Here is a 227218-nt window from a genome sequence, read left to right as displayed (position 1 = left end):
GTTGCCGTGCATCAGCAGATCAACGAGGGCATCGCGCCGGGTTTGAGCGTGGCGGAAAATCTCCTGCTCGATGAACTGTGCCGCCCCGACGCGGATTTCTGGCTCAATCGCAAACGCCTGCTGGAACGCGCCGCCAGCATCGCCGCGGGGCTCGGCCTGACGTTGCCGCTGGAGCAACCGATCGAACATCTCGGGCAGGCGGAAAGGCAACTGGTAGTGCTCGCCCGCGCCTTCGCGCTACAGCCGCGCTTGCTGATTCTCGATGAGCCCACCGCAGCGTTATCGGATGCCGAAGCGCAGCGCTTGTTTGGCTTGATCGACACCTTGCGCAGCCGTGGCGTAGCGATTCTGTACATTTCACATCGACTCTCGGACTTGCAGCGGGTCGCCGATCGCGCCGTCGTCCTGCGTGATGGACGACTGGCGGGCGAGTTCACGTCCCGGCAGTTGCCCGAGGCGGTGCACGCCATGCTCGGTCAGGCGCTGGACGCGCATGTCTATACGCCGCGAGTGGCGGGCCGCGCCGTGCTTGAATTGCAGGCAATGCAGTTATTGCCGCGCTCGACAGCGTTCGATCTAAGCCTGCATGAAAACGAAGTGGTGGTGCTGACCGGGCTGCTCGGCGCCGGCAAAAGTGCCATCGCCGAGGTGTTGTTCGGGCTGCGCACAGCGGCCTGCGGGACAGTCAAACTCAATGGCGCCGAGTGGCATGCACGCTCCCCCCGCGAGGCCATTCGCAGCGGTGTTTTTTATGCTGCCGAGGACCGTGCCAGTCAATCCCTGGTCGGCGACTTTTCCTTGCGCCGCACGCTGACCTTGCCGTTTCTCGAGCGCTTCACCCGTGCCGGTTTTATTCGCAATCGCGCCGAGGCGGCGGCAGTGCAAGCGCAGGTCGCCGCGCTCGGCATCAAGACCACCGGCATCGATGTGCCGATGGCTGCGTTGTCCGGCGGCAACCAGCAGAAAGTCGTGCTCGGTCGCTGGTTGCTCGGCGAAGGGCGGGTGCTGATCCTCGATGAACCCTTCCAAGGTGTCGACGTGCGCGCCCGCCGCGAGATCGGGCAATTGTTGCGCGACAGCGCCAAGGGCCGGGCGACGCTGGTGATTTGCGCCGATGTCGACGAAGCCCTGGAAATGGCTGATCGCGTCCTGCTGGTGCGCGATCACGCCGTGGTCGCCGAATTTCCCCGTGCGGGCCTCAACCGCGAAGAGCTGGTGGCCGCACTGGCGGGCAGCGACGTCATCGAACATCCCCTTCAAGCCACGCCAAGGAGCAGAGCGAGTGCCTGATTCGACTTCACTGTTATCAACCGCGCCGGCGCCTGCCGAGCGTCTGCTGCAAGCGCTGATCCGCTACGGTCTGTTGTGGCTGCTGGTGCTGATCGTGGTGTTTTTCAGCGTTGCCGAACCGGCGTTTCTGCGCGTCGGCAACCTGTTCAGCATCCTGCAATCGGTGTCGATTGTGGCGCTGCTGGCGTTGGGCGTGACCCTGACCATGGCCGTCGGTGGACTGGATCTGTCGATTGGTGCGGTGGCGGCGATGAGCCTGATGATCGCCAGTTACGTGATGGTGGTGCTCGGTTGGGGCGCCGTGCCGGCGGTGCTGATCAGCCTCGCCGGCGGGGCGCTGGTCGGGCTGCTCAACGGTTGGCTGATCGTCAAACTGCGGGTGCCGGACATTCTGGCGACGTTGGGCAGTATGTTTTTGGTGATCGGTGTGCAACTGATTCCCACCGGCGGACGTTCGATTGCCGTCGGCATGACCTTGCCCAGTGGCGAGGAAACCGAGGGCGCCTTCAGTACGGCGTTTCTTGCGCTTGGCCGTGGCCGGCTGTGGGACGTCGTGCCGGTGCCGGTGCTGATTACCGCGCTGGTCGCGTTGGCGGTGTGGTTGTTTCTCGAGCGGACCCGCATCGGTCGGCTGTTCTATGCCATTGGCGGCAACGAGCAGGCGGCGCGACTCGCCGGCGCGCCGGTACAGCGTTTCAAGTTATTGGCCTACGTGCTGTCGTCGTTGCTGGCATCGCTGGGTGGTTTGCTGCTCGCGGCGCGCCTGGGGCGTGGCGATGTCAGCTCCGGCAATGGTTTGGTGCTCGACGCACTGGGCGCCGCGCTGATCGGTTTTGCCGTGCTCGGCGCGAAGAAACCCAACGCCTTCGGCACCCTGGTCGGCGCGTTGCTGGTGGCTTCTTTGCTCAACGGCTTGACCATGCTCAACGCGCCGTATTACGCGCAGGATTTCGTCAAGGGACTGGTGCTGGTGCTGGCCCTGATGTTCACCTTCGGCCTCGCGCATCGGGCGCGTTGAGCCGCTTTATTCAAGGACGTTGTATGCACGGTTCAATCAAACATTTCGCCCGCCATTGTCTGGCAGGCGCCTTGCTGTCGGCGTTGGCACTGAGCGCTCAGGCCAAGGCCTTGCCCGGTGCACCGGCGCCGTTCGACAAGGGTCAGGTGCAGATCGCGCTGGTCGGTTATCTGTTTTCCGGAGACTTCCCCGAGGCGTATTTGCGCGGTGTCGAGCAACAGACCGAAGCGCTCGGCGCCAACCTGCGGGTGTTCGATGCACGCCAGCAGGCGGCGAGTCAGGGCGAGATGATCGATCAGGCGATTGCACTGGGCGTCGACGGCATCATCGTGCAACTGGGCCTGGCGGAAACCCTCAAGGCGCCGATTGACCGGGCCGTCGCCAAAGGCATCAAAGTCGTCGCGTTCGATGTCGATCTGAACACGCCGCAAGTGACCCAGGTCGAGCAGGATCACCATGCACTGGCGCGCCTGGCGCTGGAGCAAGCGGTGAAGGACAACGGCACGCGCTTCGATGCCGGGTACGTGTACATCAGCGGCTTTACGCCGATGGAGCGGCGTGACGAAATCTGGAGCCAGGTGAAAAAGGCCAATCCCGGGATCGTCGAAAAGGCGCGCTTCGGCACGTTGAACCCGCCGATTGCCAACTCTGTGGCGGATCAGGCCAGCGCCGTATTGCGCGCCAATCCGGGCATCAGCGTGATTTTTGCGCCGTTCGACGAGTTTGCCAAAGGCGCGAAAATCGCCGTGGACGAGGCGGGGCTGGCGAGCAAGGTGAAGATCTACAGCGCCGACATTTCCACCGCCGACATCCAGATAATGAAAGAACCGGACAGCGCCTGGACCGCAACGGCGGCGGTCAACCCACAAGTGGCGGGGGCGATCAGTGTGCGCAGTCTGGCAATGTTGATTGCCGGGGAAAATCCGGGCCATCAAGTGCTGGTGCCGCCGACGCTGATCACCCGTCAGCAACTGCTGGATCTGGATGTGAAGAATGTCCGTGATCTGGCCAGCAAACTCCCGGCGTTCGGCGATAGCGCCAATGTGGCGCGGGCGCCGTGGATTCCGGTGGCCAACTAAGCATCAGCCGCAACAGGGTAGATGTATTTACAGTTTGGTTAGTTGTTGTTAGTTGGCTTTGGTGTTGCCTCAGCAACACTTTTGTTGAACTAACAACACTCCTTTTCGCCGATCTAACCTAAGTGTTATTGGTTCTTTTGCAGTGGCCAGCAAGTCCTCTAGCATCAGCCTTCAAGGGGAATAACTAACGTTGAGGAGCCTGCGCCGTACCCGTATTTAAAAGATTAACCAGCCTTCACTGCCTTCCAGAAACTTAAAACTACAGCAGACATTGCCGTGCACTGATTGCCGACCCCTTATGGTTGGCGGGGCCGGGTATTAGCTGCGATTCAAGGAGCTGTTCCATGTATTACCGTTCCCGTTCTTTACTGGCTGCTGCGGTCGTGACTGCGATTTGGCAACTTCCCGCGAAAGCCGAAGAAACCGCCGCCGCTGAAGACGAATCGCGCCTCGGTACGGTGTTGGTCACCGGCACCCGCGGCACCGCGCGCACCGTGCTCGACTCACCCGTGCCAGTCGATGTGCTCACCGCCGAAGACCTGAAATCCGCCGGCGCCGCCGACGGTGAACTGGGCGCGGCCTTGCAGACGCTGTTGCCGTCCTTCAGCCTGCCGCGCCAGTCCAACTCCGGCGGCGCCGACCATGTGCGCGCGGCGCAACTGCGCGGCATGAGTCCGGATCAAGTGCTGGTGCTGGTCAACGGCAAGCGCCGGCACACCTCGGCGGTGGTCAACGACTCGTCGAAAATCGGCCGCGGCACCGCGCCGGTGGACTTCAACTCGATCCCGCTCAGCGCGATCAAACGCATCGAAGTGCTGCGTGACGGCGCCGGCGCGCAATACGGCTCCGATGCGATTGCCGGGGTGATCAACATCATCCTCGATGACGCGCCCGAGGGCGGCGAAGTGTCGACCAGCTATGGCGCTTATCACACGCATCAGGACGCCATCGACAAGACCACCACCGACGGCCAGAACAGCGTCACCACCGCGAAGATCGGTACGCGCCTCGGCGAGGAGGGCGGGTTCATTCGCGGCGGCACCGAGTACAAGGATCGCAACCCGACCAACCGCGCCGGTTTCGACGGTTTTGCCGACACCCCCGGCCAGCGCAACTACGTGATGGGCGATGGCGTCGCGCGGGACGTCAACGCCTGGTTCAACGGCGAACTGCCGCTGGCCGGTGGCAAGGCCTACAGCTTCGGCACCTACAACCAGCGCCACACCACAGGCGCCGAGTTTTATCGCTATCCCTACGAGCAACCGCAGTTTTATCCCAACGGCTACCTGCCGCAGTCGCTGGGCGACAACAAGGACATCTCCGCCACCGCCGGTTTCAAAGGCCTGCTCGGTGATGAGTGGGACTTCGACAGCAGCGTCACTCACGGCCGCAACCGCTTCGACGGCTCGACTCAACGCACCCTCAACGTCAGCCTTGGCGAAGACTCGCCGACGAAGTTCGATACCGGTGACTACGAGCTGCGCCAGACCACCGCCAACCTTGATTTCAGCCGCGAATTGCGCCTCGGCGAGCGCTCGTTCGTGCTCGCCGTGGGCGGTGAATACCGTTACGAAAACTACCTGACCTTCGCCGGCGACAAAGCCTCTTATATCGGCTCCGGCGCTGATGGCGCCAACGGTCTGCGCCCCAGCGAAGAGTCGGATCTGGATCGCAACGTGTTCGGCACCTACGCCGAATTGTCCGGCGATCTCACTGACCGCTTCTTCGTCGATACCGCCACGCGCTGGGAGCATTACGACGATGCCGGCAGCAAACTCACCGGCAAACTCAGCGGGCGCTACAAACTCACCGAACAATGGGCGTTGCGCGGCGCGGTCTCGAACAACTTCCGCGCGCCGTCGCTGGCGCAGAGCGGTTTCCAGAACACCACCAGCAACTTCGGCGATGGCGGCACCTTGACCGACATCCGCGTGCTCTCGGTCAACGACCCGATTGCCCGCGCGCTCGGTGCGGAAAAACTCGATCCGGAAACCTCGAAAAATTTCAGCCTCGGCCTGACCTTCCAGTTGAACGAACGCTTTGATGCCTCGCTGGACGTGTTCCGCATTGACGTCAAAGACCGCATCACGCTGTCGCAGCGTATCGGCAGCGACGCGTTGGAGAACTACATCAACGACAACTTTGGCGTGGCCGGTGTGCACGACGTCAACTTCTTCACCAACGCCGCCGACACCAGCACCCACGGCGCCGAACTGGTGCTCAACTACCACCAGCCGTTCTACGAGGGGCAACTGGGCCTGACCACCGCGTACACCTACAACCACACCCGTGTTACCAGCACCAAAGGCACACCGTCGCAATTAACCGCATTGGGCATCGGCAACGACGCCTTGGTCGGCGTCGAAGAAACCAACACCCTGACCGACGCGGCACCCAAGGATCGCTTCGTGTTCTCCGCCAATTGGGCCAGCGAGCATTGGGGCTTGCTCGGACGTCTGACCCGCCAGGGCGAGACCACTCGCGTGTTCGATTTCGGCGACTCGCAACCTGAGCAAACCTACGGTGCGGTGTGGCAACTGGATGCCGAAGTGGTCTACAAATTCACCCCGAAATTCAACATTGCCGTGGGCGGCAACAACCTGACGGACAACTACCCGGAACGCTCCGGCTCGGCGATCAACTATGGCGGCAACCTGCCGTACGACGTGCTCTCGCCAATCGGCACCAACGGCGCTTATTACTACGCTCGCGCCACTTATGGTTTCTAACGCAGGACCGGGGCGGCACCTGCCGGTTGTTCAGGCACTGCTGATCACGCTGGGCATGGTGATCACCACCGACATCCTGAAAACCGCGCCGACCGTGGCCCTCAACGTTGGGCCTGAACATTTCTATTGGGTGTGGGTACTCGGCGGCATCGCGTCGATGATCGGCGCGCTGTGTTTTGCCGAGATGGCCACGGCGTTTCCGCACCCGGGCGGCGACTATCATTTTTTGCGTACGGCGTATGGCGAGCGCATGGGATTTTTGTTCGCCTGGTCGCGGTTCTCGGTGATGCACACCGGCTGGATCGCGTTGTCGGCGTTTATGTTTGCCGACTACGTCAATGCCGTGGTGCCGTTGGGGCAATACGGCTCGGGACTGTTTGCCGGCGCGGTGATTGCCGCGCTGGTGCTGCTCAACCTCACGGGCCAACACATTGGCTTTATCACCCAGACGTTGCTGGTCGGATTGTTGGCGTTGGGCTTTTTGAGCATTGCCGGCGCCGGTGTGTTTTTGGCGTGGCAAGGCATTGAACCGCCCGCGCCGAGTCTCTCGCCAGTAGCGGAAAACACCGGCATGGCCGGATTCTCGGCAGCGATGATTTTCGTCTTTCTGGCCTTCGGCGGCTGGAGCGATGCGGCGACGTTATCGGCAGAAGTACGCGACGGTCGACGGGGGATTTTCATCGCCATGCTCGGTGCGCTGGGCGTACTGATGACTATCTACCTGGCGCTGAACTGGGCATTCGTCGAAGGCTTGGGCTTCGCCGGACTGGCAGCCAGCAACGCACCGGCCGTTGAACTGTTGAACCGCGCATTCGGCGCGCCGGGCGTCACCCTGATCCTGTTGATGGTCGGCATCGCCGCGATTGCCACCATCAACTCGACCTTACTGGTCGGCGCCCGCACCACCTACGCCGCCGCGCGCGATGTGCCGCAATTGCGCAGTTTCGGCGCCTGGGATGAGCGCCATGGCGTACCGCGCAAAGCCTTGCTGGCAGAAGGCGCGGTGGCATTGTTGCTGGTGTTGTTCGGCAGTTTGACTCAGAGCGGATTCAACACCATGGTCGAATACCTGACCCCGGTGTACTGGCTGTTTTTGAGCTTGAGCAGTGTCGCGCTGATCATTCTGCGCCGACGCTTTCCCGAGGTGCCGCGACCGGTCAAAGTGCCGCTGTATCCGCTGCTGCCGTTGCTGTTTTTCGGCTTGTGCCTGTACATGCTGTATTCCAGCGTGACGGTGGTCGGGTACGGCGCGTTTTTGGGGATTGGGGTGTTGCTGGTGGGGGCGGTGATACTGGCAGTAGTGAGCCGACTAACGCCAAGCCCTCACCCCAGCCCTCTCCCGGAGGGAGAGGGAGCCGACCGAGGTGTCTTACCTGATACATCGACCTGAAAGACCGAGTCGATTATGGCTTGAGGCAAATACAGGTCGAGGTCGAATATGCATGCAGTGGTGCAAATTCAGGCTGAGTCGGTTATGGATTCAGTAAAGCGAATTCAGGTCGGCGTATCCCTCCAATATCCCCGGATCGGTTCCCTCTCCCGGAGGGAGAGGGGGCCGACCGAGGTGTCTTGGGCGATACATCGACCTGAAAGACCGAATCGATTATGGCTTGAGGCAAATACAGGTCGAGGTCGAATATGCATGCAGTGGTGCAAACTCAGGCTGAGTCGGTTATGGATTCAGTAAAGCGAATTCAGGTCGGCGTATCCCTCCAATATCCCGGGATCGGTTCCCTCTCCCTTTGGGAGAGGGCTAGGGTGAGGGGCTTTTAAAACGACACCTGCGCCGGCTGCGACAACCGCAGTACCGACAAATCCCCGGTAATACGCTTGTACGCCAAACGAATCGCTTCGATGCTGACCCCATTCTTCGCACTGTCCTCATGCAAGATCACAATCACCTTGGTGCTCAAGCGCTCAGGCTCCTTCGCGCCCTTATCCCGCCACTGCCCATAAGCATCGAGCACACTGAAGCCATCCGGAAAACGCGGTGTGACTTCCTTGTCGAGAAATTCGCGCCAGCGCGCCGGACTGACCGCACCTTCCTTGCCATCGATCGAGCCCACCGAGAAGTACAGCTCGGTGCGCAACCACTGCGCCTGCGCCGGCCGTGCGGCGTCGCCTTGCAAGGTCGAGCTGGCGGGATCGTGGGTGTGAACGGAAACAGGAGGAGGGCTGGCGCAACCGGCGACGGCGAGGAACAGTGCCGCCAGTAAAAGACGTTGAGGCATGGAACATCCTTATTGAATTCGGGGTGAGCCCCGCGAGTATAAGGTTGCCATTTGCCGGCCAATAAAGACCTAAAAAGCAGGGCGCTAGGCGCTTCGGGAATAACCCCCTCGGCGCCGCAAGAATCAGTCTGCAACCAGGATTTTGAATTGGCCGTAAGCCGAACGCTCCTCGAAATCGATCGGCACAAACAGTCCGTAATTCTGCAGGCCCTTGCTCCATGGCAGATACAACAATTCGCCCTTAAGCACTCGCCGGCGGCTTCGCCAACGCAATCCCCGCCGCGCCCAAACGCCTGAGAATCTCGAACAGCAGATCACTCTTGGTCACCCCGACAATCCTCGGGCTGCCGACATAGCCGGTCACCGTCAACGTGATCCCGTCCGGCGACAACTTGCTGAAGCGTACAAACGGCGCCGGTTTCTCAAGGATGGTTTCATTCTCGTGATAAGTATTGAGCAGCAGGTCCTTCACTTCTTCAGGGTCGATATCCAGCGGAAACACCAGCTCCAGTGACGCCACGCCCTGAGCACTGCCGCCCAGCGTGACGTTGCGCAGGTTCTGCGAGATCAGTTGTGAGTTCGGCACGATCACAATTGAACGGTCGCTGAGCTGGATCTCCGTGGCGCGCACGTTGATCCGGCGAATGTCGCCCTCGACGCCACTGATGCTGATCAGGTCGCCGACCTTCACCGGTCGCTCCGTCAGCAAAATCAGCCCCGACACAAAATTCTTCACGATCTCCTGCAAGCCAAAACCGATGCCCACCGACAGCGCACTGACGATCCACGCCAGATTGGTCCATTGCACGCCAAGCGACGACAGCGTCAGCAGAATCACAAACGCGTAACCGATGTTGGAAAACAGCGTACTCAACGAAGCGCACATGCCCGGGTCCATCTCGGTCTTGGGCAAAAACTCGTTGTCGAGCCAGCGACGCAGGGCACGGATCAGCCAGATGCCGATCATCAACGCCAACACCGCGTTGAGCAGGTGCCCCGGGACGATGTTCAGTTTGCGCAACCCGGCGCCGCCGAGGATCGCCATGATATTGGTCGCCAATTGCCCGAGCGTGGTGCCGATGCCGCCGACGAACAGCGCGATCACCGCCAGCAGCAACAACCCGGCGCGACTGAAACCGGACAACAGAATCGAGATCTGATCCAGGCGTCGATCGCCAATCCCCAGCAACTGTTTAAGCGCCTTGCCGCTTGCGTGTTTGGGCGAAAACAGATGCTCGCAGCCATCCTTGAGCACCTGAATCAACAGATAAAAGCCAGACAGCACGATGTACGCCCACACCAGTTCATAACTGATGAAGCGAGCCAGCGATACGTAACCGGCCAGCAGGGCAATCGCCGAAACGAACATTGCAATGGTTGCGATGGTGTAAATAACCCCGGCAAACGTGCTGCCCGCTTGTGGGTCATTGGCGGCCACCAGCGCCTTGCGCACCTTGCCGACGCGCAACAGCAATGAGGTGACAATCACCAGCACCACCAACGAAATCACCCCGCGCCCGGCAATCACAATCTGGCTGCTCATGCCGGTGGCATTGCTCACCTGCACCAGCGTCACCAGCACCAGCAACGTGCAGGACAGAATGCGCGGATAAGGCTTGAGCGCCTGCGCCACCTGATCGGCAATCGCCGGCAGCCGCCACGAGGGATGCTCGGTCGACAACAGCGCGCGGCTCAGCCCGGTGATCAGCACGCAGGCATACACGACCTTTTCGAACTCCTCGGAAAAGGTCTCCAACACTGGCGGTAAAGGTTGGTGTCGGGTGCAGGCGTAGAACAGCAGTTTCAGGGCAAACGCCGTGGTGACGATGGTCGCCAGCGCCGACGCAAACGCCAGCGCACTGCGACGCAAACGTCCCTCGGGCATGCGATGAATGCACACCCAGGTCAAACCACGCTCAGCGAGCCGGCGGCCGAACGTCCAGATCAGCAGCGCCAATAACACCAGCACACTGGTGTAAAAGCGCTGCCCCGGCGCCCAGACTGTCGCCCAGGTATCGCGCACCTGATCTACGAAAAAGCTCAGGCGCTGACGGTCATCCGCCGTCGGATTCACCAGTGGCGACCAGAACGCCGGACTCAGCACGCTCTCGGTGCCCAGCGTCAGCTCGCTTTCCAGCAACGTGCGCCGAATCCCGGCAATCTGCGTGATCAGATCCGCCGCACTCTGTTTCAGCGCTGCCAGACTTTTCAGCGTCCCGTCGACCTTGTTCTTCTGCTCCGTCAACGCCGCCCGCTGCGAAACGATATCCGCCTGCTCAGCCGCCACTTCAGTCCCTGGCGCCGCGCCCAACACCCCCAACTGCACCGCCAGTTGCGCCTGCTGCGGCAACAACGCCGCCGACAACTTATCGACATCCAGAATGAACGCCTGCACCCGATCCTGCGGACCTTCCAGTTGGTTGTAATTGTTCGCCGCCGAGATCTGCTGCTTGAGCCCGTCGAGGCGTTGTTGCAACGCTTGCAGATCACTCTGCGAAATCACCGGCAGCGGCGCCGCCGCCGTGACGGTGGGCGCCGGCAAATCGGCTGCCCACAGCGATGGACTGCCGCCGATGAGCAGAATGAACATGACCAAAAACAACGACTTCAAGGTGTTGCGCATGGGCCGGGCCGACTCTCGATAAACACACAGTCTATGAGGTTAGGTGATCAGGCCGGATGGGGCGGAAAAGTTTCACGGCAGCAGGTGGATGAGCCGGGGCTGCAGGGCGTCTGCGCTGACTTCGAGCAAGGCCAGCGTCACCGGCAGTTTGAAACGCCGGCGGCCGGCACTGCCGGGGTTGAGGTAGAGGCGGTAGTCACGCCATTCGATCAAGGGCTTGTGGGAATGGCCGGTGATGATCAGTTTGATGTCGTCAGTGAGCAGGGCGGCAACGTCGGCGATGTCGTGAGTGAGCAGGGTTGGCCAGCCGTCGAGTTCCAGGGTGAGGTGGTCGGGGATATTTGCGGCCCAGGGGAGAGTAATGTCGTTGTTGCCGCGCACGGCATGGAGCGGGGCGATGGCGGCGAGTTGAAGGAGGATCTCGGGCGCACCGATGTCACCGGCGTGGAGGATGAGGTCGCAGCCTTGGATCGCGGTCAGGGCTTCGGGGCGCAGGAGGCCGTGGGTGTCGGAGATGAGGGCGGTTTTCATGGTGGTGTAGGTGTATGCAGGTGAGGAAAGAGAGTGTAGCGGTGAAGTTTGCAAACAAAGAAGCGAAGAGCCGCGTGGTGGGTATTCCTTGTGGGAATGCAGCGCATAAAATTTATGAATTTTTCTTATCTAGCCCTACGGCGTAACGTCCTCCAAAAGCCATGGAGAATCGCCCGTGACCGCAAGCGCCGCTGAAAAATTCGACACCACTCGCGCCAACGAATACGCCCGGCAAAGCCGCATCGCGCTGGCCGGTTACGACGCCTGTCACGATCTGGCCGCGTGCATGTTGGCCGCCACGCTCGGTCCCTCTCGGCCGGCCAAAGTGCTCGTGGTCGGCGCGGGCGGTACGGCGCAGGAAATCATTGCAATGGCGGCGTTGGAACCGGAATGGCGCTTTACTGCGGTCGACCCTTCGGTGCCGATGCTGGAAGCGGCGACTCAGCACTTGCAAGCCAACGATTTGCTGCACAGAACCGAGGTGCATCTGGGGCATGTCGAGGATTTGCCGGCAGATGAGTCTTTCGATGCGGCAACCTTGATCGGTGTGCTGCATCACCTCAACGGTGATGAAGCCAAACGACACATCCTGCGATCAATTCAGGCACGCCTGAAGCCGGGGGCACCGCTGATTGTTGCGGGTAATCATTACGCTTACGCCAGCCAACCGTTGATGCTGCAAGCGTGGGGCCAGCGGTGGCGGCAGCAGGGCGCCAGCGCAGAGGAAGTGCAGGCCAAACTGGGGAAGATTCTCCAGGGTGCCGATCCGCCGCATTCCGAGGCGGCGGTTCAGGCGTTGTTGCATTAGGCCGGGTTTGGCGCGGCGACACGGTTCTTCAGCAGTCTGTTCTGGGGCGCATGGCTGGCGTGTAAATTGCGCTGAGCGTGCTCGCCCGGTTCAACGCTGAGCGGGTCGCAGTTCATGCACCAGTTCAATCAGCGCGCGCAATCGCGCCGGCACGAAGCGATGGCCCGAGTAGTACAGCGTCAATCCGCCGAATGCCGGGCACCACGGCATCAACACTGGCACCAGGGCACCGCTTGCCAGTTCTTCCTGGATAAACCATTCGGAAATGAAACCGATGCCAAGGCCGGACACCACGGCCTGCTTGATCGCCAGCAACTCGTTGAATGCGAAGCGCACGGGCAGTTCCATTTGCAACTTCTGCCCGTCCCGTTCCAGTTCCCAATGGTAGAGGCCGCCGTGGGCCATGCGCATGCCGATGCTTTGGTGGGTCAGCAGGTCTCGCGGGTGTTCGGGCACGCCATGGCGGGCGAGATACTCCGGCGTTGCCACCACAAACATGCGGATGTCGCCTGACAACGCCACGGCAATCATGTCTTGCGGTACGGATTCGGCCAGGCGAATTCCGGCGTCGAAGCCCCCGGCGACGATGTCGACCAGGTTCGCTTCGCTGACGATGTCGATACGCACTTCGGGATAGCGCTCGGCGTAATGCTTGAACAGTGGCTCCAGCAGCAGATAGGCCGCACCATACGGGGCATTGATGCGCAGCGTGCCGCTGGGCTCATCGAGGCCGACGCTGGCTTCTTCGCCGGCACTTTTGATCTGCGCCAATGCCGGGGCAATGCGCTCCACATAGCGTTGCCCGATGTCGGTGAGGGCCACACTGCGCGTCGAGCGATTGAACAGGCGCACCTTCAGCCGCGCTTCCAGTCCGGCCACCGCGCTGCTCACAGCGGTGGTGGACATGCCCAATTCCTGTGCCGCGCCACGAAAACTGTTGCGGCGCGCCACGGCCAACACGACTTCCAGCTCGGTCATTCCTGTTCTGTGCATGAATTGTCCTGAAAATGCGGATACTTCATAAGGTGAAGAGTGGCTTATCGGAATAATAAACCTTTCATAGACTCCCGTTCACACAAGCTCGATCCAGTCGGGCTGCAATCAACCAGGAGTCGTCATGCAACGCATTGAACACATCTACATCAATGGAGAATTCGTCCTGCCTCATGGCCAGGAATGGTTCGACCTGCATAACCCGAGCACCGAGGAGGTTATCGGTCAGGTCCGGTTGGGCGATGCACTGGACGCGCAGCGTGCCATCGCCGCCGCCAAAGCGGCGTTTCCCGCTTGGTCGCGAACCTCGCGCGAGGAGCGTATTGCATCGCTGCAACGCATGCACCGCGCGCTGGCGGCACGGGAGCAGGAATTGCACGAAGCCATCCTGGTCGAGTACGGCGCCCCTGCGGTTCGCGGACGCTGGATGGCGACTTACCCGGCGGATGTGATCGCGCAGGCCATCGATGCACTGCAAGCATTCGAGTTCGAGGAACAGGTCGGTATCGCCACGGTCGTGCTGACGCCCGTGGGCGTTACCGGTCTGATTACGCCCTGGAACAGCAATGCGGGCTTCATCTGCAGCAAGCTGGCCACCGCACTCGCAACAGGCTGCACCGCCGTCATCAAACCCAGCGAAATGAGTGCGCTGCAAACGCAAGTTGTGCTCAGCGCTCTGCACGAAGCGGGGCTGCCGTCGGGTGTCGTCAACATCGTCAACGGGCGGGGCGACGTGGTGGGCGAGGAAATCGCCCGCCATCCCGATGTGGCCAAGATCTCGTTCACCGGCTCCTCCGCTGTCGGCCAGCATCTGCTCAGAACCAGCGCCGACACGATGAAACGCGTAACGCTCGAACTGGGGGGCAAGTCGCCGACCGTGGTGCTCGATGATGCCGACTTCCCGGCGGTCATGCCGTTGGTGCTGCAAGCCGGGTTTCTCAACAGCGGCCAGGCTTGCATCGCCGGCACGCGGATTCTGGTGCCGCGCACGCGGTTGGCAGAGTTCGAGAAAGTGGCGCAAGCGCACGTCGCACAGATTCAATCGGGCGATCCGCGCAAGGCTGACACTGACATCGGCCCGATGGTCAGCCAGAAACAATGGGAGCGGGTACAGCGTTACATTCAACTCGGCCAGGAAGAGGGCGCACGATTGCTGGCAGGTGGCGAAGGTCGACCAGACGGTCTGCACGCCGGCTGGTTCGTCAAACCGACGATTTTCACCGATGCCAATAACCAGATGCGCATTTCCCGTGAGGAAATTTTCGGCCCTGTGCTGACGATCATTCCCTACGACGATGACGCTGCAGCGATCAGCATTGCCAACGATACGGACTATGGCCTGAGCGCACTGGTGCTGGGGACGAACACCGAACGTTGCGGGCATATCGCGCGCCAGATCAATTCTGGGCGTGTGCTGATCAACACGCTGGCCCACGAACCGCGCGCACCGTTCGGTGGATTCAAGCATTCAGGCCTTGGCCGCGAAATGGGCAAGTGGGGCATGAACGCGTACCTGGAGCCGAAAACACTGATCTGACCTCGACGCAGGTGATGAAACGGGTGGTGCAGGATCGGCCGCTGCTGTTGTGACGCCTGCAACAGCGGCGATTCCAGATTTACTCAGTCTGCATGCGTCGGCAAAGCAACAGACCCACGACCGGCAACACTTTCAGCTCGGGCCGGGTCAGTGGGATAGGTCGGGTGGCGGTCATGGACGTCCTGTCGAAAGTAGGGGTTAGAGAGATACGTCATGAAGCTGCACTGATGAGCGTACGCTGCGAGGCGTATTTAAAAATTAGTCCGCGCCAATAATCACCACTGCCCAGGGCTCGTTCGGGAGTCGATGCAACGTTGAAATTCGCGGTATTCTCCTGCTCCCCGACTACAAGGAACCGAGTCATGAGCAACATTCTTGAAAACCTTCCGCTGGGTCAGAAGGTCGGCATTGCCTTCTCCGGAGGCCTCGACACCAGTGCGGCGTTGCACTGGATGCGTATCAAAGGCGCCGTGCCCTACGCCTATACCGCCGACATCGGCCAGCCGGACGAGGACGACTATCAGTCGATCCCGCGTCGGGCCATGGAGTACGGCGCAGAAGATGCGCGTCTGATCGATTGCCGCGCACAACTGGTGGCCGAAGGCATTGCCGCACTGCAGTGCGGCGCCTTTCACATTACGACGGCGGGCGCGACCTACTTCAACACGACGCCGCTTGGCCGTGCCGTCACCGGCACCATGCTGGTCGCTGCAATGAAGGCCGACGGCGTCAATATCTGGGGCGATGGCAGCACCTACAAAGGCAACGATATCGAGCGTTTCTACCGCTACGGCCTGCTGGTGAATCCGGACCTGAAGATTTATAAACCGTGGCTCGACGCGCAGTTCATTGACGAACTCGGCGGCCGTGCCGAGATGTCCGAGTTCATGCAGCAGGCAGGTTTCGCCTACAAGATGTCCGCCGAAAAAGCCTACTCGACCGACTCCAATCTGCTCGGCGCGACGCACGAAGCCAAAGACCTCGAAAGCCTCGACAGTGGCATCGATATCGTCAATCCGATCATGGGCGTCGCGTTCTGGCGTGATGATGTGCGGGTCGACAGAGAGCGCGTCACGGTCCGCTTCGAGCAAGGGCATCCCGTTGCATTGAACGGCAAGGTCTACACCGATGCCGTGGAACTGATGCTCGAAGCCAATCGTATTGGCGGTCGGCATGGTCTGGGCATGAGCGATCAGATCGAAAACCGCATCATCGAAGCGAAGAGTCGCGGCATTTATGAAGCGCCGGGCCTGGCGTTGCTGCACATTGCCTACGAGCGTCTGGTCACCGGCATTCATAACGAAGACACGATGGAGTTGTACCGCGAGAACGGCCGCCGGCTGGGGCGGTTTCTGTATCAGGGGCGCTGGTTCGACCCACAGGCGATCATGCTGCGCGAAACCGCTCAGCGCTGGGTGGCGGGGGCGATTACCGGCGAAGTGACGATCGAATTGCGTCGCGGCAATGATTATTCGATTGTCGCCACGCAGTCGCCGAACCTGACTTACCACCCGGAACGCCTGTCGATGGAAAAGGTCGTTTCGACGTTCTCGCCACGCGACCGGATCGGTCAGTTGACGATGCGTAATCTGGACATTGCCGACACCCTCGACAAGCTGCGGATCTACTCCGAAGCCGGTCTGCTCACGGCGGCGAATGCCTCGGTTCTGGCGCAGGAAAAGGGCGACGACTGAGTCGCCAGCACAGCGATCAACTCGGGCACGCTCGACTGTCTCGGCCAACATTTGCCAAGGAAGGCAATTACTTACCGACTCGCGCTGCGGTATCCTGCGCCGCTTCGTCAATCAAGGAAGAACAATGCGCGCGTTGTCATTGCTATCGTCTCTCAAGTTCCCGGCCGTGCTCCTGCTGGCCGGCCTCAGCACTGCCTGTTCCAACTACCACTACAAAAATTACCAGGCCGAATGGGCGCCGGAGTCGATGACCCCGTATGACCTGTCTAATCATCAGGCCGATGCGCCGGTGGTTTACTTCGCGACCACGCGCTATCGCGCGCTCGGCGTGCCGTTTCATCGCTTGTTATTGGCCACGCATGTTGATGACCAGCTGCTGGAGGGCGCTGGCCGGCGGTCGATCCTCGACGTGTCCGGCATGCAGGCACTGCGCCTGACGCCGGGCAAACATTCGCTGACGTGGTGCTGGGCATCGATGAATGGCTTGGGCACCGGCGGCGCCAGATGTGGCTTTGAAGCTCGCGATGTCGAGTTCCGCGCAGGCCAGCGTTACATCGTCGACTTCTCCACGCGCGAAGGCATCAGTGGCGCTCGGGGCCGTGAGGTGATGAGCATCGCCGTCGATTCCGAAATTCGCAATCTCGACACTCAAGAAGTGCTGTATCCGCCCAAAGGCGTCGCTGAGGCGCAGTTGCAGGCGGATTGACCTGCGGGTCTGATCGACGCCTGCAAGCGTCGATCAGCCCTCGGTTGCCTCGACGGGTTGCGCAGCGGCCTCTGCTTCCAGTTTCGCCCGGTCAGCCTTGCTGATGTACCTGGTTTTTTTCGGTGCCAGTTTGGCGCTGGCCTTTTTGGCCTTTTCCTTGAACAACTGCTTGAGTTTCTTTTGGCGATTCATGGTTTCTATCCGGCTTACGGTTTGAATATCGATTAGCGAAGGGCGCAAACGTGCACATCAAGGGGCGAGCCCATAAACGAACAGACGCTCCACGTTTGCTCCTTTCGCTCGAAAAGGGGCGAATCCTGACGTAAGCCTCGGGCCAAGGCAACGCCAATTCTTCACATCGCGATAAAGTCGCGCACGGCCTTGATGGTCGGCGCGGGTGCTTCTTCCATCAACCAATGTCCCGCCGCCGGAATCACCACCTCAGTCACGTTGTCGGCAGCATTGCGCATGACGATCGCTTCGTTGTTGCCGAAGGACTTTTCACCACCGACCGCCAGCACCGGCATGCTCAGGTGTTTCTGCAGAACGGGGGCGTTGTCGAGGGCATCCTGACGAATGCTGCGAAACTGGGCGAACGCGGCGTGCATGGCGCCGGGGCGCGCATACAGTTTGGCGTAATGCTGGCGGGTGCCTTCATCGACTTTGGCGGGCGTGCCGGCGAATTCATTCCAGAAGCGGTCGAGGTAAATGCGCTCGCGCCCGGCCACAAGTCGCTCCATATCCGCGCCGCCGAAGTCGAAGTGCCAGAGCATCGGCGAGCGGACAATGTCGTTCCACGGCGTGATGCCGGGCACGGGGGCATCCATCACCACCAGCCGCTCGGTGCGCTCGGGATAACGCGCGGCGTAAGCGAAGGCGACCATGGTGCCGATGTCGTGGCCGATGACCACCGAGTGCTCGATCTTCAGTGCGCTCAACACCTGGCGGATGTCCGCGGCCTGGGTTTTCTTGTCATAGCCGCCGTCGGGAATTGACGACAGGCCCATGCCACGCAGATCCGGCACCACCACGGTGTGGTCACGCGCCAGATCCGCTGCCAGCGGTGCCCACATGTCGCCGGTGTCGCCAAAGCCATGCAACAGCACCACGGCCGGACCTTTGCCGCCGACACGCACATGCATGGTCGCGCCTTCGACTTTGATGTCTTGAGTGTGGAAGGTCGCGGGGAACGGCGTGACATCCGCTTGCGCCGCTAGGCTCAAGGCGAATAGGGCGAGGCCGGTCAACAGCGGGCGAGTCATGGCGAAGTCTCCAGGCGTGATTGCGATGGAGACAGCGTAGACGTATCGGTCAGGGGCGGTGGAATAAACCAAGCGGGTGGCAGGCGATTTCCTGGCTGCACAACTGCGCGCCACCCACCTCGATCAGACGATTTTCAAAGCACTCAGCACGATCAGCGACTGCTCGGCAAATGCCTGGGCCTGTTCGGTCAGTGCGGCAATGTTGGCTTCGGCGGTGGTCAGCGGTTTGCCGTCCTTGAGCAACACTTCGTTCTGATCGGCGATGACGCTCCACGCCAGTTGCGCCCACTCCGCCGGGTGCTGTTTGCCTTGGCGGATCGCAATCAGGAACAGTTGCTGGAAGCGGCTGACCGTGACGCCACCACCGGTGACCGGACTGCTCAACACCTGAATGTCGGCGTTGAACAGCGCGCGCTTGCACAGTTGCAAGTTGAACGCGGCGCAGCGTTCGTACACCAGTGCCTCGGCGGCTTCGCTCTGGCAAGGGGCGACCGCGCCCATGCCGACCAGGATGGCGATGGCTTGTTCCAGATCGTCATAGGCCATTGGCGACACCGCTTCGAGCAATTGCTGCAGCGTTTTGGCTTCACACGTCTGGCCCGCGAGTGCATCGAGAACCGGGCCGTAAATTTCCGCTTGCAGTGACGCTTCGCCAGCGGGGCCGGTAACGCTCGATGCGACGTTTTCGGGCGCCTGCATCAGGACAAATCGCGTATTGAGCAGGCGCGACCGGCGCTCGGTCGCGCAGAGTCGGTTGGCACCGCGCACGTACAGATCGCGGCGGAAAGCCTGGTTGACGAAGTAGTCACGTGCCTGTTCGCGCATCACCGGATGCTCGATAGCGTCGAGAAAGGCCAGGCCTTCGGCGCTCAGATTGAGTGCGTCGACCGAATCCAGCGGCACCGCCGTCGTGACGTAATCGAGCTTGGCCGGGGCCAGCACATCGACCATGTCGGCGAAATACATGCAGTTCCAGTCGCGATTGAAATATTCGTGGGCGACGTATCGGCGGTCCTGGCCTTTGATGGTTTGCAGCCGGGCGCCGAGGCTCGGTGCGGCCAAGGCGTACTTGGGGTTGGCCGCCAGCAGCGCTTCGGAAAACTGCAATGCGGCATCAATGCGCTGATCGGGCCGCGTCGAGTGATTGGCAAAGCGGTCGTGCAGGCTGAACAATTGGCGCAACGGCGCTGAAGGCGACCAGCCCGGGAAGGCGTTGTAGCTGACATACAGATGACCACCCGGTTTCAGGTGGCGGCGGGCGAATTCGACAATCAGTTTCTGGTTGTCGCGGCTGACCCAGGTCCAGATGCCATGCAGGCTGATGCTGTCGAACTGCGGCAAATCATGGCGCGCCAGCAGTTGCTCGAAGCTGTCGTCATACAGTCGCGCGCCGTTGTTGCTGAGCGCTGCAAGTTCAATGGCGTGAGCGGCTTGACCGGGGTGGAAGTCCGTACCGACGAAGCCGGCCGGGTTGGCCGTGGCGTGAATATTGATCGACACACCCTGACCGAAGCCGAGTTCGCAGTGATAGCCGTCAGGATTGTCCAGGCCGGCAAAACCACGCAACAACAGGCAGTAACGCTGGAATACCGGATTGATCTCCCGGCTATAGCTGTAGGTGTAGCCTTCGTCGGTGAAATAACCTTCGTTCCAGGCGTTGCTCATGGGTGCAGCCTCTTGAATCGTAAGTGAAAGTGGCTCTTGTACGGAGGTGGACTTTCGCCGCTAAAACCTCTCGGTGTCCACCAGGATGTTGTCGGCAGGATCGAACCATTCGATAGGGTCCATGCGGATATTTCGCAGGCTCACGGTCTGCTGGTGAGACGCGTAAAGCGGCTCGGCCCAATAGTTGATCAGAATCGAGCGCCGGCGCGCGCCCGACAGATTCCGACTGCTCGCATGCAGCAAGTCGACATCGAGCAGCAGAATGTCACCCGCGCGGCCCGAAAGCTGGAGCGACTGCGACTCGTCATTCAAGTCCACGGCGGGCGCTTCCGGTTCGGGGCGATGGCTGCCGGGGACGATACGGGTTGCGCCGTTGTCGTGGCCATAATCATCGAAAAAGGCCAGGGCCACCACGCTGTCGCCGGGGCGCTGGGCCGATAAATCACGGTGCAGTTGTTGATGACCACCACCGGCGAGCGGTTCGCGACCTTCCACTTGCGAGAGGAAAAAGCGTTCGGCGATCAGCTCACCGACCACCGCCAGCACCTCTGGCAAACGGCACACCGCGCGAACCGTCGGATCATTGTCGAGCAGCGCATGGCGCCAGTCCTGTCCGCGTGGCACCGGCCATTGCGCGGACGGTATGACGCCCGCCTCGAACGCCGCGCGCAGGTCATCCAGCCACTGCGCCGGAATCGCGCGACGGAGCAGGGCGTAGCCATCGCGCTGGAGTTTTTCGCGGTCTGTCATGGCGACCTCGCGGATGTGCAATCGGACGGGGTAGTACCAATCGGGATCAGGCCGACGCTGACGTTGTGGTCGTTGACATAACCCCAACCCACGGGCGCGCCGAACGCCACCAGATCATAGATCTCGCTTTCGCCCAGTAACTGGTCAGTGCGATTGTCATACAAACGAAAAAAAGCCGGAATTTCCCAGCGGATAAACCAGCTTCGGTCCTGGGGATCATCGGGATGCGATTGCGGGTGAAAGGAGTTGGGCAGCAGCCAGTAAGGTCGGAACTGCTGGACGCGGAAGCAGCCATCGGGACTGATATGTGCCGCGCCTTGGGGCGTGCCGAGCGCTTTTTGCCACCACTGGGACGCCGTCCACAGGCCCGCGTAAAAAATCAGCAGGCCGAGGACAATCGACACGAGTCGGTGTTGACCGGTCATGACAAGCGCATGCCCATTTCGAAGGCACGGGGCTCGAAGCCGAACTCCGCATACAGACGGGCCGCGCGTTCGTTGAATGACCAGACCGTCAGGCGCAAGTCCTGCGCATCCTGTTCGATGGCCCAGTCTTTAACCCGTTGAATCAGCGCACGACCAATGCCTTTACCCCAGAACGGTTCGGCGACACACACCGAGCCGATGCGCACGACGTTCTGCGGTTGCATCAACGGCCCTGCGCTGGCCGAAAGACTGGCGGTAATGAACGCCACGGCCTGATCGGCAACGCTGGCGAGAAACACGACATGGCCCGGCTTCTCGAAAACGCCGGACCAGTGCGGCAAATCACGGGAAAAGTCTGCGGTCGCGGCGGCGTAAATATCCGGGCGGGCCTCGTGGTGTACCGAGTTGAGCAACTGGCCCAACTCGCACATTTTCAATGCGTCGTCAGGTGTGGCGAGGCGGCAGGTAATGCTTGCTTGCATGATGACTTCCGTTTCCAGTTGTAGCCTGTGATGAGAACCGATCGGTTGAACGGTGTAACCGCTACCTATCCTGCGATAGACGGCGAGATAAAGCATCCCCAAAGGTTGTGGGCAGTTCAATGAGGAAGTCTGACCCGGGAAGCACCTGGGTTGCTTTTTCAAGCCAATCTGTACATTGATGTCAGCCTACGGAGCAAACGGAAGAGTGCGCCAGTCTGGTCAGCTTTCCGTCTGTTGCGCCGCCCAGTGCTTCATCTCTTCAGCAATGAAGTGATTGACCAGGTCGCTGTACATTTTTTCAATCGCATCTGCATTCAAGCCTTCGTTTTCGGCCCAGTCGCGACGGGTTGCCAACATCGCTTGAAAACGCTCCGGTGCCCGCACCGAGGTTGCCGAGGTCTTGAACTTCGAGGCAGCGAGTACGTACTGAAAGCGCTTGCCCAGCAGTTTGATCACCGCTTGATCGAGTCGGTCGATTTCACTTCGAATGTCCTGCATGTCCGCGCAGTCGGCGGGTTGTAATGCGTTGATGACGTCCATGTGCGTTGGTCTCTCTTCGGGTGGTTGATAGCGTTGCGGATAATACGTTGCGCGTGCAAATCCGTTGCAACAAGAAGTCGGCAAGTCTAAGTCAAACGCCCTGTGAGTTCTGAAAACTCGCGTCGTACTTCGCGTTTCAATTCATTGGCTGGTGGATCCTGCAGGAGGCTAGAGACTCGAGCATCAAAAAAGCCCGGCTAAAGCCGGGCTCGTAGAATTTCAACGTTTCAAGCGGCCATATTCCCAGCGGCCATTTCCTTCTTGCAGCTGGCCTTCATGGCTTCCATCTGCGCGCCCAGCTCTTCGAGTTTTTCCTTGCCCAAGAGCTTTTTCGCCTGAGGAAACATTTCCGTTTCTTCCTCTTCGATATGGTGCTCGAGCAGTTCCTTGACCACTTTCACCCGGCCGGAAAATTCCGGGGTACCCGGGTCGGTCAGTTTCAGATCGGGCAGCACCAGGGAATCGACAGTGCGGTGTTCTTCCTTGGCTTCGAAGTACATGACGTCCTGTTCCTTGCTGCCGGCGGCCTTGAACGCGGGGTAGAGGATTTCTTCTTCGAGGCGGGTATGGATGGAGATTTCCATTTCCAGTTTGCCCAACAGCTCCACACGTTTTTTCAGTGCCCGCTCGGTTGAATCGCTCAGTTGGCTGAGGATGTCTTTGACTTTTGCATGATCGGCTTTGAGAAGGTCGATGGCGTTCATTATGAGTTGCCTCTGCTGTCACGGAGTGAACACAGTCCGTTGTCTCACGGATCTGTGAATGCCCTGAACCCACAGCATTTGGCGTGCCAGTCCCTGACAGATGTTCAAGCGCGATGGATCAAGGACTTGCTCCGGCGCAGGCAAAAAGCCTTCGTGCAGCCTGCATGAAACGGCGTTGCAGGCATTGCAGATCACGGCTTCGCCACAAGTCATGACCCGCTGATCCGATTGTGCGAAAGCGATCTGAACTCGTTTTGGCATTGCTCTGCCGTATGGAAGACAGCAGCCATCTCACTCAAGCGATCGAGGAACTCACCATGCGAGCAATGACCTATCACGGCGCCCATGACGTCAGAGTCGAAACCGTGCCGGACCCGAAACTGGAAGCCGCCGACGACATCATTTTGCGGGTGACGGCCACGGCGATTTGCGGCTCGGATCTGCACTTGTATCGGGGCAAGATTCCGACCGTCGAGCATGGCGATATCTTCGGCCATGAGTTCATGGGCATCGTCGAGGAAACCGGTTCGGCGGTGACGGCGGTGCAGCCCGGTGACCGCGTGGTGATTCCGTTCGTGATTGCCTGCGGCGATTGTTTTTTCTGTCAGCAGGAACTGTATGCCGCGTGCGAAACCACCAACACCGGCCCCGGCTCGGCGATGAACAAGAAAATCATCCCGCCACCCGCCGCGCTGTTTGGCTATAGCCGTCTGTACGGTGGAATCCCTGGAGGCCAAGCAGAACTGGTGCGGGTGCCGAAGGCCAATTTGGGGCCGTTCAAAGTGCCGGGGACACTCTCGGACGAGAAGGTATTGTTCCTCTCGGACATTTTGCCAACCGCCTGGCAAGCCGTGACCAATACGGGCATCGGTCAGGGTTCAAGCATTGCAATTTACGGTGCGGGACCGGTTGGCCTGCTCAGTGCGGCATGCGCGAAAATGCTCGGCGCCGAACGCATTTTCATGGTCGATCACCACCCGTATCGGCTCGATTACGCGCAGCGCACCTATGGCGTGATACCGATCAACTTCGATGACGACGATGACCCGGCTGATACCATTATTCGCCAGACTCCGGGCAGTCGTGGCGTCGATGCAGTAATTGATGCCGTGGGGTTCGAAGCCAAGGGCAGCACCACCGAAACGATCCTTGCCACGCTCAAGCTTGAAGGCAGCAGCGGCAAAGCGTTGCGCCAGTGCATTGCTGCCGTGCGACGCGGCGGGGTAGTGAGCGTGCCGGGCGTGTATTCGGGTTTCATCCACGGCTTTCTGTTCGGCGATGCCTTCGACAAGGGACTAACGTTCAAAATGGGCCAGACCCATGTGCAGCGCTACTTGCCTGAGCTGCTCGGCTACATCGAAACCGGCGCCTTGCAGCCCGACGCGATCATCACGCATCGGCTGTCCCTTGAGCAGGCCGCCGAAGGCTACAAGATTTTCGATAAAAAAGAGGAAAACTGCCGCAAGGTCATCCTGACTCCCGGCAGCAGTGACGTGCCGCTGGCGCAGATGGAGGAGATGCCGCCGTTGGTGCCTGTCAGTTGATCAACCTTCAATAGCGGGGAGTTGCCAACGGCAAGCCCCGCACGACGGATAGAGTCAGCTTAGGACGCCGATTGCTGACGGACATGCTTGGGCCCCGCCAACGCCCAGGCAATCAAGCCAAACAGCGGCACAAACACGATCAGCACAATCCACACGCCTTTATTGCTCGATTTCCCCTCGCTCTTGCGCACCCGATTGATGGCCCAGAGTTCGATAAGCAGAAGAACTGCCGCCAGTACGATCCACACGGTTTCGATTTGCATTGGCTACCTCCTGATGGTCTGTGCGTTAGGTGGCATGCGGTGGGGCAGGTTCATTTATTTTTGTTCAACGCATTGAGCTGGCGGGCCAGATCGAGCGCCACTCGACCGCTGTTGAGGGTGGGCAGCAGATGCGTGAAGGGGATGTCGATCAGGCGGTTTTCGCGTACAGCACGCAGTTGCGAGAGCACCGGGTCGTGGGTCAGCAGATAACGTTTGCGGCTGGCCGGCGACCATTGCGCATCGGCCAGCAGAATGACGTCCGGGTCGCTGGCCAACAGGCTTTCGCTGTTGACGGTCACTCGATAGAGATTGATGTCGGCAAACACATTGCGCGCCCCGACGGCGGCCAGCAGCGGCGTGACAAAACCGCGTCGGCCTTCGCTGTCGAGGCCTTTGACCTCGCTGTCGAGATAGAACACCGACAGCGGTTTGCCCGCACCGGCCAGGGCTTTGGCGCTGGCGAGATCGGCGTCCATGGCTTCGCTCAATTGCCGCGCCTGTGGCTGTTTGTGCAGCAGCTTGCCCAGGTTCAGCAAGTCCTTGCGCACCTGCGCGAAGTAATCCAGCGAATGGCCGTTGCAGGCTGATTCCAGCAAATAGGAGCCGACACCGTTGCGCGCCAGCCCTGAGCGGGAAGTCACGCCGGTTCCGAACGCCGTGGCAAAACCACCGATCACCAGATCCGGCTTCTGCGCGTACAACACCTCGCTGGACGGGTACTGCCGTGCGATCACCGGCACGCCGAAATACTCCGAGGGCCGCTGCCCGGTTGCAGTGTCATCCAGATAGGCCACACCGACCAACGAGGGCCCCGCACCCAACGCCAGCACGATGTCGGCCGCATGCTGATTGAGCGCCACAATTCGCGCGGGCGGGGTTGGCGCCAGTCGCCAGTTTTCGCCGCAATTGCTGAAACTGTCGGCCAGCACCGCTGACGAGCAGAGCAGGGCGCCGAGCAAACACCAGAGCGCTCTCATGCGCGCACCTTGATCAGCAAATCCTCGACCACTTCGCCGCCGACCAGATGCCCGTCGACCAACCGCTGCACGTCTGCCTTGCTGTGCACGCCATACCAGCAGCGTTCCGGATACACCGTCACAATTGGCCCCAGATTGCACGGGAACTGGCAGTGCGTGCGGGTCAGCAAGACGCCGCCCGGCGTCTCGATGCGATCGTGCGCGAGCAACTGCCGGCGCAGGGTTTTCCATAACTGCAAGGCGCCGCGCTGGGTACAGCGCGGGCCGGTGCAAAGGAACACATGGCGCGCATGCTCGGGTACATGCGACCAGTCCGGGTGCGTGTCGACGCCGTCGACGGTTTTGATCTCACTCATCAGAAGCGGTACGTGTAGCGCACTTCGGAGGTGAACGGCCGGCCGAGGTTGTCGACGTTACTCGAACGGCTGGTGACGTAATCGCGGTCGAACAGGTTCTCCACCAGCAGGCTCACGCGGTGTTGGTGGGCGTTGTCGAGGTAGCGATAAGCGTCGGCATCGACCACCGAATAGTGGCCGTACTCGACCTGTTTCGAACTGGTGATGTCGCGCAGGTAGCGGATCGCGCCACCGGCACCCCACAGTCGATTTTCCGATTCATAACCCAGCCGCGAACGGGCGAAGAAACTCGGGATGTCGTTGAGGGTCGCCCCTGTACGCGACTCGGTGAGGTTGCGGGTCATGTCCGCCTGCACGCTCCATTGATCGTTGAGCGCCAGTTTCGCGTCAGCTTCGAAACCACGCATGCGCACCTGACCTTCACCGTTGACCCACTGAACGTCGTCGAGGGTGATCAGGTCGTCGATCTTGCGTTTGAACAGGGTCACGCTGGCGCTGAATTCGCGATCCAGCAGAAAGCCCTTGTAGTCGACACCCAGCTCCGCGTTGCGGCTTTTCTCCGGCTTGAGATTGCGGTTGCCGATCTCGTCGCCCGGTTCGTTGACGAACAGTTGCTCGGCGTTTGGCAGTTTGTAGGCGCTGCCGTATTGGCCGCGCACCGACCAGTTGTCGTTGAGGTCATACAGCGAAGTGAGCATGCCGACCGTGGCACCGTCGCCGCCGCTCATGGCTTCGTGACGCACGCCGAGGCTCGGGTGCCAGTTCGGCAAGGCGTCGATCTGCGGGCGCAATTGCGTGTAGACGGCGTGGGCTTCGGCCTTGTCGTTGTCGATGACCAGCACATCGTCCTGGCCCTTGAACCATTGGTTGTCCGTGCCGAACACCAGTACATGGCCACCGGGCAATTCAGCCTTGCCCTCGGCCTGCACCCCCCAATCGGTGAAGCCCCAATAGTCGTTGTGGTTGATGACCTTGGTGCCGCCGCCGGCGACGTTGTTGACGCGCGTGTAGCGGGTGTCCCAGTCGTTGATATGGCCTTTGACGAAGTAGCTCAGACGCTCGTTGATGTTCTGTTCGAACGTCGCTGTGGCGATCTGCTGCACACGATCGTTGGTGGTCTTGTGGTTGTCGACCGGGCGGGCGAAATCGAGATTGGCGTCGGCGTATTGGTAGAACAGTTCCAGCCGCGAATCATCGCCGAACGATTGGATTGCCTTGCCGCCGAACGTGGTGACTTCGTAGGCGCGATCCTTGCCGGAGTCGTTTTTCATGTCGCGGTTGCGATACGGCTGGTAACCGTCGGAGACGTTGTGGCTGACGTACGCCAGCAAACCGAGATCACCGAAACCGTTGCTGAAGATATTCTCGACCCGCGCATCTTCGGTGGTGCCGCCAAAGCTATCCACGCCCAGGTTCACCTCGCCGGAGGCTTTGCGGCTCTGCGGGCTGCGGGTGACGATGTTGATCACACCCGAGACGGCTTGGGTGCCGAACAACAGGCTCTGGCCACCCTTGAGCACTTCGATGCGCTCGATGGCGTTGGCCGGCAGGGTATCCAGATACAGGCCGCCGTACAGGCGATTGTTCAGGCGCACGCCGTCGAGCAGGATCAGCGTGTCGTCATTGCGCCCGCCGAGCAACGAATAAGTGCCGTAGTCGAACGGACCGTTTTTCGGCGCAACGTAGAGGCCGGGAATGAACATCTGCATCACGCGGCTGACATCGGCGCTGGGGCCGGCGCGTTCGATCTGCTCGCGGCTGACGACCTCGACCTTGCTGCCGAACTTCGCCATGTCGGCGACGGTGGTGGATTCCACGGACGGTGCAGATACGATTTGCTGATTGAGTTCCAGCGGCGCGTCGTCGGCCAGCAGCAACGGGCTGAACAGGCAGCCAAGGAACAGGGTTGGAGCACAAGTGTTGAAAGGTCGAATCATTGTCTTCTCGAAAAGGATCTTCGCAGAAGAGCATGCAGGAGAAGGCATCGCGCACAGCCAATACCGGCCCATGCCCGCCCACCGCAGGATTTTGCCAAACAGCATTTCAGGCCGGTCTCCGGGCTCGCGCGTATCGAGGCTTTCACCTTCCCATGGCCGTCTGGCCACAGTGGTGTATCGAAAGCATCACGCGCCTACCGTTGCGGGGGCAGCACCGGACTTGTTCGAAAAGAACGTACCGGTTTCCCGTTTCACCCCATGCACGGCGGCAGGGGGCACCTGAAACAGGGCGGCATCTGAACATCCGACGGGCGGTTCGTCAATGTGGCAACACGAGAGGGGGCTATTGGATGCGTTCCAGAGCGGCAAACTGACCACTCAGAAACGTATAAAGCTGAGACACCGCCGGGGTGATCTGCTTGCGATGTGGACAAACCAGACTCAACGGTGAGGCATTGCCGGGGAAATCCTTCAGCAGCACGATCAGTCGTCCTGCGATCACGTCTGCACTGACGTCCAGCCAGGATTTGTTGGCGATGCCTTCGCCGCTCAACGCCCAGCGGCGCACGACGTCGGCGTCGTCGCTGAACATCGGTCCCGAGACCTGGATCGTTTCACTGCCAAGGCTCCACTTGTCGTAGACCCGGCCACCTTGCTGGTAAAGCAGGCAAGGGTGGTTATGCAGATCGTCGGGTGTTTGCGGGTATCCGTGGCGCTCCACGTATTCCGGTGCCGCGACCAGCACCCGGCGGTTCCACGGTGCCAGCGGCAGCGCCACGTAGTTGGCATCTTCATTCGAGCCGTATCGAATCGCTACGTCTACCGGGTCGCGAAACAAGTCAGCCATCTGGTCCGACAGGGAAAATCGCAAGGTCAGTTCCGGGTGCTGGCGGCGAAACAGCGTGAGCCACGGCAGCAAAATGTTGCGCCCCAGATCGGACGGCGCCGTCACTTGCAGCACGCCGCGCAACGTGGCGTTTTCACCGCGCAGGTTTTCCTTGCCTTGCTTGAGCGCCTCCAGCACCGAGTGGGCGGTGGGCAAGTATTGCTCGCCCTCGGCGGTTAATCGCAGGCTGCGGGTGGTGCGGGCAAACAGGCGCACGTCCAGCTCGCGCTCCAGACGCTTGATCGCCGCGGCAACCTGACCGGGCAGCAAATCCGCCTCAAGGGCGGCAGCGGTGAAGCTGCCCAGCGCGGCGCTACGGGTGAACAAACCAAGATCATCAATGCGGATCATTTTCACTCCTGCAGTGAAAGTGTTGGCCCATTCTGCTGGTTTTTCTTTGTGCGTGGGAAGTCGAAGATGGCGGCAAGTGAGCACATCAGCTCTTCAGACAGCGAGTTTCCATGAAAGCCATCACCTTCACCCAACACGCTTTGCCCATTGAAGATCCGCAATCGTTGCAGGATATCGACCTGCCGGTGCCGACTCCCGGCCGACGGGATTTGCTCGTGGAAGTTCGTGCGGTGTCGGTCAATCCGGTCGATACCAAAGTGCGCGCCGGCACTTTCACCAAAGAACCGAAAATCCTCGGCTGGGATGCCGCCGGTATCGTCCGCGAGGTCGGCGCTGACGTTACGCTGTTTCAGCCTGGCGACGAAGTGTTCTACGCAGGCTCCCTTGCCCGTACCGGCAGTTATAGCGAATTTCACCTGGTGGACGAGCGAATCGTCGGGCACAAACCGCGTTCGTTAAGTGCGGCGGATGCGGCGGCATTGCCGTTGACGTCGATCACCGCCTGGGAACTGTTGTTCGACCGCCTCGGTGTCACCGAAGGTTCAGGGCAGGGCAAGTGCCTGTTGATCACGGGGGCAGCGGGCGGCGTCGGTTCGATGCTGGTGCAACTGGCCCGACAGCTGACGCGGCTTACCGTCATCGGCACCGCCTCGCGGCAGGAAACGGCTGACTGGGTCCGGCAATTGGGCGCGCATCACGTCATCGATCACAGTCAGCCGCTGCTCGCACAGTTGCAGGCACTGGGCATTGACGAGGTCAGCCATGTCGCCAGCCTGAGCCATACCGAGGAGCATTTTGCGCAACTGATCGAAGTGCTTCGGCCACAAGGGCGTCTGGGCGTGATCGACGATCCTGAACGCCTCGACGTGATGCCGCTCAAGCGCAAGTCGCTGTCGCTGCACTGGGAGCTGATGTTCACCCGTTCGCTGTACGAAACCCCGGACATGATTGAGCAGCATCACCTGCTCAATCGCGTCAGCGATCTGATTGACCAAGGCATTTTGCAAACGACGGTCGGTGAACATTTTGGCGCGATCAACGCGGCCAACATGCGCCGTGCCCATGCCTTGGTCGAGAGCGGCAAGGCCCGAGGCAAACTGGTACTCGAAGGTTTCTGATTTCATTCATTCAGACAGGCCTGCATGCGGGCCGGTCAGGAGCAGCTCATGCGTATGAAAAAGCTTTCTGCTGCATTGGTCATGGTCATGGCGGCGCCGTTCGCCCATGCAATCAACGCCGTCGCGTTGCCGGCCAATGCTCCCGCCGACCGATCCTTCGGCACGCTTGAACAGGTGCATGCGTTCTACGACGCGATGCCCACCGGCGTGACCGTCACCGAGACCGGGCGCATCTTCGTCAACTTCCCGCGTTGGGGCGACAACGTGCCGTTCACCGTGGGCGAGATCCGCGACGGTAAAGTCGTGGCTTACCCGAACGCGGCGATCAACCAGGAAAACCTCAACGATTCCAGTGATGGTCTGATCAGCGTACAAAGCGTAGTGGCCGACGGCCGGGGCCGAGTCTGGTTGCTCGATACCGCCGCGCCGGGTTTCGCCGACCCAAAACCCAAAGGCGCGAAGCTGATCGCGGTGGACCTGGTCACCAACCAGATCGTCAAGCGTCTGGTGTTCCCGGACAACGTCATGTTGCCGAGCACCTACGTCAACGACATGCGTTTCGACTTTCGCACAGGCCCCGAGGGGACGGTCTATCTCACTGACTCGTCCCTGCGCGGGCCGGGCGCGATCATCGTCATGGACATCGCCAGCGGCAGTGCCATGCGCCGTTTGAGCGGTGTGCCGGCAACCTCGGTCGACCCGACGTTTGTCCCGGTGGTTGAAGGCCTGCCACTCACTGTTGAAGGTCCGGATGGCAAGCGCAAACCGCTGGGCGTGGCCTCGGACGGCATCGCGCTGTCAGCGGACGGCAAGACGCTGTATTTCACGCCGCTGTCGAGTCGGCACCTGTATTCGGTGGCCACCGCGTTGCTGCGTGATGCCAACTTCAGTGAACAGCAACTGACGGCTGCCGTGCAGGATCTGGGGGAGAAGGGCGCATCCGATGGTCTGGAGGCTGACGCCGCCGGCGCCATCTATGCCGGCGATTACGAGCACAACGCGATCCGCAAGCGCCTTCCCGACGGCCAATGGCAAACGCTGGTCCATGACCCGCGTCTGCTGTGGCCAGACACATTGTCGATTGGCCCCGACGGCTATCTGTATTTCATCGCCAACCAGTTGCACCGCCAGGCGGCATTTCGTTCCGGGCAGGATCAGCGGCAAAAACCTTACAGCCTGATGCGTCTGAAGATCGACGCCGCGCCGGCGCCGACGCGCTGATTTTCAAGCTGCATCGAGTTCTGCGTTTTCACTTTTCAGATCAGGAGTTCAATCATGGATCTCGTATCTCTGGCCAAGCGCCGATTCACCACAAAAGTTTTCGATGCCGACCGCAAGATTCCCAGGCACACACTGGAGTTGCTGCTGGAACAACTGCGCAACAGCCCGTCGTCGGTCAACTCTCAGCCTTGGCATTTCGTGGTTGCCGAGAGTGATCAGAGCCGGGCGCGAATCGCCCACAGTACCCAGGGACCGTTCAGCTTCAATCAGCCGAAAATACTCAACGCGTCGCACGTCATCGTCTTTTGCACTCGCACGCATCTGCCGGAGGAATACCTGCAAGCGTTGCTGGCTCAGGAAGCCATGGACGGGCGTTTTCACAATGCCGAGGCGCGAGCAGGGCAGGAGCGTGGACGGCGCGGTTTTGTCGATCTGCATCGCTTCGATCAGAAAGACCTGCAGCACTGGATGGAAAAGCAGACCTACCTCGCGCTGGGCACATTGCTGCTGGGTGCCGCCTCGCTGGGTATCGACGCGACGCCGATGGAAGGTTTCGACAGCAAAGTCCTCGACAGTGAACTGGGCCTGCGCGAACAGGGCTTCACCAGTCTGGTTGTGGTGAGCCTGGGCTATCACAGCAGCGAAGACTTCAACGCAAGCCTGCCCAAGTCCCGATTGCCGTCACAGTCGCTGTTTACCTTTCTCTGAATGCAACCGGTCCCTGGAGTATTGAAGATGAGCAAGTCTGCAGAAGCATTGATCTCGATTGCCGTGCTCAAGGCCAGGTCAGGCCAGGAACAGGCCTTGAAACAAGGCTTGCTGGCGCTGGTTGAACCGACACGCGCAGAGCCGGGCAATCTCGACTATGTGTTGTTTGAACTGCGCGATCAGCGCGGCACGTTCTACATGCGCGAGGCCTTCAAGGATCAGGCGGCACTGGATGCGCATTTCGCCATGCCTTACTTCAAGCGCTTTGCCGCGGCGGCAGATGACCTGCTGGAGGAGCCACTGCAGCTGATATTTCTTGAGCACGTCTCGAACTGATCCAGTCATCCATTCAACCTGTCAGGGTGTGCAGCCATGAAAGATTCCGCGCAACGGCCAACCCACGGAACGCCGGTTCACGAAGACATCGATGCCATTGAAACCAATGAGTGGCTGGAAGCCCTGGCAGGTGTCGCGAAAGTCGGCGGCAGACCGCGCGTGCGGTTCTTGCTGTTGCGCCTGGCCGAGCAGGCCAGCCGTCTCGGCGTGCAAACCACGGCGAGTGCGTATTCGCTGTACCAGAACACCATCGCGCTTGAGCAGCAGCCGGTTTATCCCGGGGATCTGGTGATGGAGGAGCGCATCACCTCGATCATTCGCTGGAACGCCCTGGCCATGGTCGCGAAGGCGAACAAGGCCTATGGCGAATTGGGTGGTCACATCGCCAGTTATGCCTCGGCGGCGGAAATTTTCGAGGTCGGCTTCAATCACTTTTTCCGTGCCGACAGCGAAGCCGAGCGCGGTGATCTGGTTTATTTCCAGGCGCACTCTGCGCCCGGGGTGTACGCGCGGGCCTTTCTTGAAGGGCGTTTGCAGGCGTCGCAACTGGAGCGTTACCGGCAAGAAGTGAAGGGCGGCGGATTGTGTTCCTATCCGCATCCCTGGCTGATGCCTGACTTCTGGCAGTTTCCCACGGGCTCAATGGGGATTGGCCCGATCAATGCGATTTACCAGGCACGGTTCCTGCGGTATTTGCAGCATCGTGGGATTGCCTCGACGGAGGGGCGGCATGTCTGGGGCGTTTTTGGTGATGGCGAGATGGACGAGCCGGAATCCATCGCCGCGCTTTCGCTGGCCGCGCGGGAGAGTCTCGACAACGTCACCTTCGTGATCAACTGCAATCTGCAGCGTCTCGACGGCCCCGTACGCGGCAACGGGCAAATCGTTCAGGAACTGGAGTCTCTGTTCAGCGGCGCCGGCTGGAACGTGATCAAAGTGTTGTGGGGTTCGGACTGGGACCCATTGTTTGCCCGCGATGACGGTCATGCACTGTTGCGCCACTTCGCCGGGATGGTGGATGGCGAGTACCAGAATCTGGGGGCTAATGACGGTGCGTATAACCGCAGCCATTTCTTCGACCAGGACCCGCAGTTGCAGGCGTTGGTTGCAGACATGAGCCCGGAGCAGATCGATGCGTTGCGCCGGGGCGGTCACGACTTTCGTAAGCTGCATGCCGCGTTCGAGGCCGCGCGCAAGCACAAGGGCAGGCCGACCGTGGTGCTCGCCAAAACCAAGAAAGGTTTCGGCATGGGCCAGATCGGCGAATCGCGCAACACCTCGCACCAGCAGAAAAAACTCGATGTCGAGGTGCTCAAGGCCTTCCGTGATCGCTTCGCCTTGCCGCTGGATGATGAGGCCGTGGCACAAATGCGCTTCTACAAACCGGCCGACGACAGCCCCGAGCTGCGATATCTGCATCAGCAGCGCCGGGCACTCGGCGGTTACCTGCCCAAGCGCAACGGTGTGGCTGCACCCATAACGGTGCCACCGCTGGAGAGCTATGGCGGTTTTGCGCTGAAGGCCGATGAGCGTGAAAACTCGACGACCATGGCCGTGGTGCGATTGTTCACCCATCTGATCAAGGACAAACAATTGGGGCCACGCATTGTTCCGATTGTCGCCGATGAAGCGCGCACATTCGGCATGGCCAATCTGTTCCGGCAGATCGGGATTTATTCATCTGTCGGCCAGTTGTACGAGCCGGAAGATGCCGGCGCGCTGCTCTATTACAAGGAATCGACCGATGGGCAACTGCTCGAAGAGGGCATCACCGAAGCCGGTGCAATTTCTTCCTGGATCGCTGCGGCTACGTCCTACAGCGTCAATGGCGAGCCGATGCTGCCGTTCTACATCTACTACTCGATGTTCGGTTTTCAGCGCATCGGCGATCTGATCTGGGCAGCGGCCGACCAACGCGCCAGAGGCTTTTTGATCGGCGCCACATCGGGGCGCACAACGCTGGCCGGTGAAGGACTGCAGCACCAGGACGGCTCCAGTCAGTTGATGGCAGCCACTGTGCCCAACTGCCGCGCCTACGACCCGGCATTTGCCAGCGAAGCGGCGGTGATCATCGACCATGGCAGCCGACGCATGCTTGAGCAACAAGAGGATGAGTTCTATTACCTGACGGTAACCAACGAGAACTACGTTCAGGCCTCACTCGAGCCAGAGCAATACGCGGACGTGATTCGCGGCATGCGCCTCTATGCCCGCTATGGCGAGGAAGTACCGGCGGTTCGTTTACTGGGTTCAGGAGCGATTCTGCGCGAGGTGATTGCTGCCGCGCACATGCTGGATCAAGAGTGGCAAGTCAGCAGCGAAGTGTGGAGCGTGACCAGCTTCTCTGAACTCGCCCGCGATGCCCGCGAGGTGCAGCGTCAGCAAGTGTTTGGCGGCGATGTCGAGTGCCAGAGTCACCTGCTGCACTGTCTGCCCGGTGACGCTCCAGTGGTGGCGGCCAGTGATTACGTGCGTGCCTATGCACAATTGGTGGTGCCATATTTACAGGCGCCGTGCATCTGCCTGGGCACCGACGGATTTGGACGCAGCGACACACGCGCGGCGTTGCGCAGCTTTTTTGAAGTGGATCGCTATCACATCGTTTTGGCGGCGCTTGCTTCGATCGATCCGCAGGCACATGCCCAGGCTCGGGCGAAATACGCTATCAACGCCGACGCCGAAGCCCCCTGGAACTGCTGAGCCTGCACGTCGTGTGTCCCTTCTTTCATCAACCAACAGCAGAGGCGGATTTTGGCGGAAATCCGCTACCCGGTGGCGCCAAACTGGTCGCCATCGACCTGGTTGAAAAGCGTGTGCTGCAACGTTATCGGTTTTCTGCTGAAGTCGCCCTGCCTGGCAGTTACATTGATGACGTTCGTTTTGCGGGCCAGCATGCCTTTCTGACTACGGTAGGGGCAGGAAACCGTACACCTACTGGAGCACGGGCTCCTGCGCATCATGATCAATCACAACGCTCGCCTGTTCTTGATAGAACCGCTGAAACTCTTCGGCCGGCATCGGTTTGGCAAACAACCAGCCCTGACCGAAATGCACACCGTGAGCGCGCAGGTAATCCAGCTGCGCCGGGGTTTCGATGCCTTCGGCGACAATCTGCAGGCGCATGCTCTTGGCCATTTCGATGATGTGGTTGATCACCGAACCGGCGCCAGGGGCCTGGCCAATGCTGTCGACGAACGACTTGTCGATCTTCAGCACATCCAGCGGTAATTGCTGCAAGTGTTGAAGGCTGGAGAAACCGGTGCCGAAATCGTCGATGGCGGCCAGATAACCCAGTGCGCGGGCCTGATTGACGGTGTGGCGGGCCGAGTCGATTTCGACAAAACCGCGTTCGGTGGCTTCCAGCCAGATTTGATGCGCACGCACGCCGGTCTGGCTCAACGCAGCTTCCAGCTTGGGCAGAAAACGGCCACTGCACACGTCCTTGGCGGCCAGATTGATCGCCACGTGCAAATCGCGCTGTTCGACCAGCAGCGCGCCGAGATCGCGCATCACACACTCGATCACTTGATCGGTGATCGGCAGGATCAGGCCGCTGTGTTCGGCCATCGGAATGAACGCGTCGGGTCGCACCAGCCTGCCGTCCGGACGTTGCCAGCGCACCAGTGCCTCGGCACCGATGCAGGTCCCTTCGCTCAAATCCATGATCGGCTGGTAATGAACGACGAACTCACGATTGCGCACGGCTTGCTGCAGTTCGGCCAGCGGCGACAGGCATTGACGGGTGCGCCGGATGATCAGCAGCGCCAGGATGCCGGCCAGCAACCCGCCGATCGGCAGCAGCAACATCTCCATGCGAATCAGGCCTCGCAGCAACTCCGTGCGCGACAGCGCCGCGATGGCGACCCAATCGCCGCTGTGCACGAGGGTGTAGAGGTAACCATCCTCCAGGCCCGAGGCGGGGCCGGAATGCACGCGTGTCAAAAAATGTTCGGCGCCCGGGCGTGAGACGCCGACCAGATCCCCGGCAGCGGTGCCGACCGCCAGGTGCAAGTCTTCGTCCAGCATCACATGGAGAAATTGCGCGGGATCGACCAGCACATTGAAGGCCGCGTATTGCAGCGCCATCATCGGTTTGGCAGGGACGATGCGCGACTGCACACCGAGAGATATGCGCACACCGTCGGCGGTGGTGAAGTCCTCGCGCCATGGCGCCACGTGATGACCGACTGCGCCCCATGAACCGCAGGCGTAGATCTCTTGCTCGACATAGCCGACGGACTTCACCGAAAACGTGTTGATGGTCAGCAGGCGCATCTCATCGATGCTCTCGGGCGTGCACGGTGCCAGGTGGGATCCGGCGATGGCTTTCAGCGCCCCGGCGGCTTCGTTGAACGTGCCGTTGGCGCGGCTGGAGGCCACGGCGGCGAGGGTTTCCAGACGCTGCTGAGCAGACGCCAGATTGAGCATCCAGGCGAGATAGCCCATCAGAATCACTGGCAGCAAGACACACGGAAACCCCAGGAGAATGCTCCCCCAGACGATGCGTTTTTTATTCATTTGTCGCCACCTTGGCCACAGGCCTGTGACGTGCGCACAGCACGGCTGTTTCCAGCAAAGACAGGTTACGACGGCAGCGGCTTATCGATATTGCTGCAGATCAATGGATGTGATGAATCGATTAAGCCCCAGAACCGGAACCGCGCGTGTCACCGCTGCGTACTCCTCAATACCGCAAATGGTTGGCGAGCAACGGATCTGCATGGCTTGCTGACGTTCCGCCCTATATCCTGCACGCCTGTGTGATGGAACGACTTAGGGAAGAATTGCATGCCGTTCAGGGTGATGGTGGTCGGTGGTTACGGAAATTTCGGCAGCATCGTCTGCCGGCATCTGGCGCTGATGCCGGATGTCGAACTCGTGCTTTCGGGGCGCGATCCGCGCAAGTTGCAAAGCAAACTCGATGAGCTCAACAGCCAATCAGCCAACGTCTGCGCAGGCTGGTGCGGCGACGCCATGGGCGGCGAATTCAAATCCGCATTGAATGCGCTGAACATTCAGTTGGTCGTCCACACCGGCGGGCCGTTTCAAGGGCAAACCTATGCGGTCGCCGAGAGCTGCATCGATGCCGGCGTGAATTATTGCGATTTGGCGGACTGCCGCACTTTCGTCAACGGCATCGACGTGCTCGATGCGCGGGCGAAACAGGCCGGCGTGGCGATTCTCAGTGGTTGCAGCTCGGTGCCGACGCTGTCGTCGGCGATCATCGATGAACAGCGCCAGCGCTTTTCCCGCATCGACTCGATCGAACACGGGATTTCCTCGTCGGCGAAAATGCCCGGGCTGTCGACCATCGAAGGCGTACTCGCCTATGCCGGCAAACCGATCAAACAATTGAAGAACGGCAAGGTGCATGAAGTGTCCGGCTGGCTCGATCTGACCTTGCGTAAAATGCCGCAGATGGGCACGCGGCTGCTGGCCAACGTCGATGTACCGGACATGGACATCTTCGCCAGCCGTTATGGCGCGCAGACCCTGAAGTTCAAGGCCGGCGCCGGGCTTAAACTCGGCGGCATCGCCAACGGCCTGCTGGCTCAGGCACTCAAGGTCGGGCTGGTGCGCGACCATGCCCTATGGGCGGCAAGGCTGCATCGCCTCGGCCTGCGCTTCGAACGTTTCGGCGATGGCAAAAGTGCGATGTACATCGACGTCCAAGGCCTCGGTGTTGACGGCAAACCGCTGTCGATGACCGCGCAACTCACCGCCCTGAACGACAAAGGCCCGGAAATCCCCAGCTGCGCCGCCGTCGCCCTGGCGACAAAAATGGCCTCAGGCTACGTGCCATCTGCCGGCGCCCGACCGTGCGTGGGTGAAATCAGCGTCGCCGAATACATGGCCGCCATCAACGACCCGGCCAACCTGAGCCTGGTGGTGAACTACTCGGACGGGCAGCGCTGACATGCTCTATCTGTGCCTGAAATACCTGCACATCATCGCCGCGATCTTCCTGTTCGGTTTCGGCATGGGCTCCTACCTCTACCTGATCGCCGCCAGCCGCACGCGCAACCCGCAAGTGATTGCCCACGTCGCGCGCATGGTCGTCGGCTTCGACACGTGGATCACCACGCCGGCCGGTTTCGTGCAGATCATCACCGGTTATCTGCTGATGCGCCTGTCGGGGCTGAGCATGAGCACCGAGTGGGTGCTGACGTCGTTGATCATCTTCTTCTGCGTCGGTTCGTTGTGGTTGCCGGTGTTGCTGTTGCAGAAGCGGCTTTATGTGATGGCGTCCAGTGCGTGCGAGGCGGGTGCCGGGCTCGATGAGCAATATCAAGCGGTTTACCGCAAATGGTTCTGGATGGGCGTGCTCGGTTTTTCCGGGATGTTTGTCATCGTGTTGATGATGGTGACGAAGATGACGCCGGTGCAGGTGTTCAGCTTTCTGCTGTAGCTGCAGTGGCTTTCAGGAAGCGCTGTTCATGATCCGGGGTGGGGAGCAGGCAGGTGTCGTATTTGCCGAACAGGCGATAGCGGTTCAGCGCGATACGGTCGTAGGCCCAGTCGCGCAGGCTGCGGGGGAAAATGCGCAGCAACTGCAACGGTTGCCAGCGGGTCGGGAGTTGGCTGATGACTTCGAAGAAGGCGTCGGAACGTTCCCAGTAATGGTGGTCGCGGATGACGGCCATGGTGTCGAATTGATCGATGGGCAGGCCGGCCCATGCCAGTAATGCCTGACCCTCGGGGGATTGCACGGAGGCTAGGCGCACGCGGTGTTGGTGGTCGTGGCGGATCAGGAAGCGCGCCCAGCCGTTGCAAAGTTTGCAGACGCCGTCGAAGAGGACGACGGATTCGCCGGGGGTGAGGAGCGGGGCGGGGGTTGGGCGTTTTATTGAGATGGGCATGGGTGGTCGTTCTGGAAGCTGGGTTTCGATCATAGCGCTGGAAGCAGTGGTTCGCGAAGACAGCATTTAGGCAAAAGCAGGCCATGGACATGCTACGATTTCGCCATTAGTGTACCCAAGGTCATTTCGTTCCCCTTCTGGCCGAGGATCGCGTTTGTCGCGTGAAACTGAAATCAAATAGGGAGTAACACATGGACAGGGAACGTAATCAGACATTGTCGGCTACTCATTACTCCAGACGTGTCGTCTACTTATAGTCAGGCTGCAGATATGCTCCCATTTTTAGAGGCCTTTTGGCCAAACCTAGCTGCCACGCTCATTGGTGTTGTACTCGGCGTTCCAATCGCTTTGGCCTTAAACGAGCTTGTTCTCCGGCGGCAAAGAAGAGTGCAAGCAGAAGACCAACATAGACAAGCGATAGGCTCAATTGAAGTTTTAGTAGCGGCGTGCCGTTACAATATTGGCGTTCTTGAAACGATACGGGTGGCAGCAGAGGAAGGCAAAGTTATGCATAGTCCTGACCTACGGCTCACCGCATGGGAAGTGGTTTCACCTGTACTTTGTACAATTGTTTCAGATTCTGAAGCTCTTCAGATGCTTTCCCACCATTGGCTTAGGCTTAAGCGGATCCAAGCACTAAGTGATGAAATCTTCGCTAGAGAGGTATCAAAGTCATTGCCTCCCATAGAAGATGAGCTAGTAGCTATGGACTTCTGGAAAATCCTCTGGGAAAACGCCCATCACCTTTCTGCGCACGCATCGGAAGCCATCTCTATGCTTGAGCGTATAAAGACAAAGATGGTTAATGCTAGTAATGGCGCTGCTCTTCCATCTAGAAGACGTTAGAGTTGATTTCAAGACATACCGGCTCGACGTGTGTGGTTTTTCCGGCGAATCGGGTCAATCCATCCAAGGCAACTTTCGATCGTTAACTGCCTGCGCTAATTTTACTTCTGATCACATTCTTTCCTTGGTGATGAACAGAAAGAACAACAGGGGGCAGGCCACGTTTTAAAATTGGTTCTGTCCCCGTAGTTGCAAAGGTATCAACTTTTAATCCACCGGCACAAATTATCCAGCGCTCGATTCACCGCCAATTCCCCCAGCATCACCACTTGCGCAATCCCCAGCGCAGTTTTGCGGTGGCCTGGGTCCAGGAGGGCGGCGAAGTTGCAGAGCATTTCGGTGGCTGAGCTGAGGGACTCGCTGGCGTTAACGAGCAGGGATTCGCTGTCGTAGTCGGCGTTGGCCAGGAACATGGGAGCGTGTTTTTGGTCGCTGCCCATGATGCGTTGGGTTGGCGTGAGGTAGTAGTCGAGGGCGCGTTCGGCGGCTTCGTGGAATTTCTTTGAGTCGGGTGATTCGTAGGGGGAGGCCGGATCTGCTTCCGGCGGATTTGGCGTTACTTTGAACATATTCTTCTTTTTCCTGTTATGTGGCCGCCGCACCGAGCTACTAAACAGGGGGTGGCAGCTGTACGCAGGTTAGTAGACCGGGGAAAAGAAGAAAGCCGGCGCGCCCGAGGGCGCCCTACGCACAGCCGCCATCAAGTGCAGGTACGTGAATACCTTTTGACGGACGCTTGTGCACTTTCATTTACCACGGGCTACTAAACCCGATCACTGGGAATCAGTGACGCGAACCAAGTTACCGGTGGCCCTTGAGGCGCACAAGCCGGCGGATTCTGGCGTAGTCGTAGGCAACGGCGCAAGAAGTTGTAGCCTTAAGCAAGTAACGCGACGTGTCTTTTAAACAACCACGAAAAACTCCTAAACACGCCTCATCAACACGCCGTTCAAAATGACATTCGTCGGTCCACCCTCCAGCTCAGGTAATGGTGCGGAACCCTCCCGCCACGGCACGCACCAACACTAGGTCGCAACCCAAAAAGACGAGGAGGGATACCCATGTCAGTTCATCCAATTCTGTTTCTGGGCGGCTCCGGCGCCATCGGCCACCGTTCTGCCAAAGCCTTGCGCGCCGCTCATCCCGACGTACCTTTACTGATCGGCGGCCGTGACCTGGCCAAGGCTCAACAAGCCGCAGAAGAAATGGGCGGGGCGCAGGGCGTGGTCATTGATCCAGCTGCCGATGACTTGGGGCTGGGCGATCGCCCGGTCAGCGCCGTGGCGGTTTTCTACATGGATCATTCCCTTGCCGGGCTGCGTTTCGCGCAGAAGCGCCAGATTCCGCATCTGAGCATTTCTTCCGGCGTGTTCGAGATTGCGCCGCAAATCGCCAGTTACATCCATCGCCCTGACGCTTCCCCCATCGTGCTCGGTTACGAATGGATGGTGGGTGCAACGACGGTGGCGACGCTGCACATTGCCGAGTCGTTTTCGCGGGTGTGCGATATCCGCATTGATGCGCTGGTCGACGAGGAGGACGGTGGCGGGCCGACCGTGGCCAAGGATTTTGAGCACCTGAACAAAATGCTGCCCGCCGCCCTGACTCGGCGCGATGGCGATTATTTCTGGCGCGAAGGGGAGGACAAGAACGTTAGCTTCCGCGCGGTGGACGGTACATCGATGCAAGCCAGCGGTTTCTCGTCCATCGACGTCACTGGGCTGGCAGCCGCCACCGATGCGCCGAATGTGCAGTTCAATCTCGCCAGTGGTGTCAGTTCTTCGCGGCGTGCGGGGCGGCCAATGTCGACGGAGATCCTCATCGAAATGCTTGGTGAGGATCGCAATGGGCGACCATTGCACACGCGGCATGCACTCGTTCATCCGGGAGGTGCCGCAGCGCTGACGGGGTTGAGTATCGCGATGCTGTTGGAGCGACTGCTCGGGCTCGATGGCCGAGCGCCGACGCCGGCAGGTCTTTACTTCCCTTATCAGTTGCTGGAGGCCGGTGCGTATCTGGAGCGTCTGAGCAAGGAGGGCGGTGAGCTGCTTGAGCTGAAAGTGCAGTAAGGCAGGTTTCTTTTGGTAATGCCGATCTTGCTCATTGAACCGCTGGCGAGCCTCGATGCGCTCTCCAGCGGTCATTTGCTCTAAGGCGACTGCCAAGCCCCACCATCCGCCACCGGCACCTCGCCCAGATCATAGGGATTGACCCCTTCAAGGCAGCCGACATTGAAACCAAACTCCTGCGGATTGCTGCTACGTCGGTGATGGGTGTAGATGCCGCAGTTGCCGCAGAAAAAGTGCTCGGCCACTTGCTGGCCAAAGCTGTACTTCAACAGTGCGGATTTTCCTCGGATCACTTTCAGGTCAGTCGCCGGCACCGCGGCGACGATGGCGCCTCGGCGTTTGCAGAACGAACAGTCGCAGCGGTGCGGCGTGGGCAGGCCATCGGGCAAGTGGATTTCGAGGATCACCGCACCGCAATGGCAACTGGCGCGATGGTCGCGACGGATCAGTGTGTTGCCGATCTGTTTGAGCATGATCAAGCCTCCATCCAGTCCACCGTTGCCGTTTCGCGCCATTTCACCTCGGTGATACCGAACCGCTCTGCCTGGGGTTTGGAGATGACTTTCAACGGTGGCTTGCCGGGTTTGGGAATCGGCGCAATGCCGGCGTCACAGCTCGCCCAATGCCATGCGTCAGTGTTGCGCATGGTTTTTGCGCGGATGACGAATGATTTTGGCTGGCCGTGCAGTTTGTATTCGATGACGAAGATGTCGACGTTGCTCATGCGTTCCTCCTTACGCTCATACGCAAATGAGTTTTGCCGACGAAAAAAATTCAAAGGATTTTCGGGGTTTGTTTCAGGCTGCTGACAATTGTTTTGAGTTGAACGGTTGGAGCGGGCGCAAGCCTAAAGATCAAGCCTTGCCGAGTAGACAAGGGGACGAAAAATCCCATCGATTTCAACCCCGGAGATACCCGGTGAACAAGACGATCAGTGCCAGGGATTTGAACATTCAGCTCAAGCGCGACGATGACGGTTCCCTGTTCAAATGGCTGCTTGCCAGTTTCCTGATGGGCAAGCGGATACAGGCCGAAATCGCCGCCGAAGCCTATCGCGTGATTGCCGACAAACACGGGCGCGATACGCCACGCAAACTGGCAGCCTGCAGCCATCGTGAATTGGTCGCGATGCTCGGGGAGGCGCATTACGTGCGTTACGACGAGACCACCGCCGTGCGGCTGCACGCCTTGGTACGCCGGTTAAACGACGAGTACTCGGGCAAGGTCAGCCATATGGTCGAGGCCAGCGCTGATCGCCAGGCGTTTGAGAAACGCCTGGCAGAATTCGACGGCATCGGTCCGAAAACCGTGGAAATCTTCATGCGTGAGGCAAGCGCTGTGCTTGGCCTTTGATCGCGGGCGGTGACAAAAAACGGACACCACCCGCGTCGTGCAAAGGCTACCTGACTCGACCACCCGAACGATTGATCGCCAACAGGCACAGCCCGACCAGCAATGCAGCGCCTGCAACCAGGAGCGCCGAAGGTTGCATCGGTTGGCGCAAGCCTGCTGCTGTCTGCCGCTGCGATATCGTCAGTGGTCGGGGTTCAACGGTCACTTCGTCAAATGACCGGAATGGCGTAACGACCTCTGCCTGAAACGGCATTTCCTCGATGCTCAGTCGCAGGCCGTCTGTCAGCTCCAGTGTCCGTGCGGTGATGGTGCCGACGATTCTGTCTGGATAAACCGGTTCGCCATTGGGGTCGAGTTGGTCATACAGGAAATTCTGTCCTTCGAGCCAGCCCACGGCCGTCTGCAACTCGGGGCCCAGGTAATACTTGCCGTCGAGAAAAAATCCAGCAAATTGCGGCGCGCGCTCGACGCTTTCAATGCGATAACGCTCACCCGGTTTCATACCGGTTTCAGGGGCAATCATGGTCAATCCCTCCGCTGTAGGTTCAGTGGTAGAGAACAAGGATTGACCGTCGTTCCATGTAAAGGAGCAAAGGTAGCGGTTGTTTTGATCAACGGCCCGGTTCACTCAGGAGAGCAACCGCACACCTGAGCGGATCAGTCCTTGTGCCGTCAACTCTCGAATCTTTTCCCGCAATGCTTCGCGCTCGGCCTTGGGCGTTATCGGATCGGCAGCCAGATACTGCCTGTCGCACCACGATTCGATTTGGCTGATCCAGTAAGTTTGTCCGGCGTGCCCCGTGTCGAGGCGGCCTAACAAGTAGCCGATTTGTTGCCAGGTCGGCAGCAGTTGGAAAATGGCGTTGCGCCGCGCCAACGGGAGTTCATGCCAGTCTTGATCAAGTTTGGCTTTCACGCCACGGATCAACAGCGGCCAGGACACTTTGTCCAGTCGCGCAATCACCACCGAAAAAACTTTATCCGATGGATCATCGAGCGCCGCGAACAGTTCAGGCAATTGATCATCGCGAAGCAGGCGCGCTGCGGCCTGTCGCACGGTGACAAAAGCCGAGCGTAATGCGCGGGCATGCCAGTGCTCTGGCAACGTGTCAGCGAGTTCACTGGTCAGGCCGAGGACGCCCAGCCAGTGTTGTTTTGCTGTGGGCAAAGGTTGACTCAAGCGCTCGGCGAGGACGGCGTGCGCATCAACGTCATTACGCGGCGCGGCCCACAGCGCCAGATTGCGCACTGCCGGTGACACATCCAACAGGGCTTCGCGCAGAACAGGTTTTGGATCGGCGAGCAGCGGCAGCAGCGCATACAGCACGAGCGCGCGGATTTTGGCGCCCGGGTGTGACATCGCTTCAAGCAGCAACGGCAGACGTTGTGCCGCCGGCAACATCGCGCTTGCCGGCACTGCCATCGAGCGTACGGTCAACTCGCGATGCGTCAGAGCGCTGCGCAGCAGGGTTTCGGGATTTTCAGGGTTTTCCAGCAACAGCGTAAACAGGTAGCGCGCGGCTTTGCCCTGACGTTGCAAGAAGTCGGCATACACCTCATCCCGGCATTGCGCCGATTGCAGCAGTGCGCGCACCGTCGACAGCGTCTGGCTGTGGTCGACCCGGCGTTGCGCTGCCAGTGCCATCAACGGTTCAAGGGCGGACAACCAAGCCTGGGTATGGGCGGGCGACAAATAGTGTTGCAGGCCTGCCGCTGCCAGGTCGCGAACCTGCGGGACCCAGTCGTTCAGGCGTTCGATCAGCACCGCCAATGCTTCGGCAGACGGCTGCCGGCACAGCTCCCGCACCGCGATTTCGCGAACAAAACCGTTGTGGTCATTGCTCACGTCAGCCCAGGTGCCGGTGTTGCCAAGGCGAGTGAGGATCTCCAGCGCCTCGTTGCGCCGATAGTCTTCATAGGTGGAAGGCTGTCCTTGCTTTTGAGCCAACCGGGTCAGCCAGTCTTGTGTGGTGTTCATCGGGCAGTGCGTCCTTGCGGGGGCAAATTGTTTTGCGCAAAAGCGCCAGCCTACGCGACTTGCTTCTGCGGGCAAAATCCTCGGAGGTAGAAAACTAACTAAGCAAATTAGCGATATGCTGATTTCACTCGCCTCATCCCGATTCTGGACAGCCCCAAGCATGATGCCGCCTGCGTCTGTGTCGTTGATCGCCCAAGGCTGACGCGATTGGACTGCCGCGTTATGAGCGCACGCAACGGATCATTGCTTGATCAAGTCCCCCGGTTTCCATGCCTTGTCGAAGAACGCCTTGGTCGGACCGTACAGCCGCAAAATCACAAAGTACCCTTCGCCCGGCAGGGTTTTGATCCAGTTTTTACCGGTGCCCGGTGAGTCCGGACCAAAATACACGTCAGTGGAGCCGTCGGCGTTGGTGACGGGTTTATCCATGGTGTTCAGCGACGGGAACGGCTGGCCATTATCCAGGCCTGATGCAGTGATCGAGTCATACGCCGTGACTGACCAGAACAATGCCGCCGGAATGCCTTTGGGCAGGTTCAGCGAATAGCTGTTGCTGCCGGAGAGGAATTGGCCGGAGGCATCGACGAACGTGGCCGGGTACTTGGCGCCGACGTTTTCCATGTTCACCGCCATGCCTGGGCTGGCCGAATAGGCATTGGTAAAGAAGCCGGTACGTGGATCGATGTAATTGAAGGTGTCGGCGGTGAACGTCGCATTCCCGGGGAAGACGTTCAGCCACTTGCGGTCCGGGTACCAGGTGCCATTGGCGACAATGGTCTGCGGTGTGTAGGAAATGGCATGGCCGATCTTGCTCGCGGTTTTCGCTGCCTTGTCGAGCAGGTCGCGGGTGCCTGGTTCCGGGTTGAACGGCTTGCCTTTGACGATACCCAAGGCGGCGAGCATGCCGCGCATTTCCATGTCTTGTGAGTCGACGTATTCGTTGTCGATGAATCGCGAGAGCATGTCGAACGCGCTGCCGTCAGTGGGGTAGAGCATGTTGACCGGCGTTTTCGAGGCGTTGGGAAACAGCATCGCTTTAGCGCTGGCCTGTTTGCCCAGCGGATAGATGCGTGTCTGCTCCATTACCGCGACCGGTGCCTGCAGTTTCTGCGGATCCTTGAAGAAGCCGCGCCAGAAAACGAACACGCCATAAGTGCGCGAGCGGTAAGTCAGATAACCCGGCGGTACGTCACCTTTATAGTCCGGCGGTAGCACCAGGTACTTGGCACCTTTGCCTTGGTCCGGCCCCGGCAGCCCGACATCACCACACCATTGGCGTCCCTCTATCTGCCCTTCAGAGCAGATCGGCCGCTGAAAGAAGTCATCGAGAATCCCCTGCAAGCCCGGGGGAACCTCGATCACCATTGGACCGTCCTGTTTGAGGTCCAGATAACCCATTGCGTAGATCACGTCAGAGTTGGGCGTGGTGACGCGGGTCTTGGCGTTGAGACGGTCCTTCCAGATGGGCAGGACGTTGTAACCGGCACCGAAAGCCTTCTCCGAACCTTCTTTCATGGCGTACATGTTCAACGCTGGCAATGCCCAGATGTACGACTGTACGGCACGCTGGAATATCAATTCATGCTGCAGTTGCGCCACACCTTCCAGTGTGGGGTAGCCGCCTGTAAAGGGCAGATCAGCCAACTGCTCATAGCGCGTAGCGGCCTGCGCGCCGCTGCTGATGGACACGGCAACGATCAGCGCAGCGATTGATTTTGCAGAGGTATGCATAGCGAACGTCCTGTTCTGATCAATTGGCTTTGACGACGGCGGGTGGTACCCATTGGCCGTTGAGTGCGGCCGGCTCAGGCCAGTAGGCGCGGATGTACAACGAGAAGTCGGCATTTTCTGGCGTCGGCAGCCAGTTGCTTTCCTTGCCCTTGCCCGGCGAACCGCTTTGCACGTAGATCGTCAGCGAGCCGTCGGCGTTGGCTTGCAGGGATTTATTCTTGGTACCGATCGAGTAGCGCTTGAGGTCGTTGGGCGAGAAGAAATGCTGTTCGTTGTACAGCGTCAGCGACCAGAAGCCTTTCACCGGCGGCAACTGTCCTTTGGCGAAGGTCACGGTGTAGCCGTTCTGCCCGTTGAGACGCGTGCCGCTCTTGTCCAGGTCCTGATAGAAGTACTTGGTCTCTTTCTGCTGGTTGACGAAGATGTTCGAGCGCGCGACCGCCGTGCGGCTGAAATAGTCAGTGCCGAACGCCGCACCGTTACTGATGGTGCTCCAGTGATCTGGCAGTTGCAGACCATAGTTGCGGAACTGCAGCAGCGGGTCGATGACTTCGCTGTCGGCTTTTTTGGCTTCATCGATCATGGCGGCTTTGAGTTGCGGATCCGCTTTGGCGATGGCGGCGAGGGCAGCCATTTGCGCGTAACGCGCTTCCTCACCCGGTAATGGTTTGGCGTCTTTGAGCAGTGCCGGCAGCTCATCGAAAAATTTCTCCGGCATCACCCATTTGGTTTCGCCACTGCCAGCGGCCTGCGCCGGGAATTTCGGCAGTTTGGCCCAGTCGCGGTGTTTGACCTTGCCGTCGTATTGCGACAACGGATACATGTCCACGCCCGACAGCGCGGGCTGAATGGCCGCGCGGTCGGTGGCGCTGTCATCCTGGAAAACCCGCGGAATCACGAAACCGGTGTTGCTGCGTGCGCGGAAGACCTGACTGATCCCGGCCGGAACCTTACCATTCCAGTCCGGGCCAACCAACAGATAGAAACCGGGTTTTGTGCCGTACATCTTGCCGAGTTCGGCAAAGCTGTCGGAGCGCAGGTCGACCACCTGATACACCCAAAAGCGGCTGCCGAAATCCGGCACTTGCAACACCACCGGCTCCAGATCCAGCGCGATGCTGCCTGCGCCGTAGACCACGTCCTGATTCGGGCACGCCACCAGACGCTCGGCCGGATCGATGTAATCGCTGAGCATCGATAGCCGATTGATCGGCGCGACCGGAACAATACCGCCCATCAAACCGGGCTCGGGTAAATCCTTGAACGCCTGGCGACGGTTGAAAATATTGGCCATCGGCCAACCCCAGAAATACGCTTCGCGCGCCATCATGCGCACATAGGGTTCGGTCACTTTGGTGTTGGCAACAGGGCCACTGAGCGGGCCGTCGTTCGCCTGGCTTGGCGTTGCGAGCAGGCCCGAGGTCGCCAGTGCTCCTATCAATGTCAGCGCGAAGCCGTTCAGGCGAAAAGGTGATTGATTCATAAAGCATCCTTACTCGTGGGATCACCCATTGCAGGTGAGTCGCAGAAAAGATAGCCCAGGTTTGTGGTTTAACACTTGAGCGTGCGCTTCTGAAGCATTCAATAAAACCAGAGGGTCGCCGTTGGCTACTCGGTGACTGGTTGGTTTCCACTGCGAACGCAAGGTCTACGCGTGTCGATATCAGACTCGAAAATGGCGCATTCAGGCTACTGAGTCATTTGGCTGGCCCGGTAAGGTAAGGTGTCTTCACATCAAAATAATCCCATCCAGATCATGGGGTTGATAAGAACTGCGGCGATTGGACGGTCTTCTTTCGGGGGGGCAACAGGCAACGATCATGCTCCTTTGCCCAGTCAACTCGCTCAAATGTCTCTCAGCAGAGAATAAAAAAAACCAATGATCAGCCCGAACTCAACGGATTCGAGTAGCCAATTGGCGCAGGGCTTCAAGCCTCGTCACGTCACCATGCTGTCCATCGCCGGGATTATCGGCGCCGGTTTGTTCGTAGGCTCAGGGCATGCCATTGCCGCAGCGGGGCCGGCGGTTCTGCTGGCTTATCTGTTCTCGGGTCTGCTCGTCGTGCTGGTCATGCGCATGCTCGGCGAAATGGCGGTGGCCAATCCGGACACCGGCTCGTTCTCGACTTATGCCGATCAGGCGATCGGGCGCTGGGCGGGCTTCACCATCGGCTGGCTCTACTGGTGGTTCTGGGTTCTGGTCATTCCGATCGAAGCATTGGCGGCCGGGCATGTGCTGAACCAATGGTTTCCTCAGGTCGATGCCTGGTTGTTCGCCTTGGGCTCGATCATTGCGCTGGTGGTGACCAACCTGTTCAGCGTGTCCAAGTACGGTGAATTCGAATTTTGGTTTGCCATGGCCAAGGTCGTGGCGATCATTGGTTTTATCGGTGTCGGTTTTGCCGTGTTGACGGGCTGGATTCCCGACAGGGAAGTCAGCGGGTTGAGCGGGTTGATGGCCGACCACGGCGGATTCGCGCCCAACGGTCTGTCGGCGGTTGTCGGCGCTTTCATCACCATCATGTTCAGTTTCATCGGCACCGAAGCGGTGACCATCGCTGCTGCCGAATCGAACGACCCGTCACGCAACATTGCCAAGGCCACGCGTTCGGTGATCTGGCGCATCGGCGTGTTTTACCTGCTGTCGATCTTCGTCGTGATCTCCGTGGTGCCCTGGAATGATCCGTTGCTGGCCTCGGTCGGCTCTTATCAGCGCGCGCTGGAAATCATGAACATTCCCCACGCCAAGTTCATGGTCGATATCGTCGTGCTGATCGCCGTGGCCAGTTGCATGAACTCCTCAATCTACATTGCCTCGCGCATGCTGTACTCGCTGGGCCGTCGTGGCGATGCGCCGAAAATGCTCAAGGCGACTTCCTCGGCAGGCGTGCCCCGCGCGGCCGTTATTGCCAGTACCGTGCTGGGTGCGTCGATCACCGTGTGGAGCTATTTCATGCCCGCCGGGTTGTTTGAGTTCCTGCTCGCCAGTTCCGGTGCAATTGCCTTGCTGGTGTACCTGGCGATCGCGGTGTCGCAGTTGCGCATGCGCCGGATATTGCAACAGCGCAAGGTCGAGCTGACCTTTCGCATGTGGCTGTTTCCCTGGCTGACGTGGTTGGTGATTGTGTTTATCTGCGCCGCGCTGGCGGTGATGATGATCACCCCGCAACACCGCACCGAAGTCACCACCACCATCGGGCTGGCACTGGCGATTTCCTTTCTCGGCCTGGTGACGTCGCGTCATCCTGCGCCGGCGGCGAGAGTGACTTCGGTGGGGTAAACAAGAGGGCGGATTGCGTTGATCTATTGATGCCGCCGGGTGTTATCAGCGCAAATTCCGCATCCGTATAGTGCTTGCCCCGTTGCGCGATTGCCCATAAATCCTCCTATTGAACCGAAGTATTCAGGTCAATGACGCCGGTAGTCACCGGCACACGGAGGGATCATGGACGTCACCGCAATTCCCGAAGGTTTCGCCCCGTTTACCCGCAGCAGCCCGTTGCTCGATCTGCTTGGTCCGATCTACGCGAAGGGCAGTGGGCTGCAATTGGAACTGGGTTTATTGACTGACTCACGCCACGCCAATGGCCGTGGCACCCTGCATGGCGGCGTCCTGGCGACCTTGGCCGATGTCGGCATGGGCTACGCCATGGCCTTTTCCAGCGACCCTCCACAGCCATTGATCACCGCGAGCATGACCCTGGATTATCTCGGCGCCGTGAAAATGAACGAGTGGCTGGAAGTGCGTCTGGAGTACTCGAAAAAAGGCCGCCAACTGGCGTTTGCCGCCGTCAGTTTGCATGTTGGCGAGCGTACGGTTGCGCGGGCTAGTGCGGTGTTTGCGGTGCCGATGGGGTGAAAGTGAAGATTCATCAAGGCGTTGGTCACTGTGCCATTAAACCTTGCGCCACTGCATCTTTCAGCGCACCCGTTGAAACTCGCAAAGTAAGCCAATCAGGGCCGTTTCTGATTGAGTTTCGGCCGCGTCGATAGAACTTTGGTCGGTGTCTAGCGTGATGGCATTTCGATGTCTTCCTGTGCATAATCGGGCGCCGCTGCCAAAGCAGACTGAAGTGGAATCATGGGAAAGGGAGCGCCTTCGTGCGCCTTTTCGACATCATATTGGCGATCTTGGAGATGGATCGGCCAGCCAGTTTCAGTCAGTCGCGAGCAGCTTTGAGATCGAAAGGAATCAGCATGACGCAGAGGGTGGTGCAAACGATTTCTCGTGCCTGGTCGCGCATGGGAGAGCTGAGTCGACTTCGGACTCCGTCCCAACGCAGTGAATACATCGTTGACGGTTTCGCCGATGACCGGGTGATCGTATTGGTTGCCTCCAAACGCCACGTCCTGCTCAGATCGGCGTTCGAAGCTGCGCTGAATTACCTTCACCAAAACAGCCATGGGATTGAAAGTCCGTGCCTGATCAAGTCAAACAATGACCCGACGCTATCCGGCCCGCTCTGTCGTGCCAGTAGAGTTACGTTGAGCGGGGCGTACGGCCCGCGAAACATCAATTACGTACTGCCAATTCTGCAAGCACTCGGCGTGGTCGATATTCGAACATCGACGCCTAATGCTGTCTGGCTCGTGACGCCTCTTGTAGCCAATGATCTTTCATTTTCGACCCCGGTACGACGAGTCGGGAAGGGTTTGCTCACTGCCATGCAATTTGATTTTGCGCAGTATCTGAGCGGGTTATGGACAGGCGCAGCAGGTTCGTTTTCGCATCGCTACAAGGTCAGTAGGCACCATTCCTGGAAAGACTGGAGAGCTCGGCATGGCGCCGGCGATTGGTGGTGCCAGAGCTTGAGCCAGGCGAACGAGCACTATTGCTGGCCTGAAAAAGCCGCACCGCATGATTTTGCGAGCATTGCGGCTGAGCTGCGCAAGAGTCTGGCGGCCAATGATGATGCTGCAGCGTTGGTTGCGTGCAAGGCGATCTTTGCCTGGGGGGGCGTCGCACGAAAAGCGGATGATGCTTCCTTGCTTTGGGTGCAGTCGCAGGCGGCAGCCAAGACTTTGTGCCGCTCAATTCTGAAGGCTGTTGAGTTGCTTGACCGTCAATCTACGGCGCCGTTGATCGATTTCAACGGGAAGACACTATTGATGAATTCGGCCATGACCAAGATCTATGCCGCTGCAGCGCCGGACAGCTTGATTATTTATGACGGTCGCGTGGGAGCCGCCTTGGGCTTGTTGGCGCGCACTTGGTTGCTGGCAAACGCTCAAAACACAGTTCCCACGGACTTGGCGTTTCGCTGGGGCCCGAATACCAAGACCGAAAAGCAGAAAGACGAAACGAGAAATCCTTCGCAAGATCTGTTCATTTTCACAAGCCTCTATATCGCCTCCAGCGACATTCCTGCACGCAACAGGGAGTGGGCTGAGCTTGTGCGGATGAGCAGCCGCTTGCTGTGGACTACGGGCAAAGTTCTCGACGCGCAGGGTTTCACGGTGACATTAAGCATGTTGGAGCGTTCGTTGTTTATGTTGGGGTATGACGTTCGCTGATAGCACGCCGTGAGTTTTCAAGTTTCTGAGGCGTTGGCCATGATCCCTTCGTTATTTGATGCAGTGACAGCTGTTGTGAGTAAAGCATTGGCAGATTCAAGGACCACAATCCGGGCCGCTAATTTTCAAGGAGATCAGATGTACGAGCAAAATATCGAACTGCTGCGCGAAGAATCCCTGCGTTTGCTTGAGGTGGAAATCGATCTGCTGCAACGAATGAAGGATGCAGACGGCGTCGTGGTCGATGAGCATAGTCATGAGCACCAGACGTTTACCCAGGCCAGCATCCAGAAAGATTTGCAGATGCTCCGGGGCGAAGCAGACAAGCTTCAGCGCCTGGAAATGGTGCTGGCCGTTGTCGGGACGATGAAGGCAGGCAAATCGACCACGATTAACGCCATTGTCGGCACTGAGGTGCTGCCAAATCGAAATCGGCCTATGACAGCGTTACCGACTTTGATTCGTCACACGCCAGGACAAATCGAGCCAATACTGCGCCTGGAAAATAATGGACCTATCAATGCTGTGATTGCCCAATTGCACCAAGTGCTTAATAGCCACGATGCGGGTGCAGTCGCTGACAAGCTGGCGAGCGATAGGGACCTTCAACCCTTGTTGCAGCTCATCAAGGAAAATGGCCGATTCAAGAATTGCTATCAAGGACCCGAGGAAATTTTCTGGTTCCTGCGAAGCTTGAACGACTTGGTTCGCGTGGCATTGGCGTTAGACGTGCATTTTCCTTTCGAGTGCTATGACGAGATCCATGAGATCCCGGCTATTGAAGTAGAGTTTTCTCATCTGGCAGGTACCTCGCAGAGTATGGGTCGCCTGACGCTGCTGGATACGCCAGGCCCTAACGAGGCTGGCCAGCAACATCTGCGCAAAATGCTTGGCGAGCAATTGAAAAATGCTTCAGCTGTTCTCGCGGTTCTGGATTTTACTCAGCTTAAGTCTGATGCCGATGAGCAGGTTAGAGCCGAGCTTGAGCGAATCGCCGACGTAGCTCAGGGGCGAATTTTTGCGTTGGTCAACAAGTTCGACGAGAAGGACCGCAATAGCGATGATGAGGAGCAAACCAGACGCTTGGTCGCTGAATCATTGTTGGGGGGTCGGTTGCAACCTTCGCAGGTGTTCCCGGTGTCGTCCAAACTGGGTGATCTCGCTAACCGCGCCCGTCGCGAATTGTCGATCAATGGTTCGCTTCCAGAGGTTGACGGTGATCAGAACGCTTGGGTGGCGGATTTCGGTAAAGCCGCACTGGGCACGAGATGGAAACAAAAGATTACTGACCCTGAAGAAGTGAAGGAAGCTGCCGACGGTCTCTGGGAAGACTCTTTGTTTGCCGCTCCGTTGGATCAGATCATCCGTAAGGCTCACAGTGGCGCGGCGACGCTTGCGGTGGCATCCGCCGCCGCCAAGCTCTCGGACATTGCCGCAAAGCTGAACAATTTCCTCGCCGTGCGTGAGGCCGCATTGGGAAAGAATGTCGAGGAGTTGAACGATCAGATCAACTCCTTGCGCAGTGACATCGATCGCATTGGCAGGCTGGAAGTTCAGACCAGAGCGGACGCCGAACATGCGCTGCAAACTATCAACGGGCAAATGGACAAGGTGTTTAATGACATTCGTGCTGCCATCGGTGCCGAGGTCGAGCAAGGGTTCAAAGCGGGTAAGCAAGCCGAAGAGCAGCAAGAACTGGAGAGAAAAAAAGAAGTACTTACCGGGTTCTTCGGAATCCTGAATAGTATTGCAGGACAACGAAGGCTAGGGAAACAACCTACCGATTTTGGTTATCCCTTCGACGAAACAACCACAGTCATCAAGCTCAAGGACCGTGAAGAGGCTGAAGCCATCACGCGTGGGATTGAGAGCGGAGTTCGGCTGATAATCGAACGTAATGAAAGGCGCCTACTCGCAGAGTCCGAACAGATTCTTCGCAAGTTTCACGATTTGTTCGAACAAGGTATTTCCACGCAAGCCAGCGAGATCATTTCCGACCTCAATCTGCGTCTTAACCGTAGCGGTTTTTCAATTGCCATCAACATCCCGTCAATGCCTGCGCTGTCAATGCGCCCCTCCAGTGCTGAGCTGCTGGGTGGCGTAATCGAAAACAAACATCGCACCGAAAAGCGCCGTCGTCGTTCGGAGGGTGTATGGGGCAGCATTTGCAATTTCTTTGATACGGATGACTGGGGTTGGGAGTCGTACACCACTAAAGTTGCCGTTTACGAAATCGATATTTCCAAGGTAAAGGCTTCCATCGAAAAAACGCTCAAGGATTTGTTCGATGGTCTTGCACGCGCGACCGTAGAAACAATTGAAACGCCACTGAAGGATTGCGTCGACAAGTTCTTTGACGAGCTCAAGTTGACTGTGGAATCGATTCGCAGCGACTTGAATCAGAGCATTCGAGACAAGCAGTCGGACCAAGGACAGCAGCAGCAATTGGCCGAGCTTCTAGCTGGCTTCAAACGCCATGTGCCTGGTATTCAGAAGGACAGTGATGCGCTCAAACGTGACGTCCCTTCCGCGGGTGTTGAGGTGGCGGCATGATTGAACAGACCCCGATTTCACCCGGCTCGGATATCTGCCAGACACTGACGTGTCTGCCCGAAAAATTCGTGGTGGATTTTGCCAACGGCATTGATGTCGCACGTGAACGCCAACGTTACATGGCCAAGCGGGATGGGTTTTTCACTCGCCTTTTCGACGGCTTTACCGGTCAGGGTGATCGCAATCAGGCTGAGATCAACGCAAGCCTTACTGATGGCGTGGAAGGTGCGTTGAACTGGTTGAAGGATTTGAGCGAGTCGTTGGCCAAAAGCAATCATGCGATTGTTCAAGTCAACACCCGGGTCAACGCCCTCAAACATGATGTCGCCACCCTCGTCGATTTTTCGATAGAGAGCCGCCAGGCCATTAACCTGCTTTCGCAACGTCTGGATGAGCATTGTGATGAGCTGGATCGCAATGTCGCAAGGATTGACCGACTACAGCAGGCGCATCTGCACCTTGACGATGTTTTCGGGAAGTGGGGAGCAGGGCGGTTCAATATGTTCACGCTGTCCGGGCGCTGCTATGCAGCACTTGAAGAACTGCGATGGGGGGCGTTTGGCGACTATTGCCAGACAGTGTCCGGGCACGAACGACAGAAACAGCTCGAGCGTCTGGCCAATCAGGCAATCATTCAGATGAACAAGGATGCAGGAATCAGTCAGGGCGAGCGTATCGCGACTCGCGACCGGTGGCTGGCTCGTCCTGTTGGAAGCGTCGCTACTGCTGATGGCGAAGATGCTATTCGCTATCTGGGGGACTGGACGGATCCATATTCCACACCGTTCGCATTTGCGGCCTCGCAGACCCCGGAAGAGTTGCCTGTGCATCTGCCAAGGATCATTGCAGCGCCAAGGGTGACAGAAGCCATGATCAGTGAACTTTTTCTGGAGGCTTCATGATGACTGCTCCCATGAAAGTCGGGTTGGTACTTTCCGGTGGTGGGGCCAAGGGGGCTTATCAGGTCGGTGTGCTCAGAGCCTTGCGCGAACTCGGCACCCGCATTGATGCAGTTTCAGGCGCCAGCATTGGCGCCCTCAATGGCGGCATCCTGGCTTCTTCTCCATCACTGGATATTGCTATCGAGCGCCTGGAGGCTATTTGGGAACGGTTGGCTAATAACTCCCCGTTAAGCATGAAGGCGCCTGGGTATCTGGCGCTGTTGGCTGCAGCGGGCCTGCGGGTTCAGGGTGCAGGCGTTGTGCTGGGGCTTGTTCACGCCGTGAAGAAAATAGCGGGGGCCTTTGAGTTCGAGTTACCGAGCTGGCTTGATGGGCTCGACGAAGGCTTGCTGGACGACCAGCCGCTGAAGCAGCTGATGGATGAGTTTCTCGACAGCAAGCAGCTAGCGACAGGGATGCCACTCTATGTCTCGTTGTATCGCAGCAACGGCGGTCTGCAGGACTTGGCGTCAGCATTCATGGCTGAGCTGGGGCTGAGCAATACACCGGATTCGGAATTCGTGCATATACAGTCGCTCGAGGAAGACCGGCGCAAACAGGTGTTGCTGGCTTCTGCTGCGATCCCGCTATTGTTCACCTCCCGCAAACACGGTGAAAAACGTTACTCGGACGGCGGCCAAGGTGGCTGGCAGACGATGCAGGGTAATACGCCAATCACCCCATTGCTGGAAGCTGGATGCAATCTGGTAATCGTCACTCACTTGATTGATGGATCGCCATGGAGCCGCCAACGATTTCCGGATGCAACCATTCTGGAAATTCGTCCCCAACAAAGCCTTAACCGAGCTACGGGCCTCATGAGCGGCGCTCAGGACTTGCTCGGTTTTGATGTCGACAAGATCCCCACCTGGATCGAACAGGGTTATCAGGACACGCTGCATTGTGTTGGACGGGTCATGAAGGCTCAGCAAAGTCGCGACGAATTGCGTGTCGCGCAAACCGCTCTTGCAGGCACCGCAAGTGAGTCCGCAAGTGCCGATGCAACACTGGCCGGTGCGATGGCACGATTATCCAAGCAGCCCTGACAAGGAGTCAGAGGTGGCAAGTGTAAAAATTGAATGGGATTGGCTGCATTGGAATTGTGGTCAGACGTGGGGAACTGATGTCTGGCCGGAATTGCAACGCAGAGGGGTCAAACAGCAAGACCTTGAACGATGCGTCTATGTGATCAGGCTTAACGGTCTGTTCGCCATCCAGTACCCGCTAGGCGTTTCTCCCACGGTCTATATCGGCGAAGGAAACTTTGAACAACGTATTACTCAGCACAAAAACTGGCTGATGGAACTCGCGGATTTGCAAGGCGAGTATGAGTTTCTCATCGGCTATTGTTTCCCTCGCGCGCGGAACGCCTCGAAAGTTTATTCCGATTTCGAGGCGATGCTGATCCACGAATTTCGAGACATTTACGGCGCGGCTCCACTGCGCAACAGGCAAATGGAGTTTCAGAAATCAAACCACGTGTTTGAGCCAATGAACGAAATCCGCAGCGCGATCATGATTGGTCGCGGCATGCGTTTTCATTGGGCGGTGCAGCCGATGAAAAGCTCGCCTATGTACGATGTTTACCAGCGGACTATTCTGGAGGAGTTGAGGGTTTGAATTTGCTCTGGCCGGTTGCTGACTGTCATGAAGGGCAGCGCCGGCCGAGAGCGGAGGTTTGCGGGCCGTGAGTCCGCGATTGGCCGAAGACATCCTCTACCGTCGTAAGAATTTCAACGACCCCGGATCGAATGACACGTTGGCCATACTTCGAGCGTCAGGTACTTGTTGCCATTGCCCAGCAGTGGCATCGATTTCGCGCAGGGTCCATCGCCCGGGGCCGGACCAGGACAGTTCTATGTACGGCCCTTCAAGTAATTTGCTCGCTATTAACACGTCGACTTCGTCAGCAGGCCCGGGGAGCATGCCACCGACAGCAATGGGCACGCGCTGACGCAAAAGGCTGTTGAGCATGCTCAGCAACTCGGCACGTGATGTGTATTGCACGCTGTGCTCCCCGATTTCGGTGTCGGCAAACACCAGGCTGCCGGTTTCGGTGTCCACCGAACTGATCAACGTGAGATGCGTCGGTGGCCGGCCTGAGCCTGTTGAATACCTCATGCCTGATCCATCGCCGCCGCCACGCCCTGATCCTCACCCAGAAACCCACCGCTCTGATGCTGCCAGAGCCGCGCATAAATGCCGTTTCTGTTGAGCAACTCAGTGTGTGTCCCTTGCTCGATAATCCGCCCCTCGTCCATGACAATCAGTCGATCCATCGCTGCAATCGTCGACAGCCGATGCGCAATGGCGATCACGGTTTTGCCTTGCATCATTTCATCGAGGCTTTCCTGAATGGCCACTTCGACTTCAGAGTCCAGCGCGCTGGTGGCTTCGTCGAGCAGCAGGATCGGTGCGTTCTTCAACATCACCCGGGCAATGGCGATGCGTTGGCGCTGGCCGCCGGAGAGCTTGATGCCGCGCTCGCCGACCAGGGTGTCGTAACCGCTGTGGCCTTGCTTGTCGCTGAGTTGGCTGATGAAACCGTCGGCCTGCGCATTGGCGGCGGCGCGGCGGATGTCGTCGTCGGTGGCGTCCGGGCGGCCGTAGGCGATGTTGTCGCGAATCGAACGGTGCAGCAGCGAGGTGTCCTGGGTGACCATGCCGATCGCGCTGCGCAGACTGTCTTGGGTCACCTGCGCGATGTTTTGCCCGTCGATACGAATCTCCCCGCTGTCGACGTCATAGAAGCGCAGCAGCAGATTGATCAGTGTGGATTTGCCCGCACCGGAACGGCCGACCAGACCGATTTTTTCGCCGGGGCGGATGTGCAGGCTCAGGTTGTCGAGGACCTGGCGTTCGCCGTTGTAGTTGAAGTTCACCTTGTCAAAAGACACCGCGCCGCCAGCCGGCACCAGCACGCTGGCGTTCGGCGCATCCTGCACTTTTGGGCCACGGGTGAGGGTGGCCATGCCGTCTTGTACGGTGCCGATGTTTTCGAACAGCGACGTCATCTGCCACATGATCCAGTGCGACATGCCGTTGATGCGCAACGCCATCGCCGTGATCGCCGCGACGGCGCCGGTGCCGACCTGACCCAGATGCCAGAGCCACAGGGCATAGCCGCCGGCGCCCATGATCAGCCCGACCACCAGTGCCTGATTGACGATTTCGAACTGGCTGACCAGACGCATCTGGCGAAAACCGGTGAGCTTGAAATCTTCCATGGCGGCGCGGGCGAAGTGCGCTTCACGCTTGGAGTGCGAGAACAGTTTCACCGTGGTGATGTTGGTGTAGGCGTCGGCAATCCGTCCGGTCATCGACGATCGCGCATCGGCCTGTTCCTGGCCGACTTTGCCCAGGCGCGGCACAAAATACAGCATGGCCAGCCCGAACAACGCGAGCCAGGCAATGAACGGCAGCATCAGTTTCAGCGCAAAACCGCCAGCCAGGGCGATGATCGCGATGAAATAAACACCGATGCCCGGCGCGATTTCGATGAGCGTAAACAGCACTTCGCGCACGGCCAATGCCGTCTGCATGACCTTGGTCGTGACCCGGCCGGAGAACTCATCGGAGAAAAATGAGAGGCTTTGCCGCAGCATCAACCGGTGAAAGTCCCAGCGCAGCCGCAGCGGCAGATTGATCGCCAATACCTGGTGCTGGACCATGGTGCGCAGCGCCACCAGGCCGATGCTGATGAACAAGACGATGCCGATGCCCCACAGCACGCGGCTTTCCTGCGCGTTGACACCGCCGCCGGCCTGCCACGTCGAGAGCAGATCGACAACCTGGCCGAGAAAGGAAAACAGCCAGGCTTCATAGATCGACACGCCGGCACTGAGCAGCGCCAACGCGAGGATGTAGCCGCGTGCGCCGCGCGTGCAGGCCCACAGGAACCGCATCAGGCCAACGGGCGGGGGTGGTGCTTCGTCGGGAGGAAATGGGTCGAGCCGTTGTTCAAACACGCGAAGCATTGTGGTCTCCGAAATCATCAGGGTCAGGGGATTCTGCCATTTAATCGCGGCGTTGAGGGTTTGCCCTATCAGCTACGCTAACTGTTCAAGTGACTTGAGCAGCGCAAAATGCAGCGAACACACCGGGTTTCCTGTTGGGAGTCGATGAGCAAAGGAAATGTTTAATTTCTTTTTGACGTTTTTGTTCGTGCTCATCCCCACAGCGTCTCTTTCACTCGACAGTTACCTTCGCTACCGAGTGGCAAAAAACCAACCGGTGAGCCAGGCGTGGAAGGGCTGCAATCATGTGCTTTCTATCCTGCTGATCATGCAGTTGCTGGGCCTGGCCCTGTATTTCTTTTACATTGCGTGAGCCCAGCCGTTTTCATCGCCTCGACTGGCGCGGCACTGTGGTGGTTGCGAGGTGTTTTACGGGGGCGGCAAGCGTTCAAGCGCTGGAGTGAAATTCCGATAAGCCCTGCACCTGTCGTTGTGCAAGACCTTCATGCCAAGGGCCGAGCGGGCGCTGGTATAAAACATTTTCACCACGCTGCATCCATTTCAACCCCTGCTCCGTAAATTCAATACCCTCACTCGAAGGGTCGACGAATTCAGGAGACGCATCATGCATACTTTCTTCAAACGCATCGTCCTCACCTGCCTGACAGTGCTGAGCCTTGGCGCTGGACTCGGTTTCGCTGCCGGTAACGTCATGGTCGGCGGCGCGGCCATGTATCCGACGAAAACCATTGTCGAAAACGCTGTCAACTCAAAAGACCACACGACACTCGTCGCAGCGGTCAAGGCTGCCGGACTGGTTGATACCCTTAACAGTAAAGGGCCGTTTACCGTCTTCGCCCCCACCAATGAGGCCTTCGCCAAATTGCCTGCCGGGACGGTCGATATGCTGGTCAAACCAGAACACAAAACAGACCTGACGAAGATTCTGACTTACCACGTCGTGCCCGGCACCCACACCGCGAAACAGTTGATGGAAGAAGCCAAAATGCACGACGGCAAAGTGATGCTGAAAACCGTCCAGGGCGAATCACTGACCGTCATGCTCAGCAATGGCAAACTGTGGTTGGTGGATGCCAAAGGCGGCAAAGCCGCCATTACTATTGCTGACGTCATGCAGTCCAACGGCGTGATTCATGTAATCGATACGGTGCTGATGCCGAATTGACTTTTGGCGGATTCGGCGGACTCTCTTCAGAGAGTCCGTTTTTTTCAAGTCCAGACATTCATCGCCGATTTGGCAACAGTGTTTGTCCCCCCGGCCGATTTTTCCCTCTGCCGTCATTCCCTAGCATCGTCTCCAGGCCACCAGCAATCACGCTGAAGTGGCTCACTCAACGAGACGGTGAACATCATGAACACAATGAAAATGGCAATGGCGTTACTGCTTGGCACGCTGGGCGCGCAAGCGTATGCGAATACAGTGCCGACCGAGAATCTTCCGGTTGAAACCTACGCTTACTCGACCAATCTCGACATCGAGCATGTGATCTCGATCACCGAGCCGGCCAACGAGTGCGCGCCCGTACCGGTTCAGATGACCTATGAAGATTCCCATGGCGAGCGCCATGTTCTGCAATATCAGGTCATGGGCACTGGCTGCTCCAGTTGATTCAGTGCAGAGGAGGGAGGGTCGACACTCCTTGTCTGCTGCACTCAGTGCTTTCTTGCTCCAGCAATCTGTTCATCCGATGCCAGTAGTTCCGGGATCGACAGCTTGAGAAAGTCCACCCAGGTTTTAGTCTTCGCATCAACGAACTTGCGCGACGGATAAATCGCGAACAGGTTCAACTCCTCCAGCCGGTGCTCCGGCAACACCCGCACCAACGTCCCCGCCCGCAGGCCATCCACGGCCGATGCGATCGGCTGAATGCCGATACCCATGCCTTTTCTGATCGCGATGGTCATGCCATCGGCGGTGTTGATGTGAAAGGGCGACAGGGGAATGGTGATGGTCTCCATGCCTTGCGGCCCCTCAAACGTCCAGTTCTCCACCGGCATCACCGTGTTGACGATGCGCAGGCACTCATGCTCGCCAAGGTCGGCGGGCGAGTGGGGCATGCCGCGTTTTGCCAGGTAGGCCGGCGACGCGCAGAGAATGCTGTAGGTGATGCCCAGACGTTGCGCGACGAAGCCGGAATCCGGCAGTTCACGGGCCAGTACGATGGACATGTCGTAGCCTTCTTCGAGCAGGTCCGGGACGCGGTTGGTCAGGGTCAGGTCGAACATCACCGTAGGGTGAATCTCGCGATAGCGCGCGATGGCGTCGATCACATAGTGGTTGCCGATGGCTGACATCGCATGGATTTTCAGGCGGCCCACGGGCAGGGTTTGCGCGGTGCCGGCCTCTTCGTCGGCCTCGCGGACATCGTCGAGTATGCGTTCGCAGCGTTGCAGGTAGCGCAGGCCGGCTTCGGTCAGGGCGAGGCGGCGGGTGGTGCGGTTGATCAGGCGGGTGTGCAGACGCGCTTCAAGGGCGGACACGGCTTTGGACACGTTGGTCGTGGTGGTGTCGAGCAGTTCGGCGGCGGCCGTGAAGCTGCCGCTTTGGGCGACGGCGACGAAGAAGCGCATGCTCTGGAAAACGTCCATCGTTGTTCCGCCTTATGGTGGGTTGTGTGGTGTTGGTGGGTCGGTGTTCACTTTTAATGGCAGCCCCTCACCCTAACCCTCTCCCGGAGGGAGAGGGGACTGACCGAGGTGTCTTGCGCTGTCCGCCGACCTGAAATATCAAGTCGAACTCAGGATTTGAAAAGCACGCAATCAGGCTCCCTCTCCCCCCGGGAGAGGGCGGGGGGTGAGGGCCACGATCTACGTCACGCCACACACTTCAAGACTTACGCCCGGGAATAAACCCCGGCACCCCAGTCTCCACCACCGAGTTAAAGCGAATCCGCGTGCTGATGTCTGCCTTGATCTCACGCATCGCCCGCTGCGGCAAGGTCGCGATATCGAAATTCTCCTGAATGTGGCTCGGCGTCGCTGACGTCGTCAGAAACGCCGTACCACGCTGCACCGCCCACGCCAGTGCCACCTGCGCCGGGGTTTTCTGCACATGGCGGGCGATGCCGGTCAGCACGGCGTCTTCCAGCACGTTCGGTTCCATGCCGTGGCCCAACGGCGCGAACGCCAGCAAGATGATGCCGTGTGCCTGGCAGAACTCGAGCATTTCCCATTCCGGCAGGTACGGGTGCGATTCGATCTGCACCACGGCCGGTTTGATCCGTGCCGCTGCGACGATCACCTTCAACGCCTCCAGAGTGATGTCCGAGAGGCCGATGGATTTGCAGCGACCTTCATCCACCAGACTTTCCAGCGCACGCCAGGTGTCGAGCAAAGTGATCTCGCCATCGTAGATGACATGGCCAAAAGCGTCTCGCGGGTCTTGATCATCACCGGCCTTGAACGCGAACGGCGTGTGGATCAGATAGCAATCGATGTAGTCCGTCTGCAAGCGCTGGCAGCTCGCCTCGAATGCCGGTTTGACCCGCTCGGGGCGGTGGTTGGTGTTCCACAGTTTGGTGGTGATGAACACGTCTTCGCGGCGAACCTGCCCGGCAGCGAAGACCTGCTGAAAGGCGATGCCGATTTGCGTTTCGTTGCGATAACGCTCGGCGCAGTCGAAGTGACGGAAACCCACCTCCAGCGCGCATTTGACCGCGTCGGTGGTGGTGCTCAAATCGCGAAACAAGGTGCCGAAGCCAACGGCCGGCATCGAGCCTGCACCGTTGTTCAGCGGCCAGCGGGTGTCGCGAAGCGCATCGTGAAAGGCTTCGTAGGTCATGGTAATTCTCCAGTGTCAGTGATTACAGCGGGGTTTGGTCAGTGCGTTCGCGCGTGGCAACTTTCTGCTCGAAGACGCCAACGGCGTTGCCGCCCAGCGCCACGAACAGTTGCACCGTGTCGAGATAGCGTGTGGTCTTCGCGCGAATCTGGCCGAGCAACGCTTGCTCGTAGGCACGCTCGGCTTCGAGCACCTGCAGAACGCTGTTTTCGCCCTTGGCGTAAGCCTGTTGGTTGAGGCGAAAGCTGCTGTCGGCAGCGCGCAATGCGTCGTCCTGCGCGAGGCTTTGCTCAGCGCCGTGATGGATCGCCTGCAAGCTGTCCGCGACCTGGCCGAACGACTGAATCACTGTTTGTTGATAGCGCGCGAGCGAGGCGTTGTAGCCGTCGACCGCCGCCTGACGTTCAGCCTTGAGCGTGCCGCCATTGAAGATCGGCGCCGTCAGCCCGGCGGCGAATCCCCATAACGCTGCACCGCCATTGCCGGAGGCGGCTTGCGCCAGTGACGCCGACAGTTCGACGCGCGGATACAGATTGGCCGTCGCCACACCGACAGCGGCGCTGGCCATGTGCAGCTCGGCCTCGGCCTGGAGGATGTCCGGCCGGGTGCGCGCCATCTGCGAGGGCAGGCTGACCGGCAGGTTCGCTGGCAAGGTGAATTCGTCGAGGCTGAAGTCCGGCGCGATCCAGTCGGCCGGGCCTTTGCCGGCGAGGATCGACAACGCATGCCGCGCCGCATCGCGCTGTTGCGCGAGCGGTGGCAGCAGCGTGCGATCCTGGGCCAGACGGGTCTCGGCCAGCGACACATCAATCCGCGTCGTGCTGCCGCTCTGCTGCGCGCGCTGCACCAGATCGAGGTTCTTCGCATCATTGCTCAGCAGCGTTTGCACCGCCGCGATCTGCGCATTCGCCGACGCGAGCAGCAGCGCCTGGCGGGCGACGTCACCGGTCAATGTCAGGTACGCCGCCTCGTAGCGGTGTTTCTGCAAATCGCTCAGCGCCTGCTGGCCTTCGACTTCGCGTTGGATGCCACCGAAGGCATCCAGATCGAAGGCAACGCGCGGCCCGATTGCATAGACATTGGCGACGCTGGGCTCCGGCCCGTTGTGGGTGCGTTGCCGACCGCCCGCCGCGGCGAAATCCACCTGCGGATACAGCGCACCTTCCGCCGCCGCAACCGAGGCGGCGGCCTGACGCAGGGTGGCATCGGCGGCGACCAGTTCAAGGTTGCCAGCGATGGCGCGGCGCATGACCTGATCGAGTTTTGCCGAGCGCAGGGCAGACCACCAGTCACCGTTGATGCGCTGGCCCATGTCGAAGCGCTGATCGGCGGAAGGGCGCTCAGCCTGTTGATCGTAGTGCTGCGATGAGCTTGCGTCTGGCCGTTGAAAGTCAGGGCCGACGCTGCAGGCCGACAGCATCACCAACAGCGCCAGTGCGCTGAACGTGCTCGGGATTGCAGAACGGGTGAAACGCTTGGACGTTTTCATTGTGCACACTCCACGAAATTCAGTTGGCCGCAGCCGGCTTGCGCAGGAACAACACCAGCGGGCTCACCACGAGCATCGCCAGCATCAGAATCTTGAATTGGCCCATGACCGCAACGAACGCGGCTTGATGAGTCACCAGGTGGTTCAAACCCTCCAGCGCCGGCAGCGAGGTCGGCAGCACTGTGCGATAAGGCGTCAGATGGCTGACCAGCGCCACGTGCATGGCTTGGGTGTTGTTGAAGAAAAAGATCTGCACCACCGCGACGCCGAGAGTGCTGCCGTAGACCCGCATCAAGTTGAAAATGCCGCTGGCTTCCGGGCGCAAAGTCGGGTTGATCGTGCTGAACGCGACCTTGCTCAGCGCCGGCATCAACACACCAAGGCCGACACCCTGGATGAACCCGCTCACCGCCACCGGCGTCCAGTCCATCAGCGGCGAGTAACCGAGCATCAGCCAGTTGGCGTAGACCACCAGGGCAATGCCGATCGCGATCAACGCGCGGCTGTCGATCCAGCCCGGCGCGCGGCCCATCAACAGGAACGCGCCGACCAGCCCGATGCCACGCGGGATGGTCAGGAAACCGGTAGTGTCCGGCGGATAGCCCATGATTTCGTCGAGCATCGGCGAGGTCAGCGCCATGGTCGACAGCAGCACAAAACCGAGGGCGAAAAACATCACCGTCGACAGGACGAAATTGCGATCGCCGAGCAACGCCTTGCTGATGAAATGCGTCTTGGCGGTCAGCCGATGCACGCAGAACCAATACAGGCCGAGCACGCCGGCCAGCGCTTCGAGGCAGATTTCCAGTGAGTCGAACCAGTCCAGACGCTCGCCGCGATCGAGCAGCATCTGCAGGCCGATCATGCCGAGGGTGAAGGTGCCGAAACCGAAGAAATCGAACGGTGGACGTTGCTCGGCTTGTTTCTCCGCGAGCAGCAATGTCACCACCATGAAGATGTACGCGGTCAGCGGCAGGCTGAGGTAGAACATCGGGCGCCAGTCGAAGTACTCACAGATCAAGCCGCCGATGCTCGGGCCGCTGACGATGCCGAACAGCACCAGCGCCGTCCATTTCGGGGCGAACGCGGGACGCTTTTCCGCTGGCAGCGTTTCCACGGCAATCGCCATCGACAACGGCGCCAAGACTCCGCTGGCCAAGCCTTGCAGAATGCGCGCGGCGATGAACTCCAGCGGCATGCTCGCCAAGGTGCCGAGCCACAGACCGAGGGCAAACGCCAGCAGCGCCAGTTGATAAACCCGCTTCAAACCGAACGATGCGGCCAGCCATTGCGCAATCGGCAAGGTGATCGCACTGGCCGCCAGATAAGCGGTGAAAATCCAGCCGGCCTGATCATCGGTCATCGACAGACTGCCCTGGATCAAGCGCAGGGCCGCATTGGGCAACGGCAGATTCATCGATTGCAGGTAGGTCGCCAGCAGCGCGACGAATCGCAACAGGCGCAGGTCGGCCGTGGTCATTCGGGCGGTGGCGTTCATCACGCGTTACCTGCACTGAACAACGACTTGAGCGGATACCACCAAGGCGTGCGGTGCCCGGTGTCGACCTTGACCGTCGCACTGGTGCCGGAGAACAGCGGCAATGCCGGGTCGGCGTCGTCGAGTTCGAGGCGCACCGGCACCCGTTGCACGACCTTGACCCAGTTGCCGGTGGCGTTCTCCGGTGGCAGCAGGGCGAAATCGGCACCGGCTCCCGGGCTCATGCTGATGACGTGGGCTTTGAAGGGGCGATCCGGATAGGTGTCGAGCGTGATCGTCGCGGTCTGCCCGGGGCGCATATGCGTGAGTTGGGTCTCGCGGAAGTTGGCTTCGACCCAGATCTCATGATCAGAAATCAACGCGAAGGCCGCGCTGCCGTTATTGACGTAATTGCCCACCTGCAAATCGTCGACCTTGGCCACGATGCCGTCGGCCGGCGCGGTCACCGTCGCGTAAGACAAATACAGTTGCGCCTCGTCGAGCTGGGCCTTGGCTTCGCGCACGGTCGGGTGGCGATCGACGGCAATGTCCGGGTCGCCGTTGAGGGCGACCACGGTGCTGGCGATCTGTTGTTCGATGGCGGCGATGCGTTGGCGCGAGACTTTCACGTCGGTTTCAGCGCGCTCATAAACTGCCCGGGAGACGAACTCGCTGGCGATCAATGCTTTCTTGCGGGTGAACTCTTTCTGATCGTAATCCGCTGACGCCCGCGCCGATTGCAGTTCGGCCTGTTGCTGGCGGTAGCTGGCCTTGAGGCCGTCGATGCGCAGACGTGCATTGCCCAGTTGCGCTTCGGCGCGGTCGACGGCGATCTGCAACGGTTGCGAGTCAATCCGAAACAGCACTTGGCCCTTGCGCACGGGCTGGTTGTCGTCGACGGCAATCTCGACCACTTGCCCGGAAACCCGTGCATTGATCGAGGCTTTGGCCACGCGGGCATAGGCATTGTCGGTCGAGACGAACGGCGCGTTGGCGACGTATTGGCCGTAGCCGATCACGGCGAAGAGCGCGGGTACGCCGGCCATCAACAGCGGACGCAAGCGTTGCTTGAGCGGTTTTTTCGGTGTTGCCGTGGCAAGGTCTGAAACCGGCTGGGCGCTGGCTTGTTCTGCGGTGAGATCAAAGGGCTTGGTCATGATCTGCTGTTTCCAAGTGTTGAAACCTGAACCGGGAAATCGGGCCGACCCGGGCAATCTGCCTGTGGCCGCGACGTCATTAATTGCTGCGAGAAAGCAAAACCGTGCGCGGTGGGGGAGGATCGCTCCTGACCGCTGTTGCGTCGTTGTCACACCCGATTCGAGCTGCGTTACAACAAACCTGGCAACCAAGGAATTTTTGGTTCCTTAATTTTGTGCGATGGTGTAAGAATATGAGCGAGTTCTTCTCCTTGCAAGGAATTTATACGACATGGCACAAAATAAACCGACAGGAGGAAAAGGCCGCGGCCGTCCTCGTGCGTATGACCCGCAGACCGCGTTGCAACAAGCGCTCGGCGTGTTCTGGAACACCGGCTACTCCGGCGCCTCGCTGGACAGCATCGCCAGCGCCGCCGGCATGAACCGCCCAAGTCTGTACGCCGCGTTTGGTGACAAACACGCGCTGTACATCAAGGCTCTCGACCAATATTGGGACACCGCGCACATCGCCATGCAGGCGGCGCTGACCGACAGCAGCCTGACGCTGGCGCAAGCGCTGAACGGTTTTTATGAAGGGCAACTGGCGATCTATTTCTCGGGTGACGGCCAGCCACGCGGCTGCTTTGCCATCGGCACGGCAACCACTGAAGCGGTGGAAGACCCGGAAATCCGCAATGTGCTATCGGCTCGACTCAGCCAGCTCGATGCCGATCTCGAAGCACGTTTGCAAACCGCGCTGGACAACCGTGAACTGAAAGCCGGCAGCGACCTCGCCGCGTTGGCGGTGTTGGCATCCTCGCTGCTGCACAGCATCTCGATCCGTGCGCGGGCGGGGAAGTCCCGTGAAGAACTGGCGGCTATCGTGCGAAACGCCGTCAGCGTTATTTGCGGCTGAGTGACGTCATGAACGTTCTTGAAGACATTCTCGCGGAGGATTTATCCGTGGTGTTTTGCGGAATCAATCCCGGCTTGCTCGCGGCGGCGCAAGGGCATCACTTCGCCGGGCGCAGCAATCGCTTCTGGCGCACGCTGCACCTGGCCGGGTTCACCCCTGAAGAGGTGCGCCCGGAAAACGACCGCTCGATTCTGGCTTATCACTGTGGATTGACCGCCGTGGTCGCCCGAGCAACCGCGCGCGCCGATCAAGTGTCGGCGCAGGAATTCGTGGCTGCCGCCGCAGCGTTCGAGCAGAAGATTGCCCGCTACAGGCCGCGCCATCTGGCGTTTCTCGGTAAAGCGGCCTATCTCGGCTTATCCGGTCTGAAGGCTGTGCCGTGGGGCTTGCAGGCCGAGACATTCGCCGGCGCGGCGGTCTGGGTGCTGCCCAACCCCAGCGGGCGCAACCTGGCCTTTTCCCTGGAACAGTTAGTCACCGCCTATCGGCAATTGTACGAAGCTGCTGTGCTTCAAGCCGGTTGAGTCGCGGCGGCGACGCGCGCCGAAATCCATTGCCGACTGTACGCCAGCACACCCTCAGCGATGGCCGTGGGAAAGTGGATAAAACCGTGGGGCGAGGAGGGCAACAGGTACATTTCGACCGGCGCCCATTGCGCCCAGCGCTGGGCGATGTCGAGCGTGTCGTCGCGTAACGGATCGAGCTCCCCGGCCAACATCAGCGCCGGCGGAAAGTCGCTGAAGTCGCCGTACAGTGGCGACAGCGGTGGCTGGCGACGTTGCGCATCCGTCAGATCCGGCGTGAGCAGGCGCAACGCTTCGACCATGCCCGGGCCATCCAGCACCAACGTTTCAGGTGGCGCGGCGCGTACGCTCGGCGTGCCGGTCAAGTCGTAGACGCCGTAATACAGCAGCGCGCCGCTGATCCGCTGCAACAACTCGGGGAATGGCTTCAACGCCAGCAAGGTGGCCGCAGCCAAATGGCCTCCCGCCGATTCGCCGACGACCACCACCGGCAGATCGGCAAACTCTTCGTCATTCAATAACCAGCGCGCCGCGCACAGACAATCCTCGAGCAAACCTTCAATCGGCGTCGACACCGCGAGCCGGTAATCGACCGACACCACGGTGACGTTGCAGGTGTTGACGATGGCGATGTTGAAGTTGTCGTTCATCTGCGCATTGCCAATCACCCAGCCACCGCCATGAAAATCCAGGACCACGCCGGTGGATTTGCCCTTGGGCCGAATGATCCGCAGGGCGCCGCCGCTTGCGAGAACTTTGCTTTGCAGCGTCAGGCCATGCTTGAGCACTTTAGCGTCGCCGCCGAGCTGACTGACCCGCAGCAAACCCTGAATCAGCCTCGGCGTCAGACGATTGCGGATTTTAAAGCGTGGCAGCCAGGCGAGCTTTTTGTTGAAGTCGCGCACTTGCGCTAACTCGCGCTCGCCTTGTGGCCAGGGCGTTTGCGTGTTCACGTTGGTATCCCTCATGTGCGGTTATTGCGCAGGATGGAGAAGTTAAGTGCCGCCGCCACGCACAGCCACGCCAGATAGGGAAACAGGATCAACCCGGTGATCAGGTCCAGTTGCAACGCCAGCACCACCATGGCCGCCACCACCAGCCAGAGCAGCGTCAGGATGACCATTGCGGCGAACACCTGATGCGCGCCAAAAAACACCGGTGTCCACAGCGTGTTCAGCGCAATCTGTGCCGCCCACAGGGCCAACACCACTTGGCTGCCGGGGATCAGGCTCAAGCGGTAACCGGCCCAGGCCAGCAACAGATAAATCACCGTCCAGGCCAGCGGAAACGCCCAGTTCGGCGGGGTGAAAGAGGGTTTGTTCAGCGACTCATACCACGCGCCCGGTTTGAAGATAATCCCGGTGCTTGCCGCCGCTGCGCAGGCCAGAAGAAAAATGAAAAAGGTCATCGCCAGTCCTTAGCTGAGGTCAGCTGGTTAGAGTTGCCAAGCCATGTCGGCCGTTAAGAAAGGGACGCCCGGCGCAGCGAAAAGTTTGCAGCGATCCAGCAGATTTCTCGGTACCGCGATGCAGTTGAACTAAAAATTGACTGGTGCGTCAGGATATTCAGTTGCCTTTCACTGATTACAAGGAGCAGACCATGAATCACTTTGTCCTGAAGTACCTGTTCAACGGCGAGCCGCGTACGTACGAACTTGACCTCAAAGAGGCGCAGCTTGCCGAGCACGAAGCGGCGATGCACTTGCTGGAGTTGCATCTTGGCGATGCCGAAAACGGCCTGCTCATGCCCACGGCGGACTCAACACCGTAGCAAATCCTCGAGCAGGCCGAACGGGTTGGCCTTACACAGATTGAAGTTGTCGGGCAGAGCTGCTGAGATCAGCGCTTTTTGGCAGCGGGGACTTCGCGCGGGTCGTGGTAAACCACCAGTCCCCGCTGTCGAGCCAACTCCACCAGCGGATCCGCGCCCTCTGACTCACCGCCAATTTCCAGCACCGCGTCGCAGCGCTGCAGCAGCGCTTTTGCGTAGTCATGATAATGAGCCTGATCTTCGATGCTGCTTGTGCTGGCCAGCAGTGGAAAGTGCCCGGCCTGCAGCAACTCGCTAGCGCATGCTTGCAGCGCCTGCAGATTGGCCCCGGCCAGCAGAATCGTCAGGGCCGGTGAGGACGGCATGATCTGCCTGAGGTATTGCAGGAGCATGATGGTTTTGCCATCCATGATGCGGCCGTCGTCGACCATCGCCAGCGCCTGTTCGAAAGGCAGCTCCAGCACTTCAATGTCTTCGCCTTCATCGGCCAGACCGCCGCCGGCACTGACGCGGTCTTCGGGATGGTATTCACCGACAAAAAAATGCAGGCGCTCGGTGACCGAACCGGGGCTCATGAACGCTTCAAACACCTTGCGCACGGAACGCACGCGATAACCGGTTTCTTCCTCGGCCTCCAGACGAATGCGCTCTTCGGGACCGGCGTTGTCCAGCAGCCCGGCCGCCGTTTCGATCAAGTAGCCGTCATGGTCGTTGACGAACGTCGGAATACGAAACTGGCGGATGAGGATGACCGTGCGTTGCGCCAGGTTGTACAGCGCAATCGTCGCGCCATTGCCACGGTCGTACACCTCGCGGCTCAGCGCCTGCCAACTGCCGTCGCGGCGCTGCAATTCGAAGTCGATCTTTTTCAACAGGTACCAGTTGTCCGACAGCAGATGCTGGGCGACGATTCGCACATTGCGGTGATGCATGGGCCGTGATCCTTTGAAAATTTGTGAATTAATAACACACTGCCGCTCACTCGTTGTTCAGGAGTGGCACACGGGCGACACCCGGGATGTCTTCCCGTGGGAGCGGTGGACACGGCCCGAGCTTGAACGGATCCTGCACGCCCTCAACAAAGCCTGATCCCCACACTGATTAAGGTGATCCGCGAATTCCGCAAACACCCAACATCCCCTGTGGGAGCGAGCTTGCTCGCGAAGAGGTCCGCCCAGCCAACATCCCCGCAGCTGACCCACCGCTTTCGCGAGCAAGCTCGCTCCCACATTTTTGATCTTCGATTTCCTTCAAAAATGGACCAATCACGCACCCCATGGCCCAATCGCGCAGCCATTTTCATTCAAAGCAAAACTGTCATATTCGATATCACTTCATTACCCATAGTCAGCAGCCCAACGCTTATCCCAATGAGGCTGCACTGTGTTTCAACGTCTTCTGTGTTCGCTGTCCGTACTGAGCCTGTCCATCGCCGCCGCCCACGCTGCCGAGTCCGTGCCGCTCGACACGCCGCGCCTGCAAGGCATCGACAACTTCCGTGACATTGCCGGCATCACCACCGCGTACACCACGGCCCACGACGGCACGATGCGCAGCGGCGTGTTCTACCGCTCCAACGCGCTGACCCCGACGGCCAGCGATCTGGCGACCCTCAACAGCCTCGGCATCAAAGCCATCTACGACCTGCGCACCCCCAGTGAAATCGCCGCCACCCCCGACACCCTGATCAGCGGCGCGACCTACCAGAACATCGACATCATCGGCAGCACCACCTCGGGCTCAAACATTACCAACATCTCCTTCAAAAGCGCCGCCGACGCCATCGCCATGATGGAGCAGACCAACCGCGCCTTCGTCAGCGACGCCGGCATGCGCGGCCAGTTCGGCGTGCTGTTCAATGAACTGGCCAGCGTCGACGCCGCGCAACTGTTCCACTGCACCGCCGGCAAGGACCGCACCGGCTGGACCGCCGCCGTGTTGCAGAGCATCGCCGGGGTCGACAACGCGACCATCATGGCCAACTACCTCGCCACCAACGACTACACCGCCGCCCGCGTCGCCGCCACGCTCAAAGCGCTGCCGCCGAGCATGGCCGCCATCTACGAGCCACTGCTCGGCGTGCAGGCCAGCTACTTGCAGGCCGGTCTCGACGAAGTCACCGCGCAATACGGCAGCATGGACAACTACCTCAAACAAGGTCTCGGCCTGTCGCAGGAAACCATCTATGTGTTGCGCGGCAAACTGGTTGAATACAACAGCCTGCCGGGTCAGGCCGGGCTGATCGGCAACGCCGCTGCCGGGGCCGAACTGCTCCGCCAATTGCAGAACACCAGCCTGTCCGGCACCTACAGCGCCTACAACTACTACCTGCAATCGGCCATCGACGCCGGCACCCTCGGCGGTGTCGAATCCCAGGTCGGCGGTCAGGTACACGCCGACGCCGCCAGCTACTTGCTGCGCCAAAACGCGATGATCGAACAAGCCGCCGCGCCGTTCGCCAGCGGCAGCGACCTCAAGGTCGGCCAGTACCGCCTGTGGACCACCGCGCTCGCCAGCTACCTCGGCACCGACGGCTCGGCCCATGCCGAAAGCAGCAACGAACACAGCCAAGGCCTAATGGTCGGCATCACCCAACGCTTCAGCGAACAGCTCAGCGCACGTGGCGGCTTCGGCTACAGCAAAGGCACTGTCGGCGGCTCGGGTGGCGAAGCCGACACCGACTTCACCTTCCTCAACGTCGGCGCCCGCTACGGCTTCACCAGCCTCGAACAAGGCCTGTTCGTCGACGCCAACGCCAGCGCCGGCTACATCGACTACGACAGCAAACGCGACCTCGGCGGCGGCCTCGGCACCGCGAAAGGCAACAGCCACGGCAACCTCACCGGCGCCACCGTCGCCCTCGGCTACCGCGCCCCGGTCAACGGCATGACCTTCGAGCCGAGCCTGGGCTTCCGCATCAGCCACCTCGATCTCAACGGCTTCAAAGAGAAGGGCAGCGAACTGTCACTCGACGTCGACGACAACAGCGCCACCCGCCGCAGCGCCGTCGCCAACCTCAACGTCGGCTTCGCACCAGTAGCAATGGGCGCATGGCAACTGGTGCCGGGCGTACAAGTCGGTTACGAACGCACACTGGGCGACAACCAGGTCGACAGCCAAAGCCACCTGCTGGGCCTGGACATCGAACAACGCGCGGCTTTTGATAATCGCGACCAGTTCAGCGGCGGTGTAAATGTGATGGCCAGCCTCGGCGCCCTGAGCCTGGGTGCAGAAGTCGGCGCCAATGGCGGCGGCGACAGCCATGGCTTCAACGGCGGCCTAAAAGCCAGCTACGCGTTCTAAAAGCAGCGGGGTCAAGGAAGACCCCAATCCAACAAACACCAAAGGTTTTATGAGTTGCCATCAATCCCAACCACACCAAAAATCCCTATGGGATGCCGACAATCTCAACCACACCAAAAATCCTTGTGGGAGCTGGCTTGCCAGCGATAGGGCCAGCCCAGCCAACATCTCCATTGCCTGACTCACCGCCATCGCTGGCAAGCCAGCTCCCACAATCAGCATTCCAGCATAAGAACCGATCACCCCCGAGCCCGAAACTCCGCCGGACTCACCCCATAAGCCCCCTGAAAATACCGACAAAACCGCCCCACGTTACTAAACCCGAACCGCAACGCCACCTCCGTCACCGACCCCGAACCCCGCTGCTTCAACACCTCATAAGCCCGCTCCAGCCGCACCTGCCGCTGATACGCCACAATCGACATCCCGACAAACCGCCGAAAACCCTCCTGCAACGCGCGCTGACTGACATGGCTCAACCGCGCCAGATCCACACCACTGACCAACTGCTCCGGATGCGCCTGAATAAACTCCACCGCCAGCTTCACATGCCGAGGCGCAACCATCGCCGTCGGCCGCCGCAACGCCTCGGAAAAGTTATGCGGCCACGCCTCCAGCACCGCATCCACCAACATCTCGCGCAACCGCGACGGCATCAATGTCCCGCTGTTGAGCAACAGATCAAACTCGGTGCCGGTGGCCAGATCAATCAACGCCTTGATCCCCTGAAACGCCGCCGAATTCAGATCCACACGCGGCGCAAAAACGATCTTCTCCACAATCGGTTTATCCAACAGCGCCGACAACCGCTCAGTGAGTTGGTGCCGATTGATCGACATCCCGTGATGCGCATGATCATCAACAAAGCGCATCGAACGGATATCCGCCTTATCAATCGCCAGCCCAACGTGCGACACCCCGATAGACTCGGTGCCATGGTTGAAAACGATCTTGCCGGCAGTGGGAATGACAAACGTGATCTCGTCCTGCGGATCGGGGAAGGCAACGGTGAAATCGCCGTGGTAATACATGCGACGAAAACTCACGCCGTCATGCCGACCGTAGACCCCACCAATGATGATGTTCGACGGCAGCGGCGGGGTATCGGCATAGCGATTGCCGAAGAGCTTGGAGAACATCGCCCCGAAGTCATCGGAACGGAGATTGTCAGAGCGCAGGATGATTTGTTGGCGAACAGGAGTCGGAAACACCTTGGCGGCACCTTCGTTTGGGGGCTCTAGGACTGGGGTGTAGGGCAGGGCGCCGAGAAGACTAGCAGAGGCAATATGACGCGTTTGTGACAGTCGGAAACATGCCGTAACAGCGCCGCGCCACGTTTAAGCAAAGGACACTCGGCAGGCCATCGCCGACATGGCAACCTGCTCGCACCTGTACTCAGCAAACAAATAGCGGCGATGCACTCAACGTTTGGCCCTGTTTGACATGACCTGAAAGCATTCAAGTTAATTGGAGCGGCAATGCAAGCCAACACACAAACACTCCCCATCAGCCTGACCCCGGAACTCGACTTCGACCAAACCGCCGCCAGCGCTTTCGGCGAATCGCTGACCAGCGAGTACACCCAGGCCACGCCATTCCCGCACATCGTCATCGACAACTTCCTGCAAGCAGACGTCATCGCCAGCATCCGCGAACACTTCCCGGTCGAACCGACCCAAAACGAACAAACCTACGAGCGCGGCTACAAAGGCCAACTCAAACGCCAGATCAGCCCCAACGCCTGCAACCCGTACCTGAAGAACGTATTCAACACCTTCAACTCCGCACCCATGCTGGAATTCCTCGAAAAACTCACCGGCATTCAAGGGCTAATCCCCGACCCTTATTTCGCCGGCGGCGGCCTGCACGAAACCAAAACCGGCGGCTTCCTCGGCGTGCACTCGGACTTTCGGCTGAACAAAAAGCTCAATGTTGAGCGGCGGCTGAACGTGATCATTTACCTGACCGAGGACTGGCAGGAGGCGTATGGCGGCAACCTGGAGCTTTGGGATGTGGGGATGAAGAAATGCCTGAAGAAGGTGCTGCCGGTTTATAACCGGTGTGTGATTTTTAATACGGACAAGGACAGTAACCATGGGCATCCGGAGCCGTTGACTACGCCGGAACACATCACTCGGCGGTCGATTGCGCTTTATTACTACACGGCGAGTGGGGTGGGAGGGGAGCCGGGGCAGAGGAATAAAACGCACTATAAACCGCGGCCGAAGGATCGGTGGAGTTTGAGGTATTACTTGAATAAATTGATTAAGAAGAAGGGGTGAGGAGGCTGCGTAATCAGGGAAGCAGCCGTTTTTTTGACTGGGTGGTGAGCAGATGGTGCTGGATCAGCTTTCGGCCAGAAGAGGACATTTGCAAGCGACCGCTACCGGCCAAAAGCAGCCACTCTGCCAACGGCAGCAAAGGGTCCAATGAACTCAAATGTGAGCATGAAATTTTGCTTGAGAGGCCAATTAGCTCGGTGATCAGACACTGGCTGCTCGAAAGCACATTACTACCCAGCATTGAGAAGGCATACTGCCACTCTGAGAAACTGCATAGATGGCTAGATGGCATCTGAAAGACAGTTCAATAGAGGTCAAGGAAGGTAGAAATGAAGCTATTGAAATCGGTACTTGCACTGCTCAAAAGCACTTCGATTTTTAAAATGCTGGCACGTCGATTTCAACCTGAACGATCTCTTCGCAACGAATTTTTTGATTTAGCCCCTATCGATGCCGCTGATCAAGATGGCCTCTATCAAGCGGCGCTTGAGTTTGCCATGCGCAATCCCGCGGTGCGAAACGTCGCCATCACAGGTCCTTATGGGTCAGGCAAGACCAGTGTCATCAAGACCTTCGAAAAAAACTCTTCATACCGCTTTCTGAATGTATCCCTAGCGACATTCAGTGATCCCAATGCGTTGAACACTCAAGATCAAGATCCGGAAAAGGATGTGACTGTAAGGGTCGAACGCAGCATCCTCCAACAAATGCTGTACGGTGCCGGGGCCGGAACCTTACCGTATTCACGATTCAAAAGAATTTCCAGGCCCCGATGGATTGAACTCAACGCCATCCTATTTGTAGGCTGGGCAGTGGCCATCGGTTTACTGTACAAGAATCATGATGAGTTACTAAAAGCGTTCAGCTCTGGCACGTTAGGTTGGCCTTGGATTTTTACTGTTGCCTATACCTTATTATACTTGGCAAGGTTGATTTCAAAAGCCTTGAGGGCTTCACACTCAATATCGGTAAAGAAGTTGTCTCTGCAAAGTGGTGCGGTGGAGTTGGACGGAATACCTGAGAGTTCAATACTTAATAAACACCTTGACGAAATAATCTATTTCTTCGAAGAAAATGATTATGATTTGGTGGTTTTTGAAGATCTGGATCGATTCGGGAATCCCGAGATATTTATAAAGCTGCGGGAAATCAATAAAATAATAAATGATCGGCCACAACGGTCGTTCTTGTTTTCTTCTTTCAGAAGAAATCAGCCGCTGAAGTTTTTTTACGCAATAAAAGATGATATTTTTTTCAATAAGGATAGAGCTAAATTCTTCGATTTTATCGTTCCCATCATCCCGGTAATCAATAATTCTAATTCCCGTGAAATTCTTAAGAAATGCATTCATGCGGCGGGGTATGCTGAGGATGTAAGCGACAGATTTATCGGAGAGGTTGCGCTGTATCTAGATGATATGCGTCTAATTAAAAATATTAGCAACGAGTTTTTTATCTATGAGAAGAAAGTTGGATCGAGCAAGCTGAATTTTAGTAAGCTTTTAGCAGCGATCATCTACAAAAATGCTTATCCCAAAGACTTCGAAAACCTACACCATGGAAACGGTGCGCTGTTCGAAATCGTCCAGCAGCGAACATGCATCTTGACCCAGTCGGCAAAGAAAATAGATAGTGAAATTGAATCTTTGAGGAATCTCATTGCAGACTCTGAAGAAGAAAATTGCAAAGATGTCATAGAGCTAATTAAGATATTTTGGGGGCACTTGTGTAGCGCTTTCACTGAATATGACATTGTTAGTGTGTATGCGGGAGACAGCATATTTACGGCCCAGGAAATACTTGAGTGGAATAACTTTGAGCAGCTTTTCAAAGAGGCGAATTTAGCCGTCCGCGGTAAGCCTAGGAACAGTTATTACAATAACGAGCAAAAAATCCATCTGTCATTGTCGTTTAGAGCGCTTGAAGAAACTATTACACCTGGCATCACGTTTGTTGAGCGACACAAAAACATCATCAATAAGGCTGTCAAAAGCAGGATCGAAATCAACTTAAAAATTGAAAAGCTGAAAGAGGAGAGATCTTCTCTGGCTCGGCAGCCGCTATATCATCTTCTGAGCTTGGTAGAGTTTCAGATAGGGGATGTGACAGAGCTACACCAGATTATAGATAGCCGCTTACTTAATTACTTGATTCGAAACGGCTATCTTGATGAGACGTATCACCTCTATATATCCATTTTTCACGAAGGTCGGATGTCCCGTAATGATTGGGATTTCATCCTGGCAATCCGCGACTTCAGGACATCTGATCCAACACTGATGATCGATAACCCATCAGAAGTTATAGAAGAGCTTCGCGAAGAAGACTTCGGTTCAGGGGCCACTTTAAACATCAATCTCATTGATTACCAACTTGACGGAGTTCCGGATTCACCAAGGATACAGTTAATCATCAACTACTTGTCGAAGCACCTGCCAGAAACCAGTCAATTCTTCGAGGCGTACTGGCTTATGGGCAAGCACTCGTCGTTGTTGACTCAGGCCGTAGCTACACATTGGCCAGGTTACGGAGTAGGGTCTATCGACACGCCCCTTGCAACACAGCACATCGCGCGAATCATTGCCCACCTCGATCCGTCTTATATCTCTAGCCAAATGAATGCTGATTTGGCGTTAACCAACTACATCTCCGCGCAAGCTGCAGTAATATTTTCTGAGAACTTGGTTTTCGAACAAGGGTTCGAGGTGCTTGGGTTGCTGGGCGTAAAAGTTGAACAACTCGGCGATATTTCGAGTCACATCGAACTTTTTGAATATGTTCATCAAAAAGATCTTTATCGACTTTCTGTAGGTAATGTCAGATTTTTGCTGGCTCATGCTTTTGTACCAACTACTGAATACAAAGAAAGCACTACTCGATTTGACCCTGAAAAATCAAATTATACTGCGATCAGTAATTTTGGGAGCGCCTGCTTAAACGCTTATATCGACAGAGAGATCAATAATTATTTGCGTGATGTCGCATGCGCAATAGAAGGAAATGTACAAGAATCTCCTCAGGCGATACTTAGCTTGGTCAATCACCCCAAAGTTGATGAAAGCCTAGCTATTCAGTTTGTCTTACAGCAAGACCACGTTTTCTCGACCTTCGATGGCTTACCGACCTATCTGTGGGACGACCTTATGTATGAGGAGCACATTGCCATAACGTGGGTCAATATCCTGCGCTTCCACGCTGTTGAGGGGCTCAACGAAGATCGGCTCAATGAAGTTCTTAATCGTGAAAATGTATTTCAACCACTTTCTGAAAAGAAAATTCCACAGTTAAGTGATGCTTCCGAACAAACCAAAAATTTGAGCTGGTTCATAATTTCCAATACAGCGCTGAGCGATAAAAGTTATCGACATCTTTGTAAAAGCATCCCCTTTCATTATGTGAGCTTTCCAAGCGATCTTCCTGAAGAGCGGCTATTAGTTTTGGCTGATTTACTCATTGTCCGCCTTAATGAAAAATCTTTTGCGATGACCGAGGCGTCAACAGTACTCAGAAAGACAATAATCATCAAGAACTTCGAAACCTATAGGGGTGGAATAAAACAGTATCCTCTAAGTCCCGAAATTAAAGGGCTGCTCCTGGCGTCCGCTCTCCCGTTAGACCAAAAGTGTTATTTGTTAAGTGATTTGACCGTGGATGAACTCAAAGCAGACGCGTCGCTCGTACAGTACGCCGGGCAAGTACTTGGGCGAGAAGATCTCAATGAGAGAGTATTCGATCTCTCATTAATCTCCCATTGTCTCACTCATGTCAAAGAAAAAACCAAACGCAAAGATATCCTTTATAACTTTATTGATATATTGTCCATCGAAGAAATTCTCGTCGCATTGTCAGCCTTGGATTATCCTTATTCGGATTTATCACAGCGTAAAAAACGACCCAAGCTGGAAAAGACTGAACGGAATAGGCGCTTCGCAGAGTCTTTAGATAGAAGAGATATCATTTCATCTATAAAGGATGAAGGCTCATTCATTAGGCTGAACACTTATCGGTAAGCTCTCTCCTATCTGCTATTTCAGATAGGATTAATCGTAATTGGTAACAACGCTTCCCCTTGACCCGCCGGCAGGCAAAGCTTTCTATTATAATTTGTCGTTCAGAAGCATCTCTGGCGCATCGATAGGCTGAACAGGTTGGCGAAATCAACGATATGTATTGCGCTTTGTTGTCAGACTTCAATCCAAACAAGGCAATCTCCGTTTTGGCCGATTTTAACCTGTCACGAACGACCGCAACTGGCCGAAACCTGCCGTTATGCTCATTTTTTCAGATTGATTCCGGCATGGCGGCAGCCTAACCGCCGCCATGGTTAGCGCCGCTTATTCCACCGGCACCACGTTATCCAACGCCCTATTCACCGCCAACTCCCCAAGCATTACCACCTGCGCAATGCCTTGCAGTGTCTTGCGTGCCGGTCCGTGCACCAGCCCGATCACATCCCCAAGCATCACCGAGGCCGAGCCGAGTGATTCACTGGCATTCACCAGCAGTTCCTCAGTCTTGGTGTTCGGGTTGGCGATGAACATCTTGTTGGTTTGGTACGGGGTGAGCATGATTTCCGGGGCAGGGCCGAGGTAATGGGAGAGGGCGCGGTCGACGGCTTCGTTGAATTTCTTGGCGTCTGGAGATTCGTCGCCTGAGATCGGATCAATTTCTGGCGGATTCGGTGTGATTTTGAACATGATGTAACTCCTTGTGTCGCTTAAAAAGGAGCCATCACCCTCTCGCTACCAAACGATGGGTGGCGGCCATGCACAGGTTGGTAGACCGGGACACAAGGAAAACCGGCGCGCTCGAAAGCGCCCTGCGCATGACCACCATAAAAGCCAGGCGAAGACTTTCGCCAATAGTGAAATTGCGCACCTTGTATACACGGGCTACCAAACCCGATCACTGCTATTCAGTGACCGACCCACAATAGAACCCGCATCCAAGGCGCACAAGCCGGCGGATTCTGGCGTAGTCGTAGGCAACGGCGCAAGGCGTTGTAGGTTGGGATGACGTAACTTGGGGTGTTTTTAAACAAAGTCTAGAAATTGCTTCAACAGGGCAGTTAGAGCTGTTTTTGCGATGTCTTTGTGGAGTGGATGAGCGTGAGCCGTTTCGCGATCCATCGAGGGCAAGCTCTCTCGCTACAGGGGGGAGTTAATTCGCCAGCGAAATCAGCGTATCGATCACATTAATCGGCACATAAATCAGCGTAATCCCCGCATACGCTTTCCGCGACCGAGCCAAAAACGCGCCAATCGGCAACACAATCATGATCACATCCAGCAAACCCCAAAGCGCCACCGGCGATGCCTCAAACAGCGTGACATTGACGATCAGCCCCAGGCACAGATACGTGGACAGCGACAGCAATGCATAGCGCCCATCCTGTTCGAAATACACGCGCAGCCCGTTCTGCTCATCCTCACTGCGGCTCGGCAGCAGCAACGCCGCCGTGACGAACAGCGACAGTGTCAGCATCACCAACAGTAGAAATTCGAGAAACGAGAAGCTCTGTTTCACCGTCGACAGTGCGTTAACCGCCCACCAGAATTCCAGCTGCGTGGTAAACAGCATCACCGCCCAGACCAGTGCCACCCAATCTGGCTTGGCGACGCGGCGGATGCGGAATACCGTCAGTGCGCCGAGCAGCAGGCGGGTGACGGAGAGCCCGAGGATCATTGAGAGAACGGTGGCGACGATTGGGAAGTTGCTCATCTTGCCTCTCGTGAACTCGGTTTTAGCTGTAAGGGTGTTTTGGGCAGACTAGGTGGGGCCGGGAGGGCCGTCAAACGTGGCTCTGCGGTTGGGTTGGCAGAAAACGGCTGTAGAGCCTAGCTGCGCGGAAGCAATGGATTAGGATGCCCGAAGGTTGGAATGGATCTTCTCGACTAAGGATGCGTTGTTTATGCAATCTGCTTTTTCGCAAATCACCGAACGCTTGAACAACCGCCGCTTTTCCGTGGCGAACAATGCTCAGGGGTTGTCCGATGCGCGCACGGTGTTTCACTACTTCGTCGAAGGCGAGGCGGTTTGGGGGACTTATGCGGGTGGGCATATTCGCCTGGGCAACCAGGTTGGCCGGGTGACCGGGCCGGACAGTATCGAGCTGCTTTATCAGTGCATCACCACCGATGGCGAGATTCGTGCGGGTTGGTCGCAGGGCGTGGTGGGGCTTGATGAGGCGGGGCGGACGACGTTGCGGTTTGTGTGGGGGTGGTTGTCGGGGGCGGAGGGGGGCGGGGAGTCGAGTTATGTTGAGGTTGTTGCGTGAACAGGGGAGGGGCATTTGATGAGCAAGCTATCAGTACTGATCGCGCAAGCGAGTGCGGGACTTTCCGTACAGCAAAGTATTTCGGATGAGAAATGGGCGGCGATTGCCCAGCAGTGTGGGGATGAAGAGGTCGCTGAAATACGTGATCGAATTGACGCGCTGAAGGCTGAATTGCTGACCGTTGAGGAATGGGATGGCGATACTCAGGATGAAATCCATCTGGCGATTGCTCGATTCACCAGGATGCTCAAGCTTGCGTCTAATTCTGTCTAGCGGTTGGATGGGCGGACGCCTTCGCTGGCAAGCCAGCTCCCACAGTGTGCGCTGCGTGCTTAGAGCCTGGGCAAACACGCAAACCCCTGTAGGAGTGGTTCGGGGTTTGTGATTCGGCGCAAAAAAGTGTGGGATGGTGGTTAAGGGGTGTTTTGCAGGAGCTGACCGAGGGTCTGCAGTTCACCTTTTTCGACGTCGGAGACGAGGACGTAGCGCATGTGGTTGGCTTGCCACGAGACGACGTTGAAGCCTCGGATTGATTGGGCTTGCTGAGGTTTGTCGGCGTCGGCGGTGGGCAGGATGAACACGTTGATGATGTGTTTGGCGTGGCCGTAGCTGAGAGCGGCGGCGGTTTGATGTTGCAGGTAATCGAGGCGGCCGCCCAGCAGCGGGAAGCCTTGCGCGGTGTAGTCGAACACCGGTGGCGAGAAGTCGAGTTTGCCGGTGAACCACGGCTTGACGGTATGGCGGTCGGAGGAAACGACGTCGTTGAGGTGTTCGCCCATCAGCGAGCGCACGTGGCTGGAGACGGCTTCGTCCATCAACGGTTGTTCGCTGCCGGGCGTGGCGACGTAAAGCATCACCGCCAGCGCTAACGCCGTCGCGGAAAACGCTGGGGCGAACCACTTGCGCCAGCGCGCCATAAAACCAATCGCGGGTGCTTCAGGCGCAAAGAGACTGGTGGCCAACGATGCAGGCGCCGGGTAATACGCAGCATGGCGCTTTACGCTGACTTTCAGCGCTCTCAACTCCTCACACACCTGCGCGCATTCCGTACACGCGGCCAAATGCGCCGCCACCTGCGCAGTCAAAGCCGGATCAAGTTCCTGATCCACATAACCCTGCAACCGCACCCGGCACACCGGGCAATCAAGTTCATTCATAATCGTGCAACTTTAGTAATTCAACTTTGAGCATCGCGCGGGCCCGGGCCAGTCGCGACATGACGGTGCCGATCGGAATGTCGACCACCAGAGCGATGTCTTTGTAGGGCAGGTCTTCGAGTTCTTTGAGCACGATCACCTCGCGATACGCTGGCGGCAGGGCGCTGAGGGCTTGCTGGAGCAGGGCGGCGTTTTCCATGTGGATGGCCAGCAATTCCGGGGTCTGGCTGTGGCTCAGGGCGCCTTCGTTTTCGCCCATCTCGTCATCGATCGCTACCCAATGCCGCCCGGCCGAGGCTTTGAGCCAGGTGTAGCTTTCGTTGCGCACGATGGTCAGGAACCATGCCTTGGCGTTGCCATCGGCGAAACGCTGCAAAAACCGGAAGGCGCGCAAGGCACTTTCCTGCACGACGTCGCGCGCGGCGCTGTCGTTGCCGGTCAGCCAGCGCGCGAGGTTGTAGGCAGCGTCCAGATGGGGCGCTATCAGTTCCTCGAATTGCTTCATGGTCGGTTCCGCACCGTCACACCTCTATAACCGTGCTGTGTGGGCGTTTATTCCCGCAAATTTATTTATTTTTTTGCGCGGAATAAACCGTCGCCGCGAAAGGTTTCCCTCGTGTCAGCTACCTCACTGTAGTTCGCCCGCGAGGACACACCGATGGACATGCACACAAAATCTCAACGCCGCACCGACAGCGTGCTCAACCCGGACCGGCGCACGCTGCTCAAGTGCTCGGCGTGGGCCGGGGCCGGGGTGATCTGGGCCTTGCACGGCGGCATCCCGAAAGCCTTTGCGCTGGATGCGGCGGGCAACGTCAGCGACCCCAAGGCGTTGGCCAGCACCTTTCATTTCGTGCAGATCAGCGACTCGCACATCGGTTTCAACAAGGAAGCCAATCCTGAACCGGTGAAGACCTTGCAAGTGGCGATCGACAAGGTCATCGCACTGCCCAAACCGCCGGCGCTAATCCTTCACACCGGTGACATCACTCACCTGTCCAAGGCCGAAGAGTTCGACACGGCGGCGCAGTTGCTCAAGGCGCTGCCGGGCACCGTGCATTACGTGCCGGGCGAGCACGACACCCTCGATGCGGGCGGCGGCGCGCTGTATCTGGAGCGCTACGGCAAGGGCAGCAAAGGCAATGGCTGGTACAGCTTCGATGACCACGGTGTGCATTTCATTGCGCTGGTGAATGTCTTCAATTTTCAGGCCGGACGCGAGGCCAACCTCGGTGCCGATCAACTCGCCTGGCTGGCCGATGACTTACGCGCGGTGTCGAACAGCACGCCCATTGTCGTGTTCACGCACATTCCGTTGTGGACGATTTATCAGCCGTGGGGCTGGGGCACCGAGGACGGCGATCAGGCGATTGCGATGCTGCGCAAGTACGGTTCAGTGACGGTGCTGAACGGGCACATTCATCAGGTCATTCAGAAGGTCGAAGGCAACATCACGTTCCACACCGCCCGTGGCACGGCGTACCCGCAACCGGCACCGGGCGCGGCGCCATCGCCGGGGCCGATGACCGTGGCGGCAGATCAGTTGCGCAATTATCTGGGGCTCACCGATGTGCGCGCGACACAGGGCGAGCATCCGTTGGCGCTGATCGATTCGACATTGGTTTAAGGGGAGGGCGCAACGATGAAAACGCGATTGGCGGCGCTGCTGTGCCTGCTGTTGTCGACCCCGGCCTGGGCGCAGGACGTGAAGATCGACATCAAGGAGTTCATGTTCGGACCCAGGGATTTGACCGTGGCCGTGGGCACCAAAGTGACGTGGGTGAACGACGACCAGATCCCGCACACGGTGGCGGAAACCCACAAGGTGTTTCGCTCGGGAGCGCTGGACACCGACGACAGTTTTTCCTGGGTGTTCGATACGCCGGGGGAGTTTGAGTACTTCTGTGCGCTGCATCCGCAGATGATCGGCAAGATTGTCGTGACCCAGTGAAATGTACTCAAGAACCCTGTGTGCGAGCCTGCTCGCGAAGGCGGCGTGTCATTCAACTGATAGATGACTGATCCACCGCCATTCTTCACCCTGCCTTCTCCAAGTCTGAAAATACCAACTAAGGTCTATATCGGTTAACCAAAACTGAATAGTCCTTTGGTGTTGCCAGCCGTCCGCCCGCGATGGAGAACGTCAGACAAGGAGGTTGTCATGCAAGGCACTTGCGACCATTCACCAAAAGGCTTTGCCCCGCAGCTGCTTCGCCGGGCCATATGGGTCGCCATGGCCAACGCCCTGGCGCTGGCTGACGCCCAAGCGGCGTGCGGGCCGTTGGCGGGCGGTGCCTACAATGTTTCGCAAACCTGTACGCCCGCTGCCACTGTCGATGCCTCGATCAGTACTCAATCGGGCACTGCCATCACGACCACGGCCGGCTCTTCGCTGCTGGTGCGCGGCAACAACAGCAACTCGACGTTGACCCTCAGTGGCACCACGGTCAACAGCACACCGCCGACCGCCGCCAATGCGGTGTTCTCTAACGTGATCGGCACCAGCGGCAACGCGACGCTGACGGTCGATGGCGGCACCAACACCGTCAACCTTGGCGGCAGTGGCCTCGATGCCTTGGCGATCACCAATGCCGGCAGCGGTGTGTCGACGTTCTCGGTCAGTTCCGGCACCACGCTGAACATTCTCAATACCGTGGTCGGCAACGAACACGACGGCATCGACGTGAATGCCAGTGGCGGCGGCGCGATCAACGTCTCGCACCAGGGCAACGGCCAAATTACCCTGCTCGGCGGGAACGGCATCTGGACCAAAGCCACGGGCAGTGGCGAAACCAATGTCAGCGTCGGCGCCGGGGTCAGTATTCTGGTCAATAACGACGATGCGCTGTCGGCGGGCCCGCCGATCATCGACGAGACATTGCCCACTGCCGGTATCGGCAACCACGCGGGCGTCCACACCCGCGCGGTCAATGGCAACACCACGCTGGTGAATGCCGCCACCGTCCAGGCCATTGGCATGAACGCCTTCGGCCTCTTCAGCGAAGGGGGCGCCGGCAATACCCGCTTGACCAACAGCGGGACGCTCAGCACCAACGGCCTCAACGGCTTCGGTATTCGCGCGTTTTCCACGGTGGGCAGCATCGACATCATCAACAACGGCGCCATCACCACCACCGGCGGCGCTGCACACGGTATCTATGCCAACGATAACGTCGGTGCGACCGGCTCGATCAGCATCGAGAACAACGCCACCATCAACGTCGGCAGCACGGCGAACACTGCAGGCTCGCGGGCGATTTACATCATCAAGCGTGGTACCGGCGACGCCACCATCACCGGCAGTGGCGATCTCAATGTGTTCGGTGGCGTGAACACCACGCGAGCCTACGGCATCATCGTCAGCGCCGAGAACAACAACGTCCTGATCGATTATTCCGGCAACATATTCGCCAGCGGTTTTGGTGCGGGCGGCATTCGGGTCGATGCGACCGGTGGCAACGTCCGGGTCAATTACTCTGGCAGCCGCATCGAAACGATAAACAGCAACGCCAATGGCATCTATGCCTCGACGCAAGCGCCAACCGGCACGGTGGACGTCAATGCCAGCGGCACCATCATTACTCATTCCAACGCCGGCTCGGGCGATGGCACTGGCATCGGCTCTTTTGGCATTCAGGCGCTGACACTGGGCGGCAACGTCGGGGTGACGTTCACCGGGCCGCTAATTGACGTCAACGGCCAGGGTGCGGCGATTCTGGCGGGTAACGCATTCAATTCCGGCTCGGGGCTGGGCACGCTCAACGTCAACAACAGTGGCGAATTGATCGCTCGCGGCGATCAGCAGCGCGGTATTCGCACGTTGTCTGCCAGCGGTGCGCAGACCATTTTCAACAGCGGTGCGATTCAGACGCAGGGCGCCAGTAACAGTCAGGGGATTCTCGCCGAAGCCTCTGGTGCCGCCAGTGTTTCGGTGACCAACAGCGGGGCGATCACCGCGAAGGGCACCGGTTCGTCGGCGATTGCTGCGTTAAGCGAGGGCGGCACGGTCACGGTCAGCAACAGCGCAGCGCTGCAGGGCGGGCGCGCAGACAGCAGCGGCGTCGCACTCGGCGGCGCCACGCAGACGCTAAACAACGCTGGCGCGATCGGCGCGCTCAGCGATGCCGCCGTGCGCGCCGATGCCACCACGCCGGGTACAAATTTCACCCTCAACAACACCGGGCAGATGACCGGTTCGGTGAATGCCGTCAGCGCAGCCAGCGCCGTGACCAATAGCGGCACCTGGACGCTGCGCAATTTCAGCGACACAACAGGCAGCGACGTGCGCGATACCTGGGGCGTTGCGACCAGCAATCTGGGGACATCGGGCAGCAACAGCATCGATAACGGTGGAGTGATCACACTGGCGGCGCAACCGGCAACGGGCATCAACAGTTTCAATAGCAGCGGCGCCTATTTGCCGTTGGGGCAAGCGGCGAATACTCCGACGCCGGGCGGCGCGGTACAGGGGCAATTACTCGGCGTGAACCGCTTCACCCACAGTGGCACTCTCGACCTCGCTGGCGGCAGCAACACTGTCGGCAATGTGTTGTTGATCAGTGGCGCAAGCACTGCCGGCACCGACGGCGGCGGGGTGTTCGTTGCCAATGGCGGCCGAGTGTTGCTCAACAGCACTTTGAACGAAGGCGGGGTGAACAGTCGCTCTGACATGCTGGTGGTGGACTCGACCACCACCGTCAACAACCGCGCGGCAGGGCTGGTCGTGACCAATGTCGGCGGGCAGGGCGATCTGACTCAGGGCAACGGCATTGCCGTGGTCGAACTGCTCAACAAAACCGAGGGGGCGAGCGACCCGAACGCCTTCCAATTGGCCCGGCGAGTGGTCGCCGGCCCCTATGAATATCGTCTGCAACAAGGCGCGGAGGACGGCTCCGGCAAAGACACCTGGTACCTGCGTTCGGACGCCCTGACGCCGGACGATCCGCCGGGACCAGACCCCGATCCCTCGCCGACACCGAACTATCGCCCGGAAGTCTCACTCTACGGCGCAGTCCCGGCGCTGGCGCTGGTGTATGGCCGGACGATGGTCGACACCTTGCACGAACGGGTGGGCGAAGAGCGTCTGAACCCCGGCGACCCGTTGCCCAAAGAAGACCAGTCGACACTCGCGCCGTCCATGGGCTGGGGCAGGGTGATCTACCGCAGCGGCAAGCAGGACGGCGATCGCAAAAACGCCCTCGGCAAAAGCCCTGAATACAACTACGACCTGACGGCCTTTCAGGTCGGCACCGACCTGTACCGCAAAGTCCGCGCCGACGGCAGCCATGAGCAAGCGGGGATCTCATTATCGGCTGGCACTATCAACGCCGGCGTCAGCCATTACACCCGCCGCGCGGCCGGTGAAGACACCTTGCGCGCCTACGGTCTGGGCGCGTACTGGACGCACTTCGGCCCCTCCGGCTGGTATCTGGACGGCGTGCTGCAGGTCAATCGCTTCGACATCGAAGCCAAACCCAACGACCTCGAAAAACTCAAGACCCACGGCTGGGGCTACACCGCCTCGCTGGAAAACGGCTACCCGTACGAAGTCGACAAAAACTGGTACGTCGAACCGCAAATACAGGCGATCTACAGCTACGTCGACCTCGACAGCAGCGACGACGTCGGCGCGAACGTGCGCTTCAAGGATGTCGACTCACTGATTGGCCGACTCGGCGTGCGCATTGCCAGGGACTGGGACACCGAAGGCGTCGACAACAGCCAGCGGCGCACCAACGGCTGGATTCGGCCGAGCGTGTGGCACGAGTTCAAGGGCAAACCGAAGACCGAGTTTTCATCGGAGTCGGGTTATATCCCGTTTGAATCGGATATTCAGGGGACGTGGGGCGAGGTAAATCTGGGGGTGGATTATCAGGCCAACCGGCGTACCACGTTTACGGCGTCGGCGGGGTATCGGCAGGGGTTTGATGGGGACAGTCATGGGTATGATGCGATGGTGGGGTTCAAGGTTAATTTTTAGGGGAGGGGGGATTCGTCAGTGATCGACGAGAAGATTCGTCTTTTGGAAAGATTTTCCGGGCAGGAGTAGAACAAGAGTCGATTAGATCCTCTTCGTCGCTTAGGCGGTGCAAGCTTCGCGGACGGAGAGGATTTATCAAATCGCAAGATACGTTTTTTACCTTTTGATCCCCTCGAAACCCACGACATCAGGGTTTGAGAAATCCCAGTATGAAGTCTCTACCGGATGTTTTTTTCCATTAAACGAAAGCATGGCCCTGAGTTTTATTCGATTGTTATCAATCTTCCAGCAAGCACTTCCGACTTCTGATGGGCTTTCATCAGGCCTTGAATCCGGGGCAAAGAAAACGAAACCTGCGTACTCGTCGGCGGCGCATTTTTTATTTGTTGACTCGTGAAGCTGATAGATGAGTTTGAACGACTTCTCAGTCCCGGATAATAAAGACTGATTTATCTGGCCGACAAAATCATTTTTGCTTGGGAGTTCTTTTGATGGCGCAGGAGCGTTTTCCTGCTTTGAGAGTTTCTTGGATATCTGGAACATGTTGCTGGAGAACTCAGTACATTCCTGTGCATCCTGAATGAGGTAGTAAAACTCACCGTTTGCCTTGAACGAGATCGATCTTTGTTCTGTGTCAACAACTTCTACCAAGGTTCCGTTTTTCTTCAAATCATCCAGGTAACCGCGTGGTTCTGTAATTTTATAGTTTAGTCTGACCAGCGACACGCATGGCTGGCCGTATTCCTTGGCGAATTTGGGATTATAGAGGTACCACTCGTTATCCGCGTGCGCTGAAGGCACCAGGTTGAAGCAAGTCAGAGCTAAAGCAGTAGCGATGATATGTCTTTTCATTTTTTAGAGTTTTTAATTGATTGACAGATATTCGACGTCGCTTCAGGACCTCTTGGTGATAACCGGGTGACCGACTGAAGTTACTTTTCCGGTACTAGCGCTTTCAAGTTCAATCCGGCTATCCAAGTCCAGAGGCGACACCGTCCCTTCGCAGATTATGCCGACTTGGCGATCGGATTTGAACCGAAAAAAACGTGCACCCGCAGCCATGTTATGGTTTCGAGATCCAATCAAAACTCACGGAAATCAACCATGGAACGCCTCCGCCTCACTCCCGCGGAATATCACACCACCGATAACTACTGGAGCCTTTTCAAGGCAGAGGACGGCTCGGTCTATCTCCTCGTCGAATGTGAGGCGTCCCTTGTGGGCTACCAAGCCATGATCAAGCTCAACGCAGAGGACTTGCGTGACTACCACGGTTTGGGCTGGCTATCGATTCAGCACTTGGCGAACCGGATCAATTACTTTGTCGGTGACTACACCGGCCGCAGGATCACCGGGCCTTTGCTCGAGCAAGCCAATCAGCTGTCGACGCGCTAGTTCTGTTGGCGCGGCCCCTTGGAATCCGCCAACCCGCCCTCATAACAAGTGCTACACCCAACACCCCCGAGAGGAACGACAAGCCATGACCAGTCAAACCGAAACCGCCATCCTTGCCGGCGGCTGCTTCTGGGGTATGCAGGATCTGCTGCGGCGCTATCCCGGCGTGCTGCAAACCCGCGTCGGTTACAGCGGCGGCGATGTGCCGAATGCCACTTATCGCAACCATGGCGATCACGCCGAAGCCATCGAAATCGTTTTCGATCCAGCGGTGATCAGCTATCGACAGATCCTTGAGTTCTTCTTCCAGATCCACGACCCGAGCACAGCCAACCGGCAGGGCAATGACCTCGGACGCAGTTATCGCTCGGCGATTTACTACCTCAGCGAAGCGCAACGCGACATCGCCGAAGACACCGCGGCCGACGTCGACGCTTCAAAGCTGTGGCCCGGCCGAGTGGTTACCGAGATCGAACCGGCGGGGCCGTTCTGGGAAGCGGAGCCGGAGCATCAGGATTATCTGGAGCGCATTCCGAATGGCTACACCTGCCATTTCATTCGGCCGAACTGGAAATTGCCGAAACGCGGGTGAGTCCATCATGCAGTGGGGCGAGTACCGGACTGACTTTCCCGAACAAGACAAGACGTCCTACAGAGACCTGGGCTGGGCGATCTGTCGTCCATCCAGCGCCAGCACATAAGCACTGACATTGAGCTGTCGATGCGACTGGGCTGAAGCCCTCCTTTCGGGGCCATCTGTTGCAGGATGACGCCCGAGTGGAGCGGCAACGGTGTTCAATTCACACGCGTACTTACGACTTCCCCGGTGGCGGTGTCCTCCAGCCAGACTTGCAGACGATTGAGGCCAACGTATTGCGAGCGGGCCATGATTTTCTGGCCTGGCTTGCCATCGAACTTCAGATCCGCGTACATGAAATGTAGCGGCAATCGGTATTCCAGCTGAATCGTATAGGTGCCCGGTTTCAGCACCGCGCGCTGTGGCGAATCGTTCTTGTAGTAGTACGTGGAGAACGGGATGTTGCCGACTTTTTCATCGTTGATCCGGATGATATTCAGGTTCGGCTGAAGATCGGCAAAGTGCCGCTGGGGCCGGCCGGCATAGGTGTCGGTTTCGACCACGGTGTAGCGCGACTCGTCTGCTGCCGTGGTGGCGCCGACATTGGAATACGCCGGCATTTCTGCACAACCTTGCAGGCACAGGAATGCGGCGATCAGGGAAAGCAACTGTGTTTTCATCAATAGAGCCTGTGTTTACTCAAAACGGATTGGCACGCGCTGACTGTCAGGCCTTGCCCAAGCCAAACAGTGAACGCAGCTTGCTGCCCCACGTGCGCTCATAGAAGGGCGTCGTTTGCTTGAGAAAGTAATCGCTGAGCCCCGACTCACCTTCACAAACGCGGTACAGATCAACGGGCTCGCCCGACGGCGCCGTGTCCCCGGCGACATTGCCGGCTTCGCGCATGACCCGCTGAAAATCGCCGTCCGCTTCGATGCCGACGATCAAGTGCGGTTTTTCGTCCACCGAAGTGTCGTGCATCAACGCGAGAAAACCGCGTTTAACGTTGCGATGTTTGGCGAGTAACTGCGTCAGCGAATGGATCATTTGTGTCGGGTATTGCGAAGGCTGGCCGAGCAGGACTTTGGTTTCTTTTTCAACGGTGCGAGAGGTGGCGGTCTGGCCGACTTCATCGGAGAGCAGATTGGCCACTTCCTGCGGGAAGAACTCTTTGCCGTAAGGCGATTTCGGGTTCAGAAACAGCTGCGCGCCCAGCGTCATCTCGAACAGCGACCTGGCCGGCAACTCCAGATACGTCTCTTCACTGTTGATCGACTGTTGCAGCGTTTGCAGTGACGAAAAGAACGGAATGACCGAGGTGCCATCCGGTTTTTCCCAATGCGCGATGCTGATGTTGCTGCCGGCTTCGAGATTGACCACACCGTCTGCCGTGCCTGTGGCGCCGAGGATATAAACCGGCGAGTTCAGCAGTGTGGTGAAGAACTCAGGCCGGTGCGCGGGCTCGTCGGCGGCCAGCCTGAGCGATTTTTCCAGTGGGTTTTCTTGCCGGTTATCCATGATGTCCATCCGTGACTCGCTAGAAAATTGCTGACTTGGGTTTTCGCCACCGGCTCGTGTCAGAGCAGACTCCACGACACCCCGACATACACACCCATCCCTTCACCCGGTGTCGATCGCGCCGCGTCCAGGCCTTTGTCGTCATACCCCGGCGTCACCGTGGCGGCGTAGTGCTTGTTGCTCAGATTGCGCATGTCCAGCCACGTCTGCCAGTCACCTTTGGGCGCGTTGTAGCCGAGTGTCGCGCCGAACAGCGCGTAAGGGTCGGCGTAGTAGCTGTTGGCGTAATCCACGGCAACTTTCGACACCAGTTGCGTGTTGACCGCGGCGAAGAAGCCCTGAGGCCAGTCGTAGCGCAACTCGCCCTGGTAGTAATGCATGGGCAAACCGGGCAGGCGATTATCACCAAAACGATCATCGTCGCGATAGTGGAAATCGCTGAAGGTATACGCCTGACGCAGGCTCAACTGGCGGCCATCGGCGGCCGACCAGAGTTGACTGTTGAGGCTCGCCTCGACGCCTTGGTGCACGGTCGGGCTGGCGTTGAGCTCATACGGTGTGACTGCATTGGCATCTGGCAGCACCGAGAGCAGTTCATGGCGCACTTGTGCGTAGTACCACGCCAGGCTCCACTGGCCGATGGCGCTGTCGCCCCGACCGCCGAGTTCCAGTGTGGTCGCGGTCTGGTTTTGCAGTTTGATCGGGTCTTTTTGCGTGCCGGTCGCCGGGCCGTTGCCGGGCGCAAAGCGCACGTTGGAGCTGTAGATCAGCGACCACGGATGCGGCGCCTCGACCGAGCGGCTGAGGTTACCGAACACTTGCACGTCCGGTGTGAGCTGATAGCGCAGGCCGAGGCGCGGCGCGTAGTCCCAGTCGTTCATGCTGGTTTTGCCACCGCTTTGCGGGTAGGTCACAGCGCTTTCGCGGCGGGTGTAGATCGCGGCGAGGCCAGTGGTCAGCCAGAGGTCGTCGGCGATTTCCAGGTCGTTGCCAACGTGCAGAACGGTGTCGGAACCCTGATAGGTGAAATTGCGCATGCGCGTGCCGGGTACGTAGCTGGCGGTATTGGGCGCGGTGGGAATGCGCACGAACTCACTGGCGCCATCGTTGGGCAGGTGTTTGGTCACGCGCAGGCCGACGACGCTGCGGCTTTCCATGCCGAAAAGCGTATCGCGGCGTTTGTAGTCGAAGGTACCGCTGACATCGGTATAAGCGACCTTCAAACGGTTCGGGCCTTCGCGCAGGTCCATCGGGTAGTCGTGGTAAACGAGGCCGGTCTGGATGCTTGAATCGTCATCGATGTAGAAGGTGGTCTTGTTGCCGATGAACGTGCTGCCCGGCTGCTTGCGGCTGTCGTCGCGCGACACGTAGGCCGGGTTGGCTGCCCGTGGATCGTGTTCGATGGAATGTTTGGTGACGCGGCCGGCGAGGTCGTTGTCGGTCTCGCGGTAGCGGATATAGAAGCGGGTTTCCAGGTTCGGGTTGAAGCGATAACCGAAGTTGGCAATCAGGCCTTTGCTCTCGCTGCGGGTGTGGTCCTGATAGCCGTCAGCGTTCGAGTCGGTCAGCGACACGTAGTAATCGAAATCGCCCAGCACTTGCCCGGAGCTGACCTGACGCTGTTGATAGCCGTGGCTGCCAGTGGCATAGCGCACTTGCAGTTTCGGCGCGTTGTAGCCGGTGTGGCTGACGTAATCGATGGCGCCGCCCAGTGCCAGCGCACCACGATCGAAACCGTTGGCGCCGCGCAGCACTTCGACGTGATCGACCCACAGCGGTTCGAGCAATTCATACGGCGTGCCGCCCGGGCCGCTCAGCGGCAGGCCATCGAGCATCGTGTACAGCCCCGACGCATGGGCGCCCGGCGCGCGGTTGATGCCCGAACCACGGACCGAGATTTTCACGCCTTCGTTGCCCGCCGACTGCGCATAAACTCCCGGTTGATAGGCCAGCACATCCTGATTGCTCGCCACGCGGCCCTGCAACGGCTGGCGCATGTCGACCACGTTGGTGCCGCCGGGCACCTGTTCGAGGCGGGTTTTCGCCTCTTCAACAGACGCATCGCTGCCGTTGCGATCCTCAGCCGAAATCAGCACTTGCCCCAGTTCCAGGCCTTGGGTCTCGGCCATCGCCGGGCAGGCAAGGGCCAGGCCCAGCAGGGCAGTGGGCAGGGATTTGGACGCGGGCATCGAGAAAACTCCAGGTAGGCAAGGGCAGGGCAATGAACAGTGCGACGCAAGAAAGAACGAACGAAACACATGGCAATTTGGCTTTTTGCCCGGCAATGGCAAACAGCACGTCATGAACTAACCTCACGTGTCTGGTGTATCCCGTCAATCAACAGTCTGTTTCTGCATTTAATGGAGAGGGCCAAGGTCATGGCAAAAGACAAAAAGAACGCCGCCAAGGCGCCTGAAAGTCTCAGGTTGAAAAACAAGGACTACCTCGAGCAGTTGCGCAAGCTGCACGTCGAACTGGTCAAGTTGCAGGAGTGGGTGATCGCCAAGGGCGTCAAGGTCTGCATCGTGTTTGAGGGGCGCGATGGCGCGGGCAAGGGCGGCACGATCAAGGCACTGACCGAACGTGTCAGCCCGCGCGTGTTTCGCGTGGTGGCATTGCCGGCACCGACCGACCGCGAGAAAAGCCAGATGCACGTGCAGCGTTACCTGCCTTATCTACCGGCCGCAGGTGAAGTGGTGATCTTCGATCGCAGTTGGTACAACCGCGCCGGCGTCGAGCGCGTCATGGGTTTCTGCACGGATGAGCAGGCCGACAAATTCCTCAAATCGATTCCCTGGGTTGAGCACGCGATCGTCCAGTCCGGGGTGATCCTGCTCAAATACTGGCTGGAAGTCAGCCCCGAGGAACAAACCCGCCGGCTGGAGGCGCGCATCAACGACGGGCGCAAGACCTGGAAGCTGACACCGATGGATCTGAAATCCTACAGCCGCTGGTACGACTACTCACGGGCGCGGGACGAGATGTTCAAACACTCCGACACCGAACACGCGCCGTGGCTGGTGGCCGATTCCAACGACAAGCGCCGCGCACGCCTGAACATCATCACCGATGTGCTCAGCCGCATTCCGTACGAGGATGTGAAACGCGAGAAAATCGAATTGCCCAAACGGCAGAAACCGGGCAAGTACAAAGAGCCGAATTATCCGTACCGGCGCGTGGCTGATAAGTACTGACGAGTGGCTGTGACGATCGGGATGGGTCAGTGACAGAGGCATCCGTTGGGTGCCGCATCTGCATGCGGCACCCTGACGCCCACTCAATCAGGCAGAACCTGCCCCTCCAGAATTTTGAATGCATCGTCCAGGGGCGCGTAGCCGACGACCTCTCGGGTCTGGGCGATAGCCAGACGCTTGTAGCGGTTGTCCGAGACGCCATGGACTACGTGGAACCCCTCCAGCTCGGCCTCCACGCAGTTGCGCAGTAACGCGACAACATCGCGCACGCTGATGAATGCAGCGACGTCCCGGTGACTGTGGGTTTCCCCCGGTTGAAACTGGGCGACGTTGGCAATGCGCACGGCGACCGTCGACATCTGAGCATCATTGGCAAACATTGATGCCAGCGCTTCGCCGAATGCTTTGCCCACGCCGTAAAGGTTGCCGGGCCGGGGTGCCATGCATTCGTGGACTTGAACGTCCTTTGGGTAGCCTTCAATGGCCTGGGCGCTGCTGGCAAATATGAACCGTTTGCAGCCTTGCGTTTTCGCCGCGAGCAACATGTTGTAGGTGCCAACAATGTTCACCGGCAGTACGGAGGTCATGAAGTCCGCGTCCGGGTTCGGATCCGCCGCGAGATGAATCACTGTGTGTATGCCTTCGCAGGCCTCAAGGCAACGGGGTAGATCCGTGATGTCGAGCGAAAGGCTTTCGCCCGAGTGCGCAATACGTGTTACGTCCACATCGGCTAGGCGCAAATCCAGCTCATCGCCATACGCAGTCCAAAAGGCGCTGCCGATCTTGCCCGCAGCACCGGTGACCAAAATTTTTCGCGTACTCATTTCCGTGTGCCCTCAGGGTGAGATTCCATTCTGGCCGCTTGGCCGTTCAGCTGAGTACCATCCTGAGGCGCTTCGATCAAGGTGTTTCAAGGCCCCTCGGACTGGCGCGGCTTTCCACCCGTCGATTGCGCTGAACCACTGCGATAGGGTTTCTTTCTACCGGGGGAGTCCTCACGGAGTAGCTCCTATGTTCGATCAGCGCAAACAGGCTAAACAGGCAAAACTGGCAGCATGGCGCAAACTGGCGACGCAAGCGCAGATGCGCCTGGACCCGGAAGAACAGTACGACGAACTGCTCAAGGCCGCCGATGAAATGGAGGAGCTGGGGCTGATCACCAGTGCTGAATGGCGTCAATTGGTGCGTGATGCCGGCAGTGTGTTCACCGGCGATACGGGGCGGCCGCACGGCGCCTGAATGGACACGATGGCTTCCGCGCTCATGGCGGCGCGCGCGCAGTTTGCGATCACCATCGGCTTTCATATCGTGCTGGCAGCGTTCACGCTCGGGCTGGCCAATTTTCTCATGGTGCTCGAGGCGTTGTGGTTACGCAGCGGGCGGCAGATTTATCTGGATATTTATCGCTACTGGCTGAAGGTGTTTGCCCTCAATGTGGCGGTGGGCACGGCCTCCGGGCTGATCCTGGAATATCAGTTCGGGCTGAACTGGTCGCGGCTCGCGGTGCAGGCTGGCGATGTCCTCGGGCCGTTGATGTTCTATGAAGTGTTGGCGGCGTTTTTTCTTGAAGCAGGCTTTCTCGGCATCATGCTGTTCGGCCTGAAGAAAGTCGGCCCACGGCTGCATTTTTTTGCCACCTGTGCGGTGGCGTCCGGCTCACTGATCAGCGCGTTCTGGATTCTCTCGGCCAATTCCTGGATGCAGACGCCCGCAGGTTTTTTGATCGACGTGCAGGGGCGGTTCATCGCCGAAGATTGGTGGGCAATCATTTTCAATCCGTCGTTCCCGTATCGGTTGGCGCATATGACGCTCGCTGCATTGCTCGGCAGTGCCACGCTGATGGCCGGCATCAGTGCCTGGCAATTGTTGAAGGCGTCGCACAATCCACGCGCACGCCTGCAGTTTTCCCTGGCACTGTGGGTGATCACCGTGCTGACGCCGCTGCAGCTTGTGGTTGGTGACTTGCACGGCCAACACAGCCTTGAGGTGCAACCGCAGAAGGTCGCCGCCATCGAGGGCTCATGGACGCGTCCGCCGCCGGGTGCGGGTGAGCCGCTGCGGTTGCTTGCCTGGCCGGACCAGAGCGAGCGACGCAATCACTGGGAAGTGGCGATTCCACGGATCGGCTCGTTATATTTACGCCACGATCTGAGCAGCACAATTACCGCGCTCGATGAGTTCCCGCCGGAAGATATTCCACCGGTGGCGCCGGTGTTTTTCGCGTTTCGGCTGATGGTCGGGCTGGGCCTTTTGATGCTGGTGCAGGGCGTGATCAGCTTGCTCTTGCGCCGACGCCAGCGCTTGTACTCGGCGCATTGGTGGTTACGCGCCAGCGTGCTGATGGCGCCGGCCGGTTTCGTCGCCATGCTCAGTGGCTGGATCGTCACCGAAGTGGGGCGGCAACCCTTCACCGTTTATGGCTTGATGCGCACCGCAGACAGCCTGTCTGCGGTTTCCAGAGCGCAAGTGCTCGGCTCGACGTGGTTGATTCTGTTGTTTTATGGGCTGATCTTCGGCCTCGGTTTATGGGTGTTGCTGCGCCTGTTGCGCGAGCCACCGCCGGCGGATGAACCGGGGCCACAGCCGACCCTGGCGGACGAAACCGGGCATTCCTGAGGAGCGGCAATTATGGACACTGACTGGATAACCCTGCTGTGTGCCGCTGCGCTGGCGTTCTCGGTGATGAACTATGTGTTGCTCGACGGCACTGACCTCGGGGTCGGCATGCTGATGGGGCTGACCGCCAGCGCCGAAGATCGTCGTGCCATGGCCGTGACCATTCTGCCGATCTGGGATGCCAACGAGACTTGGCTGGTGCTCGGCGGCGGCGGCTTGTTGGCCTTGTTTCCACTGGCGTATGCCATCTTGCTGCCGGCGCTGTACCTGCCGTTCATTTTGATGTTCCTCGCACTGATTGTTCGCGCGGTGGCGCTGGAGTTTCGTGACCATGCTCCCGGCCCACGCAGCAAACGAGCGGTCGATGGCGTGTTGCTCTGTGGTTCGCTGCTGACCGGGGTAGTTCAGGGCGTGGTGCTCGGCACGCTGGTGCAGGGTGTTGCGCATCAGGGCGGTCAATACAGCGGCAATGGCCGCGAATGGCTGAGCCCGTTTCCGATGTTCTGCGGGCTGACGCTGGTGCTCGGTTACGCCTGGCTCGGCGCCTGCTGGCTGTATTGGCGCACGGTGGGTTCGCTGCAACAACGCTCGGCGCGGCAGGCGCGGGTGCTGGCGCTGATCACGGCGGTGTTGTTGATCGGGTTGGTCGGCTGGACGGCGACGCTGCAAGTTCAATACGCACAGCGGCTCGCGGATGTTCGCGTGTGGATGCCGGCGGCGGTGTCGCTCGGCGGGTTGCTGATGGTGTTCACCCTGGGCTTTCGCGGGCGCTGGCAGTTTTTACCATTGTTCGCAGCGCTGGCGGTTTTTGTGTTGGCGTTTGCGCTGATGCTAGTTGCACTTTATCCGTACATTGTGCCGCCGGATCTGACCTTGAGCGCCGCTGCTTCCAGTCCGAAAAGCCAGGTGTTCATGCTGGTCGGTTTCGCCGTGCTGATACCGGTTACGCTGATTTACAACACGTACGGCTTCAGGGTTTTCAGCGGCAAGGTTCGCGTGGCCAAGTCAGACTGACGCCTGCGCCGCTCAGGTAACCCGGCCCTTTTTCATGGGGACGGTGCCCACCGCATGCGCGCTTCTGGACGCTTTCAACAGATCGGCGAACGCCGCTTTATCAATCGGCCGACTCATGAAATAACCCTGCACCTCGTTACATTGATCGACCCCGAGAATGTCCAGTTGCTCTTCGGTCTCGACGCCTTCGGCCGTTACCGTCAGGCCCATGGCTTTGCCCAGTCCGATGATCGCCTGCACCACCGCGCGATCATTGGTGCCGCTGCTGATCGAGGCAATGAAGCGCTTGTCGATCTTGATCCCGTCGAACGGATAGGCGCGCAGGTAGCCGAGCGATGAGTAGCCGGTGCCGAAATCGTCCATGTTCAGGCGCACACCCAATTCCTTCAGCGCATTCATGGTGGTTAACGCGCCGTCGGTGTCGTTGAGCATGACGTTCTCGGTGATTTCCAGCTCCAGGCGACTGGCCGGGAAACGGCTTTCGACCAACACTTCGCGCACGACCTCGACCACATCGCTGACGGCAAACTGCGCCGGCGACAGGTTGACCGACAGCAGAATGTCTTCCGGCCAGCCCAGCGCGGTTTCGCAGGCTTCGCGCAACACCCAGCGACCCAGCGGGACGATCAGGTCAGTCTGTTCCGCCAACGGAATGAACAGGTCCGGCCCGAGCAATCCCTTGGTGGGGTGCTGCCAGCGCACCAGCGCTTCGACCGAAACGATCTGCTTGCCATCAATTTTGTAGCGCGGCTGATAGTGCAGCACGAACTCGTTGTGCTTGAGCGCATGGCGCAGGTCATCTTCCATTTGCCGGCGCGTCTGGATCTGGTCGCTCATGTGCGCTTCGAAATAGCACCAGGTGTTCTTGCCCTCGGATTTGGCTTGATACAGAGCGATGTCGGCGTAACGGATCAGGTCGCTCGGCACATAGCCGTGGCGACGGCTGAGGGCGATACCGATGCTGGCGCCGATGTGCAGCGGATGATGTTCGAAGACCACCGGTTGATGCAGGCTGCCGATCAGGCGGGTGCAAAACTTGTCGATTTCGTGCGGGTTGTCCATGCCGTTAAGCACCACGATGAATTCGTCGCCGCCCAGGCGCGCGACGATGTCGAGTTCGCGGGTGCATTCACGCAGGCGCGCAGCGACTTCCTGCAGCACGGCATCACCGGCCGGATGCCCGAGTGAATCGTTGATCGGTTTGAAGTTGTCGAGGTCAATCACCAGCAGTGACAGCGGCGGCGCGTGCTCCTTGAGCAGCAAGGCGTCATCCAGGTAGCGCGCGAGCTTGTTGCGATTGGGGAGGCCGGTGAGGGCATCGTGCATCGACAGATGCTGAATCTGCGCATGGGCGGCGACTTCGTCGGTGATGTCGCTGGCGGTACCGCGATAGCCGATAACCGTGTGCTTGTCGAAGATCGGCCGCGCGGACAGCCGGCAGTGGCGCTGCTGGCCGGAGTGGTCACGGTAGGTGCAACGCAAGTCACTGGCGCTGTTCTCCTCGGTGAGGTTTCTCAGCCACAGTTCCAGTGGCGTGGTGTCGCAATTTAACAGGTGGCCGATGTCTTGCCCCAACCACAGGGTTTGCGGGTAACCGGTCACTGCGCTGAAGCGCGCCGACAGGTAGGTCAGCGAAAGTGCGCGGTCGACTTCCCAGATCCAGTCCGACGCGGCTTCGGCCACCGCGCGAAAGCGTTCTTCGCTCGCTTCGAGCTCACGGTTGGCGTTTTCCAACGCTTGATTTGAGGTTTGCATGACGGCAAAACTCTGGTCGACGTACCGCGATGAACGCAAGGCGTGACGGAAGAAATACGCGGTCAGTAGCATCAGCACCACCATCGTCGCGCCGAGCGGTGGCAGCAGTGACCACAATAAATGATGCCCGGGCCGATCCAGATCGGCGATCAGGCTGTAACCGGTGTTGTCCAGCGGCACGCGAGGGCGTTGCGGATCGATCGCCTCGTCCGGCGCCAGGGTCAGGTTATTCAAGCCGTAACCGCTGCCGATCAGACGCAATTTGGTCGGCGTGAGTTTGTCGACGAACACCAGCACTGAAGAGGTCTGCGGGTCGCCCAGTGGCCGCTCATCGTTGGGAATGATCGCCGCCGCCGAGACCAGCGCCGGCCAGCCCTCGAACAGTGAATAGCGGCTGACCGGCTTGGTCAGGTCACCTTGGCCCAGCACCTGATCGAGCAGCGTGGTGGCGCTCAATTGCACAAACGCAGACAGTTCGGCATCGACCATTTGTCCGCGCACCACGGCGTAGCGGGTGCCTTCACGGTTGAGCACGAACACGCCGTCATAACCGTCAGTGGTGAACAGGGTCTTGCCGACGTTCTGCTCGGTGTAGGCCCAGTCGGTGTCGACCTGACCGCTCAAATGCTCGTAGGCAGTGGTCCAGTAGGCGTAGCTGGTGATGTAGTTTTTCGAGGCGGTAATGCGGTTTTCCAGCGCGCGAGCGGAATAGAAGCGGGTTTTGTTGATCTCTTCGCTGTCCAGGCGCTCGGCGATACCCAGCAAAGCGACCGCCGCAGCAATCACGCCGCTGACGAAAAGCGCACCGACCGCAAAGGCCAGGCGGCGGGTGACGGCGCTCTGACGCGGTGGAAGCGGGGCTGCATAGCTGGAAAGGTCCATGTGCTCTTCCTTGATCCGCTGTCTTCTGAATCTAGAACCACGGCGCGAGCGCAATGTTCAGATTCTTCTCTGCGACTGCTTTGAAAGCGTAGTGAACCCGGCGTGATTTGCCTCCCCGAGTGCAGCGCGCCGATCAGCGGCGATTCCCGAAAGGGCAAGACTTCCCGCTGAAAAACCGGATAATGGCGGCCATTCGTTTAGCCGTATTCTGGTAATCCCGCATGGAAATCAAGGTCAATTTTCTCGACAACCTTCGACTTGAGGCCAAGTTCGACGACTTCACGGTGATCGCCGATCAGCCCATCCGCTACAAGGGTGATGGCTCGGCACCGGGGCCGTTCGACTACTTTCTGGCATCGTCGGCGTTGTGTGCGGCCTACTTTGTGAAGTTGTACTGCGACACGCGCAACATCCCCACAGAAAACATTCGCCTGTCGCAAAACAACATCGTCGACCCGGAAAACCGCTACAACCAGATCTTCAAGATCCAGGTGGAGTTGCCGGCGGACATTTCCGAGAAGGATCGTCTGGGCATCCTGCGCTCCATTGATCGCTGCACCGTGAAGAAGGTTGTGCAGACCGGACCGGAATTCATCATCGAAGAAGTCGACAACCTCGACGCCGATGCCCAGGCGCTGTTGATGCCGGTGGCCGGTTCGGACGCAGGCACGTTCATTGCCGGCAAGGACCTGCCGCTGGAACAGACCATCGCCAACATGTCGGGGATTCTGGCCGACCTGGGCATGAAGATTGAAATCGCCTCGTGGCGCAACATCGTGCCCAACGTCTGGTCGCTGCACATCCGCGACGCCCATTCGCCGATGTGCTTCACCAACGGCAAGGGCGCGACCAAGGAAGGCGCGCTGGCCTCGGCACTGGGCGAGTTCATCGAGCGGCTGAACTGCAACTTCTTCTACAACGATCAGTTCTGGGGCGAAGAAATCGCCAACGCCGAGTTCGTCCATTACCCGGACGAACAATGGTTCAAGCCGGGGCCGAAAGACGAGCTGCCGAGCGAGATTCTCGACGACTACACCCGCAAGATTTACAACCGTGACGGCGAGTTGCGCGGCTCGAACCTGTACGACACCAACTCCGGCAACACCCAGCGCGGCATCTGCTCGCTACCGTTTGTGCGTCAGTCCGACAACGAAGTGGTGTACTTCCCGTCCAACCTGATCGAAAACCTCTACCTCAGCAATGGCATGAGCGCCGGCAACACGCTTGCCGAAGCGCAGGTACAGTGCCTGTCGGAGATCTTCGAGCGCGCGGTCAAACGCGAAATCCTCGAAGGCGAAATGGCTTTGCCGGATGTACCGCAGGCAGTGCTGGAGAAATACCCGAGCATCCTCGCCGGCATCAAAGGCCTGGAAGAGCAGGGCTTCCCGGTGCTGGTCAAGGATGCGTCGCTGGGTGGTGAATTCCCGGTGATGTGCGTGACCCTGATGAACCCGCGCACCGGCGGCGTGTTCGCCTCGTTCGGCGCGCACCCGAGCCTGGAAGTGGCGCTGGAACGCAGCCTCACCGAACTGTTGCAGGGCCGCAGCTTCGAAGGCCTCAACGACTTGCCGCAACCGACGTTCTCGGGGCAGGCCGTTACCGAGCCGAACAACTTCGTCGAGCACTTCATCGATTCCAGCGGCGTGGTGTCGTGGCGTTTCTTCAGCGCCAAGCCAGACTTCGAATTCGTCGAATGGGACTTCTCAGGCGACGGCGAAACCTCCAATGCCGAAGAGGCTGCGACGCTGTTTGGCATCCTTGAAGACATGGGCAAGGAAGTCTACATGGCGGTCTACGAGCACATCGGTGCCAAGGCTTGCCGGATTCTGGTGCCGGATTATTCGGAGATCTACCCGGTCGAAGATCTGATCTGGGACAACACCAACAAAGCCCTGCAATTCCGCGCCGACATCCTCAACCTGCACAACCTGAGCAAAGTCGGCCTGCGCAACCTCGCCCAAGGCCTGGAAAACAGCGAACAGGACGATTACACCGAGATCACCACGCTGATCGGCATCGAGTTCGACGACAACACACCGTGGGGCAAGTTGACCATTCTGGAACTGCGCCTGCTGATCTGCCTCGCCCTGCAGAAGTACGAGCAGGCCAAGGATCTGGTTGAAGCCTTTCTGCAGTACAACGACAACACCGTCGAGCGCGGCTTGTTCTATCAAGCGGTCAACGTGGTGCTGGAGATGGAACTGGACGAAGACCTGGAGTTGGAAGACTACGAAGCCAACTTCCGCCGCATGTTCGGCGACGAGCGCATGGACGCGGCGATCGGTTCGGTCAACGGTAGCGTGCGGTTCTATGGATTGACGCCGACCAGCACGAAGCTGGAAGGGCTGGATCGGCATTTGCGCTTGATCGAGAGCTATAAGAAGCTGCATACGGCGCGGGCGAAGGTGAAACAGGGCTAAGGCTGTTTCACATTGAGTTTGGCGGTGGATTCACCCCTCATCGGAACGCCGCCCGCCCAGCCCTCTCCCGAGGGAGAGGGAGCTGATCTGTGAGCTTTTCAGAATCCTAGTTCGACTCGATATCTCAGGTCGGCGTATCTCAACCAGCCACCTCGGTCAGTCTCCTTTCCCCAAGGGGAGGGCTGAGGTGAGGATTTTGCAAAACCCGAGTTCGGCTCGATATCTCAGGTCGGCGTATTTCAACCAGACACCTCGGTCAGTCCCCTCTCCCTCTGGGAGAGGGCTAGGGTGAGGGGCTTTGGCTTTTCCGCCCATGCGCCGCATTGGCCAGTTGCCCGGTATCGACCCGCACAAACACCGAATCACCCACCGCCGTCAGCACATCCCCGGCATACACCTCGCAGATCACCCGGGTCTTGCGCCCCACCTCACCCTCGACTTTCGCCCGCAAAGTCAGCGGCACGCCCATCGGCGTCGGTTTGATGAACTTGATGCCGAGGTTGCCAGTCACGCAGTCAATGCGCGGCAGGCTGCCGGGTTCGCGGTTCTCTGCGCGGTAGTGGTAGGCCATGACTGTCCAGTTGGAATGGCAGTCGACCAGCATCGCGATCAACCCGCCGTAGACCAGATCCGGCCAGCCGCAGTATTTGGCCTCCGGCAAGTGTTCGGCGACAACGTGTACACCGTCTTCGTGCCAGTGGCTTTTGACGTGCAGGCCGTGCGGGTTGCGGCCGCCGCAGCCGTAGCAGACGCCTTCGGGCGCGGCGAGGTCTTGCAGGGGCGTTTCAAGGCTGGACATGGTTTTTATTATCCTGACGTAGTAAGTCCGGTGAGGCGCAGGCGGTTGCGCCCGCCGCGTTTCGATTCGTAGAGCGCGGCGTCGCCGAGTTCGATCAGCGCGGTGAGGCTGGCGGGAGGCTGTTCGAACAGGCTGGCGCCAATGCTCAAGGTGACCGCCTCGGGCGTGGGGAAAGTCTGTGAGGCCATGGCCAGGAACTGTTCGCGCAGGGCGTTGCCCAGTTCGACGATGCGCTCGCTGGAGGCGTTGTTCAGCAGTATGACGAACTCGTCGCCCCCCAGGCGCGCAGCCAGCGCATTGCGCGGCAGCACTGAACGGATCATCTCGCTCAAGGCGATCAGCAAACGGTCGCCGGCCGTGTGGCCGTATTGATCGTTGACCTGTTTGAAGTTGTCGATGTCGATCAGCAACAGGGCGCCGGGGCGCTCTGGCAACACCTCGCCGAGCAGGCGCGGCGCGCGTTTTTCCAGGGCGCGGCGGTTGTAGAGGGCGGTCAGTGGATCGCGTTCAGCCAGCCGGGCGATCTCTTTTTCCCGGCGATAGCGTTCGGTGCCGGTCATCGACAGGGCGATCAACATGATTGCCATGGCGCCTTCGACCAGGGAAATCTGAATGATCTCGCCGCGAAATGCCGCCAGATCGATCAGCGTGCCGGGAATGACCACAGTCAGCGCCTTGGCCACATAGAAAATCCCGTGGGCCAGCAAGACGTAACGCAACTGCACCGCACCGACGCTCAGCGATTTGCCATGGGGCCGCAGGAGGAAACTGGCCTTGAGGGTCGAGAGCGCCACCAGCAGCGAATTGGCCGCCAGCATGACCTTCGACCACAGCGGCCCGTCCGGTAGTAACAACATGACCAGCCAGGCAACGAAGATCAGTGACCAGGTGCGCGACAGCCGCGTTTGCGTGAAGCGCGCGACGCCCAGCAGAAACAGGAAGTGGGCGGTCACCAACAGACCGTTGGCGAACCAGATGCCAATCAGCAGGAAACCATTGCTGCGCAGCAGGGCGAGGGTGGAACCGACGGTGATGGTGGCGAAACCGGCGCTCCAGAACAGTAGCGACGGCTCACGAATGCTGCGCCACTCGATCGCCAGATACAGCGCGGCAGCGGCTGCGAGGGCGATGGAAATGGTCAACATCGTAGGTGGGTCGAGCGGCATTTCTTGATGAGCCTGTCTGATTGGCAGTGAGACCGGCGATTGTAAGCGTTCGAGCGATTTTTTCGCAGCGGTCGTGTTGCCGCGCAGATCATCGGCATCGGCATCGGCATCGGCATCGGGCAGGGCGCGGCGGCTGTGCACCGCCGCGCCGAGCGGTCATTTACTGGCGTCGAGCACCACGCGGTAACGCGCCTTGCCGGTGCGCAGATGATCCACGGCGTCGTTGACCTTGCTCATGGGAAACATCTCGACCTGCGGCAGAATCTGATGCCGGGCGCAGAACTCGAGCATGGTTGCCATGGTGGCCGGCGAGCCGACCGGGGAAGCGGAAAGGGATTTCTGCTGCGGGATCAGATCGAACACATGCACCGGAATCGCGCTCGGTACGATGCCGACAAAGTGCAATCGGCCATTGGCGCGCAACGTGGCGAGCATGGCCGTCCAGTCGAGGTCGGCGTTGGCGCTGATCAGCAGGAAATCCAGCGTGCCGGCAATGGCCTTCAGCGCATTGCTGTCGGTCGAGGCGACAACGTTGTGCGCACCGAGGCGCTTGGCTTCGTCCTGCTTGTTCAGCGATGAGGTGAACGCGGTGACTTCGCAGCCCCAGGCATTGAGAAAGCGCAGGGCCAGATGGCCGAGGCCGCCGATGCCGACTACGCCAACCCGGTCGGTGGGTTTAACGCCGAATTGCAGCAGCGGGTTGAACACCGTGGAGCCGGCGCAGAACAGCGGGCCGACCAGCGCCGGATCGAGGCTGTCCGGAACGGGAATCGCCCACGCCCAATGCGAGCGCAAACGATCGGCAAAACCACCGTTGCTGCCGATGATGGTCGGTTGCGCGGTGCCGCACAGTTGTTGCGAGCCGGAAATGCACGACGAGCAGTGCATGCAACTGCCCTTGTACCAGCCGATGCCGACGCGTTGGCCCATCTTCAGGCCGCGCACCTGGGCGCCCATGCGCACGATCTTGCCGACCGCTTCGTGGCCCGGCACGAAAGGGTAGCGGCTGATGCCCCAGTCGTTGTCGATCAGCGATTGATCGGAGTGGCAGACGCCGCAGTATTCCACCGCGATTTCCACGTCTTCTTCGGCCAATGTGCCGGGATCGTAAGTGTATCGTTCAAGTGGTGCGCCGGCCGCAGTAGCGGCCCAGCCGTTGAAAGGGGTGGATTCGGTGTTGCTCATGGGGCACCTCCGGTTCGACTGACGGGGACAGCAGCCCGGCAAGTCTAGTCGGTCATTGCTGGGGCGCGAGCCAGGTGTCGACGACTCGACGATCCAGCTCCTCCCAGTACGCCATGCCCAGCACTCGCGTGGTGTTGAGCCCGCGCAGGTAACCGCGCAACTGGTTGGCAGTGTCTTTGATGACCTGCGGGTTGGTCGTGCCTTTGGCCAGCAATACGCTTTCGTACTGAACCAGATACTCGGCCACACGCTCGCGGAAATCGGGCAGAACGGCGTCACGGATCAGGTCAAACGTTCTCAAGGCGAACTCCTCATTTCATGTTTTTCTCGTTGTGGTTGAGTGTGTACCAGTCTGCATGTCGCGCAACTATTGCTAGAAGTAATAGTGACCATCACGAAACGCAAGTTTTGCTTTGGCGGCAATCGGCGGAAAATCGCTTCCATCGAACACGCAGCTCAAGGAATTTGCGCGATGAACACATTGACCCGACTGGCTTTGGTCGCCCTGCTGACGGGCGGAGCAGTTGCCACCGCACCGGCCTTCGCAGACGACGCCCGGTCGTGTCATTTCCAGACCATCACGGGCAGCAGCGCCACCTTGCAGCACTCGCAAACGGTGGGTGTGTTGCTCAGCGAGAATACGCTGGACAACGTGCAATACCTGGAGCGTTACCACGACATGGCGGCGAATGGCGCGAAAGACGCGCTGGATTCGCGGATTCGTGAAGCGTTCGTCGACAGCTCGGATCCGCAATTGGCCATCGATTGGTTGATGAACTCGCTGCAGCAACAATTTTTGTCGGTGACCGTCTACGACAACCTTGATGCTCTGGTGCAGGCGCATCCAGATGTCGTGGTCAAGCTCGACACCTTCAACCGTTTGCTGACGCAGCAAAACAGCCTGGTGGAAGCGCGTTTCACCGCACGCTTCTACGACGCCGACCTGCAATACATCGGCAAGGCTGAAGGCGCTGTAGAAAAACAGCTGCCGTCGGTCTGGGTGCATAACCAATCGGCACCGGCCATTGCCGCGCAGATCGACAAGCAGCGTGACCTGCAACTGAACGCCTTGAAGCAATTCGATGTGTCGCTCAAGGCTTTGGTGGCGTCGAGCTGAACGCTTAAAACATAAAGGGCGACGGCGGCTCCGTGAGGCTGAACCGTTGCCGGTTGAACCGAACGTTTATTTTCAGGATGACACCGATGCGTCTTTTCTTTGTGCCTGTTTTGGCCTTTGCCTCTTTGCTCGTTGGTTGCGCTTCGGCGCCGAACAATCCGAGCCTGACTTTGCAGACTAGCAAGACGCCTGCGCAGTATGCCGATTGTGTTGTGCCGAAGTTGCAAGGCAGTGCGTTGAACCCGACGGTTTCGCAGACTCAGCGTAGTTATCGGATTGTGGTGCCGAGTAAGGTGTCTGCCGACAATGTGCTGGAGGCCTATAAGGCGGGTACTGGCGGCAAGGTGTTTATTTACGAGCGGCATGTGTTGGCTTCGAATCTTTTGCCTTCGAGTTTTGAGCGGGCGGCTCAGGATTGCATCTGATGTTGGCCTTTGTACGTATTTAGCTGAGCTCCTTTGGTTGGCCGCAACCAACCAATTTTTTGCCTCGCGCCTTTGTTTGGTTGCGGGGCTTTTTTTTGGGTTTTTTTTGCTTTTTTGGCTTGGCGGCCTTTGGGCCGACCATGCTCTTGGGGTTTTGGGTGAATATCCGTTGTTTTGGGTGTTGCGGCTGGCGGTTTCGCTTTTACAGCGACTCACTTTTCCAGACGCCGAAAAGTAAGCAAAAGGCTGGGCCCCGGCGTTCGGCCCGCTCGCTGGGGCTCGGGGGTTCTTCGCTGCGGGATCTATCCGGGCGCATCGCCTACGGTTTGCTTCGCTGCACCTCCTCTCGATGTGTTTGGCTGCGCCAAACGGTCGCTACGCTCCCACCCCCGGATAAATCCCTCCACTCAGCCTTCCGAAGGGGCCGGCACGGCAAGATCAAGAGCTGTTGTCGAGCTAACGCTCATCCTGTTGAGTGGTGGGAAGCAGGGGGGGCGGCGAGTATGGGGGGCTGTTTTAAATTTTGAGTGTGGCTTGGTATTTTATGTCGGCGTAGCTGTTCGGAATTTGAGTTCGCTTCGGTATTTCACGTCGGCGTCGCTTCCCCATTCCCCGCGGTCAGTTCCTTCTCCCTCCGGGAGAGGGCTAGGGTGAGGGGCTTTTGATCTGGGCTATGCAGCCGGTTGTTGTAAAATGCGGCATCTTCAATCATACGAGCAGCGAAAATGGATTCTCACTCGATATTGACCTTCACTTTGGTCGCGGCGATTGCTATCGCAAGTCCTGGGCCTGCGACGTTGATGGCGATCAATAACAGTCTTGCTCATGGCCAGCGCAGTACGATTTGGTCGTCGCTGGGCAATGCCAGCGGTTTGTTCTGTCTGTCGGCGGCGGCGATGTTGGGGTTGGGGGCGTTGTTGGCCAGTTCCGAGATGTTGTTTAACGCGGTGAAGGTGATCGGTGCCGGTTATCTGTTTTATCTTGGCGTGAAGCAGCTGTTCAAGAAGGGGCCGATGCTGGCGCAGGGGATTGAGGGGGAGGCGGGCAAGGTGCGGCCGACGCGTGGGAAGTTGTACAAGTCGGCGTTTTTGACGGCGGTGACTAATCCCAAGGCGACGATGTTTTTCACGGCGCTGTTCCCGCAGTTCATCGATCAGGGCGCGGCGTTGCTGCCACAGTTTTTGATGTTGACGGCGATTTTCATGGCGTTGTCGGTGTCGTCGCTGAGTGTCTACGCCGCGCTGGCCTCGCGGGCCAAAGGCGTGCTGACCCGGCCGGCGCTGTCGCGTTGGGTCAGTCGTGTGGTGGGGACGACGTTCATTGGTTTTGGTGCTGCGGTTTTGACCATGCGCCGCCAGACGGCGTAAGCGTGAAGGGTCTTTTCAGACCCACTTGAACTGCGCCGGGAATCTGGCCACGAAGCAGGTGCCGGCGTCGAGGCTTGAGCTGACGGTCAAACTGCCGTTGTGCGCCGTGGCAATCTGCGAGGCGATGTACAGGCCCAAGCCCAGGCCCTCGCAGCGTTGCCCGGCTTCGGAGCGGGAAAACGGCTCGAACAGCAGCGGCATCAACTGCGCGGGAATCGGCGGGCCCTGGTTGGTCAGCGAGATCACGATTTCGCCGTTTTGCGAATAGGCCTTGAGGACGATCGGCGTGGCGTTTGAACCATGAGTCACGGCGTTGCCGAGCAGGTTCGAGAGCAGCTGGCTGATGCGCAACGCATCGCAATAGACGCCCGCCGGCACGTCCAGTTCATCGACGAAAATCGCTTGCGGGTGCGAGGCTTTAACTTCAGCGAGCGTCAATTGCAGGGTCTGCTGCAAGTCATCGACCAGTTTGCGCTGCACCGGAATCCCGCCGCCGAGGCGTCCACGCGCGAAGTCGAGGATGTTTTCGATCAGCACGCCCATGCGCACCGAGCTGTTGCGGATGGCTGAAATCAGATTCAGCGAACGTTTTTCTTCGGTTTTGCTTTCCAGCAGATCGGCGCTCATGCGAATGGCGCTCAGCGGTGTGCGCAGGTCATGGCCGAGTACGGCGATGAATTGCTCGCGCAGACGACCAAGTTCATTGGCGTCGTTCAGTTGGACCTTGGTCGCTTCAAGATGGGCCTGCGTGTCGAGGCTCATCGCGATCAGTTGGGCGAAGAGGGTCAGCGTCTTGGCGATGGCCGGCTCGTCGAGGTTCGCCGGGACGGAGTCAATCGCGCACAACGTGCCGAAGAAGTCCCCGTTGGCCTTGATGATGGGAATGGAGATGTAACTCTCCAGACCGTAGGTTTTGGGCGTGTGGTGCAGGGAAAAGATCGGGTGTGCGCTGGCGTGGCCGAAAATCACCGGTTGCTGATGCTGGCGGATCTCATGACAAATGGTCGATTCGAGCACCAGTTCACCGCCAGGCTTGAGGCCGAAGTCGATGGAGTCATCGACCGCGCAGGCCACCCAGTTTCTGTCCGTGACCCGCGCCACCGCCGCGAAACGCATGCCCGTCAGGTGCTTGACCATGCTCAGGATGACCGGCACCGCGTCAATGCTGCGGATGGCTTCGATGTCGGGGGCAAATACCGGGTTGGTCATGGGACGATGCTTCGTGAAGAGTTCGCCAAGAGACTATCTGGTATTGCTGCTGATGACTAATGAGGTTGGTCAGAAAGCACAAGGGCGCCACGGATGACCGGGGCGCCCTTGTGTTGTCGGCGTTGTTGAACGTCAGCGACTCAGAACTTGTACTTGGCCGTCAGCATGTAGCTGCGCGGATTGCCGTAGTTGTCGTTGGAGCCCCACGTGACGTTGGAGCCAATGGCAGAGTAGTAGACGCGGTCAAAGATGTTGTTGGCGTTGACCTGCAGATCCAGGTGTTGGTTGACTTCGTAGCCGGCCATCAGGTCGGTGACCGCATAGCCACCCTGTTCGAGGCGGTAGCTACCGTTATTGGCCAGGGCGACATCGTTGTACATGCGGCTTTGCCAATAGACGTTGCCACCCACGCGCAGGTGTTGCAGCGGACCCTGGAAGCGATACACGGTGGACACCTTGAACAGATGCTCTGGCGTGTCGGTTTCGAAACGCTGATTGTTGTTGGCCGGGTTTTCGTCCTTGATGTAGTGCGCGCGGGTGTAGGTGTAACCGGCGCCGACCTGCCAGTTTTCGGTCAGGGCGCCTTGCAGTTCCATGTCCACGCCTTGGCTGCGTACTTTGCCCGACGACCCGTAGCAGGTCAGGACCGGGCAACCGAACTGATTGTCGGCCAGGGTGGCGCGGCCGGTCTGGTCCATCTGGAACACCGCCAGACTGGCATTGAGCGCACCGTCGAAGTACTCGCCCTTGATGCCCACTTCGTAGTTTTCACCGACGATCGGCTCAAGCACTTTGCCGCCGAGGTCCTTCTGGGTTTGCGGGGTGAAGATGTCGGTGTAGCTGGCGTACACCGAGTGATGGTCGTCCAGCTTGTAGATCAGGCCGGCGTATCGAGTGAGGTTCTTGGTGACCTTGTAGTCGCCATCGGCGGTGCGGTCATCGTAGTCATACCAGTCGAGGCGGCCGCCGAGGATCAGTGTCAGCGGATCGGCCAGGCTCAGGCGGGTGGTCAGGTAGACGGCGTCCTGAGTGGTGACGGTGCGGGTTTTGCCGTCACGTACGAAATCAGGCTTGGGCGCGCCAATCGGCCACGCCGTGGTGTACGGATCGTATTCCTTGGTGGTCGCGTCATACACACGGTTGCTGGCGCCGACCACCAGTTCGTGGCTGCGGCCGAACGCTTCGAACGGGCCGCTGGCGAACACGTCGAGCGAGCGCTGCTTGTCGGTGTGATGCGATTGATAGGCGGTGGTTTCCAGCGGGCCGGCATAACGCGACAGGTAAGTCCCGGAGAACTCGCCGTCGAGGGTCGAGGACGAGCCGGCGACGTGCAGTTTCCAGTCGTTGTCGAAGCGATGCTCGACTTCACCGAACAGGGTGTCGATCTGCAGCTTGCGGTTTTCCCAGTCGGTGCCGGGATAGGTCGAGCGGGGCAGGTCGAGGTGATGGCCGTTGGTGCCGATCGGCAGGCCGCCCCAGAAATAGTTGGTCTGTTCGTTCTGCCGCGAGAAGCCGAGCGTCGCGGTGGTGCTGTCGCTGAGGTCGGCTTCACCAATGGCGTAGAACAGGCCATGGTCGTTCTCTTCCTTGTCGCGGAAGCTGTCGGCGCCCTGATAGGAACTCACCACGCGACCGCGCAAGGTGCCGCTTTCATTCAGCGGGCTGGAGGCGTCGATCTCGCCACGGTAGTCATCCCAACTGCCGGCGGCGCCGGTGAGGGTCACGCGCTGATCAGCGGTGGGACGTTTGCGCACCAGATTGATCGCCGCCGAAGGATTGCCGGCACCGGTGACCAGACCGGTCGCACCACGGACGATTTCGACGCGGTCGAACATCGCCAGATTGGGTTGCACTGCCATCGAAAAAGGCGAGTACGAACTGGGCAGGCCGTCGTACATGATGGTGTCGATGTCGAAACCGCGCGAGCTGTAGGTCTGCCGACCCGGGCCGCTGGCTTGACTGAGGAACAACCCCGGCGTGCCTTTCACCACGTCGTTGATGCTGGTCATGTTCTGGTCGTCCATGCGCTGACGGGTGATCACCGTCACCGCCTGAGGCGTTTCGCGCATGGTCAGCGACAGCTTGGTCGCCGTGCGCATCGGGCCAGTGGTGTAGGACTGGGTGTCTTCAGTGGTGCTGCTCATCTGGGTGGCGCCGATCTCAGTGGCGTCCAGTTCCAGCGTGGCGGGCGGGGTTTCATCGGCCAGCGCCGGTGCAATGCTGGCCATGCAAATGGCGATTGCGAGCAGGTTAGGTGAGTGGTTGGAACGGCGGTGAATGGTGCGAAACGACATCAATCTGCTTCCCCAAATGATACGAAAACGAATCCAGTGCGAGTGCGTGTAGGAATTATTCGCATTAGTGTGTCAGATCATTCCGGGTGAAGAAAGCCGTACAGCTCAGTTAGTTAACGAATTTTTCACATTTGCGCGGGCGCTCTGCGTCGCGGGTTGGCGCAGCGTTATGGTTTTTGGGAGGAGGAAATCAGGTGCAACAGGCCGATCACAAAGGGCTGTGACCGGCGCTGCTGATGTGTCGTGCTCAGCGGATTAATGCGAGGAAAAGGGCGATCAGTTCAAGTCGGCGGCGTCGTGCCGCTCGGGCACTTGCGCCGCCTCATCGCCCCACGTGCGATTGACGCGTTGCCCGCGAATGACTGCCGGCCGCTGGGCGATGTCCTCGGCCCAGCGCTGCACATGGGTGTATTCGTGAGCCGCCAAAAACTCGGCCGCCGAATAGACATTGTTGCGCACCAATTGCCCGTACCACGGCCAGACTGCGATATCGGCGATGGTGTAGCTGTCGCCAGCCAGATAAGCACTTTCGGCCAAACGCCGATCGAGCACATCCAGTTGCCGCTTGGCCTCCATGGTGAAGCGGTTGATCGGGTACTCCATCTTCTCCGGCGCATAGGCGTAGAAATGCCCGAAACCGCCGCCCAGATACGGCGCCGCACCCATCTGCCAGAACAGCCAGTTCAGCGTTTCGGTACGGCCGGCCGGGTCTTTCGGCAGGAAGGCGCCGAATTTTTCGGCCAAGTACAGCAGGATCGAACCGGACTCGAACACGCGGATTGGCGGCTCGACACTGCGGTCCAGCAGTGCAGGGATTTTCGAGTTTGGGTTGATCTCGACAAACCCGCTGGAAAACTGATCGCCTTCGCCAATGCGGATCAACCATGCATCGTACTCGGCCGCGCTGTGCCCCAGGGCCAGCAGCTCTTCGAGCAGGATGGTCACCTTCACGCCGTTGGGCGTGGCCAGCGAATACAGTTGCAGCGGATGTTTGCCGACCGGCAATGTCTTGTCATGCGTCGGCCCGGCAATCGGCCGATTGATACTGGCGAACTGGCCGCCGGACGGGGCTTCGTTTTTCCAGACCTGGGGCGGAACGTACGGCGCTTTGCTCATGTAAGGGGCCTCATCGTTGGCGAGTGGAAAAATACCTGCTGAGAATAGACAGGACACCACAGAACCCGCTTGGTGTTCCACCGCCGGATGAGTTGAAGGTGTTTTTCGCCATTCCACCGTCGGCGGTCAAGGCTGGCAGCCATCAGCTCGAAGGTGATTTCTTCAACGCTTGATCCGCCGTGTCATTGACCTTGTCAGCCTGACGGATATCGCCACAGAAAATATCCACGTTGCCATCGGTCGCGGGGGTGCGCACCACGATGGCGTACTCGCCGGTCAACAACGTCGACAAGCTCACCGGCGCGCTGCGCGAGAAGGCCCAGCCGCGCACTGGCTGGCGTTCGGTGCTGACCTTGTCGTTCATCGCGTACGCCACCGGCCCGGGTTGCGCGCAACTGCCCTTGTAGACGAACGCGTACAGACGCAACGGCAGCGAGGCGCCGCTGGGTGCGCCACTGATGAAGAAACTGAATCCGGTGTCCTTGCCCCAGTCGGCGAGCGTGACATTGCCGATTTGCCCACTGTTTTGCCGGGTGGCGGTCAACGGCACGCTGGTGCCGGGGTTCGAAGAGCCCGCACAGCCGAGCAGGCTGGCGGCCAAGAGCGTGGTAGTGAGTTTTACCGGTTTCATTGCTGGCCTCCTGAAAAGAAGAACTGCAACGAATCAGTTAAGCAGAAGGGTTGACGCAGCGTGGGATTGGCAGGTGATCAGTCTCAGCGCTGCGGCCATTGATCCTTGATTTCAAACCACGGCGCTTTCGACGTCACTTCGACATGCTGCTGTTTTTCCGTGGTGAAGGTCGTGTCCAGCGTGCCCAGCGCCACCGAGATCCAGTCGCTGTGCTCACCCTGATGACGCGCCCAGAACAGCGACGAGCCGCAGTGCGTGCAGAACTGGCGTTGTACCGATTCGGACGATTGATACGACTTGAGCTGGTCGGCGCCCTCCAACAGTTCCAGGTTCTGGCGCAGCACGCTGCCATAGCTGGCGAATGCCGCGCCGTGGCTTTTGCGGCACTGGCTGCAATGGCAGTGTGAAAGCGCTTTGGGCCGTGAGCGGATCTGGTATTTCACCGCTCCGCACAGGCAACTGCCCCGGAAGGTCTGAGGGGAGGGCGTCAGCATTGTTATTGCGGATCCTTGTAAGTGATGGCTTGTTTCAAGGACGCAGGTGACTGCGCCAGAAACCCGCTGATCAGGGAAATTATCTGCTGCTGAATCACTGCACGTGGACGACCGCCATCGCCATCCGTGCAAATGATGCTGTCACCCGGAACGTCTTTATCGAGCATGGCTACCGCGCCAGGTTTGCAGATCGCCATGAAGGTGAAATGGCTGGCGTCGCTGATCTCGACCAAGCGTGATGAGGTTTTTGGCAGGCGTTTGGCGAGGTCGACGGATTCCAGTTGCGCGGGCAGTTCTTTCGACGGTACGCCGGCAGCGATCACCAGGATCGGCACGGGGTAGGCCGCCAGACTGGCGTCGGTCATCCCGCGCGACAGGCCCAGGTCCAGCGAAACCACGGCAGTGATGCGCTTGTCACGCCAATCGGCGGCCAATTGAGCTTTCGCTTGCGCGGTGCTTTCAGTGTTCATCTGTTGGTACGCCGTGCAACTGATCAATTGCGTTTGGACTTTGCAGTCGTCGGCAAAGCGCTTGGGGTCGAAGCGCGCACCGCCGCTTTCCAGCACCGTCCAGCCGCCGAGGGAATGGCCGATAACGGCAATTCGATCCTTGGCCACCGTGCCGAATTTACCCGGTTGCGCCGTTACCGCATCAATGGCGCGGCTGAGGTCGACGGGGCGCTGCCACAACTGCGCCGCTGCTTGCGGGCTGCGATCGCGGCTGGTGGTGCCGGGATGGTTGACGGCGGCGACGATGTAACCCTGATGGGCCAGCGCACTGGCCAGCCAGGTCTGGTTGATCCAGCTGCCGCCGTTGCCGTGGGAAAGCACCACCAATGGATGCTCGCCCTTGGCGGCCGGGGCGTCGAGCACCGCAGGCGCACCGACGAATACCGGGTTGTCGCCGAATAATTGCGGCGTCGCATCGGTGCTCGCACTCGGGTACCAGACGACCATTTCCAACGGGCGCTCGTTGCGCGGATCGGCCAGTGTGGCGTACTGGAAACCGACGGGTTGGGCATCAGCGAATACGGGGCTGCTCAGGCAGAGCAGTAGCAGAACACCGAGAGACTTTTTCATTGTTGTTATCTTCCGTGATGGGCCGAATGGGCGAGGCGAACTTTGCCCGATTTCGCGCGCTTCAGCGAGCCTCAGTCTTAAACATTTTCCATCGGCCAGCGTGTGGCCAGATGTGCGCCCAGATAGTCCAGGAAGGCTTTGACCTTCGGCGTCATCGCCGCGCGCTCCTGAACGCAGGCGTAGATGTCCATCGGTTCGATGACGGCGTCGCTGTGTTCCAGCAACTGCACCAATTGCCCGCTCGCCAGAAAAGGTGCGGCGACGAACTCCGCCAAACGGGTGACCCCGGCGCCCTGGACCGCCATTTGCGCCAGCGCATCGATGTCATCACTGATGGCGGTGGCATTGATGTTGGCGTCGAATCGCTGACCGTCGCGGATAAAACTCCAGCGCAGAAAACGCCCGTCCAACGGGTAACGAAAAGCCAGGCAGGCATGGTTGTGTAAATCATCTGGCGATTGCGGCCATCCGGCACGCTGCAGATAGGTCGGCGCGGCGCACATGATGAAGGGCAGCGAGACGATCTTGCGCGCGACGATGCCGTCCTCCAGTTGCGGCTTGATCCGCAGGCTCAGATCGATGCCGTCCTGGATGTGGTTGATCTTGCCGTTGGTGGTCGACAGTTCGATGAGCAGGCGCGGGTGCAGTGCGCCGAACCCGGCAATCAGCGACGCCAGCACATGGCGGCCGAACGCTGAGGTGGAGGCAATGCTCAGCCGGCCTTGCAGCTCGGTTTCATCGTGGCTGATCGCGCTTTGCGCGGCTTCCAGATCGGCAGCGATGCGCCGGACTTTCTCGTAGTACGCCGCGCCGTTTTCGGTCAGCGCCATGCTGCGCGTGGTGCGTTGCAGCAGGCGTACGCCGAGGTGCGCTTCCAGTCGATTGAGCGTCTGGCTGACCGCCGCTGCGCTGACGCCGAGAATTCTGGCGGCGCCGACAATCGAGCCGGCTTCGACCACTTTGATAAAACTGGCAATCGCCGCTAACAGATTCATCCATGTCCCGCTGAGGATTGATTCGTAAGTTGTGCTTTATAAAGTACCTGCGATTGAGCGTCTAGTTGCGCGGGGGCGGCCTTGCTAACGTGCGGTCTCCCTGTCACTGGATGGAAAAGCGATATGAATCAAAGAACCAACGCCGATGCCCTGATCATCAGCCGCCGCAAGCTGTCACCGCGCGCCACGCCGTATGTGTTTGCGCTGTACATGGCGACGATCATGGCGTTTCTGATGTCGCTGGTGATCACCGCTGCCAACTCTGGCATTGATAACGACTACCTGAGTAATGCCTTGCACGCCTATAAGCTGGCGATGCCTGCGGCGTTTATGTGCATCCTGGTCGTGCGGCCAATCGTGGTGAAGCTGGTGGCGCTGACGGTGCACCCGCATCGTTGAGGATTATTCGCGCCAGTATTGCCCGACAGCGCCTTGCGCTCCCTGCACGGGATCGGTCTGCGGGAAGGTCAATTTCGCGATGCTGTCCAGTTGCCCGCGACTGGGTGACTCGCGACAGATATCGGCGTGCTGGCCCGGTGGATAGGCGCCGACCACCAGAAAATCGTCGCTGCAACTCAGGTTGCAATGGCCGGTACCGGCGGGCAGCAACAACACATCACCGGCGCTGACCGGCACAACATGCCCGTCGGGCCCGCCCAGCATCAATTGCGCATGCCCAACCGCAACGCCCAGCACTTCATGACCTTCGGTGTGGTAGTGATGGAAGTCATAAACCCCGTAGCGCCATTGCGGCGGCCAGCCGTTGGCGCTGAAGGTTTGCTCGAACAGGGCGGCGGGATCGCGGCCCTTGAGTTCAAGCGCGTGCGGATAGATCAACACCGGCAGACGCGGGTTGTTCGGGACCCAGTCGTTGCGTTTCAGCTGCAGGGTTTGAACGGGGGCGGGCATGCTGTTCTCCTGATCTGGCTGTATTGACTGTTCTGGCGCCTTCGCGAACAAACTCGCTGCCACATTCAGACCGCAATCCCCTGTGTGAGCGAGCCTGCTCGCGAATGGCCGCGCCGCTTATTCAACGGCTAAAGGGTGGACAGCCACAGCGCGCACTTGTCTCAGAAAAACTCGTCGAGCAATCAATCGAAACTTCGCCAACCACCCAACTGTCCAGACCCTTACACCTCCCGGTGGATGTTCTGCCGGGACAGCTCCATGCAGCGGAGAAAGGCGAGGATCAAGATGACGATGACAGTGGGAGACTTTCTGGTTGAGCGGCTCAGCCAATGGGGCGTTACGCGGATTTTTGGTTATCCGGGTGATGGCATCAACGGCGTGTTCGGCGCGCTCAGCCGGGCCAAGGGCAAAATCGAATTCGTTCAGGCGCGGCATGAAGAAATGGCCGCGTTCATGGCTTCGGCGCATGCCAAGTTCACCGGTGAATTGGGTGTGTGCATCGCCACGTCCGGCCCCGGCGCCTCGCACCTGATCACTGGCCTCTACGACGCGCGCATGGACCATATGCCAGTGCTGGCCATCGTCGGTCAGCAGGCGCGCACGGCGCTGGGCAGTCACTACCAGCAAGAGCTCGATCTGGTGTCGATGTTCAAGGACGTCGCCGGGGCCTTTGTGCAGCAGGCTTCGGCGCCTTCGCAGGTGCGGCATCTGCTTGATCGCGCGGTGCGCACCGCAGTGGGCGAGCGCCGGGTGACCGCACTCATTCTGCCCAACGATTTGCAGGACCTGAACTACGAAGCGCCGGCGCGCGCCCATGGCACCGCGCATTCCGGGGTCGGTTACACGAAACCGAAAGTCGTGCCGTATGACGCCGATCTGCAGCGTGCCGCCGACGTTTTGAACGCGGGCGAGAAGGTCGCCATTCTGGTCGGCGCCGGGGCATTGCAGGCGACCGATCAAGTCATCGCGGTGGCGGAAAAACTCGGCGCCGGCGTCGCCAAGGCGCTGTTGGGCAAAGCTGCGCTGCCCGATGACCTGCCTTGGGTTACCGGCAGTATTGGCCTGCTCGGCACCGAACCCAGCTACAAACTGATGAGCGAATGCGACACCTTGCTGATGATCGGCTCCGGTTTCCCCTATTCGGAATTTCTACCCAAGGAAGGTCAGGCGCGCGGCGTGCAGATCGATTTGCAGCCCGACATGCTGAGCCTGCGATATCCGATGGAGGTCAACCTGGTCGGCGACTCAGCGGAAACCCTCGCCGCGTTATTGCCCCTGCTCGAACAGAAAACCTCCGGCAAGTGGCGCAAGAAAGTCGAAGGCTGGCGCGGCAGCTGGGAGAAAACCCTGGAAAAACGCGCCATGGCCAAGGCTGACCCAGTCAACCCGCAAAGGGTGGTGTATGAGCTGTCACCGCGCTTGCCCGATCAGGCCATCATCAGCAGCGACTCCGGCTCCTGCGCCAACTGGTTTGCCCGTGACCTGAAAATTCGCCGTGGCATGCAGTGCTCATTGTCCGGTGGCCTGGCCTCGATGGGCGCCGCGGTGCCCTACGCGATTGCGGCCAAATTCGCCCACTCCGAGCGGGCGGTCATTGCACTGGTGGGCGACGGTGCGATGCAGATGAACAACATGGCCGAACTGATTACCGTCGCCAAGTACTGGCGCCAGTGGGCGAGCCCGAAATGGATCTGTGCGGTGTTCAACAATGAGGACCTCAATCAGGTCACGTGGGAGCAGCGGGTGATGGAGGGCGATCCAAAGTTCGAAGCCTCGCAAAGCATTCCCGATGTGCCGTATCACTTATTCGCCATTTCCATCGGCCTGAAAGGCATTTTTGTCGATCGCGAAGAAGACGTTGCCGCAGCCTGGGAGCAGGCACTGGCCTCGGAAGTGCCGGTGTTGATCGAATTCAAGACCGACCCGAATGTGCCGCCGCTGCCACCGCACATCAAACTGGAACAGGCGAAGAAGTTCGCCACGACGCTGCTCAAGGGCGATCCGGATGAGGCGGGGGTGATCATGCAAACCGCGAAACAGGTGCTCGGTGCCGTGTTGCCCGGCAAGAAATGAACGGTTAACGCGCAGGTGAGCTTTTTTGATCGTTCCCACGCTCTGCGTGGGAATGCCTCTAGGGACGCTCTGCGTCCAGTGACGCGGAGCGTCACGGGCTGCATTCCCATCAATGAGCGGAAGGTGCACTGATGATTTTCATTGGCTGTGCAGGCTGGAGTCTGGGGCGCGAACACTGGCCGGCATTTGCGGCAGAAGGCTCGCACTTGCAGCGCTACGCCGCGCGCCTCAACGCCGTGGAAATCAACAGTTCGTTCTACCGTCCGCATCGTCGGCAAACCTATGAACGCTGGGCGGATGGCGTACCGGAAGCCTTCCGCTTTTCGGTGAAAATGCCCAAACACATCAGCCATGAATTGCGCTTGATGGGTTGTGAACCAGCGCTGGATAAATTCCTCGCCGAGTGCGCAGGTCTGGGTGAGCGCCTGGGCTGTTTGCTGGTGCAGTTGCCGCCGTCACTGGCGTTCGACGAAGCCGTCGCCGAAGCCTTTTTTACGACATTGCGTCAGCGGTTTTCCGGCGTCGTGGTGCTCGAACCAAGGCACGAATCATGGATCAGCGCCGAGCCGATGCTGATGACTCATCAGATCGCTCAAGCGGCGGTCGATCCCTCGCGCATCAGCAATGATGTTTTGCCCGGAGGCTGGGCGGGAACGCGGTACTGGCGCCTGCACGGCTCACCGCGCATTTACCACAGCGCCTATGACTCCACTTATCTGCAAAACCTCGCGCAAGCCCTGCAATCAGCGGCCGCGGCAGGTGCCGCGACCTGGTGCATTTTCGACAATACCGCCAGCGGCGCAGCGCTGGGCAACGCCTTGGCGCTGACCGCGCTGACTTCAGGTTGAGTCAGACCGCCAGGTGCTCATACAGAATCGTCGCACCGACAATCATCAGCACCACGCCGCCGACGATTTCCGCACGCTTGCCGACCACCGCGCCGAGCACCCGGCCGAGCATCACACCAAGGGTCACCATGGTCATGGTCGCCAGACCAATTGCCGCCGCAGCCACCCAAATATTCACATCGACAAACGCCAGGCCGACGCCGACCGCGAGGGCATCAATGCTGGTGGCAAACGCGGTGACCGCAAGAATCAGGAAGGAGTGCGAACCCGGTTTTTCTGCTTCCTCTTCTTCGTGTTTCAGGCCGTTGTAGATCATGTGCAGGCCGAGAATCACCAGCAGCGTGAAGGCGATCCAGTGGTCCCATTCGGCCACCCAGCGGGTCGCCGCCTGACCGATCAGCCAGCCGATGATGGGCGTGATGGCTTCGATCACGCCGAAGATCAGACCGGTACGCAGGGCTTCAGTGAGACGCGGTTTGTGCAGGCTGGAGCCTTTGCCGATGGCGGCGGCGAACGCATCCGTGGACATGGCCAAAGCGAGGAATATGAGGGAAACAGGATTCACGGGGGCACACTTCCAGTCGGGCTATGAGTCAACGACACAACCACACGCCCGACTTTAGGCATGGATGTGTCGTCGGTCTCACCAACCAAAAGGTGTTCGCACCACGGCATGTTGCCGAGAATGTTGATACGAACGCTTCCGAAAGGCTCGGAAACAGGCTACTCCCCAACGAGGCTGCGGATCTTATGCGGGCAAACATGAAAATTTCGTCAAAACCACGGCATCGGCAATCAGGTTTAACAAGTCACGCCGGCCGCTCGTTGATGCGCAACTCTGCACACAAACCGCCACGCGGCAGGTTGTACAACTGCAAGGTGCTGCCGATCTTGCTGACGATCATCTGCACAATCGCCAGACCCAGACCGGCGCCATTGGCGTGACCGTGGCTGTAGAAACGCTCGAACAGCCGCGCGTAATCCGCTTCGTCGATGCCGGGGCCGGCGTCCTCGACACTGATGTACACCGCGCCCGATGTTTGCGGCTGGACCTGCACGCGCACTTCGCTGCCGGGCGGGGCGAAGTTCAAGGCGTTGGTGACCAGGTTCTGCAAGGCGATGGCCAGCGCCACAGGGTCGGTTTCGACCGGGCAGTGATAGTCGCTGTCGAGGGTCAGTTCGACGTCTTTTTCCAGCGCCAGCGGCGCCAGTTCGGCGAGCTCCTCGCGCACCAGTGCGGTCAGTTCCACCACACTTCTTTGCGGGTTGGCCAAGCGCGGTTCGATGCGCGCCATGGTCAACAACTGGCTGGCGATACGCGTGGCACGATCCACCGCGCTGACCAGAAACTCCAGCGCCTCCTCACGTTGTTGCGCGGTACTGGCGAGCTGCGCGTTTTGCGCATGGATACGCAGGATCGCCAGCGGCGTGCGCAGCTCGTGGGCGGCGTCGGCGATGAAACGGCGCTCGCGCGCGAGCAGATTGTCGATCTGCTGCAACAGGCGATTGAGCGCGGTTTGCATCGGTTCGAGGTCGTGAGGCAGGGGGCGCAGATTCAGCGGTTTGAGGGTGTCGGTGTTGCGCCCGCGAATGGTCTGCGCCATGGCCCGCAACGGGTGCAGGCCCCAGCCGATGGCCAGCCAGATCAGGATCGCCAGCGCTGGCACGCCGATCACGCTCGGCCACAACGTGTGGCCGACAATGCGCTCGATCAAATCCTGGCGCATGTCATCGCGCTCACCGACCCAGATCAACAGCCCTTGCTGCGAATCCTTGAGCAGAAACGCGCACCAGTCGCGGCCATTTTCCATCAGGTCATGAGAGCCGAGGGTGGTCGGCGGTTCCTTGAGTTCCGGCGCTTCGGCCGAGCGCATCAGCAATTGCCCGTCGCTGCGCCAGACCTGAAAGGTCAAACGGGTTTCGTAGGGGTGCGCCGCCTCGCCATCACCGACCCGGCTCATCGCTTGATCGAAAGCCTGATGCAGCCGCTGCCAGTTGTTATCGCCGGGTGCGCGTTGCGCCAGCACACCTTGCAGCAGGCGTGCGCTCTGCGCCAGTTGCGCGTCGTAGACCTCTTCGATTTCATGGTGACTGTCGCGCAGCACCAGCCAACTGATCAACAGATCGCCCATCAGCACCAGAATCAGCACCGGCACCAGAATTCGCGCACGTATCGAGATCATGGTTTGACCGCCACCACGTAACCGACGCCGCGCACGGTGCGGATCAACTCGGTCGAGAGTTTTTTGCGCAGGTTGTGGATCAGCACTTCGAGGGTGTTGCTCTCGACCCGTTCCTGCCAGCCGTACAGCGCCCCGGACAGGCGCTCGCGGGTGACGACTTTGCCGGGCCGGGCCATCAGTTGATGCAGCAGTTGATACTCCATCGGCGTCACCACCACCTCATTGCCGTGCCAGGTGACTTGCTGGCTGACCGGGTCCAGGCACACCCCGGCATGTTCCAGCACCGGTTGCGCACGGCCCTGACTGCGTCGTAGCAAGGCGCGGATGCGCGCCTTCAACTCATCGACATCGAACGGTTTGATCAGGTAGTCATCGGCCCCGGCGTCGAGGCCGGCAATGCGTTCGGCGGTGCCATCGCGGGCGGTGAGGATCAACACTGGCAAATCCTGTTGCTCGCCGCGCAATTGCTGCAGCAAGGCCAGGCCGTCGAGCCGGGGCAGACCGAGGTCGAGCAGGAGCAAATCGAAGCTCTCACTGCGCAGCGCATGCAAGGCACTGACGCCGTCCTGCAACCAGTCGAGGGTGTAGCCCTCGCTGCTCAGGGCAACGCGAATGCCTTGTCCGAGGGCACGATCATCTTCGACCAGAAGCAGGCGCATGGGCGATTCTCTGTTGGTAATGCAGGTTGGTAATGCAGGTTGGCAATGGCCGGCATCATGCCGCTGCGCAGGCCGCCGTGGCAGGTCATCCGACGGGAAAGATGTAACGACTCGTTGCCAACTAAGCTTTCGCTAAGGTTGCTTTTGCACAGTGAGGCCTTCCTCATCCAGCGAGAGTGATTCCATGCACAAACTGCTGCTGTTGTCTTTGATCGTCGCCAGCCCGTTGGTCGTCGCCGGCCCGCAATGCACCACCGCCGAGCGCTCGCAATGGCAAGACCAGAAGGTCTTTCAGGAGCAACTGAAAGCCCAGGGTTACGAGATCAGCAAATTCAAGGTCACCGACGGTAACTGCTACGAGATCTACGGCTTCGACAAGGACAAGCGCAAGGTCGAGATCTACCACGACCCGGTCAGCGGTAAAGCGGTCAAGACCGAGATCAAGGGCTGATGCCGAGCGCCTCCCTGCGCCTGTGGGACCCCGTGGTGCGGCTGTTTCATCTGTCGATTGCGGGCGTTTTCGTCGCCAATTACTTCTTCAATGAAGCGGGTGACGACTGGCATGTCTGGCTCGGTTACTACGCCATGGGCTGGTTGCTGGTACGCACAGTGTGGGGATTTATCGGGACGCGCAGTGCGCGCTGGGCGGACTTCTGGCCGACGCCGGCGCGCCTGCTCGCGCATGCGCGCTCGTTGATGGCTGGGCGGCCCGAGCATCGCCTCGGCCACTCGCCCATCGGCGCGCTGGTGATGCTCCTGATGTTGCTGGCCTTGCTGACCCTCGGCCTCAGCGGTTGGGCGATGAAGGAGGTCGACGCCTTGTGGGGCGCCGACTGGCCGCTGTTGGTACATGAAACGGCGGCTGACGGCTTGCTGATATTGGTCTGCATCCACATCGCCGCCGCCCTGTTTGAAAGTTTTCAGGTGCGCGACAACTTGCCGTTGTCGATGCTCACGGGACGCCGTCGCCGCTTGCCGGACGATTCGACGCGCTGACAAGGATGTCTGCTGATGTTAACCCTCCTGTCCTTGCCGCGAGTCTCCTATGCGTGCGTTGTCCTTTCGCTTGAAATTCATTCTCGGCAGCCTCGCGGTGTGCCTGATCTTTATGGCTGCGTGGCGCAGTCATCCGTCGCACGTGCTGGCGCCATTCGCGCTCTCGACGGCGCCGGTCGATGCCGCGCAGCAACCGTCCGAGCCGATGTACAACAGCCGTTTCGTGTCGTCGCGACTGGACGATTTCGTGCACTCGTCGTCGGTCACGGCGCTGCCCGGCGGTGACCTGATGGCGGTGTGGTTTGCCGGCTCGCGCGAAGGCGCTGCCGACGTGCAGATCCGCACCGCGCGTTTCGACGCGAAAACCTCGGAGTGGGGCGCCGAACACGTGTTGGCGACCCGTGAATCCACCCGCGACGGCACGCGCCGCTACATTCGCAAACTGGGTAATCCGGTGATCGCCCTCGCGCCGGATCAGCGTTTGTGGATGTTTTATGTGTCGGTATCGGTTGGCGGCTGGGCGACCAGTGCGATCAATGCGATGGTCTCCGATGATTTCGGGCGCAACTGGTCGACGCCTCGACAGTTAGTCACCTCGCCGTTTTTCAACATCAGCACGTTGGTGCGCGCCGCGCCGGTGTTCCATGCCGACGGCTCGATCGGCTTGCCGGTGTACCACGAATTCATGGGCAAATTTGCCGAGTACCTGTACCTGAGCGCCGACGGTGCGGTGATCGACAAGTTCCGCATCAGCCGTGGCAAACACTCGTTGCAGCCGACCATCGTGCCGCTGGATGGCCACCGCGCCGTGGCGATGTTGCGCTATGCCGGCGAGACCCATCATCGCGTGCTGGCCAGCCGCACCAACGACGCCGGGCAGACCTGGAGCGAACCGTATCCGCTGGAACCGGCCAACCCCAACTCGTCGCTGGCGGCGGTGGGCACGGCCGACGACGGCTTGCTGGTGGCGCTCAACGATTTGCAGGACGGTCGTTTCAAACTCAGCCTGTACGGCACCGACGCCAACCTCAATGACTGGCGCGCCGTCATCGATCTGGATCAATCGCCTGATCCGCTCGGCCAGCCGTTCGCCCCTGAAGCCTACAAAGCGATCATCGGCGAAGGCTTCCGGGCCTCCAGTGGCGCGCAACGCTTGCCGCTGGAACAACGCTTTCTGAGCAATCTCGACTACCGCGTGTGCAAACCGCGCGGCTGTGATTTCGAGTACGAATACCCGTATTTCAGCCGGGGTTCGGACGGTCTCTATCACCTGGTGTATTCGTGGAATAACACCTTTATCAAACATGTCAGCTTCAACGATGCGTGGCTGGCGGAGCGCCTGTGATGATCTTTCCCTGGCAAGCCCATTTGAGTTTTGTCCTGCTCGGTTTTGTCCTGCTGAGTGCGTTTCGCTTCAACCGGCGTTGGCGGCCGTGGCTGTTGCCGGTATTGGCGCTGGCCAGTTTTATCCCGGTCAACGATCTGCCGCTGGCAGCCTATGTGCGCAGCTTTACCGACGACCTGGCGATCACCACGCTGGTGTTGCTCGGCTGGGCCAGTCTGTTGCGATTGGGCGTGGTGGCGCCGTTGCCCACGATCCAGCGCGTGCAGGTGCTGGTGCTGTTTACCGTGTTGGCGCTGATGCTGTACCCGGCGACGATGGGCCTGACCTATGTCGATCCGTACCGCTGGGGCTTCAACCCGCGACCGATGATTGTGCTGGTCGGGCTGACCACGTTGGCGCTGTTGTGGCTGCGCAACGGGCTGGGCGTGGCGATGCTGGCGCTGGGCACATTGGCCTTCGCGCTACGCCTCAAGGCTTCGGAAAACTATTGGGATTACCTGATCGATCCGCTGTTGCTGGGCTATTGCCTGGTGGCCGGCGCGGCATTGTGCATCCGCGAAGTCTGGCGTCTGCTGCGCCCGGTCTCGGCCGTGCCGACATCCTCAATCTGAATCACCCCACAGAGGTCAACGATGGCTTGGTTGCAATCGCGGCGCCTGCGCTACGGCGTCGGCGCGGCAGGTTTGGCGTTTTTACTGTTGGCCATGCTGCGGCTGGTGTTTGTGCTGGGCTTTTCCGGTGTCGACGTCAGCGCATTTGCCGACAACCCGCAACTGCGCGAAACCCTCGGCATCGGTTTGCGCTTCGACCTGCGTCTGGCCCTGCTGCTGATGTTGCCACTGGCCGTTCTGGCCTGGCTGCCGCGCTGGAACTTGACCCGTGTGCCGTTGTTGCGTGTTGTGGCGCGAGGTTATTGGTTGCTGACGCTGGGCGTGGTCGGCCTCATCTACATCATCGATTTCGGCCATTACGCCTACCTCGGCGTGCGCATCAATGCCACGGTGTTGCGTTATCTGGAGGATGCGCAGATCTCGCAGCAAATGGTCTGGGAAACCTATCCGGTGCTGTGGATTGCCCTCGGCTGGCTGGCGGTGCTGGGCGTGTGGTTCTACGGATTTGTGCGCCTGGAACGTGCGACGCTGGCGCGTGAACCCCGGGCCATCCGCCGCACTTCACTGGCGTTGGGCGGCGGGCTCGGGCTGGTCGCCGTGTTGCTGGCGCTGCTCGGTCGTGTGGAAAATCTGAATCTGGAAAACCCGGTGCCGTTGCGCTGGAGCGATGCGTTTTTTTCCGGCAACACGCAGATCGCTGCGATCGGTCTGAACCCGGTGCTGTTCCTCTACGACACGCTCAAGGCCGGGCAGGCGCAGTTCGATGAAGCGCAGGTGCGCGAGCACTATCCGGCGGTGGCGCGTTATTTAGGTGTCGCTCAACCGGACGCGCAAACCCTGACATTCACGCGACAGCAAACCGTGCAGCCGTATCGGCTCGCCGGCGCGCCGAACGTGATGTTCGTCATGCTCGAATCGCTGGGCACCAGCGCGGTGGGCGCCTATGGCAACCCGCTGAACCCGACGCCGAATCTCGATCGACTGGCGACCGAGAGCTGGTTTTTCCGGCACTTTTACGTCCCGGTCACCGGCACTGCAAAAACCGTGTGGGCGAGCATTACCGGGGTGCCGGACGTCACCCGTCAGGAGACCGCCACCCGCCATCCGCTGATCACCCGTCAGCACACGCTGATCAACGCCTTCAGCGATTATCAAAAGCTCTACATGATCGGCGGCAACGCCGGCTGGGCGAATATCAATGCGCTGATCCAGCAAAGCATCGAGGGCGTGAAGCTGTATCAGGAAAGTGACTGGCGTTCACCGCTGGTGGACGTCTGGGGGATTTCCGACCTCGACCTGTTCAAGGAAAGCGACCGCATCTTGCGCGACCTGCCCAATGACCGACCGTTCTTCGCCTACGTGCAAACCTCGGGCAACCACCGGCCGTTCACCATTCCCAAGGACAACGACGGCTTCCAGGTCAGCCAGCTGTCGCTGGCTCAGGTGCAAGCGGCCGGCTCGCGCAGCGTCGAGCAATACAACGCGGTGCGCCTGCTGGACTTCAACATCGGCAAATTGATGGAACTGGCCAAGGCCGGCGGCTATTACCACAACACGATTTTCGTGTTCTTCGGCGACCACAACACCCGCATCAGCCAGATCCCACACATGCCGCCGGCCTTCGAGTTGCTGGGGCTGGAGAGCAACAACGTGCCGATGCTGATTCACGCGCCGGGGCTGCTTGACCCCAAGGTCATTGAAGAAGCGGTGGGGCTGGCGGACTTGCTGCCGACCGTGGCGGGCATGGCCGGGGTTCCGTTCACCAACGGCGCGATGGGCCGCGATGTCCAGCAACCGGCGCCGGAAGGCGAGCGCGTGGTGCCGCTGGTGTTGCGCGAGGGGACGTTCCCGTTGATTGGCGGCGTGACGCAACACCATTTGCTGCAGATGCAACATGATGGCAGTGCGCCGACTTTGCATGATCTGCGTTCTGCGACGCCGCTGGACAATGTTGCTGAGCAGAACCCGGAGGAATTTCAGCGGTTGGTAGAGTTGACGCGTGGGCTGCATGAAAGTGCGCGGTTGATGCTGTATCGCAATGTGCGGTGAGCGCTTAATTGGCGAGGGGGAAGGGCGCGGACTAGAGTTGTGGGTCTCCTGTCCGTCGAGAATCCTGCGATGAAAAAAGCCGAGGGCACCGAATCCGCTTCCGTTCTGATTGATCAACGCATCGCCGAGCTGGGGGACTGGCGCGGTGAAACGCTGGCGCAGATCCGCGTGATCGTGCATAGGGCTGATCCCGAAGTGGTTGAGGAATGGAAGTGGCGGGGTGTGCCGACGTGGTCGCACAATGGAATTATCAGCACCGGCGAGACGTACAAGACTGCGGTGAAAATGACCTTTGCCAAGGGTGCGTCACTGGATGATCCGGCGGGGTTGTTCAATGCCAGTCTTGAGGGCAATACGCGACGGGCGATTGATTTCCACGAGGGTGACCGGATTGATGAGAAAGCGTTGATTGCGCTGATTCGGGCGGCCGTGAAACTCAATATGGCGAAGAAGCCCTCACCCTAGCCCTCTCCCAGGGGGAGAGGGGACTGACCGGGGTGTTGATGCGAGTTACGCCGACGTGAAAACCGGAGGTGAATGCAAATTTGAAAAGCCTACATATCTTGCCCATCGGCAGCCCTCACCCTAACCCTCTCCCGGAGGGAGAGGGGACTGACCGAGGTGTTGATGCGAGTTACGGCGACGTGAAATACCGAGTTGTGCTCAGGATTTGAAAAGCACACAAATCGGCTCCCTTTCCCCCTCGCCCCCAGGGGGAGAGGGCTGGGGTGAGGGGGTAGATCCTGCAGACTGCTGCGATTGCTTTGAACGCCACTAATTACCATCAGCCACTTTACGTTCGATCTCATCGACCTTGCGTTGCAGCGCCTCGGCGTCCTGTTCTTTCACTCGGGTGGACGAGGGCGTGATGACCTCATCCACGGCTTTAGTGTCATCGTCCCGGTCTTCAAGATCGCGCTCGACCACATTCACCGGTTTACCGGACGTATCGGTTGGTGGGGCATTCGGGGTTTTGTTGTCATCGTTGTTCATTGTGCTGACCTCCAGTGGTGTAAACGTTGGAGGTGGCGGTACGGTAAGCGTTCGATAATTCTGTGGCTCATTGGAATGAACGGTGCAGAAACTTTGCGCCGCAAAGCGGGCCAAAGCTGATTCAATCCACCCTTGCCCGGATGCTTGCCACCATGCACCAGAAAACCCTGTTTGCAGCCTTGCTCGGCGTGGCTGTGCTGATGATCGGCGGGGCCAGCCACGCCGCCAGTTTCGACTGCGAGCGCGCCAAGGCCGCCGACGAAAAAGCCGTGTGCGCCAATCGCACGCTCAACGACCTGGATGTGAGCCTGGCACTGCTGTACAAACTCGACCGGCGCTTTCTGCCGATGGGTGGGCGTGATGCGTTGATCGGGCAGCAACAAGCCTGGCTGAAAAAGCGCAGCCAATGCGCCGCTGATGTGAAATGCCTGACGGATATCTACCAGCAGCGCATTCAAGTGCTGCAGCAAATCATCGACACCCGCGTGGTCACTCAAGGCCCGTTCTGATACCGGCAATGCCCTTGCAGGAGCGGCCGTAAACCGCTCCTGCAAGGTTCAGGTTCAGTCCTTGAGAATGTCGCGATCCTTGGTCTCCGGCAGGAAGAACGTGCCGAGTATCGCCGTCATCACCGCAATCACGATCGGGTACCACAAGCCGTAGTAGATATCCCCCGTGGCCGCGACCATGGCGAACGCCACCGTCGGCAGGAAGCCGCCAAACCAGCCGTTGCCGATGTGATAGGGCAGCGACATCGAGGTGTAGCGGATGCGGGTCGGGAACAGTTCGACCAGCCATGCGGCGATCGGGCCGTAGACCATGGTCACGTAGATCACCAGCACGGTGAGCAGGAGCAGCACCATTGGATAGTTGGTTTTCGCAGGGTCGGCTTTCTCCGGATAACCGGCATCCTTGAGTGCCGTGCCGAGGGTCGCGGTGAACGCATCATTGCGGGTCTTGAAGTCGGCGGCCGGCAGGGCGCTGCCGTCAAAACTCTCGACCACTTTGTCGCCGATGCGCACTTGCGCAACGGTGCCAGGTTCGGCGACCACGTTCTCATACGGGATCGCCCGTTTCGCCAGCAGAGTCTTCGCCAGGTCGCACGAACTGGTGAATTTGGCCTTGCCCACCGGGTCGAACTGGAACGAGCACTGGTCGGGGTTGGCGATGACTTTGACCGGGTTTTTCTCCTGCGCGATGAACACGTCTGGGTTCCCGTACTGGGTCAGCGCGTGGAAGATCGGGAAGTAGGTCAGCGCTGCCAGCATGCAGCCGACCATGATGATCGGCTTGCGCCCGATGCGGTCGGAGAGGCTGCCGAAAATCACGAAGAACGGCGTGCCGATCAGCAATGAACCGGCGATCAGCAAGTTAGCGGTCTGCGGGTCGATCTTCAACGTCTGCAACAGGAAGAACAGCGCGTAGAACTGCCCGGTGTACCAGACCACCGCTTGCCCTGCGGTGCCGCCGAGCAACGACATGATCACCACTTTGAGGTTGTCCCAACGGGCGAAGGATTCGGTCAGCGGCGCCTTTGACGCCTTGCCTTCATCCTTCATTTTCTGGAACACGGGCGACTCGCTCAGTTGCAGGCGGATGTACACCGAAACGATCAGCAGCAGGATCGACAGCAGAAACGGAATCCGCCAGCCCCACGCTTCGAAGGCTTCCGTGCCCAGCGCCGTGCGGCAGGCGAGGATCACCAGCAGTGACAGAAACAGGCCGAGGGTCGCGGTGGTTTGAATCCACGAGGTGAAGAACCCGCGTCTGTTGCGGGGCGCGTGCTCGGCCACGTAGGTTGCTGCGCCGCCATACTCACCGCCCAGCGCCAGGCCTTGCAGCAAGCGCAGGGTAATCAGGATGACCGGCGCCGCGACGCCAATGGTCGCGTAACCGGGCAACAGACCGACAATCGCGGTCGACACGCCCATGATCACGATGGTGATGAGGAACGTGTGTTTGCGCCCGATCATGTCGCCGAGGCGGCCAAACACAATCGCCCCGAACGGCCGCACGGCAAATCCCGCCGCGAAGGCCAGCAGGGCAAAAATGAACGCGGTGGTTTCGTTGACGCCGGCGAAGAAGTGCTTGGCGATGATCGCCGCCAGGGAGCCGTAGAGGTAAAAGTCGTACCACTCGAAAACCGTGCCCAGTGAGGACGCGAAGATGACCTTGCGCTCCTCCTTGGTGATGCCGCCGCTGCGCGGTGGACTGCCGGTGGATGCTGTGTCGATTGTGGCCATGGGTGTTCTCCGTCGTGCTTATTGTTGTGGGCCGGAGTCCCCCGTTACTGCTTATCGCACTCTGGCCTTGTGGCATATGCCGCAACTGCTCTCGCGTGAAACTTGCACAGTCTGACCGCCTCGCAGGTGTGCAAGGTTTCCTTGAGCATAATCAGCTTCTGGCAGATATCCACTCGCACGCCGTGATGCCTAGGCCTTGACCCAACGCTGACGGCTCCACGCACTTAACCAGTCGACCACAAACACCAGCACCAGCATCGCCAGAATCACCGTGCTGGCTTGCGCTTCCTGAAACAGGCTGAGGCTCACATAGAGCATCTGACCCAGCCCGCCGGCACCGACAAAACCCAGCACGCTGGCCATGCGGATGTTGTTTTCCCAGCGGTACAGCATGTACGCGAGCAGTTGCGGCGCCAGGTTCGGCAAGGTGCCGTAGCAGAAGGCGAGGAGCGGATTGCCGCCCTGCAAACGAATTGCTTCGGCCGGTTGTGGCGGCGTATTTTCCAGCGCTTCGGCGAACAACCGGCCAAGCACGCCGGTGGTGTGCAGGGCGAGGGCGAGGGTGCCGGCGTTCGGGCCGAGGCCGGCGGCAAGCACCATCAGCGCCGCCCAGACCAGTTCCGGAATTGCGCGCAAAGCATTGAGTAACAGGCGCGAGGCACTTTGCAGCGGCCAGCCGAAACGCCCGGCGGCAGGCAGCGCGAGGACGATGCCAAACACGGCGGCGAGCAACGTGCCGAGGGCCGACATGGCCAGGGTTTCCAGCGAACCGTGGAAGATTGCCCTGAGGTAATCGGCGCTCAGGTCCGGGCTGAGAAAGCGCTGCACGTAAGCGCCCATCTGTTTGAGGCTGGTGGCGCTGCCGAGTTCGCCAAGATCCAGCCCCAGATAAACGAAGGAAGCGATGACCGCCAGCCCTATGCCGGCGATCAGCAGCAGGTTGATCAGGCGATTCATGTCAGTCTCCAGCGCAGCAAGCGGCTGAGTTGATCGGCGGCCAACACCAGAATCAGGAAGCACAACAGAATACTGGCGACTTCACCGCCGGCGAACATGCGGATCGACAGGTCGATCTGTTGTCCCAGGCCGCCCGCACCGACGAAACCCATCACAACCGACGCGCGAATCGCGCATTCCCAGCGATAAACCGTGTACGAGAGCAATTCCGACGCGACATTGGGCAACGTGCCGTAAGCAAACGCCGCCAGACGACCACTGCCAGCCTGCAACAGCGCGTGCGCCGGACGCTGATCGGTGGATTCGAAAATCTCCGCGTAAACCTTGCCAAGCATGCCGCTGTAAGTAATGGCGATGGCCAACACACCGGCCGCCGGGCCGAGTCCGACGGCGCGGACAAACAACAGCGCCCAGACTATTTCCGGCACGCTGCGCAAAAAGATCAGCAGGCCGCGCACCGGCCAGCGCAGCAGATGCCCCAGTCGACTGGGCACGCCACCGCGTGATGCGGCGGACAGCGACAGCGCGCGACTGGCGATCAGGCCCGCCGGTATCGCCAGCAACAGCGCCAAGGCCATGCCGGCGGTGGCGATGGCCAGGGTTTGCAGGGTGGCTTTGAGCAGTAACTGGAGAAACGCTTCGTCGTGCGCCGGAGGCCAGAACTGCGCGACAAAGCGGCCCATTTCATTCTGGCTGTCGGGCAGCAACACGCCCAGATTCAGCTCGCTGAGTTGAACGCCCGGCCACAGCAGGGCAATCGCCAGCAAGGTCAGCAACAGTCGTGGCCACGCCGCCGGGTCGCGTGAATCAGCTTTCAGCATCGCGGAATCTGCACAGTCAGTGGCGCGACCGCAGCGGTCGGCGATTGCAGTTTTTCGTTGGCGTACAGCGCGTCGAGCATCGCAGGGCTGACATGATCGGAAGGGCTGTCGAACAGGATCTGGCCGTCGCGCAGACCGATGATCCGTGGGAAATGCGACAACGCCAGATCCACCGCGTGCAGGCTTGCCACCAGCGTGACGTCATGTTCGCGGGCATGGCGCGAGAGGATCGACAGCGTGTGCCCGGCCATCACCGGGTCCATCGCCGACACGGGTTCGTCGGCCAGCAGAATTTCCGGCGCCTGATACAACACACGGGCAATGCCGACGCGCTGCAACTGGCCGCCGGACAATTGTTGGCAATGGGCGAAGAGTTTGTCGCCCAGATCCAGCCTCGCCAACGCTGCGCGCGCACCGGCCACATCCAGTGGATGCAGCAGATTCAAAAGGCTTTTACCCAGACTCCATTGGCCCAGCTTGCCGGCCAGTACCGCGGTGACCACGCGCTGACGCGGTGGCAATGGCGGCGCCTGATGCACCAGACCAATGCGCGCGCGCAGGCGCTGACGCTGGCGGGCGGACAAGTGCCAGGCGCGTTCGCCGAGCACTTCGATCTCGCCGCTGCTGGGCCGTAGTGCGGTGGCCAGCAGGTTTAGCAAACTCGATTTACCGGCCCCGGACGGGCCAATGATGGCGACCTGTTCACCAACGCCAATCTGCAAGTCGACACCGCGCAGGGCATCGACTCCATTGGCGTGGCGCAGGCTGCCCTGTGTGAGGCGTAAGGTCATTTCAGCAGTTCGGCGGCGCGGGCGGCTTCCTCGATGCCCTTGTAATTCTCGGGCTTGGTGTCGATGAAGCGGCTGGCAGCTTGCAGATCAAGAATCTTCTTCTGCTCAGGGTTGGCCGGGTCCAGATCAAGGAAGGCTTTTTTGATCTTCGCCGCGAGTGCCGGGTCGAGGGTGCCGCGCACTGTCCAGTTGTAATCGAAGTAGGTCGGGGTGGTGGCGAAGACTTTGACCTTGTTGGTGTCGACCTTGCCGGCGTCGACCAGTTTCTGCCAGACGCTGGCGTTCAGCACACCGGCATCCACTTTGCCGGCCTGCACCCAGGCCACGGTGGCGTCGTGCGCGCCGGAGTAGGCGACGCGACTGAAATACGCTTCAGGTTTGATGTTGTCGTTTTTCAGCATGAAGTAACGTGGCATCAGGCTGCCGGAAGTCGACGACACCGAACCGAAAGCGAAGGTCTTGCCTTTCAGGTCGGCGAGGCTGTGCACATTCGGGTCGGCGGTGATGAATTTGCTGGTGAACTGCGCATCCTGTTCACGCTGCACCAGCGGGATGACTGGCGTCGTCGCGTCGGTTTTCAAGCGCGCCTGAACGAAGGTGAAGCCACCGAGCCAAGCCATGTCGAGGCGATCGGTGGCCAGGGCTTCAACCACTGCCGGGTAGTCGGCCACGGGCACGAACTGCACCTTCATGCCCAGTTGCTGTTCCAGATAAGCGCCCAGCGGTTCGAACTTGCGCAGCAGTTCGGTCGGTGCTTCATCGGGAATCGCGCTGACGCGCAAAACGTCGGCCGCCTGAGTCATGAATGCAGAAAAGGACAGGGCCAGGCCGGCGGTCAGTGCCAGGGTTCGCTTGAACATAGAAATCTCCGTTTCAGGGGCGTCAAAAGAGCTGAAGTCACGAGGTGAGGCGCAAACTCAGGGTAGACGAATCGGCGAGGGTTATACGGACTCACACGTACAAAGGCCAGCACCGTGGATACGGCGCTGGCCTTTGATCTTGGGCGGTTATGCAAACAGACGAGTGTCGCGCTGGCAACCGCCGGGGTATGTCTGGATATGATTTGCGCAGTGAACGCTTACTCGGTCGCCTCAAAGGCGTCGTGGTACTTCACCTCGCCCGCCGGCAGATCAGCACCGAATGACAACACTTGAAAGTATTCCTGCGGTACACCGGGCAACGTCAGCTCAGGGTGATTCTTGAAACCGAAACGCCCGTAATAGTCCGGATTGCCCAAGACCACGCAGCCAGCGCCGCCGAGGTTTTGCAGTTGCGCCAGTGCGGCCTTCATCAATGCCGAACCGATGCCTTGATGCTGATGTTCAGGCCATACCGAGATCGGGCCGAGACCGTACCAACCGGTGGCGGCAGACGAAATCGTCACCGGAGAAATCGCCACATGGCCAGCGATCTTGCCGCTTTCCTCGGCAACCAGCGAAACGCTCAGTTGGCCAGCATCGCGCAGTGCAGTGACGATGAACTGCTCGGTATGGCTTGAGTGTTCCTCGGTCTGAAACGCCGCTTCTGTCAGTTGCGAGATGATGTCGATGTCGTCGCGGTGTTCGTTGCGGATGGTCAGGTTCATGCTGATCCTTTTTCGGGTGTCTGAGTCGATGAGCGCTCGTAGCGCGGCGAAGATCGGTTCGGCAACGGTGTGTTTCTTGCCATAAGTCAGATTGAAACGGTAGTCGAAATCCGCCGGGTTCTGGCCCTGAGTGTGTTGCAACAGAGTCTCGAGTTTGTCCAGCGCCTTGACCGCTTTGGCTTCGGCAGACTCGGCGTTTTCGTAGTCGTCCCACAACGCGAGAATCTCGTTTCTCAGGGTGTCATCGAGCGCGCGGGTCAGTAGCAGGAGGTCGTTACGCTCCTGCTCGCCCTTGTCGGGGAAGGCGCCTTGGTCTACCGCCGGGATGTCGCCGTTGAGCGCTTCGCCCAAGTCGTGGATCACGCACATCTTGAGCACTTTGAGCAGGTCGAGCCCGACCAGTTCATCGGCGAAAACCATCGCCATCAGGCACAGGCGCCAGCTGTGTTCGGCGGTGCTTTCGTTGCGGCCACTAGAGGTGTGTGCGCTTCTGAGGACGTCCTTGAGCTTCTCCGCTTCACGGAGGAATTCAAGGCGTCCGCTGATTTTTTCGAGGTCCATAAACTTGCCCGGTGGTGGAACCGAGAGACAAGCCTAGAGCTGATGTGGGTGAGCGTCCACGCATAAAATATGCGTTCAGAGCGTCTCGACCAGCCGCGCCGCCGTACCGTCGGACAATGGAATACGCGTCCAGCGGCACAGGCTGTGGCGGATCGGCACGAGGTCGGAGTCGTTGCTGCCGGTGATGAATTCCAGTGCCGGTGGCGCCTGCAGTTCGCGCCAGCCGAGGGTGTCGAGCGCCCGTTCGTTGTTGGCGATTTCCGACGTCACGAAGCGCCATAGCGATAGCCCGAGCAATTCGCTCAGCGGACGGGAGAACTGCGCGGCACGGGCCGGGGAGCAGGCCAGCAAACGGTGGGTGAGGTCACAGACCAGGTGCACCGGTCGCGTGCTTTCGCGCACGAGCCGGGCGAGGGCTTGATCGGCGGCTGTGTCGAGGCGGGCGGCCAGCAGTTGCTCAAGCTGTAGATGCGCCGCTGAATCCATCGCCAGCACGCCGCTTTCCCAACGGGAAATGGTCGACTGGGTGACGTTGAACATCGCGGCGGCATGGCCTTGCTTGACGCGGTGCAACAGACGCCAACGACGCAGGGCGATGCCGGGCAGGGCGGGTTTGAGTAATGAATCAGGCATGACGGATGCCAAAAAAACTGAAGGGCCGACAGTCTGAAGACAGTCGGCCCGTGCTGCAAATCCACCTGACGATCAGGCCGTTTCGGGCAGTTTGGCGATCACCTTTATCTCGAAATCAAACCCATACAGCCAGGTCACGCCAATCGCGGTGGCAGTCGGGTGCGGTGCCTCGCCCCAGAATTCGCTCAGCACCAGATTCCAGATGGTCTCGAACTTCGACTGCGGATCAACGATGAATACGGTGACGTCGACCACGTCGTCGGATGTGCAACCGGCCTCATCAAGGATCGCATTGAGGTTGCTGAACGCCTGGCGTACCTGGGTTTGCAGATCCGGCTCCGGCGTGCCGTCCTCGGTGCTGCCGACTTGTCCCGAGACAAACAGAAAACCGTTGGAGCGCACGGCCGGCGAGTAACGATGGCGCTCGTACAGGGCGCGGCGGGCAGGCGGGAAAACAACATCGCGCTGGGTCATGGGGTGTCTCCATCAGTGAGTTGATGGCGCCACTTTAGGTATTTGCAGGTGGGCGATAAACGCGCAAGCTTGGCGTTCACTGTTTGTGAATCCCAAACAATCGGAAGGTGAAACGTGGACCGATTTGATGCAATGCAGGCGTTTGCCCGGGTGGTCGAGGCCGGGAGTTTCACCAAAGCCGCTGAAACCCTGCACATGAGCAAAACCACCGTGACTCAACTGGTGCAACAACTGGAGGCGCGGCTGCGGGTCAAGTTGCTCAACCGCACCACACGCAAGGTCAACGTCACCGCCGACGGCGCCGTTTACTACGAGCGGGTGGTCAAGTTGCTGGCCGACATGGACGACGCCGAAACCAGTCTGCCCGGCGCCGCAGCGTTGCCGTCGGGACGGCTGCGCGTGGACGTGCCGAGCCCGCTGGCACGGTTGATTCTGGTGCCGGCCTTGCCCGAGTTTCACGCGCGTTACCCGGATATCCAGATCGACATGGGCGTCAGCGACCGCATCGTCGACATCATCGATGAGAACGTCGATTGCGTGGTGCGTGGCGGCGAGCTTATGGACTTGTCGCTGATGGCGCGCAAGGTCGCCGATCTGCAATTGGGTGTATTCGCCGCACCGCAATATCTGGCACGTGCGGGCACACCTGCGCATCCACGGGAGCTGGAAGACAGCCATCATCGGGTGGTCGGTTTCCTTTGGGCACGCACCGGCAAACCGGTGCCGTACGCCTTGCACAACGCCAGTGAAAACCTGCAAATCAAAGGGCGTCACGTGCTCGCCGTCGACGACGGTAATGCCTACCTCGCGGCAGGTCTGGCGGGCTTGGGCGTGCTCTGGCTGCCCAAATACATGTCTGCCGAACACGAGGCGCGCGGCGAGCTGGTGCCGCTGTTCGAAGACTGGCAACTCGCGCCGATGCCGCTCTATGTGGCGTATCCGCCAAACCGGCATGTCAGCCTCAAGTTGCGAGTGTTTATCGATTGGGTGGTGGCGTTGATGGCGCATCACGATAGTGGTGCGCTTATTGCTTCCCCAGGTGGTAATGCCGTCAAAAAACCAACTCGATCGGCGACCTGAAAGCGTGCAGTGATGAGATGCACGGCTTTCGAACCCAGGAGCTTCAATCGCAATGAATATGTACATCGATATTGTCGGCGCCTGTAACCTGAGCTGCCCCTCTTGTCCAATGGGCAACTCGGAAAACCTCAACTTCAAAAAAGCCATGCAGATCGACATGTTCAAACAGATCGTCGAGAAGGCCCGCACAGAAGGGGTCAAGTCGATTTATCTGTACAACTGGACTGAGCCTTTGGTTCATCCAAAAATTGGCGAATTTATCGAAATCATCAACGCTGCCGGTATGGGCAGCGGTATCAGCACGAATCTGAATCTCGCCAAGAATATGGAAAAGGCGTTGCTGGCCGAGCCGGGTTACTTCCGTATTTCGCTGTCAGGCTTTTACCAGGAAACCTACGAAAAGGGCCATGTAGGCGGTGATATCGAAGTTGTAAAACAGAACATGATTGCCCTGCACGAGATCAAACAACGATTGGGTTTGAAAACCCGTGTCGACGTCTACTATCACCGCTACCTCGATAACATCGAAGAGGAAGCGCTGATGCGTGAGTTCAGTGAGCGCCTCGGCTTCAAGTTCACAACCGGTTATTCGGTGATGATGCCATTGGAGAAAACGCTGGCCATTATCGAACGCGACCCTTCTGTCACCGATACCGATTATGAAACCCTGAAAAGACTCGCTTTGCCGCCCTACGACGATATTGTCAATGTTGCCCAGCAGTACCATCAGCAGGATTGCCTGCTCAAGGATGACTGGCTGGTGATCGACTGCAATGGCAACACGATCTTGTGCTGCACGATCTTCAATCAGAACGAATATCAGGTCGGCAAGTACCTCGACATGCCGGTCGCGGAACTGATGCAGCGCAAAAACACCCAGAAAAACTGTGTCGACATGTGCAGCCGCTGCGCCAAGAAGGGCATGCATATCTACTCGATGTTCCCCAACCAGGGAGTCCTGGAGCGACACGCGGTCAATCGCATCATTGATTTCGAGAATCTCAGCAGCATGGGACTTGCTGTGGACAGCGAGTTGCTGGGGCGTGCGGGTGAAGTCAGTGCCGAAAACTTCGACGAGGCCCAGTATTTCCAATTGAACGAGGATGTCAGGCGCGCAGTGTCGACCGGTGAATTCTCAAGTGGTTACCAGCACTATGTGCTTCACGGTCGATTGGAAGGAAGATTGGGCGCCGGTGTGTTCTCGGTGGTTTGATCTGGGCTCAGATGGGCTGATAACCAGGCGATAAAGCTTTTCGCCAGCGGATCATGCTCACTGTCGCGGTGTGTCAGCAGAGCCCAGTTCGGCCCGCGAATGGTGTTCTCGACCAAGGGTTGCAACAAGCCGTCAGCGCGCGCCTGACGGCTTAGCAACTGACTCACCAGCGCGATGCCAAGCCCCGCACACGCGGCGTCGAGCAGCAATCCCGGATCGGAAAAATTCAGCCCCTGATCCTGCTGGCCAACGTTTATCCCAGCCTCGACCGCCCAATGACTCCAGTCCATTTCCCGCTCGCCATGCAACGTGGTGCGTTCTGCTTGAGCGACTTGAAGCAGGCGCGGATGGCACGCCGGATAGAGCCGATCGGCGTGCAGCACTTTGAAGCTGCATTCGGCTTGGGAACTGATGTCGTCGCGCACGGCGAGGTCGATGGTCTGCGTGGCCATGTCCGGAACTTCATCGGTGCTGTAGATCCATAAATCCACCTCTGGATGCTGCGCGCGGAAGTCCGCCAAGCGTGGCAGCAACCAATGCCGGGCAAAGGCTGGCGTGGTGTTGAGCACCAGTTGATTGGGCTTTTGATACTGGCCCAGACGCCGAATCCCCACCGCCAGTTGCTGCAGCATCGCTTGCGTGGTGCTGAGCAAGTCATGGCCGGCATCGGTCAGTGCCACGCTACGTCCGCTGCGGAAAAACAGCGGCTGTTCCAGATACGCCTCAAGGCTGCGGATCTGCTGACTGATCGCCGACTGCGTGAGGCTCAACTCGTCGGCAGCCTTGTGAAAACTGCCGAGCCGGGCGGCGGCTTCGAAGCCGCGCAGAGAGCTGAGCGGCGGCCAGTGTTTAAGCATATCGATAAGCTCCTCTAATCAGTTGTCCGCAAAATCCATCGTTTGTTTGCCTGTTTGCGCGTCCGTAGCATGGTCGACGTGAACACATTGGCTTAATTAACGAGGCATATCATGCAGCACAACGACAATAAAAACAGCGCCTGGATGATGCCGGCAGAGTGGGTGACCCACGCCGCGACGTGGATGGTCTGGCCGCACAACCAGACGTTGTGGGAATCAGGCTGGCGCGTGACCCTGGCGCAGGTGCAGGAAGATTTCGCCCGCGTCGCCAATGCCATCGCGCGTTTCGAACCGGTGAAACTGGTGGTCGATCCATCGGCCATCGCCAGCGCCAAAGCGCTGTGCGGGCCGAACATCGAGTTGATTGTGCTGGCCGTGAATGACAGTTGGTGCCGCGACTCTGGCCCGACCTTTGTCTGTCATCCGCAGCAAGGGCTGGCCGGCGTGAGTTGGCGCTTCAATGCGTGGGGCGGCAAGTCGGCGCATGATCTGGACGAAAGCCTGGCGCGCCGTGCGCTCAATCACCTCGGCCTGGAGTGCTTCGGCACGCCACTGAGCAACGAGGGCGGGGCGATTCATGTCGATGGTCAAGGCACGCTGATCACCACCGAATCGGTGCTGCTCAACCCCAATCGCAACCCCGGTATCGGCAAAGCCGAGATGGAAGAGATTTTCGGTCGTTTGCTCGGCGTGAAGAAAACCATCTGGTTGCCGGGTGATCCGGATTACGTCACTGGCGACATGACGGACGGCCATGTCGATGGCGTCTGCGCCTTTGCCCGTCCGGGTGTGTTGCTGGTTGACGCCACCCACGACAAGTCGTCGGTCTACGCCGAAGTGGCACGGGAAAACCGCCGTGCGCTGGAACTGGCCACCGATGCCAACGGGCGCAAGTTCGAGCTGATCGAGCTGTTTGAAGCCAGCGACGCAGTCGACACTGAAGCCGAAGTGTTCTGCGCCTCGTACACCAATTTCTACATCGCCAACGGCGCAATCATCATGCCGGCCTATGGCATCGAAGCGGATCACGTCGCGGCCAAAGTATTGGAGCAAACCTTGCGGGTCGCGAAGTGGTGCCGGTTCAGATCAATCATCTGGCCCATGGCGGTGGCGGGGTGCATTGCATCACCCAACAGCAACCGGCCTGGCCAGTGAGGGGTTGAAAACATGACGACGTTGACCCTCGCCACCACCCAGATGCCGTGCACCTGGGATTTACCCGGCAATCTTGATCGCGCCGAGCAACTGGTCCGCGACGCGGCGAAGCAGGGCGCGCAGGTAATCCTGTTGCAGGAACTGTTCGCCACGCCGTACTTCTGCATCGAACAAAGCCATAAGCACATGGCGTTGGCCGAGGAGTATCGCGACAGCCGTGTGCTCGCGCGCTTCGCCGCACTGGCCCGCGAGTTGGGCGTGGTGTTGCCGCTGAGCTGGTTCGAAAAGGCTGGCAACGCCTACTTCAATTCGCTGAGCGTGGCCGATGCCGACGGACGCTTGCTGGGGGTGTATCGCAAGACCCACATTCCCAACGCCATCGGCTACCAGGAGAAGGAGTATTTCAGCCCTGGTGACACCGGTTTCAAGGTGTGGGACACCGCGTTCGGCCGCCTCGGCGTCGGTATCTGCTGGGATCAATGGTTTCCGGAAACTGCCCGTTGCCTGGCGTTGATGGGTGCCGAAGTACTTCTGTATCCAACTGCGATCGGCTCGGAACCGGGCTGCGCGGCGCTGGATTCCCGCGATCACTGGCAGATGACCATGCGCGGCCATGCCGCCGCCAATCTGCTGCCGGTGGTGGCGTCGAACCGTGTCGGCCGCGAAGTGGCGAGCACCGATCCGAGCCTGCAAATGAGTTTCTATGGCTCGTCGTTCATCAGCGATCACAAAGGCCAACTGCTCGCCAGCGCTGACCGCGACAGCACCGGCGTGCTGCTGCACAGCGTCGACCTGACCGCCATGCGCGAGGAGCGGTTGAGTTGGGGCATTTACCGCGATCGTCGCCCGGACATGTACGGGCCTCTGTTGAGTCAGGACGGTCGCCACCTTCATGCACGCTGGAACACTCAAGGGGTCTGACATGGCTATCAAGCACAAGCGATTGCTCGGCGCGATCGGTATGGCATTGACGTGCGTCATGCCGTCGCTGCACGCCGAAGACAAAACCCTGCGGCTGTACAACTGGGCGGATTATTTTGCCGAAGACACCCTGAGCCGCTTCACCGCCGAAACCGGGATCAAGGTGATTTACGACGTCATGGATGGCAGCGAAACCCTCGAAGCCAAGATGCTCTCCGGCGGCAGCGGTTACGACCTGATCTTCCCCGGCGACACCGTGGCCGAGCGCTTGATGCGCGCCGGCAGCCTGATGCCACTGGATCAAGCGAAGCTGAGCGAACTGGCCGACGTCGAGCCCGGTTTGCAGAAACTGCGCAGCCATTACGAGCATTCCAGCAAAGCCACGGTGCCTTACACCTGGGGCACCATCGGCCTGACCTACAACGAAGAGCAGATCAAACAGCGCATGGCCGACGCGCCGGTCAACAGCCTCGACATGCTGTTCAAACCGGAGCTGGCAGCGAAGTTCGCCGATTGTGGCATCTCGATGATCGACTCGCCGGACGAAGCCTTGGCTGTTGTGCTCAATTACCTTGGTCGCGATCCGCGCAGCGGCAAAGCCGACGATCTGGCAGCGGCCAGCGAGTTGCTGATGAAGTTGCGGCCGTACATCCGCAAGTTTCAGTCGCAACCGGTCACTGACCTGGTCAACGGCAACCTGTGCCTGTCCCTTGGCTACAGCGGCGACATGACCCAGGCCCAGCGCACCTCGGACAGTGCCGGTAAGCACACGAAATTTCAGTATCGCGTACCGCGCGAAGGCACGACCGTGTGGATGGACACCATGGCCATTCCGGTCGACGCCAAACACCCGGAATACGCCTACGCGTTCATCAACTTTGTCATGCGCCCCGAGAACATGGCAGCGATCAGCAATTTCACCGGTTACCCGACCTCCAACGCCAAGGCGCGGGCGAACGTTGATGAAAGCATGCGCGACAACCCGGATATCTACCTCGACGAAGCGACCTATGCTCGATTGATCCCGGGCAAGGACATTCCCCAGGCTGATATGCGAGCGCGTATGCGCACCTGGACCAAATTCAAGACAGCCACTGGCAAATGATCAATGGTCGGCGTACGCGTCGGCCCTTCACTGAAAGACAGGAAACTCACATGACGACTCGTCGCGATTTTATCAAACAGGCCTCGGTGGTCGCCGCTGTCAGCGCTGCGGTGACAGGCCTGGGCCTTTCGCCGGGCAAAGTCCTGGCCGCCGCGCAAGGCCGCTGGTTCATGCCTGACGAAGGCGATAAACATGAGCGCGCCTACATCGCTTTCGGCGCACAGGACGCGATCTGGGAAGACTTCACCGAAGACGTCCAGGAAGCGCTCGGCCGCGTCGCCCGCGCCATCGCCCGGTTTGAACCCGTCACCGTGTTCTGCCGCAAGAACGAACGCAGCATCGCCGAAGAATTCTGCGGCACGCGCAATATCACTTACGTCACCGCCGCGCTCGACGACATCTGGATGCGCGACATCGGCGCCAACTTCGTCATCGACGACAAGGGTGGTTTGGGTGCGGTGGACTTCAACTTCAACGGTTGGGGTGGCAAACAGCAGCACAGTAAAGACTCGAAGATCGCCGCACTAATCGCCGACGACGCGCAAGCCACGTACATCCGCACCGATCTGGTGGGCGAGGGCGGTGGGATTGAGGTCGACGGCCACGGCACCGGGATCATGACCGAGAGCAGCTGGATCAACAGCAACCGCAATCCGGACTGGAGCAAGGCTGACGTCGAAGCCGAACTTAAAGAGCGTTTGGGCTTGCGCAAGATCATCTGGCTGCCGGGGATCAAGGGCAAGGACATCACCGATGCCCACGTCGATTTCTACGCGCGTTTCATCAAGCCCGGCGTGGTGATTGCCAACCTCGACACCGACCCTGAATCCTACGATCACAAGGTCACGCTGGCGCACCTGGACATCCTCAAGAACGCCACCGATGCAGATGGCCGCAAATTGCAGATCCACACGATGTCGCCGCCGCTCAATCCGCGCAAAACCAAGTTCAACAAAAACAACCCGGACTTCGCCGCCGGTTACATCAATTATTTCGTGATCAACGGCGCAATCATCGCTCCGGAATTTGGCGATAAAGCGGCAGACAAAAAGGCCTTTGACCTGCTCTCGCAGCTGTATCCGCAGCGCGAAATCGTTCAGCTCAACATCGATGCCATCGCTGCCGGTGGCGGTGGAATTCACTGCGTCACCAGCCATCAACCACAGGCGTGATTGACTCTGACGCGGATCAAGCCAACTATCGGCGCACAACAACATGACCGATGGACCACAACTTGATCGAACGACGCCAATTCAGCGGAGGCATGAAGGGGAAAAACCTCCGCTATCTGAATGAGCAAAGCGCGGATGACCCGCGCTTGACCCGCACCGGTTTTCTGCTGCTCGAACACTTTTCGCTACCGGCGTTTACCCAAGCGCTGGACACCGTTGTCACCACCAACCTGTTGCGTCCGGGGTTGTTTTCTTCGCGCACGTTTGGCTTGGGTGACGGCGAAGTCATCAGTGATCTGGGCCTCGTCATCCGCCCTGACGCACGTCTGGATTCAGCCGCGCTGGCGCAACTGGATCTGCTGGTGGTGTGTGGCGGGTATCGCACCGAGTTGCGAGCGAGTGACGACTTCATTCATTTGCTTCAGGTTGCAGCGGAGCGAGGCATCAGCCTGGCTGGGTTGTGGAACGGTTCGTGGTTTCTCGGCCGCGCCGGATTGCTCGACGGCTATCGCTGCGCGATCCACCCGGAACATCGCCCGGCGCTGACTGAAATCGCCAAAACCACCCATGTCAGCAGTGAGCCTTACGTGATCGACCGCGACCGGCTCACGGCATCGAGTCCGTCCGGCGCTTTCCACATGGCATTGGACTGGATCAAGAGCCTGCACGGCAAAGCCTTGGTCGAAGGGATCGAAGACATCCTCGCCTTCGAGGAATCGCGCTACCGGCGGATCAAACCGGACGAGAATATCTGCGTCAGTGCGCCGTTGCGTGAAGTGGTGAAGCTGATGGATGCCAATCTGGAAGAGCCGCTGGAGCTGGAGCAACTGGCGGTGTACGCCGGACGCTCACGTCGCCAGTTGGAGCGCTTGTTCAAGGAACAACTGGGTACCACGCCGCAGCGCTATTACCTGGAACTGCGCATCACCGAAGCGCGACGCTTGCTGCAGCACACCGAGCTGTCGCAGGTGGAAGTGCTGGTCGCTTGCGGGTTCGTCTCGCCGAGCCATTTCAGCAAATGCTACAGCTCATATTTCGGCTACAGACCTTCCAAAGAAAAACGCCTGGTCAAATAGCCCAAGCCGTTTTTATTAACCTGAGCGCGACTCGCTATTTCAGGTCGATGTATTTCTAGAGTCCCCCGCGGTCAGTCCCCTCTCCCTCCGGGAGAGGGCTAGGGTGAGGGGCTCTTAAAGGCCCTAGACATCACTGAACCGCGCCATATGCCCCAGTTGTTGCAGGCGGGAGTCCCTCCAGTTTGCAGATAGGTCCTGCCGAGCCATTGAAAATGGCGTCAAAGTGCCACTGATTGCCACCCCAAACAGCACCTGTCACTCTGCGCCTCGTTCAAAGGATCAGGACAAGGAATCAAGGATTGAGTGGCTACGTCCCCAACCCTCCCAAGGGTTATCGCAACACCGGCGTCGAACCCGTCGACGTCAACGCCCAACACTGGGCGCAATACAAAGACCTTCCGGCGACACCAGACGTAAAACCAGAACCGTTGGGCTGCGTCTTCGCCAAAAGCTGCAACTTGCCCGACGGCGAAATCAACCACACAAACCAAGCTGGATTCGTCCCGGTAGAGAAACTGGCGGACTACGGTTTGTGGGCTGTTCTGGCCACAGGAGCGGCAATCACCACCGAAGGCACATCTCTTCAACTGGTCGGCGGCTCCACAGCCGGCAGCGCCATCGCTCAGCGACTGGGTGGCTCCCTCGCGCTAGGCTTGCTCGAAAGTGCAGGTGCGTTGGCAGCAGGTGCCGCCGTCGGCACCGTTGCGCTATTAATGCCCAATACCAACCTTGCACCCGACAGTGCCTTCTACAAAACCGACCAGTACGCCACGCTAGAAACGGGCCGCACGCGCGTCCGCGTCAACGTAAAGACCTTGCCGGACGGTTCCGTCAGCGCTTACGGTTTCTACGCGGGCGGCAAAAAGGACTGGGAAAATGTCCCTGTCATCAAAGCGGAAAAGGACGGCGAGAAATACGTAGCCGACGTAGGTAACGGCATTGGCCTTACCTGGACGCCAGCAGCAAATTCAGATGGTGTGCTGGGTATTCCAGCACTTGAAGGCGTGCCGCAATTACCTCCCGTATGGGTATATCCGCCGACAGAAAAGTCGGACACGCTTTTGGCTAATCCAGCACATCCTCCCGAGTTTCAGGATGCGATCATCTGGTTCCCCGATGATGCAGGCCTTGCGCCCATCTACATTGTGCTCAGCACACAACTAGAGAAGAACAAACAAAAGGGCAAAGCGTTTGAAGAAGCGTCCTTTGACGAATTCAGCAAGACCAAACCTGAAGCCGCCCGAGAGGTCACAGTCAAAACCGACAGCGGTGTACGCACACGCATTGATATGATGGGCCGCGACGCCGATGGCAACCTCTCATGCGTCGAATGCAAATCGTCAGAAACAGCGCCGCTGACCCGCAACCAGAAACTCGGCTTTCCAGAAATAGAAAAGACCGGTGCAACCGTCGTCGGCAAAGGTAAACCCGGCTTCACCGGAGGCACCAGAATTCCACCCACCAGAGTCGACATCATTCGACCTGACCCGACCCTCTGAGGGAGCAGACATGTCCATCACCGAAACAAAAGTCGTCGACATCATCGCAGTACCCGAGTGGGAGCCAGACAACGTCGTACTCGTCATCACCGATCACCTGGAATGGGGCGACAAAGCCCAACAGGGGGAGCACCTGTTGTTGCTTCAAGAGAAAATCAACACCTACATCGCCTTCATCGAGAGCGGCGAACTGCTGGAAAGCTATCCGCCAGCGAAAGGTAAAAATCCGAAGATTCGCATCAATGGTCTCTATGAGCTGCCCGAGCAAGGTGAAACCTTTATCGACCGCGTGACCGAGGTACTCAAAGGCGTGGGCATTGGAATGGAGTTTGTACTCAAGGATGACTTTGCAGTTCGCCACTAGCGGCTGCCCAGACGCCGGCTTGTCCTCTGAACGCTGACAGTCCTCACTGAGAGAGCCCGCGCACTGAAAACTCCTGCGCGACTGGAAATTGAGCCAGCCAAGCCATTTCAACAAATGCTATAGCTCGTACTTCGGCTAACTGACCTTCCAAAGAAAAACGCCTGGTCGAATAACCCAGGCCGTTTCGCACCTGAGTTCACCCCGGCATCCCACGTCGGCGTACCTCTCCCAAACACCACGGTCGGTCCCCTCTACCTCTGGGAGAGGGCTAGGGTGAGGGGCTCTTAAACACCATCATCCACACACGTTTAACTTACACGCACTGTTACGCCATAACGGCTACAACACCTTGCGCCTCTGCCTACGCGTACGCCAGAATCCGCCGGCTTACGCGCCTTGAGGCGGGCTGTATCGTTTCCCTGTCACTGCAAAACAGTGATCGGGTTTGGTAGCCCGTTTCTTGACAGCCCGTATTGCATCACCTTATTGCGGTCTCTTTTTCGGGACTCGTTTTTATATGGTGGCCATGCGTGGGGCCCTTTCGGGGGCGCCGGGGTTTTCTCTGTCTTGACCGGTCTACCAACCCACGTGTGGCCGCCACCCTTCGTTTGGTAGCGAAAGTGACGGCTCTTCAATTCTTTTAAGACAAAGAGTCCTTTATGTTCAAAATTACGCCAAACCCGCCAGAAACCGATCCAATCCCCTACGACGCCGCACTCGAACCTCAAAACATCAAAGAGGCCACCGACCGCGCGATCAACTTCTACCTCAACCCCTCAGCGCTGAAGACCTCAATACCCACCCGCAAAACCGGCAAGATCTACCTCATCGACCCCACAGTGGATAACGAAACCCTGCTGGTCGAAGCCACTGAAACCTTATCCTCCGCCACTGACATGGCCCGTGAACTCGCCGATTCGATTGACCCTTCACAGCGCAAAAAGATGCTGATCCTGCAACAGGTGATCATGCTCAGTGAACTGGTGGTCGGGCGAGTCCTGGATAACCAGCGCTTGCCGCACTAGTCGCGATGCAGATGGGTGAGGGGGCTTGCTCCCTCATTGCACAGAAGCGTCCGCAATCGCGGCGCTTGACGCCTTCTATCAAAGAACCGCAAAACGGTTCTTGTCTGGAGTTTCAGCAGATGTCTCAGCCACCCGAACCACCGGTCACAGACCTGGTGTCCCCGTACGCATCGCCCAATTCAAGAAAGCTGCACGAAGCGGCAGAGCGTGCGCTCGACCATTACCTGTTGCCTGCCGCGATCATGGCCACACCCTATACGCCCAGCACGATGTTCATGGTCAACCCGCAATCCGACGCCGAGTCCTTGCTGAGCAATGCCAGCGGTTCGCTCGCATCCGCCAGGGTCATGCTCGGCAATTTTGCTGGCGTGCTGGAGGGATCGAACCGCCATACCCTGCTGGGCATTGCGCAAGTGGTCATGTTGGGAGAGTTGGCAGTCAATAAGGCGTTGGATCTGGTTGTGCCAACCGAGTAGTTGCACACGTTAATAATCAAGCAGCCAGCCTTTACGGCTGACTGCTTTTTTTGTTTCTACAGGTGGTCAGCGTCGATCACAGCCTTGGCAAACGCCTGCGGATCTTCCTGCGGCAAGTTGTGGCCAATCCCGCCGTTGATCAAACGGAACTGATACTTGCCGGTAAAGCGCTTGGCGTAATCCTCAGGCGCCGGGTGCGGCGCACCGTTGGCATCGCCTTCAAGGGTAATGGTCGGCACGCTGATCGACGGCGCGGTGGCGAGTTTCTGTTCCAGCGCTGCGTATTTCGCCTCGCCCTGAACCAGGCCCAGGCGCCAGCGGTAGTTGAACACGGTGATGTCGACGTGATCAGGGTTCTCCAGCGCCTTGGCGCTGCGATCGAACGTGGCGTCATCAAACTTCCACTGCGGTGAAGCGGTCTGCCAGATCAATTTGGCGAAGTCGTGAGTGTTCTTCTCGTAACCGGCGCGGCCACGGTCAGTCGCAAAGTAGAACTGATACCACCATTGCAACTCAGCCTTCGGCGGCAGCGGGTTCTGCCCGGCAGCCTGATTGCCGATCAGATAACCGCTGACCGACACCAGCGCTTTCACCCGTTCCGGCCACAGCGCCGAAACGATGTCCGCCGACCGTGCGCCCCAGTCGTAACCGCCAAGCACCGCTTGCTTGATTTTCAACGCGTCCATGAAATCGATGACGTCACTGGCCAGCGCCGCCGGTTGGCCATTGCGCAGGGTGTCTTTGGAAAGGAACTGCGTATCGCCATAACCGCGCGCATACGGCATCAACACCCGATAACCCTTGGCCGCGAGCAACGGCGCGACGTCGTCGTAGCTGTGAATGTCGTAGGGCCAGCCGTGCAGCAGGATCACCACCGGGCCATTCGCCGGGCCGGTTTCGGCGTAGGCTACGTCGAGCAGGCCGGCCTTCACATGTTTGAGCGGACCGAAAGGCGAGGGCGCGGAATAACTGGCGGCCGCAGGCTCATTGGTTTGCGCTTGCGTGGTGCCAAAAGCGCCGAACAACGACAAAGCCAGAATCGACAAACCGAATGCGGTGTTGCGAGTATGCAGTGCCTTTTTCATGATGACGTCTCCTTTGCGAACCGTTGGCCGAGGGGTCTTGGTGAACCCTTGAAACCTTGAGTGCATTTGAGCGTAGGGACGTATCTGGCCTGTGTCGTAAAACGGCTTTGTTGAAAGTCGATGTGTCGCGGTGGGGTTCGTACACAGTGTGATACACAGCGGATAAACCGACTCACCCTGGACCTGATTCAGGCCTAAATAATAAGTCGCTGTTTTAAAACAAAAAATATTTCACTCCGCGCTTCCCAAAGCTAAAAAACCTTGGTAAATTGCGCCCCGTTCTCACAGCGAACCTAACGAAGTAGCTGGACAGAGCAGTAGGGGCGTCGCCAAGCGGTAAGGCAGCAGGTTTTGATCCTGCCATGCGTTGGTTCGAATCCAGCCGCCCCTGCCATATTCGAAAAAACGCCAACTTCGCAAGAAGTTGGCGTTTTTTTATGCCTGCGATTTGGCCAGGCTTGGTACAGCAGGCGTGCGCGGCGCCGAAGCACCGCGCACGTCATCCACTCAGTGCGGTGCGCGCGGAATGGTTTTCATCAGGTCTTCGGGGCTGATGTGGCCGACCACGCTGCCCGGTTGCGGCAGGTTGAGGATGTGGCCTTTCATCTTGCCGATGATGTGCATCTCGCACGGCTTGCAATCGAACTTCAGCGTCAGCACTTCATCGCCGTGGATCAACTGCATCGGTGCAACCTTGGTGCGCACGCCGGTCACGCCTTTCGCCTGTTTCGGGCACAGGTTGAAGGAGAAGCGCAGGCAGTGCTTGGTGATCATCACCGGCACCTCACCCGGCTCTTCGTGAGCTTCATACGCGGCGTCGATCAGCTTGACGCCGTGACGGTGGTAGAAGTCGCGCGCCTTCTGGTTATAGACGTTGGCGAGGAAGGTCAGGTGCGAATCCGGGTACACCGGCGGCGGACTGGTTTCGGCTTTACGGCCGCCACGCGGGTGCGCAGCGACACGGGCGGCGGTCAGGTTCTCGATCACTTCACGGCGCAGGGCTTTGAGCTGCGAGTTGGGGATGAAGAACGCCTGTGGCGCATCCAGTTTGATGTCGGTGGCGTGGTACTGCGTGGTGCCGAGCTGACCGAGCAGATCGCGCAACTGTTCCAGCGCTTGCTCAGGTTTGTTGGCGACACCGAACGGACCGGGCAGGGTGACGCTGGCGCTGATGCCTTCTTCGCTGGTGGCGGTCACTTCCAGTTGTTCTTCACGCAGACGTGCGACCCAGCTCAAAGCCACGCGACGCTCGGACGAGGTCTTTTGCAGCGCCTGTTGCCAGTTGTGATCGAGGTTGCGATTGAGCGGGTGATTCGGGCGCAGCTTGTACAGGCCTTCGGGCATTTCGTTCGGCTCGACGCGATAGCGATAGCGCTTCTCGCCGTCTTCTTCGAACTCGCCTTTGGCTTCAGCGATGTTGGCGCGGAAACCGACCACTTCGCGCTTGACCAGCACGTTCAAGCCGTCACCATTGGACAGCGGCTCCTGGGTGACGACCTGCATGTCGCGTTTGCCGACTTTCTCGACGGTGCCCACTGGCAGACCGGTGAAGGTCGGCGAGTCGAAAGCGCCAATATCGATCTTGCGATCGGTAACGAAGTAGTCGGTGCTGCCACGGTGGAAAGTCTTTTCCGGATCCGGCAGGAAGAAGTGCGCGGTGCGGCCGCTGGAAGCGCGGGCCAGGTCCGGGCGGTCTTCGAGCACGTCGTCGAGGCGCTGGCGGTAATAGGCAGTGATGTTCTTCACATAGCCCATGTCCTTGTAGCGACCTTCGATCTTGAACGAACGCACGCCCGCTTCAACCAGGGCGCGGATGTTGGCGCTCTGGTTGTTGTCTTTCATCGACAGCAGGTGTTTTTCGTAAGCGATCACGCCACCCTTTTCATCTTTGAGGGTGTACGGCAAACGACAAGCCTGCGAGCAGTCGCCACGGTTGGCGCTGCGCCCGGTCTGCGCGTGGGAAATATTGCACTGGCCGGAGAAGGCCACGCACAACGCACCATGGATGAAGAACTCGATGGCCGCGTCGGTTTCGTCGGCGATGGCGCGGATTTCCTGCAGGTTCAGCTCACGGGCCAGTACCAGTTGCGAGAAACCGGCCTGATCGAGGAACTTCGCCCGCTCAAGGGTGCGGATGTCGGTCTGGGTCGAGGCGTGCAGCTCGATCGGCGGAATGTCCAGCTCCATCACGCCCAGATCCTGAACGATCAGCGCATCGACGCCAGCGTCGTACAACTGATGGATCAGCTTGCGTGCCGGCTCCAGTTCGTTGTCGTGCAGGATGGTGTTGATGGTGGTGAAGATGCGCGCGTGATACTTGCGGGCGAACTCCACCAGTTCGGCGATTTCGCCGACTTCGTTGCAGGCGTTGTGGCGCGCGCCGAAGCTCGGGCCGCCGATGTACACGGCGTCGGCGCCATGCAGGATCGCCTCACGGGCGATGGCGACATCGCGGGCAGGGCTGAGCAATTCCAGATGATGCTTGGGCAAGGACATAGTTTTTTTAGTCAGGCTGTCACGGTTAGGCGCGCATTCTACCCGTGAAACGCGCGCCCGGCACGCCTGTGCTGCCCGATGGCACAGGGCATTGTCACCTTGACCCCTGTGGGAGCGAGCTTGCTCGCGAAGGGGCCATCACATTCAGCATCAATGGCGCCTGAACTGACGCTTTCGCGAGCAAGCTCGCTCCCACAAGGGGTTGTGCAGTGAGTCTCAGGCCTTGGCGGCCATCGCGGTCACTTCCACACGCATGCCTTCAACCGCCAGCGAAGCGACGCCGACTGCCGCGCGCACCGGCCATGGCTTGGCGAAGAAGCGCTTGTAAACCTCGTTGAACGCGGCGCGATCCGCCATGTCGGTGAGGTAAATGGTCAGGTGCATCACCCGATCCATCGAACTGCCCGCACGTTCCAGTGCCACCTTCAGTGCTTGCAGGGTGCATTCGCTTTGCAGGGTGATATCGCCCAGCTCCAGGCTGCCATCGGCCCGGGTCGGGATCTGGGTGGAGACCATGATGCCGTTGAACGTGGTGACGTCCGAAGAGATCGAGTCTGCGTCCGGATCGGGAGTGAAAGTGATGTCTTGGTTGGCCATGCTGATCCCTTGTTTGAGCGAGTAAAGATTGCGGCAGTTTACAGATTCATTGGCGACATCGCCCGTTTGCGTATCGGCACGGATCAGACCGGATGTGTGGCTTGTTCTGCCGCGATGGCCGAGCGTACGCTTGGGCGCTCGGCTATGCGCTTAGCGTAGGTCGCCAGTACCGGCCAGTTTTCAATGTCGATATTGAAGGACGGCAGCCACTGCAGGACGGTGAACAAATAAGCGTCGGCCACGCTGAAGGTGCGCATCAGATAATTCTGGGGGGCGAGTGTCTGGCTGAGAAAGTCCAGGCGCTTGAACAGTGTTTGTTTGAAGATCGCTTTGATCGACTCCGGGATCTCATTGTTGAACAGCGGCGCGCTGGCGCCGTGGATTTCGCTGCTGATGAAGTTCAGATGCTCCTGCAAACGTGAGCGTTCCCACGTGCCATTGGCCGGAGCCAATTTATGCCGCGGAACCTGATCGGCCAGGTATTGAAGAATCGCCGGCCCCTCCGTCAACACCTCGCCGTTATCCAGCAACAAGGCAGCCACGTATCCCTTGGGATTGATCTCGCGAAAGTCGCGGCCATCGGCAGTGCGCTTGCTGTGGTTATTGACGCGAATCAGCTCGAACGGCAACCCCAGTTCCCGCAACACAATGTGCGATGACAGCGAGCAGGTCATCGGTGCGAAATACAGTTTCATGACAGATCCTTTTTGAAAGAGGGCGCCAGAATCGATCGTCACTGAGCATTTCGCAAAGGTCATTTCGAGTGATAGCGTATGACAAAATCTCATGAGTGTTTAACGCCATATGGTCGCCAGATTACCTTCATTGAATGGCTTGAGAGCCTTCGAATCCGCCGCGCGCCACATGAGCTTTACCCAGGCTGCGCAAGAGCTCAACGTCACGCAAACCGCCATCAGCCATCAGATTCGCAGACTGGAGGCGGAGCTTGGTGTGACGCTGTTTTTGCGGCTCAAGGATGGCCTGGCACTGACTGAGGACGGGCAGGCTTACTTGCCCGGCATCCGCTCGGCGTTTCATGAGTTGCGCTACTCGACGGAGCAGCTGTTCGCGGCACGCGACAACACGGTGCTGACCATCAGCACATTAGTGTCGGTCGCGTCCAAATGGTTGTTGCCGCGCCTGCCGGCCTTTCAGCAGACGTTCCCTGATATCGAAGTGCGGGTCAGCGCCGCCACCGATCTGGTGGACTTTCGCCGTGGCGGGATTGATGCGGCGATTCGTTATGGTCGCGGTGACTGGAGGGGTTTGCGTGCGGACTGGCTGATGTCCGATGAAATCTTCCCGGTGTGCAGTCCGGCCTTGCTCAAGGGTGGGAAGGCCTTGCAGACGCCGGCCGATCTGGCCAACCACACGATGCTGCAAGTCAGCGGCATGACCGCCGCAGACTGGAACACCTGGCTGAGCGCGGCGCAACAGCCCGCGAAACTGGCCAAAGGGTCACGGCTGACCTTCGACCTGGCGATGATGGCGGTGCAGGCAGCCGTTGACGGGCAGGGCGTGTGCATCGGCCGCTCGACCTATGTCGACGATGACCTGCGAGCCGGACGATTGGTCGCCCCTTTCGCTTTGCGCCTGAAGGATGATCTGGGCTTCTATCTGGTGGCGCCTCAGGAAACCGCCAACTCGAAGAAAATCGTCGCCTTGAGGACATGGCTGTTGGCGCAGCGTCAAAGCAGCGAAACGTTTGTATAAGCGTGTATCAATCCCGACCGGATACACATGCCAATAACAAACTACGGGTTCACGACACATCCACGCTACATGCCCGGCACACAGTAGAGGTCACACCACCACTACGCACAAGAGGGCTACATCATGCGCCGTCCACTCTTTCTGGCAACCACTGCCATTCTCGCTTCCCTGGCCGGTATCGCACAGGCCGCTGACACGCAACCCAAGAGCTGGCAGCAAGGACTTAGCCGCACCGATCTGGTTCGTCAGGACCTCGGCGCTGCGGGTCGCGAAGTGATCCAGGCGCGGGTCGATTTCGAGTCCGGCGTGGCTTCACCAAGGCACGCACATCCGGGCGTCGAGGTGGCGTACGTGATCAGCGGCACTTTCGAATATCAACTGGAGGGCAGGGCACCGGTGACGCTGAAGGCGGGTGACTCGCTGTTCATCCCGGAAGGGGTTGCGCATATCGCCAAAAACATTGGCTCGGACAAGGGCTCGGAGCTGGCGACTTATATTGTGAAGAAGGGCGAGCCCGTGTTGATTCTCAAGCCGTAACGCTCAATGGAGTGTCACCGTTCGGCGACTCTCGCCGATGCGGATTCGGTCGAGCGCCCGGTTCAAGGCATCAAGTGCATCGAGAAGCGCTTTGGCTTCTGCTTCTCGACCATCGCCCCACAGACGTTCGGCCATTTTGTTCAACGCCTGGATAGCGCGCTCGATGTCCGCAGCGCTGGCGGCCTCTCGGGCTGCGGGTTGTTTTTTCGGCATTGGTGACTCTCCTGCAAGGTAATAAAAAGTATTCGCCGGAGAACGTTTGAATTAGTCAGTTGCTTGCCCGGTGAGCATGGATTAAACGGCCCACTTCCTTAAATTGACTTGCTGCGCTGAGGGCCATGCGCTCTCCATTCCACCACTTTTCCAGATAGCGATCGGGCATAACGATCTGTATCGATACTATTTCAGCCCTGACATAATCCGCCTCAAGATTAACGCCGTCACAATCGGCCCATATTTCGGAAAGATAAATGAGGGATTTCAAGGAGCTGTGCGCTTACCTGAAGGAGGAAATTGCTACCAAGGAAGACGGCAGCGTAAAAATGAGCACGCTGATCAACAGGGTACTGGCCAAGGAACGGTACCACTACGTGTTCTGGTTCAGGATTGCCCAGTACCTGCACAACAAGCCTCGCGGGTTCTGGAACTATAAAAAGTGGGCAAAGCGGATAAATCGAAAGCTGATCCGCGAGCACAATATCGACATTGGTTTGTCGGCACAAATCGGTCCGGGTATCTGTTTCTCGCATCGCATCGGCATCGTCATTACCCATCGGGCCATCATTGGCCGAAACCTTCGCCTTCGCCAGAACACCACCATTGGCTCCAAGGACTATACCCAGGGTCACGTGCGCCTCGGTGACAACGTCGAAATCGGCGCAAACGTCTGCATCGTCGGTGAAATCAATATCGGCAACAACGTGACGATTGGTGCCCAGGCTTTCGTGAACAAGGATATTCCAGACGACACCGTGTATTACACCGAGTACCGCCCGACTTATCGGACCAAGCTGAAGTAAGGTGATGCTTCAGTTACCGAACGCCAGAAACGACAAAGCCCTGAATAATCAGGGCTTTGTCGTACATAAGATGGCGGAGGCGATGGGATTCGAACTCATGGACCTGTTACAGTCGACGGCTTTCAAGTCCGAAGAATAATCCTTTTATTTCAATGTCTTAGCCTAAATTTATTTCCGCAAGCCAGTGTTCGCCGATGCTCTGAGGGTCGCTGAAAGCAGCGGGTAGGAATCTAATTGCGGAAATGATTTTTTGCCGGTTTTTGATTTTTCTGGTGGAGGGGTCGTGCCTTATGTCGGCGGTTGAACCGAAATATTTCTGTGGGCGCTAAATTCAGCGCACCTCGCGGGTAGCCATATTGTTGGACTCGCCTGGGCTCTCTTTGTTTTGACAAAAACATGGCTGATTTGACAGGCTGTCTTGACTAAAATTTTGATGCCAGTGCCAAAGGAATTGCATGAAATTCACAGATATCAATCCAGGAAATTTACTGGCATCCCCGTCCCCTGTGATAAGCGACATCCTCGAACCCAAACTGGAAGGTTTACCATTTCATCTCATGCATTGGGAAGACTTCGAGAGACTATGCGCGCGCTTGATCCAGCACCAGTATTCGGAAGGCGGCCTACAGGTTTTCAAATATGGAAGGGCAGGGCAGGATCAGAAAGGTATTGACATCATCTGGCAGGCACCACGAGAGAGCAAATACAAGGTTGCTCAGGTAAAAAGATGGAGGAAAGTAAAACCGGCAGATATTCGAACTTGGGTCAAGACCTTCCTTGAAGCAAAGTTGGCGAGTGAGTCACGCACCTGGATTCTCTGTCTTTCGATTGATATTCAAGAAGACACTCAACTGCTTGAGGCTTGGCACTTAGCCAAAAAGGAATTGGAAGCACATGGCTTATCTGCTGAAATTTGGCACAAAGGCTGGATCGAACAGCTTCTGCGGCAGAATCCGGAACTCGTCGAAACCTTTTTCTCTAAACAGATCAGCGACCGCTTCTGCCATACACTGAGGATGCCTATAGAAGAACAGCAGTTTTATCGAAAAGGCTTCTCTCAGCACTACGATTCGCATCTTACTATCGAAAACGAAAGCGTCAGGATGGAAGTCCTGCTGCCAAGTCCGAGATCGCATATAGCTTCCGCCATTTTTTCATTTGCCCGATCCAATTTGGCGGGAGTTTCCTTGGCCATTGCTGGGAAGGATTTGGTGCATTGGCTGCAATGGGCAGGGCATTATCACGATCCGGTAAAGGGACCTTTCACTTTGCCTCTGAGCGATTCGGCGCGTTTCTTGCTCACAACACAGAAGTTCCAATTGAGCTTGGACCGAAAAGAGCTAGAGGACCTGAATTGGTGCCTGATCCAGGTTTGGACTCACTATCTAGACACGATCCAGAGACTGGAAGCCAATTGGCGCTGTCTAAGATTCAAGCGACTTAACGATTCATCACAGCCTGTACATACAATCTATAGCGTTTCACGTTTTCTCTGGCGCCTCATCATGATTTACGCCAGAGAGCATGACTACGCTACAGGTGAGACCGAAGAACATATATTTGATGCTTCTGGAAATAGTGTACTAAAGGTTTTTTCGCCTAGGGTCACCGATTCGTTGGACTCCGGTTACCATCTAATTTTGTACGTATACCAAGAGGGTGGGATGTGTAGTTCTCATGAGCCCAGTATTCTCATCGGCTGGAGCGCAAATCACCTTCGTGAACTTTCCAGTTCTTGGGGGCCGCGTGGGCTGTGGAGTGCGGAGTTCACTCACGATTGGTTGAGTCTTACGCTTATACCCCGAGTCATGCGCTGGTACCGTGGAAAGTGTAGAGCGGAGCTGTCTTGGCTCAGTCATCCATGGAAAAAACTGACTGGTAATTTCCCAATATTTGATCCGGATGAACATCTGTTTTCCTACTCTCGGTTGTGTGTTTCGCAGGTTTCGGAAATTGATACCTCGGAAATGTTGAGTAATTGTCTACATTCGATGCAGTCACATTTCTGTATATACGCTACTCCGGCTAATATCGAAACACACTTGGTACAGGCGGTATTACGTTGCGTCCAGCATCTAGCCTACCGTCTTCCTGAAGAACACCATGGTTACATCAGGGGCAATTTACAATTGGGGTCACATCCATTGGTCGAGGAGCTGGACGCCTTAATGGTTGGTATTGCTGAGTGTTGTAGCAGCAGCTCGATGTTGGAAATGGCACTTCGTTCGCTGATCTGTTGCTGCGAGACCATCGCAGATATAAGGAGCGATCTTAAGTGGATAAAGCAGATGCTGGAGCCTGTCTGGGAAAGAATGCGTGAGGACTTGCTATGCGAAATTTTCTCTTGAAAGTTCGTGCTTTTTTGGATGGGATGCTCCAGTCTCTGGTGTTTTTAGATCGGCTATATAAAAGTCTGCTATGAATATGTTTAGGCGAAAAAAGACCGCCGGCTAACAGGCCCTTTGCTCGAAGCGTCCTTTAATTTTTCGAAGCGCTTATCATCCCAAGACGTCCGGGTATTTCCGTAAATCCGCATTCGGAATGACGACTTAAGGGAAATAATCGTTTAGGCCTAAGAAGCCGCGCATTGAAACTTGTTTTATCGAGACAAACGTCTAGCCTCTAACGGAGGCAAATGTATATTAATCGCCCCTGTCATCTGCTCGGAAATAGTGATGATTGATCAAGAATACGACGAGATGATGGCACGCTATATAGCGGATAAAGAAAAACAGTCCCGCACTCGCCTTGCCGAAGCTACTGCCCAGATTTCGAGGTTTATGGGCTTAGCCGCATCCAAAGGCGTGATCCTCAGCGAGGAGTCCTTTGAATACATCCAGACCATCGGCATCGTTGCCAAGGCGCAGGGCATCACACGAACGTTACTGGGGCCAATCAAGGCCGAGCGTGATGGATTGCTGCCGTTCAATGAGATCGCCAGCCGATTCCCGCCCAGCCCCCATTACGAAGGATGCTTTGCCGGTCCCGATTTTATTTTGATGGCCCACCCCTGTTACCGACGAGGAATGCACCTAGTCAATAACTGGGCACCAAGGTTTATAGACCTGTTTTGGCGGTTCGACAGTTCCGGCATAGAAAAATACATTGCTCTCGACGAAGACCGGGTCCGGATCAATGTCGACGGCTTAGGCTATTTTGAGGCCGACACTTGGTACGGCGCTCCCTTCGACGGAGACATACAAAACATCGAAACCGGAATCTCCAAGCTGCGTCCGCCTCTGGATCTCGACTCTAGGCATATCTCCTTCCTCTTTGCCAACGCCTACTGTCTCGACATCAAGTGGAGCGAGTCGAATGGCATCAAATCGTTTCAGGCTCTGGAAATGAAAACGGAGAACATTCGAATCGAGGTCGAGGGGCAGTACTACTTCCCCGCGCGCTATCTGCACGCCGAGTTCGATCTCGCGGCCAACTGTTTCAGGCACTTCGATGGCGCGATCCAGCTTTTCACGGAGGAAGAATATTTTCAGAGGCGGGATTCCGACTTCAACATGACGATGAAGAACTCTGCGCACATCAAAGCTAGATCGAGCAAGCTCTTCAAGATCAATGGGTCGCTGAAAACGGAAGACTGGGTTAATTTTTTCTGTCAATTCTACACAGCCAATCCGCTAACCTTTGAATACTTCAACGGTGAATATCCGAAGCACGTCACTGAGTCTCTTGAAAGGATCAGGCAAATGTCGAGACTTGCCGGCGAGACCTAACGTAGCTGCCGGGTTGGTTGAGGAGGTTTCGCTATGGACTGGGGGTTCAACAGGTCTATGGCGTTTACGAGTCTAGGGTGTGATAAAAACTTGCGATGAGTTCAGTACGACAGCAGCCTAGTCGAGGTCATAAGCAAATGTGTACGCAATGAGCGTTTCGGTAGGTGTATAAATCCCATAGCGTCCTCTGGGGCGGTTCACCTCCGACATTAAATGAAGGTGCTTGCGAGCACGGGAGCCTAATACGTACAGAAGCTTGTTCGCCGCATCTTCCGCATTCGTTTCATTGAAGTGGGGCACCATACCTTGCAGTAGCCCGAAGGCAATGACAACGTCGAATTCCGCGCCTTTGACTCCATGAATAGTCGAAACTGTTATGCCAGTTCGTTCACGGAACACCTTCTTGAAGAATGCTACATCATTGATATAGCTAGCCCCGGCTTTCTGAAGCCTTTCGATTCTGGATGCAGAGCTGCCAAAGAAGGCCTCGCGGTGTTCCGTAAGTGGTGGAAAGCTATCGATGGATATGGAAAGCCGCTCAAACAATGCAGTGAAGGCTTGATCAAGATAGCTGAGACCATCCGTTTCCATGATCGAGATTGTGTTGCATTCCCTGAGCAGCAGTCTCTGGGACAGACGAGAAGTGTCAACACCGAAATCACCGAGATCCTTGATCACATCGTTAGCCCAACGCATACGACGAATTAGGAGCCTCGGCGAGGACTCAGTAAGTAGGATTTTAGATACTTTGAACCAGAAGTTGTCATAGTCGTTGCTGAAAGGAACAAGGCCGGGGCCATCAAATTGGCAGTGGGGCAGCATCGCCACTAGTTTACGGGTTGTGGATGCCAGCAGTATCCACCACGGGGCCAGCACGCAAATCTCCTCGGGTGCATGACCAGCGGCAAGACTCTCCTGGATGAGCCGAACCAATTCATCATGCAAGTCGGTATGTGCAATGTAATGGTTGTAAGTTATCAGGCTAGGGAACGCTGCGTTGTCGCCCTCGCTTTTGATGCTCGTCGCATGGACGTTAAAGTTTGAGAAATAGCTGATTATTCTCTCGCTGGACCGATAATTTCGACTGAGCTTCATCTCTTTGATTGGTATGCCTGCCTGGGTGCGGAACTCAGCCACAGGCATTGCATAGCCGCCAAGCGATCCATAGATCGCCTGGTTCGGATCGCCAACGATGAAGGTATTTGTTCTTCCGCCGCCGGCGCGCAGAATAGAAATCAATAGGCTGTACTGAATCTGTTTCGTGTCTTGGTACTCATCCATTAGGAGGTGGGAAAACACCTGCGAAAGCAGTACCGCAATATGGTTTTTATCCCGCATGAGAGCTTGGGCATGCCACAAGATCAGTTCAAAATCAATCTTTCGACTCGCTGCAAGCTCGGTAAAATATTCCCGTAAGACTTTGTGAATCGCATCGTGCTTCCGAGTGTCGGGACATGCAAGGTAGTATCCAGTTTCGCTTACAAAGTAATCGCAGTCCCAGTGGGTGATTCCTCTATAAGGTGCGCATAGCCGCTCCAGCATTAGCTCACGATCGTGCGTATCGATTACGCGGTAACCATGCGCGAGCTCAGGGCAATAAATGCCGTAAGGCTTGATAATCCATTCAAGGCAAAAGGAATGGATCGTACCAATCCACAGCCCCGATGTATCGATACCGAGGTCCTCTATCCGCTCCAGGATCTCATCGGCGGCCCGATGCGTATAGGTAATGGCTGCCAGAATACGTTTGTCGGTGCGGCGGGATAACTCATAGGCAATTTTATAGGTCAGAGTGCGCGTTTTTCCACTGCCAGGACACGCGATAAGAAAGACGCTCGATGGTTCCTCAACGGCCGCAGCTTGCTCAAGATTAAGATCCCGAGGGTCCCAAGCGAACATTATGTAATCTCCGCCAGGAACGAATTGATCACGTCCCCCGGTAACATCAATTCAACTGCCGCTTTGAGAGACTGAAGACTGATTTCTTCTCGTTGGAAGCGCTCAATATCCACCCGTAACGCGGTGTGGAAAGGAGTCGCTAAAGGTTGAGATCCGAACCGACTGTCCGCCCGATACTGAATGATTCGGGAAAGCAAAGTTCGGGAGAAGTGACCGTGTGCAAAATGAATGGCTTGCTGAATGTAGTCGGGGATTCTTACATCATGAGTGAGCTCGTTAGCGAGAAGAATGGCGAACCATCCCTTTCCTTCCTGTTGAGCCATCATCAGTGTTCGGCGCCCCATTTGGTCCAGTTGACCTGAGCGGAGCGCATTGACCGAAGCATCAATTGTCGCTGCGTCTTTGTAGACTTTAGAGATGGTTTGAACAACCGATTCTTGGTTCCCAGCTGCGACGAAATCGACCTCAAAGGTATGTGTAGCGTAGAAGGTAGCGAGCCACTGGTTTCCAGCAACAAAATTATCTAGGTCAGCCTTGCGCTCTTGGCCGGACTTCTGTGAGCCGGCCGCCTTGCCTTTTCTCGCTACGATAGCTGGCGTATCCGTGAGTAATGGTGTGATGTCGAAAAAGGCGCTATCGAGGTCAGTAACGATTGCGCAGCGCTTTCGGATGCGCAGGTTGTGGAACAGAACCGCTACGTTCTTGAAGCCCGTGCTGCGGATATTGACGACGCTGATGCCAAGTTCGTCGACGCTTAAGCCGAGCACAGTTTTGACTAGAATCGGGATTAGGATTTCCTCCACATCACCTTCCACCAGTATCACGCTCTTTGCGAAGAGCAGATTGCTACGCACCGCGTCGAGGTACCGTTGGATGCTCGTTACCTGGGACGGCTCAAGGCCGGTAGCTGGCTGGTATGCCTCGCAGAATGGACCGTGTCGTCCCAAAATGTTGACGTTACTTACATTGCTAACCTCTGAGATGTGAGTCGAATGCGTGGTGTAGATGATTTGCGCGTCGCTGTAGGCGATGCGGTCGAACAAGGTCTTCTGGATGTGGGTGTGAATGTGTGCTTCCGGCTCCTCAATCAGGAGGAAATTTGCGATGGAAAGCTTTTCGCGCTGGTACTTGAATTCAAGCAGCTTGAGTGTGAGGTAGATCAGATTAGCCCCGCCAAGGCTCAACTCATGAATCCCTCCTTCGTACCCTTCCTCGGACTCGCCAACGAAAAGCCGCAGAGACTGAAAGAGCTTCTCCGCCTCCTCAGGTAAGTCAGATTTGATTGAGAGTGACGCAGGCGAGTAGGTCTCGCCAGCAGCGTCCTTGATCGTCTCGCGAATGTGATTGCGTACGGACTGCACATCCTCAAGGTCTTCAATGGATGAGTTAAGGTCGCGAACCATCTGTGAAATGGGCTGCATTGTTGCTGGGTTGATCTCGCCGCTTCTGCTCTTGAGCAGCGTGAACAAAGGGTTCGTTCTGTTGTTGTGGAACTCTGAAACAACATCGCGAAGTGCTTGAATGAAGGTCAGCGAGACTTCTTTCGTGACAGAGAGAAAGCCCGGCACCTTTGATCCGATTTCCGGGAATTCTGTCTCTGATTTGAAATAGCATGACCTGAAGTCACCAATAATCGATTCGTAAGTCGCGGGATTGCTGAAGTCGGCGCTGCTCCGCCCTGTGAAAATTGTCTCGTAGTCATCGATCGTAATCGAGCTGCGGATCTCAGTTAGCTTGTCATAGTCAAAAAGATCGAGCGCAGCCAGCTTCAGCCGGATCTCTTTCTTAGGTCGGAAGATGAGGTTGTAGGTAGCTTTTGCGAGCGGCGCATCTTCAAGCGTGGCCGTTCCATGGAGGAATAGCGCCTGCACAGATTCATCTGTACTGATCTCCTCGAACTCCATGCTGATGATGATCCAGTGGCCCTGCCATTGATCGAGCGACCTGCTGAAGTCAGATTCCTCCAAGCGGTAGGCGGCACGAACCATGTTGTCATCTAGTAGAAGCCGAATCGCGCGAAGTATGTTCGACTTCCCAGACCCATTCTCGCCAATGATGGTGTTAACCCCTCTCTGGAACTGTAGAGTTGAGTTCTTGAAGTTTCGATAATTGACGATGGTCAGTTTAGAAATATGCATGCTTCTCCGGCCCGCCGCTCCCTGAGCAGCCTTAGTTGTGTGGAAGCAATCGTTACGCGGTCCCTAAACCTACCGCTCAAAATACGAAGCGTTTCTTCGAGCCTAAGGCCAAGAGTCAACTCCATGAGGATTATCAACTCTGCTTGTGGTCTTGAGTGTCGCTGGCTGTTTGAATCGCCCCAGTTTAGTCGACGTTTGAGGTGCCTGCTTTGGCCGAGAGTCGCACGTCATGAAGGGCGACTCTAAGTCTCAGGTGAATGGTTAAGAAAGGTTGTGAGCAAATTTCTTGGTGGGGGTCATCGTGTGGGTTTTACGATTTCACCGACGCGTCGATAGACCGTTTCTGTTATGCGTTTATCAGTATGCCCAAGCAGTCTGCTGGCATGCTCAAGATCGTCAATCTCGCTCGCTGCTTTCGGCCGGATATCCCTGAACTGGAACATCCGAATGCCTGAAGCAAGCTGGGTGTCTTCACCCTCTAATGCTGTCGCGATTGCGCGATTGCGCGCATCGTCGAACCGCAGGCGAAGCATTGGTGCGGTCACGCGGCGACCGTCTTCTGTAATGATCAAATACGGATTTCGAACCGCACGCGTTTTTCGTTGTTCCAGCAACCTTTCTATAAGCTCACCTAAGCCGTTAATACTATCGCCGGCATCAAGTCGGATACGGAGTTTTTTTGAGGTCTTGCCCTGGGCAACCTGCAGGAAGCTTTCGGTGACATCTGTAGCGCGCATGGCCAGAATATCAGCAGGGCGTTGGCCAGTAAGATAAGCCAGGTCCATGGCATCTTTAAGCTCTGGTACTGCAGCGCCGTAAACGGCATTCCAGATCGTAGAATCAGCGTAAAAATCACGTGGCGTCTCTTTGTTTTTTCGCACCCCAGATGCTGGGTTTTCCTTGTCAGTGATACCCCATTCTCTGGCAATGTTAAAGATATGCGAGAGCAGTGAGATCTCGCGGTTCGCCCGAACTTTCCCAGTCCGCTTGTCGCGGTACTGGGCTATCACCTGCGGTGTCACAGCATTGATTGGCGCGTCATTGAATACTTTCCTGAGCTGCGTCAGAGATAGTAAGTTGTCCTTTTGGGTTCTAGGTTTTTTCGCCGGAATGATCTCGGCTTCGTATCGGTCGAAAACTTTTCCCAGAAGGCTGTTCTTTTGCGGAATTGGCTTGCAATCGAGTTTCGCCCATTCCGCCTTGGCGACATCCAAGTCGCCACCCAACGGAATTTCCTTCCTCTTCCCCTGATCATCTCTCCCGTCGTAGTAGTACCCGACCCACTCTGAGCCGTTTTTCATTGACCTAACCCGCCTGATCATTCGAGGTGGGAGATCCCGATTTGCAGCCTTTCTTGGTCGCATTTTTACCCCACGCGTGAAAGATCTAGCGACCAGGCTTCAGCCGCAATATTGTCAGATGAAGGCTTCACACCGGACAGTTTCATTCGCGCGTACACGCGACCAACAACAGGTCGTCTTGCACCTGTAAGTACGTATTTCCAGCCATTTCGATTGAGCCAATCCAGCTGCAATGAAGGTCGTTGATATCCGGTGATTGCGACCAGCTCGTCCTCGGCAAGAGTTTCGCTATGAATTTCCATGTCTATCCCTTTCTAAATTTGCTTCTGCTTGTATGGGTTCGTCCTGTTGGCGTTGCATGCTCTCGTCGGCTTTGTAGGCGCGGATGTCGATCAGCGAGGCGACGTGCCGGATGTGTGCGTACTTAAGCGCCTTGCGGCTGGTGTCCAGCGTGGTGATCGGGAGCTGGATCCGGCCGCTGTTGATTTCTGTCACGAACGACTGTTCGTTGAGATTGCGAAAGTACTGCTCGCGGACTTTCTCCAGCGGGATCAGGACGTCACCGAAGATTCGATAGAGCAGTTCGACGGTGGCCGATTCTGGCGCCGGATGCAGGCGAAGCGGATTCTGTGCAGCGTTACTCATGGCCTTGTCGAGCCTCCTTGCGTTGTTGTCGTGCTGGGTGGTTCCAGGCGTTCAGGCAGTGGCGTCTGGTCAGCTCGCGCAGATGTTCGGGCACTTCGAGGAGCGCGGCGTTGCGCTCCTCGCGTGTGCGCATGGCAACGATCTGGCGGGCGTACTCCCTAGGCCACGTCACGGCGATCTGCCGGGATGGCAGGAAGATCGATGTCCAACTGCTCGGCCAGCCAGCGGATGCCGGCTTGCATGACGCGGGTCGACTGGCTGTACTGCATTCCGCATTTTTCGTCATACCAGGGGCTGTCCTTGACACGCAGGTAAGCTTCGCTGGACATTGAGCGCATCGTGAAGAAACGCCTCGATCCCGAGCTGATGACGGTGGTCCAGGTGCATTACTTCCAGCCTGATGCGCCTTTGACTGCGCGTCTGGCTGAGAGTGGCTGCACACGCAACCTCTACTACCAGCGCTTGCATGACGCTCACATCGTGGTCGAGCACTTCCTCCTAGGGGAAGCGGCTTGATCGTGGGCATTCCTCTGGCTCACGCCGTCCCACCGGCCTGCCTCCGTCCCACCGCTTTTTGCGGTGGTGGGACGGGCGCAGGCCCCGTCGTTGTTGGGCTGTCCCGCCGTCCCACCTTTTTCATGTCTCCCGCCCGTGTATGCGTAGCGGGCATCAATGCGCGTGTTCACGCGCACGCGTGTTTTTAAATATTCTCTCTATACACGAGAAAAGAGAGATAAAAGTAGGACGGTGGGGCAAAGCCCCAATCTACTGGGCTTTCAGACGTCCCACCTTGTTTTAGAGAGGTGGGACGCATGGGACGCCAGATAAGCAAAAGACAGCCGGGATAGATATTCACCGACATTCGCCAGCCGTTCACCGGGCGTAAGCCACACATTCACCGGATGGCATTAAAACGGTCTTGCTGCCACCAGAATCGACCTGTAAAAAGGGGCCATCTTCGATGGGTGCGACCGCAAAGCGCGGCAGGCCACCCACCACTTGACCCGGCCATTGCGCCGGGTCTTTTTGTTTAAGGGGCAGGGCAATGACGAACGAGCAACAGGCACTGGCAGAGATGCCGATCTGGATGGTGATTGCCCTGTCCCTGGTTGGCGGTGTGTCTGGCGAGATGTGGCGCGCCGACAAGGACGGGGCGAGAGGCTGGGCCTTACTGCGCCGCCTCGCACTTCGGTCCGGTGCCTGCATCGTCTGCGGCGTGTCAGCGATGATGTTGCTGTTTGGTGCGGGCCTGTCGATCTGGACAGCGGGTGCGCTGGGTTGCCTGACCGCGATGGCCGGCGCGGATGTCGCCATCGGTTTGTACGAGCGCTGGGTGGCCAAGCGGCTGGACTTGAGCGAGGCTGAGCCGAAGGCATGAGCCGGGCAGGCCGGGTAGGGCGCCGATTTTTACGGGTCCTCCCCGAGGGCCGCCCCCTACACGGGTTATCGAACTCGCGGATTCTCTCTAGCTGAAACCTTCGCAGAGATGTCCGTCTTTCCAAAGGGATGGGGTAGGGCATGACACTCGGATGTCGAGTCGACCGACCGGCCCGGGCAGAAAACCGCCGGGGACCCTGGGGACTTTCGAAGGGTACGGGGTCGGAAACCCGCGGGATCTTGTTAGTGGGAGGCCCGCCAGCTTACTGAAATTTCAATCCACTGAAATCTTGAAAGGATTCATCGAAAAGCCGCTGAAAAGGAGGGCTTATGACCGCAACCACGTACTTGTCAAAGAGCGCCTTCGCTGCGCACATCGGCCGGTCACCGAGCTACATCACTTGGCTGAAAGAGAATGGCCGCCTGGTTCTGTCGCCCAATGGCAAGCAGGTCGACGTATTGGCCACCGAAGCGTTGATCCGCGAAACCGCTGATCCAAGCAAGGCTGCCGTCGCTGCTCGCCACCAACAGGAGCGGCTTCAGCGTGATGTGTACAGCCACGTCGGCGCACAATCCGAGCCGACTAACATGGCTGCGCCGCCGCCCGCTGATCCTGCTCATGGGCAAACTCCAGACTTTCAGAAAGCACGAGCGCATCGCGAGCATTACCTGGCGCGGATGGCTGAGATGGAGTTTCGCAAGGCACAGGGTGAGCTGGTGGAAATCAGCTTTGTGCAGAAGGCCGCTTATGAGACGGCGCGTTCACTCAACCACTCGCTAATGAGCCTCTCGCCGCAATTGGCGCCGCAGCTCGCTGCGCTGTCGGATCCATGGGAAGTGGAACGACAGCTGACCGCTGCACTACGCCAGCGGCTCAACGAAGCGGCTCAAGTGTCCAGTGACGACTTCGGATTTGCATTGGACGAATGCTGAGGGGGATGCCGAGTTCATTCGGCCAGCATCATTGTTCGACTTCGTCTGCTTTCGGCCAGAAGCGGTCATACACGCCTCGTCTCCGAAGCGGAGATTATTGTGAAAGTGGTTAAACCAGCACGACGATGCGTGCCGGCTACGAACTAGATCAATGTTTCATTTTTTGATGGAAACAATCGTTCCTTTTCCACCCTCTAGTCGGAAGGAAAACGATACGCGGTCTCCAACCTTCAACCCTGCCAACTGATCTTCTGCCACGGAAAACGCCATGGTCATCGGTGGCCATTGCACCGCTGGAACGGCGCCGTGAGCGAGGGTCACCGTATGTTTTGCGGGATCGATAGCCTTGATCGTGCCCTCGGCACTGGCGATAGGCGTTTGCTTCGATTCCTGCTTCATTTCCATGCCTTCCATATCGTCCATTTTCATTCCCTGCATGTCCTCCGCTCGGGTAACAAGAGAGAACACAAGGGCAGTGCCGGCAACTGCAATAAGGGTCAGTTTCATACGATTTTTCCTTCCTGGGTGACGGGTTCTATTGGGAGAGTTCGACGGCGCATCAAGCGATAGGCCGCCGGGATGACAAACAGGGAAAGCAAGGGAGCCGTGACCATACCGCCGACCATGGGTGCGGCGATGCGGCTCATCACTTCGCTACCCGTGCCGCTGCCTAACAGGATGGGTAGCAGGCCGGCAATGATGACAGCCACCGTCATGGCCTTGGGGCGCACCCGCTGCACAGCGCCTTCACGAATCGCCGCAACCAGTCCGCGTTCAGAGCTGTCGCCAAGGTCCTCACGTTCGGCCCAGGCATTCTTCAGGTAGAGCAGCATGATCACGCCAAACTCCGCAGAGACACCGGCCAACGCGATAAAGCCGACTCCGGTAGCCACCGACAAGTTGAACCCCAGCAGGTAGAGGAACCATGCCCCTCCAGTCAGTGCAAATGGCAGCGTGGCCATGATCAACAAGGCCTCATCAAAGCGGGCGAACGTCAGGTAGAGCAGCACGAAGATGATCAACAGCGTGGCCGGCACCACCAGTTTGAGGCGTGCGTTGGCCCTTTCGAGAAACTCAAACTGCCCCGAGTAGCTCAGGCTCATGCTGGGTTGCAACTTGACCTGCTCATTGACGGCCCGACGCAGATCGGCGACCACCGAAGCAATGTCCCTGCCTCGCACATCGATGTACACCCAGCCTGAAGGCCGTGCGTTCTCGCTCTTGAGCATCGGCGGACCGTCGGTGATCCTGATTTTCGCCACAGTGCCTAGGGTGATCTGGCTGCCTGACGAGGTATAGACGGGCAATTGCTCCAGGGCACCCGGCGAGTCGCGCCATTCACGTGGGTAACGTACGTTGATCGGAAAGCGTGCAAGCCCTTCAATGGTCTCCCCGACATTTTCACCACCGATAGCACCAGCCACGATGGACTGCACATCGGCGATATTCATGCCATAGCGGGCCGCTGCCTTGCGGTCGATATCCACGTCGATATAGCGGCCACCGGTCAGGCGCTCGGCCAAAGCCGAACTGACACCGGGCACGTCTTTGGCCACTCGCTCGACCGCCTGGGTGACCGCATCAATTTCCGTCAGGTTGGTGCCGGCAACCTTCACGCCGATTGGACTCTTGATGCCCGTCGCCAGCATATCGATGCGGTTACGAATCGGCGGTATCCAGATGTTGGTCAAGCCGGGTACACGCACCACGCGGTCCAGTTCCTCCACCAATTTTTCCTGGGTCATGCCCGGACGCCATTGCTCATGAGGCTTGAACTGAATGGTGGTTTCAAACATTTCCAACGGTGCCGGGTCGGTGGCGGTCTCGGCACGGCCGGCCTTACCAAAGACGTGCTCAACCTCAGGCACTGTCTTGATCAAGCGATCCGTCTGTTGCAGCAGTTGCGCGGCTTTCTGCGCCGACAGCCCCGGCAGAGCAGACGGCATATAGAGCAGATCACCCTCGTCCAGTGGCGGAAGAAACTCTCCACCCAAACGAGACATTGGCCACAGCGCACTAACGAACACCAAGAGCGCCACCAGAAGGGTGACTCTGGGACGACGCAGCACCGCATCCAGGGCGGGTTGGTAGATCCGAATCAACCAACGGTTCAGCGGGTTCTGTTGCTCACCCGGAATTCGCCCCCGAATCCAGTAGCCCATCAGCACTGGCACCAACGTGACCGACAACCCCGCCGCTGCGGCCATGGCATAGGTCTTGGTAAACGCCAACGGCCCGAACAGCCTGCCCTCCTGAGCCTCCAGCGTGAACACCGGAATGAATGACAACGTGATGATCAACAGACAAAAGAACAGCGCGGGGCCGACCTCTGCCGCCGCTTCGGTCATCACCTGCCAATGCCGCTCACCCTTCAATTCCTCTCCAGGATTGGCCGCGTGCCACGCCTCGATTTTCTTGTGGGCGTTCTCGATCATCACCACCGCGGCATCGACCATGGCACCGATGGCGATAGCGATCCCGCCCAAGGACATGATGTTGGCGTTGATGCCCTGGTATCGCATGACGATAAAGGCCATCAGCACCCCGACCGGCAACGAAATGATCGCCACCAGGGATGAGCGCAAGTGCCAGAGAAAAATCCCGCAGACCAGCGCAACGACGATGAACTCTTCGAGCAGCTTGTGGCTGAGGTTTTCCACTGCGCGGTCGATCAGCTTACTGCGGTCGTAGGTGGTGACAATTTCCACGCCCGCCGGCAGGCTGCTTTTCAGTTCATCGAGTTTGCTCTTGACCGCCGCAATGGTTTCGCGAGCATTCTTGCCGCTGCGCAAAATTACCACGCCGCCGACAGTCTCCCCTTCGCCGTCGAGTTCGCTGATGCCACGGCGCATTTCCGGGCCCAACTGGATCGTCGCGACATCGCCCAGGGTCACGGGAACGCCGCCCGCACCGAGCTTGAGCGGGATTGCCCGAAAGTCATTGAGCGACTTCAGGTAGCCGGAAGCGCGCACGATGAACTCGGTCTCAGCCATCTCAAGCACGGCACCACCAGTTTCCTGGTTGGCCTTGCCAATCGCCTCGGATACCTCGGCCTGAGTGATACCGAGGCTGGCCAGTTTTAGCGGATCAAGCTGCACCTGATACTGCTTGACCATGCCACCGACCGTAGCGACCTCCGCAACATTGGGCAGGGTCTTGAGTTCGAACTTGAGAAACCAGTCCTGAAGCGCGCGCAGTTGTGCCAGATCGTGCCCACCCGTGCGATCCACCAATGCGTACTGGTAAATCCAGCCTACCCCCGTCGCATCCGGCCCCAACGCCGGTTTGGCACTCGCCGGCAAGCGGCTTTGTATCTGACTCAAGTATTCCAGAACCCGTGAACGGGCCCAGTACAGGTCGGTCCCGTCCTCGAACAGCACATACACAAAGCTGTCGCCAAAAAACGAGTAACCACGCACTGTTTTGGCACCCGGCACTGAAAGCATGGTGGTGGCCAACGGGTAGGTCACCTGGTTCTCGACAATTTGCGGGGCTTGTCCCGGAAATGGCGTACGGATGATGACTTGCACGTCAGAGAGGTCCGGCAGCGCATCAATGGGCGTGCTCTGTACCGACCAGATGCCCCACGCCGTGACGAACAAAGTCGCCAGCAGCACCAGGAACCGGTTGGCCACTGACCAGCGAATGAGGGCAGCGATCATGGCTGACCTCCCGATTTATCCAGGCGTTCGACCCGAAGACCGTCGTCGGTCTGGCTCACCGCGACTTTGACCTTGTCCCCCGCTTTGAAGCCTTGTTTCAGCGCCGGGCTGGCAAGTGGAAACGTCATCGTCATGCCAGGCATGCCCAGCGTCTTGAAGGGACCATGGGCGAGCGTGACTTCTTTATCGTCGATCTCGACGATCTGCCCGTCAGCCTCATGCAAACCGGAGGTAGCTGCGTTGAGAGGCGACTCTTGCACTGATCCGGCCACGATCCCCTTGAGACTGGCCTCCGAGTCGAGCAGAAACTGCCCCGACGTGACCACTTTCTGGCCTTCATCCAGACCGTTGACGATGGCCGTCTTGCCATCGCTTTCCTGGCCGATCTGCACTTCCACGGGGCGAAAGCGGCCCGCGTCTTCGGCCAACATCACCAAGGCACGTCGGCCGGTGCGGATGACGGCCTCGCTCGGCACCCACAACACACTTTGCTCGGTTGAACGGTTCAAACGTACTTGCGCGGTCAAACCGGGCCTGAGGCGTCCATCCGGATTGGGCAGTTCCACCCGCACCCGCAGGGTGCGGCTATCCAGGTTGGTTTCCGGCAGAATCGTACTGACCTTGCCGTTGACCTTTGCTCCTGGGAAGGCTGGTAATTGTGCTTCAACCGTTTGCCCCACGGTGATGGAGCCAGCTTCTGATTCTGGAACGGCCACCGCCAGCCAGACACTGCTCAAACCATTGACACGCGCCAACGTCTCGCCTGCGGCAACGGTCATTCCCGCGCGGATGTTCAACTCCTGTATCACACCACCGATAGGGCTGGTCAGTGTCAGGTAAGGCTGAACCTTGCCGCCACGCTCTACCTGAGCGATCAGTGCTGCCGGCATGCCTGTGAGCCGAAGTCGTTCGCGGGCCGCCGCTAACAAATCAGCATCACCATTGCGCTTGAGGGCAAGGAACTCTGTCTGTGCGGCTGCCCACTCTGGCACCAGAATATCCGCCAACGCCGCGTTGGCTTTAAGCAAATCACCGGGGGCATGGGCATAGACCCGCTCGACGAAGCCTGGGGTGCGGGCCTGTATTACGGCGACATCGCGTTCGTTGAAGGCCAGGACACCGGTTACGTTGAGGCTGGATTCAAAGACCCCACGGCTGACCGTCGCAAATCGCAGACCAAGATTCTGCGTCAGACCTGGATCGATGCTGACCGTCGCATGATCACTACCTCCACTGGCGTATTGAGGGACCAGCTGCATGTCCATGAAGGGCGATTTACCAGGCTTATCGAATTTTTGCTGCGGGTACATCGGGTCATACCAATACAGTGCCTTGCGTTCGTCCGGTGTATTTAGGCTTTGCTCAGGGGCGGTACCGGGCACACCGCTTATGCGTTGGTGAGCAAACCAATAGCCACCGGCAACTCCCAATACCATTGAAACACCCGCCAGCAATGCTCCGCTCCATTTGAGGCTCATTGGCTGGACTCCCCATAAGTAAAATAAAGTCGCGCACGGGTCAGCGCTCGCTGCTCCTCCACGTCGACTTGTTTGAGGCGAGCTTCAATGAGTTCACGCCTTGCGGCGACAACGGCATTCAAATCTCCTTTGCCGGCACGGTAGCTGGCCATGCTGAGTTCGACCTTTTCCCTGGCCAGTGGCACCAGGCTTTGCTCATTGCGCTGGACCGCACGATTCAGGCTTTCATAGTCAGCCAGTTCACTCTCCAGTTGCTGGGTATGCTCGCGTGACAAGGCTTCGCGCTCGGCCTCAAGCTGACTGAGTTCAGCCTGCTTGGCCGCGATTTTCGGGTTTTGGCGGGAGTCAGGAAACAGCGGCAGGTCCCAGGAAAATTGCACGCTGACCATGTCGCCGAACTGACGGTCGCGATGCTGATAATCAAGCTCCCAACTCCAGTCTGACTTCTTCTCCGCCTCTGCCTCCCGGACCTTGGCTTGCGCTTCAAGGGTCATCGGCCCATACGCGGCCAACTCGGGGTGGTGTTGTAGCTTATGGAAGACGTTCGAGGTATCGACCGGCCATTGCGGCAAGCTGCCCACAGGCTTTTCGTTGGCGGCAGACCCAATCCAGCGTTTGAGCGCCGCGCGGGCTTGAGCACGCTGGCGAATCAAATCGTCCTGCTGCTCTGCCAGTTGAGCCGCTTCCTGTTTGGGTGTTATAGCGTCGGCAGGTTGAGCGCGACCGCCGGCAATCTGCGCCCGGACGGTATCAGTCAGCAGCCGGTTTTCCTTGTAGAAGTCCTGGAATAGCGCGTCTTTGCGTTCAACCGAATAGCTGCTGACCCAAGCCAACGCCGTGGATTGGCGCACGTTCAGGCGTTCGACCCGACGCTCGGCGGCAGCGCGATCAACGGCGGCGCTGGCGACCTCGATACGGGCCTTGCGCTTGTCACTGTTTGGCATTTCCTGCCTGACCCCGACCATTTGCATGGTCATGAAGTCGTCGTTGATGCTCCAGCGATCCGGGCCGCCGATGGGGTAGTTCTGTACACCGGCCAGCACTTTGGGGTCAGGTAATTCACCCGCTGGAATAGCCGCGCTGCTGGCGGCCTGTATTTTTGCATCCTGTGCAGCCAGCGACGGCGCGTTGTTTTCGGCCAGCCGCAATGCTTCGTCGAGTGTCAATGCGGCAGCGAAGCTCGGCAATGCCAGTACGCTTGCCGCCAGGCCGGCCACGAGGGACCAGCCTGTGCAATAGCACTTGGAGTTCATGTTTATGATTCCTGTGATGATCCACTGCACGCGTCAAAAGACATGCGCACAGCTATGCCATCCCGCTAAAACGAGATGAGGCTCAATTTGGGACAGGAATCAGACGCGAGGCGGTCGCCATACCCCGGACGGGGTGGGCACAGGTACGGAATCACTGGAAAAGGGAAGTACTACGGGGCTGAACAAGGTAACAGGAGGTTTGAGGATCGAAACTTGCAGCATACCGCCCGTCTTGCATTCCTGACCCGGCTTGCAGGGTTTGCCGTGCTCGGTCGGGCTCTTCATGTCGTTGCAGCAGTCCATGCCCATGTCATCCATCATCGCCATGCCCATCGTCTTCATCGGGCACGGTTCCGGTGCCTGAACGCCCGCCATCCCGCTGAGGGGAAGCGCCAGGCTAATCACGAAGATGAGGAAAAACCGCAGGTAGCGTTTCATGGGGTTGGAGTGTAGTCGTCAGAAATGGCACTAACAATCAATTGAGCACACGCTTGTAGCTGCCTTCCGCAAGGCGCTGATTGCGCGTGATATAAGCGCTTCAGTATTAAGCCAACATTACATTGTCAGCCAGCTCACTATCTCCTGACGTATTACTGCGCACCTTCAACAGTGCGCAGGCGAAGGGGCATTTTCAAATGTCCGCAATGGGTCGGCTGCTGCCCTTCGCAACAGGCAGAAACCGGCCAGAAGCGGACCCTCCACCATCGCATCACATAGACTAAGAACCCCATTGGGTAGTACAAACAGCAACTGCGCTGAAAGCCAAAACCCGGCATTGCGCCGGGCCTTCGTCAACAACCCAAACACATTGACTTTAAATGCGCTTCAAGCTTTCCAGCCGCCTGACGCATAGAGACTCACGCGCAATTCGAGCCTGATCCGATTGAAAAAGCTCAAATCAGCGGCGCAGTGATAAAGCGTCGCGGTTCGGCGCTACGCCGAAAGCCTTCTTGTATTCTCGACTGAACTGAGAGGGGCTGGCGTATCCGGTCTCAAATGCGACACCTGTAACATTTGATGCTCCGGATGCGAGCAGCCGTCGAGCAGCGAGTAGCCTAAGTTGTCGCTGGTAAGCGAGCGGACTATGTGCAGTAACCGCCTTGAAATGTCGGTGGAACGACGTGACGCTCATACCGACATGAGCGGCAAGCCAATGCACACTCATCGGCTTATCGGCGTTCGCGCTGATCCAGTCTGCCGCGATTTTGATTTGTCCGAACCGGGTGTTGTGCATTCCAATTTGGCAGAGCCTGGAGCCTAGCGGACTTAACAATAGGCGGTAGTAGAACTCGCGCTCGAACTGGGAGCCAAGCACCTTAACCTCTGCTGGCGTGTCAAGCAGACCGATGAAGCGAACCAACGGCTCGACAAAACTGCTATCGGCTTGGGCGATAGAGATAGCGCCCGCCTGCGGATACGGTTGGGTGGACTTGCTCATATCGAGAAGCAAGCCAGCGACGATCCCTGCATCGAGCATTAATTCGACACTGATATAAGGTTTTTCCGGGCTCGCCTCTACCACTTCACTCACGAACGGTAACCCGACCGATGCCACTGCACAGGTGCCCGGATGGCAGTCAAACGTGCTATCGGCAATGTTCATCCGCTTGGCGCCTTGCAGCAGCAGATAGAACTTCGGCGCAAATAGAGCCGGGGTCGGAGGAACCGGAGCATCTGTGGATCTGATTGTCAGTCGGGGAAGAGTGTTTGATAGATCGGCGCAACCGCGATGTCGGCTCACTATTGCGAGAAGATGTTCCAGCATGATGGCTATCGATCCTGGTCGCACTCGCGACAGGCCAGTGGTTTCTCAAACTAAAACAGTTGGTAGGATCAGGCAAGGCTTTAGCACTATCGAGGATGTGGTCGGGCCGGATGTTCGCGAAAGTGGAGGCATCCAATATAACCCTGGCTTAGAGGGCCGATGATGTCAGACCAACCTTCTCGCTTGCAGCAATTCATGGACGAGGCGTCCATCCGGAACACCATTGCACGTTTCGCCGACAGCGCGACTCGCGCAGACCTCGCAATGTTTTACTCGGTTTGGGCAGATGATGGCGAATTCATCATTGGTCAAGCCCCTCACGGCCAGTACTCCAAAGGCCCAGACAACAACGTGGCGCTGCTTCACAAACTGCGCGCAGGCAAGGAGTTCTTCGTCCAATTCGCACTGCCGGGGGTGATTGTTATCGACGGTGATCAGGCAACTACCCGCACATTCGTGCATGAATCTGCACGCGGCCCAGGCGAGAAGTACTACCGCAATCACTGCATTGCGTTCGATGTGCTGCAACGCTCGGGAGACGATTGGGTTTTCAAGAGCAGATCCTTTCAGTACCTCTGGCTCGACACCGAAGCGTTCTCCGGAACCGGATTCCCGCTATTTCCGGCGGCATAATGCCTGGCCTGACTACCTGATCCCTTTGACAGGGCTATTCATATGTCGAAACAGATGTGTTTTTTGGGCTACAGCGGGCGCGATGCAATCGACCCGCTTCCAACGATTTTCGCCCAGGCAATAAGGCACACGCGGGTTCTCAGAACGCTTACGAGTTTCGCAAACGCGTCAGCGGCCACGCTGTGATACCCATTGTTTCGGCGATACAGCACCACTGTGCGACCAGGCAACGATAGGATTGTCCGAAGCTCACGTAATCCAGCTTGCTCACGCACTATCGCGTCGAGAAGGATAGTCGCCAAGCGACATTGCTTGAGTACATTGTTCAAGATGGCAATCGAGTTAGCTTCCAGCACGATGTTCGGACTAAAACGTTGCTTCTGGCGCCAGGCATCCACCGCCATCCGTGTCATTCGGCCAAGTTCTCCCTGTCGCGACCGTTCGCTTTGGGTCGTAAGCAACCTTCTGTGACTGGCAGCTATTGGCCGATTGCTGTCTGTCATGAGAGGCAGAAAACGATCCATTGCAGGCGTTCGCGGCAGGCAGCTATGACCGTTTACTGCCTATGCGACGGGCATATTTGGTGCGTTTTCAGCCGGTCGCGAAAGCCAGAAGCCGGTCATAAGCTACCCCTGAATTGATTTGGCACTGTCAGGGGCTTTGCTCATTGTGAGCCTGGGTGGAATCTGGCAAGTGTAACTGAGTGCCAAATCCCAATGGAGGTGTTTGCTTCAGTGGCAACTTACCGAATCAGGTTTCTTAGGGAAGCACTCGCTGTTTCCTCAGACTGTCCAGCGCGTCCAACAGTGATGCTGTTGAGTCAACTCTTTCAGTAAATCCGTAACGGTAGATTTTGTTGGTGTCTGAAATGATGTCTGTCTCAGTGTGGAAGATGAAATCGCCGAAACCCCATCCCACCAGTTTTCCCAAGTCCGGCTGGATCAAGCCGTGACGCTTGGAGATCTTGCTCCACAGTTCGGCCTTGTCCGGCATATGACGCGCCAGCGTCAGGGGCACCACAGATGCCGTTTCCATCCCCAGATGCGTGGCCGCGTCTTGCCACATGCGTTCCCAACGGAAAATGTCACCGTTGGTAATATTGAACGCCTCTCCACCCGCCGACTCGCTGAGTGCAGCCCAGACACTGGCCCGGGCCAGCAAGCCGGCATCGGTGAATTGCTGCAACTGGCCGTAGGCTTTATCGGTGCCGGGGAAACGCAGCGGGATACCCAGCTCCCGAGACAGTTCCGCGAAGACGCCAATGACCAATGCAATGTTCATCGGGTTGCCAAAGATATCCCCGATCACCAAGTCAGGGCGCAAAGCTACATAGTCCCAGCGAGCCTTATCCGCGCGCTGTTTGAGTTGCGCTTCCTGAGCGAGATACAGGTTCGGCGGCATATGCCCAGCGTCACTTTCCCGCGCAGGCGTGCGCACGTTCGCGCCGAGGTGAGAGCCGTAGATTTTGAAACCCTGATAGATGACCACCCGCTCAAGAGCCGAGTCGGCTCGTTCCAGTCCGTCGAGGACGTTGGCCAACATATCGGCATTGCGATTGGCTTCTACCGCCAGGTCCGGATCGGGACTATAGGCCGCGTAAAAAACATGCGTGGTATCCCGGGCAGCCTTCACCGCGATGGCAACGGCATCGGCGTCCGTCAGGTCGGCGATGACCGTCTCGGTGCCGGTGACCGTTCGACGATCAAGCGCTCTGACACGCCAGCCTTCACGCTTGAGTTCCTGCGCGACGGCGTTGCCGATGATGCCGTTTGCGCCGACGACCAGCGCGACCTTTGAATGGGGCCGTGCTGGGATCATGCGGTCTTCCCCGTTTTGAATATCACTCATCAGTTCTCTCCTTGTGCACGTTGTGTGCGGTAGAGAGAGAATGCCTTCGCCAGCATCTGTGATATAGACTGCAATCACGACTGGCTTCTATGACATACATTCACAATGGCACGTTGGGATATCAATCGTCTGGCAGAGATGGAAGTGTTTGCCCGGGTCATGGAGCTCGGCAATTTTTCAGCGACTGCACGGGAATTTCGCATGACGCCTTCGGCTGTCAGCAAGCTGCTATCGCGCCTTGAAGCGCGGCTTCAGGCACGCTTGCTCAATCGAACGACGCGTCGGCTGATGCCGACACTTGAAGGCCATGCGTTCTATGAACAATGCGTCAGAATACTTGCAGATGTCGAAGACGCTGAACGTGGCACCTCAGGACAGGGCGATCCGCGGGGGCGTTTGCGGGTCAGTGCCAGTCTGCCTTTTGCAAAGGACGTCTTATTACCCTTGGTCGACGATTTCCTCGCGCGGTTCACGGGTGTAGCACTCGATATCGTACTGACGGATCAAGTGGTCAATCTGGTCGAGGAGCGCACCGACGTGGCGATTCGTCACGGCCCGCTGGAAAGTTCACGCCTGGTGGCGAGAAAACTGGGTGAGACGCGTATGGTCGTCGTCGCGTCGCCCCACTATCTCGAGCGCCATGGCCTGCCGATCGTGCCAGACGATCTGGCCGGGCATAATCTCCTGGACTTCGGTTACACACGCACACTCAAGGGCTGGCCTTTCATCGTCAAAGGTTCATCACATCTAGTCACGCCGCAAGGCAATCTGACGGCCAGTGATGGAGAGGCCTTGCGCCAGTTGGCGGTGGCAGGAACAGGCTTGGCGCGTCTTGATGAATTCCAGGTGGTTGACGACATTGCCTCAGGAAGACTCCTGCCCGTGCTGCAACCTTTCAATCCGGGAGATATTGACCCCGTACATGCAGTCTTTCTCGGCCAAGGTACTCAGATGCCAGTACGGGTTCGCGTTTTTCTCGATTACCTTGTTGCGAATGTACGACTCAAAGGATTGGAAACGTTGATTTAGGTAGAGGGCTTTTCTCAGAAAATTAGCCATCCGCATGCACATCGAATGACCGCTCTTGGCCGAAACCGGCCATGCCTGCCGCCCCATTTTCATGCATCCACTAGAGCCTCTGCGTCACTCGGCACTTGGGAAACGCCGAACAGCCCCAGAACCGTTTCCCCGCATTCGGGCCGAACTTCACGGTGCGAATGAGCAATGCACTGCCGCATTTTGGGCACTTGCGCTCGGCTGTTGGATCATTGCGGCGCTTGAGGTTTTGCACATGTTCACGGTGGGTGGCCAGACCTGGCGGGCGCCGGCCGCTTCGCAGAGCTTGCACAAGCGCTTCAACTTCAGCCTCAGTGAATACCGGCTGCTTGAATGACTTTATGTAACGAATGAAGCCACTACCCTGGGTAACATTGGCGGGCATCTCGGATTTGAAGGTGCTTGCGCCAACAAAAGTGACAACCGAGTGCAGATGTTCCGGTTCTACGCCGAGAGTGGTCTGCAGAGCCTTGAGATGTTTGTGGTTCTGCCGCAGTGGGTTTTGGAACGTGTATGTATTTTTATATAACTTCTGTGTCCACTGCGATTGCCTTTCGCTACCGAATATCCAGCCACTTTTGTTCTTGGTCTCCACAACGAAGATGCCGTAGGGAGATAGGAATACATGGTCAATTTGGGTGGTGCCATCGATCGTATTCAGTGTGATGTTGTGCATGCGACGGTAAGTCCGCTTGTCCAGCCGACATCTGGCAACCAGCCGTACTAGGAGCTCGCCCATGTGACCTTTGGCCCAGCGCGATTGCAGTAGACCGATTAGCAACAAAGGCAGGATAAGCCAGCGAAGAGCATCCCAAACCTGCATGAAGCTATGAGTGAAATCCATTCCTCTGCCTCAATGGGTAGCCGAATCGAGCATCAATGAACCATAGCGCGACACAAGAGTTTATCCATGTCGAATTTACTCTCGAAAATTTGTGAATCGACCCTGCATTTGTAGGCGCACGGAGTGGCTGCTTTTTGGCCGTTTTCTGCCTGTCGCCAATGTCAGCTATGGGTCGAAATCGGTCGTTCACGAACGTCTGCTAATGGCCGATTGCGGCCTTTGAAGACCGATTCGTTGAGTTCCAGCCTATGTTCAATCGGCCCCCACACCCGACCCCGGTGTGGGGGCCTTTTTCTGGCTGCGTGGAAACCAGTCCCCCCGGCTCTGGTCTACCATTGCCTGACTGTCTGGTCGATGCCGGCATCGCCTTTTACTCGAACAGGGAACACCCGTGCATGTCTGAAGTTTATGAGGGCCTGGCCACCGTTGTGGTGATCGCCCGTTATCTGGGCAGGACCCGATCGAGCGGACCACGCTCGAATGTCCCGTGCGCTTGAGCGATGCCGCCACTGGAAGCGCCCGTATTGAACTGCAGCATTATTTACAAGGACCCAAGGCGGCCAACCTGCTGCGGGTAATTTTGCCTGATGGGCACATGCTGCAAGGGCAATTGATCGATGGCTGTAATGAGCCCGGCGGCGGTTGGCTGCTGATCAATATCGGGCAATTCGAGCTGACGCCTGAGCCCTCGGCCAATGCCAATGTTTGGAAATGGGAGTGAACATGGCCGATACATTGGCGGCACTGCACCTGCCGAACGCGGTGGAGGTGCAAACTCTGAAACTGCTGCACCAAATCGAGTTGGCGCACACGGCGGACGATCTGTTTCGCGCCAGTGATCGCGCCGAAGGTTTTGTGCTGGGCCTGGAGACGGTCAAGGCATTGAACGCGGCCGGTATCGAAGGCTTGTACAAGACCTTCGAGACGGCGGCCACGGCGCGGCGCGAGGAGCACGAACAGTGATCGGCGAAGGCATTCACGAGGATGCGTTATGCGCGCTGGTATAGCAACACGCGGTGCACGAATGCCTCGTGGCCGCGTGAGCGGATGCTTACGCTCAGTTTTAATTCGCACGGTATTGATTTTAGGTACTGTTCTGCTTATCAGATTTATCTGATAGTTGAATAACACCCGTCAGGATTAGCTTACTTCGTAAAGCACTAACGCGAGTCCTATCGCGGACGAGCACCTTCATAAGCGTCTTGGAACAATTGACGAATTGCCGAAGCCTCGATAGACCGAGGATTCCAGTAAGGATTAGACAGGGCGATGTCCGTGGCGCGATCCAGATCCGCTTCGGTCAGGCCTAGATCTTTGAGGCGGGTGGGGGCGCCGAGCGAACTGGAGAGGTCAAACAACGCTGCTGCAGGCGAGCAGTCATCGACACCCAGTGCACGACTGATGCGTGACAGAGCGGGGGCGGCGCACTGATTGTAGGCGATGGCATGGGGCAGCACGATGGTGTGCGTTTGTGCGTGTGGCAGATTGAAACTGCCTCCCAGCGTATGACAGAGTTTGTGGTGCAGCGCCATGCCGACGTTGCCCAGCACTGTGCCGCACAGCCAAGCACCGTACAGGCAATCGGCGCGGGCGTCGATATCGGTCGCATCGACATGGATCTTTTTCATTCCTTCTGCGAGAGCACGGATACCTTCTTCGGCCATCAGCGACATCACAGGGTTGCCGTCTTGGGCGTACAAGCCTTCAGCGGCGTGAGCGATGGCGTTCATGCCGCTGGTAATCGACATTTCCAGCGGCAGACTGACGGTGAGTTCCGGGTCGTAGATCACGGTTTTAGGCAGCACGCGCGGGTCTTTGCCGGTGCGTTTGATGCCGTTCTCGGTCAGGCCGTAAACCGGTGTCATTTCCGATCCTGCATAGGTCGTAGGGATCGCCAGAATGGGCAATCCCGAATCCATCGCAATGGCTTTGCCTAAGCCTGTGGTCGAGCCGCCGCCGATCGCGACTGCGCAATCGGCGCCCAGTTTGCGTGCGACTTCTCGCGCTTCACGCGCTGTTTCGATCGGCACGTGCATGACGGCCTTGTCGAAAATGTCCGCAGCCCGATCACCCAGCAACTGCGCAATGCGTTCAGCCTGCGGTCGTTGCTCCGGGGTGCACAGCACCAATGCTCGTTTAGCGCCCAGAAGATCAATTTCCGCTTCAAGTTGTTGCAGCGATCCTCTTCCGAAAATCACGCGGGACGGTTGGCCGTTGTAGATGAAAGGTGCGGTGGACATTAGCGTTTCTCCCGAACATTTAAAGTGCTGAAGGTATTGTCATAGGCGTTGGCTGGTAGGCGAACAGTCGCCATTGCGCAGCCGTTCTGCGCCAGACGGTCAGCGTGCGGTTGTGTATGGATTTGGCGATGCCGTGGGAAGTGATGTCAGCTGCCATTTCACCAAACACCAATGCGGTGTCACCCGAACAGCGAACCTCATGAATCCGATACTCAATGCGGTGATAAAGGTAAAGACCGTCACGGCACTTTTGCAGATAACTGTTGAGGGTGTCCCGGATCCCGTTGGAGTGAACGTAGATCAGTTCAGGGTCAGCCAAGCGCTCGAAGGTCAACAGATCGCCCCGGCGCATGGCCTCGTAACGCTGATCTTCAAGCGCGGTGAGAAGCGCAGTGATAGTAGGTTCATTGATCATTGGGATCCTTGATAAGCCTGCGGCTTACTGGCTGGTCAGGACAAAGTTGAAGTTCAGTGAATAAAACGTCTCGTTTATCACTGAACCATCCGCCGCTGGCCCCGGTTCGTGGCTCAACCATTGGGCAATTAACGAAGAGCGCACACCGAACATGGCATCGGTATCAAGGTATGCATCACCTTCACGAAATACTTGGGTGGTCAGCGGTTGGTAGCCCTGCGCGCGGAGGGTGAATTGCATGTGCGCCGGTCGCCAGGCATGTCGATTGAGTGCTGCGAGCAAGGTGCCGACCGGGCCATCGGTTTGAATCGGCTGACTGTCGGGCAGCACAGTCCAGAAGTGGTATTCGCCGACATGATCGGCCTGCAATAACGCCTGATCACAGGCATCATCGCTGGCAACGCACACTTGAATACTGGCACCTGGAACCGGATTGCCCTTGATGTCGCGAACCGTTCCGCGAACATGGCATTTGGCGGCGGAGCCCTCGGCGCTGATGTTGGCGCCCAAGTCATACAAGGGAGGGGGCGGTAATGGCAGCGAGCCAATTGTTGTGGCTTCAGTGCCACCCGATCGCCTCTTGCTGTTCTGGGCCAGCACCAGCGTCGAGAGTCCCAACGTGTGGGAAAGTAATAGGAATTCCTGTCGATCTGACGAGCAGATCGCCGCCGCTTCGGCGAGAAAATCCATACCTCTTTGCCACTCTCCTTCGGTCAGTCTGATGTCCCGGGCAAAGGCGTGCAGATGCTGCACAAGACTCGTCATTACCTCGCACAAACGCGGGTCAGCCGTGCCGCTGTTGCGTGCCAGTACCGCTTGCGTGATTGATGCTTCGTCCAGATTGCGCATCGTGACTCCGAGAATTTGCTGGTATCGGGGCGCCTGCTTTTAGCCAGTTGCACACACGGCAACCACCCTGTTCAGGCCATAGCGCTGCACGTTATAGTTGCGGCCTGCGCAAAAAAAGCCCGATAAAGAAAATCTTTATTTCATATATGAAAAAATAAAAATGGAGGGCGCGATGGATCGGCTGACCGAACTCGAACTATTTGTGACGACCGCCGAAGTGGGAACGCTGAGTAAGGCGGCGGAGTTGCTGGGCTTGTCGAACGCGGCGGCGAGCCGGCATCTGGTGGCGCTGGAGCAGCGTTTGAATGTGCGTTTGATCGATCGCAATACCCGGCGTCTGGCGCTGACCCATTCCGGCCATCAGTTCTACACCAGTTGCAAAAGCCTGCTGGGCGAACTGAAAGAAGCCGAAGCCTCTCTCACCGAGTCGCTGGTGCAGCCGGTTGGAACCCTGACGATCACTGCGTCGATCTCGTTTTGCATGTTGCACATCGCGCCGCTGATTCCCGCGTTTCGCAAGAAATACCCGCACATCACGGTCAAGGTTCTAGGCGAGAATCGCTATTACGACATTATCGACAGCGAGATCGATCTGGCGATCAGAACGAAGGAATATGAGCCCGACTCGAACATCACCATCCGCCGTCTGGCTGAAACACGTCGCGTGCTGGCGGCGTCGCCGGGCTATTTGCAGCGCATGGGTACGCCGAAGACGATCGAGGATCTCGCCAATCATGACTTGCTGATTTATAGCCACGCCAATCAGCCACGGGTTATGCGTTTTACCAAAGGTGAGGAGGAGGTCGCGGTCAAAGTTGATCCGATCCTTGAAACCAATGATGGCCAAATTGTTCGCGCCGCAGCACTGGCGGGCGGTGGCATCCTGGTGCAGCCTAAATACATCATCAATGCCGACTTGGTAGCTGGGCGCCTGATTCCGGTACTGGATGACTGGGATCTGCCCCGGCTGACGATCAACATGGCGTTTCAGAGCCGGCGGTATATGCCCACCAAGTTGCGCGTTTTCATCGATTTCCTGCTCGCCGATTTTGCCGAGCATGAATACGAGCGCTACTGGACGCGATAAACCTCGCGTCGATTCCTTCCTGATAAACGATGCGGCGCCTGGCCGCGTCGATCTTCCCCGCGCTGACTGACTCTCGTCCTGCCATCACCGACAAGGCCGTTCTCTACGCTCGCTCGCAGTTTTCCACTGAGCGGAAAACACATTTGCCAGATGGACATTTTTTTTCCGATTCAATGGCAGTAGTCTCGATCCCACTGAGTGTACAAATAACTTCAATAAAAGGTTGACCCTCATGTCCCACGATCGAACTGGCGCCAATGCCTCATCAAAAATTCTTTGGCGAATCGCCGTCATCACTACCATGGGTTCGTTGGGCTTCGGCTATGACACTGGCGTGATCTCCGGCGCGTTGCCGTTCATGGCACTGGAGCCAAGCCAAGGTGGGCTCGGCCTGTCACCGGTTTCGGAAGGTCTAGTGGCGTCCTCGTTGATCTTCGGCGGTGCATTTGGCGCGTTGTTCGCAGGGCAACTGTCGGATCGTTATGGCCGCCTCGGCGTACTCAAGGCTCTGGCGCTGCTGTTCGCAGTGGGTGCGCTGGGAACGGCAATGGCGCCGGACATGTGGAGCATGGTCGCCACGCGTTTCATTCTCGGCATTGCCGTTGGCGGTGCCTCATCCACGGTTCCGGTGCTGATCGCCGAACTGGCAGCGCCTAAACATCGGGGGCGGCTGGTCTGTCAGAGTGAGTTGATGATCGTCTCCGGGCAGTGCCTGGCTTACGTCACCAGCGCCGGACTGGCGCATCTTTTCGACAGCCCCCTCATCTGGCGCTACATGCTCGCCATCGCGCTGATTCCGGCCGCATTGCTCTACATCGGCATGCACTTCGTTCCGACTTCACCGCGCTGGCTGGTCAGCAAGGGCCGCATTGCCGAAGCCAAGTCGACGCTGGCCGGCATCCGCGATACACAGCGCGAGGCCGACCGCGAGCTCAAGGAAATCATCGCCCAGTGCAACGTCGAACGCACACACACAGGGGTGCTGGCCAAGCTCAACGAACCGTGGCTGCTGAAATTGCTCGCTATTGGCATTGGTCTGGGCTTCGTCATCCAGTTCACCGGCGTCAATGCATTCATGTACTACACGCCGATGATCCTCAAAGAGACCGGCATGGGCATCAACGCGGCACTGATCGCAACCATCGGTAATGGCGTCATTTCGGTGATCGCAACGTTGATTGGCATGTGGGTCATCAATCGTATGGGCCGGCGTTCCATGCTGTTGCTGGGTCTGACCGTGGTGGTGCTGGCGCAAATCTTCCTTGGTGTGGTGCTCAATTTCATGCCGCACTCGCTGCTGCAAAGCTACATGGCTTTGTCGGGCGTGCTGGTGTTCCTGTTCTTCATGCAGATGTGCATTGGCCCGGTCTACTGGCTGTTGATGTCGGAACTGTTTCCGACCCACGCACGGGGTTTGATGAACGGTATCTCAGTCAGCATTTTCTGGGTGTTCAATGCGATTGTCGCGTTCGTATTCCCGGTTCTCCTCAGTACGTTGGGCGGCATGACTTTCTTCCTGTTCGCTGTCGTCAATATTGGCTCGATTGTTTTCTGCACCTTGTGGCTGCCGGAAACCAAAGGCCTGACCCTGGAAGAAATCGAACAGCAAATGAAGCAACGCTTCAACGGCCATAAATGGCGCGCCGTCGACGCACAGGCCTATTGAAACTCGCATCACTGGCGTCGCCGGCAGTGCGCATGAAACCACTGCCGCTCTTCAAGAATAATGAAACAAGGATCTCAGTCATGACCGCTCACCTGGACACCGATATCGCCATCGGCGGCCTCTTCGAAGAAGAACATTCCGCTGAAATCGTCAACGCGCGAATCTCTGCTGATGCCGATCCGCGTTTGCAGAAAGTGATGGAGGTACTGACCCGGCACTTGCACGCGGCGATCAAGGAAATCGAACCGACGCATGACGAGTGGTTCAAGGCCGTCGAGTTCCTCACCCAGACCGGGCAAATGTGTACCGACTGGCGTCAAGAGTACATTCTGCTGTCGGACGTGCTTGGCGCTACCATGCTGGTTGACGCGATCAATCACCGCCGCCCGAAAGGCGCCACGCCCAACACCATTCTCGGCCCGTTTTACGTGGCGGATGCGCCGCGTTATCCAAACGGCGCAAACATTTGCCTGGACGGCAAAGGCGAGCCGACGCTGGTCAGCGGCCGCGTGCTGGACACCGCTGGCCGGCCGATTGCCGGCGCGACGCTGGATATCTGGCAGACCAACGATGACGGTTTCTACGACGTGCAGCAAAAGGGCGTGCAACCGGATTACAACCTTCGCGGGCTGTTCACCAGTGACGCTGACGGTTACTACGCCTTCCGCACGGTCAAACCACGCCATTACCCGATTCCCGCTGACGGCCCGGTCGGCAAGCTGCTCGGGCAGTTGGGCAGACACCCGAATCGCGCTGCGCATTTGCATTTCATCGTCACCGCAGAAGGTTACGACCAGGTCATCACCCACATATTTACCCCGGACTGTCCGTACCTGCACGAAGACACCGTGTTCGGCGTAAAGAAAGAACTGATCGCCGAATTCACCAAACAAGCCGATCCCGAGGTTGCCAGCAGTTATGACTTGCCGTTGCCTTTTCTGGCGGTCAATTGGGACTTCGTTCTTACCCCGGTCTGATTCAGCGACACCTTGTTAGCGAACGTTTTCAACCACTCATTCTTAAGTGATCGTCATGCCAAATAAAAATATCGAACTGTTGGCCGCTTACTGGACTCTCGCTGGCGACACCTACCCCGGCGCACCCAGCGAGATCAGCACGTTTTCCCTGCAGTCGCGAGCTGAGGCTGCCGCCAAAGCGGGTTGGAAGGGCATGGGGCTGGTTCACGCTGACCTGGTGCACAACGTTGCCAAATATGGCATTTCCACAGTGCGCAACATTTTCAAGGACAACGGCATCAAGCACCTTGAAGTGGAGTTTCTGACCGATTGGCATCTGGACGGTGATCGCCGCAACTCCTCCGACCGGATCCGCGACGAACTGCTGGAAGTCGCAGGCGAACTGGGAGCGCGCAGTTTGAAAGTCGCGGCCGGGCTGTTTGACGACGGCGCCCCTGATGTGCCACTGATGCGCGAAACCTTTGCCCACTTGTGCGACCAGGCCAAGCCATACGGCGTGAATGTAGTGATCGAGTTCCTGCCGTTTTCTAGTGTCAACACCATCGACCTGGCCATTGCCGTCTCCGAAGGCGTGCGTCCCAACGGTGGTTTGCTGGTGGACACCTGGCACGTTGCACGCGGCGGCATGAGTTTCGACGAGATTGCCAAGATCCCGCTGGAGCTGATCAAGTCCATCGAACTGGACGACGCTGATCATTCCATCGTCGAAACGCTATTCAACGACTCCACGCATTACCGCAAGTGTTGCGGCGAAGGCCAATTGGACGTGCCGGGCTTTATTCAGCAAGTGGTCAACGTCGGTTATGACGGCCCATGGGGTGTCGAATTGATCTCCGCTGAGCTGCGCAAGTTGCCGCTGGACGTGGTGGCCAAGCGCGCCTTCGACAGCACCCTCGCACAGTTTGAAAACATCCGGTTTGCGCGCTGATGCGCGTGGGCCATTGAAGATTTGTCCGACTATTACAACGAATAACAGCGCTTTTCAGGAGATGAACAATGGTAGGTATCGCAGTGCTCGGCGCCGGTCGTATCGGCAAGATTCACGCAGCCAACGTGGCTGCAAGCAAGTTCGCCAAACTGGTTGTGGTAGCGGATCCCTTCGCCGATGCTGCCCAAAGCCTGGCCGATGCCTTCGGCACCGAAGCCATGCTCGATTGTGAAGCGGCAATCGACCGTGACGATGTGCAGGCGATTGTCATTGGCACGCCGACGCACACCCACATCAACCTGATGCTGCGCGCCGTGCGTCAAGGCAAGGCCGTGCTGTGTGAAAAACCGATCGATCTGGACATGGCCAAAAGTCTGGCGGCGGTGGAGGAGGTGGAACGCCTGAACGGGCGGGTGATGCTCGCATTCAACCGCCGCTTCGAAAGCACTTTCGCCCAAATGCATGCCGCGATTCAGGCCGGCGACATCGGCGAAGTGCGCCAAGTGATCATCAGCAGTCGTGACCCGGGACTCGCACCTGAGGATTACATCGAGCATTCGGGCGGGATCTTCCGCGACATGACCATCCATGACCTGGACATCGGTCGCTGGCTGCTCGGTGAAGAGCCGGTCGAGCTGACCGCGATCGGCAGCCGTTTGATCGATCCGCAGATGATGGAAAAGTACGACGACTACGATACCGCGATGGTGCAAATGCAGACCGCCTCGGGCAAGCAGTGCCATATCAACAATTGCCGTCAGGCGGTCTACGGTTATGACCAGCGTATCGAAGTGTTTGGTTCCAAAGGCATGTTGCAGATGGACAACCTGCGCCCGACCACTATCCGCCGCTGGAGTCAGGACGTTACCGATGCGCGCGAACCGCTGCTGAACTTCTTCCTCGAACGCTATCAACAAGCCTATAAGGCCGAGCTGGATGCCTACATCGATGCGTTGGTAAAGGGCACGCCGCTGCCCACCACTGTGCAGGATGGCCTCAAGGCTCTGCAGCTGGCGGATGCTGCGGTGGAGTCAGTCAAGACCGGGCGGGCAGTGCGACTCTGAGACGAGAGTCAGTCGCAACCTCGACAAGAATTCTGGAGAACAGCATGTCCTATAAAATTGAACATGACGCCACGATTGGTGTGGCCTGCCTGGGAATCACCCACCCGCACACTTCGGGACGGGTCAAGGCGTTTAAACGTATCCCCGGTGCGAAATTCCTCGGTGCCTTTGACGACAGTCCGTTGCTCGCGCCTTTCTGCGATGCGCTGGAGCTGCAGCCGCGCAGCAAGGAAGAAATCCTCGCTGACCCCAATGTGCACGTGGTGTTAATACACCCCAAAAGCTACCTGATGGCGGACTGGGCCATCGAGGCGCTGGAAGCCGGGAAAGCTGTGCTTTGCGAAAAGCCTGCCGGGCGCGGCACCATCGATACCCGCCGCATTGTTGAAGCGGTAGAGCGTACGGGTGGATTGTTCCAGGTCGGCTACTGCTGGCGTTACGCGCCGTCTGTGGAAAAAATGCAGCAAGTGCTGCAGAGCGGCGAAATCGGCAAAGTCCTGCAAGTGCGGGCACACGCCGGGTGCTCCCACGACGAGGCCGATACCAACCACATGAAACAACCAGGTGACCGTGGCGGTGCGTTCTATGTGATCGGTTGCCACACCATTGACCGTTTGCTGTTGCACTTCGGCATGCCGGATTCGGTCAATGCGCGGATCACCAAGTTTGCCGGGCAGATGAGCGATTCAGCGCGCGAGGATGCCGTGGGCGCGGTGCTCAACTACGCAGACAAGCTCATCACAATCGACTTCATGTCCTGGGATCCGATGCCTTGGACGGAGAGCTGGGACATCACGGCTTACGGCACCCACGGCGTCATGCATTCCACGCCGATGCCCGCGTCGTACAAGCTTTACCACGATGGCAAGAATGGCCATCAGCAAGGCTGGACGCACTGGAACGAAAATAGCTTTCCGGAGATCTGGGCGGTGCGCAAAACCGTCTATTCGCCGGAAATTGCCGAAATCGGTAACCCGGTGTATTTCGACCGTGAAGCCGCCGCCTTCGTCCAGTCGTTGCGCAGCGGCAGTCCTTCGACCGTGCCCGCCACCCAGGCACATAACATCAACGTGATTCTCGAAGCGCTGTTCGAGTCCGCCGAGCTGAACGGTCAGGAAGTCATCCTGGCGCAATAGCGCACTGCACTCCAGTACACCTGTTGATCCCGCCGGCTCTGTTCGCAGAGCCGGAAGGGCACTTGCATCCCCGAGAAATGCCAACAACAAAAAGAAGAGGTCATCATGCACAAGATCATCAAGGTCGCCGCCAGCGTACTGTTGGCATTTACCGTCAGTGCCTGTGACAAAGGCGCTACCAGCACGCAAGGCACCATCGGTATTGCCATGCCCTCGAAAACCGAAGCGCGCTGGGTTTCTGACGGCAGCAGCATCGTCGAATCGCTGAAGAAACTGGGCTACGACACCGACTTGCAATACGCACAGTACGAAGCGCCCACTCAGCTGTCGCAGATCGAAAACATGATGGTCAAAGGCATCAAGGGTCTGATCGTCGCGCCGATCGACGGCACGACCATGGCTGACGTGCTTAAACAAGCCAAGGAAAAAGGCATCAAGGTCATCTCCTATGACCGTCTCATTCGCAACACCAAAGACTTTGATTACTACGTTACCTTCGATAATTACCGCACCGGTGTGTTGCAGGGGCAATCGATCGTCGACGCGCTGGCGCTCAAGCAGGGCAAGGGCCCGTTCAATCTGGAAGTCTTCGCTGGCTCCACCGACGACAACAATGCCCACGTGGTGTACGCGGGCGTCATGTCGCAGCTCAAGCCTTTCATCGACAGCGGCAAGCTGGTTATCCGCAGCGGCCAGCAAGCCATGGAGAAAGTCGCCACGCCGAATTGGGATGGTGCACAAGCCCAGGCACGCATGGATAACCTGCTCAGCGCTTTCTATGGCAATGCCCATCTGGACGCCGTGCTGGCGATGAACGACCAGATTGCGACCGGCGTGGTGTCGTCCCTGCGCGGTGTTGGCTATGGCACCGGCAAGGCTGCGATGCCGATTGTCACTGGGCAGGACGCCGAGATCTCCAGCATCAAATCAATCATGCGCGGCGACCAGTCCTCGACCATTTTCAAAGACACCCGCGCCTTGGCCGAAGCGGCGGCACAAATGATGGATGCCACGCTGACCGGCAAGGCAGTTGTGGTCAACGACACCACCTCGTATGACAACGGTTCAATGGTCGTTCCCACCCAGTTACTCACGCCGCTGCTGGTCGATGGCAAAAACTGGCAGAAAGTGCTCGTCGACGATACCCGGTTCTACACCCCCGAGCAGTTGCGCTAAGGCGATCCAGTGCCCGTGCGTGCAGGAGAAAGACCATGACCAGAACCCTTCTCGATATGCGTGATATCCAGAAACGCTTCGGCCCGGTGAAGGCGCTCAGCCGGGTGAATCTCAAGGTTGGCGACTGCGAGATACATGCCATCTGCGGTGAAAACGGCGCAGGCAAATCGACCTTGATGAAGATCCTTAGCGGCGTGTATCCGCACGGCAGCTACAGCGGAGAGATCATTTTCGACGGCAAGGCGCGAACCTTTCAGGGCCTGCGTGACAGCGAGGCGCTGGGTATTTGTATCATTCACCAGGAACTCGCGCTGGTGCCGATGCTGTCGATCACCGAGAACCTGTTTCTTGGCAACGAGATCGCCCACCGTGGTGTCATTGATTGGAATCAGGCGCATCGGCGAGCGCGTGAGTTGCTGAAGCGGGTCGGCCTTGATGCGCGTCCGCAAACGCTGGTCGGCAACCTTGGTATCGGTCAGCAGCAAATGGTCGAAATTGCGAAGGCGCTGGCCAAGGATGTCCGCCTGCTGATTCTCGACGAGCCCACGGCCAGTCTCAACGAGAAAGACAGCGACACGTTGCTCAACCTGATGCTTGAGCTGAAGGGTCGCGGCATTACCTCCATCATCATTTCCCACAAACTCAATGAAATCGGGCGGGTTGCCGACGAGATTACGGTCATCCGCGACGGCAGTACCGTTGATGTCATCGACTGCCGCGCCGAACCGATTGATGAAGCCCGGGTGATCCGCTCGATGGTTGGCCGCGAACTGTCCGATCGCTACCCGGCGCGAGTGGCGGACATCGGCGAAAAACTCTTCGAGGTGGAAAACTGGTCGGTCGGCGATCCGCATCGGCCGGGCCACGACCGCATCCGCAACATCAATTTTCACGTGCGCAAAGGCGAAGTCGTGGGAATTGCCGGGCTGATGGGCGCTGGGCGTACCGAACTCGCCATGAGTGTATTTGGCCGTTCCTATGGCACCAATATCCGTGGCAAGGCGCGCGTCGAGGGTGAAGAAGTCGACCTCGCAACCGTGCGCAAAGCCATTGATCACGGTTTGGCTTACGCCACCGAAGATCGCAAGGGCGCCGGCCTGGTGCTGGGCGAGAGCATCACGCGCAATACCAGCATGGCCAACCTCGCGGCGGTGTCCAGACGCTGGGTGATGAACGAGTTGGCCGAAACCGCCGTGGCGGTCGATTTCCAGACGCGCCTGCGTATTCGCTGCCCGGATGTCTTGCAGACAGTGGACAAACTGTCGGGCGGCAATCAGCAGAAAGTCGTGCTCGGCAAATGGCTGTTTTCCGATCCCAAGGTGCTGATCCTTGACGAGCCTACGCGCGGCATCGACGTCGGCGCCAAGTACGAAATCTACGGGGTGGTCAATCAAGTGGTCAGCGAGGGCAGGGGCGTCGTCATGATTTCCTCGGAAATGCCCGAGCTGCTGGGCACCTGCGACCGGATCTATGTGATGAACGAAGGGCGCTTCGTCGGCGAGTTTCCGATCGCTGAGGCGTCGCAGGAAAAAATCATGCAAGCAATCATGAAAAACGAGGTGATCCAGTGAGCGAAGTCAGCGTTCCACTTCCAACCAAGACCAAGGCGCTCACGTCCTTCAAGCGTGGCGCACGCGAATACGGCCTGCTGGCCTCATTGATCGTCATCATGGTGTTTTTCCAGGTGGCGACCGGCGGCGCTTTGATGCAGCCGCTCAACCTCACCAACCTGATCCTGCAGAACAGCTACATCGTGGTCATGGCCTTGGGCATGCTCATGGTGATCGTGTGTGGGCACATCGATCTGTCGGTTGGCTCGGTAGTCGGTGTCATCGGCGCACTGGCAGCGGTATTGATGATTCAGTATCGACTGGATTTCTTCACCGTCACGATGATCTGTCTGGCGACCGGTGCTTTGATCGGCGCGGCGCAGGGTTATTGGGTAGCGATCTGGGGCATGCCCTCGTTCATTGTCACGCTGGCGGGCATGCTGATCTTTCGCGGCGCGACCATCGCTATTTCTCAGGGACAATCGATCGGGCCATTTCCTCCGGCGTTCTCGGCGATCAGCTCTGGATTCATCCCGGATCTTTTCGGCAGCGAGCACCTGCGGATCACCTCGCTGCTGCTCGGCGTTGCGGTGGCTGCGGCCTTCTGGTTCATCGAGTACCGCAGCCGCCGGCGCACGTTGAAGAGTGGTGGTAACGCTGCGCCCATGGCGTTGTTTGCCCTGAAGAACGGCTTCATCGCAGCGCTGATCATCTACTTCTGCTACTTGCTGTCGACCTACCGCGGGATCCCGACGGTGCTGGTGATCATGAGCGTGTTGATCGGCGTGTACACCTTCATCATGAATCGCACGGTAATCGGCCGCTGGATCTATGCCGTGGGCGGCAATCTCAAAGCCGCACGCCTGTCGGGGATCAATACCGCCCGCGTTACGTTCTTCGCCTTCGTCAACATGGGCGTCCTGGCGGCGGTCGCTGGCCTGATCTTCGTCGCCCGCCTAAACAGCGCCACGCCGCGTGGCGGCACCGGGTTCGAACTCGACGTAATCGCTGCCGTATTCATCGGTGGCGCATCAGCGTCCGGCGGGGTTGGCAAGGTCGTGGGCGTGGTGATCGGCGCTTTCATCATGGGCGTGTTGAACAACGGTATGTCAATCATGGGCATCGGCATCGACTATCAGCAAATGATCAAGGGCGCAGTGCTGTTGGCGGCGGTATTTGTGGATGTCTATCAGAAGAGCAAAAGTTGAAATGACCCACACAACCAAGAGCGCAGGAGGAGAGCGATGATTAAACACATTGTGATGTGGAACATGGAGGGAGATACGCCTGAACAGCATCAGCGCGCGTGCTTGTTTCTCAAGGAACGTTTTGAAGGACTTGCCGGGCTGATACCCGGCCTGCTGAAAATCGAAGTCGGTGTGGATATGAGTCGTATCGACTACGCCTGTGATGTGGTTTTGTACAGTGAATTCGATTCGCAGGAGGCACTGGACGCTTATGCGTCACACCCTGAACATCTGCGGGTAAGAGCAGAACTAGGCAATACTCGAATAGCACGATACCAGGTCGACTACACCTCATGAATACATTGAGCTTGTACTGTGGATCGACACCCAGCCAGCGAGAATAGTTGGCTGGAGTTACAGACAGTTAGGAGAACTGCAAATCGAGCATTCCGCGAGCCAGGTTGCGGAAACTACCGAAAAGATGCGGAAACGATCCAGAGATGGATTAACAAAATTCCGGAATGCCAGAAACGACAAAGCCCTGAATAATCAGGGCTTTGTCGTACATAAGATGGCGGAGGCGATGGGATTCGAACTCATGGACCTGTTACAGTCGACGGTTTTCAAGACCGTTGCCTTAAACCACTCGGCCACACCTCCGTTGCGTTGCGGGCGCCATAATACCTGAATGAAACACACTGTCAAACTCTCTGCATGGCTTGTTACAGAGCGTCTGTTATGATCTTTGCGACTGAACGTTTCAAACCAACAGGAGTGTCGCCATGCGCGAACAGGATTACGCAGTTAATAACAGCGTGCAGGCTGAGCAGCTAGAGGTTAGCCGCGTCCTGCGCAACACTTACGGCCTACTGGCGCTGACCCTCGCATTCAGCGGCGTCATGGCTTTCGTCGCCCAGCAGATGCGCGTTGGCTACCCGAACATTTTCGTGGTGCTGATCGGCTTCTACGGGCTGTTCTTCCTCACTAACAAACTCCGTGATTCCGCGTGGGGCCTGGTGTCCGCGTTCGCGTTGACCGGTTTCATGGGTTTCCTGCTCGGCCCGATCCTCAACCGTTACCTGGGCATGCAGGGCGGTGCTGAAGTGGTGAGCTCGGCGTTCGCGATGACCGCGCTGGTGTTCGGTGGTCTGTCGGCCTACGTGCTGATCACCCGCAAGGACATGAGCTTCCTCGGTGGTTTCATCACCGCTGGTTTCTTCGTGTTGCTGGGTGCAACGCTGGCGAGCTTCTTCTTCCAGATCAGCGGCCTGCAACTGGCGATCAGCGCAGGTTTCGTGCTGTTCTCGTCGGTGTGCATCCTGTTCCAGACCAGCGCCATCATCCACGGCGGCGAGCGCAACTACATCATGGCGACCATCAGCCTGTATGTATCGATCTACAACCTGTTCATCAGCTTGTTGCAGATCTTCGGCATCATGAGCCGCGACGACTGATCGTTATTCGTTTCAACAAAAAACCCGCTTAGGCGGGTTTTTTGTTGCTCGCTGAAAAGCGTAGTGGCCTTTTACCCATAAAATGATCTGAAAATAGTGGCGTCTTTTTGGAAATCACCTACACCTTAATACCAAGGAAGAGCAGTAGCCTGATCGACAGGAGTCGTTAACCAGCACCCCTCGTGTAATCCCTGCGCCCTCGCATTCACTTCCCTTGCTGTTGATCGCCAGGCCTTTCGGCCGAGAGCGACTGTATTCGTTCGTCCAGTGAAAACCGGGAGGTGAACCACGCCAAATTCTATGCACCATGACCGTATTCCGGCGAACGACCGGGACCCTGATACCAGAAAAATAATGGAGGCCCTGCGATTGCAGGCGTTGTCCCAATCAAGGAGATCATCGATGAACCAGCCCCAAGGAAAACTGGCTGTACTGGCCGTCACCACCGCGCTCTTCAGCGCGTCAACCCTCGCCGGCGTCTATCCTGACTTCGGCTATCAACCACCTTCCAGCCAATACTCTGGCCCACTGTTTGAGTTGAGCCAGAATTACCCGGCAACAGCGCCGAAAGTACCGCTACCGGGTTTTTTCAAGAATCTACCGACCAAGCCAGATAACAATTTTGAGACTTGGCGTGCGTACATGGAGGAAGTCAAAACCTATTGCCTCGAAGGCAACGTCGAGGCTGATTGGTACGTGCAGAACAATAAAAAACGCCAGTGGTATCACATGCCGTGGCAGCACTATGGCCCGCTGGGACGCGAAGGGATTCACGGCCTGACCAAAGAGGCGCAGATCCAGGTCAAGCAACTCGCCGCCACGCAGACCGCCACCGGCCAGACTTACGCGGTGGGCATCTATAACGACATCGGCGCCTATACCATCGGAGAGGTCTGGAAAGACCCGAACAACCCTGATCCGAAATACACATCGGCACCCAACAGCTTCCCCGACGGCACCGTAGTCTGCAAAGCCCTGTTCGCCGATATCGATCGCAGCACCGTGCCGTTCCTGGTGAACCCGGTGTTGTGGAAGGGCTACGTCACCGAAACGTTCACGTCGGCCAATCGCAAGATCAAAGATGTCGCATTGATCCAGATGGACATCGCCGTGCGCGATCAGCGCATGAGTGCCACTGGCTGGATCTTCGGCACCTTTCAGTACAACGGCGCGAAAACCGGCAAGCCTGGCTGGGACAACCTCGTCCCGGTAGGGATCATGTGGGGCAACGATCCGGAAGAAATCGGCAACGACTTCACCAACCCGCAACCGACGCAAACCAAGATCAACCCCGCGTTGCAACAGACAGCGATCAACGCCAAGACCCAGGAGTTGCCGCCCACCCATCTGGGCTGGAACGGTCGCCTCAATGGTCCGGTGGACAACCCCAACAGTTCCTGCCTGAGCTGCCATGCAACCGCCGAAACGCCGCAAGTGGCGATCATGAATCCAACGTTCCAGGCCAATGCGCCGAAGCCGGGTTCGCCTGAATGGATGAAGTGGTTCCAGAACATTCCGGCCGGCCATGCTTTCACGCCGGGCACTCAAAGCACTGACTACAGCCTGCAGTTGTCCGGCGGTCTGGTGAATTACTTCGAGTGGAAATGCGACATGAGCGGCATCTACGCTGACGGCAAGAATGCGTGCAGCAAAGCGTCGGACATGAAACTGAAAATGCTCAATTCCACCAACAACGCCACGCCGAAGCCATTGCAGAAAGTCATTCGTGACCCGAGCCTGCAGCAACTGCTGGAGTAAGCAGCGAATAGCCTGCGCACGTTGCGGCGTGCGCAGGCTTTTTCAGTTGATCACGATGCTGCCGTCAGTCTGCTGTTTGTAGACGGTGTAGGGCAGCAACAACGTGTCGAGCACCCCGGACGCCACAGCATCAATCGCCCAGCCGGGCAGGGCGGCGTTGTACTTGTTACCTTGGTCTACCGGCGCATGCAGACTGCAGAAGTCATACATCACGCCGCTGTAGATTCTCGGCACCGCCCCGCAATAGGATTTGTTCGATCTCAAATCGTCCACGGCGACCTGGTCGTCGCGCATGACCGTTTGCACTGTCCCGCAACCACTCAACACTAATGCGCTCAGCATCATTGCCTGAACTTTCATACCGCCAATCCTTCGTCGGAAAAACCTCAATCTACGTCAAACGTGTTGAAAAAGCACTTAGGCCATCGGTGGCAAACGGCGCTTTACCGGCGTCTTCTTGACGATCGCAGTATTGGTTTCCGCAAGGGTATTGAGGCGGTCGAGCAGGGTGTCCAGTTGTTCCATCGAGCGCACATGCAGGCGAGCGATGAAGCAGTCTTCGCCCGTGACCTTGTCGCACTCGGTGAACTCGGGAATCGCCAGAATCTGCCGCTCGACTTCCTGCAACTGCCCCGGCAATGGCCGCACTCGCACGATCGCCTGCAACTGATAGCCGAAGCATTTAGGGTCAATTTCGACGGTGTAGCCCTTGAGCACGCCGCGCTCTTCGAGTCGGCGCAAGCGCTCGGCTACGCTTGGCGATGACAGGCCGCTGATTTGTGCCAGAGCCTTGAGCGAGCGCCGCGAATCCTCCATCAAGGCGCCGATGAGGATCTGATCAATATCGTCAGTCATGAAGAAACTCCAGCATTAGGCAATTAGCGAAAACTACCCACGATAAAAAAGGCAGATCTGGAGTTTAGCCTGCTTTTTGCGCTGGAGCCTCTATGGCTTTGCTCGGCATACTTTTGCCACAAAGACAGGAGATTGATGATGGACAAAACACTCCGGCGCGGCTCATTCGAAATGACTGCCGCCATGCTCATATCCGGGACGATCGGCTGGTTTGTGCTGGTCTCCGGGCAACCGGTACTCGATGTAGTGTTCTGGCGCTGCGTTTTCGGTGCCGGCACCTTGCTGTTGATCTGTGCCGCTTTCGGCTTTCTGCGCCCGGGCATTCTGACCCGCACCACCTTCCTGCTCGCCGTGGTCAGTGGGATGGCGATTGTCGGCAACTGGGTGTTGTTGTTCGCCTCATACTCCCGGGCCTCAATCGCCATCGGCACGGCGGTGTACAACGTGCAGCCGTTCATGCTGGTCGGGTTGGCGGCGCTGTTTCTCGGCGAAAAAATCACTTTGCAGAAGCTGTTCTGGCTGGCGATTTCGTTCATGGGCATGCTGGCAATCGTCAGTGCCCACGGCACTCAGGGCGAGAGCGGCAACGACTATCTGATGGGCATTGCGTTGGCGTTGGGTGCGGCGTTTCTCTACGCGATTGCTGCCCTGATCATCAAACGTCTGACTGGCACGCCACCGCACTTGATTGCGCTGATTCAGGTCTGCACCGGGGTTCTGCTGCTGGCACCGTTCGCGAATTTCAGTGCGCTGCCGCAAGCGCCGAGTGCCTGGACCAGCCTGGTGACGCTTGGCATCGTTCACACCGGCCTGATGTATGTGCTGCTGTACGGCGCGATCCAGAAGTTGCCGACGGCGTTGACCGGCGCACTGTCATTCATCTATCCGATTGCCGCGATCTTTGTTGACTGGTTCGCCTTCGGCCATCGCCTGGAAACCCTGCAATGGCTCGGCGTGGCGGCGATCCTGGTGGCCGCCGCCGGCATGCAACAGGGTTGGGGCCTGAAGCGCCGGCGACTGGCCGCGCAGTAACCTTCAGATGTTCCAGCGCGGCGCGGTTTTCGCCAGGCGCTGGCGCATCTCGCCGATGTTCGTCGACAGTTGCCGGGTCAACAGTCGGTAGCCATCCAGCGTGCTGTAAACCGGCGCATCGAGTTTGGCTTCCGGCAACTCGAGCGGCTTGTCCAGGCGTTGTGCAGCCCCGGTTTTCAACGCCCGGGCCATACCGATCAGTTGCACGCGAATCTGCCGATGCTCGGCCTTCAGCGCGGATTGCAGGTGGGTCATGGCTTCTGGATCGCTGGCATCCGGTCGGATGTTGCCGAGGATTTCCAGCGTGCTGATGCACATGCGCAGGTTGCGCTGAATGGCATCGAGTTCGGTCATGGAAATCTTCACTTCCTTGGACACCGACGGCATCAGCGAGCGCAACTGCACCATCACCGCGCCGAGCCGCGCCATCAACTTCAAATGCTCATCGGCGCTGACCGGCTGACCGCTGATGATCCGCCCATACACCGTGGCGCAATCGCGCAGGGCATCGGCGAGGTTGTAGCGCCACGAGTACACCGCGTAGAGCGGCAGGGCGAAAGAGAAGGCCAGCGCCAGCGCGATACCGATGAGGATGTCGACGCCGCGCCACAATCCGTCGGTGATCGGGTTGTCTCCATGCCCGGCAACGATGAACACGGTAATTGCCGAGAGCAGGGCGGTGTAACCGCCTTTGCCAATCGCGTGATAAGAGAAGAACCCACAGACCACCGCCATCGCAAAATACGTCAGCCACGGCATGCCGAGCCACGCCTGTTGCGCCACCAGCAGCAAACCGACGCCGGCGCCGATCAAGGTGCCGGTGGCGCGTTCGGCGGCTTTTTTACCGATGTTGCCGTGGTGCTGCAAACCACCGATCACCACCAGCATGGTCACCGAAGCCCACTCGCCGTGGGGCAGGTTGATGCCGGTGGTGAGCAGGATGGTTGCCAGTAAGCCGAGGGCCACGCGCACCGCATGGATCAGCCGCGCGTGCCGGTAGCGTCGATAAGGATCAAGCAACGGACGCAGGACACGGCGCAGCAAGGGCGGAAGTCGATGGGTGCTGTAAGTACTCAGTGCGGGCCTCTCGTGATTGGGCTTCAGGTCAATGGAAAGGGAAAATGTAATTCATCCATGCTGCCATACGCAGGAGGATTTTGCGCATCGTGCCAATGTGATGGAAGTGCTGACTGTACAACGCGGCCTGCCCGTAAGCACCGCCCGGCATCAGCTTGCTGTACTGGGCGAAGTCCGGATCGGTGATTTCGATGATCACCGGCACACGCCCGGCTGGCGGCGAACCGGTATAGCCGATCAGCGTGCCGGAAGGTTGTACCTGACCTTCGGCAATCACACCGATGACATTCTTCACCCGGCCTGCGAACACCTTGCCGGGAATGCCGTCGAACGCGACTTCCGCCTCATCCCCGACGGTCAGGCGCAGCAGGCTGTTCTGGCGCATCCACGCGGCAAAATATTGGCCTTCCTCAGGAATGAACACCATCGATGGGCGCAACGGCAACTTGCTCGCCATCATCCCCGGCCGTAGTGAAACATGGGTGACGAAGCCTTTGCTCGGCGCGCGAACGGTGGTGTTGTCCAGCTCGAACTGAGCATTGTCCAGTTGCGCCTGCAGATCATCGGTGCGGGCGATGGCCGCATCCAGTTCGCGTTGAGTGCCGAAGTTGCGCCGGATCAATTCGGTGATGCGGTAGCGATCCCCCTTGGCGGCGACCAGTTGTGCTTTCAGCGATTTCACCCGGTTTTCAAACGGCGTGGGGTCGATGCGAAACAGCACATCGCCTTTTTCCAGCGGCTCGTTACCCTTCACCGGCACGTCGATCACCTGACCGCTGACAACCGGAATCACCGGCACGGAAACGAAGTAAGTGCGCGCCACCTCGGAGTAGGGGTGGTTGTAGTTCATGGTGAAAATCAGGGCGCCGATCATCAGGATGCCGCCCAGTACGGCGGTGGGCACCGTCCATTTGTTCAGCGGGATACGGAAGATCTTGAACACTGCGACGCAGATCGCGGCATAAGTCAGGATAAGCAGCAGATCCATGGTGTTCAGGCCTCCCCGTTGTGGGGAGCAGTGGCATTCAGCGCTTCGAGTCGTTCGAGGCGTCCTTGCAGTTCGACCACCTGTTGCTCCAGGCGAACGACATGGTTTTGCACGGATTTACCGTCACCGAAGCCCCAGCCGCGATCTTCTCGATAGGCCATCGCCCAGATCCACAGGAAAGGCCAGAGCGCATGCAGCGTGAACAGACTGACCCAGCCAGTGGCATGGATTGCATCCTGATGCGGGTGGTTACGATGAACGGCAATCTCATAGGGGATGTCGTGCAACACGATGATCCCGTAAAACAGTACGAGCCCGGCAAACACCAAAACCCCTAGCGCAAAGTAATCCAGCATGGTCAAGCTCCCGGCATCCAGCACAGTGCTGGCATCAGTGTAGACACTGATTTGCCGGGCGCTTGGCGACTTTGGGTCAGAAGCGGTTGCCGTCGCCTTTTGGCTTATTCACGATCCGCGTGACAGTTGATCAGAAGATGTAATCGGTGGTCAGGAAGCTCGAATCCCTTCCGCGAATGATCTCGCTGATCAGGTCCTTGTTGCTGTCCTGGAACTTGGTCGCCACCAGCGTGCGGATCGAAAACACCCGCAACGCGTCGTGTACCGACAGCGTGCCCTCGGCGGAGTTTTTACGGCCATTGAACGGGTAAGTGTCCGGGCCGCGCTGGCATTGCGCGTTGAGGTTGATCCGCCCCACCTGGTTGGCAAAGGTGTCGACCAGACGACCGACCGCCACCGGGTTGGTGCCGAAGATGCTCAGTTGCTGGCCGAAGTCCGACTCCAGCACGTAATCGATCACGGTATCGAGGTGACGGTACGGCACGATCGGCACCACCGGGCCGAATTGCTCCTCCTGATAGACGCGCATCTGCGGGCTCACCGGGTACAGCACTGCCGGGTAGAAAAACGATTCGCGCGATTCGCCGCCATTCGGGTTGACCACTTCGGCACCCTTGCTGCGCGCATCGGCCACCAGACCGTGCAGATAATCGACCTTGCCTGACTCCGGCAGCGGTGTCAGCGACACGCCGCTGTCCCATGGCATGCCCGGTTTCAGCGTGGCCAATTTGGCGTTGAATTTTTCGATGAAGCTGTCGACCACGTCTTCGTGGACGAAGAGGATTTTCAGCGCGGTGCAGCGCTGGCCGTTGAACGACAGCGAACCGGTCACTGCTTCGCTGACGGCATTGTCGAGATCGACTTCCGGCAAGACGATGCCCGGATTTTTCGCATCCAGCCCCAGCGCGGCGCGCAAGCGGTGTGGTTTTGGGTGCAGTTTTTTCAGGTCGCTGGCGGCTTTGTTGGTGCCGATGAAGGCGAAGATGTCGATCTTGCCGCTGGCCATCAGTGCGCTGACGGTTTCGCGGCCGCTGCCGTAGATCACGTTGATCACGCCGGTGGGGAAGCTGTCGCGGAACGCTTCGAGCAGCGGACGGATCAGCAGCACGCCGAGCTTGGCCGGTTTGAACACCACGGTGTTGCCCATGATCAGCGCCGGGATCAACGTGGTGAAGGTTTCGTTCAGCGGATAGTTGTAAGGGCCCATGCACAGGGCGACGCCGAGCGGGACGCGGCGGATCTGCCCGAGGGTGTCCTGTTCCAGCTCGAAACGGCTGGAGCGACGGTCGAGTTCCTTGAGCGCATTGATGGTGTCGACGATGTAATCGCAGGTGCGGTCGAACTCTTTTTCCGAGTCCTTGAGGTTCTTGCCGATTTCCCACATCAGCAGCTTTACTACCGCGTCGCGCTGTTGGCGCATGCGGCCGAGGAAGGCTTCGACGTGCTGGATGCGCTCGGCCACGCGCATGGTTGGCCACAGGCCCTGGCCTCGGTCGTAGGCGCGAACGGCAGCGTCGAGGGCGGTGAGGGCGGTGTCGGCATCGAGCAACGGCGTGCTGCCGAGGATGACTTGTTCGTCGCCGTTTTCGCCCTTCAGATAGACCGGGCTGCGCACGGTGGCGAGCGGGCCGTCCCAGCGGCGCAACTGGCCATCGACCAGATATTCGCGTTGCTCGACCTGAGCGTCGAGGCGGTATTTTTCCGGGATGTCGCTGACAGAAGGGAACAGATTGCCAAGGATGTTTGCTGTGGTCATGTCGCTACCCCGTGTTGATGTCCGCATGCAGATCAAAAAGTCTCTACAGGTTATACGCCTGAATGCGCCGGAATTTAAACCCGCAAATGTCACCCGAATGTCACGCAAAGGCGCACAGCAGAGCTTCAAAGAACATTGATCGTTCCCACGCTCAGCGTGGGAATGCAGCCCGGGACGCTCTGCGTCCCATTGGAACGCGGAGCGTCCCTTGAGGCATTCCCACGCAGAGCGTGGGAACGATCATCGGGGGGAGAGCTGGCCCCGTTTGCCCCCCTCGCTGGCCTGCAATGCCCTCAAACCGTTGCAGCCGCTGCCTTAAGGTGAGAGCACAACAATAAGCGAGGCCGTTATGCGGGCAATCCGACTCACTCTACTGCTGGCGTTGGCCATGGCGCTGCCCGGTTGCGGCGATGACCGCAAACCCCCGGTCACCTCCAATAACACGACCCCCAAAGACCCGGCACTGGCGCAGATCTACGCCAACAGCTGCCAGCTCTGCCACGCCAACCCGGCCGCCAACGCACCGCTCACCGGTGATCGCAAAGCCTGGGAACCGCGCATCCGGCAGGGCGCCGATACGCTGCTCGACCACGCCATCAACGGCTACAACGGCATGCCGCCGATGGGTCAGTGCGTCGAGTGCTCGGAAGAACAATTTTTGCAATTGATCGGCTTCATGGCCGACCAGCCCCTCCCGGAATAAGGTGCCCGGCATGACCATGGATCTGACACGGCGTCAGTTGTTGCAACGGGCAAGCATCGTCGGCGCCTTCAGTGCCTTGGCGAGCCACCCGGCATTGGGCCAATTGCTGCGGGCGCCACGCTTGATTCCTTGGCGCAACTGGTCGGGCGGGCAGAGTTGCCTGCCGGCGGCGCGGCTGGCGCCGAAGAATCTTGATGAACTGGTGACCGTTATCCAGCAGGCACAAGGCAAGATTCGCCCGGTCGGCTCGGCGCATTCCTTCAGCGCGCTGGTGCCCACTGACGGCACGCTGTTGTCGCTGAGTTACTTCAACGGTCTGCTTGATCACGATGCGAAAACCCTGCAAGCCGAGTTTGCCGCCGGCACACCGATGTCACGCATGGGCGTACCGCTGAAAGACATCGGTCAGGCCCTGCAAAACATGGCCGACATCGATTACCAAACTCTCGCCGGGGCCATTTCCACCTCCACCCACGGCACCGGGAAAAGCTTCCAGTCCTACTCGGCACACGTCTGCGGCCTGCAACTGGTGACGGCCAATGGCGATGTGCTCGACTGCGACAGCCAGCGCCATCCCGAAGTATTCAACGCTGCCCGCGTCTCGCTCGGTGCCCTCGGTGTGGCAACAAAAATCCGTTTGCAAAACCGCCCGGCCTATCGCCTGCGCGAGCGCCAATGGATCGCCAAGACCGAAGAATTGCTCGAAGACCTCGACAAAAACACAAGTGAGAACCAGCACTGGGAAATGCTCGTCGTCACTCATTCCGACTACGCCTTGTCCATCGCCCTCAACGAAACCGGCGACCCGGCCACGCCGCCGATTCCGCCTGAAGAGGAGGGCGGCAACGAGTTCGTCACCCTGATCGAGAAGATCGACAAGTACGGCAGCGACTTCCCCGACCTGCGCCGCACGCTGCTCAACAGCCTGCGTCATCTGGCCAGTTTCGATGACCGCATCGGCGACTCCTTCGACATCTACGCCAACGTGCGCACCGTGCGTTTCAACGAGATGGAATATTCAGTGCCGGCCGAATATGGCCCGGCGTGCCTGCGCGAGATTCTCAAGCTGATTCAGGACAAAGACCTGCGCACCTGGTTTCCCATCGAGTACCGCTACGTCAAGGCCGACGATATTCCGCTGAGCATGTTCGAAGGTCGCGACAGTTGTTCGATCTCGGTGCACCAGCATTACCAGATGGATCATCACAACTTCTTCGCGGCGGTCGAACCGATCTTCTGGAAGTACAACGGGCGTCCGCACTGGGGCAAGTTGCACACACTGAATGCGCGAACCCTGCAACCGTTGTATCCGCGCTGGCGCGAATTTGTCGACGTGCGCCAGGCGCTCGACCCAAGTGGGCGCTTTCTCAATGCGCATCTGGCGTCGATTCTGGGGGTGAGCTGATGGCGGTCAATCGACGTAGTTTCCTGCTCGGTACATTGGGTGTCGGCGCGTTGTTGGTGGGTGTGGGCGCAGTTTTGCGGCCGGGAGACCACGGCGTGCCGTACAGCGAATATTTCCGCGCATTGAACAAAGAGTTAAAGGAAAAAGGCCCGATGCGCCCGGTGCTGCTGATCGATCTGGATCGCCTCGATCACAACATCGATGTGGTGATGCAGTCGGTCAAGCGCGGCGGCAAGCAATTGCGGTTGGTGGAAAAATCCTTGCCGGCGCCGGGATTGTTGAATTACATCGGCCAGCGTGCCGGGACGCAGAAGCTGATGTCGTTTCATCAGCCATTTCTCAATCACGATGCGCAGGTGTTTGCGCAGTCCGACATCCTGCTCGGCAAGCCACTGCCGGTGCGCTCGGCCGAGATTTTCTATCAATCCCACAAAGGCCCGTTCGATCCCGCGAAGCAACTGCAATGGTTGCTCGACGGCCCCGAGCGTTTGCAGCAATACCTCGCGCTGGCTCAAGGACTCGGCACACGGATGCGCATCAACATCGAGCTGGATGTCGGCCTGCACCGGGGCGGCGTCAGTGATGTGAATGTGCTGGGGCAGATGCTCACGCTGATCAGCGCCAACCCGCAGCATCTGGAGTTTGCCGGGTTCATGGGTTACGACCCGTTCGTGGGCATGGGCGTGCCGGGGATTCTCGGCTCGCCGGAACAACTGTTCGCCAAGGTCATGGTGATTTATCAGCGTTGCGTCGATTTCACCCGGCAGCAGTTCCCGGCGTTGTGGCATGACGGTTTGTGCCTGAACACCGCTGGCAGCCCGAGTTATCGCATGCATGAAAACGAAAAGCTCAGCACTGAAGTTTCGGTGGGCACGGCGATGCTCAAGCCGACGCATTATGATTTGCCGTCGCTCAGCGAGCACGTGCCCGCGACCTACATCGCCACCCCTGTGTTGAAAAGCACAGGGGCGGTGAACATCCCGGCGCTGGATGACAAGTCCAAGCTGTTCTCGTGGTGGGACCAGAATCAGCGTCAGACCTTCTTCATCTACGGTGGTAACTGGATGGCCGAGTTCGAATCGCCTGCTGGTTTGCAGAGCAACGGCGTATATGGCCGCAGCTCCAATCAGGAGATGGTCAACGGCTCCAGCGCCGTCGGCCTGAGCATAGAAGATCAAGTCTTCCTGCGCCCGACCCAGACCGAAGCGGTACTTCTGCAATTCGGCGATCTGCTCGCCGTGCGCGGCGGCAAAATCGTCGACACCTGGCCGGTCTACACCTGACCCCCAAATCACCCAAACACTGCAAAACCCTGTGGGAGCTGGCTTGCCAGCGATGGCGTCATGTCAGCAACCCTTTACTTCGCTGACAGACCGCTATCGCTGGCAAGCCAGCTCCCACAGGGTTCTCGGTGTATGTCCCATCTCATTGCCAAATTCTGTAATGAAGCTTTTATGACAAAAGTTCGGTAGCACATCGCCAGTCCGGTCATGCCTATGTAACGCGCTTGAGGGGCCCAACGGGGCGCTTTTCACAAGCCGAGGCGGGACGCCGGGAGTGAGGCAATGGGGACTATGGAACGCTACTCGAAAGTGGGCATGCAGGAACTCGATCAACGCCTGTCGAAGATCGTCGAAGCCGCGCGCAAGAAGCCGGTTTCGGTGTATCGCTACGGCGCGCCGTGGGTCTGGATCGTCTCGCAGGATGACTGGCAGGGCGCCTTGAAAGAGGTCTCCAGTTACATTCCGCCGGGCCATTCGCTGGTGTTGCTGCGCCCGCAGATCGACGACTTGCTCGACGCCCACCGCGAGCTCCTGCACGACCTCAATGCCGAGCCGGGCATGCTGATTCCCGCGCAAACGGTGATGCACATCCTGCTCCTGCAACTGCTCTATTCGGTGCCCAGCGAACAGCAACTGTATGAACAGCTCAATTACAACCTGCTGTTTCGCTGGTTCGTCGGTCTTGGCCTGAACCAGAAAGTCTGGAGCTTCAACGCCCTCAGTCGCGACATCGCCACGTTGCTCAACGAGCCGCGCGCGGTGCTGCTCATTCAAAAAATCATCGGCGAAGTGTTCTGCGGCGCGTTGCTGCAAATGCCCGAGTTCTCCTTGAACTTCGCGCTTTTGCACACGTGGCTGGGCAAACACGCCTGCGCCTCGACAGCCAGCAATTGACGCCATACACGCGGCGTTCGAAACGCCAACAGGTCATCGCGAATTCAGGGGGTAGTGTGGAACCGATTTTCAAGTCACGGCTGGCGCTGTGGGGCTGGCTGCTGGTGACGGCGGGCGCGCAGCCGGCATTGGCCGAAGAGGCTGCCGCAAACGCGGCGGCGAAGCGTCTGGTCGACGTCAACGAATACTTCGTGCGCGGCAACACCGTGCTCGATGCGCGGGCGATTGAAGAAGCGGTGTACCCGTTCCTCGGCCCGCAAAAAGCACTCACCGATATCGAAGGTGCGCGCGATGCCTTGCAGAAGGCTTATCAGGAGCGCGGCTATCAATCGGTGTTCGTCGAGCTGCCGGAGCAAGCCGTCGCCGACGGTATCGTCTACCTGCAAGTCAGTGAAACCAAGGTCGGCCGCGTGCGTGTGGTCGGCGCCAAACACTATTCGCCGCTCGACATCCGCGACGACGTTCCGGCGCTGAAAGAAGGCGAGGTGCCGGACTTCGCCAAGGTCCAGGGTGAACTCGCGCAACTGAACAAAACCCCGGGCCGGCAAGTCATGCCGCTGGTGCGCGAAGGTCAGCGCCCCGGCACCATGGACGTCGATCTGCAGGTCGAAGACCAGAACCCGTGGACCGCCAGCGTCGGCCTCAACAACGACTACAGCGCCGACACCGAGAAGCTGCGCACGGTCACTAGCCTCGGCTACAACAATCTCTGGCAACTCGGCCACAGCATCAACCTGACTTACTTCACCGCGCCGCAGGACACTGACAACGCCAAGGTCTGGTCGGGTTCGTATACCGCGCCGCTGACGGATCGCTGGAGCGTGCAATTCTCCGGTTACCAGTCCGACAGCAACGTCGCCACCATCGGCGGCAGCAACGTGTTGGGCAAGGGCCATTCCTATGGCGTCTCGGCGATCTACACGCTGCCCTCCAGCGGCAACTGGTCGAACTCGCTGTCGGCCGGCATCGACTTCAAGGACTTCGACGAACGCCTGACCTTGTCCGGTGAGAGCGACAAAGTCCCGCTGCAATACGCGCCGTTCACCTTCGCCTACAACGGCTATCGCTACAGCGAGAAAAGCCAGCTCGGCCTCGGTCTGAGCCTCGTGGCCGCCACCCGCAGCATCTTCGGCTACGGCAGCTCCGACGAAGATTTCGACTACAAACGCTACCGCGCCAAACCGAGTTTCGCCGTGCTCAAGGGCGACACCAATTACACCTGGACCTTCGACAGCGACTGGCAGAGTGCAAGCAAAGCAGCGTTCCAACTGGCGTCGGGGCCACTGGTTTCCAACGAACAATTCTCTGCCGGTGGCGCCACTTCGGTGCGCGGTTATCTGGCCGCCGAGCGCACCGGTGATGACGGCGTGCTGCTCAGTCAGGAACTGCGCACGCCGTCGCTGGCCAAGTACGCCGGCACGTGGATGCAGGACTGGCGTTTCTACGCCTTCGCCGAAGGCGCGCAGCTTTATCTGCGCGACGAACTGCCGGATCAGGACGCCAATTACGCCCTGGCCAGCGTCGGCCTCGGCACCCGCGCCAGCCTGAGCAAATGGCTGTCCGGCAGCCTCGACTGGGGCTACCCGCTACTCGAAGGGCCGAACACCTCGAAACAGGAATCGCGCCTGCACTTCAACCTTCAAGCCACTTTTTAAAGGAGCACGTTCATGCAGCGCCTCATTCTTTCGTTGTTGATCTGCCTGGGCTTCGTGCTCCCGGCCACGGCTCAGGCCTGGTGGCAGGACGACTGGCACTACCGCAAACAGATCGCTGTCGACACCACGCCGCAAGGCGCGGGCATCAATCAGGCCCTCGGTCGCACCGCGTTGCTGGTGCGCCTGCACACTGGCAATTTCACCTTCGACGGGGTCAAGGAGGACGGTTCGGATCTGCGCTTTGTCGCTGCCGATGACAAAACCGTGCTCAACCACCAGATCGAGAGTTTCGACGCACTGATGGGCATGGCGCTGATCTGGGTCGATGTACCGAATGTCGAGGGCGGTCAGCGCCAGGACATCTGGATGTACTACGGCAATCAGAAGGCCCCGGCGACCGGCAACGGCCAACTGACCTTCGACCCGAATTACACCGCGCTCTATCACTTCGACGGTGCCACCGGCACCCCGGCCAAAGACACCACCGCTTACGGCGATACCGCGCAAAGTGCGACTGGCGCGGCGATTGACGGCGTCGTTGGGCGTGCATTGCAGTTCAGCGGCCAGCCGTTGCTGTTGCCGGCCAGTCCTTCGCTGCAACACAACGCTGGCAGTGCGTTCACCTTCAGTGCCTGGTTGCGTCTGGATCAGGCCAGTGGCGAGCAACTGATTCTCGCCCGTCGTGAAGGCGCCAACAGCCTGCTGATCGGTGCCAACCAAGGCGTACCGTTTGTAGAAATCGATGGTCAACGCGCTGTCGCCACGCAAGCGCTGAATCCGGGCCAATGGCAACACGTCGCGCTGACCGCTGAAGGTTCCAAAGTCAGCCTGTTCATCAACGGTCGCGAAGCGGCCACGCTTGCTCAGGCAATGCCGGCATTCAACTCGGTCATGGCCATCGGCGCTGACGTGCACGAAGGTCCGTTCCAGCCGTTCGTGGGCGCTATCGATGAATTGCGTCTGTCGAAAGTTGCCCGTCCGGCAGCGCTGTTGCTGGCCGACGCGACTTCGCAAGGTGCCGAGTCGAAACTGGTGGCTTACGGTGTCGACGAAGAACAGTCCGGTTTCGGTTTCGGCAGCCTCGGCTTCCTGCTCAACGCCGTGCCAATCGACGCTTGGGTGATCATCGCCGTGCTGGTGCTGATGATGTTCCAGTCGTGGATCATCATGCTGCGCAAGAACCGCAGCCTCAGCCGCGTCAGCGCCGCCAACGAAGACTTCCGCGTGCAGTTCGCCAAGGTCGGCACGCGTCTGGAGATGTTCGCCGACGACGCCCAACTCGCCCAGCGTTTGCAGCATTCGTCGCTGTGGCGCTTGTATCTGGTGGCGGTGAAAGAGATCCGCACCCGCCGTGAACAGGGCGCCGATACCTCGTCGGTTTCAGCGGCCACCATCGAAGCCATCCGCTGCTCCATGGACGGCGTGCGCACCCGCGAAAACCAGCAACTGAGTTCGAAACTCTCGACCCTGTCCAACGCCATCGCCGGCGGCCCGTACATCGGCCTGCTCGGCACGGTGTTGGGGATCATGGTGGTGTTCCTCGGCACGGCGATGGCCGGTGACGTGAATATCAACGCCATCGCCCCGGGTATGGCCGCCGCTTTGCTCGCCACCGCCATGGGCCTGTTCGTCGCGATCCCGGCGCTGTTTGGCTACAACCGCCTGATCACCCGCAACAAGGAAGTCAGCGCCGACATGCGCGTGTTTGTCGACGAGTTCATTACCCGTCTGGCGGAGATGCACGGCGAGAGCCAGTTTAGTGAATCGGCGCATCGCGGCCATCACGCCAACCACTCTGTACCGGCCTGAGGAGCACTGACATGGCGTCTGTAAATGCCTCCCACGACGATGACGAAGATGCAGCGGTGGACAGCATCAACATCACCCCACTGGTCGACGTGCTGATGGTGGTGCTGGTGATGTTCATCCTTACCGCCACCGCGCAGGTCTCGGGGATCCAGATCAACCTGCCCAAAGCCAGCGCTTCGGTGTCGCTGTCCGAGGCCAAGACCAAGGCGATTTCGGTCAACGACGGCGGTCAGGTATTCCTCGACGCCTACCCAGTGACCCTGGCCGAGCTGGAAGAACGCCTGCGCATCGAGAAGGCGCAGAGCCCGGATTTCCCGGTGATCGTGCGCGGCGATGCGACGGTGCAGTACCAGAAAGTCATTGAAGTGCTGGATCTGTTGCGCCGGCTCGAACTGTCCCAGGTCGGTCTTGTGACCGGCAAACCGAGTCAGGGCTGAGTCATGACCGCACAACTCCCGATCGAGCCGCTGCCGGTGAAAAAGCCAGCGCTGCGTTATGCGAAGTGGGGCGTCGGCTTGCTGATCGGCGCGCTCGCCGCGTGGTTTCTGTGGCAGTGGGCCAACGACATGAGTGGCATCCGCCGCGAAGCGCCGAAGGTGCCGACGATCATTCCGTTGCCGCCACCGCCACCACCACCGCCGGAGAAACCGCCGGAACCGGAAACCCCGGTGGAAGAGAAAGTCGTCGAGCCCGAGCCAACGCCGGAACCGGAAGAGGTCAAGCCTGAGGAAGAGGCGCCGCCATCACCGGCGGACGATCTGGCCAACCCGATGCAAATGGACGGCGATGCGCAGTCCGGCAACGACGCCTTCAACATCGGCGCGGGTAAGGGTGGCGGCATGGCCGGGGCCGGCGGCGGGCGTTTGGGCACGGGGACGTACAGCCAGTTTCTGGCGTTCACCTTCCAGCGTTTGCTGCGCGAGAACCCTGAGCTGCGCAACCTCGCGTTTTCGCTGCAGGCCGATGTCTGGCTGAGCAGCGTTGGCGAAATCACCCGGGTCGAGCTGATCAAGTCCAGCGGCAACCCAGAGATTGATACACAAGTGTTGGCCGCGTTGCGTGGTGCGCCGGCGCTGAGCGAACGGCCACCGGCCTCCATCACTTTGCCTGTGCGCCTGTCCCTGCAAGGGCGGCGTCCGGGGTAATTCACTTATTTACGCTTTGCCAAAAGGAGTTGTGTGCAGATGATTTCCAACGTGAATCGATTGTCCCTGGCGGTCGGCATGGTCATTGCGACCCTGGTCGGTCAGGCCGTGGCAGCGCCTGCGCCCTCGGAGAACGCCACGATCAATCTGATCCGCTTGCTGGTCGAGCAGGGCATTCTGAAACAGGACAAGGCTGACGCACTGATCGCTCAGGCGCAGAACGAAGCCGCGCAAGCCAAACAGGCTGCGGCATCCACCGCCGTCGCGGCCGGGCCAGTGGCGGCGCCGGGTGACGTGCGTGTGCAATACGTGCCAGCCGCGGTGCGTGACCAGATCCGCGATCAGGTCAAAGCCGAAGTCATGGCCACCGCCAAACAGGAAAACTGGGCCGCGCCCAACAGCTTCCCGGAATGGGCTGCGCGCATCAGTTTCGACGGCGATATTCGTCTGCGTGACGAATCGCGCTACTACTCGGACAGCAACAGCAACGAGATCGTCGACTTCGCCAAGCTCAACAACAACGGCCCGTACGACGTAAACCCCAACAGCAGCACCAATTTGCCGCCGCTGCTCAACACCCGCGAAGACCGCACCAATCAATTCCGCATCCGTGCGCGACTGGGCATGAAAGCCGAGATCTCGCCGCAATGGACCGCCGGCATCCGCATCGGCACGGGCTCCGACAACAACCCGGTTTCCACCACGCAAAGCCTCGGCGGCGGTTTCGCCAAGAAGGATATCTGGCTCGATCAGGGCTACCTGAACTGGAAGCCGACGGATGAATTGACCCTGACCGGCGGGCGTTTCGCCAATCCGTTCATGTCCACCGACATGCTCTATTCCAACGACTTGAATTTCGACGGCGTCGCGGCGATTTTCGACCACAAACTCAACCGCGATTGGGGCGTGTTCGGCACCGTCGGTGCGTTCCCGGTGGATTACACCAACGACACCGCCAGCAGCAACGGCTTCGACAAGGAAGAGAGCGACAACAAGTGGCTGTACGGCGCGCAGATCGGCGCCAAATGGGCGATCAACAGCAACAACCGCTTGAAAGGCGCGCTGGCGTACTACCGTTTCGACGACATTCAAGGCCAGCGTTCCAGCCCTTGCGAACCGTGGGCCGGCGCACCGGGTTGCGACAGCGACGGCAGCCGTGCGGCGTTCATGCAAAAGGGCAACAGCGTGTTCCTGCTGCGCGACATCACGCCGAACCCGCTCAACCCGACCACCACGCCGCAGCCGCAGTTTGTTGGTCTCGCTTCAGAATTCAACCTGCTTGATCTGAACGTGGTGTGGGACGCCGATTTGCCGGAAGACTTCAAACTGCGCAGCCAGGGCAACTACATCCACAACCTCGCCTACGACGAAGGCGACATGCGCAAGCGTTCGGCCGGGCAGATCGTCAACAACCTCGACAGCAATGGCGACATCGAAAGCGGCGCCAACGCGTGGATGGTGCAGTTCACCCTCGGCAGCGCGCTGGAGCTGAAAAAGCAGGGCGACTGGAACATGTTCGCTGGCTACAAATACATCCAGCCCGACGCCTTGCCGGATGGCTTCAACGACTCCTCGTTCCACCTCGGCGGCACCAACGCCAAGGGCTATTTCATTGGCGGCAACTACGGTCTGGCGAAAAACGTTTATGCCACCGGTCGCTGGATGAGCACCGAAGCGGTGTACGGCGCGCCGTTCGACATCGACGTCTTGCAGCTTGAGATCAACACGCGCTTCTAAGGCGCCGGGAGAGGGTTATGAAAACGCGATTTGTGTGGCTCGGGCTCGGGCTCGGGCTTTTGATCGCCACTGGAGCGCATGCCGAAGGCATGGAAGAACGCCTGCGCACGCAATTGCGCAGCACCACGCAACAGTTGCAGGCCCTGCAAAGTCAGCAGGCCCAGGCCAGCGCCGCGCAACTGGCGGCGCAGAACGAGGCCAAGGCTGCGCAGGCGCAAATCAAGCAATTGAGCGCCGATCTGGCCAAGGTCAAAGGCGTTGCCGAGCAATTGGCCGGGCAGCAACAGAGCCTGCACAGCCAGGCGCAGGCGCAAGTGGCGGCCAGCGCCGAGCAGACGGGCAAGTTCAAGAAGGCCTATGACGAGTTGCTGGTCATGGCCCGTGCCAAAGAGGCAGAACGGTCTAAGCTTCAAGCGCAATTGGCTGAACGTGACACACAAGTGCAGCAATGTTCAGTCAAGAATCAGCAGATGTACGGCGTCGCCAAACAGATCCTCACTGCCTACGAAAACATTGATGTGGCCGAGGTGATGAAGATCCGCCAGCCCTTCGCGGGCAGCGCCCGGGTCAAGTTCGATGAACTGGCTCAGGGGTTCGGCGATGACCTTTACAAGACTCAATTCGACGCGCCGCAAGCTGCGCTCTCGCACTGATTAAAAAGCCTGATAAACAAGGAAGAAACAATGACTCAATTGATCAGCCACGTATCGCCAAAATCCCTGACCGACGTCCTGCAAGCGGCCGGTTATCGCGTCAACGAAACCGAGCAGAACGGTATCGTCCAGTTGCTCAGCGCCAGCCAGGGCATCGGCTACGCCGTGCGTTTCGGCAATCCGGCGGTGGAGCAGGGCAGCTACGTCGACTTCACTTTCAGCTGTGCGCTGCGCGTGCAGGGTGAGTTGCCACAGGGTGTGGCCGAGCAGTGGAACGCCAGCCGGCGTTTTGCCCGGTTGTCGTTGCAGGGCGAGTTTCTGGTGATGGAAATGGACGTGGTGGTGGCGGCGGGCGTGAGCAACGATCACCTGCGCGGCAACCTCGAATTGTGGGATCGCCTGTTGCAGGAGTTCATCGTTTATCTGCGTGACTTTACTCAGGCCGCACAAGCAACCACCGCGAAAGTGGCGGTTGCCGAGCAAGAGGAAGTCGCGCTGTGAAAAAGCCTGCCATGGTGATCAGCGCTGCGGCAGTGGCGCTGTTGGTGGTGGCCGTGGCGCTGGTGGTGCGGCCGGGCAGTGACCCGGTCGCCGCCCAGCAATCGTCGCCGCTGGCGACGGTTGCAACGGGGCCGGCGGTGGCGCGGTTGGGCAATCAGCAGGTAACCCCTGCGGAACTTCAGGCGTTGCTGGCGACAGTCCCACCAGAAACCCGCGAGCAATTGCGCGGCAATCGTGAGGCGCTGGAACGCTGGATTCGCACGCGTCTGGCCGAGAAAGCGGTGCTGGAGCAGGCTGATGCGCAGGGTTGGGCGCAACGCCCTGACGTTGCCCGACAGACCCGTGCGGCGACTGAACAGATCGTGTTCCGGGATTACTTGCGTTCGGTCAGTGAAGTGCCGGCGGATTATCCGAGTGCGGCCGATATCCAGCAGGCTTACGACGCGGGTAAAGCCAATTGGCAGACCCCAGCGCTGTACCGGGTCAGTCAGATTTTCCTCGGCGTAAATGATCCGCAGAATCTTGAATCGGTGCGCAAGCAGGCGCTTGACCTGAGCAAGAAAGCGCAGGCGACGCCAGCGGAATTTGCTGCATTGGCGACTCAGTATTCGCAGGATCGCGTCACCGCTGAGCGTGGCGGCGACAGTGGGCTGCAACCGTTGCAGCAACTGGTTCCGGAAGTGCGTGGTGCCGTGGCGCGGCTCAAGGTTGGCGCAGTGTCTGATCCCGTCCAAAGCGCCGCCGGGTTCCACGTGATCAAACTCACTGAGCAACAACCGGCACGCAGCGCGACCCTCGACGAACTGCGCGACCAACTGACCCAGGCCCTGCGTGCGCAGCGCCAGGAGCAGATTGCCCAGGCTTACCTGGACGGCATGCTCAACACCGCAACACTGAGCATTGACGGCGCTGAACTCAACAAGGTCCTGGAGGAAAAACACTGATTTCACCTTCACTGAGTAACCTGTGGGAGCTGGCTTGCCAGCGATGGCGGCTTATCAGTCACCCATGATGTTGGATCTGCCGGCCTCATCGCTGGCAAGCCAGCTCCCACAAGGTTCTCCACCAGGTTCAGAAATAGTTGGAAAGTGCTGGAAGCCACCAAAATACAAAGATCGACAGGGAGTCATCGATGTCATTCACCGAACCCGCAGGACGACCGGGCACCAACGATTACCGCTGGCCACATGACCACAGCGAACCGTGGCTCGCACACGCCGCGACCATCGACGCCGATGTCGCTCAATACTTCCTGGTCAGCGCCCGCTGCGGCTGCTTCATGCAAGCCGCACGCAGCCTCAACGTGCGCTCGACCTTGCTGCGCAAACAATTGGCGCAGCTTGAGCAAGAACTCCAGCACACGCTGTTCAGCTTCCAGGGCAGCGCCCTGAGCCTGACCCGCGAAGGTCAGCAACTGCAGGCCAAACTCGTGGCGCTGGCCAACGAACGCAAACTCCCGGTGATCGAACAACCGCTAATTCGCCTCGCCGTCGCCGAATCTATCCTCCACGACATCCTCGGCCGCGACCTCATCGCACTGCTGCGGCGCAACGCCAGCGTACGCCTGGAAATCATCGCGCTGGACAGCGAACTGTCCCTGCGCGCGGTCAGCGCCGACATCGTTCTCTGGCTCGCCCACGGCGACACCCCACACCCCGGCCCGACCTTCGCCACCAGCGAACCGCAGGCGCTGGCGCGCCTCGACTACCTGCCGCACATCGCCAAACGCTACTCCCGCGTCACTGCGCGCCCGGACACGCCTGATGACCTCGCCGACTTCATGCTGGTGCAATGGCAACATGATCGGCAGATCGACAGCTTTCGCCCATGGAATGAGTTGGTCGAGCAGCGCCTGGCCGGCGTGGTGCAAATGCAGTCCTATGAATTGATGTTGGAGATGATTCGCTGCAGCGCGTGCATCGGGTTGTTGCCGGCGTATATGAGCCGCTTCGATCGAGGCCTGATCGCGCTGCCAGGATTATTCGCCGAACCCATGCAATTGCAGGCATGGCTGGCGGTCAACGCGGACTCACAAAATATCAGCGAAGTCCAAACCCTGACCGACCTCATCCACCACACCTTCAACGAACGCCACGAATGGTTCCAGCCCTGAGCCAGTCCACCTTATGCCCACAATACCCTGTGGGAGCGAGCTTGCTCGCGAAAGCAATCTGACATTCAACATATCTGTTGCTTGATACACCGCTTTCGCGAGCAGGCTCGCTCCCACATTTTGATATTCGCCAGGCAGCGGTTTATCGGTTTAGAGTGGTCAGCCACACATCGATCCAGGAAGGATCCGCCATGCCCGACCACAACGCCGCCATTCACATCGAACGCTTCGGCGAGTCGCACCTCGAGGCTGTCACTGCGCTTTACAACGAGCGGGCCGTCACCCGGCAGGTGTTGCAGATGCCGTTTCAGTCCGTCGACGTCTGGCGCCAACGGCTGCTGGCGGAAAATGAACGGGTGTTGAAGCTGGTCGCGCTGCATCAGGGCCAGGTCATCGGCCATCTGGGGCTGGAAAACTATTCGCGGATTCGTCGCAGCCACGCCGGCAGCGTCGGTATGGCAGTCGCCGTGGCGTGGCAGGGCAAAGGCGTGGGTTCGAAGCTGTTGGCGGCGGCGCTGGACGTCGCCGACAACTGGATGAATCTGCACCGCGTCGAACTCTCGGTTTACGCCGACAATGAGGCCGCCATCGCGCTCTACCGCAAATTCGGTTTCGAAACCGAAGGCTTGTTTCGCGATTACGCGGTGCGCGACGGGCAGTGGGTCGACACCCTGAGCATGGCGCGCCTGCGCAATCGTCCGACAACCTGACTCAATCGCCCAAGGCGAACGCCACCGCCGACTGCGCATGCAGTGCGGTGGTGTCGAGCAGGGGCAGGGCGCTGTGTTCGGGCTTGATCAACAGGCCAATTTCCGTGCAGCCGAGAATGATCGCCTGCGCGCCGCGGGCGGTCAGGGACTCGATGACCCGCTGATAGATCTGCCGCGACGGCTCACTGATCACGCCGACACAGAGTTCGTCGTAGATGATCCGGTGCACGTCCTTGCGCTCGGCTTCGTCCGGCACCAGCACCGTCAAACCCTGAGCGATCAGGCGTTGCTTGAGGAAATCCTGCTCCATGGTAAAGGCCGTGCCGAGCAGGCCAACCGTGTGCGAATCAATTTCCAGCGCAGCCTGCGCGGCCGGCTCGGCAATGTGCAGAAACGGAATGCTGATCGCTGCCTGAATCTGCTCGGCAACCTTGTGCATGGTGTTGGTACACAGCACCACGCATTCGGCACCGCCGGCTTCGAGCCTGCGCGCGGCATCCACTAGAATCGCTGCGGCATCGTCCCAGCGCCCGGCGTGCTGCGCCTGTTCGACCGGGCCGAAGTCGACGCTGTACATCAGCAATTGCGCCGAGCGCAACGGGCCGAGACGGTCGCGGACTTGCTGATTGATGAGTCGATAGTATTCGGCGCTGGATTCCCAGCTCATGCCGCCGATCAGGCCGATGGTGCGCATTGGATGTCCTCGTGCAATGACCTGTGTCGAGGTTCAGGTCTGCCCGGAGTGTCCTTTTGTTCTTGATTCGATGCCAGCGACAAGTGACTGTACTGCTGATCTTTCACGCAAGTGTCATGGTGCTTCATCGGGCTTGTTGCAGCTTAAACGTACGCAGAGGCTGGTATCTGCCACTATCAACCTTTGCAGGTCCTTTCCGAGGAACACCGCTATGGACGACGTACAACAACTGGGCGAGATGCTTCGCCACTATGCCGACAGCGAAGCGCACAAGAAGCAACTGTTCGAGACGCAATCGGCAGCCTGGACCACACGCATCAGCGAGCTGTTCGGTCAGATCCAGCAATGGCTGGAACCGGTGCAGGCACCGAATCTGCTGGAGGTGAGCCGCGAGGCGTATGTCGCGTTCGGGCCGAGCACGCCGGTAGAGACGTCCACGTTCAAGACGGAGAAGCTGAGCATCGTCATTGCCGGTAAACCGGTTGATTTCGTGCCGGATGTGATGGGCAGCGCAGGGCAGATCTCCCTCGCGGTGATGGGCCTGACGGCGGCGCGTTATGGCAGCATTTCGCTGGTGGGGTTGCCGGACGGCACGTGGCAGTGGCGCAAGACCAATGGTTTGAAGGATCCGGATACGTTTGCCTTCGACGCCAACTTCCTCGCCCAGCAGTTGCAAAGCCTGATTCCTCGCGAACGCAGTTAAGATCAAGAGCTTACCCCCTCACCCCAGCCCTCTCCCCCAAGGGGGCGAGGGGGAAAGGGAGCCGATCTTCGTTGTTTTCGAGATTGCATTCACTTCCGATATTTCAGGTCGGCGTACCCAAACAAACAACTCGGTCAGGTCCCTCCGCCCCGCGGGCGAGGTCGAAAGGGAGCAGATCGAGTGCTGTTCAAAACCTGAGTTCGACTTGATATTTCAGGTCGCTGCAGCTCGCATAAACCACGCGGTCAGTTCCCTCTCCCTCTGGGAGAGGGCTAGGGTGAGGGCAGTCCACCTGACACCCCTCACATCTCCAGATTGACCCATCCCGGTTTCGCCACTTCAGGCGCCACCGCTTTCACGGTTTTACCGGTGGCCAGTTCAACCCGCCGCGCCACCTCCGGGTCATCGGCAAACGGCACCATGCTCGCTTCATCCAGACTGTCCGCCGTCTCCCGCCGCAAGCAGTACTCCACCGCCAGCCACAGAAACACCACGCCCAACACATCAAAGAAAATCTCCATCACGTTCGGCTCCCTGCCTCAGGCGATCTGCGCTTCACGGTGCGCCAGCGCGACGTCGGCCACGCGCACCGTGCGCCACACGTTGTAGGCCATCAGCAACATCCCGGTGAGGAAGAACACCCCGCCGGCAAAGCGCACAATGAAGCCTGGATGACTGGCCTGCAGTGCCTCGACGAACGAATAGGTCAGCGTGCCGTCCTCGTTGATCGCCCGCCACATCAGGCCCTGAGTGATGCCGTTGACCCACATCGAGGCGATGTACAACACCGTGCCGATGGTCGCCAGCCAGAAGTGCAGGTTGATCAGCGGCGTGCTGTACATCTGCTCGCGGCCAAAGACTTTCGGCACCATGTGATAGGTCGCGCCGAAGGTGATCATCGCCACCCAACCCAAGGCCCCAGCGTGCACGTGGCCGATGGTCCAGTCGGTGTAGTGGGAGAGGGCGTTGACCGTTTTGATCGCCATCATCGGCCCTTCAAACGTCGACATGCCGTAGAACGCCAGCGACAAGACCAGGAAGCGCAAAATCGGGTCGGTGCGCAATTTATGCCAGGCGCCGGACAAGGTCATCATGCCGTTGATCATCCCGCCCCAGCTCGGCGCCAGCAGGATCAACGACATGGCCATGCCCAGCGACTGCGCCCAGTCCGGCAGTGCGGTATAGTGCAAATGGTGCGGGCCGGCCCAGATGTACAGGGTGATCAGCGCCCAGAAATGCACGATCGACAAACGATACGAATACACCGGCCGATTGACCTGCTTCGGCACGAAGTAATACATCATCCCGAGGAACCCGGTGGTGAGGAAGAAGCCCACTGCGTTGTGCCCGTACCACCACTGCACCATCGCGTCGGTGGCGCCGGCATACACCGGATAGGACTTGAACCAGTCCACCGGAATCGACAGATGATTGACCACATGGAGCATGGCGATCACCAGAATGAACGCGCCGAAAAACCAGTTGCCGACGTAGATGTGTTTGGTCTTGCGCTGCACCACGGTGGTGAAGAACACCACGGCATAGGCGACCCAGACCACGGCCATCCACACCGCGCCGGAGAATTCGATCTCGGCGTATTCCTTGGTGGTGGTGTAGCCCAGCGGCAGGGTGATCAGCATGATCACGATCACCGATTGCCAGCCCCAGAAGGTGAACGCGGCAAGGGTGTCCGAGTACAGCCGCACCTGGCAGGTACGCTGCACGGCGTAGTAGCTGGCGGCGAATTGCGCGCTGCCGGCGAAACCGAAAATCACCAGGCTGGTGTGCAACGGGCGCAAGCGGCCGAAGGTGGTCCACGGCAGGTCCAGGTTCATCTCCGGCCACACCAGTTGCGAGGCGATCAAAACACCCATCGCCATGCCCACCACACCCCAGAAAATCGTCGCGATGACGAATTGGCGGACGACCTTGTAGTTATAAGCCTGTCCGATTGTTGCTGTGCTCATGGTCAGTTCATCCACGGTTGCAAAGTCTTGCCAGGCCACCCGGTCTGGCATGAGTTGCACTGTAGAAACCCCGTCAGAAACAAAACAGGCTCAGGAATCTTTCATTTGTGCGGATCAGATTGAAGTGCTGGCTGCGGCGTTCTGCCGCGCCCTGATATGGTTTTTATGAGTTCAGGTGAATCTGTAACGCGCTGCGCCGTTCGGCCATAGTCTGGGAAAATCCTGTGGGAGCGAGCAAGCTCGCTCCCACAGTTTTGATCCGTGATCAATTCTGATGAGGTGGCAGTTGCATGTATCAATACGATGATTACGACCGGGCGCTGGTGTTCGAGCGTGTTGCGCAATTCCGCGATCAGGTCGAGCGCTTCATGGCCGGGGAGTTGAGCGAAGAGGAGTTCCTGCCGCTGCGCCTGCAAAACGGCCTGTACCTGCAAAAGCACGCCTACATGCTGCGCGTGGCGATTCCCTACGGCACGTTGAGCGCCGAGCAGATGCGCACGCTGGCGAGCATCGCCAGCGATTACGATCGCGGTTACGGCCACTTCACCACGCGGCAAAACATGCAGTTCAACTGGATCGAACTGGCCGAGGTGCCGGACATTCTCGAACGCTTGGCGCAGGTCAACATGCACGCGATCCAGACCTCGGGCAACTGCGTGCGCAACATCACCACCGAAGCGTTTGCCGGGGTCGCGGCGGACGAGTTGATCGACCCGCGCCCGCTGGCCGAAATCCTCCGGCAGTGGTCGACGATCAACCCGGAATTCCTCTTCCTGCCGCGTAAATTCAAGATTGCGATTTGCTCGTCGAAGCAGGATCGCGCGGCGATCATGATGCATGACATCGGCCTCTATCTTTACCCCGGTCGCGACGGGCAAATGCTTCTGCGCGTAATCGTCGGCGGTGGCCTGGGGCGCACGCCGATCCTCGGTTTGCAGATTCGCGAGGGCTTGCCGTGGCAGCATTTGCTGTCCTACGTCGAAGCGGTTTTGCGGGTGTACAACCGCCATGGCCGGCGCGACAACAAGTACAAGGCGCGGATCAAGATTCTGGTCAAGGCACTGGGCATCGAGGCGTTCGCCAAGGAA

At 58.7% G+C, this 227218-nt stretch carries 213 protein-coding genes, 2 tRNA genes, 5 pseudogenes and 2 riboswitches (2 of these 222 only partly in view); of the genes and pseudogenes, 114 read left to right on the top strand and 106 right to left on the bottom strand.

Features of this window, described 5'->3' with window-relative positions:
* From WA225_RS22655 to WA225_RS22635, 5 genes are all read left to right on the top strand, one after another.
* Nucleotides 1–1290, top strand: partial view of a sugar ABC transporter ATP-binding protein gene (locus tag WA225_RS22655; protein WP_422609696.1) — the 3' portion only. It extends 267 nt beyond the left edge of the window; only the last 1290 of its 1557 coding nucleotides appear in the window; the start codon falls outside the window, past its left edge; the stop codon is at nt 1288–1290.
* Nucleotides 1283–2308, top strand: coding sequence for an ABC transporter permease (locus tag WA225_RS22650; RefSeq protein ID WP_422609695.1), 1026 nt, complete (start codon nt 1283–1285; stop codon nt 2306–2308). Before WA225_RS22655 ends, WA225_RS22650 begins: the two co-directional genes overlap by 8 nt.
* 23 nt (nt 2309–2331) lie before the next feature.
* A complete protein-coding gene (locus tag WA225_RS22645; RefSeq protein ID WP_422609694.1) occupies nt 2332–3387 on the top strand; it encodes a substrate-binding domain-containing protein in 1056 nt (351 codons plus the stop codon).
* A gap of 344 nt (nt 3388–3731) precedes the next feature.
* Entirely contained in the window at nt 3732–6116 is a 2385-nt protein-coding gene (locus WA225_RS22640) for a TonB-dependent receptor plug domain-containing protein (protein WP_422609693.1), read from the top strand.
* Complete coding sequence (locus WA225_RS22635) at nt 6106–7506, top strand: APC family permease (RefSeq protein WP_422609692.1); 1401 nt, start codon at nt 6106–6108, stop codon at nt 7504–7506. The genes WA225_RS22640 and WA225_RS22635 overlap by 11 nt, the downstream gene beginning before the upstream one ends.
* Before the next feature lie 379 nt (nt 7507–7885).
* On the opposite strand, the gene WA225_RS22630 is transcribed toward WA225_RS22635, so the two are convergent.
* From WA225_RS22630 to WA225_RS22620, 3 genes are all read right to left on the bottom strand, one after another.
* Complete coding sequence (locus tag WA225_RS22630; RefSeq protein WP_422609691.1) at nt 7886–8347, bottom strand: DUF3574 domain-containing protein; 462 nt, start codon at nt 8345–8347, stop codon at nt 7886–7888.
* 241 nt (nt 8348–8588) lie between these two features.
* Nucleotides 8589–10970: a DUF3772 domain-containing protein gene (locus WA225_RS22625; protein ID WP_422609690.1), complete on the bottom strand. Its 2382-nt coding sequence runs from the start codon at nt 10968–10970 to the stop codon at nt 8589–8591.
* A gap of 72 nt (nt 10971–11042) precedes the next feature.
* On the bottom strand, nt 11043–11501 hold the full coding sequence (locus tag WA225_RS22620) for a metallophosphoesterase family protein (RefSeq protein WP_422609689.1): 459 nt from the start codon (nt 11499–11501) through the stop codon (nt 11043–11045).
* A 286-nt stretch (nt 11502–11787) separates the two neighbouring features.
* Between WA225_RS22620 and WA225_RS22615 the strand changes: the two are divergent.
* Nucleotides 11788–12384 (top strand): annotated as a pseudogene (locus WA225_RS22615) (class I SAM-dependent methyltransferase).
* Nucleotides 12385–12399: 15 nt separating this feature from the next.
* On the opposite strand, the gene WA225_RS22610 reads toward WA225_RS22615, so the two are convergent.
* On the bottom strand, nt 12400–13302 hold the full coding sequence (locus WA225_RS22610; protein WP_422609688.1) for a LysR family transcriptional regulator: 903 nt from the start codon (nt 13300–13302) through the stop codon (nt 12400–12402).
* Between the two features lie 124 nt (nt 13303–13426).
* Between WA225_RS22610 and WA225_RS22605 the strand changes: the two genes are divergently transcribed.
* From WA225_RS22605 to WA225_RS22595, 3 genes are all read left to right on the top strand, one after another.
* On the top strand, nt 13427–14839 hold the full coding sequence (locus WA225_RS22605; RefSeq protein WP_422609687.1) for an aldehyde dehydrogenase family protein: 1413 nt from the start codon (nt 13427–13429) through the stop codon (nt 14837–14839).
* A 362-nt stretch (nt 14840–15201) separates the two neighbouring features.
* Complete coding sequence (argG, locus tag WA225_RS22600) at nt 15202–16533, top strand: argininosuccinate synthase (protein WP_422609686.1); 1332 nt, start codon at nt 15202–15204, stop codon at nt 16531–16533.
* A gap of 124 nt (nt 16534–16657) precedes the next feature.
* The gene (locus WA225_RS22595) at nt 16658–17239 is read left to right on the top strand and encodes a hypothetical protein (RefSeq protein ID WP_422609685.1); all 582 of its coding nucleotides are present in this window, start codon (nt 16658–16660) and stop codon (nt 17237–17239) included.
* Between the two features lie 33 nt (nt 17240–17272).
* Here the strand turns inward: WA225_RS22595 and WA225_RS22590 are convergent, their stop codons facing one another.
* The 8 genes from WA225_RS22590 to WA225_RS22555 all read right to left on the bottom strand — a co-directional run bounded on the left by WA225_RS22590 (nt 17273) and on the right by WA225_RS22555 (nt 23067).
* A complete protein-coding gene (locus WA225_RS22590) occupies nt 17273–17431 on the bottom strand; it encodes a DUF2986 domain-containing protein (protein ID WP_422609684.1) in 159 nt (52 codons plus the stop codon).
* A 161-nt stretch (nt 17432–17592) separates the two neighbouring features.
* Entirely contained in the window at nt 17593–18501 is a 909-nt protein-coding gene (locus WA225_RS22585; RefSeq protein ID WP_422609683.1) for an alpha/beta fold hydrolase, read from the bottom strand.
* 123 nt (nt 18502–18624) lie between these two features.
* Nucleotides 18625–20166 carry a class I SAM-dependent methyltransferase gene (locus tag WA225_RS22580; protein ID WP_422609682.1) on the bottom strand — a complete coding sequence of 514 codons (1542 nt, stop codon included), beginning with the start codon at nt 20164–20166 and terminating at the stop codon, nt 18625–18627.
* A gap of 60 nt (nt 20167–20226) precedes the next feature.
* Entirely contained in the window at nt 20227–20916 is a 690-nt protein-coding gene (locus tag WA225_RS22575) for a phytanoyl-CoA dioxygenase family protein (RefSeq protein ID WP_422609681.1), read from the bottom strand.
* Nucleotides 20913–21341 (bottom strand): hypothetical protein, encoded by a 429-nt coding sequence (locus WA225_RS22570; RefSeq protein WP_422609680.1) that lies wholly within the window; start codon nt 21339–21341, stop codon nt 20913–20915. Before WA225_RS22570 ends, WA225_RS22575 begins: the two co-directional genes overlap by 4 nt.
* Nucleotides 21338–21823, bottom strand: a complete 486-nt coding sequence (locus WA225_RS22565; protein WP_422609679.1) for a GNAT family N-acetyltransferase — start codon at nt 21821–21823, stop codon at nt 21338–21340. The genes WA225_RS22570 and WA225_RS22565 overlap by 4 nt, the downstream gene beginning before the upstream one ends.
* 219 nt (nt 21824–22042) lie before the next feature.
* Nucleotides 22043–22363, bottom strand: a complete 321-nt coding sequence (locus WA225_RS22560; RefSeq protein WP_422609678.1) for an isochorismate lyase — start codon at nt 22361–22363, stop codon at nt 22043–22045.
* A gap of 227 nt (nt 22364–22590) precedes the next feature.
* Nucleotides 22591–23067, bottom strand: a complete 477-nt coding sequence (locus tag WA225_RS22555; protein WP_034155440.1) for a hemerythrin domain-containing protein — start codon at nt 23065–23067, stop codon at nt 22591–22593.
* Between the two features lie 317 nt (nt 23068–23384).
* On the opposite strand from WA225_RS22555, the gene WA225_RS22550 reads away from it, so the two are divergent.
* Nucleotides 23385–24611 carry a zinc-dependent alcohol dehydrogenase gene (locus WA225_RS22550; protein WP_422609677.1) on the top strand — a complete coding sequence of 409 codons (1227 nt, stop codon included), beginning with the start codon at nt 23385–23387 and terminating at the stop codon, nt 24609–24611.
* 59 nt (nt 24612–24670) lie between these two features.
* Here the strand turns inward: WA225_RS22550 and WA225_RS22545 are convergent, their stop codons facing one another.
* From WA225_RS22545 to WA225_RS22525, 5 genes are all read right to left on the bottom strand, one after another.
* Nucleotides 24671–24874, bottom strand: coding sequence for a PLD nuclease N-terminal domain-containing protein (locus tag WA225_RS22545; RefSeq protein ID WP_397481060.1), 204 nt, complete (start codon nt 24872–24874; stop codon nt 24671–24673).
* 50 nt (nt 24875–24924) lie between these two features.
* The gene (locus tag WA225_RS22540; RefSeq protein ID WP_422609676.1) at nt 24925–25851 is read right to left on the bottom strand and encodes an ABC transporter substrate-binding protein; all 927 of its coding nucleotides are present in this window, start codon (nt 25849–25851) and stop codon (nt 24925–24927) included.
* Nucleotides 25848–26207: a (2Fe-2S) ferredoxin domain-containing protein gene (locus WA225_RS22535; RefSeq protein ID WP_422609675.1), complete on the bottom strand. Its 360-nt coding sequence runs from the start codon at nt 26205–26207 to the stop codon at nt 25848–25850. The genes WA225_RS22540 and WA225_RS22535 overlap by 4 nt, the downstream gene beginning before the upstream one ends.
* Nucleotides 26207–28144, bottom strand: a complete 1938-nt coding sequence (locus tag WA225_RS22530) for a TonB-dependent receptor plug domain-containing protein (protein ID WP_422609674.1) — start codon at nt 28142–28144, stop codon at nt 26207–26209. The genes WA225_RS22535 and WA225_RS22530 overlap by 1 nt, the downstream gene beginning before the upstream one ends.
* A gap of 92 nt (nt 28145–28236) precedes the next feature.
* Nucleotides 28237–28442, bottom strand: a riboswitch (cobalamin riboswitch).
* Between the two features lie 45 nt (nt 28443–28487).
* Nucleotides 28488–29381: a LysR family transcriptional regulator gene (locus WA225_RS22525; RefSeq protein WP_422609673.1), complete on the bottom strand. Its 894-nt coding sequence runs from the start codon at nt 29379–29381 to the stop codon at nt 28488–28490.
* A gap of 110 nt (nt 29382–29491) precedes the next feature.
* On the opposite strand from WA225_RS22525, the gene WA225_RS22520 reads away from it, so the two are divergent.
* From WA225_RS22520 to mdeB, 5 genes are read left to right on the top strand one after another with little or no spacing between them, the layout of a single operon-like run.
* A complete protein-coding gene (locus WA225_RS22520; RefSeq protein ID WP_422609672.1) occupies nt 29492–30499 on the top strand; it encodes a zinc-binding alcohol dehydrogenase family protein in 1008 nt (335 codons plus the stop codon).
* A 48-nt stretch (nt 30500–30547) separates the two neighbouring features.
* On the top strand, nt 30548–31720 hold the full coding sequence (locus WA225_RS22515; protein WP_422609671.1) for an L-dopachrome tautomerase-related protein: 1173 nt from the start codon (nt 30548–30550) through the stop codon (nt 31718–31720).
* A gap of 54 nt (nt 31721–31774) precedes the next feature.
* The gene (gene nfsB / locus WA225_RS22510; protein WP_422609670.1) at nt 31775–32428 is read left to right on the top strand and encodes an oxygen-insensitive NAD(P)H nitroreductase; all 654 of its coding nucleotides are present in this window, start codon (nt 31775–31777) and stop codon (nt 32426–32428) included.
* 27 nt (nt 32429–32455) lie between these two features.
* On the top strand, nt 32456–32764 hold the full coding sequence (locus WA225_RS22505; RefSeq protein ID WP_422609669.1) for a putative quinol monooxygenase: 309 nt from the start codon (nt 32456–32458) through the stop codon (nt 32762–32764).
* 36 nt (nt 32765–32800) lie between these two features.
* Nucleotides 32801–35464, top strand: coding sequence for an alpha-ketoglutarate dehydrogenase (gene mdeB, locus WA225_RS22500; RefSeq protein WP_422609668.1), 2664 nt, complete (start codon nt 32801–32803; stop codon nt 35462–35464).
* A 231-nt stretch (nt 35465–35695) separates the two neighbouring features.
* On the opposite strand, the gene WA225_RS22495 is transcribed toward mdeB, so the two are convergent.
* Nucleotides 35696–37282: an EAL domain-containing protein gene (locus WA225_RS22495; RefSeq protein WP_422609667.1), complete on the bottom strand. Its 1587-nt coding sequence runs from the start codon at nt 37280–37282 to the stop codon at nt 35696–35698.
* 270 nt (nt 37283–37552) lie between these two features.
* On the opposite strand from WA225_RS22495, the gene WA225_RS22490 reads away from it, so the two are divergent.
* On the top strand, nt 37553–38680 hold the full coding sequence (locus WA225_RS22490; protein ID WP_422609666.1) for a saccharopine dehydrogenase family protein: 1128 nt from the start codon (nt 37553–37555) through the stop codon (nt 38678–38680).
* A 1-nt stretch (nt 38681) separates the two neighbouring features.
* Nucleotides 38682–39173, top strand: a complete 492-nt coding sequence (locus tag WA225_RS22485) for a DUF2269 family protein (RefSeq protein WP_422609665.1) — start codon at nt 38682–38684, stop codon at nt 39171–39173.
* Here WA225_RS22485 and WA225_RS22480 read toward each other — a convergent pair.
* Nucleotides 39157–39624 (bottom strand): thiol-disulfide oxidoreductase DCC family protein, encoded by a 468-nt coding sequence (locus WA225_RS22480; RefSeq protein WP_422609664.1) that lies wholly within the window; start codon nt 39622–39624, stop codon nt 39157–39159. The two genes, WA225_RS22485 and WA225_RS22480, sit on opposite strands and share 17 nt — an antisense overlap.
* 270 nt (nt 39625–39894) lie before the next feature.
* Between WA225_RS22480 and WA225_RS22475 the strand changes: the two genes are divergently transcribed.
* Nucleotides 39895–40470, top strand: a complete 576-nt coding sequence (locus tag WA225_RS22475; protein ID WP_422609663.1) for a hypothetical protein — start codon at nt 39895–39897, stop codon at nt 40468–40470.
* A 200-nt stretch (nt 40471–40670) separates the two neighbouring features.
* On the opposite strand, the gene WA225_RS22470 is transcribed toward WA225_RS22475, so the two are convergent.
* Nucleotides 40671–41039: a DUF6124 family protein gene (locus WA225_RS22470; RefSeq protein WP_422609662.1), complete on the bottom strand. Its 369-nt coding sequence runs from the start codon at nt 41037–41039 to the stop codon at nt 40671–40673.
* Nucleotides 41040–41531: 492 nt separating this feature from the next.
* On the opposite strand from WA225_RS22470, the gene WA225_RS22465 reads away from it, so the two are divergent.
* Entirely contained in the window at nt 41532–42539 is a 1008-nt protein-coding gene (locus tag WA225_RS22465) for an NAD(P)-dependent oxidoreductase (RefSeq protein ID WP_422609661.1), read from the top strand.
* A gap of 80 nt (nt 42540–42619) precedes the next feature.
* Here WA225_RS22465 and WA225_RS22460 read toward each other — a convergent pair whose 3' ends face one another.
* Both WA225_RS22460 and WA225_RS22455 read right to left on the bottom strand, forming a co-directional pair.
* The gene (locus WA225_RS22460) at nt 42620–43012 is read right to left on the bottom strand and encodes a GFA family protein (RefSeq protein ID WP_422609660.1); all 393 of its coding nucleotides are present in this window, start codon (nt 43010–43012) and stop codon (nt 42620–42622) included.
* Nucleotides 43013–43014: 2 nt separating this feature from the next.
* Nucleotides 43015–43263: a DUF6555 family protein gene (locus WA225_RS22455; RefSeq protein ID WP_150652630.1), complete on the bottom strand. Its 249-nt coding sequence runs from the start codon at nt 43261–43263 to the stop codon at nt 43015–43017.
* Between the two features lie 194 nt (nt 43264–43457).
* Between WA225_RS22455 and WA225_RS22450 the strand changes: the two genes are divergently transcribed.
* Nucleotides 43458–43892, top strand: coding sequence for a DNA methylase (locus tag WA225_RS22450; RefSeq protein WP_422609659.1), 435 nt, complete (start codon nt 43458–43460; stop codon nt 43890–43892).
* Nucleotides 43893–43938: 46 nt separating this feature from the next.
* On the opposite strand, the gene WA225_RS22445 is transcribed toward WA225_RS22450, so the two are convergent.
* The 4 genes from WA225_RS22445 to WA225_RS22430 form a co-directional block, all read right to left on the bottom strand.
* Nucleotides 43939–44415, bottom strand: coding sequence for a short chain dehydrogenase (locus tag WA225_RS22445; protein ID WP_422609658.1), 477 nt, complete (start codon nt 44413–44415; stop codon nt 43939–43941).
* 105 nt (nt 44416–44520) lie between these two features.
* Nucleotides 44521–46032, bottom strand: a complete 1512-nt coding sequence (locus tag WA225_RS22440; RefSeq protein WP_422609657.1) for a HEAT repeat domain-containing protein — start codon at nt 46030–46032, stop codon at nt 44521–44523.
* A gap of 78 nt (nt 46033–46110) precedes the next feature.
* Entirely contained in the window at nt 46111–47601 is a 1491-nt protein-coding gene (locus WA225_RS22435) for a DUF1254 domain-containing protein (protein WP_422609656.1), read from the bottom strand.
* Nucleotides 47602–47620: 19 nt separating this feature from the next.
* Nucleotides 47621–49084, bottom strand: coding sequence for a DUF1254 domain-containing protein (locus WA225_RS22430; protein ID WP_422609655.1), 1464 nt, complete (start codon nt 49082–49084; stop codon nt 47621–47623).
* Nucleotides 49085–49480: 396 nt separating this feature from the next.
* Between WA225_RS22430 and gabP the strand changes: the two genes are divergently transcribed.
* From gabP to WA225_RS22395, 7 genes are all read left to right on the top strand, one after another.
* On the top strand, nt 49481–50881 hold the full coding sequence (gene gabP, locus WA225_RS22425) for a GABA permease (protein WP_422609654.1): 1401 nt from the start codon (nt 49481–49483) through the stop codon (nt 50879–50881).
* Between the two features lie 165 nt (nt 50882–51046).
* A complete protein-coding gene (locus tag WA225_RS22420; RefSeq protein WP_422609653.1) occupies nt 51047–51460 on the top strand; it encodes a PaaI family thioesterase in 414 nt (137 codons plus the stop codon).
* A 242-nt stretch (nt 51461–51702) separates the two neighbouring features.
* On the top strand, nt 51703–53115 hold the full coding sequence (locus WA225_RS22415; RefSeq protein WP_422609652.1) for a hypothetical protein: 1413 nt from the start codon (nt 51703–51705) through the stop codon (nt 53113–53115).
* Between the two features lie 138 nt (nt 53116–53253).
* Nucleotides 53254–55668 carry a dynamin family protein gene (locus tag WA225_RS22410; protein ID WP_422609651.1) on the top strand — a complete coding sequence of 805 codons (2415 nt, stop codon included), beginning with the start codon at nt 53254–53256 and terminating at the stop codon, nt 55666–55668.
* The gene (locus WA225_RS22405; RefSeq protein ID WP_422609650.1) at nt 55665–56570 is read left to right on the top strand and encodes a diguanylate cyclase regulator RdcB family protein; all 906 of its coding nucleotides are present in this window, start codon (nt 55665–55667) and stop codon (nt 56568–56570) included. Before WA225_RS22410 ends, WA225_RS22405 begins: the two co-directional genes overlap by 4 nt.
* Nucleotides 56567–57655, top strand: a complete 1089-nt coding sequence (locus WA225_RS22400; RefSeq protein ID WP_422609649.1) for a patatin-like phospholipase family protein — start codon at nt 56567–56569, stop codon at nt 57653–57655. The genes WA225_RS22405 and WA225_RS22400 overlap by 4 nt, the downstream gene beginning before the upstream one ends.
* Before the next feature lie 13 nt (nt 57656–57668).
* Nucleotides 57669–58229, top strand: coding sequence for a hypothetical protein (locus tag WA225_RS22395; RefSeq protein WP_422609648.1), 561 nt, complete (start codon nt 57669–57671; stop codon nt 58227–58229).
* Between the two features lie 96 nt (nt 58230–58325).
* On the opposite strand, the gene WA225_RS22390 is transcribed toward WA225_RS22395, so the two are convergent.
* Together WA225_RS22390 and WA225_RS22385 are read right to left on the bottom strand one after the other, a co-directional pair.
* Complete coding sequence (locus WA225_RS22390) at nt 58326–58730, bottom strand: hypothetical protein (RefSeq protein WP_422609647.1); 405 nt, start codon at nt 58728–58730, stop codon at nt 58326–58328.
* Nucleotides 58727–60586, bottom strand: coding sequence for an ABC transporter ATP-binding protein (locus WA225_RS22385; RefSeq protein ID WP_422609646.1), 1860 nt, complete (start codon nt 60584–60586; stop codon nt 58727–58729). Before WA225_RS22385 ends, WA225_RS22390 begins: the two co-directional genes overlap by 4 nt.
* Nucleotides 60587–60743: 157 nt before the next feature.
* On the opposite strand from WA225_RS22385, the gene WA225_RS22380 reads away from it, so the two are divergent.
* The 3 genes from WA225_RS22380 (at nt 60744) to WA225_RS22370 (ending at nt 62195) form a co-directional block, all read left to right on the top strand.
* Nucleotides 60744–60938 (top strand): hypothetical protein, encoded by a 195-nt coding sequence (locus WA225_RS22380; RefSeq protein ID WP_242207451.1) that lies wholly within the window; start codon nt 60744–60746, stop codon nt 60936–60938.
* 252 nt (nt 60939–61190) lie between these two features.
* On the top strand, nt 61191–61751 hold the full coding sequence (locus WA225_RS22375) for a fasciclin domain-containing protein (RefSeq protein WP_422609645.1): 561 nt from the start codon (nt 61191–61193) through the stop codon (nt 61749–61751).
* Between the two features lie 186 nt (nt 61752–61937).
* Nucleotides 61938–62195: a DUF2790 domain-containing protein gene (locus WA225_RS22370; protein WP_422609644.1), complete on the top strand. Its 258-nt coding sequence runs from the start codon at nt 61938–61940 to the stop codon at nt 62193–62195.
* A 44-nt stretch (nt 62196–62239) separates the two neighbouring features.
* Here the strand turns inward: WA225_RS22370 and WA225_RS22365 are convergent, their stop codons facing one another.
* From WA225_RS22365 to WA225_RS22345, 5 genes are all read right to left on the bottom strand, one after another.
* Nucleotides 62240–63175 (bottom strand): LysR family transcriptional regulator, encoded by a 936-nt coding sequence (locus WA225_RS22365; RefSeq protein WP_422609643.1) that lies wholly within the window; start codon nt 63173–63175, stop codon nt 62240–62242.
* 238 nt (nt 63176–63413) lie between these two features.
* Complete coding sequence (locus WA225_RS22360; RefSeq protein WP_422609642.1) at nt 63414–64367, bottom strand: aldo/keto reductase; 954 nt, start codon at nt 64365–64367, stop codon at nt 63414–63416.
* A gap of 22 nt (nt 64368–64389) precedes the next feature.
* A complete protein-coding gene (locus tag WA225_RS22355; protein WP_422609641.1) occupies nt 64390–65856 on the bottom strand; it encodes an efflux transporter outer membrane subunit in 1467 nt (488 codons plus the stop codon).
* 19 nt (nt 65857–65875) lie between these two features.
* Nucleotides 65876–67354: a DHA2 family efflux MFS transporter permease subunit gene (locus WA225_RS22350; RefSeq protein ID WP_422609640.1), complete on the bottom strand. Its 1479-nt coding sequence runs from the start codon at nt 67352–67354 to the stop codon at nt 65876–65878.
* The gene (locus WA225_RS22345) at nt 67354–68490 is read right to left on the bottom strand and encodes an HlyD family secretion protein (protein ID WP_422609639.1); all 1137 of its coding nucleotides are present in this window, start codon (nt 68488–68490) and stop codon (nt 67354–67356) included. The genes WA225_RS22350 and WA225_RS22345 overlap by 1 nt, the downstream gene beginning before the upstream one ends.
* A gap of 271 nt (nt 68491–68761) precedes the next feature.
* On the opposite strand from WA225_RS22345, the gene WA225_RS22340 reads away from it, so the two are divergent.
* Both WA225_RS22340 and mug read left to right on the top strand, forming a co-directional pair.
* Nucleotides 68762–69385, top strand: coding sequence for a TetR/AcrR family transcriptional regulator (locus WA225_RS22340; RefSeq protein WP_422609638.1), 624 nt, complete (start codon nt 68762–68764; stop codon nt 69383–69385).
* An 8-nt stretch (nt 69386–69393) separates the two neighbouring features.
* Entirely contained in the window at nt 69394–69909 is a 516-nt protein-coding gene (mug, locus tag WA225_RS22335; RefSeq protein WP_422609637.1) for a G/U mismatch-specific DNA glycosylase, read from the top strand.
* Here mug and WA225_RS22330 read toward each other — a convergent pair.
* Together WA225_RS22330 and tspO are read right to left on the bottom strand one after the other, a co-directional pair.
* Nucleotides 69897–70862 carry an alpha/beta hydrolase gene (locus WA225_RS22330; RefSeq protein ID WP_422609636.1) on the bottom strand — a complete coding sequence of 322 codons (966 nt, stop codon included), beginning with the start codon at nt 70860–70862 and terminating at the stop codon, nt 69897–69899. The two genes, mug and WA225_RS22330, sit on opposite strands and share 13 nt — an antisense overlap.
* 11 nt (nt 70863–70873) lie before the next feature.
* Nucleotides 70874–71317 (bottom strand): tryptophan-rich sensory protein TspO, encoded by a 444-nt coding sequence (tspO, locus tag WA225_RS22325; protein WP_422609635.1) that lies wholly within the window; start codon nt 71315–71317, stop codon nt 70874–70876.
* A gap of 191 nt (nt 71318–71508) precedes the next feature.
* Here tspO and WA225_RS22320 point away from each other — a divergent pair.
* A pseudogene (locus tag WA225_RS22320) lies at nt 71509–71745 on the top strand (hypothetical protein).
* 2 nt (nt 71746–71747) lie between these two features.
* Here WA225_RS22320 and nudK read toward each other — a convergent pair.
* Nucleotides 71748–72611, bottom strand: a complete 864-nt coding sequence (gene nudK, locus WA225_RS22315) for a GDP-mannose pyrophosphatase NudK (protein WP_422609634.1) — start codon at nt 72609–72611, stop codon at nt 71748–71750.
* A gap of 451 nt (nt 72612–73062) precedes the next feature.
* Here nudK and WA225_RS22310 point away from each other — a divergent pair, with 451 nt between their 5' ends.
* Nucleotides 73063–74982, top strand: a complete 1920-nt coding sequence (locus WA225_RS22310; protein ID WP_422609633.1) for a tyrosine-protein phosphatase — start codon at nt 73063–73065, stop codon at nt 74980–74982.
* Between the two features lie 239 nt (nt 74983–75221).
* Here the strand turns inward: WA225_RS22310 and WA225_RS22305 are convergent, their stop codons facing one another.
* Nucleotides 75222–76193, bottom strand: coding sequence for an AraC family transcriptional regulator (locus tag WA225_RS22305; protein ID WP_422609632.1), 972 nt, complete (start codon nt 76191–76193; stop codon nt 75222–75224).
* A 267-nt stretch (nt 76194–76460) separates the two neighbouring features.
* Between WA225_RS22305 and WA225_RS22300 the strand changes: the two genes are divergently transcribed.
* Together WA225_RS22300 and WA225_RS22295 are read left to right on the top strand one after the other, a co-directional pair.
* The gene (locus WA225_RS22300) at nt 76461–77264 is read left to right on the top strand and encodes a 2OG-Fe(II) oxygenase (protein ID WP_422609631.1); all 804 of its coding nucleotides are present in this window, start codon (nt 76461–76463) and stop codon (nt 77262–77264) included.
* Between the two features lie 329 nt (nt 77265–77593).
* Nucleotides 77594–81274 carry a hypothetical protein gene (locus tag WA225_RS22295; RefSeq protein ID WP_422609630.1) on the top strand — a complete coding sequence of 1227 codons (3681 nt, stop codon included), beginning with the start codon at nt 77594–77596 and terminating at the stop codon, nt 81272–81274.
* 324 nt (nt 81275–81598) lie between these two features.
* Here WA225_RS22295 and WA225_RS22290 read toward each other — a convergent pair whose 3' ends face one another.
* The gene (locus WA225_RS22290) at nt 81599–81961 is read right to left on the bottom strand and encodes a DUF6124 family protein (RefSeq protein WP_110719778.1); all 363 of its coding nucleotides are present in this window, start codon (nt 81959–81961) and stop codon (nt 81599–81601) included.
* A 463-nt stretch (nt 81962–82424) separates the two neighbouring features.
* Nucleotides 82425–82985: a hypothetical protein gene (locus WA225_RS22285; RefSeq protein ID WP_422609629.1), complete on the bottom strand. Its 561-nt coding sequence runs from the start codon at nt 82983–82985 to the stop codon at nt 82425–82427.
* Between the two features lie 190 nt (nt 82986–83175).
* On the opposite strand from WA225_RS22285, the gene WA225_RS22280 reads away from it, so the two are divergent.
* The gene (locus WA225_RS22280) at nt 83176–83541 is read left to right on the top strand and encodes a hypothetical protein (RefSeq protein ID WP_422609628.1); all 366 of its coding nucleotides are present in this window, start codon (nt 83176–83178) and stop codon (nt 83539–83541) included.
* A gap of 18 nt (nt 83542–83559) precedes the next feature.
* Nucleotides 83560–83814, top strand: a complete 255-nt coding sequence (locus tag WA225_RS22275) for a hypothetical protein (RefSeq protein WP_422609627.1) — start codon at nt 83560–83562, stop codon at nt 83812–83814.
* A gap of 140 nt (nt 83815–83954) precedes the next feature.
* Here WA225_RS22275 and WA225_RS22270 read toward each other — a convergent pair whose 3' ends face one another.
* The gene (locus WA225_RS22270) at nt 83955–84698 is read right to left on the bottom strand and encodes an anti-sigma factor family protein (RefSeq protein ID WP_422609626.1); all 744 of its coding nucleotides are present in this window, start codon (nt 84696–84698) and stop codon (nt 83955–83957) included.
* The gene (locus tag WA225_RS22265) at nt 84691–85203 is read right to left on the bottom strand and encodes a sigma-70 family RNA polymerase sigma factor (RefSeq protein ID WP_422609625.1); all 513 of its coding nucleotides are present in this window, start codon (nt 85201–85203) and stop codon (nt 84691–84693) included. Before WA225_RS22265 ends, WA225_RS22270 begins: the two co-directional genes overlap by 8 nt.
* Nucleotides 85204–85356: 153 nt before the next feature.
* Between WA225_RS22265 and WA225_RS22260 the strand changes: the two genes are divergently transcribed.
* The 3 genes from WA225_RS22260 (at nt 85357) to WA225_RS22250 (ending at nt 90678) form a co-directional block, all read left to right on the top strand.
* Complete coding sequence (locus WA225_RS22260) at nt 85357–86325, top strand: metallophosphoesterase family protein (RefSeq protein ID WP_422609624.1); 969 nt, start codon at nt 85357–85359, stop codon at nt 86323–86325.
* Between the two features lie 15 nt (nt 86326–86340).
* Nucleotides 86341–86649, top strand: coding sequence for a plastocyanin/azurin family copper-binding protein (locus tag WA225_RS22255; RefSeq protein ID WP_422609623.1), 309 nt, complete (start codon nt 86341–86343; stop codon nt 86647–86649).
* 210 nt (nt 86650–86859) lie between these two features.
* Entirely contained in the window at nt 86860–90678 is a 3819-nt protein-coding gene (locus tag WA225_RS22250) for an autotransporter outer membrane beta-barrel domain-containing protein (protein WP_422609622.1), read from the top strand.
* Between the two features lie 156 nt (nt 90679–90834).
* Here the strand turns inward: WA225_RS22250 and WA225_RS22245 are convergent, their stop codons facing one another.
* A complete protein-coding gene (locus tag WA225_RS22245; RefSeq protein ID WP_422609621.1) occupies nt 90835–91530 on the bottom strand; it encodes a hypothetical protein in 696 nt (231 codons plus the stop codon).
* 252 nt (nt 91531–91782) lie between these two features.
* On the opposite strand from WA225_RS22245, the gene WA225_RS22240 reads away from it, so the two are divergent.
* Together WA225_RS22240 and msrA are read left to right on the top strand one after the other, a co-directional pair.
* Nucleotides 91783–92073 carry a hypothetical protein gene (locus tag WA225_RS22240; RefSeq protein WP_422609620.1) on the top strand — a complete coding sequence of 97 codons (291 nt, stop codon included), beginning with the start codon at nt 91783–91785 and terminating at the stop codon, nt 92071–92073.
* Nucleotides 92074–92158: 85 nt separating this feature from the next.
* Nucleotides 92159–92665, top strand: a complete 507-nt coding sequence (gene msrA, locus WA225_RS22235; RefSeq protein WP_422609619.1) for a peptide-methionine (S)-S-oxide reductase MsrA — start codon at nt 92159–92161, stop codon at nt 92663–92665.
* Between the two features lie 203 nt (nt 92666–92868).
* Here the strand turns inward: msrA and WA225_RS22230 are convergent, their stop codons facing one another.
* From WA225_RS22230 to WA225_RS22220, 3 genes are read right to left on the bottom strand one after another with little or no spacing between them, the layout of a single operon-like run.
* Nucleotides 92869–93330, bottom strand: coding sequence for a hypothetical protein (locus WA225_RS22230; RefSeq protein ID WP_422609618.1), 462 nt, complete (start codon nt 93328–93330; stop codon nt 92869–92871).
* 46 nt (nt 93331–93376) lie between these two features.
* On the bottom strand, nt 93377–94168 hold the full coding sequence (sseB, locus tag WA225_RS22225) for an enhanced serine sensitivity protein SseB (protein ID WP_422609617.1): 792 nt from the start codon (nt 94166–94168) through the stop codon (nt 93377–93379).
* A 59-nt stretch (nt 94169–94227) separates the two neighbouring features.
* Nucleotides 94228–96357: a TonB-dependent receptor family protein gene (locus WA225_RS22220; protein WP_422609616.1), complete on the bottom strand. Its 2130-nt coding sequence runs from the start codon at nt 96355–96357 to the stop codon at nt 94228–94230.
* 189 nt (nt 96358–96546) lie between these two features.
* On the opposite strand from WA225_RS22220, the gene ppk2 reads away from it, so the two are divergent.
* Nucleotides 96547–97362 (top strand): polyphosphate kinase 2, encoded by an 816-nt coding sequence (ppk2, locus tag WA225_RS22215; RefSeq protein ID WP_422609615.1) that lies wholly within the window; start codon nt 96547–96549, stop codon nt 97360–97362.
* Between the two features lie 83 nt (nt 97363–97445).
* Here the strand turns inward: ppk2 and WA225_RS22210 are convergent, their stop codons facing one another.
* The gene (locus WA225_RS22210; protein WP_422609614.1) at nt 97446–98186 is read right to left on the bottom strand and encodes an NAD-dependent epimerase/dehydratase family protein; all 741 of its coding nucleotides are present in this window, start codon (nt 98184–98186) and stop codon (nt 97446–97448) included.
* A 187-nt stretch (nt 98187–98373) separates the two neighbouring features.
* On the opposite strand from WA225_RS22210, the gene WA225_RS22205 reads away from it, so the two are divergent.
* From WA225_RS22205 to cydB, 3 genes are read left to right on the top strand one after another with little or no spacing between them, the layout of a single operon-like run.
* The gene (locus WA225_RS22205) at nt 98374–98601 is read left to right on the top strand and encodes a hypothetical protein (RefSeq protein ID WP_422609613.1); all 228 of its coding nucleotides are present in this window, start codon (nt 98374–98376) and stop codon (nt 98599–98601) included.
* A gap of 9 nt (nt 98602–98610) precedes the next feature.
* On the top strand, nt 98611–99978 hold the full coding sequence (locus WA225_RS22200; RefSeq protein ID WP_422609612.1) for a cytochrome ubiquinol oxidase subunit I: 1368 nt from the start codon (nt 98611–98613) through the stop codon (nt 99976–99978).
* A 12-nt stretch (nt 99979–99990) separates the two neighbouring features.
* Complete coding sequence (gene cydB, locus WA225_RS22195; protein WP_422609611.1) at nt 99991–100992, top strand: cytochrome d ubiquinol oxidase subunit II; 1002 nt, start codon at nt 99991–99993, stop codon at nt 100990–100992.
* Between the two features lie 12 nt (nt 100993–101004).
* On the opposite strand, the gene WA225_RS22190 is transcribed toward cydB, so the two are convergent.
* Nucleotides 101005–103629, bottom strand: a complete 2625-nt coding sequence (locus WA225_RS22190; protein WP_422609610.1) for a bifunctional diguanylate cyclase/phosphodiesterase — start codon at nt 103627–103629, stop codon at nt 101005–101007.
* Between the two features lie 221 nt (nt 103630–103850).
* Here WA225_RS22190 and WA225_RS22185 point away from each other — a divergent pair, with 221 nt between their 5' ends.
* Nucleotides 103851–106049, top strand: coding sequence for an OsmC domain/YcaO domain-containing protein (locus WA225_RS22185; RefSeq protein ID WP_422609609.1), 2199 nt, complete (start codon nt 103851–103853; stop codon nt 106047–106049).
* A 283-nt stretch (nt 106050–106332) separates the two neighbouring features.
* Here the strand turns inward: WA225_RS22185 and WA225_RS22180 are convergent, their stop codons facing one another.
* The 4 genes from WA225_RS22180 to WA225_RS22165 all read right to left on the bottom strand — a co-directional run bounded on the left by WA225_RS22180 (nt 106333) and on the right by WA225_RS22165 (nt 109500).
* Nucleotides 106333–106848 carry a PaaI family thioesterase gene (locus WA225_RS22180; protein ID WP_422609608.1) on the bottom strand — a complete coding sequence of 172 codons (516 nt, stop codon included), beginning with the start codon at nt 106846–106848 and terminating at the stop codon, nt 106333–106335.
* Between the two features lie 8 nt (nt 106849–106856).
* Complete coding sequence (locus WA225_RS22175; protein ID WP_422609810.1) at nt 106857–108014, bottom strand: GGDEF domain-containing protein; 1158 nt, start codon at nt 108012–108014, stop codon at nt 106857–106859.
* Between the two features lie 156 nt (nt 108015–108170).
* Entirely contained in the window at nt 108171–109199 is a 1029-nt protein-coding gene (gene ahr, locus WA225_RS22170; RefSeq protein WP_422609607.1) for an NADPH-dependent aldehyde reductase Ahr, read from the bottom strand.
* A gap of 52 nt (nt 109200–109251) precedes the next feature.
* Entirely contained in the window at nt 109252–109500 is a 249-nt protein-coding gene (locus tag WA225_RS22165) for a hypothetical protein (RefSeq protein WP_422609606.1), read from the bottom strand.
* A gap of 171 nt (nt 109501–109671) precedes the next feature.
* Between WA225_RS22165 and WA225_RS22160 the strand changes: the two genes are divergently transcribed.
* From WA225_RS22160 to WA225_RS22150, 3 genes are all read left to right on the top strand, one after another.
* Nucleotides 109672–110316 (top strand): ATPase, encoded by a 645-nt coding sequence (locus WA225_RS22160; RefSeq protein ID WP_422609605.1) that lies wholly within the window; start codon nt 109672–109674, stop codon nt 110314–110316.
* 86 nt (nt 110317–110402) lie between these two features.
* Complete coding sequence (locus WA225_RS22155) at nt 110403–110741, top strand: hypothetical protein (protein WP_422609604.1); 339 nt, start codon at nt 110403–110405, stop codon at nt 110739–110741.
* Nucleotides 110742–111466: 725 nt separating this feature from the next.
* Nucleotides 111467–112108 carry a LysE family translocator gene (locus WA225_RS22150; protein WP_422609603.1) on the top strand — a complete coding sequence of 214 codons (642 nt, stop codon included), beginning with the start codon at nt 111467–111469 and terminating at the stop codon, nt 112106–112108.
* 15 nt (nt 112109–112123) lie between these two features.
* Here the strand turns inward: WA225_RS22150 and WA225_RS22145 are convergent, their stop codons facing one another.
* The 7 genes from WA225_RS22145 to WA225_RS22115 form a co-directional block, all read right to left on the bottom strand.
* Complete coding sequence (locus WA225_RS22145) at nt 112124–113317, bottom strand: GAF domain-containing sensor histidine kinase (protein WP_422609602.1); 1194 nt, start codon at nt 113315–113317, stop codon at nt 112124–112126.
* Between the two features lie 140 nt (nt 113318–113457).
* A complete protein-coding gene (locus tag WA225_RS22140) occupies nt 113458–115611 on the bottom strand; it encodes a TonB-dependent siderophore receptor (RefSeq protein WP_422609601.1) in 2154 nt (717 codons plus the stop codon).
* 276 nt (nt 115612–115887) lie between these two features.
* The gene (yghU, locus tag WA225_RS22135; RefSeq protein WP_422609600.1) at nt 115888–116727 is read right to left on the bottom strand and encodes a glutathione-dependent disulfide-bond oxidoreductase; all 840 of its coding nucleotides are present in this window, start codon (nt 116725–116727) and stop codon (nt 115888–115890) included.
* A gap of 142 nt (nt 116728–116869) precedes the next feature.
* Complete coding sequence (locus WA225_RS22130; RefSeq protein WP_422609599.1) at nt 116870–117358, bottom strand: hypothetical protein; 489 nt, start codon at nt 117356–117358, stop codon at nt 116870–116872.
* An 83-nt stretch (nt 117359–117441) separates the two neighbouring features.
* Nucleotides 117442–117852, bottom strand: a complete 411-nt coding sequence (locus WA225_RS22125) for a GFA family protein (RefSeq protein WP_422609598.1) — start codon at nt 117850–117852, stop codon at nt 117442–117444.
* Nucleotides 117853–117854: 2 nt separating this feature from the next.
* A complete protein-coding gene (locus tag WA225_RS22120) occupies nt 117855–118931 on the bottom strand; it encodes an alpha/beta hydrolase family protein (protein ID WP_422609597.1) in 1077 nt (358 codons plus the stop codon).
* Between the two features lie 77 nt (nt 118932–119008).
* The gene (locus WA225_RS22115; RefSeq protein WP_422609596.1) at nt 119009–119926 is read right to left on the bottom strand and encodes a LysR substrate-binding domain-containing protein; all 918 of its coding nucleotides are present in this window, start codon (nt 119924–119926) and stop codon (nt 119009–119011) included.
* A 123-nt stretch (nt 119927–120049) separates the two neighbouring features.
* Between WA225_RS22115 and WA225_RS22110 the strand changes: the two genes are divergently transcribed.
* Nucleotides 120050–120325, top strand: a complete 276-nt coding sequence (locus WA225_RS22110) for a DUF2798 domain-containing protein (RefSeq protein WP_422609595.1) — start codon at nt 120050–120052, stop codon at nt 120323–120325.
* A gap of 3 nt (nt 120326–120328) precedes the next feature.
* Here the strand turns inward: WA225_RS22110 and WA225_RS22105 are convergent, their stop codons facing one another.
* Nucleotides 120329–120835, bottom strand: coding sequence for a cupin (locus WA225_RS22105; RefSeq protein ID WP_422609594.1), 507 nt, complete (start codon nt 120833–120835; stop codon nt 120329–120331).
* A gap of 285 nt (nt 120836–121120) precedes the next feature.
* Between WA225_RS22105 and WA225_RS22100 the strand changes: the two genes are divergently transcribed.
* Together WA225_RS22100 and WA225_RS22095 are read left to right on the top strand one after the other, a co-directional pair.
* Complete coding sequence (locus WA225_RS22100; RefSeq protein ID WP_422609593.1) at nt 121121–122908, top strand: thiamine pyrophosphate-requiring protein; 1788 nt, start codon at nt 121121–121123, stop codon at nt 122906–122908.
* A gap of 131 nt (nt 122909–123039) precedes the next feature.
* Complete coding sequence (locus WA225_RS22095; RefSeq protein WP_422609592.1) at nt 123040–123756, top strand: DUF72 domain-containing protein; 717 nt, start codon at nt 123040–123042, stop codon at nt 123754–123756.
* A 1-nt stretch (nt 123757) separates the two neighbouring features.
* Here the strand turns inward: WA225_RS22095 and mntP are convergent, their stop codons facing one another.
* From mntP to WA225_RS22080, 3 genes are all read right to left on the bottom strand, one after another.
* Nucleotides 123758–124321 (bottom strand): manganese efflux pump MntP, encoded by a 564-nt coding sequence (gene mntP / locus WA225_RS22090; RefSeq protein ID WP_077572629.1) that lies wholly within the window; start codon nt 124319–124321, stop codon nt 123758–123760.
* Nucleotides 124322–124329: 8 nt separating this feature from the next.
* A riboswitch (yybP-ykoY riboswitch) is annotated at nt 124330–124501 on the bottom strand.
* A 64-nt stretch (nt 124502–124565) separates the two neighbouring features.
* Nucleotides 124566–125939: an ATP-binding protein gene (locus WA225_RS22085; RefSeq protein WP_422609591.1), complete on the bottom strand. Its 1374-nt coding sequence runs from the start codon at nt 125937–125939 to the stop codon at nt 124566–124568.
* Nucleotides 125936–126598 carry a response regulator gene (locus tag WA225_RS22080; RefSeq protein WP_064118383.1) on the bottom strand — a complete coding sequence of 221 codons (663 nt, stop codon included), beginning with the start codon at nt 126596–126598 and terminating at the stop codon, nt 125936–125938. The genes WA225_RS22085 and WA225_RS22080 overlap by 4 nt, the downstream gene beginning before the upstream one ends.
* Before the next feature lie 184 nt (nt 126599–126782).
* Here WA225_RS22080 and WA225_RS22075 point away from each other — a divergent pair, with 184 nt between their 5' ends.
* From WA225_RS22075 to WA225_RS22050, 6 genes are all read left to right on the top strand, one after another.
* Complete coding sequence (locus WA225_RS22075; protein ID WP_422609590.1) at nt 126783–127049, top strand: PepSY domain-containing protein; 267 nt, start codon at nt 126783–126785, stop codon at nt 127047–127049.
* Nucleotides 127049–127594, top strand: a complete 546-nt coding sequence (locus WA225_RS22070; RefSeq protein ID WP_422609589.1) for a cytochrome b/b6 domain-containing protein — start codon at nt 127049–127051, stop codon at nt 127592–127594. The genes WA225_RS22075 and WA225_RS22070 overlap by 1 nt, the downstream gene beginning before the upstream one ends.
* Nucleotides 127595–127643: 49 nt before the next feature.
* On the top strand, nt 127644–128939 hold the full coding sequence (locus WA225_RS22065) for a sialidase family protein (protein WP_422609588.1): 1296 nt from the start codon (nt 127644–127646) through the stop codon (nt 128937–128939).
* Complete coding sequence (locus WA225_RS22060; protein WP_422609587.1) at nt 128939–129550, top strand: hypothetical protein; 612 nt, start codon at nt 128939–128941, stop codon at nt 129548–129550. Before WA225_RS22065 ends, WA225_RS22060 begins: the two co-directional genes overlap by 1 nt.
* A gap of 21 nt (nt 129551–129571) precedes the next feature.
* Nucleotides 129572–131599 (top strand): LTA synthase family protein, encoded by a 2028-nt coding sequence (locus WA225_RS22055; protein ID WP_422609586.1) that lies wholly within the window; start codon nt 129572–129574, stop codon nt 131597–131599.
* Between the two features lie 69 nt (nt 131600–131668).
* Complete coding sequence (locus tag WA225_RS22050) at nt 131669–132064, top strand: DUF1801 domain-containing protein (protein ID WP_422609585.1); 396 nt, start codon at nt 131669–131671, stop codon at nt 132062–132064.
* Between the two features lie 309 nt (nt 132065–132373).
* Here WA225_RS22050 and WA225_RS22045 read toward each other — a convergent pair whose 3' ends face one another.
* On the bottom strand, nt 132374–132592 hold the full coding sequence (locus tag WA225_RS22045; RefSeq protein WP_175554183.1) for a hypothetical protein: 219 nt from the start codon (nt 132590–132592) through the stop codon (nt 132374–132376).
* 152 nt (nt 132593–132744) lie between these two features.
* On the opposite strand from WA225_RS22045, the gene WA225_RS22040 reads away from it, so the two are divergent.
* Nucleotides 132745–133101 (top strand): lysozyme inhibitor LprI family protein, encoded by a 357-nt coding sequence (locus WA225_RS22040; RefSeq protein WP_422609584.1) that lies wholly within the window; start codon nt 132745–132747, stop codon nt 133099–133101.
* A 54-nt stretch (nt 133102–133155) separates the two neighbouring features.
* On the opposite strand, the gene WA225_RS22035 is transcribed toward WA225_RS22040, so the two are convergent.
* The 9 genes and pseudogenes from WA225_RS22035 to WA225_RS21995 form a co-directional block, all read right to left on the bottom strand.
* Complete coding sequence (locus WA225_RS22035) at nt 133156–134835, bottom strand: MFS transporter (RefSeq protein WP_422609583.1); 1680 nt, start codon at nt 134833–134835, stop codon at nt 133156–133158.
* Between the two features lie 189 nt (nt 134836–135024).
* Entirely contained in the window at nt 135025–135792 is a 768-nt protein-coding gene (gene phnE / locus WA225_RS22030; RefSeq protein ID WP_422609582.1) for a phosphonate ABC transporter, permease protein PhnE, read from the bottom strand.
* Complete coding sequence (locus tag WA225_RS22025; protein ID WP_422609581.1) at nt 135789–136613, bottom strand: PhnE/PtxC family ABC transporter permease; 825 nt, start codon at nt 136611–136613, stop codon at nt 135789–135791. The genes phnE and WA225_RS22025 overlap by 4 nt, the downstream gene beginning before the upstream one ends.
* Nucleotides 136607–137404, bottom strand: coding sequence for a phosphonate ABC transporter ATP-binding protein (locus WA225_RS22020; protein ID WP_422609580.1), 798 nt, complete (start codon nt 137402–137404; stop codon nt 136607–136609). Before WA225_RS22020 ends, WA225_RS22025 begins: the two co-directional genes overlap by 7 nt.
* Nucleotides 137401–138264 carry a putative selenate ABC transporter substrate-binding protein gene (locus WA225_RS22015; RefSeq protein WP_077572640.1) on the bottom strand — a complete coding sequence of 288 codons (864 nt, stop codon included), beginning with the start codon at nt 138262–138264 and terminating at the stop codon, nt 137401–137403. The genes WA225_RS22020 and WA225_RS22015 overlap by 4 nt, the downstream gene beginning before the upstream one ends.
* A gap of 218 nt (nt 138265–138482) precedes the next feature.
* On the bottom strand, nt 138483–138989 hold the full coding sequence (locus tag WA225_RS22010) for a GNAT family N-acetyltransferase (protein WP_422609809.1): 507 nt from the start codon (nt 138987–138989) through the stop codon (nt 138483–138485).
* Nucleotides 138990–139550, bottom strand: a pseudogene (locus tag WA225_RS22005) (HD domain-containing protein); the annotation flags it as partial.
* A gap of 75 nt (nt 139551–139625) precedes the next feature.
* Complete coding sequence (locus WA225_RS22000) at nt 139626–140183, bottom strand: transcriptional regulator (protein ID WP_422609579.1); 558 nt, start codon at nt 140181–140183, stop codon at nt 139626–139628.
* A gap of 72 nt (nt 140184–140255) precedes the next feature.
* Nucleotides 140256–140657, bottom strand: coding sequence for a RidA family protein (locus WA225_RS21995; RefSeq protein WP_422609578.1), 402 nt, complete (start codon nt 140655–140657; stop codon nt 140256–140258).
* A 114-nt stretch (nt 140658–140771) separates the two neighbouring features.
* Here WA225_RS21995 and WA225_RS21990 point away from each other — a divergent pair, with 114 nt between their 5' ends.
* Both WA225_RS21990 and WA225_RS21985 read left to right on the top strand, forming a co-directional pair.
* Nucleotides 140772–141737: a LysR substrate-binding domain-containing protein gene (locus WA225_RS21990; RefSeq protein ID WP_422609577.1), complete on the top strand. Its 966-nt coding sequence runs from the start codon at nt 140772–140774 to the stop codon at nt 141735–141737.
* Nucleotides 141738–141789: 52 nt separating this feature from the next.
* A complete protein-coding gene (locus tag WA225_RS21985) occupies nt 141790–142950 on the top strand; it encodes a radical SAM/SPASM domain-containing protein (RefSeq protein WP_422609576.1) in 1161 nt (386 codons plus the stop codon).
* On the opposite strand, the gene WA225_RS21980 is transcribed toward WA225_RS21985, so the two are convergent.
* Entirely contained in the window at nt 142899–143807 is a 909-nt protein-coding gene (locus WA225_RS21980; RefSeq protein ID WP_422609575.1) for a LysR substrate-binding domain-containing protein, read from the bottom strand. The genes WA225_RS21985 and WA225_RS21980 overlap by 52 nt on opposite strands.
* A gap of 111 nt (nt 143808–143918) precedes the next feature.
* Here WA225_RS21980 and WA225_RS21975 point away from each other — a divergent pair.
* The 9 genes and pseudogenes from WA225_RS21975 to WA225_RS21935 all read left to right on the top strand — a co-directional run bounded on the left by WA225_RS21975 (nt 143919) and on the right by WA225_RS21935 (nt 152600).
* A pseudogene (locus WA225_RS21975) lies at nt 143919–144970 on the top strand (agmatine deiminase family protein).
* Nucleotides 144971–144974: 4 nt separating this feature from the next.
* Nucleotides 144975–145883 carry an N-carbamoylputrescine amidase gene (gene aguB, locus WA225_RS21970; RefSeq protein WP_422609574.1) on the top strand — a complete coding sequence of 303 codons (909 nt, stop codon included), beginning with the start codon at nt 144975–144977 and terminating at the stop codon, nt 145881–145883.
* Nucleotide 145884: 1 nt separating this feature from the next.
* Complete coding sequence (locus WA225_RS21965; RefSeq protein ID WP_422609573.1) at nt 145885–146988, top strand: extracellular solute-binding protein; 1104 nt, start codon at nt 145885–145887, stop codon at nt 146986–146988.
* Nucleotides 146989–147038: 50 nt separating this feature from the next.
* Nucleotides 147039–148160, top strand: coding sequence for an agmatine deiminase family protein (locus WA225_RS21960; protein ID WP_422609572.1), 1122 nt, complete (start codon nt 147039–147041; stop codon nt 148158–148160).
* Between the two features lie 50 nt (nt 148161–148210).
* Nucleotides 148211–149236 carry a GlxA family transcriptional regulator gene (locus WA225_RS21955; RefSeq protein ID WP_422609571.1) on the top strand — a complete coding sequence of 342 codons (1026 nt, stop codon included), beginning with the start codon at nt 148211–148213 and terminating at the stop codon, nt 149234–149236.
* A gap of 299 nt (nt 149237–149535) precedes the next feature.
* Nucleotides 149536–150735, top strand: a complete 1200-nt coding sequence (locus WA225_RS21950) for an S-type pyocin domain-containing protein (RefSeq protein WP_422609570.1) — start codon at nt 149536–149538, stop codon at nt 150733–150735.
* A gap of 10 nt (nt 150736–150745) precedes the next feature.
* Nucleotides 150746–151099, top strand: coding sequence for a DUF6572 domain-containing protein (locus WA225_RS21945; RefSeq protein WP_122607017.1), 354 nt, complete (start codon nt 150746–150748; stop codon nt 151097–151099).
* A gap of 659 nt (nt 151100–151758) precedes the next feature.
* Nucleotides 151759–152124, top strand: coding sequence for a DUF6124 family protein (locus WA225_RS21940; protein ID WP_007919069.1), 366 nt, complete (start codon nt 151759–151761; stop codon nt 152122–152124).
* A gap of 119 nt (nt 152125–152243) precedes the next feature.
* A complete protein-coding gene (locus tag WA225_RS21935) occupies nt 152244–152600 on the top strand; it encodes a DUF6124 family protein (protein ID WP_422609569.1) in 357 nt (118 codons plus the stop codon).
* Nucleotides 152601–152656: 56 nt separating this feature from the next.
* Here WA225_RS21935 and WA225_RS21930 read toward each other — a convergent pair whose 3' ends face one another.
* Nucleotides 152657–153685 (bottom strand): alpha/beta fold hydrolase, encoded by a 1029-nt coding sequence (locus WA225_RS21930; protein WP_422609568.1) that lies wholly within the window; start codon nt 153683–153685, stop codon nt 152657–152659.
* 319 nt (nt 153686–154004) lie between these two features.
* On the opposite strand from WA225_RS21930, the gene WA225_RS21925 reads away from it, so the two are divergent.
* Nucleotides 154005–154079, top strand: a tRNA-Gln gene (locus WA225_RS21925).
* A 113-nt stretch (nt 154080–154192) separates the two neighbouring features.
* Here WA225_RS21925 and WA225_RS21920 read toward each other — a convergent pair.
* The 3 genes from WA225_RS21920 to gstA form a co-directional block, all read right to left on the bottom strand.
* Nucleotides 154193–156181 (bottom strand): peptidase U32 family protein, encoded by a 1989-nt coding sequence (locus WA225_RS21920; protein WP_422609567.1) that lies wholly within the window; start codon nt 156179–156181, stop codon nt 154193–154195.
* Between the two features lie 216 nt (nt 156182–156397).
* Nucleotides 156398–156778: a RidA family protein gene (locus tag WA225_RS21915; protein ID WP_064118315.1), complete on the bottom strand. Its 381-nt coding sequence runs from the start codon at nt 156776–156778 to the stop codon at nt 156398–156400.
* Between the two features lie 83 nt (nt 156779–156861).
* Complete coding sequence (gstA, locus tag WA225_RS21910) at nt 156862–157473, bottom strand: glutathione transferase GstA (protein WP_422609566.1); 612 nt, start codon at nt 157471–157473, stop codon at nt 156862–156864.
* A gap of 109 nt (nt 157474–157582) precedes the next feature.
* Here gstA and WA225_RS21905 point away from each other — a divergent pair, with 109 nt between their 5' ends.
* On the top strand, nt 157583–158491 hold the full coding sequence (locus tag WA225_RS21905) for a transcriptional regulator GcvA (RefSeq protein WP_422609565.1): 909 nt from the start codon (nt 157583–157585) through the stop codon (nt 158489–158491).
* A gap of 123 nt (nt 158492–158614) precedes the next feature.
* Nucleotides 158615–159028 (top strand): cupin domain-containing protein, encoded by a 414-nt coding sequence (locus WA225_RS21900; RefSeq protein WP_422609564.1) that lies wholly within the window; start codon nt 158615–158617, stop codon nt 159026–159028.
* 3 nt (nt 159029–159031) lie between these two features.
* On the opposite strand, the gene WA225_RS21895 is transcribed toward WA225_RS21900, so the two are convergent.
* A complete protein-coding gene (locus WA225_RS21895; RefSeq protein ID WP_422609563.1) occupies nt 159032–159241 on the bottom strand; it encodes a hypothetical protein in 210 nt (69 codons plus the stop codon).
* 257 nt (nt 159242–159498) lie between these two features.
* On the opposite strand from WA225_RS21895, the gene WA225_RS21890 reads away from it, so the two are divergent.
* From WA225_RS21890 to WA225_RS21880, 3 genes are all read left to right on the top strand, one after another.
* Nucleotides 159499–160047, top strand: a complete 549-nt coding sequence (locus WA225_RS21890) for a serine acetyltransferase (protein WP_422609562.1) — start codon at nt 159499–159501, stop codon at nt 160045–160047.
* 455 nt (nt 160048–160502) lie between these two features.
* The gene (locus WA225_RS21885) at nt 160503–162395 is read left to right on the top strand and encodes a hypothetical protein (protein ID WP_422609561.1); all 1893 of its coding nucleotides are present in this window, start codon (nt 160503–160505) and stop codon (nt 162393–162395) included.
* A 327-nt stretch (nt 162396–162722) separates the two neighbouring features.
* Nucleotides 162723–163775, top strand: coding sequence for a hypothetical protein (locus tag WA225_RS21880; RefSeq protein WP_422609560.1), 1053 nt, complete (start codon nt 162723–162725; stop codon nt 163773–163775).
* Between the two features lie 117 nt (nt 163776–163892).
* On the opposite strand, the gene WA225_RS21875 is transcribed toward WA225_RS21880, so the two are convergent.
* The 6 genes from WA225_RS21875 to WA225_RS21850 all read right to left on the bottom strand — a co-directional run bounded on the left by WA225_RS21875 (nt 163893) and on the right by WA225_RS21850 (nt 170087).
* The gene (locus tag WA225_RS21875) at nt 163893–165674 is read right to left on the bottom strand and encodes a UvrD-helicase domain-containing protein (RefSeq protein ID WP_422609559.1); all 1782 of its coding nucleotides are present in this window, start codon (nt 165672–165674) and stop codon (nt 163893–163895) included.
* Complete coding sequence (locus WA225_RS21870; protein WP_422609558.1) at nt 165674–167812, bottom strand: AAA family ATPase; 2139 nt, start codon at nt 167810–167812, stop codon at nt 165674–165676. Before WA225_RS21870 ends, WA225_RS21875 begins: the two co-directional genes overlap by 1 nt.
* Before the next feature lie 296 nt (nt 167813–168108).
* The gene (locus tag WA225_RS21865; RefSeq protein ID WP_422609557.1) at nt 168109–169176 is read right to left on the bottom strand and encodes a tyrosine-type recombinase/integrase; all 1068 of its coding nucleotides are present in this window, start codon (nt 169174–169176) and stop codon (nt 168109–168111) included.
* Between the two features lie 2 nt (nt 169177–169178).
* The gene (locus WA225_RS21860; protein WP_116254740.1) at nt 169179–169415 is read right to left on the bottom strand and encodes a DUF4224 domain-containing protein; all 237 of its coding nucleotides are present in this window, start codon (nt 169413–169415) and stop codon (nt 169179–169181) included.
* Nucleotides 169402–169758 (bottom strand): pyocin activator PrtN family protein, encoded by a 357-nt coding sequence (locus WA225_RS21855; RefSeq protein ID WP_422609556.1) that lies wholly within the window; start codon nt 169756–169758, stop codon nt 169402–169404. Before WA225_RS21855 ends, WA225_RS21860 begins: the two co-directional genes overlap by 14 nt.
* A gap of 158 nt (nt 169759–169916) precedes the next feature.
* Nucleotides 169917–170087 carry a DNA-binding protein gene (locus tag WA225_RS21850; protein ID WP_422609555.1) on the bottom strand — a complete coding sequence of 57 codons (171 nt, stop codon included), beginning with the start codon at nt 170085–170087 and terminating at the stop codon, nt 169917–169919.
* A gap of 10 nt (nt 170088–170097) precedes the next feature.
* Here WA225_RS21850 and WA225_RS21845 point away from each other — a divergent pair, with 10 nt between their 5' ends.
* From WA225_RS21845 to WA225_RS21835, 3 genes are all read left to right on the top strand, one after another.
* Complete coding sequence (locus WA225_RS21845; protein ID WP_422609554.1) at nt 170098–170274, top strand: hypothetical protein; 177 nt, start codon at nt 170098–170100, stop codon at nt 170272–170274.
* A 529-nt stretch (nt 170275–170803) separates the two neighbouring features.
* Nucleotides 170804–171136: a phage holin family protein gene (locus tag WA225_RS21840; RefSeq protein WP_093099977.1), complete on the top strand. Its 333-nt coding sequence runs from the start codon at nt 170804–170806 to the stop codon at nt 171134–171136.
* Between the two features lie 329 nt (nt 171137–171465).
* A complete protein-coding gene (locus WA225_RS21835; protein WP_422609553.1) occupies nt 171466–172068 on the top strand; it encodes a terminase small subunit in 603 nt (200 codons plus the stop codon).
* A gap of 156 nt (nt 172069–172224) precedes the next feature.
* On the opposite strand, the gene WA225_RS21830 is transcribed toward WA225_RS21835, so the two are convergent.
* From WA225_RS21830 to WA225_RS21805, 6 genes are all read right to left on the bottom strand, one after another.
* The gene (locus WA225_RS21830) at nt 172225–172575 is read right to left on the bottom strand and encodes a copper-binding protein (RefSeq protein ID WP_422609552.1); all 351 of its coding nucleotides are present in this window, start codon (nt 172573–172575) and stop codon (nt 172225–172227) included.
* Nucleotides 172572–175730 (bottom strand): efflux RND transporter permease subunit, encoded by a 3159-nt coding sequence (locus tag WA225_RS21825; protein ID WP_422609551.1) that lies wholly within the window; start codon nt 175728–175730, stop codon nt 172572–172574. The genes WA225_RS21830 and WA225_RS21825 overlap by 4 nt, the downstream gene beginning before the upstream one ends.
* Nucleotides 175727–177208 carry an efflux RND transporter periplasmic adaptor subunit gene (locus WA225_RS21820; RefSeq protein WP_422609550.1) on the bottom strand — a complete coding sequence of 494 codons (1482 nt, stop codon included), beginning with the start codon at nt 177206–177208 and terminating at the stop codon, nt 175727–175729. Before WA225_RS21820 ends, WA225_RS21825 begins: the two co-directional genes overlap by 4 nt.
* Entirely contained in the window at nt 177205–178461 is a 1257-nt protein-coding gene (locus WA225_RS21815) for a TolC family protein (protein WP_422609808.1), read from the bottom strand. Before WA225_RS21815 ends, WA225_RS21820 begins: the two co-directional genes overlap by 4 nt.
* 99 nt (nt 178462–178560) lie before the next feature.
* Entirely contained in the window at nt 178561–178899 is a 339-nt protein-coding gene (locus tag WA225_RS21810; protein ID WP_422609549.1) for a hypothetical protein, read from the bottom strand.
* Between the two features lie 460 nt (nt 178900–179359).
* Nucleotides 179360–180226, bottom strand: coding sequence for an AraC family transcriptional regulator (locus WA225_RS21805; RefSeq protein WP_069556797.1), 867 nt, complete (start codon nt 180224–180226; stop codon nt 179360–179362).
* A 195-nt stretch (nt 180227–180421) separates the two neighbouring features.
* Here WA225_RS21805 and WA225_RS21800 point away from each other — a divergent pair, with 195 nt between their 5' ends.
* Complete coding sequence (locus WA225_RS21800; protein WP_163005358.1) at nt 180422–180859, top strand: nuclear transport factor 2 family protein; 438 nt, start codon at nt 180422–180424, stop codon at nt 180857–180859.
* Between the two features lie 134 nt (nt 180860–180993).
* On the opposite strand, the pseudogene WA225_RS21795 reads toward WA225_RS21800, so the two are convergent.
* Both WA225_RS21795 and WA225_RS21790 read right to left on the bottom strand, forming a co-directional pair.
* Nucleotides 180994–181278, bottom strand: a pseudogene (locus WA225_RS21795) (LysR substrate-binding domain-containing protein); the annotation flags it as partial.
* A gap of 340 nt (nt 181279–181618) precedes the next feature.
* The gene (locus tag WA225_RS21790; protein ID WP_249384270.1) at nt 181619–182707 is read right to left on the bottom strand and encodes an SDR family oxidoreductase; all 1089 of its coding nucleotides are present in this window, start codon (nt 182705–182707) and stop codon (nt 181619–181621) included.
* 105 nt (nt 182708–182812) lie between these two features.
* Between WA225_RS21790 and WA225_RS21785 the strand changes: the two genes are divergently transcribed.
* The gene (locus tag WA225_RS21785) at nt 182813–183736 is read left to right on the top strand and encodes a LysR family transcriptional regulator (RefSeq protein ID WP_141128574.1); all 924 of its coding nucleotides are present in this window, start codon (nt 182813–182815) and stop codon (nt 183734–183736) included.
* A gap of 100 nt (nt 183737–183836) precedes the next feature.
* Here WA225_RS21785 and WA225_RS21780 read toward each other — a convergent pair whose 3' ends face one another.
* Nucleotides 183837–184607, bottom strand: coding sequence for an NERD domain-containing protein (locus WA225_RS21780; RefSeq protein ID WP_422609548.1), 771 nt, complete (start codon nt 184605–184607; stop codon nt 183837–183839).
* Between the two features lie 487 nt (nt 184608–185094).
* Between WA225_RS21780 and WA225_RS21775 the strand changes: the two genes are divergently transcribed.
* Both WA225_RS21775 and WA225_RS21770 read left to right on the top strand, forming a co-directional pair.
* Entirely contained in the window at nt 185095–185328 is a 234-nt protein-coding gene (locus WA225_RS21775; RefSeq protein ID WP_422609547.1) for a hypothetical protein, read from the top strand.
* 2 nt (nt 185329–185330) lie between these two features.
* Nucleotides 185331–185570, top strand: a complete 240-nt coding sequence (locus tag WA225_RS21770; RefSeq protein WP_422609546.1) for a hypothetical protein — start codon at nt 185331–185333, stop codon at nt 185568–185570.
* Between the two features lie 209 nt (nt 185571–185779).
* Here the strand turns inward: WA225_RS21770 and WA225_RS21765 are convergent, their stop codons facing one another.
* Genes WA225_RS21765 through WA225_RS21755 form a run of 3 tightly spaced genes read right to left on the bottom strand, consistent with a single transcriptional unit; the run spans nt 185780 to nt 188111 of the window.
* The gene (locus WA225_RS21765; protein WP_422609545.1) at nt 185780–186847 is read right to left on the bottom strand and encodes a maleylacetate reductase; all 1068 of its coding nucleotides are present in this window, start codon (nt 186845–186847) and stop codon (nt 185780–185782) included.
* Between the two features lie 19 nt (nt 186848–186866).
* Nucleotides 186867–187262: a nuclear transport factor 2 family protein gene (locus WA225_RS21760; protein ID WP_422609544.1), complete on the bottom strand. Its 396-nt coding sequence runs from the start codon at nt 187260–187262 to the stop codon at nt 186867–186869.
* Between the two features lie 24 nt (nt 187263–187286).
* Nucleotides 187287–188111, bottom strand: a complete 825-nt coding sequence (locus WA225_RS21755) for a dioxygenase (RefSeq protein ID WP_422609543.1) — start codon at nt 188109–188111, stop codon at nt 187287–187289.
* A 172-nt stretch (nt 188112–188283) separates the two neighbouring features.
* On the opposite strand from WA225_RS21755, the gene WA225_RS21750 reads away from it, so the two are divergent.
* The 10 genes from WA225_RS21750 to WA225_RS21705 all read left to right on the top strand — a co-directional run bounded on the left by WA225_RS21750 (nt 188284) and on the right by WA225_RS21705 (nt 199239).
* A complete protein-coding gene (locus tag WA225_RS21750; RefSeq protein ID WP_422609542.1) occupies nt 188284–189198 on the top strand; it encodes a LysR family transcriptional regulator in 915 nt (304 codons plus the stop codon).
* Nucleotides 189199–189430: 232 nt separating this feature from the next.
* Entirely contained in the window at nt 189431–190864 is a 1434-nt protein-coding gene (locus WA225_RS21745) for a sugar porter family MFS transporter (RefSeq protein ID WP_422609541.1), read from the top strand.
* A gap of 80 nt (nt 190865–190944) precedes the next feature.
* On the top strand, nt 190945–191841 hold the full coding sequence (locus WA225_RS21740) for an intradiol ring-cleavage dioxygenase (RefSeq protein ID WP_422609540.1): 897 nt from the start codon (nt 190945–190947) through the stop codon (nt 191839–191841).
* Between the two features lie 55 nt (nt 191842–191896).
* A complete protein-coding gene (locus WA225_RS21735) occupies nt 191897–192769 on the top strand; it encodes a sugar phosphate isomerase/epimerase family protein (RefSeq protein ID WP_422609539.1) in 873 nt (290 codons plus the stop codon).
* A 68-nt stretch (nt 192770–192837) separates the two neighbouring features.
* Complete coding sequence (iolG, locus tag WA225_RS21730) at nt 192838–193833, top strand: inositol 2-dehydrogenase (RefSeq protein WP_422609538.1); 996 nt, start codon at nt 192838–192840, stop codon at nt 193831–193833.
* Nucleotides 193834–193877: 44 nt separating this feature from the next.
* Entirely contained in the window at nt 193878–194969 is a 1092-nt protein-coding gene (locus WA225_RS21725) for a Gfo/Idh/MocA family protein (RefSeq protein WP_422609537.1), read from the top strand.
* 105 nt (nt 194970–195074) lie between these two features.
* Nucleotides 195075–196145, top strand: a complete 1071-nt coding sequence (gene chvE, locus WA225_RS21720) for a multiple monosaccharide ABC transporter substrate-binding protein (RefSeq protein ID WP_422609536.1) — start codon at nt 195075–195077, stop codon at nt 196143–196145.
* Nucleotides 196146–196180: 35 nt separating this feature from the next.
* Nucleotides 196181–197716: a multiple monosaccharide ABC transporter ATP-binding protein gene (mmsA, locus tag WA225_RS21715; RefSeq protein WP_422609534.1), complete on the top strand. Its 1536-nt coding sequence runs from the start codon at nt 196181–196183 to the stop codon at nt 197714–197716.
* Nucleotides 197713–198903, top strand: coding sequence for a multiple monosaccharide ABC transporter permease (gene mmsB, locus WA225_RS21710; RefSeq protein WP_422609533.1), 1191 nt, complete (start codon nt 197713–197715; stop codon nt 198901–198903). The genes mmsA and mmsB overlap by 4 nt, the downstream gene beginning before the upstream one ends.
* A 36-nt stretch (nt 198904–198939) precedes the next feature.
* The gene (locus WA225_RS21705) at nt 198940–199239 is read left to right on the top strand and encodes a Dabb family protein (RefSeq protein ID WP_422609532.1); all 300 of its coding nucleotides are present in this window, start codon (nt 198940–198942) and stop codon (nt 199237–199239) included.
* Nucleotides 199240–199454: 215 nt separating this feature from the next.
* On the opposite strand, the gene WA225_RS21700 is transcribed toward WA225_RS21705, so the two are convergent.
* Nucleotides 199455–199542: transfer RNA gene (locus WA225_RS21700), tRNA-Ser, on the bottom strand.
* A 122-nt stretch (nt 199543–199664) separates the two neighbouring features.
* Between WA225_RS21700 and WA225_RS21695 the strand changes: the two genes are divergently transcribed.
* Nucleotides 199665–200336 (top strand): Bax inhibitor-1/YccA family protein, encoded by a 672-nt coding sequence (locus WA225_RS21695; protein ID WP_008081508.1) that lies wholly within the window; start codon nt 199665–199667, stop codon nt 200334–200336.
* Nucleotides 200337–200738: 402 nt separating this feature from the next.
* Nucleotides 200739–202094 (top strand): hypothetical protein, encoded by a 1356-nt coding sequence (locus WA225_RS21690; RefSeq protein ID WP_422609530.1) that lies wholly within the window; start codon nt 200739–200741, stop codon nt 202092–202094.
* Nucleotides 202095–202136: 42 nt separating this feature from the next.
* Here WA225_RS21690 and WA225_RS21685 read toward each other — a convergent pair whose 3' ends face one another.
* Both WA225_RS21685 and WA225_RS21680 read right to left on the bottom strand, forming a co-directional pair.
* Nucleotides 202137–202454 carry a YceK/YidQ family lipoprotein gene (locus tag WA225_RS21685; RefSeq protein WP_422609529.1) on the bottom strand — a complete coding sequence of 106 codons (318 nt, stop codon included), beginning with the start codon at nt 202452–202454 and terminating at the stop codon, nt 202137–202139.
* A 57-nt stretch (nt 202455–202511) separates the two neighbouring features.
* The gene (locus WA225_RS21680) at nt 202512–202949 is read right to left on the bottom strand and encodes an Lrp/AsnC family transcriptional regulator (protein ID WP_064118307.1); all 438 of its coding nucleotides are present in this window, start codon (nt 202947–202949) and stop codon (nt 202512–202514) included.
* 138 nt (nt 202950–203087) lie between these two features.
* On the opposite strand from WA225_RS21680, the gene WA225_RS21675 reads away from it, so the two are divergent.
* Complete coding sequence (locus WA225_RS21675; RefSeq protein WP_422609527.1) at nt 203088–203981, top strand: DMT family transporter; 894 nt, start codon at nt 203088–203090, stop codon at nt 203979–203981.
* A 3-nt stretch (nt 203982–203984) separates the two neighbouring features.
* Here the strand turns inward: WA225_RS21675 and WA225_RS21670 are convergent, their stop codons facing one another.
* The 4 genes from WA225_RS21670 to WA225_RS21655 form a co-directional block, all read right to left on the bottom strand.
* A complete protein-coding gene (locus WA225_RS21670; protein ID WP_422609526.1) occupies nt 203985–205025 on the bottom strand; it encodes an FUSC family protein in 1041 nt (346 codons plus the stop codon).
* A gap of 61 nt (nt 205026–205086) precedes the next feature.
* A complete protein-coding gene (locus WA225_RS21665; RefSeq protein WP_422609525.1) occupies nt 205087–206046 on the bottom strand; it encodes an HlyD family secretion protein in 960 nt (319 codons plus the stop codon).
* 5 nt (nt 206047–206051) lie between these two features.
* Nucleotides 206052–206402 carry a DUF3302 domain-containing protein gene (locus tag WA225_RS21660; RefSeq protein ID WP_093433068.1) on the bottom strand — a complete coding sequence of 117 codons (351 nt, stop codon included), beginning with the start codon at nt 206400–206402 and terminating at the stop codon, nt 206052–206054.
* 130 nt (nt 206403–206532) lie between these two features.
* Nucleotides 206533–208158, bottom strand: coding sequence for an NADP-dependent glyceraldehyde-3-phosphate dehydrogenase (locus tag WA225_RS21655; RefSeq protein ID WP_422609524.1), 1626 nt, complete (start codon nt 208156–208158; stop codon nt 206533–206535).
* Between the two features lie 349 nt (nt 208159–208507).
* On the opposite strand from WA225_RS21655, the gene WA225_RS21650 reads away from it, so the two are divergent.
* From WA225_RS21650 to WA225_RS21585, 14 genes are all read left to right on the top strand, one after another.
* Nucleotides 208508–208861: a c-type cytochrome gene (locus WA225_RS21650; RefSeq protein WP_422609523.1), complete on the top strand. Its 354-nt coding sequence runs from the start codon at nt 208508–208510 to the stop codon at nt 208859–208861.
* Between the two features lie 76 nt (nt 208862–208937).
* Nucleotides 208938–210266: a D-arabinono-1,4-lactone oxidase gene (locus WA225_RS21645; protein WP_422609807.1), complete on the top strand. Its 1329-nt coding sequence runs from the start codon at nt 208938–208940 to the stop codon at nt 210264–210266.
* Between the two features lie 74 nt (nt 210267–210340).
* Nucleotides 210341–211549, top strand: a complete 1209-nt coding sequence (locus WA225_RS21640; RefSeq protein ID WP_422609806.1) for a DSD1 family PLP-dependent enzyme — start codon at nt 210341–210343, stop codon at nt 211547–211549.
* 282 nt (nt 211550–211831) lie between these two features.
* The gene (locus WA225_RS21635; RefSeq protein WP_007915478.1) at nt 211832–212443 is read left to right on the top strand and encodes a transposase; all 612 of its coding nucleotides are present in this window, start codon (nt 211832–211834) and stop codon (nt 212441–212443) included.
* Nucleotides 212444–212499: 56 nt separating this feature from the next.
* A complete protein-coding gene (locus WA225_RS21630) occupies nt 212500–214098 on the top strand; it encodes a ShlB/FhaC/HecB family hemolysin secretion/activation protein (protein ID WP_422609522.1) in 1599 nt (532 codons plus the stop codon).
* A 12-nt stretch (nt 214099–214110) separates the two neighbouring features.
* Nucleotides 214111–215907, top strand: a complete 1797-nt coding sequence (locus WA225_RS21625) for a DUF2341 domain-containing protein (protein WP_422609521.1) — start codon at nt 214111–214113, stop codon at nt 215905–215907.
* An 11-nt stretch (nt 215908–215918) separates the two neighbouring features.
* Nucleotides 215919–216344 carry an ExbD/TolR family protein gene (locus tag WA225_RS21620; RefSeq protein WP_007915482.1) on the top strand — a complete coding sequence of 142 codons (426 nt, stop codon included), beginning with the start codon at nt 215919–215921 and terminating at the stop codon, nt 216342–216344.
* Nucleotides 216345–216347: 3 nt separating this feature from the next.
* Nucleotides 216348–217052 (top strand): energy transducer TonB family protein, encoded by a 705-nt coding sequence (locus WA225_RS21615; RefSeq protein ID WP_077572673.1) that lies wholly within the window; start codon nt 216348–216350, stop codon nt 217050–217052.
* Between the two features lie 39 nt (nt 217053–217091).
* On the top strand, nt 217092–218789 hold the full coding sequence (locus WA225_RS21610) for a putative porin (RefSeq protein ID WP_422609520.1): 1698 nt from the start codon (nt 217092–217094) through the stop codon (nt 218787–218789).
* A 17-nt stretch (nt 218790–218806) separates the two neighbouring features.
* Nucleotides 218807–219442 carry a DNA repair protein gene (locus WA225_RS21605; protein ID WP_422609519.1) on the top strand — a complete coding sequence of 212 codons (636 nt, stop codon included), beginning with the start codon at nt 218807–218809 and terminating at the stop codon, nt 219440–219442.
* Nucleotides 219443–219472: 30 nt separating this feature from the next.
* Nucleotides 219473–219943, top strand: a complete 471-nt coding sequence (locus WA225_RS21600) for a YbjN domain-containing protein (RefSeq protein WP_422609518.1) — start codon at nt 219473–219475, stop codon at nt 219941–219943.
* Nucleotides 219940–220887 carry a peptidylprolyl isomerase gene (locus WA225_RS21595; protein ID WP_422609517.1) on the top strand — a complete coding sequence of 316 codons (948 nt, stop codon included), beginning with the start codon at nt 219940–219942 and terminating at the stop codon, nt 220885–220887. The genes WA225_RS21600 and WA225_RS21595 overlap by 4 nt, the downstream gene beginning before the upstream one ends.
* Nucleotides 220888–221075: 188 nt before the next feature.
* Nucleotides 221076–222056 carry a LysR family transcriptional regulator gene (locus WA225_RS21590; protein WP_422609516.1) on the top strand — a complete coding sequence of 327 codons (981 nt, stop codon included), beginning with the start codon at nt 221076–221078 and terminating at the stop codon, nt 222054–222056.
* A gap of 191 nt (nt 222057–222247) precedes the next feature.
* Nucleotides 222248–222766: a GNAT family N-acetyltransferase gene (locus tag WA225_RS21585; RefSeq protein ID WP_123593363.1), complete on the top strand. Its 519-nt coding sequence runs from the start codon at nt 222248–222250 to the stop codon at nt 222764–222766.
* A gap of 1 nt (nt 222767) precedes the next feature.
* Here WA225_RS21585 and WA225_RS21580 read toward each other — a convergent pair whose 3' ends face one another.
* Nucleotides 222768–223460, bottom strand: coding sequence for an aspartate/glutamate racemase family protein (locus WA225_RS21580; protein ID WP_422609515.1), 693 nt, complete (start codon nt 223458–223460; stop codon nt 222768–222770).
* 211 nt (nt 223461–223671) lie between these two features.
* Between WA225_RS21580 and WA225_RS21575 the strand changes: the two genes are divergently transcribed.
* Nucleotides 223672–224163 (top strand): hypothetical protein, encoded by a 492-nt coding sequence (locus WA225_RS21575; protein WP_422609514.1) that lies wholly within the window; start codon nt 223672–223674, stop codon nt 224161–224163.
* Nucleotides 224164–224465: 302 nt separating this feature from the next.
* On the opposite strand, the gene WA225_RS21570 is transcribed toward WA225_RS21575, so the two are convergent.
* Together WA225_RS21570 and ccoN are read right to left on the bottom strand one after the other, a co-directional pair.
* On the bottom strand, nt 224466–224684 hold the full coding sequence (locus tag WA225_RS21570; protein ID WP_123375400.1) for a cbb3-type cytochrome c oxidase subunit 3: 219 nt from the start codon (nt 224682–224684) through the stop codon (nt 224466–224468).
* An 18-nt stretch (nt 224685–224702) separates the two neighbouring features.
* The gene (ccoN, locus tag WA225_RS21565; protein WP_008081554.1) at nt 224703–226130 is read right to left on the bottom strand and encodes a cytochrome-c oxidase, cbb3-type subunit I; all 1428 of its coding nucleotides are present in this window, start codon (nt 226128–226130) and stop codon (nt 224703–224705) included.
* Nucleotides 226131–226420: 290 nt separating this feature from the next.
* On the opposite strand from ccoN, the gene WA225_RS21560 reads away from it, so the two are divergent.
* On the top strand, nt 226421–227218 hold the start of the coding sequence (locus tag WA225_RS21560; RefSeq protein ID WP_422609513.1) for a nitrite/sulfite reductase. It continues 876 nt past the right edge of the window; the window shows 798 of its 1674 coding nt (coding positions 1–798); the start codon lies at nt 226421–226423; its stop codon lies beyond the right edge, outside the window.

This window comes from Pseudomonas sp. (assembly GCF_049300855.1).
Classification (GTDB): domain Bacteria; phylum Pseudomonadota; class Gammaproteobacteria; order Pseudomonadales; family Pseudomonadaceae; genus Aquipseudomonas.
The sequence above is the reverse complement of the archived record's forward strand: the minus strand, read 5'-3'. Positions and strand labels throughout refer to the sequence as shown.

What these genes read in the sequence shown, in the direction of transcription:
- WA225_RS22200 (WP_422609612.1), top strand. Translation starts at nt 98,611, where the DNA reads ATGGCTTCCGCGCTCATGGCGGCGCGCGCGCAGTTTGCGATCACCATC.
- mmsA (WP_422609534.1), top strand. Translation starts at nt 196,181, where the DNA reads ATGACCAGAACCCTTCTCGATATGCGTGATATCCAGAAACGCTTCGGC.
- WA225_RS21965 (WP_422609573.1), top strand. Translation starts at nt 145,885, where the DNA reads ATGGCTATCAAGCACAAGCGATTGCTCGGCGCGATCGGTATGGCATTG.
- WA225_RS22275 (WP_422609627.1), top strand. Translation starts at nt 83,560, where the DNA reads ATGAGCAAGCTATCAGTACTGATCGCGCAAGCGAGTGCGGGACTTTCC.
- gabP (WP_422609654.1), top strand. Translation starts at nt 49,481, where the DNA reads ATGATCAGCCCGAACTCAACGGATTCGAGTAGCCAATTGGCGCAGGGC.
- nfsB (WP_422609670.1), top strand. Translation starts at nt 31,775, where the DNA reads ATGGATCTCGTATCTCTGGCCAAGCGCCGATTCACCACAAAAGTTTTC.
- WA225_RS21785 (WP_141128574.1), top strand. Translation starts at nt 182,813, where the DNA reads ATGGCACGTTGGGATATCAATCGTCTGGCAGAGATGGAAGTGTTTGCC.
- WA225_RS22075 (WP_422609590.1), top strand. Translation starts at nt 126,783, where the DNA reads ATGCACAAACTGCTGCTGTTGTCTTTGATCGTCGCCAGCCCGTTGGTC.
- WA225_RS22640 (WP_422609693.1), top strand. Translation starts at nt 3,732, where the DNA reads ATGTATTACCGTTCCCGTTCTTTACTGGCTGCTGCGGTCGTGACTGCG.
- WA225_RS22140 (WP_422609601.1), bottom strand. Translation starts at nt 115,611, where the DNA reads ATGTCGTTTCGCACCATTCACCGCCGTTCCAACCACTCACCTAACCTG.
- WA225_RS21750 (WP_422609542.1), top strand. Translation starts at nt 188,284, where the DNA reads ATGGATCGGCTGACCGAACTCGAACTATTTGTGACGACCGCCGAAGTG.
- WA225_RS22220 (WP_422609616.1), bottom strand. Translation starts at nt 96,357, where the DNA reads ATGCCCGCGTCCAAATCCCTGCCCACTGCCCTGCTGGGCCTGGCCCTT.
- WA225_RS22585 (WP_422609683.1), bottom strand. Translation starts at nt 18,501, where the DNA reads ATGACTCGCCCGCTGTTGACCGGCCTCGCCCTATTCGCCTTGAGCCTA.
- WA225_RS22385 (WP_422609646.1), bottom strand. Translation starts at nt 60,586, where the DNA reads ATGCTTCGCGTGTTTGAACAACGGCTCGACCCATTTCCTCCCGACGAA.
- ppk2 (WP_422609615.1), top strand. Translation starts at nt 96,547, where the DNA reads ATGGCAAAAGACAAAAAGAACGCCGCCAAGGCGCCTGAAAGTCTCAGG.
- WA225_RS22095 (WP_422609592.1), top strand. Translation starts at nt 123,040, where the DNA reads ATGATTTTCATTGGCTGTGCAGGCTGGAGTCTGGGGCGCGAACACTGG.
- WA225_RS22575 (WP_422609681.1), bottom strand. Translation starts at nt 20,916, where the DNA reads ATGACAGACCGCGAAAAACTCCAGCGCGATGGCTACGCCCTGCTCCGT.
- aguB (WP_422609574.1), top strand. Translation starts at nt 144,975, where the DNA reads ATGACGACGTTGACCCTCGCCACCACCCAGATGCCGTGCACCTGGGAT.
- WA225_RS21675 (WP_422609527.1), top strand. Translation starts at nt 203,088, where the DNA reads ATGGACAAAACACTCCGGCGCGGCTCATTCGAAATGACTGCCGCCATG.
- WA225_RS22475 (WP_422609663.1), top strand. Translation starts at nt 39,895, where the DNA reads ATGCTCCCATTTTTAGAGGCCTTTTGGCCAAACCTAGCTGCCACGCTC.
- WA225_RS22045 (WP_175554183.1), bottom strand. Translation starts at nt 132,592, where the DNA reads ATGAACAACGATGACAACAAAACCCCGAATGCCCCACCAACCGATACG.
- WA225_RS22405 (WP_422609650.1), top strand. Translation starts at nt 55,665, where the DNA reads ATGATTGAACAGACCCCGATTTCACCCGGCTCGGATATCTGCCAGACA.
- WA225_RS22610 (WP_422609688.1), bottom strand. Translation starts at nt 13,302, where the DNA reads ATGCACAGAACAGGAATGACCGAGCTGGAAGTCGTGTTGGCCGTGGCG.
- WA225_RS21590 (WP_422609516.1), top strand. Translation starts at nt 221,076, where the DNA reads ATGTCATTCACCGAACCCGCAGGACGACCGGGCACCAACGATTACCGC.
- WA225_RS22085 (WP_422609591.1), bottom strand. Translation starts at nt 125,939, where the DNA reads ATGATCTCGATACGTGCGCGAATTCTGGTGCCGGTGCTGATTCTGGTG.
- WA225_RS22595 (WP_422609685.1), top strand. Translation starts at nt 16,658, where the DNA reads ATGCGCGCGTTGTCATTGCTATCGTCTCTCAAGTTCCCGGCCGTGCTC.
- WA225_RS22180 (WP_422609608.1), bottom strand. Translation starts at nt 106,848, where the DNA reads ATGTCCAGCCTTGAAACGCCCCTGCAAGACCTCGCCGCGCCCGAAGGC.
- WA225_RS21940 (WP_007919069.1), top strand. Translation starts at nt 151,759, where the DNA reads ATGTTCAAAATTACGCCAAACCCGCCAGAAACCGATCCAATCCCCTAC.
- yghU (WP_422609600.1), bottom strand. Translation starts at nt 116,727, where the DNA reads ATGAGCAAAGCGCCGTACGTTCCGCCCCAGGTCTGGAAAAACGAAGCC.
- WA225_RS22370 (WP_422609644.1), top strand. Translation starts at nt 61,938, where the DNA reads ATGAACACAATGAAAATGGCAATGGCGTTACTGCTTGGCACGCTGGGC.
- WA225_RS22125 (WP_422609598.1), bottom strand. Translation starts at nt 117,852, where the DNA reads ATGCTGACGCCCTCCCCTCAGACCTTCCGGGGCAGTTGCCTGTGCGGA.
- WA225_RS21615 (WP_077572673.1), top strand. Translation starts at nt 216,348, where the DNA reads ATGACCGCACAACTCCCGATCGAGCCGCTGCCGGTGAAAAAGCCAGCG.
- phnE (WP_422609582.1), bottom strand. Translation starts at nt 135,792, where the DNA reads ATGAATCGCCTGATCAACCTGCTGCTGATCGCCGGCATAGGGCTGGCG.
- WA225_RS22550 (WP_422609677.1), top strand. Translation starts at nt 23,385, where the DNA reads ATGCGAGCAATGACCTATCACGGCGCCCATGACGTCAGAGTCGAAACC.
- WA225_RS21740 (WP_422609540.1), top strand. Translation starts at nt 190,945, where the DNA reads ATGACCGCTCACCTGGACACCGATATCGCCATCGGCGGCCTCTTCGAA.
- WA225_RS22555 (WP_034155440.1), bottom strand. Translation starts at nt 23,067, where the DNA reads ATGAACGCCATCGACCTTCTCAAAGCCGATCATGCAAAAGTCAAAGAC.
- WA225_RS22260 (WP_422609624.1), top strand. Translation starts at nt 85,357, where the DNA reads ATGGACATGCACACAAAATCTCAACGCCGCACCGACAGCGTGCTCAAC.
- mug (WP_422609637.1), top strand. Translation starts at nt 69,394, where the DNA reads ATGAACGTTCTTGAAGACATTCTCGCGGAGGATTTATCCGTGGTGTTT.
- WA225_RS22145 (WP_422609602.1), bottom strand. Translation starts at nt 113,317, where the DNA reads ATGACCAACCCGGTATTTGCCCCCGACATCGAAGCCATCCGCAGCATT.
- WA225_RS22560 (WP_422609678.1), bottom strand. Translation starts at nt 22,363, where the DNA reads ATGGACGTCATCAACGCATTACAACCCGCCGACTGCGCGGACATGCAG.
- WA225_RS22035 (WP_422609583.1), bottom strand. Translation starts at nt 134,835, where the DNA reads ATGGCCACAATCGACACAGCATCCACCGGCAGTCCACCGCGCAGCGGC.
- WA225_RS22635 (WP_422609692.1), top strand. Translation starts at nt 6,106, where the DNA reads ATGGTTTCTAACGCAGGACCGGGGCGGCACCTGCCGGTTGTTCAGGCA.
- msrA (WP_422609619.1), top strand. Translation starts at nt 92,159, where the DNA reads ATGACCAGTCAAACCGAAACCGCCATCCTTGCCGGCGGCTGCTTCTGG.
- WA225_RS22625 (WP_422609690.1), bottom strand. Translation starts at nt 10,970, where the DNA reads ATGCGCAACACCTTGAAGTCGTTGTTTTTGGTCATGTTCATTCTGCTC.
- WA225_RS22645 (WP_422609694.1), top strand. Translation starts at nt 2,332, where the DNA reads ATGCACGGTTCAATCAAACATTTCGCCCGCCATTGTCTGGCAGGCGCC.
- WA225_RS21725 (WP_422609537.1), top strand. Translation starts at nt 193,878, where the DNA reads ATGTCCTATAAAATTGAACATGACGCCACGATTGGTGTGGCCTGCCTG.
- WA225_RS21635 (WP_007915478.1), top strand. Translation starts at nt 211,832, where the DNA reads ATGGGGACTATGGAACGCTACTCGAAAGTGGGCATGCAGGAACTCGAT.
- WA225_RS22465 (WP_422609661.1), top strand. Translation starts at nt 41,532, where the DNA reads ATGTCAGTTCATCCAATTCTGTTTCTGGGCGGCTCCGGCGCCATCGGC.
- WA225_RS22025 (WP_422609581.1), bottom strand. Translation starts at nt 136,613, where the DNA reads ATGCTGAAAGCTGATTCACGCGACCCGGCGGCGTGGCCACGACTGTTG.
- WA225_RS21780 (WP_422609548.1), bottom strand. Translation starts at nt 184,607, where the DNA reads ATGGATTTCACTCATAGCTTCATGCAGGTTTGGGATGCTCTTCGCTGG.
- WA225_RS21665 (WP_422609525.1), bottom strand. Translation starts at nt 206,046, where the DNA reads ATGGATCTGCTGCTTATCCTGACTTATGCCGCGATCTGCGTCGCAGTG.
- WA225_RS21685 (WP_422609529.1), bottom strand. Translation starts at nt 202,454, where the DNA reads ATGAAAGTTCAGGCAATGATGCTGAGCGCATTAGTGTTGAGTGGTTGC.
- WA225_RS21735 (WP_422609539.1), top strand. Translation starts at nt 191,897, where the DNA reads ATGCCAAATAAAAATATCGAACTGTTGGCCGCTTACTGGACTCTCGCT.
- WA225_RS21625 (WP_422609521.1), top strand. Translation starts at nt 214,111, where the DNA reads ATGCAGCGCCTCATTCTTTCGTTGTTGATCTGCCTGGGCTTCGTGCTC.
- WA225_RS22485 (WP_422609665.1), top strand. Translation starts at nt 38,682, where the DNA reads ATGCTCTATCTGTGCCTGAAATACCTGCACATCATCGCCGCGATCTTC.
- WA225_RS22545 (WP_397481060.1), bottom strand. Translation starts at nt 24,874, where the DNA reads ATGCAAATCGAAACCGTGTGGATCGTACTGGCGGCAGTTCTTCTGCTT.
- WA225_RS22040 (WP_422609584.1), top strand. Translation starts at nt 132,745, where the DNA reads ATGCACCAGAAAACCCTGTTTGCAGCCTTGCTCGGCGTGGCTGTGCTG.
- WA225_RS22205 (WP_422609613.1), top strand. Translation starts at nt 98,374, where the DNA reads ATGTTCGATCAGCGCAAACAGGCTAAACAGGCAAAACTGGCAGCATGG.
- WA225_RS22345 (WP_422609639.1), bottom strand. Translation starts at nt 68,490, where the DNA reads ATGACCAAGCCCTTTGATCTCACCGCAGAACAAGCCAGCGCCCAGCCG.
- WA225_RS22210 (WP_422609614.1), bottom strand. Translation starts at nt 98,186, where the DNA reads ATGAGTACGCGAAAAATTTTGGTCACCGGTGCTGCGGGCAAGATCGGC.
- WA225_RS22440 (WP_422609657.1), bottom strand. Translation starts at nt 46,032, where the DNA reads ATGCTTGGGGCTGTCCAGAATCGGGATGAGGCGAGTGAAATCAGCATA.
- WA225_RS22445 (WP_422609658.1), bottom strand. Translation starts at nt 44,415, where the DNA reads ATGATTGCCCCTGAAACCGGTATGAAACCGGGTGAGCGTTATCGCATT.
- WA225_RS21570 (WP_123375400.1), bottom strand. Translation starts at nt 224,684, where the DNA reads ATGGAGATTTTCTTTGATGTGTTGGGCGTGGTGTTTCTGTGGCTGGCG.
- WA225_RS22435 (WP_422609656.1), bottom strand. Translation starts at nt 47,601, where the DNA reads ATGCATACCTCTGCAAAATCAATCGCTGCGCTGATCGTTGCCGTGTCC.
- WA225_RS22340 (WP_422609638.1), top strand. Translation starts at nt 68,762, where the DNA reads ATGGCACAAAATAAACCGACAGGAGGAAAAGGCCGCGGCCGTCCTCGT.
- WA225_RS22375 (WP_422609645.1), top strand. Translation starts at nt 61,191, where the DNA reads ATGCATACTTTCTTCAAACGCATCGTCCTCACCTGCCTGACAGTGCTG.
- WA225_RS22065 (WP_422609588.1), top strand. Translation starts at nt 127,644, where the DNA reads ATGCGTGCGTTGTCCTTTCGCTTGAAATTCATTCTCGGCAGCCTCGCG.
- WA225_RS22055 (WP_422609586.1), top strand. Translation starts at nt 129,572, where the DNA reads ATGGCTTGGTTGCAATCGCGGCGCCTGCGCTACGGCGTCGGCGCGGCA.
- WA225_RS21995 (WP_422609578.1), bottom strand. Translation starts at nt 140,657, where the DNA reads ATGACCCAGCGCGATGTTGTTTTCCCGCCTGCCCGCCGCGCCCTGTAC.
- WA225_RS21745 (WP_422609541.1), top strand. Translation starts at nt 189,431, where the DNA reads ATGTCCCACGATCGAACTGGCGCCAATGCCTCATCAAAAATTCTTTGG.
- WA225_RS21935 (WP_422609569.1), top strand. Translation starts at nt 152,244, where the DNA reads ATGTCTCAGCCACCCGAACCACCGGTCACAGACCTGGTGTCCCCGTAC.
- ccoN (WP_008081554.1), bottom strand. Translation starts at nt 226,130, where the DNA reads ATGAGCACAGCAACAATCGGACAGGCTTATAACTACAAGGTCGTCCGC.
- WA225_RS21875 (WP_422609559.1), bottom strand. Translation starts at nt 165,674, where the DNA reads ATGTTCGCTTGGGACCCTCGGGATCTTAATCTTGAGCAAGCTGCGGCC.
- WA225_RS22150 (WP_422609603.1), top strand. Translation starts at nt 111,467, where the DNA reads ATGGATTCTCACTCGATATTGACCTTCACTTTGGTCGCGGCGATTGCT.
- WA225_RS22190 (WP_422609610.1), bottom strand. Translation starts at nt 103,629, where the DNA reads ATGGACCTTTCCAGCTATGCAGCCCCGCTTCCACCGCGTCAGAGCGCC.
- WA225_RS21870 (WP_422609558.1), bottom strand. Translation starts at nt 167,812, where the DNA reads ATGCATATTTCTAAACTGACCATCGTCAATTATCGAAACTTCAAGAAC.
- chvE (WP_422609536.1), top strand. Translation starts at nt 195,075, where the DNA reads ATGCACAAGATCATCAAGGTCGCCGCCAGCGTACTGTTGGCATTTACC.
- WA225_RS22460 (WP_422609660.1), bottom strand. Translation starts at nt 43,012, where the DNA reads ATGCTCAAACAGATCGGCAACACACTGATCCGTCGCGACCATCGCGCC.
- WA225_RS22270 (WP_422609626.1), bottom strand. Translation starts at nt 84,698, where the DNA reads ATGAATGAACTTGATTGCCCGGTGTGCCGGGTGCGGTTGCAGGGTTAT.
- WA225_RS22430 (WP_422609655.1), bottom strand. Translation starts at nt 49,084, where the DNA reads ATGAATCAATCACCTTTTCGCCTGAACGGCTTCGCGCTGACATTGATA.
- WA225_RS22565 (WP_422609679.1), bottom strand. Translation starts at nt 21,823, where the DNA reads ATGCAAGCAAGCATTACCTGCCGCCTCGCCACACCTGACGACGCATTG.
- WA225_RS21900 (WP_422609564.1), top strand. Translation starts at nt 158,615, where the DNA reads ATGCGCCGTCCACTCTTTCTGGCAACCACTGCCATTCTCGCTTCCCTG.
- WA225_RS22470 (WP_422609662.1), bottom strand. Translation starts at nt 41,039, where the DNA reads ATGTTCAAAGTAACGCCAAATCCGCCGGAAGCAGATCCGGCCTCCCCC.
- WA225_RS22495 (WP_422609667.1), bottom strand. Translation starts at nt 37,282, where the DNA reads ATGAATAAAAAACGCATCGTCTGGGGGAGCATTCTCCTGGGGTTTCCG.
- WA225_RS21855 (WP_422609556.1), bottom strand. Translation starts at nt 169,758, where the DNA reads ATGAGTAACGCTGCACAGAATCCGCTTCGCCTGCATCCGGCGCCAGAA.
- WA225_RS21585 (WP_123593363.1), top strand. Translation starts at nt 222,248, where the DNA reads ATGCCCGACCACAACGCCGCCATTCACATCGAACGCTTCGGCGAGTCG.
- WA225_RS22410 (WP_422609651.1), top strand. Translation starts at nt 53,254, where the DNA reads ATGTACGAGCAAAATATCGAACTGCTGCGCGAAGAATCCCTGCGTTTG.
- WA225_RS21800 (WP_163005358.1), top strand. Translation starts at nt 180,422, where the DNA reads ATGGACGAGGCGTCCATCCGGAACACCATTGCACGTTTCGCCGACAGC.
- WA225_RS21580 (WP_422609515.1), bottom strand. Translation starts at nt 223,460, where the DNA reads ATGCGCACCATCGGCCTGATCGGCGGCATGAGCTGGGAATCCAGCGCC.
- WA225_RS21930 (WP_422609568.1), bottom strand. Translation starts at nt 153,685, where the DNA reads ATGAAAAAGGCACTGCATACTCGCAACACCGCATTCGGTTTGTCGATT.
- WA225_RS21905 (WP_422609565.1), top strand. Translation starts at nt 157,583, where the DNA reads ATGGTCGCCAGATTACCTTCATTGAATGGCTTGAGAGCCTTCGAATCC.
- WA225_RS21790 (WP_249384270.1), bottom strand. Translation starts at nt 182,707, where the DNA reads ATGAGTGATATTCAAAACGGGGAAGACCGCATGATCCCAGCACGGCCC.
- WA225_RS21605 (WP_422609519.1), top strand. Translation starts at nt 218,807, where the DNA reads ATGAAAACGCGATTTGTGTGGCTCGGGCTCGGGCTCGGGCTTTTGATC.
- WA225_RS21980 (WP_422609575.1), bottom strand. Translation starts at nt 143,807, where the DNA reads ATGCTTAAACACTGGCCGCCGCTCAGCTCTCTGCGCGGCTTCGAAGCC.
- WA225_RS22015 (WP_077572640.1), bottom strand. Translation starts at nt 138,264, where the DNA reads ATGTTCAAGCGAACCCTGGCACTGACCGCCGGCCTGGCCCTGTCCTTT.
- WA225_RS22050 (WP_422609585.1), top strand. Translation starts at nt 131,669, where the DNA reads ATGAAAAAAGCCGAGGGCACCGAATCCGCTTCCGTTCTGATTGATCAA.
- gstA (WP_422609566.1), bottom strand. Translation starts at nt 157,473, where the DNA reads ATGAAACTGTATTTCGCACCGATGACCTGCTCGCTGTCATCGCACATT.
- WA225_RS21575 (WP_422609514.1), top strand. Translation starts at nt 223,672, where the DNA reads ATGGACGACGTACAACAACTGGGCGAGATGCTTCGCCACTATGCCGAC.
- WA225_RS22245 (WP_422609621.1), bottom strand. Translation starts at nt 91,530, where the DNA reads ATGAAAAGACATATCATCGCTACTGCTTTAGCTCTGACTTGCTTCAAC.
- WA225_RS22130 (WP_422609599.1), bottom strand. Translation starts at nt 117,358, where the DNA reads ATGAAACCGGTAAAACTCACTACCACGCTCTTGGCCGCCAGCCTGCTC.
- sseB (WP_422609617.1), bottom strand. Translation starts at nt 94,168, where the DNA reads ATGGATAACCGGCAAGAAAACCCACTGGAAAAATCGCTCAGGCTGGCC.
- WA225_RS21650 (WP_422609523.1), top strand. Translation starts at nt 208,508, where the DNA reads ATGCGGGCAATCCGACTCACTCTACTGCTGGCGTTGGCCATGGCGCTG.
- WA225_RS22380 (WP_242207451.1), top strand. Translation starts at nt 60,744, where the DNA reads ATGTTTAATTTCTTTTTGACGTTTTTGTTCGTGCTCATCCCCACAGCG.
- WA225_RS22240 (WP_422609620.1), top strand. Translation starts at nt 91,783, where the DNA reads ATGGAACGCCTCCGCCTCACTCCCGCGGAATATCACACCACCGATAAC.
- WA225_RS21920 (WP_422609567.1), bottom strand. Translation starts at nt 156,181, where the DNA reads ATGTCCTTGCCCAAGCATCATCTGGAATTGCTCAGCCCTGCCCGCGAT.
- mdeB (WP_422609668.1), top strand. Translation starts at nt 32,801, where the DNA reads ATGAAAGATTCCGCGCAACGGCCAACCCACGGAACGCCGGTTCACGAA.
- WA225_RS21915 (WP_064118315.1), bottom strand. Translation starts at nt 156,778, where the DNA reads ATGGCCAACCAAGACATCACTTTCACTCCCGATCCGGACGCAGACTCG.
- WA225_RS22250 (WP_422609622.1), top strand. Translation starts at nt 86,860, where the DNA reads ATGCAAGGCACTTGCGACCATTCACCAAAAGGCTTTGCCCCGCAGCTG.
- WA225_RS22230 (WP_422609618.1), bottom strand. Translation starts at nt 93,330, where the DNA reads ATGAAAACACAGTTGCTTTCCCTGATCGCCGCATTCCTGTGCCTGCAA.
- WA225_RS22115 (WP_422609596.1), bottom strand. Translation starts at nt 119,926, where the DNA reads ATGAATCTGTTAGCGGCGATTGCCAGTTTTATCAAAGTGGTCGAAGCC.
- WA225_RS22515 (WP_422609671.1), top strand. Translation starts at nt 30,548, where the DNA reads ATGCGTATGAAAAAGCTTTCTGCTGCATTGGTCATGGTCATGGCGGCG.
- WA225_RS21960 (WP_422609572.1), top strand. Translation starts at nt 147,039, where the DNA reads ATGACGACTCGTCGCGATTTTATCAAACAGGCCTCGGTGGTCGCCGCT.
- WA225_RS22285 (WP_422609629.1), bottom strand. Translation starts at nt 82,985, where the DNA reads ATGAGCAACTTCCCAATCGTCGCCACCGTTCTCTCAATGATCCTCGGG.
- WA225_RS22580 (WP_422609682.1), bottom strand. Translation starts at nt 20,166, where the DNA reads ATGAGCAACGCCTGGAACGAAGGTTATTTCACCGACGAAGGCTACACC.
- WA225_RS21830 (WP_422609552.1), bottom strand. Translation starts at nt 172,575, where the DNA reads ATGAAACTGACCCTTATTGCAGTTGCCGGCACTGCCCTTGTGTTCTCT.
- WA225_RS21850 (WP_422609555.1), bottom strand. Translation starts at nt 170,087, where the DNA reads ATGTCCAGCGAAGCTTACCTGCGTGTCAAGGACAGCCCCTGGTATGAC.
- WA225_RS22520 (WP_422609672.1), top strand. Translation starts at nt 29,492, where the DNA reads ATGAAAGCCATCACCTTCACCCAACACGCTTTGCCCATTGAAGATCCG.
- WA225_RS21765 (WP_422609545.1), bottom strand. Translation starts at nt 186,847, where the DNA reads ATGTCCACCGCACCTTTCATCTACAACGGCCAACCGTCCCGCGTGATT.
- tspO (WP_422609635.1), bottom strand. Translation starts at nt 71,317, where the DNA reads ATGACCTTTTTCATTTTTCTTCTGGCCTGCGCAGCGGCGGCAAGCACC.
- WA225_RS22605 (WP_422609687.1), top strand. Translation starts at nt 13,427, where the DNA reads ATGCAACGCATTGAACACATCTACATCAATGGAGAATTCGTCCTGCCT.
- WA225_RS21820 (WP_422609550.1), bottom strand. Translation starts at nt 177,208, where the DNA reads ATGAGCCTCAAATGGAGCGGAGCATTGCTGGCGGGTGTTTCAATGGTA.
- WA225_RS21895 (WP_422609563.1), bottom strand. Translation starts at nt 159,241, where the DNA reads ATGCCGAAAAAACAACCCGCAGCCCGAGAGGCCGCCAGCGCTGCGGAC.
- WA225_RS21885 (WP_422609561.1), top strand. Translation starts at nt 160,503, where the DNA reads ATGAAATTCACAGATATCAATCCAGGAAATTTACTGGCATCCCCGTCC.
- WA225_RS21890 (WP_422609562.1), top strand. Translation starts at nt 159,499, where the DNA reads ATGAGGGATTTCAAGGAGCTGTGCGCTTACCTGAAGGAGGAAATTGCT.
- WA225_RS22540 (WP_422609676.1), bottom strand. Translation starts at nt 25,851, where the DNA reads ATGAGAGCGCTCTGGTGTTTGCTCGGCGCCCTGCTCTGCTCGTCAGCG.
- WA225_RS21815 (WP_422609808.1), bottom strand. Translation starts at nt 178,461, where the DNA reads ATGAACTCCAAGTGCTATTGCACAGGCTGGTCCCTCGTGGCCGGCCTG.
- WA225_RS21695 (WP_008081508.1), top strand. Translation starts at nt 199,665, where the DNA reads ATGCGCGAACAGGATTACGCAGTTAATAACAGCGTGCAGGCTGAGCAG.
- WA225_RS22365 (WP_422609643.1), bottom strand. Translation starts at nt 63,175, where the DNA reads ATGGACGTTTTCCAGAGCATGCGCTTCTTCGTCGCCGTCGCCCAAAGC.
- WA225_RS22000 (WP_422609579.1), bottom strand. Translation starts at nt 140,183, where the DNA reads ATGCCTGATTCATTACTCAAACCCGCCCTGCCCGGCATCGCCCTGCGT.
- WA225_RS21705 (WP_422609532.1), top strand. Translation starts at nt 198,940, where the DNA reads ATGATTAAACACATTGTGATGTGGAACATGGAGGGAGATACGCCTGAA.
- nudK (WP_422609634.1), bottom strand. Translation starts at nt 72,611, where the DNA reads ATGCATCACCGCAATGTGCGAATCGTCGCCCAGCATCTGCTGTCGGAC.
- WA225_RS22630 (WP_422609691.1), bottom strand. Translation starts at nt 8,347, where the DNA reads ATGCCTCAACGTCTTTTACTGGCGGCACTGTTCCTCGCCGTCGCCGGT.
- WA225_RS22100 (WP_422609593.1), top strand. Translation starts at nt 121,121, where the DNA reads ATGACGATGACAGTGGGAGACTTTCTGGTTGAGCGGCTCAGCCAATGG.
- WA225_RS21760 (WP_422609544.1), bottom strand. Translation starts at nt 187,262, where the DNA reads ATGATCAATGAACCTACTATCACTGCGCTTCTCACCGCGCTTGAAGAT.
- WA225_RS21770 (WP_422609546.1), top strand. Translation starts at nt 185,331, where the DNA reads ATGGCCGATACATTGGCGGCACTGCACCTGCCGAACGCGGTGGAGGTG.
- WA225_RS21655 (WP_422609524.1), bottom strand. Translation starts at nt 208,158, where the DNA reads ATGACCACAGCAAACATCCTTGGCAATCTGTTCCCTTCTGTCAGCGAC.
- WA225_RS22185 (WP_422609609.1), top strand. Translation starts at nt 103,851, where the DNA reads ATGGAAATCAAGGTCAATTTTCTCGACAACCTTCGACTTGAGGCCAAG.
- WA225_RS21805 (WP_069556797.1), bottom strand. Translation starts at nt 180,226, where the DNA reads ATGCTGGAACATCTTCTCGCAATAGTGAGCCGACATCGCGGTTGCGCC.
- WA225_RS22105 (WP_422609594.1), bottom strand. Translation starts at nt 120,835, where the DNA reads ATGCCCGCCCCCGTTCAAACCCTGCAGCTGAAACGCAACGACTGGGTC.
- WA225_RS22120 (WP_422609597.1), bottom strand. Translation starts at nt 118,931, where the DNA reads ATGAAAAAGTCTCTCGGTGTTCTGCTACTGCTCTGCCTGAGCAGCCCC.
- WA225_RS22420 (WP_422609653.1), top strand. Translation starts at nt 51,047, where the DNA reads ATGGACGTCACCGCAATTCCCGAAGGTTTCGCCCCGTTTACCCGCAGC.
- WA225_RS22400 (WP_422609649.1), top strand. Translation starts at nt 56,567, where the DNA reads ATGATGACTGCTCCCATGAAAGTCGGGTTGGTACTTTCCGGTGGTGGG.
- WA225_RS21810 (WP_422609549.1), bottom strand. Translation starts at nt 178,899, where the DNA reads ATGAAACGCTACCTGCGGTTTTTCCTCATCTTCGTGATTAGCCTGGCG.
- WA225_RS21755 (WP_422609543.1), bottom strand. Translation starts at nt 188,111, where the DNA reads ATGCGCAATCTGGACGAAGCATCAATCACGCAAGCGGTACTGGCACGC.
- WA225_RS22160 (WP_422609605.1), top strand. Translation starts at nt 109,672, where the DNA reads ATGAACACATTGACCCGACTGGCTTTGGTCGCCCTGCTGACGGGCGGA.
- WA225_RS21610 (WP_422609520.1), top strand. Translation starts at nt 217,092, where the DNA reads ATGATTTCCAACGTGAATCGATTGTCCCTGGCGGTCGGCATGGTCATT.
- WA225_RS21680 (WP_064118307.1), bottom strand. Translation starts at nt 202,949, where the DNA reads ATGACTGACGATATTGATCAGATCCTCATCGGCGCCTTGATGGAGGAT.
- WA225_RS21620 (WP_007915482.1), top strand. Translation starts at nt 215,919, where the DNA reads ATGGCGTCTGTAAATGCCTCCCACGACGATGACGAAGATGCAGCGGTG.
- WA225_RS21600 (WP_422609518.1), top strand. Translation starts at nt 219,473, where the DNA reads ATGACTCAATTGATCAGCCACGTATCGCCAAAATCCCTGACCGACGTC.
- WA225_RS22255 (WP_422609623.1), top strand. Translation starts at nt 86,341, where the DNA reads ATGAAAACGCGATTGGCGGCGCTGCTGTGCCTGCTGTTGTCGACCCCG.
- WA225_RS22110 (WP_422609595.1), top strand. Translation starts at nt 120,050, where the DNA reads ATGAATCAAAGAACCAACGCCGATGCCCTGATCATCAGCCGCCGCAAG.
- WA225_RS22010 (WP_422609809.1), bottom strand. Translation starts at nt 138,989, where the DNA reads ATGAACCTGACCATCCGCAACGAACACCGCGACGACATCGACATCATC.
- WA225_RS22060 (WP_422609587.1), top strand. Translation starts at nt 128,939, where the DNA reads ATGATCTTTCCCTGGCAAGCCCATTTGAGTTTTGTCCTGCTCGGTTTT.
- iolG (WP_422609538.1), top strand. Translation starts at nt 192,838, where the DNA reads ATGGTAGGTATCGCAGTGCTCGGCGCCGGTCGTATCGGCAAGATTCAC.
- WA225_RS22350 (WP_422609640.1), bottom strand. Translation starts at nt 67,354, where the DNA reads ATGAACGCCACCGCCCGAATGACCACGGCCGACCTGCGCCTGTTGCGA.
- WA225_RS22265 (WP_422609625.1), bottom strand. Translation starts at nt 85,203, where the DNA reads ATGAAGCAATTCGAGGAACTGATAGCGCCCCATCTGGACGCTGCCTAC.
- WA225_RS22480 (WP_422609664.1), bottom strand. Translation starts at nt 39,624, where the DNA reads ATGCCCATCTCAATAAAACGCCCAACCCCCGCCCCGCTCCTCACCCCC.
- WA225_RS22505 (WP_422609669.1), top strand. Translation starts at nt 32,456, where the DNA reads ATGAGCAAGTCTGCAGAAGCATTGATCTCGATTGCCGTGCTCAAGGCC.
- WA225_RS22295 (WP_422609630.1), top strand. Translation starts at nt 77,594, where the DNA reads ATGAAGCTATTGAAATCGGTACTTGCACTGCTCAAAAGCACTTCGATT.
- WA225_RS22300 (WP_422609631.1), top strand. Translation starts at nt 76,461, where the DNA reads ATGCAAGCCAACACACAAACACTCCCCATCAGCCTGACCCCGGAACTC.
- WA225_RS22080 (WP_064118383.1), bottom strand. Translation starts at nt 126,598, where the DNA reads ATGCGCCTGCTTCTGGTCGAAGATGATCGTGCCCTCGGACAAGGCATT.
- WA225_RS22490 (WP_422609666.1), top strand. Translation starts at nt 37,553, where the DNA reads ATGCCGTTCAGGGTGATGGTGGTCGGTGGTTACGGAAATTTCGGCAGC.
- WA225_RS22530 (WP_422609674.1), bottom strand. Translation starts at nt 28,144, where the DNA reads ATGATTCGACCTTTCAACACTTGTGCTCCAACCCTGTTCCTTGGCTGC.
- WA225_RS21860 (WP_116254740.1), bottom strand. Translation starts at nt 169,415, where the DNA reads ATGGAAATTCATAGCGAAACTCTTGCCGAGGACGAGCTGGTCGCAATC.
- WA225_RS22620 (WP_422609689.1), bottom strand. Translation starts at nt 11,501, where the DNA reads ATGAAAACCGCCCTCATCTCCGACACCCACGGCCTCCTGCGCCCCGAA.
- WA225_RS21985 (WP_422609576.1), top strand. Translation starts at nt 141,790, where the DNA reads ATGAATATGTACATCGATATTGTCGGCGCCTGTAACCTGAGCTGCCCC.
- WA225_RS22360 (WP_422609642.1), bottom strand. Translation starts at nt 64,367, where the DNA reads ATGACCTACGAAGCCTTTCACGATGCGCTTCGCGACACCCGCTGGCCG.
- cydB (WP_422609611.1), top strand. Translation starts at nt 99,991, where the DNA reads ATGGACACTGACTGGATAACCCTGCTGTGTGCCGCTGCGCTGGCGTTC.
- WA225_RS21835 (WP_422609553.1), top strand. Translation starts at nt 171,466, where the DNA reads ATGACCGCAACCACGTACTTGTCAAAGAGCGCCTTCGCTGCGCACATC.
- ahr (WP_422609607.1), bottom strand. Translation starts at nt 109,199, where the DNA reads ATGAGCAACACCGAATCCACCCCTTTCAACGGCTGGGCCGCTACTGCG.
- WA225_RS21955 (WP_422609571.1), top strand. Translation starts at nt 148,211, where the DNA reads ATGGACCACAACTTGATCGAACGACGCCAATTCAGCGGAGGCATGAAG.
- WA225_RS22570 (WP_422609680.1), bottom strand. Translation starts at nt 21,341, where the DNA reads ATGACCGGTCAACACCGACTCGTGTCGATTGTCCTCGGCCTGCTGATT.
- WA225_RS22175 (WP_422609810.1), bottom strand. Translation starts at nt 108,014, where the DNA reads ATGCCGCTCGACCCACCTACGATGTTGACCATTTCCATCGCCCTCGCA.
- WA225_RS21865 (WP_422609557.1), bottom strand. Translation starts at nt 169,176, where the DNA reads ATGCGACCAAGAAAGGCTGCAAATCGGGATCTCCCACCTCGAATGATC.
- WA225_RS22290 (WP_110719778.1), bottom strand. Translation starts at nt 81,961, where the DNA reads ATGTTCAAAATCACACCGAATCCGCCAGAAATTGATCCGATCTCAGGC.
- argG (WP_422609686.1), top strand. Translation starts at nt 15,202, where the DNA reads ATGAGCAACATTCTTGAAAACCTTCCGCTGGGTCAGAAGGTCGGCATT.
- WA225_RS22070 (WP_422609589.1), top strand. Translation starts at nt 127,049, where the DNA reads ATGCCGAGCGCCTCCCTGCGCCTGTGGGACCCCGTGGTGCGGCTGTTT.
- WA225_RS22535 (WP_422609675.1), bottom strand. Translation starts at nt 26,207, where the DNA reads ATGAGTGAGATCAAAACCGTCGACGGCGTCGACACGCACCCGGACTGG.
- WA225_RS22455 (WP_150652630.1), bottom strand. Translation starts at nt 43,263, where the DNA reads ATGAGCAACGTCGACATCTTCGTCATCGAATACAAACTGCACGGCCAG.
- WA225_RS21825 (WP_422609551.1), bottom strand. Translation starts at nt 175,730, where the DNA reads ATGATCGCTGCCCTCATTCGCTGGTCAGTGGCCAACCGGTTCCTGGTG.
- WA225_RS21690 (WP_422609530.1), top strand. Translation starts at nt 200,739, where the DNA reads ATGAACCAGCCCCAAGGAAAACTGGCTGTACTGGCCGTCACCACCGCG.
- WA225_RS22525 (WP_422609673.1), bottom strand. Translation starts at nt 29,381, where the DNA reads ATGATCCGCATTGATGATCTTGGTTTGTTCACCCGTAGCGCCGCGCTG.
- WA225_RS21840 (WP_093099977.1), top strand. Translation starts at nt 170,804, where the DNA reads ATGACGAACGAGCAACAGGCACTGGCAGAGATGCCGATCTGGATGGTG.
- WA225_RS22280 (WP_422609628.1), top strand. Translation starts at nt 83,176, where the DNA reads ATGCAATCTGCTTTTTCGCAAATCACCGAACGCTTGAACAACCGCCGC.
- WA225_RS21945 (WP_122607017.1), top strand. Translation starts at nt 150,746, where the DNA reads ATGTCCATCACCGAAACAAAAGTCGTCGACATCATCGCAGTACCCGAG.
- WA225_RS21660 (WP_093433068.1), bottom strand. Translation starts at nt 206,402, where the DNA reads ATGCTGGATTACTTTGCGCTAGGGGTTTTGGTGTTTGCCGGGCTCGTA.
- WA225_RS22020 (WP_422609580.1), bottom strand. Translation starts at nt 137,404, where the DNA reads ATGACCTTACGCCTCACACAGGGCAGCCTGCGCCACGCCAATGGAGTC.
- WA225_RS22355 (WP_422609641.1), bottom strand. Translation starts at nt 65,856, where the DNA reads ATGAAAACGTCCAAGCGTTTCACCCGTTCTGCAATCCCGAGCACGTTC.
- WA225_RS21880 (WP_422609560.1), top strand. Translation starts at nt 162,723, where the DNA reads ATGATTGATCAAGAATACGACGAGATGATGGCACGCTATATAGCGGAT.
- WA225_RS22155 (WP_422609604.1), top strand. Translation starts at nt 110,403, where the DNA reads ATGCGTCTTTTCTTTGTGCCTGTTTTGGCCTTTGCCTCTTTGCTCGTT.
- WA225_RS22390 (WP_422609647.1), bottom strand. Translation starts at nt 58,730, where the DNA reads ATGAGGTATTCAACAGGCTCAGGCCGGCCACCGACGCATCTCACGTTG.
- WA225_RS22590 (WP_422609684.1), bottom strand. Translation starts at nt 17,431, where the DNA reads ATGAATCGCCAAAAGAAACTCAAGCAGTTGTTCAAGGAAAAGGCCAAA.